This window comes from Nonomuraea recticatena (genome assembly GCF_039533245.1).
In the GTDB taxonomy this organism is placed as follows: Bacteria; Actinomycetota; Actinomycetes; order Streptosporangiales; family Streptosporangiaceae; genus Nonomuraea; species Nonomuraea roseola.
Window position 1 is genome coordinate 113182 of the sequence record NZ_BAAATE010000003.1, and the last position, 222315, is coordinate 335496.

The window sequence follows — 222315 nt, forward strand, 5'->3', positions numbered from 1 at the left end:
TCGCCGGCTACACCAACGCGGGCAAGTCCTCGCTGCTCAACCGCATCACCGGTGCGGGCGTGCTGGTCGAGGACGCGCTGTTCGCCACCCTCGACCCGACTGTGCGCAAGGCGCGCACGCCCGAGGGCAGGCTCTTCACGATCGCCGACACCGTCGGCTTCGTCAGGCACCTGCCGACCCAGCTGGTCGAGGCGTTCCGCTCCACGCTGGAGGAGGTGGCCGACGCCGACCTGATCCTGCACGTGGTCGACGGCTCTCACCCCGACCCCGAGGGCCAGCTCGCGGCGGTCCGCGAGGTGTTCGCCGACATCGAGGGCGCGCTCGACGTGCCCGAGATCGTGGTGATCAACAAGGCCGACGCGGCCGAGCAGGAGGTCCTCGACAGGATCGCCAGGCGAGAGCGCAACAGCATCGTCGTCTCCGCCCGTACGGGCGCGGGCATCGACGAGCTGCTCGAGCTCGTCGAGCGGGAACTGCCCAGGCTCGACCACGAGGTGCTCATGCTGGTGCCGTACGACAGGGGTGACCTGATCTCCCGCGCCCACAAGGAGGGCGAGGTGATCTCGGTCGAGCACGGCGGCGACGGCACCGTGCTGCACGCCCGCGTGCTTCCCAGCCTCTTCCACGAGCTGGAGCGGGTGGGCAAGCCGGTCGAGCGGGTCGGCTGACGACACTGGTGGACGTACGGCTCGCGCCCATGGCGCGGGCCGTACTTCGCGTTAGGGGATAAACGCGACAGTGGTCGATCTCCGCTGGGATTGCTACGATAAGCCAAGCCTTACGACACTAATGGCGCGGGTATCGAGATGGCTGCTGCGAGTGATGTCGCATGCGGGGGCCAGAGCGGAAATGCGAGGCCGACCTGCCTCAAGGGGCGCATGAGTCGTTCTGATGCGAGGGCTTTCTTCCGAATAACCCTGTACAGCGAGCCGACCTGTGAAATAACGTAACTGAACTGAAATCGCCGGATCATGAGCCCGGCGATCGGTCACCGCAGGATCGTTGCGGATGAGAGCAGGAGACCCCCGATGTCGGCCGGACCCGGAGCGGACTCAGTGGGCGCGGTAACCCCCGCCCGCTTGCCGCTGCCTGCGTGCGGGGTGGTGCGATGACTGTTCGGCTGCTCACCAACATCGGCCGCATGTGGACCGGAAACGACGTCATCAGCAACGCGGCCCTTCTCGTGCACAACGACCGCATCGCCTGGGTGGGCCGCGCGGCCGACCTCCCGCAGAGCGTCCCCGGCGTCGTCGACGACATCGTCGACGTCGACCAGGTCGAGAACCTCAGCGGCGCGCTCGTCACCCCCGGCCTGATCGACGCGCACACCCATCCCGTCTACGCGGGCAACCGCTACGCCGAGATGGCCATGCGCTCCAGCGGCTCCTCCTCCTCGGCGATCAACGCGGCGGGCGGCGGCATCGGCTCCACCGTCACCGTGACCCGCGGCACCGACCCGTGGACTCTCTGCAACGGCGTGCGCGAGCGGCTGCGCTCCTGGCTGCTCAGCGGTACCACCACGGTCGAGGCCAAGACCGGCTACCACCTCACCCGCGACGGCGAGCTGGCCGACGTGCGGCTGCTGCGCGAGCTGGAGAAGGAGCCGATGATGCCGCGCGTGCACGTCACGTTCCTCGCGGCTCACGTCGTGCCTCCCGAGTACTTCGGCCGTCAGCGCGACTACGTCGAGGCCGTGGGCGCCTGGTGCGCCGACGCGGCCGCCGCGGGGGCCGACAGCGTCGACGTCTACTGCGACGAGGGCCACTTCACCACCGAGGAGTCCCGCTGGGTGCTGGCCTCGGGGCGCAACGTCGGCCTGCTGCCGCGCGTCCACGCGGGCGCCTTCAGTCGCCGCGGCGCCGTCCAGCTGGCGGCCGAGCTCGGTTGCGCCTCCGCCGACCTGCTCCACCACACCTCCGACGAGGACATCGCGGTCCTCTCCCGCTACGGCGTGCCCGCCGTGCTCTGCCCCGCCACCGCGATGCAGCGCGGCAGCCTTCCTCCCGTCCGTCGCATGATCTCCCAGGGCGTCACCATCGCCCTCGGCAGCGACCACAACCCCGGCCACTGCGGCATCACCTCCATGTCGCTGGTCATCAGCCTGGCGGTGGCGGCGTTCGGGATGAGCGTGGGCGACGCCCTGAGGGCCGCCACGCTCGGCGGCGCGACCGTGCTGGGCGCGCCCGACCGCGGCGTCCTCGCTCCGGGACGGCTGGCCGACATCGTCCAGTGGGACGCCGACCACGAGGGCGCCTTCGCCTGGTCCTTCGGGCTGAAGCCGCGCAGGGTCTGGCGAGGCGGCATCCCCGTTCAGTAGCTACTCTCGGGGTCATGTCACCTCCGGTCGCGATCGTCACCGATTCCACCGCTTACCTGCCTTCCGTCCCTTCCGGGGTGACCGTGGTGCCTTTGCAGGTGATCGTGGGTGGCCGGCCGTACGACGAGGGTGTTTCCCCGGCGGTCGGAGAATGGACGCCGGTAACGACGTCCCGTCCCTCTCCCGCCCGCTTTTCTGACGTTTATGATTCCTTGTCTGGTATTTCAGGAATTGTCGCTATTCATCTCTCGGGTGATTTGTCGGGCACGGCGGAGGCGGCCCGCCTCGCGGCCGAGACGGCCTCCGTCCCCGTCGAGGTGGTCGACAGCAGGTCGATCGCCATGGGCCTCGGCTTCCCCGTCCTGGCGGCGGCACGGGCCGCCGCCTCGGGGTCATCGATGCACGAGGTGGCCTCGATCGCCAGGGCCGTCGCCGCTCGCACGCAGACCTACTTCTACGTCGACACCCTGGAGTACCTGCGCAAGGGCGGGCGCATCGGAGCCGCGGCGTCGCTGGTCGGCTCCGCGCTGCTGATCAAGCCGCTGCTCCACCTCGAGGGCGGGCGCATCGTGCCGCTGGAGAAGGTGCGGACGGCCACGCGCGCCCTGTCGCGCCTGGAGGACCTCGCGGTGGCGGCGGCGGGCACGACACCGGTGGAGGTGGCGGTCCAGCACCTGTCGGCGCAGAGCAGGGCGGAGGCGCTGGCCGAACGTCTCACCCGCAGACTGCCCGAGTTAGTACGGCTGAGCGTGGTCGAGGTGGGGGCGGTGATCGGCGTGCACGTGGGGCCTGGGGCGCTCGGCATCACGGTGTCGCCGACCGGCTGACACCGGTTGTCCCCAGGGCGTTTCCGCCTGTCCACAGAACCCGATTCGGCGGCTGCGCCCCTTGAGGGGACGGCCTACGGTCTCGGGCTGTGCGGAACGCTGAGGAGAACGTGGAGCGCGCGGTGGCGGAGAGACGGCTGTGGCGCGCTGTGAGCTCCCCTCTCCGGCGTCCATGCCCACCGGGGTCCCCTGGGGAGCCATCCGGGGTGGAAGCGGACCCAGGCTCGCCTGGGGGCTCCGCACCGTCCAACACGTCCTCTCTCCGCCTTTCTTCGGACGGCTCCGCTTCGGGCCGGTCGTCGTCGTCGGGTCGACCTGACTTCCATGCGGGGGCGGCTTCGGATGGCTCGCTGTCATCGAGTCGACATGACATTCGCGCGGAAACCGTTTCGGGGCGCTTGGCGTCTTCGGACCGGGTGGTCTTCGACCCAAAGACGTCTTCGGATCGGGTCGCCTTCGACCCAGCGACGGCTTCGGATTACCTGCCGTCGTCGGGCCGTCCTGCGGTTGTCGCGGAGAACGTCTCGGGCTATTCCAGGTTCGACTCGGAGGCGATCTCTCTTCCGCACGGGGTCAGGTCGGCGTACGGCTCGCCGTGGTCGGGGGACGCCTCAGAATCGGCGCTGAGGCGGCCTCCTGTGGACGTCTCCTCAGGCCACCCGTCGGCGCGCTCGGGGCTCGGCGCGATGGCGATCTCCCGGGCAGCAGCCGGTTCCGCCTCGGACGGCTTCCCCGGCCGCGCTGACTTCGGCGCTGAGCCGTCGCCCCGCCGATCGCCTACCGAGGACGTGCCGCACGACGGACCCTCCGGCCTTTCCCCGCCCATCCCCACCTCCTTCGCCGCCTTTCGCGCCGCCGTCTCCGCCCAAGCGCCCAACCTGGACCCAGGGCGCCCTGGCCTGCGCGTCCTGCTGGTGCTGGGTGTGGTGGCGGCCCTCGTCGGCGGCGTCTACGTCTGGCGCTCCAGCCCCACCCCGGAGCCTCTGGCCGCGCCCCGCCCGATCAGCGGCTCGGCGGCGCCGCCGACCGTCACGTCCGTCTCCACCCCCACCTCACCCGAGGTGATGGTGCACGTGGCGGGCAAGGTGCGCAGGCCGGGCGTCTACACCCTTCCCGGGGGCTCCAGGGTCACCGACGCGGTGAAGGCCGCGGGCGGGGTCCGATCGGGCGCTCCCATGGGCTCCGTCAACCTCGCCAGACGCCTGGTCGACGGCGAACAGATCGTCGTCGGCACACCCACCGCCCCCGGTGCCGCAGGCGGCGTCGAGGGTGGCGGGGTCGCCGCCGCTCCGGCCGTCCTCGACCTCAACACCGCCACGCCTGAGCAGCTGGAGGAATTACCAGGGGTCGGCGAGGTGCTGGCGGCCCGCATCGCCGAGTTCCGCACCACGCACGGCGGCTTCCGAAGCGTCGAGCAACTGCGAGAGGTCTCGGGGATCGGTGATCGCAAGTACGCCGAGCTGAAGGACAAGGTCCGAGTCTGACCGGCTTGCTTGGGAGCGAAGTGCTTGCCTGGGAGCGAAGTGCCACCCCGTCCCCCCACCCGACATCCCAGCCCCTCTCCGAAGTCCGGCCGGGTGCGTCCCCCAGACCGCTGGGACGCTCGCATCCGCGAACCGCCCCCAACGGGATACCTCCGTCCGTCGTCCTGGTCCGAGCGGGTGTGATGGCCGGCCCGCCAGGAGGCCCGTTGTCCTGCACAGCCCGCGGCCAGGCCGTCTCGTTTGTGGGCCTGGTTCGAGTGGGCGTGGCGGAGGACCCGGATGGAGGTCTGGGTCGATTGGGCGCACCGGAGGGGCCGGGTGGAGGTCTGTTGTCGCGCAGCTTCACTGGCCGGGTCCTTTCGTCTTCTGCCGGGGGTCGGTGGGGTGGGTTCGCCGGGTCTACGGGTGGCTTGTGGTCGCAAGACGTTACCGGCGGATCGCGTTGACCAAGGCGCATAGAGAGGAGGCGGGCCGAGGCCCGGGCGCGCCCGCATCGCCGGGTGATGCCGAGGACCGGTGGTCGGCGTACACGCTGGTCCTGGTGCTGCCGGCCCTCGCGTCATGGGCCACAGCGCTCATCCTTCTCGGCTGCCCTGCCCCGATCAGCGCTGCGTGCGCGGCGGTGTCGGCACTGGGCGCGGCCGGGGTTCCTTTCGCGGCGCGTCATCGGCGTGCCGGTCGGTTCGGACGGACATGGGTGCCGATGGCAGCGAAGCTCGCCCTCTTCGTCTTCCGCAGGCAGACACCAGGCCCGTCGCGCGAGGCGATCCGGCGCCTGACACCGTCCCGCGAGGCGTTCGGTTGTGCGGCATCGTCTGGTGGGGCGTTGGGGTGTGCTGCACCGTCCGGCGAGGCGTTCGGGTGTGCGGCGTCGTCTGGCGAGACGTTGGGGTGTGCGGCGTCGTCTGGTGGGGTGATCGCTCGCGCGGCGCTGGTCGGTGGGGTGATCGGGCGTGGGGCGCTGGCCGGTGGGGTGATCGGGCGTGGGGGGCTGGCCGGCGGGGCGATCCGGCGTGGGGCAGCGTCCGGTGAGGTGGACGGGCCGGCTGGCTCGCGCTCGTCCGCCCGGAGAACCGGTGTGTGGGTGAATGTCGCCGTCGCGGTGCTCGGGTGCATGGCGGCCACCTCGGCCGGTGTCGCCTTCCGCGTGCACGCCGTCACCACGGGCCCCGTCGCCGAGCTGGCCGCCAGAGGGGCGGTCGTGCACGCGGAGATCGTCCTCACGGGCGATCCCAAGGTACGGCAGGCCCAGGCGGCCTTCAGGGGCGAGAGCGTGGTCGTCGAGGCCACGTTGGAGTCGCTGGACACCCCCACGGGACGGCTCGCCGTACACACCCCTGTCCTCGTCTTCGGATCGGGCAGCAGGTGGCGTCCGCTCCTGCCCAGCCAGCGCCTCCGAGTGGCGGGGAGGCTGGGCGGCGCGGAGCCCGGCGAGCTGGTCGGCGCGGTGCTGCTCGTGCGCGGCCCGCCGACGGTGCTGTCGGAGCCGTCAGGGCTGCAGAGCGTGGCGGGCCTGCTGCGGGCCGGACTGCGCGCGGCGACGGACGGGTTGCCTCCCGACCAGCGTGGGCTGCTGCCGGGGCTCGTGGTGGGCGACGTGTCCCGCATGGATCCCGAGGTCAGCGCCGACTTCAAGGAGGCGGGACTCAGCCACCTGACGGCCGTCAGCGGGGCCAACCTCGCGATCGTGGCCGGAGCGGTGGTGGCGCTGTCGCGGTTGGCCGGGCTGCCGCTTGCCGTACGGGCCGGGCTGGCGGCGCTCGCCATGCTGGCCTTCGCGGTGGTGGCGCGGCCGTCGCCGAGTGTGCTGCGGGCCCTTCTCATGGGGCTGGTCGGGGCGATCGCGTTGGGCACGGGGCGTCCGAGGGACGGGGTCGCGGCGCTGTCGGCGACGGTGCTGCTGCTCATGCTGTTCGACCCCGGACTGGCCCGCGAGTACGGCTTCGCGCTGTCGGTCTGCGCCACCGGCGGCATCCTGCTGCTGGCGCCTGGCTGGCGCGACAGGATGGCGGTCAGGATGCCGCGATGGGCCGCGGAGGCGATAGCCGTACCGGCTGCCGCGCAGGCGGCGGTGACGCCTGTGCTCGTGCTCATGGCGGGACAACTGCAACTGGTCGCGGTGCCCGCGAACCTGCTGGCAGGGCCCGCCGTCGCTCCGGCCACGGTGCTCGGGTTCGCGGCAGCGCTGGTGGCGCCGTTGTCCATGGAGGTGGCCAGGCTCCTCGTGCTGCCCGCGGGCTACGCGGTCGGCTGGATCATCATCGTGGCCGAGCACGCCGCCCGCGTGCCGCTGGCAGGGCTCCCCTGGCCCGGAGGGCTCACCGGGCTGCTCCTGCTCGCGGCGGCCGTCGCGGTGGCGGTGCCGCTGCTGCGCCGCGCGGGCGCCCGCGTGATCGTTCTGACCATGGGTACGGCAGGCCTCGCGGCCGTCCTGGTCGCAGGGCCCGTGATCGCCCCCTGGCCTCCCGCGCGCTGGCTCCTCGTCGCATGCGATGTGGGGCAGGGCGACGCCCTCGCGATCGCGGCGGGCCCTGGGCGGGCGGTCGTCGTGGACACCGGGCCTGATCCCACGCTGGCCGACCGTTGCCTGCGTGACCTCGGCGTCCACGAGGTCCCGCTCGTCATCCTCACCCACCCGCACCGCGATCACGTGGGCGGGCTGGACGGGATCTTCCGATCAGGGCGCCGCGTCGGCGCGGTGATCGTCAGCCCTGGGAGGGCTCCGGCGCACGAGTCCGCCCGCATCTCGGCCGCGCTGGGCCGGAAGGGGATCGCCGAGTGGGTGGCGTCCCCTGGCGCGCGCTGGCGCTTCGGCCCGTCGGAATTGATCGTGGTGGGGCCCGCGGCCGGTGCCGTGCCGGGCGGGACAGGGGAGGGAAGCGTGATCAACAACGAGAGCGTGGTCATGCTGGTGCGCTGGGCGGCGGGCTCGATCCTGCTCAGCGGCGATGTCGAGACGGAGGCGCAGGCCGAGCTCCTCCGCATGGGGCTGCCGCCCGCCGATCTGCTGAAGGTTCCCCATCACGGCTCGGCTCGGCAGGACGCGCGCTTCCTGGCGGCGACGGGAGCGAGGGCGGCGTTGATCAGCGTGGGGGCGGACAACGGGTACGGGCATCCCGCGCCGCCGACGCTGGGGATGCTGCACCGGCTGGGGATGCGCGTCTACCGTACGGACCAGTCGGGCGCGGTGGCGGTGATCGACCAGTCGGGACGGCTGGCGGTGGTCTCGAGGGGGCGGTCCGACGAGTGAGTTCGCTCCTTGCCTGGTTCGGACGTTCGGACACCAGGTCGGCCGGACGGTGGGGCGTCGAAGACCAGCCTGCGCAGGGGCGGAGGGGGATGCGGAGGGCTGGCAGAGCGAGTGTGCGACGGGTGAGGACCGCTTGAGACGCGGGCAGTCGCGCGCTGGGCTGCGGCTGCCTTCGTGCAGGAGCCGGCTCTGGCTCACGCGGGTGGCTGCTCCGATGAAACCCTGGTCCAGGTTTCGTGGAGGTGGGTCCAGCGCAGGCCGTGGGGGGCGGTGGTGTCCCTGACGAGGACCACTGTGGCGCGCCGGACGCTGGGGTCCTGGCCTCCGTGGTGCTCCTCGTAGGTGGCGACCACGAACGACTCCGCCGAGACGACGACCTTCACGTCGCGGATGGAGATCGAGAGGGTGGGGGCGGCGCCGTACGCGGACTCGATCATGGCCAGCGCGCGCGGCAACGGCAGCGCTTCGCCGTCCGGGGCGATGAGGGTGAAGGCGGGCGTGTGCGCGTCGGCGAAGGTGGGGAGGTCGGCGCGGGCGCCGCGTCCGGTGAGCCAGTCTTCGATGACCCGGTGGTGCCGGACGATCTCCGCCCGGCAGGCGTCCGCGTCATCGTCGGCGAGCGTGAGGTCGGGTGGGGAGTCCTGCGGCGTGGACACCGGGGTGGGGCTGGACAAGGGGGCGGAGGTCGGCGCGGTGTGAGGTGCGGGGGCGGAGGTCGGCGCGGGGTTCGGTGTGGAAGCGGGTGTCGGTGTGGAGGCGGGGGCGGAATTGGGTGTGGGCCCGGGCGTGTGGTCGGGCGTGGTGGCGGAGGTCGGCGGAGACATGGGCGCGGGGTTCGGGGTGGGAGCGGGTGTCGGTGTGGAGGCGGGGGTGGGGCTGGGCGTGGATCGGGGTGTGGGGTCGGGCGTGGTGGCGGAGGTCGGCGGGGAGGCTGGCGCAGGGTTGGGTGTGGGGGTGGGAGCGGGCGTGGGGGTGGTCATCGGGCGAGCTCCGTCCAGGGCTGGGCGGCGATCCACGCGCTGAGGGGGGTCAGGCTGATCGCGAGGGTCTTCTCGAGGGCTGCCGGGTCGAGGCCGTACAGGTCGTGGCCGTGCTCGGCGATCCAGCGGTACGTCGAGACGACCTCCCCGGCGGTGGTGGCGCCGAGGGCGTGGGTCAGGCCTGCCTCGAACTCGTCGAGGTCCTGGGCGAGGTACCGGATCGGGCGGCCGAGGGCGACGGAGAAGGCGGCGGCGAGCTCGGAGCCCGTCACCACCTCGGCCCCGCCCAGATCGAGCGCGAGTCCTTCAGGCGTGAGCGCGCCGACGAGGCCGTCCGGCGCGGCCGGCGAGAACGGCGCCGCGACGGCGGCCGTGGTGGGAGGGGCCACGGCGAGGTCGGCGGTGGACCTGGTGAGGGCGGCGAGGGTGGCTGTGGCGAGGTCGGCGTGGCTGAGCCAGGACACCGGCAGCTCGGCAGGCAGCGGATACCGCAGCACCCCCTCATGCACCAGCGGCCCCGCCACCCAGGGCGCGCACAGGTTGTCGAGGTAGACGGGCGGCCTGACCACCACGGTCTCCACCCCGCTCTCCACCAGAACCGACGTCGCGAAGCGGCGCGTCTCGAAGGCGGCCACCGAGGTCGGGACCGACGGCATGCGGTTGGCGGTGTTGTAGACCAGGCGCCGCACCCCCGCCGCGACCGCCGCCTCGGCGATGTTGCGGATGTAGGTCTCGACGAGGGAGGGCTCGAAGACCATGGGCAGCACGACGCTCGCGTGCGTCACCCCGTCGAAGGCGGCCCGCACCGCGGAGGCGTCGGCCAGGTCCCCGGTGACCAGGGTGACGCCGGGCGGAAGTCCCGCGCCCGAGCGGGTGAGGCCGCGCACCGTGTGTCCCGAGTCGACCAGGCGCCTGGCCACGGCGCCGCCCTGTGCGCCGGTGGCGCCGATGACGAGGATGTTCATGGCAATCGAGCCTGCCCCACCCACCGGCTACGATCCATAAAGCCGAGTCTTCTGAAGTTTAAGGATCGTCCGTGGAAGATCTGCTGAGCGAGCTGCTCGCCCCGCTGCGCCTGCAGGGTGTCTTTCACAGCCGATGGTCGGCGCGGGCGCCGTGGGGGGTGGCGGGGGAGCGGGAGCACTGCGCGCTGATCCACTACGTGCAGGAGGGCGCGTGCACGGTCGAGCTGCCCGAACTGCCCGAGCCCGTACGGCTGGACGCGGGCGACCTGGTCGTCTTCCCGCACGGCACCGCGCACCGCCTGGCCGACAGCCCGGGCAGGCCCACCGTGCCGCTGGCCTCGCTGCTGCCGGACCGGTCGCCGGGGGCGGTGCGCACGGTCGAGATCGACGGCCCCGGCCCCGCCACGACGATGCTCTGCGGAGGGCTGCACTACGACGACTCGGCCGCGGCCCCGCTCTACAGGGCGCTGCCGCCGGTGCTGGTGTTCGACAGAGAGATGCTGGAGCGCCAGCCGTTGCTGTCGGGCACGCTCGACAGGCTGGCGGGGGAGTGGGCGGGTGGTGAGCCCGGCGCGGTGCTGGTGGCGTTGCGGGCTTTCGAGCTGGTCTTCGTGCTGGCCTTGCGGGTGGCGCTGGCCGATCTCGACACCCCTGTGCTGCAGGCTCTGCGCCATCCCGGCATCAGCAGGGCGCTGCTGGCCGTCCACACGAGGTTCGGTGAGCAGTGGACGCTGGAGTCGCTGGCGGAGGAGGCGGGGCTGTCGCGGTCGGCCTTCGCGGCCAGCTTCAGGGAGCTGGTCGGGGAGGCGCCGATGCGGCACCTGACCGCGCGCAGGATGCAGGAGGCGGCGCGGCTGCTGAAGGAGTCGACGCTGGCGCACGGGCGCATCGCCGAGCGCGTCGGCTACCGCTCCGGCGTGGGATTCCACCTGGCCTTCCGTCAGTGGTGCGGGATGACGCCCGGGGAGTACAGGCGGCTGGGTCCGCGGCGGGGCGGACCCGGAGTAGCGTGATGCGGCGGCGGTACGAGAGAGCCAGGAGAATGTGAAGCATGGTGACGTTGGTCGTCGGGGACGAAGAGCTGCTCGCCGAGCGCGCGGTCGGCGCGGTGGTGGCCGCCGCGAAGGCGCGCGACGCGGGCGCGGAGGTGCACGACCTGGTCGGTTCCAAGGTCGAGACCGGCGAGCTGACCAGGCTGACCTCGCCTTCGCTGTTCGGCGACACGTCCGTGGTGGTGATTCGGTCCGCGCAGGACCTGTCGAAGGACGTCATCGCCGAGGTCGTCGGCTACGCGAAGGACCCCGCTGACGACACCGTGCTCGTGCTGGTACATCCGGGCGGCGTCAAGGGCAAGGCGCTGGTCGACGGCATCAAGAAGGCCAGGGCCGACGTGGTCACCGTCACCAAGCTCACCAAGCCCGCCGAGCGCCTCGAGTTCATCAGGGGCGAGATCAGGCGGGCGGGCCGCACCATCACGGGCGACGCGGCGCAGGCGCTTCTCGACGCCGTGGGCAACGACCTGCGCGAGCTGGCGGCGGCCTGCGGGCAGCTGGCCTTCGACACCGAGGGCAAGAGCATCGACCTCGACGCCGTCTCCCGCTATCACAAGGGCAGGGCCGAGGTCAGCGGGTTCACGGTGGCCGACGCCGCGGTCGAGGGGCGTCTGGCCGACGCGCTGGAGCAGCTGCGCTGGGCGCTGAGCACGGGGGTGGCCTCGGTGCTGCTGGTCAGCGCGCTGGCCCGTTCGCTGCGGTCGCTGGCCAAGGTCGGCGGCGCGGGGCGCAACGTCCAGCCCGCACAGCTCGGCATGGCGCCCTGGCAGATCAACAACGCCAAGCGGCAGCTCCGAGGGTGGGGGCCTGAGGGCCTGTCCGCGGCCCTGCGCGCGGTCGCGATCGCCGACGAGCAGGTCAAGGGGGGCGGCGCCGACCCCGCCTACGCCCTCGAGCATGCCGTCCAGACGATCGTCGCCAGCAGGAACGGCAGGTAGGGTGTCAGGCTCTGGACTCGACGCTGACCAGCATGCGCTTGAGCAGCTCGTCGAGCGTCTCCCGCTCCTCAGGGGCCAGGGCCCTCAGCATCTCCGCCTCCGCGGTGGCCCTGACGGCCATCGCCGCCGCCCACAGCTCGTGGCCCTTGTCCGTGAGCTCCACGTCGACCCTGCGCCTGTCCTCCTCGCTGCGGACGCGGCGCACCAGCCCTGCCTTCTCCAGGGTGTCGATGCGGCCCGTCATCCCCGCGGGCGAGATCATCAGCTCGCTCGCCAGCTCCGAGGGAGTGGCCTGGCGCGAGGACCGCGAGACGAGCCTGTGCAGGGTCTCGAACTCGAAGTCCTGGATCCCGACCTCGGTGAGGGCCGCCTCCTTGGCCTGACGGACATGCTTCACCAGCAGCTGCATGCGCGTGATGATCGCCTCCACCCGCTCGTCGTAGGGCGCCTTGCCGCGCCAGCGCGCCAGGTGCGTGTCGACGGAATCGTACGTTGACGAAACATTAGCTGGCGAATTATTGTCCGGAGCCATGTTGACCAGACTAGTGATCGGCCGCGCTCTGTCGGCGCTGGCGACGGCCCTCATCCCCACCACGCTGACGCTCGTCGTGCTCATGGGCAGCGGCGACGCCGCCGACCTCGGCATCGTGCTGGCCTGCGAGCTGGTGCCGATGCTGGTGCTGCTGCCGTTCGGCGGGGTGGTGGCCGACCGCTTCCCTCCCGAACGCGTGGTGCTGTTCGCCGACCTGACCAGGTGCGCGGCACAGGCGGCGATCGGCGTGGAGCTGCTGCTCGGGGTGGAGCGGATCGCCGACCTGGCCGTGCTGGCGGCGGTCACGGGCGCGGCGGCCGCGTTCGGGACGCCTGCCGTACCGAGGCTGGTGGCCGCCACGGTCGAGGGAGCGGCCAGGCTGCGCGCCAACGCGCGGATCGGCCTGGCCACCAGTCTGTCCGCGGTGGGCGCGCCCGCCATCGCGGGCGCGCTGGTCCTCGGGGTCGGGCCGGGCTGGGCGTCGCTGTTCACCGCGGTCCTCTTCGCGGCCTCCGCGTTCACTCTCGGCGGTGTTCGTACGGCGAGAGCGGCCGCCCCCACGGGCGCGCACTCGCTGCTCAGCGGCTGGCGGGAGATCAGGCAGCGCCCCTGGTTCCTGGTCAGCGTCATGGGTCACGGCGTCTGGCACTTCTGCGCCGGGCTGTTCCTCACACTCGGCCCGCTGCTCACCGTCAGGAGCGGGGAGGCGATGTGGGTGATCATCGTGCAGTGCGGCACGGTCGGCATGCTCGCCGGCGTCTTCGCCGCCCCTCGCCTGCCCATCCGCCGCCCTTTGGCCGGGTGCGCGGTGGGCGCCTCGCTCTACGCCGCGCCGCTGGCGGCACTGGCCGTACCGCTGAACGGGTGGGCGGTGGCCGCGGCGTACGCCGTGGCGATGTTCGGTCTCGGCCTGCTCGTCCCGCTGTGGGAGACCGTCGTCGCCGACCGGATCCCGGTGGAGGCGCTGGGCAGGGTGCGCTCGTTCGACTCGCTGATCTCCTTCGCCACCAGGCCGCTCGGCCTGGCCGTCGCCGCCCCGCTGGCCGGGTGGGCGGGTACGGCGCCGCCGCTGTGGATCGCCGCGGTCGCGGTGGCCGCGGCGAGTCTCAGCGTGCTGGGCGTGCGGGAGGTCAGGACTCCTGCAGCGCCGCCTCTCGCAGCACCCCGTCGCTGATCTCCAGGACCCTGTCGGCCAGCGAGATCAGGCTCTGGTCGTGGGTGGCCACCAGCGCGGTGACGCCCTCGCTGCGCACCAGCGCCCTGATCAGCTGCATGATCTGGCGGCCGGTCTGCGAGTCGAGCTGGCCCGTCGGCTCGTCGGCGACCAGCAGGCGCGGCCTGTTGGCCAGCGACCTGGCGATCGCCACGCGCTGGCGCTGACCGCCGGACAGCTCGTAGGGGCGCTGGTTGAGGTGCTGCTCCAGGCCGACCAGCGACAACAGCATGCGCACCCGCTTCTCCCGCTCCTCCACGGGCGTGCGGGCCAGGCGCATCGGCACGCCGACGTTCTCGGCCGCCGACAGGACGGGGATCAGGCCGAAGGACTGGAAGACGAAGCCCACCACGTCGCGGCGCAGCGCCAGCAGCGCCTCCTCCGGCAGCGAGGTGACCTCCTGGCCCGCCACCACCACCCGGCCGGCGTCCGGCCTGTCCAGCCCGCCGATCTGGTTGAGCAGCGTGGTCTTGCCCGACCCCGAGCGGCCGCGGATCGCGACCAGCTCGCCCGGGTAGGCCTCGAAGGAGACCTCGCGCAGCGCGACGACCTCCTTGGGCCCGCTCCTGTAGACCTTGCGCAGGCCCTCCACGACGACCAGGGGCTCACTGCTCATCAGGGGACTCCTCACGGGACGGCCACACGCCGATGTGGTCGGACTCGAGCTCGAGGCGCACCCTGCGCTCCATGTCGAGGGCGTTCATGAAGTCGCGCGGCAGCTGCAGGCGGCCGACGCGGTCGAGCACGGCGTACTCCTCGGCGATGATCTCGCCCTCGGCGCCCTCCCTGCGCAGCGTCTCGCTGCTGGTGCGGCCGTCACGGATGCCGACGGTACGGTCGACCTGCTCGGAGACCAGCGCGTCGTGCGTCACGATGACCACGGTGACGCCCAGCTCGCGGTTGGCCCTGCGCAGCGCCTCGAAAACCTCCTCGGAGGTGTCGCTGTCGAGCTCACCCGTCGGCTCGTCGGCCAGGATGAGCTGCGGGGAGTTGGCCAGCGCCACGGCGATCGCCACACGCTGCTGCTCACCGCCCGACATCTCCGACGGCTTCCTGTCCGCGCAGTAGTCGACGCCGAGCAGCGTCAGCAGCTCCATCGCGCGGTTCCTGCGGTTCCTGCCCGCCAGCCTCATCGGCAGCTCGACGTTCTCCCTGGCGGTCAGGTAGGAGAGCAGGTTGCGCGCGGTCTGCTGCCAGATGAAGCCGACCACCTCGCGGCGGTAGCGCAGCCGGTCCTTGGCCGTCATCGACAGCAGGTCCATGCCCGCCACCCTGGCCAGGCCCGCGGTCGGGACGTCGAGGCCGGACAGCACGTTGAGGAGAGTGGACTTGCCCGAGCCTGAGGCGCCGACGATGGCGATCAGCTCGCCCTTCTGGATGAGCAGGTCGAGTCCCTGGAGCGCGACGACCTCGACCCCCTCGGTCTTGTAGATACGGACGAGGTTGTCGCAGACGATGTGCGCGTCACCGCCGAAGGCGGCCCGTTCGCGCGTGGCCTGCGCCTCCAGGTCGGACATGGTGGGGGTGTTCGTCACTGGTCACCTACTCGAAGGACGGAGCCGAGGCTGCGCCGACGGCCGATGGCGGTGTGCGCGTAGGCGCCGAGCAGGGAAACCGCCGTACGGCCCGGCGTAGGCAGGAACGCCAGGGCGCCCGTCCGCCCCAACACGGTGATCGTCAGCGGCGCGCTCGGCGGCCGGGTGCTCGATGACCGGCGGAACGCGCCCCGCATATCGCCCCCGCTCCTTCCGCGCTCCCCGTTGAAGTGAACCTTTGGGGATGAAGCGGGCGCCGGGCAAGCCGATCTTCTCAAGAGTGACACAGCCGATACGCTGGAGTGATGTCGAAACTGTGACAGTTTCGCGATGCGATCCGGATATCTGACTGAGCGCACACGAAAACGCCGCACTCCGTTATGGAGTGCGGCGCTTCTTGCGTACTACTTGGCTACCTGCAGCGCGGCGGCGCGCGCGGCGATCGCCGACTTGCGGTTGGCGGCCTGGTTCTTGTGGATGACGCCCTTGCTCGCGGCCTTGTCGAGCTGGCGGGCGGCGACACGCTGCAGCGCCACGGCCTCGTCGACATTGCCCTGGTCGGCGGCCTCGCGGAACTTGCGGATCGCCGTCTTCAGGGAAGACTTGACAGCCTTGTTGCGCAGACGAGCCTTCTCGTTCTGCTTGTTGCGCTTGATCTGGGACTTGATGTTCGCCACGAAGAAGCCTCGGTGAAGGTCAGAAATCGGATGGGGCGCGCGGGCTCGATGAGAGGGCGCGCCACACGCAGTTGAACAGGTTACCAATAATCGAGGTCACCTCTCAAATCGGCGACCTCGCTGCACCAGCATACGGGGTGTCGCGCCGGATCGGACCGTGTCGCCGCGTTCAGTTCGCCATCCAGTGATCGGTGTACTCCTTCCAGTCCTCCTCCGTCGCGGCGAAGTCGACGTAGAGCGCCAGGCCGAAGCGGTCGCGCGCGCCGTGCGAGGACAGGCCGAGCCTGGCCCCCTCCGCGGCCTTGGCGACGCTCTCGGAGTCGTCGAGGAAGGGCACGGCGTGGTCGTGGTATGCGGGAGCGCCCATGAAGATCGTCGTCTTGGCGGGCGCGAGGTCGAGGGCGAGGCTCGCCTGCCGCGCGACATGGCCGCCGTAGAGCGACTCCATCAGCAGGAAGGAGTCGTAGGTCATGACCGCCACCTGGTCGGTACGCTGCGCGACCTGCCGGAAGAAGCCGTGCGACCAGTACTTGTCGTGGCCGAGCGTGGCGCGGGCGGCCAGGCGCATGAGCGGGTAGGGCTCGATCTGCGGGGTAGACACCGACAGCAGCCTGGTCAGCGGGCGGGTGCGGTCGAGCAGTTCGAGGAAGTCGGCGTCGCCGTCGCCGATGGGCTCGGAGTTGTAGTGGATGCCGTCGAAACCGAGAGCCATGATGTGCTTCGCGCCCGCGAGCACCCGGTCGCGGGCGGCGGGATCGTCGAGGTCGAGACCGTTCTTGACAGCCTGCCCGAGCCAGGCGGAGACGCGGACCCCTGGAAGGTGCTCCCTCCACCATTTCAGGAAGTTTCCGGCGTTGGGGTGCTTCGCGGGATCGAGAGCGCCGTCCCATTCGAAGGGGCCCGCGTGGACGAAGACGTCCTTGACACCGGTGGCGCGCAGCCGTACGGCCATCTTCTCGACGTCCTGCTCGGTACGGCGGCCGTCGACCCACGCGTGGCCCAGCCACAGGGCGTCGTTACCCGTGCTCTTCGCCCAAGCCTCCGGCGCCCCGGTAAACTGGATACGGAACGCGACTGCCACCACGACGGCGAGCGCGACCAGGACGGCTAAAGCCAGCGCGAGAACGCGCAGGCAGCGGCGGATGACGGTTCGGGCAATCACCCGGGCATGTCACCATGAAAGACGCTTGACCTCAACCCTGTCGAAACGGACTTCGGTGCGCACTCAGCCTGGCCAGACCGACCCCGCGTTGATCCGCAACTTCTGCATCATCGCGCACATCGACCACGGCAAGTCCACGCTTGCCGACCGGATGCTGCAGATCACCGGCGTGGTCGACGATCGCTCCATGCGTGCGCAGTACCTCGACAGGATGGACATCGAGCGCGAACGCGGCATCACCATCAAGTCGCAGGCCGTACGCCTGCCGTGGGACGGTCATGTCCTCAACATGATCGACACGCCGGGGCACGTCGACTTCACCTACGAGGTCTCGCGCTCCCTCCAGGCGTGTGAGGGCGCGATCCTGCTGGTCGACGCCGCCCAGGGCATCGAGGCGCAGACGCTGGCCAACCTCTATCTGGCCATGAACAACGACCTGCACATCATCCCGGTGCTCAACAAGATCGACCTGCCCGCCGCCCAGCCGGAGAAGTTCGCCGAGGAGCTCGCGGGGCTCATCGGCTGCGACCCCTCCGACGTGCTTCGCGTCTCGGGCAAGACGGGCGTCGGGGTGAAGGAGCTGCTCGACCACGTCGTGCAGACCGTGCCCGCCCCCGTGGGCGACGCCGACGCGGCGGCCCGCGCGCTGATCTTCGACTCGGTCTACGACACCTACAGGGGCGTCGTCACCTACGTCAGGGTCGTCGACGGCCACCTCGGCAAGCGTGAGCGCATCACCATGATGTCCACCCAGGCCACCCACGAGACGCTCGAGATCGGCGTGATCTCGCCCGAGCCGAAGGTCGCCGACAAGGGCCTGGGCGTCGGCGAGGTCGGCTATCTCATCACCGGCGTGAAGGACGTGCGCCAGTCGCGCGTCGGCGACACCGTCACCTCGGCCGCGCACGGCGCCACCGAGATGCTGGCCGGCTACGACCATCCCAGGCCGATGGTGTTCTCCGGGCTCTACCCGATCGACGGCGACGAGTATCCCGAGCTGCGCGAGGCGCTCGACAAGCTGCAGCTCAACGACGCCTCCCTGGTCTACGAGCCCGAGACCTCCGCCGCGCTCGGCTTCGGCTTCCGCGTGGGCTTCCTCGGCCTGCTGCACATGGAGATCATCCGCGAGCGGCTGGAGCGCGAGTTCGGCCTGTCGCTGATCTCCACAGCGCCGAACGTGGTCTACCGGGTCGTCATGGAGGACGGCAAGGAGCTGACCGTCACCAACCCGTCGGAGTTCCCGACCGGCGGCAAGATCGCGCAGGTCTTCGAGCCCGTCACCAAGTCCACGATCCTGGCGCCCTCCGAGTTCATCGGCGCGATCATGGAGATCTGCCAGGGCAGGCGGGGCCAGCTCCAGGGCATGGACTACCTGTCGGAGGACCGCGTCGAGATCCGCTACACGCTGCCGCTCGGCGAGATCATCTTCGACTTCTTCGACCAGCTGAAGTCGCGCACGCGCGGCTACGCCTCCCTCGACTACGAGCCCGCGGGTGAGCTGGAGTCCGAGCTGGTCAAGGTCGACATCCTGCTGCAGGGCGAGCCCGTCGACGCCTTCAGCGCGATCGTGCACAAGGACAAGGCCTACGGCTACGGCGTCGAGATGGCCAAGAAGCTGCGCGAGCTGATCCCGAGGCAGCAGTTCGAGGTGCCGATCCAGGCGGCGATCGGCGCGCGGGTGATCGCCCGCGAGAACATCAGGGCCATCCGCAAGGACGTGCTCGCCAAGTGCTACGGCGGTGACATCTCCCGTAAGCGCAAGCTGCTGGAGAAGCAGAAGGAAGGCAAGAAGCGGATGAAGATGGTCGGGCGCGTGGAGGTGCCGCAGGAGGCCTTCGTCGCCGCGCTGTCGACCGAGTCCGGCACCGACAAGCCGAAGAAGTAACACCGGCCGCCCCAAGGTCCGGCGCTCGGGTCGAGCGCCGGACCTCCGTGTCAGGAGCAGGTGACCTCGGGCAGCTTGCCGAGCTTCATCTCGGGCGTCGAAGGCGGCTCGGGCGGCGTCGGACGGGTGGGAGCGCGGTCCCCTTCGGCAGCGCGGTCCCCTTCGGCAGGAGGTGCTCGCAGGACTTCACCGCCGTCCTGAGCCTGTCCGAGAACGGGTCGACGCCTCCGCCGAGCTGGAGCGTCCCGCCGCTGATCGTGACGTCGGGGAAGTCCTGGACCCCGTTCGCGCGCACGCAGGCGCTGAAGTCCTTCGCCGGATCGGCGTAGGCGTGGGCGGCGGTGTGGCCGGTCGCCATCGGGAACCGCTGGACCTGGCGTCGATCACTGCCGGAATCCTGAACGCCGCCGAGTGGGCCGCACAGGACACCTCCGCCGAAGGATTCCTCCTGGAGGGACACGGGGGCGGGCAGCCGGGCTCGGCCTCTCCTCGTCTCCTGGGCTGGGCCTGTCCATCGTCGCCGCCATCGCCACCGCCCACGACGCGGACCTCCACGCCACCGCCCTTCCCCTCGGCGGTCTGGACGTCCGGGTGGCCTTCTGGGCGGTCCCCGATTTTGTCGGTGCCGTGCCGTAGCTTCTCGGATCGAACAGGTGTCCGATTGTGGAGGTGGCATGGACGGCGACAGCGCCGAATCCGAGCGGTTCGTCAAGGCCGCCCTGCTGGGAGTGGCGGTGGCGGAGGAGACCCGTCGGCTGCTGCGGCTGCACTTCTCCCCGGCCGAGGTGGGGGCCGACGGCAGGGTGCACGTCGAGGTGCCGTATCCGGACTCAGCGGTGGTGGAGACGGTGCTGGAGGTGGCGGCCGAATGCTTCGGACAGACCCACCAGGACGCGCTCGACAGCTTGTTACAACTGGCGGGTTTCGACGACGACTCCCTCCTGAACCGCCCAGCCTGCTGAGAGCCGCTCGGTCTGCTGAGAACGCCCGGCCTGCTGAGCAGCTTCACCGGTCGTCCCGGTCTCGGTCTCGGTCTCGGGGAGGGGTCGAGGGGAAGGTGGTTGCGGGTCGTAGGGGAGACGGAAGCTGGGGTGTTCCAGGGAGGCCGAGTCGCGAGGTCCCGGAGGGGGCTCTCCGAAGGAGCTCGGGCGGCTCGGCCTTCCGGGTCAGCGGAGGATGCGGTACAGGGCGGAGGTGAGGGAGGCCTTGGCGTCGTCCTGGTCGATGGACCACATCATGGAGCCGCCCAGCCCCTTGAGCCTGATGTAGGCCGCCTTCTGCGCCATCACCGCCGGATCGTCGTAGGACCAGAAATCGTTGCCGTCATACAGCCACATCGTCCCGGTCCGCAGGTCGCGATGGCGCTTGCCCGGCTTGTTCACCAGGTCCTTGTAGTCCTCCGAGCCCGCCGCCCACCTGCCCGGCGCCGGTCCCGTGGCCGGTTGGTAGAGACCGTCGCCGCCCGCCGTCACGCCGGTCCAGCCCTGGCCGTACGCGGGAACGCCGACCACGATCTTGCGGGCGGGGGCGCCGCGGGTCAGGTAGTCGCGCACGGTCTGGTCGACGCTGTAGCGCACCGGGTTGGGGTCGCGCCTGTCGGTGAGCAGGTTGCCGTTGTGCCCGGTCCGCAGCTCCCACGAGCCGTGCAGGTCGTAGCCCTGGATGGTGGCGAAGTCGAGCTGCCTGAAGACCTGTCGTACGTCGAAGCCCGCGTCGATCTTCGCGGCGGCGGCGGGGAGGAAGGCGGTCAGCTCGGCCGTACGGGAGTGGGCCCTCATCCGGGAGCGCAGCTCCGACAGGAAAAGGGTGAAGTTCTGCCTGTCCTCGGGTCTGATGACGTTACCGGGGGCGCCCTCGGAGCCCGGCCACTCCCAGTCGAGGTCGAGGCCGTCGAAGACGCCCTCGCCTGCGCCTGCCTCCAGTCCCGGCAGGTTGCCCTTCAGCCACATGTCGACGCACGAGGTGGCCAGCTTGGCGCGCGCCTCGGGGGTGAGCACGGCGTCGGAGAAGTGGCGGGAGCCCGTCCAGCCGCCGAGCGAGAGGAGCACGCGCAGTCCGGGGTGCTTCTCCTTGAGCTTGCGGAGCTGGTTGAGGTTGCCGTTGAGCGCCTGGCCCGGCGCGTCGGCGACGCCGTCCACGCTCTGCTCGGCAGGGACGGGACGCTGCCAGTCGGCCCACGGGTCGGCCGAGACGCAGGTGCCGTCGGCGCCGACGAATCCGAAGGCGTAGTTGATGTGGGTCAGCTTGGCGGCGGCGCCGCTGGTGTCCATGTCCTTGACGTGGAAGTTCCTGCCGTAGATCCCCCACTGGATGAAGTAGGCGACCCGCTTGAAACCGCCGCCGGCCTCGGCGGGCAGGGCGGTGGCGGTGAGTGTCAGGACCAGGACCGAGAGGGCGATGAGGGCTTTCTTCACGGGCGTCTCCCGAGGCGCACTTATAGGAAACTTTCCTGTAAGTTCACCGGATCGTAGGCCCGGTCGATCGGCGCGTCAATGGTGGTCCGTGGCACAGGGCAGACTGGAAGCGTGCCATCCACCCTTCCCGACGGCGATCCCGCGCCCGCCTCAGGTGAGCTGCCCGCGAGCGCGCTGAGCGGCCTGGGCGAGCGGCCCTTCGGCTTCTACGTCCACGTCCCGTTCTGCGTGACCCGCTGCGGCTACTGCGACTTCAACACCTACACCGCCGCCGAGCTGGGCCCAGGGGCGTCGCATCGCGACTACGCCGACACCGCCATCGACGAGGTACGGCTGGCCCGCCGCGTGCTGGGCGAGGCCGAGCTCCCCGTCGAGACGGTGTTCTTCGGTGGAGGCACCCCCACGCTGCTGCCCGCCGACGACCTGGCCAGGATCCTGCGCGCGATCGACGAGGAGTTCGGCCTCGCGAGAGGCGCCGAGGTCACCACCGAGGCCAACCCCGAGTCGGTCGACCCCGCCTACCTGGAGAGGCTGCGCGAAGGCGGGTTCAACCGGGTCAGCTTCGGCATGCAGAGCGCGCGCGAGCACGTCCTGAAGGTGCTCGACAGGCAGCACACCCCCGGCCGGGCGGGGCAGGCCGTACAGGAGGCCAGGAAGGCCGGGTTCGACCACGTCAACCTCGACCTGATCTACAGCACCCCCGGAGAGAGCGACGACGACTGGCGGGCGTCGCTGGGGAAGGCCATCGAGGCCGGGCCCGACCACGTCTCGGCCTACTCCCTGATCGTCGAGGACGGCACCAGGCTGGCCGCCAGGATCAGGCGCGGGGAGCTGCCGATGCCCGACGACGACGTGGCCGCCGACCGCTACCTGATCGCCGACGAGATGCTCTCGGGGGCCGGGTTCGAGTGGTACGAGGTGTCGAACTGGGCCACCTCCGAGGCCGGGCGCTGCCGTCACAACCTGCTCTACTGGACCGGCGGCGACTGGTGGGCCGTCGGCCCCGGCGCGCACAGCCACGTGGGCGGCACCCGCTGGTGGAACGTCAAGCACCCGGCCGCCTACGCCCAGCGCCTGGCGGCGGGCACCTCGCCCGCCCACGCGCGCGAGGTGCTCACCGACGACGACCGCGAGGTGGAGCGGCTCATGCTGGAGCTCCGGCTGGTCTCCGGCTATCCGGTGGCCGAGGTGAAGGGCGAGGCCCGCACCGCGGTCGCCAGGGCGCTGGGCGACGGTCTGCTGCAGACCGAGCCGTTCAAGGCCGGACGCATGGTCCTCACCCAGCGCGGACGGCTGCTAGCCGATGCCCTCATCCGCGACCTGACCGTGTAGCGCGGCCGCCCGGCGGGCGTCGAGTTCGCGCTGCACGCGCTCCACGTCAGAGGCGTAGGTGCGGTACAGCAGGCTCAGGACGGCGCCGTTGACCAGCATGAGCACCACGAGCACCCACAGGAACACCGTCTTGAGCCCGAGCTGGTCGCCGAGGAAGCCCGCGCCCAGGCTGAACATCGCCCAGCCGACCGCCTCGAAGATGGAGATGTAGATGGCGAACGCGGCGCCGCGCAGCTCGGGCGGGGTGATCGCCATGACGATCGGCCGGTTGATGCCGGGGTTGACCCCCTGCGCGGCGCCCATCAGGGCGAAGAACAGGCCGAAGAGCGCGATGTCGCCGTAGTCGAACTGGGTGCCGAGGAAGGCCACGATCGCGAAGGCGAACTGCGCGCCCTGCAGCACCGCGACCAGCCCGTGGCGCGGGCTACGCCGTTCGGCCGCGTCGCCGAGGAAGCCGCCCAGCAGGTTGCCGAGGAAGTAGCCGACCCCGAACGGCAGCAGCACGATGGAGGCGACTGCGGTGCTGAAGCCGTACACGTCGACCAGGAAGACCACGCCGAACGTGCCCACCAGCAGGTGGCCGGAGAGCAGCCTGGAGACCAGCAGGATCGCGAAGCTCGGGATCCGCACCAGCGAGAGCGCCTTGGCCCAGGTGAGCTTGCCGTGCGCCTCACGGGTGGCCGCGTCGAGGTCGGCCAGCTGTCGTTCGGCCGCTCCCGTGCCGGGGTCGCGGAACCACACCCAGATGGCCAGCCCGAGCAGCATGTTGAACGCGCCGATGCCCCACAGGCCCCATCGCCAGCCGTCCTCGACGTTGGACAGCTGGCCCTTGACCGGCCCGAGCACCGAGCCGACCAGTGCGATCGTGCCGTACAGCAGCCCGACGGCCTTGCCTCTGGCCGAGGAGTCGAACAGGTCGCCGATGATCTCGGTGATGACCGGATGGGCGGCGGCGTAGCCCGCGGCCAGGATCGTGTAGAAGATCAGCAGCTGGCCGAAGTTCTGGGAGAAGCCCGCGGCGATGCCCCAGACGCCCCAGAGGCCGGTCGCGAGCACCAGCACGCCCTTGCGGGACCAGCGGCGGGCGGCCCACACCCAGAAGGGCCCGGTGAACACTCCGACGATCTTGCTCGCCGCGGTGAGGACCCCGAGGGCGCCCAGGGACATGCCGAGGGACTGTCTGATCACCGGGAAGAGGCTGCTGACCAGGCTCGCCTCGGTGTTGTCGATGAGCATGGCGCCGCCCAGCAGCGACAGCTGCGGCCAGCGGCCTTTGACTTTGGCAGGAGGTGCGATAGTTGTCACGCGCCACCTCTTTCTTGACCGGAGGGGGAAGGTGCGCCGGTGACGGGGATGCAGCCCCGTCACCGGCTCCGGTGACGCGTCAGAGCGTGGCGAGCTCCTCGGCGATCAGGCGGAGTCTGGGGGGTGGGAGCAGGCCGCCCGCCATGGCGGCCAGCCCGATCAGCGGGGTCGCGCCGACCATCTGGAGCAGCTCCGAGTCGGCCACGCCCGGTACGTGCCTGCGCAGCACCTCGAGGGCGACGGGGTCGGCCAGCAGCGCCGCGACGGGGCTGCGCAACGAGAACCGTCCCGAGGGATAGTCGTCGGGGTCGGGCAGTGGCTCGGCGGCCTGTTCGGCCTGCTCCCGCTGGGCGGCGACGAGCAGGTGCGCCTCGGTGACCTCTCCCTCGTACGGCAGGCCGAGCCGCTCGTACTGGCTCGGCGGCGCCTCGTTGGCCCGCATCAGCTCGACCAGCAGCCCGGCCATGCGCAGCTCGGCCACGTCGTCGACGATCGGCGTGCGCTGCTCGGGATCGGTGGACAGGTCGAACAGCAGCGTGCCGTGCCGGTGCGGGTTGAAGAGGGTACGGCCGGGCATCCGCAGCGTCCGCACGCCCTTGGTGAAGCCGAACGGCTCGGCCAGCTCCAGGTCGGCCAGCTCGGCGGGGGAGAAGCGCCCTCTCATGTGCGTGGGCATGAGCGTGTGCTCCAGCAGCGGCGCGTTGTCGGCCGAGACGGGGGCGCGCATGTAGACGTGGCGTCCGTCGGTGACGTTGACGTGCCCGCCGTGCATGCCGAACAGGCCCGCCTCGCGGACCGGCTCGTCGGTCCCGACGGGAAGCGGCGCGCCCTGCATGTCGCCGGGCGGCTGCACGCCGAAGAAGTCGAGCAGCGTAGGCGCCAGGTCGATGGTCTGCACCAGCGACTCGCGCCGCTCGCCCGCGATCCCCGCGCGGGGGTCCCACGCGAACAGCGGCAGGTGCACCAGCTCGTTGTACCAGGGCTGGACGCTCTTGCCCCACCAGCCCTTCTCGCCGAGCAGCAGGCCGTGGTCGGTGCAGACGATGAGCATGGTGTCGTCCCACAGGCCCAGCTCGTCCATCGTGTCGAGCACCCTGCCCAGCGAGTGGTCGCACATCGACAGCAGCGCCGCGTACTCCATGCGGGCGTGCCCGACCTGCTCGGGCGTCTCCACCACCCGCTTGTAGTCGGGCCAGTCGAAGTGCGGGCCCTCGTAGTCGTGCGGGTAGAGATCCTTGAAGCGCTGGTGGGAGAAGAACGGCTCGTGCGGGTCGAAGGTCTCGATCTGCACGAACCAGCGGTCCTCGCCGTGGTTGAGCCTGACGAACTCCAGCCCCGCGTCGAAGGTGAGCGTCTGGGGATGACGGTCCTCGGTGGCCATGTGCTGCCTGTTGACCCAGTCCTGGCGGTAGACGGGAAAGCGCATCTGCTTGAGGTCGTCGGGCATCGGAGGGTCGGCCACCTGGCCCTTCCACGGGTCGCCCTCCTGGCCGCGGAAGAACTCCCAGGTGTTGTAGCGGCCGTGGTAGGTGGCGCCGCCGTCCTCCCAGTAGTGCGGGTGGTCGCTGACCAGGTGGGTGTAGACGCCGCTGTGCTTGAGCAGTTCGGGCATCGAGTCGTCGAACGGCTCCAGCGGCCCCCAACTGCGGTGCAGGAAGTTGTATCGCCCCGTGTGGATCTCCCTGCGCGCCGGCATGCACGGCATCGAGCCCGCGTAGCAGTTGTCGAAGCTCACCGCCCGCTCGGCCAGCCTCGCGAAGTTCGGCGCGTGGGTCCAGTCGCCTCCGTACGGCGGCAGCAGGTGCCTGTTGAGGCTGTCGAACATCACCATGATCGCTTTCATTCGGCCTCCAGCCACCGCATCGTGTCCTCCAACCAGGTGATCCACAGGTCCACGGAGCGCGCGCCCTGCTCGTGCATGCGCTCGAAGGCGGCTCGCGCCATGTCCGGGTCGACCTCGGGGACCGGGTTCTCGAAGCGCAGCGTCCTCGGCCTGCCCCTGAACCTGGCCACCTGCGCCCGCCGGTACTCGAGCTCCGTGCCGACCAGCACCTTCGCCGCCTGCCTGTCCAGAGCCACGGTGAAGCCGAAGCGCGACATGAAGTCGACGTCCTGGAACCTGCTGGGCGGCTCGTAGGGGGAGCGCACCCACTCCAGCAGCACCCTGCGGCCCTCGGCGGTCAGCCGGTAGAGCTTCGCGTCGGGCCGCCCCTCGCGCGGATCCACCTCGAACTCGACCCAGCCGTCGGTCACCATGCGGCCCAGCAGCCGGTAGATCTGGCTGTGGTGGGCGCGCGACCTGAGGAACTGCCCCTCGACCTCCAGCCACTTACGCAGGTCGTAGCCGCTGTAGGGGCGGAACGACAGCAACGCGAGCAGGACGTACTCGAACTTCACCAGCAATCCTTATGTGCGTGAACACCTATGTGCATCGATACATAGGGAGTCTTATACTCCGGGGATGGCGACGTCAATGGGTTGCTGTTCACCGGAGGGCGGATCCTCACCCGGCCCCGGCGTGCCGGTGCGCAGGTCGGCGGCGCCTCCCGCGCACGACGAGGTGGCGCTGCCCGGCGGGGAGTTCCAGATGGGCGACGCGTACGGCGAGGGCTACCCCGCCGACGGCGAGAGCCCTGTGCACGCCGTACGGCTGGAGCCGTTCCTGGTCGACGTGACGGCGGTGACAGTGGCGATGTTCGCCGCCTTCGCCGAGGAGAGCGGGTACGTCACGGGCGCCGAGCGCGACGGGGCCTCGGCGGTGTTCGGCCTCGCCGTCGCGGCGAGAAGGGCCGACCTGGTGGGCGTCGACCCGGCCGCGCCCTGGTGGACGGTGGTGCGCGGGGCCGACTGGCGCCACCCCTTCGGGCCGCTGTCGGAGGCCGAGCCCGACCACCCCGTGGTGCACGTCTCGTGGCACGACGCCATGGCCTACTGCGCCTGGTCGGGCCGCAGGCTGCCGACGGAGGCCGAATGGGAGTACGCCGCCAGGGGCGGGCTCGAGGGCCGCCGCTTCGCGTGGGGCGACGAGCTGACCCCCGAGGGACGGTGGCCGTGCAACATCTGGCAGGGCGACTTCCCCCGTCGCAACACCGGCGAGGACGGCTGGCTCGCGACGGCGCCGGTGCGCTCGTACCCGCCCAACGGGTACGGCCTGCACGAGGTCTCGGGCAACGTGTGGGAGTGGTGCGCGGACTGGTTCGCCGCCGACGCCTACGCCGCCTCGGCCCGCCTGGACCCGCGCGGCCCCGGGACGGGCCTGCGCAGGGTGATCAGGGGCGGCTCCTACCTGTGCCACGACTCCTACTGCCACCGCTACCGCGTGGCGGCCCGCTCGGCGAACACACCGGACTCGGCCAGCGGTAACTGCGGCTTCAGGACGGTCAGCTCACGAACGTGATGTTGATCGGATAGCGATGGTTCTCGCCCCTGTTGGCGGCCATCGCGGCGATGATCTCGAAGATCAGCGCCGCGATCCACAGCACGGGGATCAGCAGGAAGCCGATCAGCACGAAGGCCAGCACGGTGCAGATCATGTAGCCGATGAAGACCGTGATCTGGAAGTTGAGCGCCTGCGCCGCCTGGTCGCGGACGTAGGGAGACTCGTCCTTCTTGACCAAGTAGAGGATGAGCGGGCCGACGAAGCCGGTGAGGATGCCGAGCAGGTGGGCGAGCATCGCGAGGTTGGTGTCGTCGCTGCCGGGCCTGGGGCCGTACTGGCCGGGCACGTGCGGTGGACGCTGGTAGCCGGGCGGCCCGTAGCCGGGCTGCGCGCCGTATCCGGGCGGTGGCCCGTAACCGGGCTGGGAGCCGTAACCGGGCTCACTGCCGTAACCCGGCTGGGACCCGTAACCCGGCTGGGAGCCATATCCCGGCTGGGAGCCGTAGCCGGGCTGGGAACCGTACCCCGGCTGGGAGCCGTAGCCGGGGCCCGAAGGAGGCGCCTGGCCGTAGCCGGGGCCCGAAAGGGGCGCCTGGCCGTAGCCCGGGTTCGAGGGAGGCGCCTGGCCGTAGCCGGGGCCCGACGGAGGCGTCTGGCCATAGCCGGGCGGCGGGGGAGTTCCCTCGGGGGGTTGGTTCGTCATCCGTCCTCCTCAGGACTGGTCACGAAGTCGATCAGCTCCTCGACCCTGCCGAGCAGCGAGGGTTCGAGGTCGGAATAGGTGGACACCGCGCCGAGGATCCTGCGCCACGCCTCGGCCGGTTCGAGCCGCCACCCCAGCGCCGCGATCACCCCCTCCTTCCACGGCACCCCGCGAGGCACGTCGGGCCAGGCGGGGATGCGAAGGACGGAAGGCTTGACCGCCTGCCAGATGTCGATGAAGGGGTGCCCGACCACCAGCACGTGCGGCGAGGTCACCCTGGCGGCGATGCGGCTCTCCTTGGAGCCCTCCACGAGGTGGTCGACCAGCACACCGAGCCTGCGGCCAGGGGCGGGCCCGAACTCCTCGACGATCGCGGGCAGGTCGTCGACGCCCTCCAGGTACTCCACGACGACGCCTTCCACGCGAAGGTCGTGGCCCCAGATCTTCTCCACCAGGGCGGCGTCGTGCACGCCTTCGACGTAGATGCGGCTCTCCCTGGCGACGCGGGCGCGCAGTCCCTCGACCGCGACCGAACCGGAGGCGCTGCGGCGGGGAGCCCTCGCCGTGGCGGGGGCCGGCCGTACCAGCGTCACGGGCTTGCCCTCCAGCAGGAAGGCGGCGGGGGCCAGGGGGAACAGCCTGCGCCTGCCGAAGCGGTCCTCCAAGGTGACCGCCTCCTTGTCACAGGCCACCACCGCGCCGCAGAAGCCGCTGTCGGCGTCCTCCACGACCAGATCGCGCTCGGCGGGCACGGAAGGGATCGTCCCCTTGCCCGGGCGCCGCCAGTTCCCCGCAAGCACGTCACGCTCGTACATGGGGGGACCGTAGCAAATCACTCCTCGCTCGCGGGTGCCGCGCGCACGGGAGGGATCGTCGGTCATGGGCAGTATTGTCGGCGTGCGGCTTGCAACCGGCTTGATTCCGCGCGTTATCGCACCCTGTGGGCGAGGGCCGTACACTTGGCACTCGGGAACACAGAGTGCTAGACCTGTCGTTTCCTCAAGAGGCAGGGAGGTGAGCACATGCTCGATGATCGGAAGCTGGCGGTGCTCCGCGCCATTGTCGAGGACTACGTCTCCACCAACGAACCGGTGGGCTCCAAGGCGCTGGCCGATCGCCACAACCTCAACGTCTCCCCGGCCACGGTCAGGAACGACATGGCCGCGCTGGAGGAACAGGGCTACATCACCCAGCCTCACACGAGTGCGGGCAGGGTGCCGACCGACAAGGGCTACCGGCTCTTCGTCGACAAGCTCTCACAGATCAAGCCCCTGTCAGGAGCCGAGCGCAGGGCCATCGAGACCTTCCTCGCAGGCGCGGTCGACCTCGACGACGTGGTCACCCGCACGGTCAGGCTGCTCGCCCAGCTGACCAGGCAGGTAGCGGTGGTGCAGTACCCGGCGCTGTCGCAGTCGACCGTGCGCCATCTCGAGCTCGTGCCGCTGACCGACAGGCGGGTGATGTTCGTGCTGATCACGAACACCGGCCGGGTCGAGCAGCGCGTCATCGAGCTGCCCGAGCGCATCGAGGAGTCGAGGATCGCGCATCTGCGCGCGATGCTCAACGCCTGCCTCGACGGCTGCGGGCTCAGCCAGGTCCCCGATCAGGTCTCCGACCTGCCCCAACGGTTGCCCGTCGAAGACCGGCCCGCCGCGGCGACGATTCTGTCGGTGCTGCTGGAGACCCTCGTCGAGCGCCATGATGAGAAGATCGTCTTCGCGGGGGCCGCCAACCTGGCGGGCGCCGATTTCACCACGGGCCTGCGAGACGTTCTCGAGGCGCTCGAAGAACAGGTGGTGTTGATGCGCCTGCTCGGCGAGACCTCCGACATGCCGACCACCCTCACCGTCAGGATCGGCTCGGAAAACCCCTACACAGGACTGCGGGGCACGTCCCTCGTCGCGACCGGTTACGGTTCGGGAGCCCGCCTCGGCGTGCTCGGCCCCACCCGGATGGACTACCCCGTGACGATGGGCGCTGTGCGCGCCGTGGCACGCTACGTCAGCCAGATCCTGGCTGCTTCATAAGAGGTCGATAAGTGGCAAACGACTACTACGGCACCCTCGGGGTGCGCCGTGACGCCAGTCAGGACGAGATCAAGAAGGCCTATCGTCGGCTGGCCCGCGAGCTGCACCCCGACGTGAATCCCGATCCTGAGACCCAGGAGCGCTTCAAGGAGATCACGCAGGCCTACGAGGTCCTGTCCGATCCCAACAAGCGCCAGATGTACGACCTCGGAGCCGACCCCTTCGCCGGCGCCGGTGCGGGAGCGGGTGCTGGCGGCTTCGGCGCGGGCTTCCCCTTCAGCGACATCATGGACGCCTTCTTCGGCTCGGCGGGCGGCGCCCGCGGGCCGCGCAGCAGGGCCAGGCGGGGCCGCAACGCCACGATCAGGGTCGAGCTCGACCTGCGCGAGTCGGCGTTCGGCACCACGCGCGAGCTGAACGTCGACACCGCGGTGCTGTGCGAGGTCTGCGCGGGCTCGGGCGCGGCGCCGGGCACCCACCCCGACACCTGCGACATGTGTCAGGGCCGCGGTGAGATCTCCCAGGTCACCAGGTCCTTCCTGGGTCAGGTCATGACCTCGAGGCCGTGCCCCCAGTGTGGCGGGTTCGGCTCGATCATCAGGCACCCCTGCCAGGAGTGCTCGGGCGACGGCAGGGTCCGCACCCGCCGTACGATCAAGGTCCGCATCCCCGCGGGCGTCGAGGACGGCACCCACATCCAGCTGGCCGGCGAGGGCGAGGTCGGCCCTGGCGGCGGCCCGCCCGGAGACCTGTTCCTCGAGATCGTCGAGAAGCCGCACGACATATTCGAACGGCGAGGAGACGACCTGCACTGCACGGTGCAGATCCCGATGACGGCGGCCGCGCTCGGCACGTCGCTGACCGTCGAGACCCTCGACGGGGCCGAGGAGATCGACGTGCGGCCCGGCACCCAGTCGGGGCAGGTCATCACGATGTACGGCCGCGGCGTGCAGCGGCTCAACGAGACCGGCAGGGGCGACCTGCTGATCCACGTCAACGTCGAGACCCCGATGCGCCTCGACCAGGCGCAGGAGGACCTGCTCAGGGAGCTGTCCAAGCTTCGCGGGGAAGAGCGTCCCCCTGGCAAGTTCGCCCCCGGACAACAGGGTTTTTTCTCTCGGCTCCGTGATGCTTTCAACGGCCGATAACCGATAGTCGTTTTCTGTACGGCCAGCCGGTCTGGCGCCAGTGCGGTCACGGGGCTGGCGTCCTTCCATCACGCTTCTCCAGCGCGAGCCGGCTGGCCGCCGTTACATCGCCCGTGCAGGGGGAGATGCGTGTGACTGTTCCCGTGTTCCTCGCGGACGCCGCCGACCTCGGCCTCGGGCAGTTCGTGCTCGGCGGCCCCGAAGGACGGCACGCGGCGGCGGTGCGTCGCCTGCGTGAGGGGGAGCGGCTCGACCTGACCGACGGGGCCGGGCTGGTCGCCGAGTGCGTGGCCCGCGAGGTGTTCAAGGACTCCTTGCGCGTGGAGGTCCTGCGCCGCTACGAGGTGCCCGCGCCCGCGCCCAGGCTGGTCGTCGTGCAGGGGCTGCCCAAGGGTGACAGGGGCGAGCTGGCCGTGGAGATGATGACCGAGGCGGGTGTCGACGTCATCGTCCCGTGGTCGGCTTCGCGGAGCATCACCCAGTGGAAGGGCGACAAGGTCGCCAAGGCGCTGGGCCGGTGGCGCTCCACCGCGCGTGAGGCGGGCAAGCAGGCCCGCAGGTTCCACGCGGCCGAGGTGGCGGAGCTCCACTCCACCGCGCAGGTCGCCGAGCTGCTGTCGGGCGCGGCGCTCGCGCTGGTGCTGCACGAGGAGGCCGAGGCGAGCCTCGCGTCGGTCGAGCTGCCGGTGAGCGGCGACATCGTGCTGGTCGTGGGGCCTGAGGGCGGCATCGCGGCGGACGAGCTCGACAGGTTCACCGCGGCGAAGGCGGTGCCCGCGCTGCTCGGCCCTACCGTGCTGCGGACCTCCACGGCGGGGGTGGCGGCGGCCGCCGTCGTACAGGCGCGCACCGGACGCTGGTGACCGCGCGTCAGGGGCTCGACAGCGGGCTGGCGACGTCGGTGGGTGAGGGCGCGGGGTCCTCCGGCGGGCACTGATCGGGGACGCAGTCGGGGTTGCCTGGACTGTCGGCGCTCTCCGAGGGTGTGGCCGAGGGCGTGGGGGTCGGGGTCGCGGTGCCGTCGGCGCACTCCTCCGGAGGCTGCGTGCTCTCCGACGCGCACGGCGTCGGAGAGGGCGTCGGCGTCGCCTTCCTGCTCGGCGCGTGCGTCTGTGAGGTCTGCTTGCTCGGGGAGATGTTCGGGATCGGCGGCGGGACGGCGGGCCTGGACCGCTCGGCGGGCGGCGGGGACGTGGGAGGCCTGGAGGTGGCGGACTTGTCGGGCGGCAGCTTGGTGGTGTGTTCCACGGGGTCGATGAACTGGACGTCCATCACCCTCTGGCGAAGTTCAGGGACGACCATCACGATCGTCCCCGCTACGAGGATGGCGCCGCCCGCGGCCGCGCCCGCGCGCAGCCAGAAGAGTCCTCGTAGCCCACGCCTTTCGATGCGGGCGCGGATGATCTCCAAACCCTCGGGAGACGGCACGACGGCGTCGGCCTCCGCGCGCAGCACTCGGCGCAGGATGTCGCCGTGCTCGTCCGGGGGCAGGGTCATGACATCTTCTCCAGAACGGAACGCAGGGCGGCCATGCCACGTGCCGTGTGGCTCTTGACGGCGCCCTTGCTGATGCCCATGGCATGGGCGATCTCGGCCTCGGACAGGTCCCCGTAGTAGCGAAGAACCAACGCCTCTCTCTGCCTGGCTGGCAGGGCCCGCAACGCCTCGATGACGGCGGAGCGCTCGAGCTCCCCGATGGCGCCGTTCTCGGCGCTCGGAGCGTCGGGCAGACCCTTGGGGGCGTACTTCTCGACGACCGCGCGGTGACGCAGCACGGAACGGGACCGGTTGACGACAGACTGACGCAGGTAGGCGAGTGCTTTGTCGGGGTCGCGAAGTCTGCGCCATGCGCCATGGATGGCGACGAACGCATCCTGCACGACTTCCTCCGCTGTTGCTATGTCGCGCACAAGCAACACAGCGAGACGCACTAATGACCGAAAGTGCGCGCTGTAGAGCGCAGTCACGGCCATGTCGGCATCCCACCCGACCGGCACCGCCCCCAACGACCTGTCGGCCAGAAGGGTTTCGGTGGTCACATCAGTGGGACGCTCAGCCTTCCCGGAGGGTTTACGCTCTTGCGGTTCCTTAGGGGGCATGACCCAGTCGTGTCCTCGCCAGGTGGCCTCGCCCGACCCTGAATCGTCTTAGTTTCCGGTGGATTGTCGCACACACACCCTAACCGCGCGGATCTTTGCGCGCACGGTATGAGGGATTACCGATTGGCAACGGACCGCCGGCACGTTTCTCACCAGTCACTCGTTCTGCTGGTGAGAGCCGAGCGCGGTTCATAGAATGCGCGGACTACTCTGACGGGCGATCTGCGGGCGAGGTCATGGCAGAGGAGAACCCACGAGCACCTTCTGGCACCAGTAGTGGTCAGGCGAACAAGCCGTATGGCCGCATTCCGGAAATAACCGCCCTTATAACCGCACTAGTGGCATTGGCCACCTTTGTCGCCGACCGGCCTCTCTGGGGTGCCGCACTCCTTGCGTGCGCTCTCTTGACGGCTTTATGGATGGTCAGGAAAAAGGCGATGCGGGCGCTCAAAAAGCCCCGTGAGGCCGCGCGGGAGCTTCTCGCGTGGGTGGGCGGTGTGGCCGTCAGCGGCGCCGCGTGCCTTGCGGGCCTCCTGGCCAGTGTGCTGGCGCTGTCGGCTGCCTCCGTGCCGCTGGTCGCCGACGGCTCCCTGCGGGGAACGGGCCGCATCTGCCCGCCCGTGCTGCAGATCAGGGTCGTCACCGCGCCCGAGGGCGTCGAGCTGTTCGACAGGGCGGGCAGGGAGTTCGCCCGCGACGTCGCCGACGAGTCGGGCTGCTCGCCCATCAGGATCAGCACCGACGCGATGCCGCCGCTGAAGGACTTCTACGCCGGGTTCGCCAGGGAGTGGGCCGTGCCCCACGCCCCCGGCTACCTGGAGCTGATGGGGCCGCGACCCGACGCCTGGATCGCCGCCACCTCCGCCTCGGTGCGGCTGGCCGAGGAGCGGGTGGCGAACGTCGCCTCGAAGGTGGTGCTCGACGACCTCGGGGCCTTCGCCACCTCAGGGCTGGTGATCGCCGTCCCGCCGCAGGCGATGACCGCCTTCCCCGACGGGGAGACGCGCGTCTCGGCGGAGGTCGCCAAGGCCGCGCAGCTGCTGCGTCCGAGGGCCGACCTGTCGGAGAGCGCTCTTGCCGGGAGCCTCGCCCTCTACCAGGAGGACGCCACGGCCGCGGACGTGGCCACCGAGCGGCGGCTCACGCTGCCCGAGCCCGCGGGGCGCGACGCGGCCTCGCTGCTGTGCAGGCTCGGCGCGCGGCTCGAGATCGAGACGCGTCCCGTGCTGGTCCCCGAGTACCTCTTCGCCGCCTTCAGCAGGGGCGAGCGTTTCGGCGGCTGCGCCGGCCAGCAGGGCGGGCAGGCGGCCGTGCCGTACGGGCTGGAAGGGGCCCCGCGCCTGGAGTACAGCGTGATCTCGGTCAAGTGGCCCGACCACAGCGCCGATCGGAGCGCCTGGGTGGCCAGGTACAAGGACTGGCTGGAGCAGGAGTGGGCGCCCGGCAACGGGTTCAGGGACACCGAAGGGAAGGGCGCATTCCCCGGGCTGTCGCTGGCCGACACCAACGCCGACGTGGCGCCCGCGGGGCGAGCCACGTACGCCGCCATGCTCGACAGGCTGCTCATGGCCCACCCGCAGACGGGCGCGGTCGTGGCCGTCGACACCTCGCTGACCATGGACAACGCCCTGCTGGACGGCGTCAGCCCACTACGCAGGGCCCAGCAGTTCGGCACGGCGCTGCTCGGCCGCCTGCACGGCGACACCGACGCGGTCCGGCTCAGGCTCTTCTCGCAGGGGGCTGTGCGGGCGCCCCCGACGCCGCAGACGGCCGACACCCCCGAGGCGGCGGCGCTGTCGCTGCGGAACCTGCCGCTGTCGCGCGGCGACGTGCCGCTCGATCGCGTGGCGCGCGAGGCGGCCGGGGCGGCGGGCACCTGGCGCAACAAGGTCGTGGTGATCCTCACCGACGGAACCAGACTGCCCGCGGGGAAGATCGACCTGCCGGACCTGCGGGTCGAGATCGTCCTGGTCGGGGCGGACGACTGCGCGCTGCCCGCCCTCGCGCCGCTGCTCGAGGGCGGGCGGACCGGCTGCGTCTGGGTGAACGAGGACCCGGTCATGGCCGCGGACAGGTTCCTCGACGAACTCTGGAGGGCGTGACATGGCGAGCGTGGCGGGGCGGCTGGGCGGCGTGCTGCGGCGGCACAGGACGGCGCTTTGCGTGGGGGCGATCCTCGGTCTCGCCGCGCCTCTGGCGACGCTGCCGCAGCAGGGCAAGGCCCCGCCCGAGTGCAGGCGAAGGGACAGGATCCAGGTCGCCACCGGCAGCGACGTCTCCGTCAACGGCTACCGCCGCAGGCTGTTCACCAGCTGGAACAGCACCAACGCGCCCACCGACAAGGACGTCGACGTCGTCGAGCTGTCCCCCGTCGCCGACGTCAAGCGCAACGAGATGCTCGCCGCGCTCCAGGGCGACGGCTGCCCTCGTTACGACGTGGTGATCCTCGACTCCGCCTGGACCGCCGAGTTCGCCGCCGCGGGGCTGCTGGAACCCGTCGAGGACGTGCCGAGCGACCGGTTCGTCCCCGCGGCACTGGCGACGGGGCAGTGGAGGGGCAGGCAGTACGCGCTGCCGTTCGCCACCGACGTCGGCCTGCTCTTCAGGCGCGAGGGCGCGCCCGCGCCCCTCACCTGGCGCGACCTGTACGACAGCGCGGGCCTGCAGGGCTTCGTCACCCAGAACGACGACTACGAGGGCGGCACGGTGAGCCTGCTGGAGGTGACGGGCGGAATGATGGAGGGCGAGCGCGTGGTCATGGGCGCTCGGGCCAAGGAGGGGCTGGCGGCGTGGTGGCACGCCCGCGAGACCCAGAAGATCGCTGAGGGCCCGTTCAGGGAGCGCGAGAGCCTGACCGAGTTCGTCACGGGACGGGCCCGCTACCTGCGCCACTGGCCCTACGCCTACCTGCGCCTCGTCGAGGCGGGGGTGAAGGCCGAGGTGTCACCGCTGCCCGGCGGGGGCGTGCTCGGCGGCTCCAACCTGGCGATCGCCTCCAGGTCGGGGCTTGCCACCGAGTCGAGGGCGTTCGTCGACTACCTCACGCGCGCCGACAACCAGCGGCAGCTGTTCTCCTGCGGCGGCTACGCCCCTGTGGTCGAGGCCGCCTACGAGCGCGTCGACCCGTGCCAGATGCAGCGCGAGGACGGCCCCGCGCCCCCGTCGGCGACGCGGACGCAGCTCGCGCGCCTGCTCGGCGCCGTCCACCTTGCGCTCGGCTCGGCGAAGCGGCCCTCGCTGGTCCACTACGCGCAGTTCAGCGAGACGTTGAGGGAGTGCGTGCGGGCCGTCATGGACGACGACCACACCAGCGGGGCCGACTTCGCGGACGCGGTCGAGAGAGCGCTGGCCGGCGCGCTGCCCGACGCGGTCGGCGGCAGACCTGGCGCGGAGGACGGGTGCCGGTAGGGTGCTCACGTGACCGACTGTCTCTTCTGCAAGATCGTCGCCAAGGAGATCCCCGCCGAGGTCGTCTACGAGACCGGCAGGGTGCTGGCCTTCCGCGACATCGACCCGCAGGCTCCCACGCACGTGCTGGTGATCCCGAAGGAGCACCACGCCGACGCGGCCGCGCTCGCCGAGGCCGACGACGGCCTCGCCGACGACGTGCTCAAGGCCGCCCACGCGGTGGCCCTGCAGGAGGGCGTGACCGACTCCGGCTACCGCGTGGTCTTCAACACGGGGCCCGGCGCGGGACAGACCGTCTTCCATGTTCACGCGCATGTTCTCGGTGGGCGCAACCTCACCTGGCCGCCCGGCTGATATTGACGCGAGTCAGGCGGGTGTGCCCGGCTACCATGAAGTGAGAACACCCGACCGAGACCGGGAGGCATCAGGCCGTCAGGCCTGCCCATGTCCGAGCTAAACGAATCCCGCAGAACGGCACCGCCCACGCGCACTCAGGCGAAGGTGCTGATTCCGGACGAATACCCGATGGTCAGCCTCCTGGGCTCTCGCGACGAGCTTCTGCGCGTCATCGAGGGTGCCTTCCGTGCCGACATCCACGTCCGTGGCAACGAGATCACCGTCACCGGCAGCCCAGACGAGAGCAGCGCCGTCGTGCGCCTGTTCGAGGAGCTGGTGGAGGTGTTGCGCAACGGCGGCGAGCTGACCGCCGACGCCGTCGAGCGCAGCATCGCCATGCTGAAGATGACCTCCGAGCGCCCCGCAGAGGTGTTGTCCCTCGACATCCTCTCCTCGCGCGGGCGCACCATCCGGCCCAAGACCGTCAACCAGAAGCGCTACGTCGACGCGATCGACAAGCACACGATCGTGTTCGGCATCGGCCCCGCCGGCACCGGCAAGACCTATCTCGCGATGGCCAAGGCCGTGCGGGCGCTTCAGGAGAAGAAGGTCAACCGGATCATCCTGACCAGGCCCGCCGTCGAGGCGGGAGAGCGGCTCGGCTTCCTGCCCGGCACGCTCTACGAGAAGATCGACCCCTACCTGCGCCCGCTCTACGACGCGCTGCACGACATGATCGACCCCGAGTCCATCCCCAAGCTGATGGCCGCGGGCACGATCGAGGTCGCGCCGCTGGCGTACATGCGCGGACGCACGCTCAACGACGCGTTCATCATCCTCGACGAGGCGCAGAACTCCTCAGCCGAGCAGATGAAGATGTTCCTCACGCGCCTGGGCTTCAACTCCAAGATCGTCGTGACCGGCGACGTCACGCAGGTCGACCTGCCCAGCGGCACGGTCAGCGGCCTGCGGGTGGTGCAGGAGATCCTCGAAGGCATCTCCGACATCCACTTCGCGCGTCTCAGCAGCGCCGACGTGGTGCGACACAAGCTGGTCAGCGACATCGTCGACGCCTACGGGCGCTACGACGCCCTCCAGGAGCCGAAGCAGATCCACCAGCAGCGACGAGGGAAGCGGCCATGAGCGGGCAACCCAGCCGTCCGATGCTCGTGCGGCCGGCGAAGGAGGTCGCATGAGCATCGAGGTGAACAACGAGTCAGGGGTGGAGGTCGACGAGCGGTCGTTCGCCGGCCTCGCGGGCCACGTCCTCGGCGAGATGGGCATCAACCCGCTCGCCGAGCTGTCGATCCTCGTGGTCGACGAGACGGTCATGGCCGACCTCCACGAGAAGTGGATGGGCGAGCCAGGACCGACCGACGTGCTGTCCTTCCCCATGGACGAGCTGCGTCCAGGCGGCGGCGCACGGGGCGACGGCGACGGCGCCACCGACCCCGCGCTCCTCGGCGACGTGGTGCTGTGCCCGCAGGTGGCGGCCAAGCAGGCCGAGACCGCGGGTCACAGCACCGAGGACGAGCTCGACCTGCTTCTCACCCACGGCATACTCCACCTGCTCGGCTACGACCACGCCGAGCCGGAGGAGCACAAGGAGATGTTCGGCCTGCAGGCCAAGCTCCTGGAGTCGTGGCAGGAGGTGCGCACCCAGCGGTGAACGCGTGGCTGCCTTCGGCCGTCGTGCTCGTGGTGATCGGTGGAGTGGTCGCCAGTGCGGAGACGGCCCTGTCCCGCATATCCCGGGTGCGCGCCGAGGAATTCGTCCGTGAGGGGCGCAGGGGAGCCGAGCGACTCCAGGCCATCGTGGCCGACCCGCCCCGCTACCTCAATCTGCTGTTGCTGCTCAGGCTGAGCTGCGAGCTGGTCGCCACGGTGATCGCCACGCTGCTCTTCATCGACCTGCTCGGCGACCAGGGCTGGGCCTACGCCGCGGCGGCGGCCGTCATGATCGTGGTCAGCTACGTGATCGTCGGCGTCTCTCCACGCACCCTCGGCCGCCAGCACGCCGAGCCCATCGCGCTGGCCAGCGCCCCCATCGTCTACGGCCTGACCAGGATCTTCGGCCCGCTCCCCAAGCTGCTCATCCTGCTCGGCAACGCGCTGACGCCCGGCAAGGGCTTCCGCGACGGCCCCTTCACCTCCGAGGCCGAGCTGCGTGACCTGGTCGACCTGGCCGAGGAGCGCAGGGTGATCGAGCCTGACGAGCGCGAGATGATCCACTCGGTCTTCGAGCTGGGCGACACGCTGGTGCGCGAGGTCATGGTCCCCCGTACGGACATGGTCTTCATCGAGCGCGGCAAGACGCTCAACCAGGCGATGTCCCTGGCGCTGCGCAGCGGTTTCTCCCGGGTGCCCGTGGTCGGCGAGAACGAGGACGACGTCATCGGCATCGCCTATCTCAAGGACATCGCGCGCAGGGTGCAGGAGTCGTCCGACGACGCGGAGGCGAAGATCGAGTCGATCATGCGCCCGGCCACCTACGTGCCGGAGAGCAAGCCGATCGACCAGCTGCTTCGCGAGATGCAGGCGCGCCAGATCCACCTGGCGATAGTGATCGACGAGTACGGCGGCACGGCGGGCCTGGTCACCATCGAGGACATCCTCGAGGAGATCGTCGGCGAGATCACCGACGAGTACGACCAGGAGGCTCCCAGGGTCGAGGCCCAGCCCGACGGGGCGATGCGGGTGACGGCCAGGATGCCGGTGGACGAGCTGGCCGAGCTGTTCGACGCCGAGATCGAGGTCGACGACGTCGAGACGGTGGGCGGCCTGCTGGCCCACGCGCTGGGCAGGGTGCCGATAGCGGGGTCGCAGGCGGTGGTCGCGGGGCTGCGGCTGACGGCCGAGAGCCTGGCCGGCCGGCGCAACCGCATCAGCACGGTGGTGGTGCGCAGGGTGGCTCCCCCCGAGGAGGAGAGCGTCTCCGCGGCGGCGGAGCAGGAATGACCCGCTCGCGGCAAAACTTCCCATGTCATCCTAGGTGCCGACAGTCTCCGCGAAAGGCGCAAGCGTTCTACAAGTGACTTGCAAGGCCGCCGATCCACCATGTTTCTCGACACCCTGTGCGGTGGGTGTCGGAGGGAGCGACCGTAGCGCCGGAAGGGGTTCGCGGCGTGAGGGAGCTCCGGGGGGAACGCGACGCCCGGCCTGCTAGCCGCGGCCAGGCGTTGCATTTCGTGAAGGGTGCTCTCGCCCGGTTCGACCGGGTGAGAGCACCCTTAACTGATGAATGGGGCATTAAGCCCCTTGGGCCGCCTGATGAGCACCTTTTTGGTGACTCCGGTGGATTGCCGTTTTCGTGGACGGGGCAGGAATGCCGTCGGCGTGAGCGATCATCGGGGGAGATCATGGCGCTGACCGGTAGAGCGGGGATCGTCGGCATGGCCGTGGCCTGCGGGCTGCTCGCGGCGGGGCTGACGGGATGCGGTGGCCAGGGGGCGGTCTCCGACGCGGAGGCGCGCCGGCAGAGCCTCGAGCTGAAGGCGCTCCTGAGCCAGGAGCGCCTCCTGCCCGACGGCTTCTCAGGGCCCGCCCGCGAGGCGTGGCAGTCGCCGCTGGCGAAGGCGAGCAGTGACTGTAGGGCGGTGCTCGACGCCGCCATGGGCCATCCGCCTCCGCGGGCGCTGGAGGGCAACGCGGCGGTGAGCTTCCAGGGCGACGTGCTCGGCGAGCTTGCCGCGGTGGGCATGGCCGTCTACGCAGGAGGCGAGGCGGAGGAGCACCTCGAGGACATGGGCAGGGCCATGGACGGCTGCCCCGTGCTGCGCGGGGCCGACCCCACGGGGGGAACGCGGCTCAGGCTCTCCGAGCTCACGCTGCCCGCGCTGGGGGACGAGGCGGTGAGCAGGCAGCTGCGCGGACGGCTGAACGGCTATCCCTACGCGCTCGACCTCGTGCTGGTCCGCCAGGGCGACAGGCTGCTCTCGCTGGTGCACACGGGTCTCGGCACGGTCGACGTCAGGCGCACGGTGGAGCTCGCCAGGGCCTTCGCCGGCATGGCTCGCTAACCTTGGTTCGTGACTCTCGATCCCGAAGACTCCAAGATCATTACGCTGGCACGCGCGGCCAGGGCCCGTAACGGCGCGCGGGAGGGCGCGGCGGTGCGCGACGAGACGGGCCGCACCTACTCCGCGACCAGCGTCGAGCTCTCCTCCCTGAGCCTGTCGGCCGTGCAGGTGGCGGTGGCCATGGCGGTCTCCAGCGGCGCGCAGTCGCTCGAGGCGGCGGCGCTGGTCACCGAGGGCGAGCGTGCGGACGAGGCCGACGAGGCGGTGGTGCGCGAACTGGGCGCCAAGGCGCTGTTCGTGGCGGGTCCTGACGGCACCCTCAGGGGCTGACATGCCCATGTCGCCGTTCCTGGCCGACCTGCGCAGCCGGGTCGGCAACGCGCTGCTGATGCTCCCGGCGGCCACCGGCTGCGTCTTCGACGACGAGGGCAGGCTGCTGGTGGCCCGCCACGCGGGGGAGAAGGGGCTGTGGGCGCCGCCAGGCGGCGGCATCGACCCCGACGAGCGTCCCGAGCACACGGTGGTGCGTGAGCTGCACGAGGAGCTCGGCGTCGACATCGAGGTACGCGGCCTGATCGGGGTCTTCGGCGGCCCGAAGTTCCGCACCACCTACCCCAACGGCCACCAGGTCGCCTACGTCAACGCCGTCTACGGCTGCGCGCTGGCCGGCGGGGTGCTCACCCCCGACGGCGAGGAGATCACCGACGCCCGTTTCGCCACCGAGGAGGAGCTGGCCGGCCTGCCGATGCCCGCCTGGAGCCCCCGCGTTCTGCCACAGGCGTTCGCCTGGTGGCGAGAGCGCTGGTCGGCATAGGCGAGAATTCTAAGGTGACCAGTAACCATCGCGCCGGATTCGCCTGCTTCGTCGGCCGCCCCAACGTCGGCAAGTCCACGCTGATGAACGCCCTGGTCGGCACCAAAGTGGCGATCACCTCCTCCAAGCCGCAGACCACCAGGCGCGCCATCAGGGGCATCGTGCACCGCCCCGACGCGCAGCTGATCATCGTCGACACCCCCGGCCTGCACAGGCCCCGCACGCTGCTGGGCGAGCGGCTCGACAGCCTGGTGCTGTCCACGCTGACCGAGGTCGACGTCATCGGGTTCTGCGTCCCCGCCAACGAGAAGATCGGCAAGGGTGACCGCTTCATCGCCGACAAGCTCGGCGCGGTGAAGAAGACGCCCGTCGTGGCGGTGGTCACCAAGTGCGACCTGGCCTCCAAGGAGCAGATCGCCGAGCAGTTGCTCGCGCTGTCGCAGCTGGCGGAGTTCGCCCACATCGTGCCCGTCTCCTCCGAGTCGGGCGACAACCTCGGCCCGCTGGCCGACGTGCTGATCTCGGAGCTGCCCGAGTCGCCGCCGCTCTACGAGGGCGGTCAGCTGACCGACGAGCCCGAGCAGGTGCTGGTGGGCGAGCTGATCAGGGAGGCGGCGCTCGAAGGGGTGCGCGACGAGCTGCCCCACTCGATCGCGGTGGTGGTCGACGAGATGCTGCCCCGCGAGGGGCGCGACGACCTGCTCGACATCTACGCGCACATGTTCGTCGAGCGTCCCTCGCAGAAGGCGATCGTCATCGGGCACAAGGGCGAACGGCTGCGCGACGTGGGCACCAGGGCCCGCAAGCAGATCGAGGCGCTGCTCGGCACCCGCGTCTACCTCGACCTGCGCATCAGCGTGGCCAAGGACTGGCAGCGCGACCCGAAGCAGCTGCGCAGGCTGGGCTTCTACGACTGAGTTCCCTCTCCTGCCCGTACGGCAGGCGCGGCCGGCACCTCCGCCCGGCGCGGCGTGCCGTCCGTCGCGGGCGCCCGCCCCAGCAGGACTCCGGTGGCCCGTCGCCACGGCGCGTGGTCGGCCGCCTGGGTGGCGAACCCCCGCCGGAGGGCGCTGCGGTGTCCGCCTGATCCACGTGTCACGCGCCGCATCCTGGCGGCGGGTCCTCGTGGCAGGCGGCCGGCTCCCTGTCCGTGACGTAGTGATGCAGGCTGGAGGCCCCCTCCAGCATGGCCGTCGAGCGCCGGGTCAGCTCCGCCTGCCGCCGCGCGATGGCGGCGCGAAGCGCCTCGCTGCTGCCCGTCCTGCGCAGGCCGTCGAGGATGGGCCGGATCTGGCTCATGGGATAGCGGCCCTGCCGCAGCATGTTGATCATTCGTGCGTCGCGGACGTCGGCCGAGCTGAAGGTGCGATATCCGGTGCCGGGCGCGCGCCGAGGCGTCAGCAGCCCCGCTGACTCCCACACCCTCAGCGCCGAGGTGCGCACCCCGAGGTGGGCGGCCACCTCCCCGATGCGCATGCCTGACGACCGCGCCACGGAGCCGTCGACATCCTGCTGCGCCACCGCTTCGAGCGCTTCGCCGGCCGCGCGCAGGGAGCGCCGTTCGTCATGGAGCGCGGCATGAGCGGCATCCACCAGGCTGAGCGCGAGGCCCACGTCCCCCGCGTGGACGGCCTGCATGACGGAGCGCGCGGCCTCCCACCCGTATCCCCTCGAGAGGACGCGGTAGGTGAAAAGCGCGCGGCGGTGCGCGCCGTCGAACCTGCGATAGCCGGCAGGTGTGCGCGGCGCGGGAGGCAGGATGCCGCAGTCGGCGTAGTTGCGGATCTGCTGGGTGGAGACGCCCGCCATACGGGCCAGGTCGACGGGGCGAAGCGCGCGGTCCACGCATGTGCTCCCTTCTCCGGCGGGTTCATGGCCTGGTTGAAGGTTAGCGCTCTCCTCCGCAGGAGACTTCCCTCGTCCTTGGCGCAAAGTCTCAACAGGACGGTTCAATGAGAAAATTGAAGGTGTGGATGACGGCAACAGACCTGGCGCATCCGTGCGCCAGATGTCACGAGGAGAAGAGAGTCATCGGGCGGTAGAACCTGTCACCGCCCAACACACTCAGGGAAAGGGATCCGTGGTCTCCATCGACCAGACCAGCGAAGTCCTGCATCGCGCCGCCGACGGCCACGACGTGATCGAGGTGCGAGGCGCGAGGGAGAACAATCTGACAGGGGTCTCCCTCGACATCCCCAAGCGGCGGCTCACCGTCTTCACGGGGGTGTCGGGTTCGGGCAAGTCCTCACTCGTCTTCGACACGATCGCCGCCGAGTCACGGCGGCTGATCAACGAGACCTACACGGCGTTCATCCAGGGCTTCATGCCGAGCCTCAGCCGTCCCGACGTCGACGCGCTGCGCAACCTGAGCGCGGCGATCATCGTCGACCAGGAGCGGATGGGCGTCAACGCGCGCTCCACCGTGGGCACCGCCACCGACGCGCACACCATGTTGCGGATCATGTTCAGCCGGATCGGCAGCCCCTACGTCGGCCCGCCCTTCGCCTTCAGCTTCAACAGGGCGGAGGGCATGTGCCCCGAGTGCGAGGGGCTCGGCAAGGTCTCCGACATCGACGTCGACCAGCTGGTCGACAGGGAGCTCTCGCTGAACGACGGGGCGATCAAGGTGCCGGGGTTCGCGGTCGACACCTGGTACTGGCAGCTGATGGCGCACTCGGGCCTGTTCGACCCCGCCGTGAAGCTGAAGGACTACACCGCCGAGCAGTGGGAGGACTTCCTCCACAAGCCCGCCACCAAGATCAAGGTCGGCTCGAACAACCTCACCTACGAGGGGCTCGTCACCAAGGTCAGGCGGCTCTACCTCGCCAAGGACCGCGAGTCGATGCAGGCGCAGGCCCGGGCGTTCGCCGACCGGGCGGTCATGCTCACCGGCTGCCCCTCCTGCGGCGGCTCCAGGCTCAACGAGGCCGCCAGATCCTGCCTGATCGACGGCCTCAGCATCACGCAGTGCTCCGCCATGCAGATCAACGATCTGGCCGCGTTCGTCAAGGGCATCGACAACCCGTCCGTCGGGCCGATGCTGGAGACGTTGGGCGACACCCTCGACTCCCTTGTCGAGATCGGACTCGGCTACCTGAGCCTGGACAGGGAGTCCTCCACGCTTTCGGGCGGCGAGGCTCAGCGGGTGAGGATGGTCAGGCACCTCGGCTCCAGCCTGACCGACGTCACCTACGTCTTCGACGAGCCCACCGCGGGGCTGCACCCGCATGACATCCAGCGGATGAACGACCTGCTGCTGCGCCTGCGCGACAAGGGCAACACCGTGCTCGTCGTCGAGCACAAGCCGGAGACGATCTCGATCGCCGACCATGTGGTCGACCTCGGCCCGGGAGCCGGTACGGCAGGCGGCAGCATCTGCTACAGCGGCGACCTGGACGGCCTGCGCGCCTCGGACACGCTGACGGGCCGCTACCTCGACCACCGCGTGACGCTGCGCGACAAGGTGCGCAAGCCCAGCGGGTACCTGCCGATCACCGGCGCCACCCTGCACAACCTGCGGAACGTGAGCGTCGACATCCCCCTCGGCGTGCTCACCGTCGTCACGGGTGTGGCGGGTTCGGGAAAGAGCTCCCTGATCCACGGCTACGTCGCGGGCAGGGAAGGCGTGGTCGTCGCCGACCAGTCGGCGATCCGCGGCTCCCGCCGGAGCAACCCCGCCACCTACACCGGCGTGCTCGACCCGATCCGCGCGGCGTTCGCCAAGGCCAACGGCGTGAAGCCGGGCCTGTTCAGCGCCAACTCCGAGGGCGCGTGCCCGACCTGCAAGGGCATCGGCCTCATCTACACCGACCTCGCCATGATGGCCGAGGTGGCGTCGGTGTGCGAGAAGTGCGAGGGCAAGCGGTTCACGCCCGAGGTGCTGACGTACCTGCTGCGCGGGAAGAACATCAGCGAGGTGCTCGGCATGCCGGTGGCCGAGGCGCGCGAGTTCTTCCCGAGCGGCCAGGCCAGGACGATCCTCGACAGGCTCGCGGCGGTCGGGCTCGGCTACCTGTCCCTCGGCCAGCCGCTCACCACGCTCTCGGGCGGCGAGCGGCAACGGCTCAAGCTCGCCATCCACATGGCGAGGAACGGCACGACCTACGTCCTGGACGAGCCGACCACCGGGCTGCACCTGGCCGACGTCGACCAGCTACTGGCCCTGCTCGACCGCCTGGTCGACGACGGCAACACGGTCATCGTCATCGAGCACCACCAGGCCGTGATGGCCCACGCCGACTGGATCATCGACCTCGGGCCGGGAGCGGGACACGACGGTGGCCAGGTGGTCTTCTCGGGCTCGCCCGAGGAACTCGTCGAGAGCGGCGACTCCCTGACCGCCAGGCATCTGCGCGCCTACGTCGGAAGGGCGTAGGGCTCCGGCCGTCTCCTTCCCCCGCTGACGGCGCGCGTCACGGCGGCGCGCCGGAGTCGTGCTGGAGCGGCGTGATGGACGGGCGGTCGGCGGTGACCGCGGTGGCCTCTCGCCGGCTTGCCGTACGGGATCTCAGGATTCGGGCGAGCCGGCGCGAGGAGGGCGGGGGAGGCACAGGAGGGCGAGCACGGTCACCGCGAGCGCGGCGGCGAGGGCGGCGAACCAGCCGGCGCGCAGGCCAGGCTCGATCGACAGCATGCCGAGATCGACCGACACCCTGTCGGCGATGCCGCGAGGGTCCGCGACGTAGACCACCAGCAGCACGCACGCCGCCGCGCCCGGCAGGGCGGCGAGTGCGGTCAGCAGGAGGCCGCGCAGCGCTCCTGCCGCGCCGAGCACGGCGGCGGCCAGCCCCGCGACGAGCGTGTAGACGCCGAACGGGTCGTCGACGCCGCGGACGTCCTGGCTGAGGCCCGCGCCCAGCAGGTCGAGCCTGGCGTCGACGCCGGCCCACGGCAGCAGCGCGGTGAAGGACAGGAGCAGTCCGGTGAGGACGACGGCGACGGCGAGGCCCCTCCGGCTGGGGCGAGGATGGGTGTCGGCCACGCCCTCACGATACGCCCGCCTCTCGCGAGATCCCGATCACCATCTCGCGGCGGCGGTCTCCGCACAGCAGACCTCCCGCTCGCGGTGATCGGTCAGTGCGAGCGGGAGGTTGTGGAGAGTGGTCAGACGGCTTCGGCCGGGACGGTGGCCGGTGCGCTGACGGGGCGGTGCGCCTGCCTGCGCTCCAGCAGGCCAGAGATCACGGCCAGCACGAACGCGGAGCCCGCCAGCAGCGCGCCCACCCAGTTCGGGGCGGTGATGCCGAGTCCGGCCGAGATGACGACCCCGCCGAGCCACGCGGCCAGCGCGTTGCCGAGGTTGAAGGCGCCCACGTTGACGGCCGAGGCGAGCGTCGGCGCGCCCGAGGCCAGGTCGAGCACCCTCTTCTGCAGCGGCGGGACGGTCGCGAAGCCGAGGGTGCCGATCAGCAGGACGGCCACGGCCGAGGCGAGCTGCGAGTAGGCGGCGAAGGTGAACAGGCCGAGCACCACGGCCAGCGCCGCCAGCGAGACGTACAGCAGGGGCATCAGCGCGCGGTCCGCGAGCCGTCCGCCGACCAGATTGCCGATCACCATGCCGACGCCGAGCAGGACGAGCATCCAGGTGAGGCCGGACTCCCCGAACCCCGCGGCCTCGGTCATCATCGGCGCGATGTAGGTGATGGCGGCGAAGACGCCGCCGAAGCCGAGCACGGTCATGGCCATGGCGAGCAGGACCTGGACGTTGCCGAGGGCGGCCACCTCGCGGCGGACGAGTCCTGCCCTCGCCGCGTTCAGGTCGCGGGAGCCCTGGTCGGCGGGGACGAGCAGCGCGACGCCGATCACCGCGACCACGCCGAGCGCGGCGACGACGGCGAAGGTGAGGCGCCATCCGGCCTGCTGGCCGAGCGCGGTGCCGAGCGGCACGCCGACGACGTTGGCCACGGTGAGCCCGGTGAACATCAGCGCGATCGCGCTGGCCCGCTTGTGCGGTGCGACCAGGTTGGCCGCCACGACCGAGCCGATGCCGAAGAAGGCGCCGTGGGCCAGTGAGGCCACGACGCGGCCGCCGAGCATGACCCCGAAGGAGGGGGCGACGGCCGAGAGCAGGTTGCCCACGACGAAGATGCCCATCAGCGCCATCAGCATGTGCTTGCGGGAGACGCGGGTGCCGAGGATGGTCATGAAGGGAGCGCCGACGAGGACGCCCACGGCGTATCCGGTGACCAGGTAACCGGCCGTCGGGATGGAGACGCCGAACTCCGCGGCGACCTGGGGCAGCAGCCCCATGATGACGAATTCGGTCGTCCCGATCCCGAAAGCGCCGATGGCCAGGGCCAGAAGTGCGATGGGCATGTCAGATCCCCCGAGTAGAAGAGTGGAACGCGCTCACAATAATTGCAGGCGCGGGCTAAATGCAAACGCATGATTTTGCGCGATGGGGGTATCCTGGAGGCATGTCGAACCTTCTCGCCCAGAGCTGGTGCACGCTGTCGGCGCTCCACAACCGGATCGACGGCCACGTCGAGCGCGCGCTGCAAGCGGCCCACGAGCTCAGCGTCCGCGAGTTCTCGGCGATGCTGCTGCTCAGCGGGCAGCACTCGGGCGAGGGCGGGCACCTGAGGATGAACCAGCTCGCCGACGCGCTGGGGCTCAGCCAGAGCGCGACGACCAGGCTGGTGACGCGGCTGGAGGACAGAGGACTGCTGTCGAGGTACCTGTGCGCCACCGACCGGCGGGGCATCTACACCGAGGTCACGGCCGCAGGGCGGGAACTGCTCGACCAGGCGCGCCCGACCAACGACGCGGCCCTGAAGGAGGCGCTGGACGAGGCGGAGCAGCACCCCGAGCTGGTCCCGCTGGTGGCGGCGGTCCGCGCCCTCGACTCCACCTGGCCCCAGGTCCCCACTCCGGCGTAGGACGACACCGCCTCCGCGAACACCCGTCGAGCCCTGGCCTGGCGCGTTCGGGCCGATCGGGCCCTCCGCGGCCGAAGCGCCGACCTGCCCGGCGGTGAGCCCAGGGGAACCGCTCTTCGGGGTGGCCGCGTGCGAGCCAAGAGCGTGGTGCCGACGCAGCGGCCGGGCGTCTCGCCGTACCGGCCGAAGATGACCTCCTCTTACCTGGGCGTTGCGCGGCCGTGTCGGAGAGGTTTCGGGCTCAGCGGCCGCTCAGCGGCCGCTCACTGGGAGAGGGTGAACACCGTCAGCACCGCCGCGTGGTCGGAGGTCCAGGCGTTGTCCTTGTGGTTCGGGATCGGGGTCGGCGCGCCCTCGACCACCGCCGCCGAGCTCGCCACCCCGAGCGCGCCCTTGTAGTGGATGAAGTCGATGCGGTCCTGCGGCTCGGGCTCGCCCTTGTGGGAGTCGTGCCCGTAGCCCCCCGTGAAGGTGGGGTAGACCGGCGACCAGGTGACGCCCGGCTCGGCGACGGGGTCGGGGTGGGCGACGCGGAAGGAGTCGCGCAGCCCCGCCTGCTCGGGGACGACGGAGGTCGGCCAGGCGACCGAGTCGTAGCCGCACGTCCTGGTGGCGGGGGTCCAGTCGAGGTGGGAGGGGGCGTTGAAGTCGCCCATGAGGAGCACGGGGGTGCGGTCGGCTGACTCCAGGTCGCCGGCCATCGCCCTGACGACGTCCTGGATCTGCGGGGTGCGGCCGACTGGGCCTCCCTGGCCATCAGCCTGTCGACGGAGTACCTGCCGAAGCAGGCGTCGTAGGGGCCGTACGGCGTGTAGCCCAGGTGGACGTTCCACAGCGCCACCTCGCTGCCGCGCCGGTCGTCGATCCTGATCCGCACGTTCGAGGCGGGCAGTCCCGACTCCGAGGGCAGCGGGCCGCGCGAGGTGATCGGGTAGCGGCTGATGACGCCGAGGTCGGCTCCTGCCTGGTAGTAGTCCCAGCCGAGCGCCTCGCCCAGCTCCTTGGCGGAGGTGCCGCTGCTCTCCTGCAGGCCGACGACGTCGATGTCACGCTCGAGCAGGAACTTCAGCTGCTTCTCCCTGCCGCCGCGCACCTGGCTGCCGCCGTGCCAGAGGTTCCAGCTCAGCGTCTTCAGCTCGGGCACCAGCGGCGCTCCCGGAGGCCTGACCTCGACGCTGACCCGCGCGGTTGCGCTCTCGCCCGCGGCGCCCCTGGCCTCGACCGTGGCGGTGGCCGTCTTGGACGAGGCCGAGGCGGGCGGCGTGCCGGTGATCGTGCCGTCCTGGCCGACGGTCAGCCAGCCTGGGCCGCTGACCTTGCGGAAGCCGGAGGCCTCGCCCCTGACCAGGCCCCGGACTGTGGCGGCGTAGGGGCTCCCTGCGCGGGCGTTGCGCAGCGGGATGGACGAGGTCACGAAGCGGAGGGGCTCGCTGCTCACGATCCTCAGCTTGGCGGGCTGGGCGAGCCAGGCGTAGCCGTCCTCGGCCAGGGCGTAGGCGACGTAGTCACCGGGCTCGAGGCCGTCCGTGTCGAGCCGGGCCGTGCCGCTGCCGCTCGGGATGTAGGCCCACTTCAGCGAGGGGCCGACGTACTTCTGGTCGACGGGGCCGTTGCCGGGGTCGGTGTAGAGGCCGATCCAGTTCTTCGGGTGGGGCGTGGGGGTGGAGTAGGTGAACGTGATCGCGTCGCCTGCCTTCACGGAGGCGGAGGCGGGTGTCAGCGTGCCGTCGGGGGCGGCCCACGCCGCTGCGGGCGTCGCGGTGAGGGCCAGGGCCGCGAGGACGGCGATGGCGAGGCGCATGGAGGCTCCTTGTCCGTGGATGGGCGGGAGAAGCGTCTCGCGGGCAAGTAAAGACCAGATGTACACAGTCTGGCTAGCCCATTGCGATCTCCAACTGGACAAGCGTGCGCAGCTTGTCTGGACAAGTGTGCGCAGGGCTGTGGTGACCAGGCTCCGTCCCGGGAGCGGATACCTTGGAGGGCATGCCCACCACCCGCCGCGCCTTCCTCGCCATGGCCGCGGGCGTGGTCGCGGGGTGCGCCGGCTGTTCGGCGGGAGAGGTGGAGCCCGCCGCGCTGCGCTTCGCGACCGGCCCGACCGGAGGTCCCTACGAGGTGCTCGGCGACAGGCTCGCCACCGAGCTGAGGCGGCGCGGGCTCACCGTGCGCGTGGTCAAGACGGCCGCGAGCATCGAGAACCTCGCCATGCTCGCCGACGGCAGGGCCGACCTCGGCCTGTCGCTGGCCGACAGCGCCGACGAGGCGGTGCGGGTGCGCCGCGCCCCCGTCTCGGCGCTGGCTAGGATGTACATGAACTACGTCCACCTCGTCGTGCGCAAGGACTCCGGCATCCTGCGGATCGAGGACCTCGCCGGCCGCGCGGTCTCCATCGGCGCGCAGGGCTCGGGCACCGCCTTCACCGCCGAACGGGTGCTGGCCAAGGCGCCGATCAAGGAGCCCGCCCGCACCTTCCGCCTCGGCCTCGACGAGTCGCTCGGCACGCTGGCGGCAGGCGGCGTCGACGCCTTCTTCTGGTCGGGCGGCGTGCCCACGCCCGCGCTGGCGCGGGCCAGGCGCTCCATCAGGCTGCTCCCGCTCGACACGCTGGTCCCCGAGCTGCGCAGGGTGTACGGCCCGCTGTACGAGAGCGCCATCGTGCCCGCCGAGGAGTACGAGCTGCCGGGCCCCTTGCCCACCATCGGCACGCCCAGCTACCTCGTGTGCGCGACGAGCATGCCCGGCGAGGTCGCCTTCTCCGTCACCGAGACCATGTTCGCCAGCCGCGACAGGCTGGAGGCCCCCGACGCGCCGGGCGGCAGGCTCGACAGGCGCTACGCGATCGGCACGGGAGCCGTCCCGCTGCACGAGGGCGCCGCCCGCTACTACCGCTCGGTGTACGGCTGAGCCGGCACCACCACCCCGTGTACGGCTGAGCCGGCACCACCACCGGTGTCCGGCTGCGCCGGCACCACCACCGGTGTCCGGCTGCGCCGGCACCACCACCGGTGTACGGCTGAGCCGGCGCTACCACCCCGTGTCCGGCTGCGCCGGCCTCAGCTCCACCACCAGCCCGTGCGGCTCGTTCCGCCCGAGCGCGAGCGTCGCCCCGCACGCCTTGGCCAGCTCGGCGGCGATCGCCAGGCCGAGCCCGCTGCCAGGCACGTTCGCGTGCGCGCCCGCCCGCCAGAACCTGCCGATCGCCTGGGAGCGCTCCTCCTCGGGCAGCCCGGGGCCGTCGTCGGCGATGCGCAGCACGCCCTCGCGCAGGGTCACGGTGACCGTGCCGCCGGGAGGGACGAACTTCTGGGCGTTGTCGAGCGCGATGTCGGCGATCCTGGCCACCGCCTCGGGCGCGACCAGCGACACGGGCAGCTCCAGCGTGAGCTGCTTGGCCGCGTAGACCTCCCGCCACCCGGCAAGACGCGGCGCCAGCTCGGCCACCCTGTCGAGCTCGCCCGTGACCGCGCCCGCCTCGACCCTGGCCAGCGCGAGCAGGTCCTCCACGAGCCCCGCCAGACGGTCGACCTCGGCCAGCGCCTCCTCGAACTCGGCCGTGCCCTCGCTGCGCAGGTGCGGCTCCAGGTTCTCCAGCCGCAGCGACAGCACGGTCAGCGGGGTGCGCAGCTCGTGCGAGGCGTCGGCCACGAAGGCCCGCTGCCTGTCGAGCGTGGAGGAGACCGCGTCGGCCATCGCGTTGAAGCGCTCCTCGAGCCGCCGCAGCTCCGAAGGGCCGACGCCGTGGTGGGCGCGAGCGTCGAGGTGACCTTCGGCGATGGCCTGCGTGGTGCGGTCGAGCTCGGTGACCGGACGCAGGATCCACCTGGCCAGACCCCTGGCCGCCAGCACCGAGTAGCCGAGCGCCACCAGCGCCCCGAGCGCCAGGCCCGCCCAGACCAGGGACACGTCCGCGCGGGCCTGGGTGGTGGGGGCCAGCAGCAGCACCACGCCGGACAGCTGCGCGTCGCGGCCGGCCGGCTCGGCGACGAGCACGTGGGAAGGGCCGAACGGGCTGATCGTCGGCAGGTCCTCGGTGGTCTGACCCCCCAGCGCCAGGCGGACGGCGGCCGAGGTGTCCACGCTCATGTCGCCGGCGTCGACGAGGTTCTCGCCCTCGCGGTTCTTGACCACGACGGCCGCGCCGTACAGGTCGCTGTAGCGGGTGACCTCCGCCGTGAGCGCCGTACGGTCGCCCTCGCGGGCGGCCTGGTCGGCCAGCTCGGCGAAGCGGGTGGCGTCGGCGCGCCGGTCGAGCAGGAGCCTGTTGGTGCGGTGCGAGGCGTAGGCCAGCCCGAGCGGGACGGCCAGCGCCGCGATCATCAACACGATCAGCGTGGTGAAGGTGACGACGAGCCTGGCGTTCACTGCCCGCCCAGCCGGTAGCCCGTGCCGCGCAGCGTCTCGACCAGACCGGGGCGGCCCGTCTTGGCGCGCAGCCCCGCCACGTGCACGTCGAGCGAGCGGGAGGCCGACAGCAGCGGGTCGCCCCACACCTCGTCGAGGATCTCCTCGCGGCTGCGGACCACGCCGGGCTGCCTGGCCAGCAGCGCGAGCACGTCGAACTCTCGCCTGGTCAGCGTCACGGCCTCGCCGTCGACGCTGACCTGCCGCGTCTCGAGGTCGATGCGGACGTCGCCGACGGTCACCACGTGGTCGCGGGCCGGCATGGGGCGGGTGCCCCTGCGCACGACCGCCTCCATGCGGGCCATCAGCTCCGCCGTACGGAACGGCTTGACGAGGTAGTCGTCGGCGCCCGAGCGCAGCCCCCGCAGGACCTCGCGCTCCTCGGTGCGCGCGGTCACCACGATGATCGGCACCGCGGAGACCCGCCGGACGCGGCGCAGCGCCTCGAGCCCGTCCATGTCGGGCAGACCGAGGTCGAGCAGGACGAAGTCGACGCCCCCCGCCAGGCGGAGGGCGTCGACGGCCAGCCCCGCGCGCACGATCTGGTGACCGTGCCGCGACAGGGCTGTTGTCAGGGCGGCCGCGAGCCGGTCGTCATCCTCGACCAGGAGCACTCGCATGTCGTTCAGGGTATTAGGCGCGAACGAGCTCCGGTCCCGTCTGCTCGCTGGACGACAGCGCGGCGTCGCGGGTCTCGCGCATCGTGAAGTACACGACCAGGGAGACGGCCGCGCAGCCCGCGACGTACCAGTAGAAGCCGGACTCGATGCCCGCGTCCTTGAACCACAGCGCCACGTAGGGGGCCGTGCCGCCGAACAGCGCGTTGGCGATCGCGTACGGCAGCGCCACACCCAGTGCCCGCACGTTCGTCGGGAACAGCTCGGCCTTCACCACCGCGTTGATCGAGGTGTAGCCGGTGATGATGAGCAACCCGACCAGGGACAGCACCAGCGCGCCCCCGAAGCCGCTGACGCCGGACAGCGCGTACATGAGCGGCACCGTGCCGAGCATGGAGCCGAAGCCGAAGGTGATCAGCAGTGGACGGCGGCCGATCCTGTCGGACAGCGCTCCGGCCAGCGGCTGGATGCACATGAAGATGAACAGCGCGCAGAAGCTGACCAGCGTCGCCGTGGACTTCGGCAGGCCCGCGGTGTTCGACAGGTAGGTCGTGAGGTAGGTCGTGTAGGTGTAGTACGCGACCGTGCCGCCCATGGTGAGGGCGATGACCAGGAAGAACTCACGCTTGTGCGTGAACAGCTGACGCAGGGTGCCGCGCTCGGGCTGCGCGCCCTTGTTGTCCTCGTCGAAGACCTCGGTCTCCATGAGGCTGCGGCGCAGGTAGAACACCACGGCCGCGGCGAGGGCGCCGATGATGAACGGGATGCGCCAGCCCCATGAGGTCAGCGCCTCCTCCGACATCGTGTTCTGCAGGATGATCTGCAGGCCGAGGCCGACCAGCTGACCAGCGGTCATGGAGACGTACTGGAAGCTGGAGGCGAAGCCGCGCTTGCCCGCAGGAGTGGCCTCGGTGAGGTAGGTGGCGCTGGCGGCGTACTCACCGCCGACCGAGACGCCCTGCAGGAGGCGGGCCACCAGCAGGACCACGGCGCCGAAGTAGCCGACCGACTCGTACGTCGGGGCGATGGCGATCAGGAGCGCGCTGGCCGACATCAGCGTCACGGTCATCGTGAGCGCCGCCTTGCGGCCCTTCCTGTCGGCGTAGCGGCCGAGCAGCCAGCCGCCCACCGGTCGCATGAGGAAGCCGACCGCGAAGATGCCGAGGGTGTTGAGGAGCTGGGCAGTGGTGTTGCCCTTGGGGAAGAACGCGCTCGCGAAGTAGACGGCGAAGCTGCTGTAGACGAACCAGTCGTACCACTCGACCAGGTTGCCGATCGAACCGCCGAGCACCGCCTTCCAGGGCGTGCGCGCGGCTGCGTGAGTCGTCAAGGGGGACCTCCAGCGAGAGTCGTTGCAGGTCGTAGGCTCTCCGCGGAAGGTTGTTCCGTCCAGGGGGATGGCTGGTTATCTAACGTCCGCTTAACACAGGGGAAACTTCACCCGGAGAAGATCGTCTCTTTCGGGCGTCAGACGTCCAGGTGCCACGCGTTCCATTCGTCGATCAGCTCGAATCCCATCGCCTCGTTGATCGCCAGCATGTGCGCGTTGGAGGTGGCGTTCCAGGTGATGATGCGCTCCACGTCCGGCTCCATCTCCCTGAACCACAGCAGGTTCGACACCTTCAGCACCATCCCGAGCCTGTGTCCCCTGTGCTCGCGCAGGACGACGGTGTCGGCCTGGCGCCCCCAGCCGTCGGGCTGGGCGAGGTCGACGTAGACGCGCGTGTAGCCGGCGGGCGCTCCGTCGGAGTCGCGTCTGGCGAGCATGCTGTAGGTGAGCTGCGCGAACTCGGAGTCGAGCGCCTCCGAGGCGGCGATGCGCGAGGTGTCCCACTTCATGTCGTCCACGTCGTCGCTCTGGGGCGCGTCGTTCATGCCCTCCATCATCAGCACCAGGTCGTCGTGGAGCTCAGGAGGCGCGGCGCCGATCCAGCGTTCGAGCCGGTAGCCGCCGGCCCGCGCCTCCGCCTCCCCGAGCATGCGCTCGAGCCGGTGCCAGTCGGCCGTGCGAAGGTCGAGCATCCTGCGCGCCTCGCCGAGCGAGGCGGTGAAGCCTCTCGCGCGGGCGAAACCGGCGGCGGGGTCCTTCGTCTCGCCTTCGGCGACCAGCAGGCGGCGGCCGGCCGAACGGAGCCTGTCGGCGGCGTGGGCGAGCAGCGCGGTGCCGAGGCCCCTGCGGCGGCGCTCGGGCCTGACCACCAGCGGGCGCAGCTCCCCCAGGTGGGTGTTGTCGGACATCGGCAGCTCAAGGCCGTACCCGGCCACCACCACGCCGTCCTCGACGACCGCCCACGCCTCCAGGAGATCGCCGGGCAGGCCTCGCGAGACCATCCTGGTGAAGTCGGGCAGCGACATCCGGGGGCCCTGGAGATGGGCGAAGGCCTCCAGGTGCGCGTCGTGCAGCCCTGCCAGCAGGTCACCGGGGCGGTCGAGGTCGATGCGCTGGATGTCCATCTGCCCAGGCAACCCCACGCCGCCCGCTCCCGCCACTGGTTTACCCGCGGTCGGCCGCGGGGTCCTACTGCTGGTAGTTCTCGACCTCACCGGCCGGGCGGGGGGCGGCGTTGTCGGGGTCCTCGCCGACGCCGCGGCGGGCTCTGCGCTGGCGGAGCAGGTCCCAGCACTGGTCCAGGGCCACCTCCAGCTCCTTGACCCTCGCGTTCTCCTCGTCGGTCGTGACCTCGCCCGCGGCCAGCCTGCCGCGCAGCTCGTGCTCCTCGCTGACGAGGGCGTTGATCCTGCTGAGAATCTCGTTGTCCCGCATGGATCAGACTCTAGCCACCACGTGGTAGAAAGCCTCCTATGTCTGGTATTGCGCTGGTCAGAAGGCCAGGACCCCGGGTGGCGGAGGGAATCGTCACCAACATCGAGCGGGAACCCGTGGACGCCGAGCTGGCCGCTCGCCAGCACGGCGCCTACGTGCGCGCGCTGGAGGAGAACGGCTGGCGCGCCGAGCACGTCGAGCGCGCCGACGAGCTGCCCGACGGGCCCTTCGTCGAGGACACGGTCGTGGTGTGCGCGGGCAGGGCCGTGCTCACCAGGCCGGGAGCGCCCGAGCGGCGGCCCGAGGTGGAGAGCGTGGCGGCGGCCGTGAGGAAGCTGGATCTGGAGATCAGGCGCATCGAGGGGGAGGGCACTCTCGACGGAGGCGACGTGCTCCAGGTCGGCTCGCGCGTCTACGTCGGCAGGTCGGCCAGGACCAACGACGAGGGCATCGCGCAGCTGGCCGCGCACCTGCCCGAGCGGGAGATCGTCCCCGTGGAGCTGCGCGGCGTGCTGCACCTGAAGTCGGCGGTGACCGCGCTGCCCGACGGCACGCTCATCGGCGACCCGGCCTGCGTGGACCTGCAGGACCTGCTCGTGCCCGAGGAGGAGTCCGGCTCCCACGTGGTGCTGCTCGGCGGCGAGCGCGTGCTGATGGCCGCCTCGGCGCCGGCGACCGCGGCCACGCTGGAGAGGCGGGGCCTGGAGGTGGTCAGGGTGGACATCTCGGAGTTCGAGAAGCTCGAAGGATGCGTGACGTGCCTGTCCGTGCTCGTCCGATCTCGCGATGTGAGATCTTGACGCTCGCATTCCGCACGGTCTGGTAGCGTGCTTGACATGCTGCATGGACTGCTTCTTAGCTGCCGCGGCGGGGGCCTCTAAAGGCCGGCTCCCTCGTCGCGGAGCGAGTCATGCGCGTCGGCCGCTTCGATCCGACCGACGAGGGATATCCGAGATGACCGCTCAGCAGCCCAGTTCCATGCCCGTCCAGCGCTACCAGCCGTTCGCGCCCATCAGGCTGACCGATCGCACCTGGCCCGACCAGGTCATCACCAAGGCCCCGCGCTGGTGCGCGGTCGACCTGCGTGACGGCAACCAGGCGCTGATCGACCCGATGGACTCCCACCGCAAGCTCAAGATGTTCGAGCTGCTGGTCTCCATGGGCTACAAGGAGATCGAGGTAGGCTTCCCCGCCGCCTCGCAGACCGACTTCGACTTCGTCAGGCAGATCATCGACGAGGGCCGCATCCCCGACGACGTCGTCATCCAGGTGCTGACCCAGGCCAGGCCCGAGCTGATCGAGCGGACCTTCGAGTCCATCCAGGGCGCCAAGCAGGCCATCGTGCACCTGTACAACTCCACCTCCACGCTGCAGCGGCGCGTGGTGTTCGGCCAGGACCGCGACGGCATCACCGCGATCGCCGTCGAGGGCGCCAAGCTGGTGCGCAAGCTGGCCGAGGCCAGTGACGTGGACGTCCACTACCAGTACTCACCCGAGTCGTTCACCGGCACCGAGCTCGAGTACGCGGTCGAGGTGTGCAACGCGGTCAACGACGTCTGGCAGCCCACCCCCGACCGCAAGGTCATCGTCAACCTGCCCGCGACCGTCGAGATGGCCACGCCCAACGTCTACGCCGACCAGATCGAGTGGATGCACAGGAACCTGGCCTACCGCGACTCCGTCATCCTGTCGCTGCACCCGCACAACGACCGCGGCAGCGCCGTGGCCGCCGCCGAGCTGGGCTACATGGCGGGCGCCGACCGCATCGAGGGCTGCCTGTTCGGCAACGGCGAGCGCACGGGCAACGTCTGCCTGGTGACCCTGGGCATGAACCTGTTCTCGCAGGGCGTCGACCCCGAGATCGACTTCAGTGACATCGACGAGATCCGCCGCGTCACCGAGTACTGCAACCAGCTGCCCGTGCACCCGCGCCACCCGTGGGGCGGCGAGCTGGTCTACACCGCCTTCTCCGGCTCCCACCAGGACGCCATCAAGAAGGGCTTCGAGCACATGGAGGCCGACGCGGCCGCCGCGGGCGTGCCCGTCGACTCCTTCACCTGGGCCGTGCCGTACCTGCCGATCGACCCCAAGGACATCGGCCGCACCTACGAGGCGGTCATCAGGGTCAACAGCCAGTCGGGCAAGGGCGGGGTCGCCTACATCATGAAGGCAGACCACCAGCTCGACCTGCCGCGCAGGCTGCAGATCGAGTTCTCCAAGGTCGTGCAGGCGCGCACCGACGCCGAGGGCGGGGAGATCTCTCCTTCGGCGATGTACGACATCTTCACCGACGAGTACCTGCCGAACCCGGCCAACAGGTGGGGCCGGCTCGGCCTCATGGCACACCGGCACGAGTCCACGGTCGACGACAAGGACCGCATCAGCGCCGACGTGCGCATCGACGGGGAGATCCGCGAGGTCGCGGGCACGGGCAACGGCCCCATCTCGGCCTTCATCGACGCGATCTCGTCGATCGGCTTCCAGGTGCGCGTCCTCGACTACGTGGAGCACGCGATGAGCGCCGGCAGCGACGCCAAGGCGGCCTCCTACCTGGAGTGCGACGTCAACGGCGAGGTGCTGTGGGGCGTCGGCGTCGACGGCAACACCACGACGGCCTCGCTCAAGGCGATCATCTCGGCGGTCAACCGCGCCTCCCGCTGACCGCGGTTCTTCCGAGGGCGCGCGTCCCGCGCGCCCTCGCCCCTGCGCCGCCCTCGCCCCTGCGCCGCCCTCGCCGAGCGAGGGCGGCGTTTCGGTCAGGTGAGGCCGATGTAGTGGGCCAGAGAGAGGGCGCCGTGCTCGAACGTGGCCGCCCTCTCGCTGATCACGTTGTTGTACATCCCGAACAGCTCGAAGCTGACCGCCCCGTACATCCAGGTCCAGGCGTGCAGCCCGCGCAGGATGACCTCGTCGGGCACCCCCACGAAGATCGCCTCGCGCAGGGCCTCTGCGTCGTCGTGGAAGCCCACCGGCGCCCGCGTGTCCTGCGGCAGCGTGATCGCGCCAGCCGCGTGAGCGTCCGCGATCAACCGGCCGAACATCACCCCGTCGCGTGACGCCGGGTCGACGGTGTCGGCCGGCGCCTGGTAGCCGGGAACAGGGGTGCCGTGGATCAGCGCGTACTCGTGCGGGTGGGCCAGCGCCCACTCCCGGATCGACCTGGCCATCGCCAGCCAGCGCCCGGTGAAGTCGTCCCTGGCGCAGCCCGCGTCCGCCTGCTCGACCGCGTCGCCGATCGCGTTGTAGGCGTCGATGATCAACGCCGTCAGCAGGTCGTCCTTGGTCGGGAAATAGCGGTAGATGGCGGACGAGACCATGCCCATCTCCCGCGCCACGGCTCGCAGCGACAGGCCCGCGGCGCCCTCGGTCGACAGGTGCCGCCTGGCGATGTCGGTGATCTCTTTGATCAACTCCGCGCGGACACGTTCTCTGGCTGTACGGCTAGCGGTGGTCATGCGTTCACGCTACCAGAGCGCTGCCAATAAACGAGAGCACTGCTCTTGACGACAAGTGCTCTCATGAGAGAGCATTGCTCTCGCAAGGGAACGGCAATCACAAAGGGGTGCGCATGCTCGCCATGGCCAAGGGCGCCAACATGCTCCTGATGTTCCTGCTGGAGATCGGTGTGCTGATCTCCGTTGGATACTGGGGGTTCACGCTCAGCCCCGGCTGGGCGGTGAGGCTGCTGGCGGGGATCGGCGCCCCTGTGCTGTTCGCGGTGCTGTGGGGACTGTTCGCCGCCGGTGGCGGAACCAACGCCACCTACCCGCTGACCGGGATCGCGAGAGGACTGTTCGAGATCGCCTGGTTCGGCGGTGGAGCGCTGGCCCTCCACCTGGCCGGCGCCGCGGCCCCCGCCGCGGTCCTGGCCGTCGCCTTCGTCGTCAACGCGGTCCTCCGGCTGGTCTGGCAGCAGTCCTGAGCCTGTCCGTTCGAGCGGTTTTCGTCAGCTGAAGTTCTTCGGAAAGAGAGTTGATCATGGGTAAGCACATCGTCGTCGGAGCAGGGCAGGTCGGACCGCACGTGGCGCGCAGGCTGATCGCGCAGGGTCACGAGGTCGTCGTCGTCACCCGTTCGGGCAGTGGTCCGGAGGAGGCCACGAGAATCGCGGCGGACGTCACCGACCACGCCAGGATGATCGAGGTCTCCAAGGGTGCCGACGCGATCTACAACTGCGTCAACCCGCAGTACCACCGCTGGCTCACCGACTGGCCGCCGATGGCCGCCTCCTTCATGGCCGCGGCAGAGGCGAGCGGGGCGGTGCTGGTGGCGCTGGGCAACCTCTACCCCTACGGTCCTGTGCGCGGTCCGATGACCGAGGACCTGCCGCTGGCGTCCACCAACCCGAAGGCTCAGGTCAGAGCCAAGATGTGGAACGACATGCGGGCCGCGCACGACGCCGGCAGGATCAGGGCGGTCGAGATCAGGGGATCGGACTACTTCGGCCCCGGCACCACCGACCAGTCCTACCTGGGCGACAGGTTCATCGTGCCGCTCAAGGCCGGCAAGACCGTGCCGCTCATCTGGCCCGCCGACATCCCGCACAGCTGGACCTACCTGCCCGACGTGGCCGAGGCGCTGGTCGTCGCGGCGGGCGACGAGCGGGCCTGGGGCAGGCCGTGGCACGTGCCGACCACCGAGCCGCAGACGTTCAGGCAGCTGGGCGAGCGGATGGCGGCCATCCTCGGCAGGCCCGCGCCGAAGCTGATGCAGCTGCCGTGGCCGCTGATGCGCGCGATCGGCCTGTTCAACCCGATGATCGGCGAGCTGCGGCACACCCGCTACCAGTTCGTCGCGCCTTACGAGCTCGACTCCTCGGCCTTCACCGCCACATTCGGCGTCAAGCCCACGCCTCTCGACCAGGCGCTCCGCACTACGCTCGGGGCATGAAGATTGCCATGATCGGGCTCGGCGACATCGCGGAGAAGGCCTACCTCCCCGTGCTGTCCGCCCAGCCCGACCTCGACCTGCACCTGTGCACGCGAAACGAGCGGACGCTGCGCCGCCTCGGCGACGCCCACCGCGTCGCCGAGCGGTCCACGTCGGTCGAGGAGGTGATCAAGGCGGGCGTCGACGCTGCCTTCGTCCACGCGGCCACCGAGGCCCACAGCGAGATCGTGGAGGCGCTGATCATGGCGGGGGTGCAGGTCTACGTGGACAAGCCCATCGCCTACACCCTGGAGGAGACCCGCCACCTCGTACGGCTGGCCGCCGACGAGGGCGTCTCGCTCATGGTCGGCTTCAACAGGCGTCACGCGCCCGGCTACACCGCCCTGATGGAGCTCTCCCGGCACCTGGTGCTCATGCAGAAGAACCGTCCCTCCCTGCCCGACACGCCCAGGCGAGCCGTCTTCGACGACTTCATCCACGTGGTCGACACGCTCCGCTTCCTCGCACCCGGCCCTGTCACGGAGCGGCGGATCAGGACCAGGACGCGCGAGGGGCTGGTGGAGCACCTCGTGCTGGAGCTGTCGGGCGAGGGGTTCACCGCCCACGGCGTCATGAACAGGATCGGCGCCGCCTCGGAGGAGAGCGTCGAGGTGCTGGGCGACGGGGTGAAGCGGCGGGTGGTCAACCTCGGTGACGTGGTCGACTACGCCCCCGAGGGGGAGCGGCTCGTACGGCGGCCCGACTGGGTGCCCGTCTCGCGCCAACGGGGGATCGAGCAGGTGTGCCTGGCGTTCCTGTCGGCGGTGCGCGAGGGAGAGGTCATCAGCGCGGAGGACGCGCTGGTCACCCACGAGATCTGCGAGGACATCGTCGCCGCCTGCAACCCCTGAGAGCCGCCCGCGCTCCGGGAGCGCAGGCGGCGAAATCGCCCGTGTTCCCGCAGGCGGCGAAAGACGCCTGCGCCCCGAGGCGGCGAAAGCCGCCTGAGGGCGCCGAGCGCGAAGGGCGCGTCCTCAGTGGCGCATCACGTGGTCGGCTCGCGCGAGAAGGCGGCCGAAGGGCCTGGGCGTCAGCCGCGTCAACACGGTGAAACCCGCGGGCTCGCGCAGCGGGCTGGAGGAGGAGACCACCCCCGCCACCACGCCCGCGCGCACCGCGGGCCCGCCGCTGGTCCCGTTGGCCGCCTGGCAGTTGTGGGTGACCAGCACGCCGGGCCCCGCCGCGCCGCCGTCGACCGCGTCGCCCAGGCACCGGTACATGTCGGTGCCAGGGTAGGAGCGCCCGACCGGGTAACCGAGCAGCTCGAGTCCTTTCACCGCGCTCCTCCTGGGGGTCAGGAGCGGCCGCAGCCCTGGGCCCGTGACCTCCTCAAGGAGCTTGTCGCCTCTCATCACCCCTGCCACGCCGAAGTCGTAGGGCAGCTGCTCGGGCGAGTAGGGCCGTTCCCTCCAGCGCCTCGGCACCCAGACGCGCACCGCGGGCCAGACTCCTCGCGAGGACCTGCCGGCGTCCAGGGAGTTGTAGGCGGGCAGGAAGGCCACGTGGGAAAGGGGGCGGCCACCGGCGTACAGGCAGTGGGCGGCCGTCAGCACCAGGCTGCGGCTGCGCGACCTGATGACCGCCGCCCCGCAGGCGATGTCCGTGCCGGCCACGGGATCGTGGCTCAGCAGGATCCCCGCCAGCCGGTGCGCCCCCGTGTAGGGCCTGTCCACGAGGGAGTAGCCCAGACGGTCGCCGCCCGGCGTGAGCACCTTCCTGCCCGGCACGGTACGGCGCGCCCCGTAACCGAGCGGCACCTCCGGAGGCGCGGAATCCGGAGGTGCCACGTCGAGGCGGGGGAAGGGGAGCAGATCGGCGGGCCTGGCGTTGACGATCCGTTCGCGGCTCCAGTAGCCGACGGTGTCCCGCGAGTCCCGTGTGGGAGCGGGGCCGCCGTGCAGGAGCAGACACACCGCGAGAACCAGCCTGAGCACCCATCCCCCTTGAGTTGATCATTCAACACTAGAGGATCACGCGCTCCTTGCCGTGTAACGTTCGGCCAGGTCACGCAGCATGGCGTGGGCAGAGCCCCACACTCGGGATGCTTGAGCACCGCCTTGGGCAGCTTCGCCACCATCGTGTGGGTGATGTCGCGGACGTGGCCTACGGGCGCTTCGCCCGCCTGGCTGCCTGACCCATTGCCAGGACGGCTGGTCGGTGGTGCGCTGGAGTCATGGCTGTCGACCTGAACCACACCATCGTGCCGAGCAGGAACAAGCGGATCTCGGCGGAGTTCCTCGCCGAGATCCTGGGTCTGAAGGCGGGGCCGCAGTGGGGGCCGTTCGTCCCCGTCGAGACCGCCAACGGCGTCACGCTCGACTACATGGACGCGGAGGAGTTCCGCGCCCTGCACTTCTGCTTCATCGTCAGCGAGCCCGAGTTCGACGAGATCTTCGGGCGCATCAGGGAGCGGGGCCTGGCGTACTACGCCGATCCCGGACATCGCGAGGCGGGTGAGATCAACCACCTCTACGGCGGGCGCGGCGTCTACTTCGACGACCCCGACGGCCACAACATGGAGGTCATCACCGCGCCCTACGCGTAGAGGGTCAGAGCCAGTAGTTGTCGTGGCGCAGGTAGAACTCCGCCTTCTCCTCGTCGCTCATGCCGGCGATGTCGAGCAGGCCCTCGAAGTAGCCCTCGCGCGGCGCGCCGGGTGAGAAGTGCAGCAGCATGGAGGCGGGCTCGCCCGACTCGTTGCGGAAGCCGTGCGTGCCGCCCGCGGGCACGTGCACCCAGTCGCCGGGCTTGGTGTCGATCCAGCGGTCGCCGTTGTAGATCTTGACGGTGCCCTCGAGGATGAAGAACGACTCGGTGATCGTCTTGTGGAAGTGCGGGCCTGGCCCGGTGGGCGTCGGGCCCATGTTCCAGCGGTAGAGGCCGAACAGTCCGCCGGTGGAGGCACCGGTGGCCAGGTAGTCCACGGTGTTGCCGGTGGGGTAGACGAGGTTGGGCTCGGAGCCCGCCGGCCGGTAGACGGCGCTGGACTCGCCCTTGTCGTCGAAGTAGATCGGATCGGGATATGTCATGAGCTGATCCTAGGGAGAGCCGCGCAGGCGCGGCCCCTCGCCCGCGTACGTGACGAGAGGGCCGCGCCTGCCGGGCGAGAGATCAGGGGTAGAGACCGCGCATCTGGTGGGCCTCGGCGACGCGGCCGACGCCGATGACGTGGGCGGCCTGGCGCAGGGTCAGCCCGCGCGCCGCGGCGACCGACTTCACCTCCGAGAAGGCGCCCTCCATCAGGTCGCGCAGCCTGACCTCGACCTCGCTGGCGCTCCAGGAGTAGGCCTGCATGTTCTGCACCCACTCCAGGTACGACACGATCACCCCGCCCGCGTTGGCCAGGATGTCGGGGACGATCGTGGTGCCCTGCGCCGCGAGGATCTCGTCGGCCTCGGGCGTGGTCGGCCCGTTGGCGCCCTCGACGATGAGCCTGGCCCTGACGCGAGGCGCGTTCGAGGCGGTGATGGCTCCTTCGAGCGCGGCGGGGACCAGCACGTCGACGTCCAGCTCCAGCAGCTCGTCGTGGGCGAGCGCGTCCGCGTGGCGGTAGCTGGCGACGCTGCCGGTCTCCGTCACCCAGGCGCGCAGGTCGGCCACGTCGAGGCCCGAGGAGTTGTGGACGGCGCCGCTGACGTCCGACACCGCCACGACCCGGGCGCCCGCGTCGGCGAGGTACTGCGCGGCCAGCGCGCCGACCTTGCCGAAGCCCTGGACGGCGACGGTGACGCCCTCGGGGGAGCGGCCGAGCGCGGTCAGCGTCGCGATCTGCACGCCGCGCGAGGTCGCCCCCGTGCGGCCCAGCGACCCGCCCAGCGTCATCGGCTTGCCGGTGACGACGCCGGGCACCGAGTACCCGGCGTTGACGCTGTAGGTGTCCATGATCCACGCCATGGTCTGCTCGTCGGTGCCGACGTCGGGCGCGGGGATGTCCTTCTCGGGGCCGATGAGCGGCAGGATCTCGTTGACGTAGCGGCGGGTCAGCCGCTCGAGCTCGCGCGTGCTGAGCACGGTGGGGTCGACGGAGACGCCGCCCTTGGCGCCGCCGTACGGGATGCCCACCAGCGCGCACTTCCACGTCATCCACATGGCCAGCGCGGTGACCTCGTGGATGTCGGTGGAGGGGTGGAAGCGGATGCCGCCCTTGGCGGGTCCGCGCGAGACGTTGTGCTGGACCCGGAAGCCCTGCACCACGTCGAGGCTGCCGTCCTCGCGGCGGACGGGAACCGAGACGGTCAGCGAGCGGCGCGGCGTGGCGAGCATCGTGCGCAGCCCGTCGTCGAGACCGAGCTCCTCGGCGGCCTGGCCGAGCTGGTGGAGAGCGGAGTCGAGGGCCTGTTGTCCAGGGGTGATCAGGGCCGGCGTCCTTGACGGCACCATGACGCTCATGGAAGGAGTTCCTCCTGTTATGTACGCCCAAAAGAGGGAAAAGCGCCATTGCTTAACCCGTGGGCGGTTCTGTAGGCGATCAGCCTAGCCAGAATCCAAGCCGGACATGAGCACTATGGGAACGTGCCACTCTGGCAGTCTTGAGAGTGAAACCGCGCCGAATTGTCACAACGAAGGACTCGGATGTCATCTTTGGTCGTCGGTCCGATGCTGCGTTACGTCGACTCCACCCGCGCCTCCATCTGGGTGGAGACGTCCGAGCCCTGCGTGGTCACGGTGTGCGGGGGGTGGGGGACCCCGACGTTCGCCGTGCACGGACACCACTACGCGATCGTCGATCTGGAGGGGTTCGAGGGGGAGTACACCGTCGAGCTGAACGGTGAGCAGGTGTGGCCCGAGAGCGACAGGCCCAGCCGCATCAGGCTGCTGCCGCCCGAGGGGCCGGAGAGGGTGATGTTCGGCTCGTGCCGTACCAGCGTGCCCCATGACGCGGCGCACACCGCCACGCACGGGGTGGACGTGCTGCGCGCCTACGCCCGCAGCGGGGAGCCGCTGCCCGACCTGCTGCTGATGCTCGGCGACCAGGTCTACGCCGACAAACCCTCGCCCAGGATGCTGGAGTTCATCGCGGGGCGCAGGAAGCCGGGCGAGGAGCCGGCCAAGGAGATCGCCGACTTCGAGGAGTACGCCGAGCTCTACAGGACCGCCTGGAGCGACCCCGACATCAGGTGGCTGCTGTCGACCGTGCCGACGGCGATGATCTTCGACGACCACGACCTGCGCGACGACTGGAACACCTCCAAGGACTGGCGCATCAAGATGGCCAGGACGAGCTGGTGGCGCAGGCGGGTCGTGGCGGGGCTCGGGGCGTACTGGGTCTACCAGCACCTGGGCAACCTCTCACCGGAGGAGCGCGCCGACGACCCGCTGCTGGCGGCGCTGCGCGCGGGCGAGGGCGCCACGGCACTGGACGAGTTCGCCTACCAGGCCGACGCCGAGCCGACCAGCAACAGGTGGAGCTACGCCCGCGACCTCGGGCACTCCAGGCTCATCATCATCGACACCCGGTGCGCCAGGCAGCTGACCCCCCGCGACCGCAGGATGCTCGACGCGGGGGAGTGGGCCTGGCTGGAGGAGCAGATCGAGGGGGCGAGCGGGCGGTTGATCATCGGCTCGTCGATCCCGTTCCTGCTGCCCGAGGGCGTCCACTTCGTGCAGAACTGGAACGAGGCGCTGTGCGACGGGAAGTGGGGCAGGCTGGTCGCGCGGGCGTCCGAGATCTTCAGGCAGTCCTTCGACCTGGAGCACTGGGGCGCCTTCCGTCGTTCCTTCGACGACCTGTCCAGGCTCCTGATCAAGATCGACAAGCCGGTCTTCATCCTCTCGGGCGATGTGCACTACTCCTACCTGGCGCAGGCTCCGGGGCGGATCTACCAGGTCGTGTGCTCCCCGATCCGCAACCCGCTGAGCATGGCGCTGCGCCTGGCCAACATCTTCACCCAGTTCGGCGTCGCCACGCTCATCGGCGGCACGCTCGCCAGGCTCGCCCGCATCCCCCGCCCGCCGTTCCGGTGGAAGGTGACCAAGGGGCCGATGTTCCAGAACGCGCTCGCGTCGCTGGACTTCTCCGACAAGGTCACCGTTACGTGGTACGGCGAGACGTTGGATCCGCTAGAAACTGTGCATGACCTCTGACCAATATGCCGTGGCTGTCCCTTTCTATGACTTGTGGCACGAGGACGGGCACGTGCCCGAGATCCGGGAGAAGCTGCCTGCGCTGGTGAAGGGCTCGGTGCTGGAGATCGGCGCGGGCACCGGCCTCATCACCGAGGTCATCGCCGACGCGACCGACGGCGAGATCTTCGCCCTCGAGCCCTCGCTCGGCATGCGCTCGGTGCTGCTGTCCAGGCTCGCGGGCCGGCGCGAGCTGCTGGAGCGGGTGACCGTCCTGCCGTACGGCGCGCTCGACGTCGAGCTCGACGAGCCGGTTGACATGATCGTGATGATCGCTGTCCTCTACTCGATCGAGGACCGCGCGAGCCTCTGGGCGACCCTCGCCAGGCAGCTCGTCCCCGGAGGGCGGCTGGTGTTCAACTTCAGGGAGCGAGAGGCCCCGACGCCTGGCGACGATGCGGAGATGGCCTCCTACCGGGTCGGCAGGCACACCTACGAGCTGTGGGGCAGGACGCTCGAGGTCGAGGGCGAGCGCATCTCGGCCCGCTTCCGCTACGTGATCAGGCACGGCGGCGAGGTCATCAGCGAGGACGTCGTCGACAGCGTCACCCACAGGCCCTCGCTCGCCACCCTGGTCGCCGAGCTGACCGAGGCGGGCTTCACGCGGGAGGACGCGCCCGAGGGGCTGCTCGTGTGGGGGCTCGCAAAGTAGGTGGAACCGGACTCCGGCCTGCGGCCAAGTACTGATTGACCGCAGAAAGGACTCCCTCCCGTGGTGATGGCGCAGGCGTTGGACGACGCGACGCTGGTCGGACAGTCGATGAGCGAACCCGAGCTGTTCGCGACGCTGTTCGACCGGCACGCCGATGAGATCTTCAGGTACGCCGCACGGCGGCTCGGCCCCGAACTGGCCGAGGACGCCGTGGGCGAGGTGTTCCTCGCCGCCTTCCGCGGCAGGGCGCGCTACGACCGCACGCGACCGGACGCCAGGCCATGGCTGTACGGCATCGCGACCAACGTCGTGGCGCAGCACCGCAGGGCAGAGCGCCGCCGTACCCGGGCCATGGCACGGCTGGCGCCCGACAGGCCCGGATCCTTCGACGAGCGAAGCGCCGACCGTGTCACCGCCGAGCAGCTTCAGCCCAGGCTCGCCAAGGCGCTCACGCGGCTCTCGGCGGCCGAACGGGATCTGTTGCTGCTGGTGGCGTGGGCGGACCTGACCTACGAGGATGTGGCGCTCGCGCTGGACATCCCCGTCGGCACGGTCCGCTCCCGGCTGCACCGGCTCAGGACCAAGGTGCGCAGGGCCCTCGGCGGCATCGACCCTTTCCGAGAGGAGCCCGAGCATGGATGACGAGATCAGGATCTTCGCCGAGGGACGCCCGGACGTCCCGCCGTACCCGCGGGAGGCGCGCGAGGCCGCGCGCAGGCGGCTGCTGGAGGAGACCAGGGCCAGGCGCGGATTCAGACTTCCGCGCCTGGGCTGGCAGGCCGCGGGGGCCTTCGGGCTGACCGTGGCGCTGGTCGGGGGCGTGGCGTTCACGCTGTCGTCCACCCAGCGGGACGGCACGGCGGCCCGTCCCGCGGGGGCGGTCACGGTGGCACCTCCCACGGAAGCGGTCACGGTGGAGGCGGGCGGCGAGCTCGACCCGAAGCCGGGGCAGTTCGTCCTGGTGGAGTCGGAGACGATGTACCCCTCCTACTCCTTCGGTGAGCAGGAGTCGCGCCACCTCTACAGGACCAAGCGGCAGCTGTGGCGCTCGGTGGACGCCAGCGCCGACGGGCTGATGTCGATCGAGGGCATGGAGCCCAGGCAGTTCCCCGGCTGGCCGCTGCCGGAGCATGCCCGGAAGTGGCAGGGAACCGACTGGCACCGCCTGGCCTCGTGCCCCGACACTCTGGGCGCCTTCCGCAACGACTACGCCTTCCTGTCCACGCTGCCGGACGATCCCGAGCGCATGAAGGACTTCCTCGCTCAGCGGGCCAAGAACACCAACGACGACGCCTTCCGCGCCGCGGCGGACCTGATCAGGGAGACCTACGTGCCGAAGGCGCAGCGCGCCGCGCTGTTCGCCGCGATGAAGGAGCTGCCGGGGGTGGAGGTCGCCGAAGGCGTGGAGGACGGGGCGGGTCGCAAGGGGACCGCTCTCGGCAGGGCGGCGCCCGAGCAGGGAACGGTGGAGCAGCTCATCTTCGACCCTGAGACGTTCGCGTTCATGGGCGAGCGGGGCACGGTCGTCGACGAGAAGGCCGCGAAGGCTCCGGTGGGCACGCTGCTGTCTCTCACGGCCCAGACGGCGGTCTCGGTCGTGGACACCCTGCCCGACGCTCCGACGGCGGGGCACGACAGCGCGTGCGACCCGCAGCCGACGCCCTCGCAGGAGCCGGTGAAGCCGACCCCGACAGGGACGGCGCCCGACGTCGAGCCCACGCCCATCCCCTCGCCTCCGGCGAAGCCGAGGCGCTCGGCCGACCCCTCGGCGCCGGAGTCGATCGAGCCCACGCCTGTTCCGACCGAGACGCCGAGCGATCCCGCGACGGCCACTGTCGTGCCCACCAGGACGGGCTGACCCCAGAAGGTACGGCTCCCGCCCTCGCGGCGCGAGCCGTACCTCCTTGGGCGCTACCTGAACGAGGCGATCGCGTCGGCCAGTTGGTCCACGGCCCACAGGAGATCCTCCTGCGAGATCACGATCGGCGGAGCGAGCCTGATCGTGGAGCCGTGGGTGTCCTTGGCCAGCACGCCGCGCGCCATGAGCGCCTTGGACACCTCACGCCCCGTGGCCAGCGAGGGGTCGATGTCGACGCCGGCCCACAGTCCCCGCCCGCGTACGGTGACCACGCCGTGGCCGATCATCTCGCGCAGCCTGGCGTGCAGCACCTCGCCGAGCTGGGCGGCGCGCTCCTGGAACTCGCCGGTGTTGAGGATCTCGATCACGGCGTTGCCCACCGCGCACGCCAGCGGGTTGCCGCCGAAGGTGGAGCCGTGCTGGCCAGGCTTGATCACGCCGAGCACGTCCTCATCGGCCGCGATGGCGCTGACCGGCACCACCCCACCGCCCAGCGCCTTGCCCAGGATGTACATGTCGGGCACGACGCCCTCGTGGTCGCAGGCGAAGGTCTTGCCGGTGCGGCCGAGCCCGGACTGGATCTCATCGGCGATCATCAGGATGCCCTGCGAGGTGCACAGCTCACGCACCTGGCGCAGGTAGCCGTCCGGCGGCACCAGCACGCCCGCCTCGCCCTGGATCGGCTCCAGCAGCACCGCCACCGTGTTGGCGTCGATCGCGTCGCGGATCGCCTCGACCGAGCCGTACTTCACGACTGTGAACCCGGGCGTGTAGGGCCCGAAGTCGTCGTGCGCGTCGGGATCGGTGGAGAAGCTGATGATCGTGGTGGTGCGGCCGTGGAAGTTGTCCTCCATCACGATGATGTTGGCCTGCTCGGGGGCGACGCCCTTGACCTGGTAGCCCCACTTACGGGCGACCTTGATCGCGGTCTCGACGGCCTCGGCGCCGGTGTTCATCGGCAGGATCATGTCCTTGCCGGTCAGGTCGCCCAGCCCGGCGCAGAAGGCGGCGAACTGGTCGTGGTAGAACGCTCTGCTGGTCAGGGTGAGGTTGTCGAGCTGCTCGTGCGCCGCCTGGAGGATCTTCGGGTTGCCGTGGCCGAAGTTGAGGCTGGAATAGCCGGACAGGAAGTCCAGGTAACGCTTGCCCTCCACGTCGGTCACCCAGGCGCCGTGCGCCTCGTGGATGACGATGGGCAGCGGGTGATAGTTGTGGGCGCTGCGGCGCTCGCTCACGTCGATGTGTTCTGCGCTCGTGGTCATGTCAGTTTTCCCCCCTGATTTCCAGTGTGCAGCACTTGGGACCCCCGCCTGCCTTGCGCAACTCGGAGAGCTCGACGGGGATCACCTCGTATCCGCGCCGCTTGAGGTCCAGCTGGAGGTCGTGGGCCTCCGAGTTGATCACGATGTGCTCGCCGTCGCTGACCGCGTTGAGGCCGAGCACCTCGGCGTCGTCGGCGCCCGCGATCACGGCGTCGGGGAACATCCTGCGCAGGACGCGGAGGCTCCCCTCGGAGAACGCTCCAGGGTAGTAGGCGATATTCCGCCCGTGCAGGGGGAACAGCGCGGTGTCGAGGTGGTAGAAGCGCGGGTCCACCAGCGTCAGCGAGACGACGGGGCGGCCGAGGAACTCCTGCGCCTCGCCGTGCGCCTCCCGCGAGGTGCGGAAGCCGGTGCCCGCCAGGATCACCTCGTCCATCGCGAGGAAGTCGCCCTCGCCCTCGTTCACGTGGACCGCCTCGTGCGTCGGGAAGCCGCGCTCGGCGAACCAGTTCAGGTAGGCAGGGCCCTCGGCGGCCCGCTCGGGGAAGGCGAAGCGCGCGCCGTAGACCCTGCCGCCCGCCACGAGCGCGCCGTTGGCCGCGAACACCATGTCGGGCAGGCCCTCGATCGGGTCGATCAGGCTGACCGTGTGACCGAGAGCCTCGTAGGCGGCTTTCAGCCCCTCCCACTGCCTGACGGCCACGTCGCGGTCGGCGCCCGCCTCCGGGTCCATCCACGGATTGATCGCGTACTCCACCGTGAAGAAGTCAGGGCGGCACATCAGGTAGTGCTTGGGCATGCTGCGGCTCCAACGTCGAAGGGGACGCCGCAAGCCTAGGAACAGCGTTTACGCAGGCCAAGCTGCTGGTATTGCGTGTTCGCGCGGGTCCGTTGCGTCTTGCCGCCGCGCCGCGCCGATTCGTTGCGCGTCGTCCACCAGGCGGGAGAGCACGATCGAGCTCTTGGTCCTGACGACGAACGGCTCGGCCGCGATCCGCTCGATGACCCGCTCGACATGGCGCACGTCGGTGGCCCTGATGTGCAGCAGCGCGTCGGCCTCGCCGGTGATCGTGCACGCCGAGACGACCTCGGGATGCTGGGCGACGGCGATGCCGATCGCCGAGGGGGAGGTCTTGCCCTGGCAGAACAGCTCGACGTACGCCTCGGTGGTCCAGCCCAGCGCCTGGGGCGAGATGCGGGCGCTGAAGCCGGTGATCGCGCCTGTCTCCCTCAGCCGGTCCACCCTGCGCTTCACCGCCGACGCCGACAGCCCGATCCTGTGCCCGATTTCCGCATATGTCGCCCGGGCATCCTCGACGAGGGCCCCGATAATGTCCCGATCCAACCGATCCAGTTCCACGTCCCCCTGTATACAGGCTTGCCCGTACGGCAGGCCGCGCCGGTCGCCTCCAACCCTCATCGAGTCGGCGGAGGGGGCCCTCGACGGGGCCGGGAGAGGTTCCCCGATACCCGACACCGACAAATCCGTCACGGCTCCGAAGTCAGCGTTTAGCATCAAATTACGCGGACGCGTTGGAGGCCTGATGCGCTTCAAGGACCACCCTGCCGAGCAAGGAGAGGTCACGCGCATCGCGCCCGCCGTGGCCTATGACGGCGACCTCTACCACCTGCCCGACTGGGTCACGCGCCGCGGTGAGGAGCGGGAGCTGGGCCGCGCCCACGCCGAGGGCGGCCACCTCGACACCCTCACGCTGGAGACCGGCAGCGTCCCCCGCTTCCACGAGCTGGAGGACGAGCGGCTGGCCGAGCTGAGCAGGATCGAGGACGCCACCGAGCGCGAGATCCAGCAGGACCGCGCCGCGTTCGAGTCCCAGAAGATCAAGCTGGCCGAGTCGCAGCGCCACTTCGCCGAGGCCCGCCGTACCCTCGACGAGACCCAGCGCCGCGTCACCGAGCTGGAGCAGCCGAGCAGGCGGCCTGGCGACGGCAGGCCGAGCTCCATCGCGCTGTCGGGCAGCCGCTGGCCGGCGGTCAGACGCTGGCTGCCCGCCGCGCTGCTGCTCCTGCTGCTGGTGATCGTCGAGGTGCCGATCCTCTACCAGGTCATCCTGTCCTGGGGCGACAGCGTGGAGATGACCGCGCTGATCGCCACGGGCGCCGCCCTCATCATGCTCGTCGCCCCCCACATGTACGGCAGGGCCTACCGCACGTGGCAGGAGAACGGCAGCCCCGCCAGGGGCCGATGGCTGCTGATCGCGGTCGCGCTCGTCTGGGTGGGCCTGATCGTCGCCGTGGCGGTGCTGCGCAGGGACGCCCTGGTCAAGCCGCTGGTCGTGGACGGACAGAACATCGGGCCCACCGCCGAGGGCGTCAGCCAGCTGCCCACCATGATCCTGCTGCTCGCCCTGCTCGTGGCCACCGCGCTGATCGCCGCCGACCTGGGCCGCAGGATGCACAACCCCAACGACAGGCGGCTGCGCGAGCTGCGCGCCAAGCGCGACCAGGAGCGGCGCGCCTTCGTCGAGGCCCAGAGCGAGTACCAGCGCGACGCCGGATTCGCCGAGAGCATCGGCCAGCACCTCCAGGCCGCCGACCGCCGAAGGGCCAGCAGGGTGCGCCAGGTGGACAACGGCTTCGAGAGCCTGGCCACGGCCTACCTCGGTGGCGTGGTCGAGGGCCTGGGCGACCCGGAGGCGGCCAGCTGGGCCGAGCGCATTCTGGTGCGGCGCAGGGCGGCTAGGTCGCGAACGTCAACCAGTTGACGTTGACGAAGTCGGCGGGCTGACCGCTGGTGAAGGTCAGGTAGACCGTGTGGGTACCGCTCGTCGGCGCGATGGTGCCGGGCACGGTCCTCCAGCTCTGCCAGCCCCCGGTGTTGGCGATCGCGAAGTCGCCGATCGGCGGCGCGGTCGGGCTGCCGAGCCGTACCTGGACCAGGCCGCTCACGCCGCCCGCCGCGCCCGAGGCGACCCTCGCGCTGAACTGCCGCGCGGCCGTGGCGCCGAAGTTGACGCCGTCGAAGCGGAGCCAGTCGCCGTTGGCGATCGCGCCGACGTTCTGACCGCCGCCGGTGTCGGTCGTGGTCTCGACCATGGTGCCGGACTGACCCTGGTAGCGCTCGGCCTGGATCGTGGAGCGGGCGTCCACGCCGCCTGGCGGGTTCGTGGGCGGGTCGGTGGGCTGGGTGCCGCCGCCGCTCTGCCAGACCGCCACGTAGTCGACCACCATGGGCCTGCCCGACACGGTCGCCGCGGTCGGTGTCGGACCGGCGAGCGCGTTGGGGAAGGCGCCGCCCATCGCCACGTTGAGCAGGAGGAAGTAGCCCGCGTGGCCGGTCATGTTGGCCCAGGTGCCCGCGTCGAACTGGGACTGGCTGACGCTGTGGAACTGCTGGCCGTCGACGTACCAGCGCAGCTGGTTGGGCGAGAGGCTGCGGTCCCACTCGAAGCGGTAGGTGTGGAAGGCCGACTGACACGTCGAGCCGGGACACGCCCTGCTGGCGCCCAGCCCAGAGGTCTCGTTGCACGGTCCGCCGGGGTTCACGCCGCAGTGCAGGACGGCCCAGACGGCGTTGACGCCGTTGACGTTCTCCATGATGTCGAACTCGCCGATGCCGGGCCAGTTCCAGTAGTTGCCCCTGTACGGCGAGCCCAGCGCCCAGAACGCGGGCCAGTAGCCGAGCGCCGCGTCGCCTGTGACGTTCGGCATCTGGATCCTGCCCTCGATGCGCAGGACGCGCCCATCGGCGGGCTTGAAGTCGGCGCGGCGGGTCTCGATACGGGCCGAGGTCCAGTTCTGCCCGCTGCCCCGAGGCGTGATGCGCAGGTTGCCCGAGCCGTCGAGGCTCAGGTTGGCGGGGTCGGCGGTGTAGTTCTGGATCTCTCCGGTGCCCCAGTTGCTGGGGCCGCCCGGATAACCGTGGCCGGTGTCGACGATCCAGTTGGCGGAGGACGGCAGCGAGCCCGAGGGGCCGTTGAAGTCGTCGGACCAGACGAGGCTCCATCCGGTCGGCGTGGGCGGCACGGCGGCGACGAGGGCTCCGACGGCTAACAGCGCGACCGCCGTCGCGGCCAGACGCCTGAAGTACTTCGAGGGCATGACGGTTCTCCCTTGAGCCTGGGGGAATGGGAGAGCGCTCTCTGCGATTGATGTGACCACGGCAATCCGGCGCTGTCAATGCCGCATTGACAGCGCCGTCCTGGTGAGTCAGCGTAGCGAGAGAGCGCTCTCAGCTCGCCTGGGGTGCGGGTCGCGTGGGGTGTGAGGAGGGGCCGGTGGGCTCAGAGCAGGTCCACCGAGGTGGCGCCCGCCGTTTCGAGCGCCTCGGTCCAGAAGCTCTCCAGCAGCGGGAAGCGGTCGGGGTTGGAGCCCTTCTTGCGCAGGAAGCCGTGGACCACCACGTCGTAGCCGGTCAGGTCGGGCAGCAGCCGCGACTGCCTGAGCTCCTTGGCCTTCGCCTGCCTGGCCGCCTCCGACAGGTCCAGCTTGTTGACGTTCAGGTCGCCCCTGTTGTTGATCAGGTCGCTGAACACGATCACCCGGTGGGCCAGGTCCGGCCGGCGCTGAGCGTTCATCTGCTTCACCAGATAGCGGAGCGCTCCGAGCACGTCCGACCCCTCGCCCTCACTGGGGCAGTCGAACAGCTTGCTCGCGCGGGGGAGCACCTGCGTGAGGCGGTGCTTGCGGATGCGCTCCTCCACGACGGGGTTGTCGTTGGGATTCTCCCTCTCGGTCGCGGCCACCGCGACGGGGTCCTCGCGGCACGTGCTGCTCTCCGACGCCCCTGTGACGGCCGCGAAGCCCACCCAGTCACAGCCGTCGACGAAGCCCGGCAGCTTGGAGGTCAGGTCGGTGCGAGAGGCGGCGGGGTCGGCGTAGCTGGTGGAGTCGACGATGACGCCGCACACCGCTCTCGACTCCGTCCCGCACGCGGCGACACCCGTGCTCAGCAGACCCACCGCCGTGATCGCCGCCGTCCATCGCCCCGGCCTCATCGCTCTCCCGCCGTCTCGCCCGCTCCCGGCTGTCTCCCGCTCGTGTCGGCGTTCGACGGTTCTCCCGGCTGTCTCCCGTCCGTGTCGGCCCTCGACGGATCGGCCGTCCGGCCCGCTTCGGGGAAGATCCCCGCCTCTCGAGGGCCTCCGTCCTGCGCCGTCCCGGGGAGGCCGGCGTCCTCGTCCGCGTACGCCGGGTTCCGGCCGGCGTCCGCTCCTGGGGAGCCGCTGCCCTCGCCCGTCTCGTGCGCTCCCGCCTCCCGCCACGTGGCCGTCAGGCCCGGCGCGCTCTCGGGAGCGTTCCGCCGATCACCCTCAGAGACCCCCGGCAGGAGCTCCTGCCTGGACCGTCCCCTGGAGAGTTCCAGGACCTCCCGCACCTGGCTGTGCCAGATCTCGATCCTGTGCTCGACCTCCTCCAGCAGCCCCCCGATCTCCTCCCTGGACGAGAGCGAGGTGACCCCTTCGGCCGAGGAGTCCATCGCCACCACCTCGCCCTTCCACAGCGAGGGGATCTCCTCCCTGCGGGGATGCGCCCCCATCACCCCGCGCCGGTAGGCCGCGATCACCTGTTGCGCCCACGCGTGGACGGTCTCCACCTCGTGATTGCGCTCCACCAGCACGCCGTCCCACTCGCGCGCCAGCTGCTCGATGCGTGAGCGCGCCCGATGGATCCGGTCCGACGCCTCCCTGAGCGCCGACTCCCTCGCCCGCTCCGCCCGACGCCACCTGGCCTCCGCGATGGAGATGAACGGATCCTCCTCCGCGCCCGCCCTACCCGCAGGGGCGGGGGAGGCGCCCTCTTCCGTCGCAGGGGCCGCGGAGGCCGCCCTGCCGTTCGGCGACGTTCCGGGGGAGCCCCGCACCTCCCGCGCGTCAGGCCGCGCCTCCGGGTACAGGTCCGCTCGGCCCGTCTCTCTGAACACCGTCTCCCGCGCCTCGCCGACCTGGCGTAACAGGTCCGTACGGCGGGCGGCGAGCCCCTGGTCGACCCGGGCGATCCGCTCCCGCGCCCTGGCCCTGACCTCGGAGAGGAAGGCGGGCTCGCAGTCGGGATCGGTGAAGTGCGGCAGAGGGAGCTCGCGGGCGTCCTTCAGGCCCTGCCGGTGAGCGTCGTCCCGCTCGCGATCACGCTCGGCGAGAGGGTCGCCCGACCCCCGTTTGAACAGGCGTGACAAGAACGCCATTCATGTCTCCCGGCTCCGCCGGAACGATCTCCGGCCCGAGTGTCCCTAGATCCCCACACTAATCGGTCATCCGCCGCTCATAGCGCGAAAAATCAGGCCATAGCAAACGGGTGCGGCGATCAGGGAGCGCCGGGGCAGCCGGCACGCCTCTCCGACGGGCCGGCCCGGAGCGAGTGCCGACCACAGCGCGCCCCGACCACAGCGCGTGCCGAGCGGAGCGCGTGCCGAGCGGAGCGCGTGCCGAGCGGAGCGCTCCTCAGGCGGAGCGCGCCCCGAGCACGGTGCGTGCCGAGCGGGGCGCGCCCCGGGCGGAAGCGCCTGTTGTGGGGCTCAGGCCTTCTCGGCCTCGCCCGTCGCCTGCTCCAGCGCATCCTCGGGAGAGGCCTCGAGGTCCTGCTCGGCGTCGGCGCTGGCCTGGGCCGAGGCCTTGTCCAGCCGTACCCAGCTGGTCACGCTCTCGACCGCGAACAGCACCAGCAGGTACGCGGTCAGGGCGTACAGCACGGGGGTCAGGACGCCGAGCGCCGCGCCCGCGGCGATGATCAGCAGGCGCACCTCCCAGCCGAGACCCGCCATGAACACCCAGGTGGGCGGCCAGATGCTCTGGCGCGTGCGGTAGACGGTGTCGTAGGTGTGGTAGCCGACCACGTACAGCAGCACGAACAGCAGCCACTTGGGCGCGTCGTGGCTCAGGCCGATGAGGATGACGGCGAGGAACTCGGTGCCGCGCAGGATCGGCGGCACCAGCCAGTCGAGGCGTCCGAGGTGGTCGCTGGCCGCGGTGGGCAGGACCAGCACGACCATGATGGCCACCGAGATGAGCGGGGACAGCCCCGCGAGCGCCACCGCGATGGTGGCGAGCAGCGTGACCAGGAGGGTGGCGACGGGCGGCAGGCCCTTGCCGAGCCGGGGGGCCACGGCGTGGACCAGGGGGCCGTCGTCGCGGTAGGCGAGCAGCCTCGCGGTCTGGATTCTGCGGCGCTCCTCGTCGGGGTCGGGAGCGGCGGCGGCGCTGGCCTGCGGCTGAGTGATCATGCGAGCGACCTCATGACGCGTCCGGTGGCGGTGTAGACGGCGGCGACGCTGCCCCAGATCAGCAGGGTGATGAAGGTGACCCGGGCGTCGAAGAGGGCGGCGGTGATCGCGATGGCCGCGAACCGCTCGCCGATGGGGAAGACGACCATCTTGCGCGCCCAGTAGACGGCGCGGAACTTGCCCGCCTTGCTCCACATCTTCAGCACGCCGCGGATGCCGCTGCTGCGCTCGACCTTGCGCCGTTCGAGCGCCTTGCGCAGGTCGCGGTCGTCGGGCGCGGTGAGCGGGGTGGTGGGCAGCGGGGAGGGCGGCTTGCGCCGGTTGGCGGCGCCGAAGGAGAAGTCGAGCAGGTGCTTGACCGACTGCAGGGCCAGCGCGGCCAGCGCCAGGATCCAGATGTCGTCGCTGTGCCCCGCCACGACGTAGCCGACGGCGAGACCGGCGAAGACGACGTACTCCTTGAACCGGTCGAAGGTCGCGTCGAGCCACGCGCCGAGCACGCCGAACTTGCGGGCGTAGCGGGCGACCTGGCCGTCGACGCAGTCGAAGACGAAGGCGAAGTAGATCAGCACGCCGCCGGCTACCATGCCGAGCCGCTCGCCCGTGGCGAAGCAGGCGGCCGCCGCCACGCCGAGCGCGATGGAGATCAGCGTGACCTGGTTGGGCGTCAGGCCGCGCCTGGCCGCCCAGCGGGCGATGAAACGGGAGTAGGTGCTGACGAAGTAGGTGGTGAAGAAGCCGTCGGCGCCCTTGACCGCGTTGTTGAGCCTGGCGCGGTCCTCGTCCATGCCGGACATCTCGGTCGCGGCCTCGGTGGCCTCCGCCTGCGTGGTGATCCTGCGGTAGAACAGGTCGCGGCGGCCGCGGATGCCGACCGAGACGCCCTTGCGGACCAGCGCGAAGACGATCAGCTGGACCAGGTCGTCCTCGGGGCCGAACAGGTGGGCGAGGTCGGCCAGCTCGCGGCAGGCCTCGGCGAGCACGGGTGCGTTGCGGGCGCTCAGGTGCAGCGGGCCGAGCAGGATGGCGTTGGGCCGGGTGACGGCGTGGTGCGCGGTGCCGACCGAGATGATCCTCGACTTGCCCACGCGCGCGCGGACCATGAGCCCCTCGAGGCTGTTGGCGCCGATCTCCGGCTCCGCCTCGTCGATCGGGACGTCGGGGACGATCTTGTCGCCGTTCTCGTCCTCCGGTCGCGGCTCCTTGGCCACGAGCGCGATGGCGCCGCGCTTGGCCTTGGTGATCTGGTAGATCAGCTCGTCGTGGATGACCGAGTTGACCGGCAGGAGCAGCATGCTCTCCTGGGCCGCGTCGGCGACCTCGGCGAGGGCGCGCAGGGCGGTGGCGAGATCGGTGCGCTCGATCGTGGCGGCCTGGGGGTCGAGCGAGAGGGCCTGGGTGCGCAGGCGCTCGCCCACGGTGGGCGCGCCGGGCAGCGCGGCCAGCCGGAGGCCGGTCGGAGCGGTGTCGGGGCCGGGCGAAGAGCCCAGCAGGACCACGCGGGTCATGTCACCCTTTCGAGGCGGTTGCGGGGGGCGGAACAACTGGTAAACCAGGGGCAGTCGTCAAAGTCTAGTGAGAGTTCGGCAAAGCCGGGCCACCCGGCGCTCACCCTAGACTGGACGGGTGAGTCTCTACCGTGACGAGGGCGTCGTCCTGCGCACGCAGAAGCTGGGCGAGGCCGACAGGATCGTCACGCTCCTCACCAAGCGCACGGGCAAAGTGCGAGGGGTGGCCAAGGGCGTGCGCCGCACCACCTCGAGATTCGGCGCGAGGCTCGAGCCCTTTACCCATGTTGACCTGCAGTTGCACGTGGGCCGCACGCTCGACGTGGTCACGCAGGCAGAGACCATCCACCCGTACGGCGAGGCGCTGGCCCACGACTACCCCCGCTACACGGCCGGCAGCGCGATGCTCGAGACGGCCGACCGCCTCATCCAGGGCGAGAAGGAGCCTGCGCTCAAGCAGTTCCTGCTGCTGGTGGGCGGGTTGCGCACGCTGGGCGACGGCAGCCACGAGGCCCGCCTGGTGCTCGACGCCTACTTCCTGCGCTCGCTCGCCGTGGCCGGATACGCCCCCGCCCTGCAGGAGTGCGCCAGGTGCAGGGCCGACACGGTGAGGGCGTTCGCGATCGTCGCGGGCGGGGCGGTGTGCGGGGCATGCCGTCCCGCGGGCGCCGCCGTACCCGCGGGGGAGACCCTGGCGTTGATGACGGCGCTGCTGCGCGGAGACTGGACCGCCGCCGACGCCTCCCAGGCCCGCCACCGCAACGAGTGCAGCGGTCTGGTCGCCGCCTACCTGCAGTGGCACCTGGAGCACGGCATTCGTTCTCTCCGCCATGTTGAAAGGGAGCCAGCACGTTGAACGTCCGTCCCCCCGCGCCGCACCCGTCCGGCGCGGTCCCTCCCGCCATCCCGCGTGACCTGGTCCCCAGGCACGTCGCGATCGTCATGGACGGCAACGGCCGCTGGGCCAAGCAGCGCGGCCTGCCGAGGACCGAGGGGCACAAGGCAGGCGAGGCGTCGCTCTTCGACGTCATCGAGGGCGCGATCGAGCTGGGCGTCCCCTATCTGAGCGCCTACGCCTTCTCCACCGAGAACTGGAAGCGCTCGCCCGACGAGGTGCGCTTCCTCATGGGCTTCAACCGCGACGTGATCCGCCGCCGCCGCGACGAGCTGCACGCGATGGGCGTGCGGGTGCGATGGGCGGGCAGGCCGGGCCGCCTGTGGAAGAGCGTCATCTCCGAGCTGCAGGACGCCGAGGAGATGACCAGGAACAACCGCACGCTCACCCTGCAGTTCTGCGTCAACTACGGAGGGCAGGCCGAGATCGTCGACGCCGCGGTCAGGCTCGCGCAGGACATCGCGGCGGGCAGGGTCAAGCCCGGCAAGGTCAACGAGAAGGTCTTCGCCCGCTACCTCGACGAGCCCGACATCCCCGAGGTCGACCTGTTCGTCCGCTCGTCGGGCGAGCAGCGCTTCTCCAACTTCCTGCTGTGGCAGTCGGCCTACGCCGAGATGGTCTTCCTCAACAGGCTCTGGCCCGACTTCGACCGCAGGGACCTGTGGGAGGCCTGCGAGATCTTCGCCAAGCGCGACAGGCGCTACGGCGGGGCGGTGCCCAACCAGGTATGAGGCTCCAGCTGCTCGGCGAGGTCCGCGCGGGGGACACCGACCTCGGCGGGGCCAGGCAACGCCTGCTGCTGGCGGCCCTCGCGCTGGCCGGCGGCAGGGCGCTGAGCAGGGACACGCTCCTCGACGCGCTGTGGGAGCACGACCCGCCCCGCACCGCGCTCAACGTGCTGCGCACCTACGCCTCCAGGCTGAGGGCCGTGCTCCCGCCTGGAGCGATCACCCTGGTCGGTGACGGATACGCGCTGAGCGGGGTCACCACCGACGCGGAGGAGTTCGAGGCGCTGGCGGCGGGCAGGCCGCGCGAGGCGCTGGCGCTGTGGCGCGGCGAGGCGCTGGCGGGGCTCGAGGGCGGCTACGCCGCCGCGCAGCGCGCCAGGCTGGAGGAGCGCCGCCTGACGGTGCTGGAACGCGCCATCGAGGCCGACCTCGAGGCGGGCCTGCACGCCGAGGCGGTGGCCGAGCTGCGCGCGCTGGTGGCGGCCCACCCGCTGCGCGAACGGCTGAGCGCCCTGCTTATGCTCGCCCTGCACAGGTCGGGACGGCAGGCCGAGGCGCTGGCCGTCTACTCCGACCTGCGCGGGCTCCTGCGCGACGAGCTGGGCATCGCCCCCTCGCCAGAGCTGTCGGAGCTGCACCTGCGCGTCCTGGGGGGCGAGCTTCCCCCTCCGAGGACGGCCGTGCGGCCCGCCCAGCTGCCCGCCGATCTCGCCGACTTCACCGGCAGGGCCGAACTGGTCGAGGCGCTGGCCGCCGAGCTGGCCCCCGGCGCCGCCCTGCCCGTCCACGTCATCGCGGGCATCGGCGGCGTCGGCAAGACCGCGCTCGCCGTACGGGTGGCCCACCGGGTCAGGGACCGCTTCCCCGACGGCCAGCTGGCCATCGACCTGCGCGGAGGCAGCGACCCGATGGATCCGGCCGACGCGCTGGAAAGGCTCCTCGGCGCGCTCGGCGTCGGCGGCCCGCCCGCCGGCCTCGCCGACAGGGCCGCCCTCTACCGCTCGCTGCTCGACGGCCGCAGGATGCTGGTCCTGCTCGACAACGCGGCGTCGGAGGCGCAGGTCAGGCCGCTGCTGCCGGGCACTTCGCAGTGCGCGGTGATCGTCACGGGGCGCTCCAGGCTGGCCGCCCTCGCCGGAGCCCGCACGCACGACCTCGACGTGCTGACCAGGCCCGAGGCGCTCAGCCTGCTGGGCGCCGTCGCGGGCAGGGCCAGGATCGCCGCCGAGCCCGAGGCCGCCGTCGCGGTGGCCGAGGCGTGCGCGTTCCTGCCGCTGGCCGTACGGATCGCCGCCGCCCGCCTGGCGGCCAGGCCCGGCTGGAACGTGGCGGTCCTTCGCGACAAGGTCGCGGGCGAGCGGAGGCTGGCCGAGCTGGCGATCGGCGACCTGGCGGTGGAGCGCACCTTCGACCTCGGATACGACCAGCTCGCCGCCGAGCAGGCGCGGGCCTTCAGGCTGCTGGCCGTCGCCGACGCGCCCGATCTCACCCTGCGCGTCGCCGCCGTCGTCCTCGGCGTGGACGACGCCGAGCCGCTGTGCGAGTCGCTGGTCGACCTCAACCTGCTCGAATCGCCCGCGCCCGGCCGCTACCTCTACCACGACCTGCTGAGGGTCTTCGCGCGCGGCAAGGTGGCCGACGAGGAGCGCGACGAGGCGCTGGCAAGGCTGACGGGCGACTGGCTCCGGCAGGTGCGCGCCGCTGCCGCCGCCAGCAGGGACGGCTCCCCTCAGGCCGGCGCGTGGCTGGCGGAGGAGGCCGCCTGCCTGGTGGGCACGCTGCGCAGGCACGAGGGCGAGCCCCTGCCGCGCCGCAGGCAGGGCAGCACGCTCGCCGTCGCCCGCGCGCTGCGCGAGGTGGGCGGCGGCGACTCCCAGGAGGCGCTGGTCCGCGGGCTGATCGCACTCGGCGAGGGCGACCCCGCGACAGAGGAGGCCATGGCGGCGCTGCGTATATGAGCGCTCATGCCGGATTCAATCGCGCCCGTGCAGCATCGACGGCATGCAGATCTCCGGATTCGACTACTCCCGTGTCGCCGTGGACGGCGACATCGCGCTCAACGTCGCCATGGCGGGCTCAGGGCCGCCCATCGTGCTCCTGCACGGCTTCCCCCAGACCCACCTGATCTGGCGGCACGTCGCCGCGGACCTGGCCGCCGACCACACCGTGCTCGTGCCCGACCTGCGAGGGTACGGCGACAGCGACAAGCCCGCCGACCAGGACGGCGAGACCTACTCCAAGCGCAGGATGGGCGACGACATCGTCGCCATGGCGGCGGCGCTCGGCCACGACAGCTTCGCGCTGGCCGGTCACGACAGGGGCGCGCTGGTCGCCTTCAGAGCGGCCATGGACCATCCCGCGACGATCACCCACCTGGCCGCCCTCGACGTGCTGCCCACCCTCGACATGTGGGAGGTCATGCGCGGCACCCTGGGCGCGATCGGCTTCCACCTGTACCTGATGGCCCAGCCGCCTGGGCTGCCCGAGCAGCTGATCGCCGCGGCCCCCGACCTGTTCTTCGGCCACTTCCTCGACCTGTGGACCAGGGACCCCGACGCGATCCCCCCGGACGTACGGGCCGCCTACCTCAAGGCGTCGAGGGAGGCGATCCCCTCGATCGTCGCCGACTACCGCGCCAGCGCCACCGTCGACAAGGCGCACGACGAGGCGGACAGGGCGGCGGGCAACCGCCTCGGCATGCCGGTCACCGTGCTGCAGCAGGACTGGGGCGACGTCCTGCCGTACGACGCGGTGGGGTTGTGGCGGGCGTGGGCCGCCGACCTGGAGCACCGGACGATCACGACAGGGCACTTCGTCGCGGAGGAGAGCCCCGGGACGGTCACGACCGCCCTGCGGGCGCTGCTCGCCCGCTGAGCCGGCTAACCCTTGCGGGCGGCCCTGGCGCGGCGCTTGCCCTCGTGCATGGCGGCCACCCTGGCGATGGGGATGGTGTGACCCTCGGCCACGAGGTCGTCGGGCAGCGCCTGCGCGGCGGGCATCAGCTCGGCCCACGGATCGCCGTCGCCGAGCAGGCCCACGGCGGTGCGCACGGTGAAGTCGCCGGGTGTCACGCGGTCGAGGTCGTCCCACGCCACGGGGAACGACACGGGGAGGCCCGGTCTGACGCGCGGGCTGTAGGCCGCCACGACCGTCGCCCCACCCGCTCGGGTGGAGTCGAGGAAGACCTTGCCCTCGCGGTCCTCCCTGATGAAGGCGGTGGTCGCGAGGGCGGGGTCGAGCCGCTCGGCCCTGGCGGCCAGGGCGCGGGTGGCGGCCGCCACGTCGGGCGTCGCCAGACCGTCGATCAGCGGGACGAAGACGTGCAGGCCCTTGGCGCCGCTGGTCTTGACCGCGCCGGCGAGACCGGAGTCGGCCAGCGCCTGGCGGACCAGGTGGGCGGCGCCCACCACGGAGGGGAAGGCGTCACCGGCCGGCGGGTCGAGGTCGAGCACCAGGTGCGTGGGGTGCTCCCTGTTGTCCGCGCGCATCAGCGTGGGGTGGTACTCCACCGCCCGCTGGTTGGCGAACCACAGCAGGGTTTTGCGGTCGTCGCACAGGGCGTAGGAGACCTCCCGCCGCGAGGTCTCGGCCCAGAGCGTGACCGTGGCGATCCACGAGGGGGCGTAGGCCGGGACGTTCTTCTGCATGAAGGGCGCCTGGCCCTGCCGGACCCTGACCACCGACAGCGGACGGCCGCGCAGCGCGGGGATCATGCGGTCGCGCACGGCGTCGAGGTAGTCGACCAGGTCGCGCTTGGTCGCGCCCGCGTCGTCGAAGAGCGGCTGGTCGAGATTGGTCAGGGCGACGTCGTCCCTGACCTCGTCGGTGCTCACCGGATCATCATGCCCTGCGCCTGGCCCGGTATGCGGCGACATGCATGCGATTGCCGCAGGTGCGGCTGTCGCAGTAGACCCTGGACCTGTTGCGCGACTCGTCGACGAAGACCCTGGCGCAGTCGGGCGCCGAACAGGTGCGCAGCCGCTCCCACTCGCCCTCGACCAGCAGGTGGGCCAGCGCGATCCCGCAGTCGGCCGCCAGGTGCTCGGCCAGCGAGGCGTCGGGGGCGAAGTAGTGCATGTGGACCGGATGACCGTCGTGCTCGGTCAGGCTGGGCGTGATCCTGGTGTCGGCGAGCAGCGTGTTGAGCAGCCGCACGGCGTTCGCCTGGTCGGTGGCGGTGAAGACGCGGTGGAAGTCCTCCCGCAGCATGCGCACCTGCCCGAGGTCGCGCGGGGTGAGGGCCTCGATGCCGCTGACCTGGCGGGCCCTGACGAACTCGGCGAGATCGTCGAGGTCGGCCAGGCCCTCGTCTCCGCCGGTCGAGGGAGAGGTGTTCACCAGATCGACGACCGTGGCCAGCGAATACACCATGTCATGGCCAAACGGCATGTTGGCTCCTGTCTTGGCCTACTGCAGCGTGGGGCCACAGCGTATCTCCCGGACGGAGTCCGGGGGGCCTTACGAAGGCGCACATCGCCGTACGAGCGCGTGATCCGGCGCGCTAGGAGGCGCGCACCGCCGCCGAGCAGGAGGCGCAGGTGCCGAAGACCTCCACGGTGTGGGTGACGTCGGTGAAGCCGTGCTCGGCGCCGACGGCCTCGGCCCAGCGCTCGACGTCGGGCCCGGCCACCTCCACCGTACGGCCGCAGCGGCGGCAGACGAGGTGGTGGTGATGGTCGCCGCTGGCGCAGGCGCGGTAGACCGACTCGCCGTCGTCGGTGCGCAGCACGTCGACCTTGCCTCCGTCGGCCAGCGCCTGGAGCGCCCTGTAGACCGTGGTGAGGCCGATCTTGGCGCCGTCGGAACGCATTTCCGCGTAGACGTCCTGCGCGCTGCGGAAACCTTCGCTTCTGCGAAGGGTGTCGTGGACAGCGTCGCGTCGATTGGTCATGAGTGGCTCTCCCGGGTTCGGCCTCGGCCTCGCCGTACGAATCTACCGACCACGAGGGCCAGCACGAAGCCGGCGAGAGCGAGAAGGACGATGGCTGCGCCAGGGGGCACCTTAACGGAGAATGTCGAGCTCAGCAGCCCTCCCACGGCGGCGATGACGCCGAAGACCATCGACAGCAGCATCGTGGCGCGAAATCCCCTGGTGAACTGCTGGCTCGTGGCCACCGGAATCACCATGAGCGCGCTCACCAGCAGCAGCCCCACCACGCGCATGGCGATCACGACCGTGAGCGCCGCCGTCACCGCGATGAGCAGGCTGAGGAAGCGCACCGGCAGGCCGCTGGCCTTGGCCACCTCCTCGTCCTGGCAGAGCACGAACAGCTCCCTGCCGAAGACCACCACCATCGCGATCACGGCGACGGCCAGCGCACCGATGACCCACAGGTCCTCGGCCGTGACGCTGGCGATGGCGCCGAACAGGTAGGAGGTCAGCTTGGCGTTGCTGCCGCCAGGAGCGATGGAGATCAGCATCACGCCGCCCGCGATGCCGCCGTAGAACAGCAGCGCGAGCGCCACGTCCCCGCTCGTACGGCCGCGCGCCCGCACCAGCTCGATGGCGACGGCGCCGATGACCGAGACCAGGACGGCGGTCAGCACGGGGGCGGTGCCCGTCAGGAAGCCGAGCGCGACGCCGGTGAGCGCCACGTGCCCGATGCCGTCACCGAGCAGGGCGAGGCGGCGCTGGACGATGAAGGTGCCGACGAGCGGCGCGCAGAGCCCGACCAGCAGCGCCGCGATCATCGCGCGCTGCATGAAGGGCAGCTGGAGGATCTCGATCACGCCTCGGCCCTCCATCCCGCCAGCGGGCCCGTGACGGGCTCCTCGGCGTGCGGGTGGACGTGCTCGTGACCGGGTTTGGCGCACTCGCCCTCCGGCCTGGGAGGCACGCCGTCGTGGGCGATCACCCCGTCGCGGATCAGGATGCCGCGGGTGATGATCGGCTCCAGGGGGCCGAGCTCATGGGCGACCAGCACGATCGTCCTGCCGTCGCGCACCAGGGCGGAGAGGGTGTCGGCGAGCAGGTGCTGGCTGTCGGCGTCGACGCCGGCGGTGGGCTCGTCCATCACGTAGGTGTCGGGCTCACCGGCGAGCGCGCGGGCGATGAGCACCCGCTGCTGCTGGCCGCCCGAGAGGTTCTGCACCGAGTCGCCCGCCCTGTCGGCCAGCGACACCGCCTCCAGCGCGCGCTCCACGGCCTGCCTGTCGGCCTCGGTGGTCGGGCGCAGGCGGCGCTGGCGGGCGATCCGGCCCGAGGCCACGACCTCGCGCACGGTGGCGGGCACGCCGCCGCCGATCTGCAGGCGCTGGGGCACGTAGCCGACGCGCCACCACTCGCGGAACTTCGCGGGCGGCCTGCCGTACAGGAGGGTCTGCCCGCCGGACAGCGGGGTGAGGCCGAGAAGGGCCCTGATCAGGGTGGACTTGCCCGAGCCGTTGGCTCCGAGCACGGCCACGACCTCGCCCGCGCAGATGGTCAGATCGACCCCGCGAAGCACAGACCGGCGGTCCAGGCTCACCTGGCCGCCGGTCATGTCGAAGACTGCTGTCACGCTGTGCATCCCAGTGCGGTTCGCAGGGTGGTGAGGTTGCCACGCATCGCCGACAGGTAGTCACCGCCGGACGGCTGGCTCTCCATGGGGTCGAGCACCGCGGTCTTCGCCCCCACCTCCGTGGCGAGGACCTCGGCGACCTTGGTGCTGACGAGGGCCTCAGTGAAGATGGTAGTGACCTTCTCGGCCTTGGCGACCTTGGCCACCTCCGCCACGCGGGCGGGGGAGGGCTCGGCCTCGGGGTCGATCGAGATGCCGACCTGCTTGAGCTTGTAGCGGTTGGCCAGGTAGCCGAACGCCTCGTGCGCGGTCACGATCGACCTGGTGGAGCAGGTGGCGAGCCCCTTGGTGAACTCCTGGTCGAGTGCGCCGAGCGCGGCGACGGTCTTGGCGGCGCGCTCCTTGTAGGCCTGCGCGTGCGCGGGGTCGGCCTCGGCCAGCCGCTCGCCCAGCTTGGTGGCCACGCCGGCGAAGCGGCTCGGGTCCAACCACAGGTGCGGGTCGTAGGAGACCTCATGCTCGTGCTCGTGGGCCGCCTCGCCGCCCTCCGGCTCCTCCTCCGCGTGCGCGGGCAGGGTCTGTACGACGGCGGCCGCGTCGAACCCCTTGTCGGCGCCGTTCTGCTCGACCGCCTCGTCCACGGCGGGCTGCAGGCCCTTGATGTAGACGGTCATCGTGGCCCCGCCGACGCCGGCGACCTGCTGCGGGGTGAGCTCGAGGTCGTGCGGCTCCACGCCTGGCGCGGTCAGCGTCTGGACCGTGACATCCTGGCCGGCGATCTGCTCGGTGAGCCACTGCAGCGGGTAGAAGGCGGCCACGACGGTGGGCTTGTCGCCGGCGGCCCCGCCGGGCGCGGCGGCGGTCTGCGCGGCGCCTGACCCGCACGCGGCGGTGGTGGCCAGCAGCACGCCGCCGGCCAGGAGCGAGAGGAATCGGGCTTTATAGGGCATCACGCCCACAAGTATGACCCAGAATGAAAATGGTTGTCAAAATCCCTCGGGATGCCGGCGGCGACAGGGGGCTCGCGCGCCGACCGGCATCCCTGTCACCCTGACGTCGCGGCCCTGGCCGAGCCGTGGCCCGAGCCCGTCAGGGTGAGCCGGTGCTCGCCGGAGTAGACGTTCATCGAGTCGCCTCTCAGGAAACCGATGAGCGTCAGCCCCTCTTCCGCCGCCAGCTCCACCGCCAGGGAGGAGGGCGCGGACACCGCGGCGAGGACGGGGATCCCGGCCATGACCGCCTTCTGCACCAGTTCGAAGGAGGCCCGCCCCGAGACCATCAGCACGGTCCCCGACAGCGGCAGGCGATCTTCGCGCAGCGCCCAGCCGACCAGCTTGTCGACGGCGTTGTGCCTGCCGACGTCCTCGCGGACGCACAACGCCTCGCCCTCGAGGCTGAACAGGCCCGCCGCGTGCAGCCCGCCCGTCCTGTCGAAGACCCGCTGGGCGGCCCTCAACCGGTCGGGCAGCTCTCTCAGCACGTGGCTGCCGATCCGCGCGGGGTCGTCGCGGGCGCTCCACCTGGCCACCGTGCGGACGGCCTCGAGCGAGGCCTTGCCGCAGACGCCGCAGGAGGAGGTGGTGGAGAAGTTGCGCGCCTCGGGGGCCTCGACGCCCGGCGCGAGCCGTACGTCGAGGACGTTGTAGGTCGCGAGGTCCGCGCAGTGGCGCATGGTCGAGATGTCCTGTGACGAGGCGAGCGTGCCCTCGCTCACCAGGAACCCCGCGGCGAGGTCGAAGTCGTCGCCCGGCGTGCGCATGGTGACGGTGAGCGCCTGGCCGCCGACCCTGATCTCCAGGGGCTCCTCGGCGGCCAGCGAGTCGCGCCTCCGGGTCGAGACGTGCGCCTTGACATGCAGTATCTGGCGTTTCTTTGTCCTAGACATAGCCGTAGCCGAAGCGTCCCTTGATGCAGAGGTTTCCGTGGGTGACCGGGTTGTCGTGCGGCGACGTGACCTTGACGATCTTGTTGTCCTGTACGTGCAGCGTGAGGTTGCAGCCCACGCCGCAGTAGCTGCAGATCGTCGTCGTGGTGGTCTGCTCCGACTCGTCCCAGGTGCCCTCGGCCCGCATGTCGAACTCGGTCTTGAACGACAGCGCCCCCGTGGGGCACACCTCGACGCAGTTGCCGCAGTAGACGCAGGCCGAGTCGGTGAGCGCCACGTCGAACTCCGTGGAGATCGTCGCGTCGAAGCCCCTGCCCGCGACGCTGATCGCGAAGCTGTTCTGCCACTGCTCGCCGCAGGCGTCCACGCACTTGTAGCAGAGGATGCACTTGCCGTAGTCGCGGACATAGAGGTCGTTGTCCACCTTGGGCGGCTGGGCGACGGTCGCGGCCTCCTCGCCGAAACGCGCCGGATCGGCGCCGTAGTCGGCCATCCACTCCTTGGCCATCGGCGTCGTCGACAGGTCTGTGGAGGAGGCCAGCAGCTCCAGCACCACCTTGCGGCTGTGCCTGGCCCTGTCGGTGTCGGTGCCGACGACCATCCCCGCCTCCGCCTTCCTGGAGCAGGCGGGCGCGAGGGTCCTCGACCCCTCGACCTCGACGACGCAGACCCTGCAGGCGTTCTTCGGGGTGAGCGTGTCGCCGTAGCAGAGGGTGGGGATGTCCTTGCCGGCCGTACGGCACGCGTCGAGGACGGTCGAACCCTCGGGCACGCGGACGGCCTCGCCGTCGACCTCCACGTCGATCAGGCGTCGGGGTGGCTGCAGAGGGATCACTTGAACGCTCCCAGGCGGTCGATGGCCGATTCGACGGCGTTCCACGCGGTCTGCCCCAGACCGCAGATCGAGGCGTCGCGCATGGTCTGGCCGACCTCGCGCAGCAGCACCAGGTCCTCGTCGCTGCGCCTCCTGCCCAGCCTGTGCAGGGCCTCCTCCTGGCGTACGGTGCCCACCCTGCAGGGCACGCACTGCCCGCACGACTCGTCGCGGAAGAACGCGGCGATCCTGACGAGGAAGGCGGGCAGGTCCACCTCCTCGTCCAGGACCATGACCACGCCCGAGCCGAGCGTCGCGCCTGCCGCCCTGGTGCCCTCGAAGCTGAGCGGGACGTCCAGGTCGGTGACGAACGAGCCGGCCGCGCCGCCGAGCAGCACCGCCTTCAGCCTGCCCGCCGGCCGCGCGAGGTCGAGCAGCTCGCGCAGCGGCGTGCCGAGCGGCAGCTCGTAGACGCCCGGCCTGCCGACGCTGCCGGAGACGCAGAACAGCTTGGTGTCCGAGCCGCCGGTCAGCAGGATCGGCAGGACGTTGACCAGGGTCTCGACGTTGTTGACGACGGTGGGCTTGCCGAACAGGCCCTTCTCCACGGGGAAGGGCGGCTTGGTGCGCGGCTCGCCCCTGTATCCCTCGATCGAGTTGAAGATCGCGGTCTCCTCGCCGCAGATGTAGGCGCCCGCGCCCTTCCTCAGCTCGATGTCGAACGCGAAGCCGTGGCCGAGGATGTCGGCGCCGAGCATGCCGCGCGCCCTGGCCGTCCTGATCGCCGTCTCGAGCGCCGCCGTGGCCCTCGGGTACTCGCCCCTGATGTAGAGGTAGCCCTTGCGGCAGCCCGTGGCGTAGGCGGCGATCGTCATGGCCTCGACCAGCGCGTACGGATCCCCCTCCATGATCACGCGGTCCTTGAAGGTGCCGGGCTCGCTCTCGTCGGCGTTGCACACCAGGTAGTGCGGCTGGTCGGGCTGGCGGGCCGTCGCGTCCCACTTGCGGCCCGTCGGGAAGGCCGCGCCGCCCCTGCCGACCAGGCCGGCCTCGGTGACCTCGCGGATCACCCCTGCGGGGCCCAGCTCGAAGGCGCGGCGCAAGGCCTGGTAGCCGCCGTCGGCCCGGTAGTCGTCGAGGCTGGCGGGGTCGACGACGCCGACCCGCCTGAGCAGGACCAGGCCCTGACCGCCTGCCTGTGGGACCGCGTCGGCGACCGGCGGCTCGGGACGCTCGACGGTGTAGGGGATGGCGTCGGCGGCCGGGCTGCCGCCGTACACCGTGGCCTTGGGCGGCAGGCCCGCTTCCAACGCGAGCGCGGCGGGGGCGCGCTCGCACAGCCCCAGACACGGGCTCGCCACGCCTTCCCCCGCGTCGCGCACGCCCTTGGCCAGGCAGGCCAGGTCGGTGCAGACGTGCAGCACCCTGGCGGGCCTCGGCTCCATGGAGAACAGCGAGTAGAAGCTCGCCACGCCGTACGCCTCGGCGGGAGGGATCGTCAGCCGCCTGCAGATGTAGGCCAGCGCGCCCTCGCTGATCCACCCGACTCTGTCGTTGACCGCGTGCAGCGCGGGCAGCAACTGGTCGCGGGCCTGCTCGGCCCGCGCTGCCGAGCGCAGGTCGGCCTCGGTGCGGTCGCCGCCCTCCCACGCGGTCACGGGCGGGCCGAGCAGCGCGTCGACCGCCGCCCTCTCCTCCGCCGTCGGCTCGGCGTCGCCGAAGTGCAGGTCCACTAGCTCACCTTCTCGATGCGTACGGCTGCCGCCTTGAACTCGGCCGTTCCCGCGATCGGGCAGGTGGCCTCGATGGTCAGGGCGTTGGTGTCGACCTCGTCGGGGAAGTGCATGGTCATGAACACCAGGCCCGGCCGCAGCGCGGGGTCGATGTGGACGGGCGCGACCACCGTGCCGCGCCTGGAGCTGATCCTGACCTCCTCGCCCCTGGCCAGGCCCAGCTGGGCCGCGTCCTCGGGGCACAGCTCGATCGTCTCGCCCCTGCGCAGCGGCGAGGCGAAGCCGGAGGACTGCACGCCGGTGTTGTAGGAGTCGAGGCGGCGGCCCGTGGTGAGCCTGAACGGGTACTCCTCGTCGAGCAGGTCCACCGGCGGCGAGTGCTCCAGCACCGCGAAGGGAGCTCGCGGCCCTGGGTCCTCCTTCCAGAGGCGGCCGTGCAGGTACGGCGGTTCGATCGCGTCCTCGGAAGGGCACGGCCACTGGATGCCCTGATGCTCCTCCAGCCGCCGGTAGGTCATGCCGGTGTGGGCGGGGGAGAGCCTCCTGAGCTCGTCCCACACCTCCTGCGCGCCGTCGTAGTGCCAGTCGTGCCCCATCCTGCGGGCGATCTCGCACATGATCCAGATGTCGTCGCGGGCCTCGCCCGGCGGGTCGAGCGCCTTGCGGACCCGCTGGACCCTGCGCTCGCTGTTGGTGAAGGTGCCCTCGCTCTCGCACCACGCGGCGCTCGCGGGCAGCACGACGTCGGCCATCTGGGCGGTCTTGGTGAGGAAGATGTCCTGGACGACCAGGTGGTCGAGCATGCTCAGGCGCTTGACGCAGGCCAGCGAGTCGGCCTCGGACTGCACCGGGTTCTCGCCGATGAGGTAGCAGGTGGTGAGCTCGCCCTCGGCCATGGCCTCGAGCATCTGGGTGAGGTTGAGTCCGTAGCGGGGCTGGATCGGCACCTGCCAGGCGTTCTCGAAGCGCTGCCTGATCTCGGGGTCGAGGATGTCCTGGAAGCCGGGGAGCCGGTTGGGGATGGCGCCCATGTCGCCGCCGCCCTGCACGTTGTTCTGGCCTCTGAGCGGGGAGAGGCCCGAGCCGTATCTGCCGACGTGGCCGGTCAGCAGCGCCAGGTTGATGAGGGCGCGCACGTTGTCGGTGGCGTTGTGGTGCTCGGTGATGCCCAGTGTCCAGCACAGCTGGGCCCTGTCGGCGCGGGCGTAGGCGTGCGCCAGCTCGCGGATGGCCTCCTTCGGCACGCCCGTCACCTGCTCGGCCACGCTGAGGGTCCAGGGCTCGACCTGCTCGGCGAACTCCTCGAACCCGGTGGTGGCCCGCCTGATGAACGTCTCGTTGTGCAGCCCCTCGTGGATGATCTCCCGAGCGATGGCGTGGGCGAGCGGGATGTCGGTGCCGACGTTCAGGCCGAGCCAGCGGTCGGCCCACTGCGCCGTGCCCGTGCGCCTGGGGTCGACCGCGAACATCCGCGCGCCCTTGTGGATGGCCTTCAGCACGTGATGGAAGAAGATGGGGTGGGCGTTGCGGGCGGCCGAACCCCACATGACGATCACATCGGTGTCCTCGACCTCCTGGTAGGAGGAGGTGCCGCCACCGCTGCCGAAGACCGCGGAAAGGCCCGCCACGCTCGGCGCGTGGCAGGTGCGGTTGCAGGAGTCCACGTTGTTCGTGCCGACGACGACGCGGGTGAACTTCTGGCCCACGTAGTTCATCTCGTTGGTCGAGCGGGCGCACGACAGCATCGCGAAGCTGTCGGGGCCGTGCCTGGCGATGTTGCGCAGGAAGCCCTGCGCCGCGGCGTCGAGGGCCTCGTCCCAGCTCGCCCTGCGCAGCACGCCGTCCTCACGAACCAGTGGATGGGTCAGGCGGTCATAGCTCATGATCCCTCCATTCTGTATACAGCCTACGGTATGTCTTTTAGCGTCAGCTCGCGAGGCTCTCGCTGAGCAGATCGCTGACGGCGTGGATGGCGCGCAGCGTCGGCACCTCGGCGCCGGTCAGGTCGGCCAGCTCGACGACGGCGGCCAGCAGCACGTCGAGCTCCAGCGGCTTGCCCTTCTCCAGGTCCTGCAGCGTGGAGGTCTTGTGCTCGCCCGCCTTCTCCGCTCCCCGCAGCCTGCGCTCGACGGACACGCCGGGATCGCAGCCGACCCTCCCGGCCACCTCGACCGTCTCGCGCATCATCGCCACCACGAGCTCCCTCGCCCCGTCGTGGCGGCAGATCCCCGCCATGGTGGCCCTGGCCAGCGCGCTGATCGGGTTGAAGGCGATGTTGCCCATCAGCTTGATCCAGACGTCCTTGCGCAGGTCCTGCTCCACGGGGCACTTCAGGCCGCCCCTGGTCATCGCCTCGCTGAAGTCGACGCAACGGGCGGTCAGCTCGCCCGAGGGCTCGCCGATGGAGAAACGGGTGCCTTCGAGGTGGCGGACGAGGCCGGGCTCCTCGATCTCGGTCGCGGCGTAGACGACGCAGCCGACGGCGCGTTCCAGCGGGAGCGCGGCGGTGACGCTCCCGCCCGGATCGACGCTCTCGATGCGATAACCCTGGTAGGGGCCCTTGAGCCCGTGGAAGTACCACCACGGGATGCCGTTCTGCGCGGCGATGAGCGTGGTGGACTCGTGCAGCAGCGGCCTGACGAGCGCCCCGGCCGCGGCGTAGGAGTTGGCCTTCAGTCCGAGGAACACGTGGTCCACCGTGCCGACCTCGCGGGGGTCGTCGGTGGCGTGGGGGTGGGCGGTGAAGTCACCCCTCGGGCTCAGCACCCGCACACCGGCCTCGCGTATCGCCCGCAGGTGCTCGCCTCTGGCGATGAGATGCACCTCGGCGCCGCCCCTGTGGAGGGCGGCGCCCACGTACGCGCCGATGGCGCCGGCGCCGAGAACAGCGACCTTCATACCGAGCTCCGTTCTCGCGTCGACAGTGCATTCAGTATACAGTATGGAAAAATTCGGGTCAATAGAGGACAGGATGACCTGCGCGGGGACCCGCATGGGAAGGTTCAGGAACCCGGGCCGAGCACCGATCCGGACACCGGGTGCCGGGCGTGCGGTCAGGGCCGATCGCGGGTAGCGGGAAGGTCCGTGGGAGAGGGCCGGTCTGGATGGCAGGCTTCCTGGAGTGAGGTTCGCCTTCCTCAGGTGAGGTTCGGCCTTCCTGAGGTGACGTGGGACGCAGGTCGCCGGGGTCCATGGATGGTGCTGGGCTCCGGCGTGGGTGGCAGGGTTCGTCGGGTGGAGTCGCGTGTGGAGACGGATGGCGGGGTTCGCAGGGTGGACAGGGCGTCGGGTGGAGACGTGACGTGGGCGGAGGCGCGCGCCATCGCGCTGCGCGCGTCGCCGTCCGCGCCGGTGGAGGAGGTGCCGCTGTCGACGGCGCGCGGCTGTCGGCTGGCCAGGCCGCTGACGGCGCTCGTCCCTGTGCCGGGAACGGACGTGTCCGCCATGGACGGCTACGCGGTCGCGGGGGAGGGGCCGTGGCGGGTGCTCGGACGGGTGCTCGCCGGCGGGCGGGCGCACGGAGAGGTGCTGAAGCCGGGGTGCGCGGTGGAGATCGCCACGGGCGCGCCGGTGCCCGAGGGGACGACGTCGGTCCTGCCGTACGAGGCCGCCCACCCCCTGGCCCCCACCCCACCCACCCACGACTCCCCGACCCTTTCGGGTGAGCGGGAGGGGGTCTGGGTCGCAGGGGTCGTGCAGGAGGGACGGCATGTGCGGCGGCGCGGTGAGGACGTCGGGCTGGGCGAGGTGGTGCTCGGCGCGGGAACGCGGGTGACCCCCGCGGTGCTGGGGCTGGCCGCGGCGCTGGGGCACGACGTGCTGGCCGTCCATAGGCGTCTTGAGGTGGCGGTGCTGGTGACGGGCGACGAGGTGATCGGCGAGGGACTGCCCGAACCCGGCAGGGTGCGCGACGCCATCGGCCCCTTCCTGCCCGGGCTGATCGCATGGGCGGGGGCGCGCGTGGGCCCACGCCTCACGATCCCGGACGGCGCGGCCCCCCTCCGTGCCGCCCTCATGCCCCATCCGCCGGCCGTCCCCGATCGCGCGACGTCCGTTCCGCCAGGTGACGGCGCCCCCGCCTCGCTCGGCGACGGTGCTCCGGGCTCGCCCGCCCAGGGTGCCCGGCGTCCGTCGGCCCAGAAGGCGGACGCCGGCCGCGTCGGGTGGGAGGGGGGCGCTGAGATCGTGGTGGTGTGCGGCGCCTCGTCCAAGGGTCCCGCCGATCACCTGCGGGCCGTTCTCGACGACCTGGGCGCCGAGGTGCTCGTCGACGGCGTCGCCGTACGGCCAGGCCACCCGCAGCTCCTGGCCAGGCTTCCCTGCGGACGCCTGGTGGTGGGCCTGCCGGGCAACCCGTTCGCCGCGCTCGCGGCGGCCCTCACGCTGCTGGTCCCGCTGCTCAAGGGCGAGCGCTACGAGTACGGCGAGCGCATGACGCTGGCCGTGACCCCCGCCCCGGCGTCGCCGACCTCGCCGTCCCATCGGAACCAGCAGCCGGTCCACGCGGCCCACCAGGCACCGCGAGGCCACCGCCACAGCAACACCCGGCTGGTGCCCGTCCGCAGGTCGGGGAAGGGGGCGGTGCCCGTGGGGCACGACAGGCCCGGCTCGCTCTGGGGTGCCGCCATGGCCGATGCGCTGGCCGTGCTGCCGCCCGGATGGGACGGCGAGCCGGTGGAGTTGCTCGAGCTGCCGGATTGAGAAGGGGCTAGACAGGCCCGTGATGGCCGGGTAAGCATGGGGCTCATACGGTATGCAGTATGGAGAAGACAGCATCCTGGAAAGGTGAACGATGTCGGAACTGATCTCGGGTGGGCACCTGGTGGCCAAGGCGCTCAAGGCGGAGGGTGTGGACGTCATCTACACGCTCTGTGGCGGCCACATCATCGACATCTACGACGGTTGCGTGGACGAGGGCATCGAGGTGATCGACGTACGCCACGAGCAGGTCGCGGCGCACGCCGCCGACGGCTACGCCAGGATCACCGGCAAGCCCGGCTGCGCTGTCGTCACGGCGGGCCCCGGCACCACCGACGCGGTGACGGGTGTGGCCAACGCCTTCCGCGCCGAGAGCCCGATGCTGCTCATCGGCGGCCAGGGCGCCCTGAGCCAGCACAAGATGGGCTCGCTGCAGGACCTCCCGCACGTCGACATGATGACCCCGATCACGAAGTTCGCCGCGACGGTGCCGAGCACCGAGCGGGTGGCCGACCTGGTGTCGATGGCCTTCCGCGAGTGCTACCACGGCGCGCCGGGCCCGTCGTTCCTGGAGATCCCGCGCGACGTGCTCGACGCCAAGGTGCCGCTGGACAAGGCGCGGATCCCGGCCAACTACCGGGCCTCGACCAAGCAGGCCGGCGACCCCGAGGCCATCGAGCGCCTCGCCGACCTGCTGGCCCACAGCGAGAAGCCGTGCATCCTGCTCGGCACCCAGGTATGGACCTGCAGGGGGACCGACGCCGCGATCGACTTCGTCCGCGCGCTCAACGTCCCCGCCTACATGAACGGCTCGGGCAGGGGCACGCTCCCGCCGGGCGACCCGCACCACTTCCAGCTCAGCCGCAGGTACGCCTTCACCGAGGCCGACCTGATCATCATCGTCGGCACGCCGTTCGACTTCAGGATGGGGTACGGCAAGCGGCTCTCGCCCACAGCCACCGTCGTCCAGATCGACCTCGACTACCGCACGGTCGGCAAGAACCGCGACATCGACCTGGGCATCGTCGGCGACGCGGGCGCCGTCCTGTCGGCCGTCACGCAGGCCGCCGGCGGACGCATCCAGAACGCCGCCGCCAGGCGCAAGGAGTGGATCGAGGAGCTGCGCACGGTCGAGACGCAGGCCTACGCCAAGCGCCTGCCCAGGCAGCACTCCGACGACCGGCCGATCGACCCCTACCGGCTCGTCCACGAGATCAACGAGTTCCTGACCGAGGACTCCATCTACATCGGCGACGGCGGCGACATCGTCACCTTCTCCGGGCAGGTGGTCCAGCCGAAGTCGCCTGGCCACTGGATGGACCCGGGCCCGCTCGGCACCCTCGGCGTCGGCGTCGCCTTCGCGATGGCCGCCAAGCAGGCCCGTCCCGACAAGGAGGTCGTCGCGCTCTTCGGCGACGGCGCCTTCAGCCTCACCGGCTGGGACTTCGAGACGATGGTCCGCTTCGACCTGCCGTTCATCGGCGTCATCGGCAACAACTCCTCGATGAACCAGATCAGGTATGGCCAGGCCGCCAAGTACGGCGTGGACCGCGGCCGCATCGGCAACACCCTCGGCGACGTCCGCTACGACGAGTTCGCCAAGCTCCTCGGCGGCCACGGCGAGGAGGTCCGCGACCCTGCCGACATCGCCCCCGCGCTCCAGCGGGCCCGCGAGTCGGGCAAGCCGTCCCTGATCAACGTGTGGGTCGATCCGGAGGTCTACGCCCCCGGCACCATGAACCAGACGATGTACAAGTAGGAGCCGTAGATGAAGGCACTGGAAGGCGTCCGAGTCCTCGACATGACCCACGTCCAGTCAGGCCCCTCGGCCACCCAGCTGCTCGGCTGGCTCGGCGCCGACGTGGTCAAGCTGGAGGCCCCGACAGGTGACATCACCAGGCAGCAGCTGCGCGACGTGCCGGACGTCGACAGCCTCTACTTCACGATGCTGAACTGCAACAAGCGCAGCATCACGCTCAACATGAAGAGCGAGCGGGGCAAGGAGCTGTTCACCGAGCTGGTGAAGAGCTCGGACATCCTGGTGGAGAACTTCGGCCCCGGCGCGGTCGACCGCATGGGCTTCACCTGGGAGCGCCTGCAGGAGCTCAACCCGCGCCTCATCTACGCCTCCATCAAGGGCTTCGGCGCGGGCCGCTACGCCAGGTTCAAGGCGTACGAGGTGATCGCCCAGGCCATGGGCGGCTCGATGAGCACCACGGGGTTCGAGGACGGCCCGCCGCTGGCCACCGGCGCCCAGATCGGCGACTCGGGCACCGGCATCCACGCGGTCGCGGGCATCCTGGCCGCCCTCTACCAGCGGGAGAACACCGGCAAGGGGCAGCGCGTCCAGGTCGCGATGCAGCACGCCGTCCTCAACCTGTGCAGGGTGAAGCTGCGCGACCAGCAGCGGCTGGCGCACGGGCCGCTGAAGGAGTACCCGAACAGGACCTTCGGCGTGGAGGTGCCGCGCTCGGGCAACGCCAGCGGCGGCGGCCAGCCCGGCTGGGCGGTGCGGTGCGCGCCGGGCGGTCCGAACGACTACATCTACGTGATCGTGCAGCCGGTCGGCTGGAAGCCGCTGTCGGCGATCATCGGCAGGCCCGAGCTGGCCGACGACCCCGAGTGGGCCACCCCCGAGGCGCGGCTGCCGAAGCTGGACAAGATGTTCCAGCTCATCGAGGAGTGGAGCAGCGCCCACGACAAGTGGACGGTGCTGGACAGGCTCAACGCCGAGAACATCCCCTGCGGTCCGATCCTGTCCACCAAGGAGCTGGTCGAGGACGACAGCCTGCGCGAGGAGGGCATCGTCGTCAGCGTCGACCATCCCGAGCGCGGCGAGTTCGTGACGGTGGGCAGCCCGCTGCAGCTGTCGGACTCGCCTGTCGAGGTGCGCACGCCCCCTCTGCTCGGCGAGCACAACCAGGAGATCTACGAAGCCTTCGGCGTCAGCGCCGACGAACTGGCCGAGCTGAAGACGAACGGAGTCATCTAGTGAGCACCACGAGGGAGATCCTGGACAAGGCGCTGGCGGAGGGCCGCACGGCGCTGACCGCCCCGGAGGGGCGGAGGATCTGCCAGGAGTACGGCATAGCGACCCCGGGCGAGGGCCTGGCCACGAGCGCCGACGAGGCCGTACGGCTGGCGGAGGAGCTGGGCTTCCCCGTCGTCATGAAGATCGTCTCACCTGACATCCTGCACAAGACCGACGCGGGCGGCGTGCTGGTGGGCCTCAAGAACGCGGAGGAGGTCGCGAGCGGCTACGAGCGAATTCTCGCGAACGCCTCTGCATACAATCCACAGGTCACCGTCGACGGAATACAGATTCAGCAGCTTGTCTCGGGCGGGCACGAGGTGATCATCGGCGCGGTCACCGACCCCACCTTCGGCAAGATCGTCGCGTTCGGCCTCGGCGGTGTCCTGGTTGAAGTGCTCAAGGACGTGACCTTCCGACTTGCTCCACTTTCGGGTGATGATGCACTCGGGATGCTGGACGACATCAGAGCGGCGGAGGTGCTGCGAGGTGCTCGCGGTGCGCGACCGGCCAGCAGACAGGCGCTGGCGACGATGATCGAGCGCGTGGGCGCCCTGGTCGGCGACTTCCCCGAGATCACCGAGGTCGACCTCAACCCCGTCTTCGCCGGGCCGGACGGGGCCGTCGCCGCCGACGTCCGCATCCTCATCGGCGAGCTGCCGCAGGAGAAGGCGCGCATCCCGAGGGAGAAGATCCTCGAGCAGATGACGCGGATCTTCAAGCCGCGCTCCGTCGCGGTGATCGGCGCCTCGGCCGAGCAGGGCAAGATCGGCAACTCGGTCATGCGCAACCTCATCAACGGCGGCTACCGGGGCCAGATCTTCCCGATCAACCCCAAGGCCACCGACATCATGGGGCTGCCGGCCTACAAGAGCGTGGCCGACGTGCCGTTCGACGTGGACGTGGCGGTGTTCGCGATCCCGGCGGCCTTCGTCCCTCCCGCGCTGGAGCAGGCGGGGGAGAAGGGCGTGGCGGGGGCCATCATGATCCCCTCCGGATTCGCGGAGACGGGCAACGTCGAGGGCCAGGCGGAGATCGTGGAGATCGCCGCCAGGCACGGGGTGCGCATGCTCGGCCCCAACATCTACGGCTACTACTACACGCCTGAGAACCTCTGCGCGACGTTCTGCACGCCGTACGACGTGAAGGGCAGCGTGGCGCTGACCTCGCAGAGCGGCGGCATCGGGATGGCCATCCTGGGCTTCAGCCGTACGACCAAGATGGGGGTCTCGGCGATCGTCGGCGTCGGCAACAAGGCCGACGTGGACGAGGACGACCTGCTGACCTTCTTCGAGCAGGACGACAACACCCGCGCCGTGGCCATGCACCTGGAGGACCTCAAGGACGGGCGCGGGTTCGTCGAGGCGGCCCGCAGGGTGGTCAGGCACAAGCCGGTCATCGTGCTCAAGGCAGGCCGTACCGCGATGGGCGCCAGGGCCGCGGGCTCGCACACCGGCGCGCTGGCCGGCGACGACAAGGTCTACGACGACATCCTGCGCCAGGCGGGCGTCGTGCGCGCGCCGGGACTGAACGACATGCTGGAGTACGCGCGCTCGCTGCCGCTGATGCCCACGCCCCAGGGCGAGAACGTCGTGATCATCACCGGCGCCGGCGGGTCCGGCGTGCTCCTCTCGGACGCCTGCGTCGACGCGGGGCTGACCCTCATGGACATCCCCGACGACCTCGACCAGGCCTTCCGCGCCTACATCCCGCCGTTCGGCGCGGCGGGCAACCCGATCGACATCACCGGAGGCGAACCGCCCTCGACCTACGAGAACACCGTCCGCCTCGGCCTGACCGACCCGCGCATCCACGCGCTGGTCCTCGGCTACTGGCACACGATCGTCACCCCGCCCATGGTCTTCGCCGAACTGATCGCCAAAGTCGTCCAGGAGGAGCGCGACAAGGGCAACGTCAAGCCTGTCGTCGCCTCGCTCGCCGGTGACACCGAGGTCGAGGAGGCCTGCGACTACCTGTTCGACCACGGTGTGGTCGCCTACCCGTACACGACGGAGAAGCCGGTCGCGGTCCTCGGTGCGAAGTACCGCTGGGCGCGCGCCGCAGGACTGCTGTAAGACGGCGGCTGGAGCCGAGCCGCTGAAGGGGGCCCATCGCACCTGCACACCCCACCCCCCAGGAGGTCCGTCAGTTGGACACGTCCGAGACACCGGTGACCACCACGCCGGTAGAAGACAAGCGAGTATGGAAAGCGGGCCGGCTCGAGCCGATGCCCATCCGCAAGCTGCCCGACGCCCCGCCCTCGGTGCACATCCTCGGTCCCACGGTGTTCCTCGTGGCGCTCGGCGTGGGCATGGGCGAGTCGTACATGTGGCCACGCCTGGTGCTGCTGTTCGGGCCCGAGATCCGCTGGCTCTTCCTGATCGGCGTCACCCTCCAGGCCGTCGTCATGCTGGAGATGGCGCGCTACGCGATGGCCACGGGGGAGAGCATCTTCTCCGGCGCCGCCCGCGTCTTCAAGCCGCTCATGTGGTTCTTCTTCACCGTCGCGATCCTCGTCTACATCTGGCCGGGACACCTCTCGGCGGGAGCGGCGGCCTTCGAGGAGATCACCGGCATACCGTGGACCGTGACCGCGGTCACGGGACTGATCCTGGTCGGGGTGGTCTTCAGCCTGGCCAAGGTCATCTACAACGTGCTGGAGAACCTGCTGTCGGTGCTCATCGGCGCGCTGGTCATCGGCACCGCGGTGATCGCGGCCATGGTCGGCTCATGGTCCGACGTCGTCAGCACGATCACCGGGATGTTCTCCATCGGCTACCTGCCTCCCGAGGCGCTGTCGGCCGCCTGGTTCCCGGTGATCGTCGGCGCCTGCGCCTTCGCGGGGCCGTCCGGGATGCAGCAGATGTGGTACACCCTGCACCTGCGCGACTCGGGGGCGGGCATGGGCGCCCACATCCCGCGCATCCGCGGCCTGCGGCACGCCGGTGAAGAGGAGGCCATGCCCTCGCGCGGCTTCATGTTCGACACCGAGGACCCCGCCGAGATGGCCAAGTGGAGGGGATGGCGGCGCTGGGTCACCTTCGACGCGCTGCTGCTGTTCTGGGGCATCACGATGCTCGTGACGATCTCGTTCACGGTCATCGCGCAGGCCGCGGCCAGGCAGAACCCCGGCGTGCGCACCGCCATCCAGGGCGACGACAGGGAGGTCGCGCTCAGCGCCATGGCCGACGCCGTCTCCTCGGCGGGCAGCTCGGTGCTCGGCGTGGTCTTCCTCGGCTTCATCGCGCTGATCGGACTCAACGCGACGCTCGGCCTGTTCGACTCCTTCTCGCGCGGCCAGGCGGACATGACCTACAACTTCGTGCCGGGCGCGAAGAAGCTGCGCATGTCACACCTGTACGCGGGCTTCCTCTGGGGAGTGATCATGTTCGGCATCCTGATCCTGCTCTTCGGACCCGCAGAAGGGCCCAGCGGGATCCTGGACACGCTGGCGTTCCTGTCGACGTTCGCGATGGGCGCGTACTGCGTGACGCTGCTGCTGGTCAACAACAGGATGCTGCCCAAGCCCATCAGGCCGAGATGGTGGTCGAACGTGATCATCGGCTTCGGCGCCTTCTTCTACCTCGGGATGCTGTTCTACAGCCTCGTCGCCTTCGGCGTGGTCGTGGGCTGATGGTCTCCCGTCACAGCCTCGAACTGGCCGTCCCAGGGCTCGCCGTCGGCGCGCTGGCCGGCGTCATGGCAGGAGGGCTGACCCTGTTCGCGGGTCAGCCCGGCGGGGCGACCTTCCTCGCGCTGCCGCTGGCTCTCTTCGGCGGCCTGTACGGCATGCTGCTCGGCCACGGACCCTTCAGGCCCGGCACCTTCGCACCCGCCGGCCTGTTATGGCTGCCGGCCTTCCCGCTGTCCAGGCTGGCCCAGGAGGGCGTCGCGGCCACCGGAGCGCTGGCGGACGGCGTGCTGCCCTTCCTGGCCTACCAGGCGATGGTGAGCCTCGGATTCGCCATCGGCTTCCTCTGGCTGCACGAGCGGCTCATGCCGTACTGGCTGCTGCGGGTGCGCGCGCGGGGACACAACCCGCGCGCTGACCGACTGCTCGCCCACTACGTGAGGAGTGCCTCGGCGTGAACCTGCCTCCCTGGATCTGGCTGGCCACGATCACGGGGTTCATGCTCGTGCTGGCCGTCGACTTCTACCTGGTCGCCCGCAACCCGCGCGAGCCCTCGTTCAAGGAGTGCGTCGGCTGGGTGACGTTCTACGTGGCCCTCGCGGGGGTCTTCGGCGCCGGGCTGCTGCTGGTGTCGGGGCCCGCGCACGGCGGGGAGTTCTTCGCCGGCTGGATCACCGAGTACTCCCTCAGCGTCGACAACCTCTTCGTCTTCCTGCTGATCATGAGCCGGTTCCGCGTGCCGATGCGCTACCGCCAGAAGGTCCTGCTGGTCGGCATCGTGCTGGCGCTGCTCATGCGCGGCGTCTTCATCGCCCTGGGCGCGGAGGCGGTGGCCCGCTTCGACTGGCTCTTCTACGTCTTCGGCGCGTTCCTCGTCTACACCGCGTGGAAACTCATCTCCTCCTCCTCCGAGGAGTCGGACGAGTTCTCCGAGAACGCGGTGATCAGGGCGACGCGGCGGCTGCTGCCGACGACCTCCGCCTATCACGGGGCGTCCCTGACCGTACGGGTGGACGGCCGGCGCATGGTGACCCCGATGCTGATCGTCATGGTCGCCATCGGGACCACGGACCTGCTGTTCGCCCTCGACTCCATCCCCGCGATCTTCGGACTGACGAAGGAGCCCTACCTGGTCTTCACCGCCAACGCGTTCGCGCTGATGGGCCTCAGGCAGCTGTTCTTCCTGATCGGAGGGTTGCTGGACCGGCTGGTCTACCTCAGCAAGGGACTGTCGGTCGTGCTGGCCTTCATCGGGGTCAAGCTGGTGCTCGAGGCCATGCACCACGACGGGGTGTCGTGGGCGCCCGAGATCCCGATCGTGGTGTCGCTGGGGGTCATCGTCTCGACGCTGGCGGTGACGACGGTGGCGAGCCTCGTGAAGTCGTCCAGGTCAGCGAGGTCGCCCTCGTCGAGCTCTTCGGCGGGGTCGTCCTCGGTCGGGTCGTCTTCGGCCGCGTCGCCTTCCGCGGAGTCGGCTACCGCCGGCTCGTCCGAGGGTTCGCGCGGTTCTGCATCGTCCGCCTCGTCGGAGGGCGAGCGGCGCTGACCTTCGTGCCCGCGGGTGGGGCTTTCAGGCCCCGCCCGCGGCCTTGTCGTGCGCCGTCCTGCCGCTCTGGGCGTCGGAGGCCCATTCGCGCAGGTACCGGTCGGCCTCGTCGGCCGAGTAGTGCTGCCTGGTCGCCAGGCCCACGGCAAGGCCGAGCATGCGCCCGTCGCCGGAGTGGCCGATGGGATCGCCAAGGAGAAAGCGGGCAATCGCCTTCATCTGTCATCACCTCTCTTCCAGGATCTACCCCTGGTGTTTCCGGAAAACGGCGCCGGGTGAACTCCACGTCAACGCCGCAGCTGAGCTCGCGTCTCTCGCGCGGACGCCGTGCTCATGCCGCCCCCGGAGCCGCTGTCGCAGTCCCCGATGCGTCCGCTGGTGGTGCCTGCGGGTCACACGTCCGGACGGCATGGCCGCCGCCATCCCCGTATATCGGGGGAAGCGGGTCACCCCGGCGCCGTCCGTCCATCCCGAGTTGTCAGCAGGTCCTGAGATCACGCCGTGCTGGGTCCACATGCCCCCCGAGATATGCGGTAGCACATGAGTTCACCGTCCAAAGGCGCACCGAATGAGGGTCTCGGCCGCGGCACGAGCGTGCGCCGCTGTGTCCGGGTCTCGCGTGATGGCGGCCGTGGTCTGGGCGCCCTCGGCGAGGAGGACGAGTTGTGGGGCGAGAAAGGCTGGGCCGCCCGCCTCTACGACCAGTTCGGCGACGCGGCGCTGGAAGGACGTCTTCTGCTCGCGGACGGCCTCGGCGACCCTGGTGCTACCGCCTCCCAGCTCGCCGAAGAAGTTGATGAAGGCGCAGCCGCGGAAGTCGTCCTCGCGGAACCACTCCGCCAGAAAGTCGAAAACGGCCAGCAGCTTGTCGCGCGGCGTTCCGGCGGTGGCGATGGCGCCGTCGACGCCGGTGTTCCACTGCTTCGTCCGATGCTGGAGCACGGCCAGGATCAGGTCGTCCTTGGAGGGGAACAACGTGTAGATGCGCTTCAGTGAGACGCCGGACTCGGTGCGGACGGTGTCCATACCGACGGCCTGGACCCCATGGGCGTAAAACAGCCGATCCGCCGTCGATACGACCTGTGCCTCACCGGTCATGAGCCCTCCCGTTTGCATAGAGAACCAGCGTTCTCTACTGTAGGGCACATGAGCAGAGAACGACCGTTCTCTGCCGTACGAGGGAGATTGTCATGGGCCACATCACGGTCGGGACGGAAAACAGCACCGACATCGAGCTGTACTACGAGGACCAGGGCGCCGGTCAGCCGGTCGTCCTCATCCACGGCTACCCCCTGAACGGGCACAGCTGGGAACGCCAGACCCGCGAACTGCTCGCCGCGGGCCACAGGGTCATCACCTACGACCGCCGGGGCTTCGGCCAGTCCAGCAAGGTCGGCAGCGGCTACGACTACGACACCTTCGCCGCCGATCTGCACACGCTGCTGGAGACGCTGGACCTGCGGGACGTCATCCTCGTCGGGTTCTCGATGGGCACCGGCGAGCTGGCCCGCTATGTCAAGAACCATGGCCACGAGCGCGTCGCCAAGCTGGCATTCCTCGCCTCGCTTGAGCCGTTCCTGGTGGCGGCGGACGACAACCCCACCGGGGTGCCGCAGTCGGTGTTCGACGGCATCGCCGCCACCGCGCAGGCCGACCGCTATGCCTGGTTCACCCAGTTCTACAAGGACTTCTACAACCTGGACGAGAACCTCGGCACCAGGATCAGCCAGGAGGTCGTCACCGCCAACTGGAACACCGCCACCACCTCCGCCCCGGTGGCCGCCTACGCGGTCGTGTCGGCCTGGATCGAGGACTTCCGCGAGGACGTCGCAGCCGTGCGCGCGGCCGGCAAGCCGTCGCTGATCCTGCACGGGACCAAGGACAACATCCTGCCGATCGACTCCACGGGACGTCCGTTCCACAAGGCATTCCCTGAGGCGGACTACGTCGAGGTCGAGGGCGCGCCGCACGGCCTGCTGTGGACGCACGCCGCCGAGGTCAACCAGGCGCTGCTGGCCTTCGTCGGCAAGTGACCGAACGGGCCGGCGCCCTCGTCGAGCAGAGGCCGTCGGCCCCTCGCCACGGGACGGCATTCAGGACAGGCCGGAAGCCGCGTCTGATCGTCCTCCCTCAGAGCTGCGTACCCCCGAGATGTCGGTAGACCCTCAGACGTCCGCATGCCCCGCGATGTCGACCGCCTCGTGGGCGGATGCCCTCAACGTGGGGTTCAGCTCCCCGGCGCCGTCCGCATGCGGCGTCGCCGTACCGGCTGGGGCGCCGGCTCCTCCGGCTGGCTCTTCCGCTGCTCCAGGTACGACAACCTCGTGTGCTCGGTGTGTTCGCGCATGATCTGCGCCGCCATCTCCTCGTTGCCGTCGGCGATGGCGTCGATCAGATCCTCGTGCTCCTGCCACGACGTGAGACCCCGCTGCCTGGCCACCGGCGTGTGATACCACCGCACCCTGCGCGCCACCTGGGCCGCCAGCTCCGCCAGCACCTTGTTGCCCGACAGCGCCGTGATCAACGCGTGCAGCTCGGAGTTGGCCGTGACCGCGGTGTCCGTGTCCTCCGAGTGCGCTGCCGAGGCCCCGCGCGCGCACAGCCTCCGCAGCGCCGCCACCCCGTCCTCGTCCGCGTGCCGCGCGGCCAGCCGCGCGGACTCCGTCTCCAGCAGCGCCCGTACGGCAAGCAGCTGGTCGGCCTCCTCGACACTGGGCGAATGCACGAAAGCGCCCTGCCCGGGATGCAGGTCCACCCATCCCTCGCCGCTGAGCAGCTGCAACGCCTCACGCACGGGCTGCCGTGACACTCCGAGCAACTCGGCCAGCTCGTTCTCCACCAGGTGCTGGCCAGGCCGAAGCTGCCCGGACACGATGAGCTCAAGCAGAGCCTCGAACACACTCTCCCTGAGCGGAACCGGACGCGGAATCTTGGCCGCCGCCCCCGAATCAGACTGCAACATATCCGCACCTCAAACTGTTCGTGGTCGACTGCCTACAGCATACAGTTCCAATGATCCCACCGCCGGGTGACCCCTATCACAGCCCGGCTCAAAGCTCAGATCCTCCGCTCCGCGTCACCCGGCAGCGTCTGTTTGCCTCTCGTGGCAGGTCACACGGGTCGGGAAGGTTCGCCCAGGCCTGCGACCTTGGTCAAACGGCTCGTGGAGGGGCTGCCCGGACCCGCGACTCCGTCACACGGGGATCGTGGAGGGCCTGCCCGGTACCCGCAACCCCAGGCTCGCCGCAGCCGCAGCGAACGCCGCGCATCCCGCCACCAGGCCGATCCCACCCAGCCCTGCCCCGCCCGGCAGTCCGACGTCACCCAGCAGGTGAATCCCAGCCGAGGAATCAGCGGCCACTCCAACCCCGCTTGGTGGCTGACCTTCGGTGACCGCCCGATCCCGGCTCGGCGGCTGACTCTCGGCGGCCACCCCGGCTTCGCTGGGCGGTTGACCTTCGGCGACCGCCCGATCCTGGCTCTGCGGTCGGCCTTCAGTGACCGTCCGAGCCTCGCTCGGCGGCTGACCTTCAGCGGCCACCTCAGCCCCACTCGTGGGACCGCTTTCATCCACCACTCTTGCTCCGCTCCGCGAGTCACCACCACCGAGCCCCCCGGCCAGCACGGCGGATCCCGCCAGCAGTACGCCCGCCAAGCCGACCCCCACGATGCCCGCCACCGCCTTGGCGCTGTAGACCACGCCATGGATCTCGGTCACTCGCTCCTCCCCGAAGTACTCCCGCACAAGGGCGGCCACCAGCGGATAGAACCCGCCACCACCCAACCCCGCCACCATCGCGCCCACCGTGACCGCACCGCTCGCCAGCACCACCTGGCCGACTCCGAGCACCGCGAGCACCAGCGCGAGAGTCCGCCGTCGCCCCAGCAGCTCGGAGACCCTCATCGCCCCCGCCCGCCCCGCTCCGTTCAGCGCGATCAGCAGGGCGAGCGCCACCCACGACCCCATCGCCGCCACCACCACGACGTTGAAGATCGAGATCGCCCCCGCGCAGAGGAGGATCCCCGCCAGGACGGCGAGCGCGGGAGTCCGCAGCGCCTGTCCTGGCGTGAACTCGCGCACCGCTGGAGGCGTCCTCCGCAGGTGCCTGGCGTCCAGGGCGAAGTGCCGGGGGTCGATCGTGTCGGGCCACCACCGAGGCGGCGCCAGCCGTACGAACCTGGCCGCCAGCCCGATCGCCACCACGGCCACCACCGCACACACCGCGAACGCGACCGCCAGAGCACCCGCGCCCCCATCTCCGATGCCAGCCGTCAGCGCACCCAGGCTTCCATCGCCGGCTCCAGGCGTCAGCGCCCCCGCGCCTCCATCGCCGGCTCCATCCGGCTCATTCGAGCGCGCATCGCCGGCTCCGACCGTCATGCCCGCGACTATCGCGACGGGAAGCGCCCCGTATCCGAACGCCCCCGTCACATAGCCCACCCTGGCCGCAGACCTCTCGGGATACCAGCCCGCCACCAGTCGACTGCACACCCCATACACCAGACCGCCGCCCACCCCGCCGAGCAGCGAGAACCCGATCAGCAGCGCCCAGAGCTCCCCGCTGATCGCCACGGTGAGCAACCCGATCCCACTCAGACCAGCTCCCGCCCCCAGCACCCGGCCCACCCGCGGCCCACGATCCGGGCTCGCAGACCCTTCCCGTCCACGATCCCAGTCCCGAGTGTCACGGCTGCGGGTCACGCGACGCCGGTTCCCGCGATCCCGGTCTCCGCGGCGATGAACGTCCTCATGGTCGGGGTTCTCGGTAGCTCGGCCCCCGCCGTTCCGATCGTCTCGACGCGTCCCCGCTGCCTGGGTGGCGATGCTCGTGGGGTCGGTCGCCAGGTCATCTCGTGGGGAGGTGCCTGCCGGGAGGGGCGGCGTCACGCCGCCTGAGGGACGGGGGCCGGGCAGGCGGGTGCTCAGGAGGAACGCCGTGACGGCCTGGCAGACGATCCATGCGGCCAGCGGCAGCAGGACGGTGGCCAGGGAGCGGCCCCCGGCGAGGAAGGCCGGTACGGCGGCGGCGTAGCCGTACTGCAGGGGAGCGATGGCGATCATCGAGGCCCAGGCCAGCACGAACATCCTGCGGCGGTCGGACGGCGGCGCGGTGACGAGGTAGGCGCGACCGCGCCAGTCCCTGACCAACGTATTTTCCATACTGTATGGAATATCCGGGAGACAGTGTTCTGTCGAGACCTAGACGCGACATATTCCATACGGTATACCGTCTACAAGAACCGCATAGGGAGTCTCGATGGACCTGTACGAGTACCAGGCAAAGGAGCTCTTCAACCGGCACGGTGTCCCCGTACCGCGTGGCGGGGTGGCGGCCACCCCTGACGAGGCGCGGACGATCGCGGTGGAGCTCGGCACCCCGGTTGTCATCAAGGCCCAGGTCAAGACCGGCGGCAGGGGCAAGGCCGGAGGCGTGAGACCCGCGCCGGGCCCGGCCGCGGCACACGAGGAGGCGGCCCGCATCCTCGGCATGGACATCAGGGGACACATCTCGCACACCCTCCTCGTCGAGGAGGCGACGGTGGCCTTCGAGGAGTACTACGCGGCCTTCCTTGTCGACAGGGCGAACGGCTGTTTCCTCGCCATGGCGTCCACAGAAGGCGGCATGGAGATCGAGGAAGTGGCCGCGACCAGGCCCGAGGCGTTGCTCAAGGTGGCGATCGATCCGCTCGGAGGGGTGGACGGGGCGCAGCTCGCCCGTCGTTCGGGACTGCCCGAGGCGGCGGGGCCGGTGCTGGAGCGGCTGTGGCGGGTGATGGTCGAGGAGGACGCGCTGCTCGTCGAGGTCAACCCGCTCGCCTGCACCACCGACCAGCGCATCGTCGCCCTCGACGGCAAGATCACATTGGACGACAACGCCCTGTTCAGGCACGCGGGCGAGGACGCCTGCCCGGTGACGGAGTGGATCGGCGGAGAGCACGAGGGCGAGGGGCTCGAGGCCAGGGCGCGGCGGCGCGGGCTCAACTACGTCAAGCTCGACGGCCAGGTCGGCATCGTCGGTAACGGCGCAGGACTGGTGATGAGCACGCTGGACGTCGTCGCCCAGGCGGGCGCGGGACCGGCGAACTTCCTCGACATCGGGGGCGGCGCGTCGGCGAAGGTGATGGCCGACGGGCTGGAGATCATCCTGTCCGACCCCGACGTCCGTTCCGTGCTGGTCAACGTCTTCGGCGGGATCACGACCTGCGACGCGGTGGCGACGGGGGTCGTCTCCGCGCTCCAACTGCTCGGTGAGCGGGGGGTGACGCGGCCGATCATCGTCCGGCTGGACGGCAACAACGCCGAGATCGGACGGCGGATCCTCAGCGACGCCCGCCATCCGGCCGTACGCCAGGTCTCCACGATGGACGGCGCCGCTGAACTCGCCGCACGCCTGGCCAAGGCGAGCGCGTGATGACGGCAGGGCGCCCTCGATGGACGGCCTGCCGTGCGGGAGACGGGTCCGCAGGCGGAAGCGGACCTCGGGCAGGGGGAGCGAGTCCGACCCCCAACAGGCAGGCAGGCACCCCCGCTGCGGCGCCGAGTGGTCGGGTGCTGAGAGGGCCGGTCTGGCGTCGGGTGCTGGGGCGAGGGCCGGGCCGGCATGCAGTGCTGCGACGAAGGTGGGGCCGGCATGCAGTGCTGGGGCGGGGGTTGGGGTGGGGGCGTGGGCTGGGACGCGACTCGTCCCTTGGCGACATGGCGTCGGTTCGTGAAAGCGGGTAGATGATGGCGATCTTTCTGACCAAGGACAGCAGAGTCCTCGTGCAGGGCATGACCGGCGCGGAGGGCGCGAGGCACACGGCCAGGATGCTGGCGGCGGGCACTGACGTCGTCGCAGGCGTGACCCCAGGCAAGGGCGGCACGTCGGTGGACTTCGGCGAGCGAAGGGTGCCGGTGTTCGGCACCGTGGCCCAGGCGATGGCCGAGACGGGCGCGGACGTGTCGGTGGTGTTCGTACCGCCACGCTTCGCCGGAAGCGCGGTGGAGGAGGCGGCCGAGGCCGAGATGCCGCTGTGTGTGGTGATCACCGAGGGCGTTCCCGTCCATGACACGCTGCGGTTCCTGGCGAAGGCGCGTCACACCAGGATCATCGGGCCGAACTGTCCTGGGCTGATCAGTCCGGGGCAGGCGTCGGCGGGGATCGTCCCCGCGGACATCACTGGGCACGGGCGCATCGGGCTGGTGTCGAAGTCGGGGACGCTGACCTACCAGCTGATGTACGAGCTGCGAGATCTCGGCTTCTCGACGGCGGTGGGCATCGGCGGCGACCCCGTGATCGGCACCACGCACATCGACTGCCTGCGGGCGTTCGAGGAGGACCCCGCCACCGACGCGATCGTGATGATCGGAGAGATCGGGGGCGATGCGGAGGAGCGAGCGGCGGCGTTCGTCGCGGCCGGCGTGACCAAGCCGGTCGTGGCGTACGTGGCGGGGTTCACCGCTCCTGAGGGCAAGACCATGGGGCACGCGGGGGCGATCGTGTCGGGCTCGTCGGGGACGGCGCAGGCGAAGAAGGAGGCGCTGGAGGCCGCGGGCGTCAGGGTCGGCAGGACCCCGTCGGAGACCGCTCGCCTCATGAGATCGGTCCTCACCCGCCCGACGAGGGAGGCCTCATGACGGCCTCGGGACAGGCAGGGGCAGGACGACGCGTCGCCGTGCCCGGTGGGACGGCCGCCGAGACGGGCCAGGGCGAGAGAGCATCCGGAGGGGTGGGCTCTCGTGGGGCGGTGCCTGGAGGGGCGGGCTCTCGGCGGGCAGCGGGCGGCGCCACGATGGGGCTGCGGTTCGATGTGAATCTGAGCATCCTGTTCACGGATCTGCCGCTCCTCGAAAGGCCCGCCGCCGCCGCCGAAGCCGGCTTCACCGCCGTCGAGATGTGGTGGCCGTTCGACGGACCGACCCCGTCCGACCGCGACCTCCGCGCCCTGCGGTCCGCCATAGAGGACGCCGGTGTCCAGTTGGTGGCGTTGAACTTCGACGCGGGCGACATGGCCAACGGGGACAGGGGCATGCTCACCCAGACCGACAGGTTCCTGGCCAACGTCGACGTGGCCGTGGGACTGGCGGGCAGGCTCGGCTGCCGCATCCTCAACGCCCTGTACGGCAACACCGCCCCCGGCAGCGCCCGGACACGTGACGTCGACGCCGGGCATCGGCGGGTGGCGGTCGCCAATCTCGCCCACGCCGCCAAGAGGGCCGCGGACATCGGCGCGACCGTCGTCGTCGAGGCGCTCAACAGCCACGAGAACCCCCGCTATCCCCTCACCTCCTCCCACCAGGCCCTGGAGGTGATCGACCAGGTCGGCATGGAGAACGTGAAGCTCCTCGCCGACCTCTACCACCTGCACCGCATGGGCGAGGACGTGCTCGGCCTGCTCGACACCCAGGCGCACAGGATCGGCCACGTGCAGGTCGCCGACGACCCCGGACGCGGGTACCCGGGCAGCGGGCGCATGCCGTACACGGAGATCTTCAACAAGCTCGGAACCTATGAGGGCCACGTCGGGCTGGAGTACCGGCACGAGGGGCCGGGGGCGTTCGACTGGAGGAACGGATGAAGATCGGCTTCATCGGGCTCGGCATCATGGGCGCTCCCATGGCCGCCAACCTCGGCAAGGCGGGCTTCGAGGTCCGCGGTCACGACCTCAGGCCCGAAGGCAGGACGGTCGCCAGCGTGGCCGAGGCGGTCACGGGCGCCGACGTGGTCATCACCATGCTGCCCGACTCTCCGCAGGTGGAGGAGGTGCTTCCCGACATCGTCGAGTACGGCGGGGACAACCTTCTCTACATCGACATGAGCACGATAAATCCGGAAACGTCGGTGGGGATCGCGCGGCGCCTTCCCCACGCCCTCGACGCCCCCGTCAGCGGCGGCGAGCGGGGCGCGATCGAAGGCAGCCTCTCGATCATGGTGGGCGGCGAGGAGGAGGACTTCCAGCGGGCACTGCCCGTCCTCCAGGCCGTCGGCAGGACGATCGTCCACGTCGGCCCGTCCGGCGCGGGCCAGACCGTCAAGGCCGCCAACCAGCTGGTCGTCGGCGGCACGTACGGCCTCGTCGCCGAGGCGATCCTGCTCATGGAGGCCTCGGGCGTGGACCCCGCCAAGGGCCTGGACGTGCTGGCGGGCGGCCTTGCGGGCTCCCGCGTCCTCGAGCTCAAGCGCCACTCCATGGTCGCCCGCGACTTCGCCCCCGGCTTCCGCATTGACCTGCACCACAAGGACATGGGCATCGCCACGGCCGCAGCCAGGCAGGCCGGGCTCGCGCTCCCGCTGACGGCCCTCGTCACCCAGCTCATCGCCGCCGCCAGGGCGCAGGGCCACGGCTCGCTCGACCACTCCGCCCTGCTGAAGGTGATCGAAAGGATCAACGCCGCATGAAACGAATCCCCTGCATGGAGGCGGTCGTCGCGGTGCTGGAGTCGGAGGGCGTCGACACCGTCTTCGGCATCCCGGGCGCCGCCATCCTGCCGCTCTACGCGGCGCTGCGGACCAGCTCGATCCGTCACATCACGGTCCGCCACGAGGAGGGCGGCACGCACGCCGCCGACGGCTGGGCCAGGGTGACGGGCAACGTCGGCGTCAGCATCGGCACGAGCGGCCCCGCCGGGACCAACATGATCACCGGGCTCTACACGGCGCTCGCCGACTCCATCCCAATGATCTGCATCACCGGCCAGGCCGCCACGGACAAACTGCACCAGGAGGCCTTCCAGGCGGTCGACATCGTGGAGATCGCCAAGCCGGTCACCAAGTGGGCGGTCCAGCTCAAGGAGCCCGCCCAGGCGCCGTGGGTGTTCCGCGAGGCGTTCAGGATCGCCAGGTCGGGACGGCCTGGTCCGGTCCTCATCGACCTGCCGATCGACGTGCAGCGCGGCACCTGCCTCTACGATCCCGCACTGGACGCGCCGCTGCCCGTGGAGGTCCCGGCGCCGAGGCGGAGCCTGGTGCGGGCCGCCCTCGACCTTCTCCAGCAGGCCAGACGGCCGATCATCCTGGCTGGAGGCGGGGTGGTGATCGGCGAGGCCGCCGAGGAGCTGCGGCAGGTCGCCGAGCGGCTGCGCGTCCCCGTCCAGGTGACGCTGATGGGCAAGGGCGCCTTCCCCGAGGACCACGCGCTGTTCGCCGGCATGGCGGGGGTGCAGACACACACCAGGTGGGGCAACGCGGCCTTCCTCGAGAGCGACCTCGTGCTGGCCGTCGGCGCCAGGTTCGGCGACAGGCACACCGGCGACCTGGAGGTCTACCGCAGGGGCAGGACGTTCATCCATGTCGACATCGAGCCCACCCAGCTCGGCAAGGTCTTCGAGCCAGACCTCGGCATCGTCTCGCACGCCAGGCCGTTCCTGAAGGCCATGGCCGAGGCGGCACAGGAGGAGAGCGCCCCGCCGAGGGCGAGGGAGAAGTGGTCGCGCAGGGTCGCCACGCTCAGGGAGAGCCTGCCGCGCAGGGACGACTTCGACGACGTGCCGATCAAGCCGCCCAGGGTCTTCAGGGAGATCAACGACTTCTTCGGCAGGGACACCACCTTCGTCACCGCCATCGGCCTCTACCAGATCTGGTCGGGCCAGTTCCAGAAGACCTACCTGCCGAGGCGCTACCTGGTCTGCGGTCAGGCGGGGCCGCTGGGCTGGGAGGTTCCCGCCGCGATGGGCGTCAAGGTGGCCCATCCCGAACGCCAGGTCGTCGCGGTCGTCGGCGACTACTCCTTCGAGTTCCTGATGGAGGAGGTCGCGGTCGCCGCGCAGTACAGGATCCCCTTCGTCATCGTGATGATCAACAACGAGTACCTGGGGCTGATCAGGCAGGCGGAGATCCCGTACGGGATGAACTTCGCCGTCGAGCTGGGCGGCGTCGACCACGTGAAGGTCATGGAGGCCTTCGGCTGCCCCGGACGGCGCGTCGAGGCGCCGGGCGACATCCGCGACGCCCTCGCGTGGGCGTCGAAGGAGGCGGAGAAGGAGCGCCTTCCCGTGCTCGTCGAGGTCATGGTCGAGCGGGAGGCCAACGCGGCCATGGGCTCGGCCCTCGACGCGATCAAGGAGTTCGAGCCGCTGCCCGCGCTCGAGCTCGCCGTCGACTGGTCCGACTGAAGGAGCGCTCATGCTGAAGCCGGGGACCGCCTGGTCCGACGCCTACGACAGGTGCCGCGCGGCGGCGCCGGAGGCCTTCCACGACGACAGGGTGCTCAACCACTGGGGCGGGCTCTGGCAGCGCGACGGCCGTCCCACGCCGGTCTTCTCGCCCGTCGACGGCACCGCCATCGCGGGCCCGCCGCGTCTGGACAGGTCGGGCGCCGCGCGCGCCGTCCACGCTGCCGTCGACGAGCACGGGCGGTGGCGCCACCTGCCGCTGTCCGAGCGCAGGGCCAGGGTGGCCGCGGCCGTGGACTCGCTCCAGGCCCACCGCGAGCTGCTCGCGCTGCTGCTGGTCTGGGAGATCGGCAAACCCTGGCGTACGGCCTGCGCCGACGTCGACCGCTGCCTCGACGGCGTGCGCTGGTACCTGGAGGAGATCGAGCCCATGCTCGCCGGCAGGACGCCCCTGCCGGGCCCGGTGAGCAACATCGCCAGCTGGAACTATCCGATGAGCGTGCTCATGCACGCCATGCTGGTGCAGGCGCTGGCGGGCAACGCCGTCATCGCCAAGACGCCCACCGACGGCGGCCTGTCGTGCCTCACCCTCGCCACGGCGCTGGCCGTCAGGGAGGGGCTGCCGCTCACGCTGGTCAGCGGCGGAGGGGCGGAGCTGTCGCCGGTGCTGGTCGGCGCCCGCGAGCTGGGCTGCGTCTCCTTCGTCGGCGGCAGGGACGCCGGCGCCCAGGTCGCCACCTCGCTCGCCGAGCGCACGGGCCTGCAGGACCGCAGGCACGTGCTGGAGCAGGAGGGTCTCAACTGCTGGGGCGTCTGGGAGTACTCAGGGTGGGAGCTGCTCACCACGCAGATCAGGAAGTCCTTCGACTACGGCAAGCAGCGCTGCACCGCCTACCCTCGCTTCGTCGTGCAGCGGGAGCTGTTCCACGACTTCCTCGCCGCCTACCTGGCGGCGGTCAGAGACCTCAGGTACGGTCACCCGCTGCTGGTGGAGGCGCCCGACGACCCGCTGCCCGAGCTGGACTTCGGCCCGCTGATCAACGCCGCGAAGGCCAAGGAGCTGGCCGAGCAGGTGGAGGAGGCGATCGCCAAAGGCGCGGTCCCGCTCTACAGGGGACCCGCGGTGGAGGGCGAGGCCTACTTCGCCCCTGTGGCGCTGCTGGACCCGCCGCGCTCCTCCCCGCTGTTCCACGCCGAGCCGTTCGGCCCCGTGGACACCGTCGTGCTGGTCGACACCGAGGCCGAGCTGCTGGCCGCGATGAACGCGAGCAACGGCGCGCTGGTCGCGACGATCTCCTGCGACGCGCCCGAGACCGCCGAACGGCTGGCCCCCGAGGTGCGGGCGTTCAAGGTGGGGATCAATCAGCCCCGCTCGCGCGGCGACAGGCAGGAGCTGTTCGGCGGGCTCGGCGCCTCGTGGCGCGGGGCGTTCATCGGCGGGGAGCTGCTGGTGCGGGCGGTCACCCAAGGGCCTTCGGGCGAGCGCCTTCCTGGCAACTTCCCCGGTTACACGATGCTTCCCCCGTGAGCGCGATCGAGACGATCCTGTCGAGGGCGGGGTTGCCCGCCCTCAGGTAGTCGTTGTGGCCGCCGGGGCCCCCGTCGAACACCCTGGCGCCGAAGGCGGGGGTCACGGGGTCGGCGCCGTAGCCGATGGGGCCCAGCCGTACGCCCGGTCTGAGGACGTCGTCCTTCGCGCCGAGCGCGGCCCAGACCTGGGCCGGCGTGCGGAGCTCGGCCCTGGTGGCGGCGCCCATGCCGGGGCTGCCCAGCACGACGATGTCGTCGACGGGCAGTCCGGGCGCGGCCTGCCCGCACACGACCGACCCGTAGCTGTGACAGACGAGGCTGACGCGCTCCTTCCCGCGCAGCGCGGTGGCCAGCTTGCGCAGCGCCATGGCGCCCTTGGCCGCGGGCAGTGTCGTGATGACCTGCCAGTCGGTCATCTCCGGCGCGTCGTAGCCGAGCCAGCCGATGACGGCCACCGGCTCGCCGGGACTGAGCGCGGCGGCCCTGGCGTGGATGGCCCTCGCCGCTCCCGCGGGCGAGACGGAGGTGCCGTCGAAGTCGTCGAGGCTGAACCCGGTGCCCGGCACGAAGACGACCACGGTGCGGGCGGCGGCGAGGTCGCCCACGACCTCGATCGCCCTGCCGTCGCCCGCCCTGTCGTAGGCGAGCAGCTGGCGCTCGCCGCCCGAGGCCGCTCTGGTGCCGGCGTAGCGTTCGGCCAGCGCGGACGCGGTCATCGCGGGCAGCTCGAGCGGCACCGAGCCCGGCAGGCATCCTGCGCCCGAGACCGTCAGCAGGAGGGCCGCGCCGAGAAGCGTTCGTGAGGGGAACCGCATGACTCAGGACGTTACGTGGCGCGGGGGACCACCCGCGTCACGCGGAGGTCGGATCTCGCGATGGCCCCTTGGTACTAGAGCGCCCCGAACCTGTCGGCCGCCACGAGGAGGAGGAAGGTCAGCATGGCCACGCGCAGCAGCTTGCCGCCCGCGCCGAGGGAGGGCCACGACAGGTAGGCCAGCCAGCCCACGAAGGCGACCACCGGCAGCACGGCCAGGCCGCCCAGCCAGCTGTCGAGCGCGAACCCCGCCAGCAGCAGGATCACCAGGACGGCGGGCGTGACCCAGCGCGGCACCTGGGTGAACAGGAACGTGATGGGGACGGCGCTGCGTTGCTCGACCGTCTTGCGCAGGCCCGTGGCGCCAGGCGTGAAGAACTGCTCGCCTGACGGAAGAGGCTTTCGAGTGGCCACCTCACGAGCCTAGCGCGGCACGCGCCTGCCTCTCGAGACTCGTCACAGAACCCGCGCCTGGATCACCCCGGCGGGCGGTACCGCTCCCGGCAGTCCCGACGCCACGAACGAGAGCGGGAACGCGGGCACGACCCAGCAGAGGAGGCCGAAGCCGGAGCGGCGGATCCTGAAGAGCACGCATCAGGACAGGCCTCTTGTCTGACATCCTGGACCACGTGCTCGCACTGATTCGCTACACCGTTCCCGAGGCGCGCTCCCAGGAGTTCCTCAAGCAGGGCCAGGAGATCATCGACGTGCTGGCCGCCCAGCCCGGCTACCTGCGCGGCCGCCTGTGCCGTTCGGTCGACGAGCCGAACCTGTGGGCGCTCGTCAGCGAGTGGGAGGGCGCGGGCTTCTACCGCCGCGCGCTGTCCGCCGCGAGAATGGCGATGTACCCCCTCATGATCCTCATGGTGAACGAGCCCAGCGCCTTCGAGGATGTGTACGTTTCCGGGCGAGACGAATAGTCGCGCGCGGCGGTGCCCGGATGTCCCCTAAGCTGGGATCTCATCCTTTCACTCGCCGACCTCCAGCCGGAAAGAGATTCAGCCAATGGCACGCCGGACCGACGTCATGGACACGATCGTCAGCCTCGCCAAGCGACGGGGGCTCGTCTACCCGTCGAGCGAGATCTACGGAGGCCTGCGCGCGTCGTGGGACTACGGTCCGCTGGGCGTGGAGCTGAAGAACAACGTCAAGCGGCAGTGGTGGCTGTCGATGGTCCAGGCCCGCGAAGACGTGGTCGGCCTCGACTCCTGCGTCATCCTGGCTCCCGAGGTGTGGCAGGCCAGCGGCCACGTCGAGACCTTCACCGACCCGCTGACCGAGTGCCAGTCCTGCCACAAGCGCTTCCGCGCCGACCACCTCGTCGAGGCGTACGAGGAGAAGCACGGCAAGGCCCCCGAGCACGGGCTGGCGGACCTGAGCTGCCCCAACTGCGGCAACAAGGGCGCCTTCACCGAGCCGCGCCAGTTCAGCGGCCTGCTGAAGACCTACCTCGGCCCGGTCGAGGACGAGTCGGGCCTGGCCTACCTGCGTCCCGAGACGGCGCAGGGCATCTTCATCAACTACGCCAACGTGCAGCAGTCGGCGCGCAAGAAGGTCCCGTTCGGCATCGGCCAGATCGGCAAGTCCTTCCGCAACGAGATCACGCCGGGCAACTTCATCTTCCGCACCCGCGAGTTCGAGCAGATGGAGATGGAGTTCTTCGTCAAGCCCGGCACCGACGAGGAGTGGCACCAGTACTGGATCGACGAGCGCTTCCGCTGGTACTCCGACCTGGGCATCAACAAGGACAACCTCCGGCTCTACGAGCACCCCAAGGAGAAGCTGTCGCACTACTCCAAGCGCACCGTCGACGTGGAGTACCGCTTCAACTTCACCGGCTCGGAGTGGGGCGAGCTCGAGGGCATCGCCAACCGCACCGACTTCGACCTGACCGCGCACGGCAAGGCGTCGGGCGTTGACCTGTCCTTCTTCGAGCAGGACACGGGCGAGCGCTACGTGCCCTACGTCATCGAGCCGGCCGCCGGTGTCGACCGCGCCACGCTGACCTTCCTGCTCGACGCCTACACCGAGGACGAGGCGCCCAACGCCAAGGGCGTCATGGAGAAGCGCACGGTGCTGCGCCTCGACCACAGGCTCGCCCCCGTCAAGGTCGCGGTGCTGCCGCTGTCGCGCAACGCCGACCTGTCGCCCAAGGCCAAGGACCTCGCCGCCCAGCTGCGCAAGCGCTGGAACGTCGAGTTCGACGACGCGGGGGCCATCGGCCGCCGCTACCGCCGCCAGGACGAGATCGGCACGCCGTTCTGCATCACGGTCGACTTCGACACCCTCGACGACCAGGCCGTGACCATCCGCGAGCGCGACTCGATGGGTCAGGAGCGCATCTCCCTCGACCAGGTCGAGTCCTACCTGCGCCAGCACCTCAACGACTGACGCGAGATCCGGCAGGAAAGGGGGGCGGTCTCACCGCCCCCCTTTCCTCATGTGTCGTAGCAGGCGACCCGCTGGTCGTAGACCCAGTCGGCGTCGCTCGGGTAGCGGGTCCACACGCCCAGAGCAAGGCGGCCGTCGGCGGCGACGACAAACCCCGGCGGACGTCGCCCAGCATCTCGGTGTGGACCCACGCGTGAGCGTGGCTCAGGCCAGGTGGGTGCCGAACCAGTCGAGGACCCGCTGGTAGGCCTGGGCGGCGGCCTGAGCGTTGTAGCGCTGGCCCGTGTCGTTGAAGAAGGCGTGGCCGACGCCGGGGAAGGTGACGATCTCGTGGGTGAGCCCCGCCTTCTCCAGCGCGGCCCGCGCCGCGTCGCGGGTGGCGTTCACCCGGTCGTCCTGCTCGGCGTAGACGCCGAGGACGGCCGCCCTCGTGCCGGCGAAGTCGGCGCCGTCGGGCAGCGGGCCGTAGAAGGGCACGGCGGCGGCCAGGCGCGGCTCGGCGTTCGACAGCAGCAGCCAGGTCATCCCGCCGCCGAAGCAGAACCCCACCATGCCGAGCTTGGTACCGGGCGCCCTGACGGCCAGCTCGTCCAGCGCCGCCTTCATGTCGGCGACGAACCGCTCGGGCGGGATCTCACCGAGCTTGGCCGTGGCCTGGGCGGTGTCGCTGAAGGACTCCGTGCCGCCCTCGCGTGAGAGCAGGTCGAGGGCGAGCGCGGAGTAGCCGCTGGCGGCCAGCCGTCCCGCGACGGAGCGGGTGTGGTCGTTGAGCCCGCGGTTCTCGTGGATGACCAGGACCGCGCCCTTGCCGTTCGGCGCCTGGGCCCAGGCGCCGCGCAGGGTGGCGCCCTCGGGACCCGCGAAGGTGATGGCCTCCGTCGGCAGGGGTGAAGGGCCCGCGGGTGAGGCGGTCGGGCTCGGTGAGGGGCTGGCCGTGGGTGTGCTCGGCACGGCGGCCTGCCCGTCGGCCCCGCAGGCGCTCAGCAGCGCGGTGGCCGCGGGCAGCCCGAGGCCGAGCAGGGCCAGCCTGCGCAGCGCTTCACGCCGAGAGATGAGCCCTTCGACGTGGTCGAGTGCGATCTCCTCGGCGAGGTAGCGCTTGAAGGGTGACATCATGCCCGGATCGTAGGCCGCGCCGACGAAAGACCGGGTAAAGGGCGGCTCCGTGCGACACCGAAAATTCAGATAAAGACGAGCGTTACGCCGGTTTTCGCGTCCTCTTGATGACATTCCTCGTGAACCTACGAAGGGACATGAGGATCCATGGCACGCACATCACGCTGGAAGGTGGGGGCCGTCGTACTGGCCGGTGTCGCGCTCGTCATGACGGGGAGCGCGGCCTCGTTCGCCGAACCCGAGCCGACGGCGCTCGAACTGAGAGTCGTGGTCGACGACTGCCCGCACGAGGTCACGCCATGACCGAGCCCGACCTGCTGGAGCGGACGCTGTTCGAGGTCAAGAGGGTGATCGTCGGGCAGGACCACATGGTCGAACGCCTGATGGTCGCAGTCCTGGCCAAGGGGCACTGCCTGCTCGAAGGGGTGCCGGGCATCGCGAAGACGCTCGCGGCCGAGACGCTCGCCACCGTGGTCGGCGGCTCGTTCGCCCGCATCCAGTTCACGCCCGACCTGGTGCCCTCCGACATCGTCGGCACCAGGATCTACCGCCCGTCCACCGAGAGCTTCGACATCGAGCTCGGGCCCGTCATGGCCAACCTCGTGCTCGCCGACGAGATCAACAGGGCGCCCGCCAAGGTGCAGTCGGCGCTGCTGGAGATCATGGCGGAGCGCCAGGTCAGCATCGGCGGCGTCACGCATCCGATGCCCGCGCCCTTCCTGGTGCTGGCCACGCAGAACCCGATCGAGTCCGAGGGCGTCTACCACCTGCCCGAGGCGCAGCGCGACCGCTTCCTGATGAAGATCGACGTGGGCTATCCCAGCGAGTCGGAGGAGCTGGCGATCGTCTACAGGATGAGCGTGGACCCGCCCGTCCCCCAGCCCGTCCTCGACCCCGCGCGGATCGTCGCCCTCCAGCGGCGGGCGGAGGAGGTGTTCGTCCACCATGCGATCGCGGAGTACGCGGTGCGGCTCGTCCTCACCACCAGGGAGCCCGCGCGGTACGGCCTGCAGGACGTCGAGCGGTCGCTGGCGTTCGGCGCCTCGCCGAGGGCCACGCTCGGACTGCTGGCGGCGGCGCGGGCCCTGGCGCTGCTGAGGGGGCGCGACTACGTGCTGCCCGACGACGTGCGCGACCTGGCGCACGACGTGATGGCGCACAGGCTCGTGCTGTCGTTCGACGCGCTCGCGGAGGGCGTCACGTCGAGGCACATCGTGGACAGGCTGGTCGAGACCGTGCCGCTGCCCGTGGTCGCTCCACAGCAGGAGGCGGCGGCATGAGGCCCTACCTGGCCGCCGAGCCTGCCCTGCGCAGGCTGGAGCTGATCGTCACCCGCCGGCTCGACGGCCTGCTGCAGGGCGAGCACCTGGGCCTGGTGCCGGGGCAGGGCAGTGAGCCCGCGGAGGCCAGGCCGTACCAGGCGGGCGACGACGTGCGGCGCATTGACTGGAACGTCACGGCGCGCACCGCCGCGCCGCACGTCAGGGACCTGGTCGTGGACAGGGAGCTGGAGGTGTGGACGCTGCTCGACGCCACCGCGAGCATGGACTTCGGCACCGCGAAGATGGAGAAGAGGGAGCTGGCCCTGGCCGCGGTGGCGGCGGTCGGGTTCCTGACCCAGCGCACGGGCAACAGGATCGGGGCGCACCTGCTGCACGGCGGCGGGGTGCGCAGGCTGCCCGCGAGGACGGGCAGGCCGCACCTCATGGCGCTGCTGCAGGCGATGTTCGGGCTGCCGCGCACCTCTCCTGGGGTGGCGGAGCCGCCCCTCGCGGCGGCGCTCGAACAGCTCGGCAGGGTGGTACGGCGGCGCGGCCTGGTCGTGGTGGTCTCCGACTTCCTCGACGACCCGCGCTCGTGGGAGGGGCCGTTGCGGCGCCTCGGGGTCAGGCACCAGGTGCTGGCCGTGGAGGTCGTCGACCCTCGCGAGCTGGCCCTGCCCGACGTCGGGGTGCTGACGCTGATCGACCCCGAGAGCGGCAGGCGCAGGGAGGTGTCCACGGGCGACGCCAGGCTGCGCCTGCGGTACGCCGAAGCGGCCGCCGCCCAGCGCGCGGCCATCTCGGCGGCGCTGCGCGGGACGGGCGCCACGCACCTGCGGTTGCGCACGGACGGTGACTGGGTGCGTGACCTCGTCGAGCACGTGCTGCGCCAGCGCAGGCTCGCGCGCCTGGCCCCGGCGCCCCGAGCCACCGCCGTGCGCGGGGGTCCCGACGGGGACACCACCTCGGGCTCCTCGTCCCCAGACGGGAGCGAGGGCCGAGGCCCCAGGGGGAGCGGGGTCGTCCCCGAAGGCCACGCCGCTCCGGGCGGGCCGTGGGGGAGAGGGCCGGGAGGTGAGGCGGCATGAGCCTGCTGGCGCCCATCTGGCTGCTCCTGCTGATCCCCGTGGCGCTCATCGCCGTCACCTACGTCGTGATGTCGAGGCGGCGCAGCGCCTACGCCGTCCGTTTCAGCAACCTCGACCTGCTGGACAAGGTCGCGCCCAAGAGCCCCGGCTGGCGCAGGCACGCCCCCGCCGCGGCGCTGCTGGCGATGCTCGTGCTGCTCGTGGTGGGCTTCGCCAGGCCGACGGCGCAGGTCCAGGTCCCGAGGGAGCGAGCGACGATCATGGTCGCGTTCGACGTCTCCGCCTCGATGGAGGCCACGGACGTCGCGCCCGACCGCTTCACCGCCGCTCGCGAGGCCGCCCGCCAGTTCGTCGAGGGCCTGCCGCCGCGCTTCAACCTGGGCCTGGTCGCCTTCTCCGGTCAGGCGTCGGTGGCCGTTGCGCCGACCACGGACAGGCAGGCGGTGCTGGCCGCGCTCGGCAGGCTCACCACCGCCTCGGGCACGGCGATCGGCGAGGCCGTCCACTCCTCGCTGGAGGCCATCCAGCGGCTCGACACCGAGCAGGAGCCGCCGCCCGCGCACATCGTGCTGCTGTCGGACGGCTCCAACACCACCGGCCGCCCCCTTCCCGAGGCCGCGAGGGCGGCAGCCGAGCGAGGGGTGCCCGTCACGACCATCGCGTACGGCACGCAGACCGGCACCATCGACATCCAGGGCAACCAGATCCCCGTTCCCGTCGACGCCCCCGCGCTCCAGGAGCTGGCCCGTTCGGCGGGCGGCGGCTTCTACGAGGCGGCCAGCGGCGACGAGTTGCAGGCGGTCTACGACGACATCGGCACCTCGGTCGGCTACCGGACGGAGCGGCAGGAGATCTGGCCCTGGTTCGTCGGAGCGGGCCTGCTGCTGGCCGCGCTGGCGGCGATCGGCTCGATGCTGTGGTTCTCGAGGCTGCCATGACCACGACGAGGGATCACGCCATGAACGGTCTGGGCGAGCCGCGAGGCCCCGACTTCCGCTCGGGCACGCTGCCAGGGCACCAGCAGGGGCCGCCGCCACAAACGCCTGTCGCGGACGGCAGGGTGGCGGCCGCCCCCAGAGGCCGCCTCCTGGTGACCGCCGCGCTCGTCGCCGCGCTCACCGGCGGGGCGGCGGGTGTGGCGGGGGCGCGGCTCATCGAAGGGTCCGAGCCCGCCCCCGCGGCCCTGCCCCGCGTCCCCGCCGCCCAGCCCCCAGGCCAGGGACAGGGCCAGGGCAGGACACCGGCACAGGGACTCAGCGCCACCGCCGCCCAGGTGCTGCCCAGCGTGGTCTCCGTCGAGACCAGGAGGGGCAGCGGCTCGGGCTTCGTGATCGACGGCAGCGGCCACGTGCTGACCAACGCCCATGTCGTCGGCCGCGGCAGCACCGCTACCGTGGTGTTGAACGACGGACGCAGGCTGGGCGCCACGGTGGTCGGCGAGGACGAGGACGAGGATCTGGCCGTCCTGAGGGTCGGAGACGCCTCGGGCCTCACCCCCGCCAGGCTCGGCAGGTCGAGCGAGCTGGCCGTCGGCGACCAGGTGCTGGCCATCGGCTCCCCTCTCGGCCTGTCGGGGACGGTGACCGCGGGCATCGTCAGCGCCCTGGACAGGGAGGTGGGGCTGGGCGGCAGCAGCAGGCGCACCGCCGTACAGACCGACGCCTCCATCAACCCGGGCAACTCCGGTGGCCCGCTGGTCAACGCCAGGGGAGAGGTGGTGGGGGTGAACACCGCGATCGCGACGAGCAGGGGTGGAGGCAACATCGGGATCGGCTTCGCGATTCCGATCGACAGAGCCGCTCCGATCGCGGAAAGCATCATCCGAAACTAGGGTGCACAGCATGCGACTACTGGTCGTCGAAGACGAGGAGGACCTGGTCGACGCGCTACGTGTCGGCCTGATCCGGGCCGGCTACGCCGTGGACGTCGCCTACGACGCCCCCTCGGCGGCGGAGAAGCTCCAGGTGAACACCTATGACCTGGTGCTGCTCGACCTGAACCTGCCAGGTGGCGACGGCTTCCAGCTCTGCCGTACGGCCAGGGCCTCGGGAAGCGGGGTGCGGATCATCATGGTGACCGCCCGCGACCGCCTCGACGACAGGGTCAGGGGCCTGGACGAGGGCGCGGACGACTACCTGGTCAAGCCGTTCGCCTTTCCCGAGCTGCTGGCCAGGGTGCGGGCGCTGCTGCGCAGAGAGACCGGCGGGACCTCTGTGCTCGAGGTGGGAGCGCTGCGGATCGACACCGCGCGCATGGAGGTCTCGCTCGGCGGCAGGTCGCTGGCGCTGACCCCCAAGGAGTACGGCGTGCTGCACTACCTCATGACCAAGCCGGGCCATGTGGTCTCCAGCGAGGAGCTGTTGGAGCACGTGTGGGACGAGCACGCCGACCCCTTCACCAACACCGTCCGCGTCACGGTCGGCAACCTGCGCCGCAAGCTGCAGGAGGAGGGGCTGATCGAGACGGTGATCAGCAGGGGGTACCGGCTGAGGGAGGACGCGTGATCCACACCATCAGGTTCAGGATGACCGTGCTCTACTCGGCCCTGCTGTTCACGCTGGCCGCTCTGGTCCTGGGCGGCATCTACTACGTGGTGTCCGCCTCGACCGAGCAGCGCCCCTACACCACCGAGTACGCCAAGACCTACCGCTCCAACGGCGAGTACCTGGGCAAGGCCCCGGTGGTCTTCGTCGAGGAGGTCGAGAACGCCATCAACGTCAAGACGATGACCACGCTGCGCGACTACTCCCTGGCCACGCTCGCCTTCCTCTTCGTGGCCAGCCTCCTCATCGGCTGGATCCTGTCGGGCAGGGTGCTGCGCCCGGTCAGGGCGATCACCCGCACCACCGACGAGATCCAGGCCACCGACCTGTCCAGGAGGATCAGGCTCGAAGGGCCGAAGGACGAGCTGCGCGACCTGGCCGACACCGTGGACACGATGCTCGACAGGCTGGAGGAGGCCTTCAGGGCGCAGCGCCAGCTCATCGACGACGCCTCGCACGAGCTGCGCAGTCCGTTGACGATCATCAGGACCAACGTCGACGCGGTCCTGGCCTCGCCCGAGGCCACCGAGGAGGAGCGGGTCCGCGCGGTCGCCATCGTGGACCGCGCGACCACGCGCATGACCAGGCTGGTGGAGGATCTGCTGGCCAGCGCCAGGCGCCAGGGCACCGCCTTCGCCGACAGCGACCTCGACCTGGCCCAGGTGGCCGACGAGGCCGCCGAGGAGTACACCGCGCTGGCTCAGGCCCGCGGCCTCACGCTGACCAGGTCGCTGACCGGCGAGCTGCCCATGACAGGCGATCACGACGCGCTGCGCAGGGCGGTGGCCAACCTGCTGTCCAACGCCGTACGGCTCTCGCCCCCCGGCGGCACGGTCGAGGTGGCGGCGGGCAGGCAGGGCGGCTGGCTCTGGACGGCCGTCCGCGACGGGGGTCCCGGCCTCTCCGACGAGGACAGGCCGCGCGTCTTCGACAGGTTCTGGCGCGGCGAGGCCAGCCGCAGGGACCGGCACACCGGGCTCGGCCTGGCGATCGTCAGGCAGATCGTGGAGTCGCACGGAGGGCGGGTGGCGGTCTTCTCCCAGCTGGGCGAGGGGAGCACGTTCGTGCTCTGGCTGCCGTCGCGCGAGGGTGCCGAGAGCCCGGTGCCGACGATCAATCCCCTCGCTGGTGTCGTGAACATATAGGTTGGCTCGGAATACGAGGAAATCTGAGTCATTGGCGGGATATATGCCGGAAATGCTGGACGGGCGCTACCAGCTGGACGAGCCGATCGGGCGCGGCGGTATGGGCGAGGTCTGGCGGGGACACGACCCGCGGACCGGCAGGGCGGTGGCCGTCAAGATCCTCGCGCCACAGGTGACACAGCCCGCCGCCCGCGAGCGCTTCGCCCGCGAGGCGAGGGCCGCGGCGCAGATCGTGCACTCCAACGTGGTCACCGTCTTCGACACCGGTGAGCAGGACGGCCGCCCCTACCTGGTGATGGAGCTGCTGACGGGCCGCAGCCTGGCCGACGAGCTGACCGACGGCCACAGGTACGGCATCGCCGAGGTGTGCCGCCTGATGAGCCAGGCCGCCTCCGGCCTCGACGCCGCGCACAAGGCCGGGGTGATCCACCGCGACATCAAGCCCGCCAACCTGCACAGGACGGCCGACGGCACCCTCAAGATCGTCGATTTCGGCATCGCCCAGGTGGCCAGCGAGACCTCCCGCCTCACGACGGTCGGCACGGTCGTCGGCACCGCCGCCTACCTCGCCCCCGAGCAGATCAACGGGGAGGCGGGCACCGCGGCCTCCGACCTCTACGCCCTCGGCTGCGTCGCCTACGAGTTGCTGTGCGGACAGCCGCCCTTCTCCGGCGGGGCCGCCGACCTGATGCGCAAGCACATCTTCGAGCCGCCCGTGCCGCCCGCCCAGATCAGGCCCGACGTGCCCGCGGGGCTGGACAGGCTCATCGTCGCCATGCTCGCCAAGGAGCCCGCAGGCCGTCCCGCCAACGCCGAGCAGGTACGGCAGGCCTTCGCGGCCTTCGCCTTCCCCGCCGCGACGGCCCCGAATCCCACGGCCGTCATGCCGGCGCCCGACGCCGCGGCGACGGCGGACCCGCGCAGGGGCGCCACGATGCCGGTGACGGGCGCGTGGGCCGCCGAGCCTCCCGCCCCCTCCGAGCCGAGCCGGCAGAACAGGCGGCTGATCCTGCAGGCGGTGGCCGGTGTGGCGGTGATCGCGGCGGTGGCTCTGGGCGTGACGCTGCTCAACGGCCGCTCGGGCACGCCGTCCCCGACGCCCACGAGCGTGCCCGTCTCCACACCCGCCACGCAGCCCGCGCCTGAGCCGACCCCCTCACCGACCCCGGTGGAGTCGCTGCGGGAGACGGGCTCGCCCGAGCCTGAGGACGACCAAGGCGGCGACGACGGCGAGACCAAGGCCTACACGCCCTCCGGTGGCTGGCGGAAGTGGCTGGGTGAGTTCGACAGGGCCGTCCTGCTGCAGGAGGCCGAGGGCGGCATCGACCCGAAGACCGCCGCCAAGGCGCACGAGCAGATCCGTGAGGCGGCCAGGGCGGCGGGGGCGGGTGACGAGAGAGCGGCTCAGGACAAGGTCCTGGGCCTGACCCGTGACCTGTTCAAGGATCTGCGCAAGGGCAAGCTCGAGAACGGTCCGCTGACGGACTTCCTCAAGGGCGCGGGCCTGCGCTAGCGGCCCTCACACCGCCGGCGTGACGGCGTAGGCGAGGGGCGGAAGCACGAGGACGGCGACGCGCAGGCCGTACAGGACGACGGGGTGGGCGGTCCACGTGGCCGCCCAGACCACGGTGAACAACGTGCCGTGCCTGTCGTCGCGCGCGCGGAGCCCGGCAGGAGCCTTTCGCGCCGGGTGGGGGTGGCCATGGCGCGATTGTGCGCCGCATATGGCGAGGGTTCAAGAAATTGGTTTACACCAATTGGTATAAACCACTTGAATTTCAGTGGATTAGACCGGTGAATACCGCTTGACCTGGTGAAACGTGGACTTAACCAAGGGGTGCAGTTTCAAGTCGGTCTTTATCGGTAGAGTCCGGGACGGAGGCGTTCACAAAGGAGTTGTGGTGGCCAAGTACGTTTACGACTTCACCGAGGGCAACAAGGATCTCAAGGATCTTCTCGGGGGTAAGGGCGCCAATCTGGCCGAGATGACCAATCTCGGACTGCCCGTCCCCCCTGGATTCACGATCACCTCTCAGGCGTGCCGCCACTACCTGGCGGAGGGCGCGGTGCCTGACGGGCTCGAGGCGGAGGTCGCCGAGCACCTGGCGGCGCTGGAGTCCGCGATGGGCAAGAAGCTCGGTCAGGCCGACGACCCGCTGCTGGTCAGCGTTCGCTCAGGCGCCAAGTTCTCGATGCCGGGCATGATGGAGACGGTGCTGAACATCGGGCTCAACGACGAGTCCGTGCACGGCCTGGCCAAGCAGGCAGGCGGCAACGAGCGCTTCGCCTGGGACTCCTACCGCAGGCTCATCCAGATGTTCGGCAAGACCGTCCTCGGCATCGACGGCGACCTGTTCGAGCACGCCCTCGAGTCGCTCAAGGGCTCCCGCCAGGACACCGACCTGTCGGCGGAGGAGCTGCAGGCGCTGGTCGAGACCTTCAAGGGCATCGTCCGCTCGGAGACGGGCAAGGACTTCCCCTCCGACCCGCGCGACCAGATGCGCCTGGCCGTCATGGCCGTCTTCGACTCGTGGAACGCTCCCCGCGCCATCCTCTACCGCCGCCAGGAGCGCATCCCCGCCGACCTGGGCACCGCGGTGAACATCGTGGCCATGGTCTTCGGCAACCTCGGCGAGGACTCGGGCACGGGCGTGGCCTTCACCCGTGACCCCGGCTCGGGCCGTCAGGGCCTCTACGGCGACTACCTGCAGAACGCCCAGGGCGAGGACGTCGTCGCCGGCATCCGCAACACCATCCCGCTGCAGGAGCTCGAGCGCATCGACAAGCGCTCCTACGACGAGCTGCTGCAGATCATGGAGAAGCTCGAGAACCACTACCGCGACCTGTGCGACATCGAGTTCACCATCGAGCGCGGCAAGCTCTGGATGCTGCAGACCAGGGTCGGCAAGCGCACCGCCGCCGCCGCGTTCTGCATCGCCACCCAGCTCGTCGACCAGGGCCTCATCAGCATCGACGAGGCGGTCACCAGGATCACGGGCGACCAGCTCGCCCAGCTGATGTTCCCCCGCTTCTCCTCGGAGGGCGAGCGCAGGCTTCTCACCAAGGGCATGAACGCCTCACCCGGCGCCGCGGTGGGCAAGGTCGTCTTCACCTCCGAGCGCGCCGTCGAGCTGGCGGGGCAGGGCGAGGACGTCATCCTGGTCAGGCGTGAGACCAACCCCGACGACCTGTCCGGCATGATCGCCGCCAGGGGCGTGCTGACCTCGCGCGGCGGCAAGACCTCGCACGCGGCCGTGGTCGCGCGCGGCATGGGCAAGACGTGCGTCTGCGGGGCCGAGGAGCTGGAGGTCTCCACCTCCTCGCGCAGCTTCACCGCGCCGGGCGGGGTCACCGTCAACGAGGGCGACGTCATCTCCATCGACGGCTCCACGGGCGAGGTCTTCCTCGGCGAGGTGCCGGTCATGGACTCGGCGGTGGTCGAGTACTTCGAGGGCGCCGCCCCGCAGGACGACCTCGTCCGCGCGGTGGACCGGATCATGAAGCACGCCGACGAGGTGCGCACGCTCGGTGTGCGGGCCAACGCCGACAACGCCGAGGACTCCGCGCGCGCCAGGCGCTTCGGGGCGGCGGGCATCGGGCTGTGCCGTACCGAGCACATGTTCCTCGGCGATCGCCGCCAGCTGGTCGAGGATCTGGTGCTCGCCTCCTCCGAGGAGGAGCGGCAGTCCGCCCTCGACGCGCTCGAACCCCTCCAGAAGAGCGACTTCATCGAGATCTTCCAGGCCATGGACGGCCTGCCGGTGACGATCAGGCTCATCGACCCGCCGCTGCACGAGTTCCTTCCCGACCTGGTGGAGCTGTCGGTGAAGGTGGCCAAGGGCGACGCCTCGGACAAGGAGCGCGCCCTGCTGGTCGCCGTCAAGCGGCTGCACGAGCAGAACCCGATGCTCGGCCTCAGGGGAGTAAGGCTCGGCCTGGTCATCCCCGGCCTGTTCGCCATGCAGGTCAGGGCCATCGCCGAGGCCGCCCGCGAGGTTCGGGGCGCCAGGCCCGAGATCATGATCCCGCTGGTCGCCGCCGTACAGGAGCTGGAGGCGGTACGCGAGGAGGCGGCCGGCATCCTGGCCGAGGTCGGTGTCGACGCGCTCGTCGGGACCATGATCGAGACACCCAGGGCCGCGCTCACGGCGGGACAGATCGCCGAGGCCGCGCAGTTCTTCTCCTTCGGCACCAACGACCTGACGCAGATGGCGTGGGGCTTCTCCCGCGACGACGTCGAGGCCGCCTTCTTCTCCCGCTACCTGGAGCTGGGCATCTTCGGCGTCTCCCCGTTCGAGACCCTCGACAGGGACGGCGTCGGCCGCCTGGTCAGGATCGCGGCGGAGGAGGGCAGGAAGGCCAGGCCCGACCTCAAGCTCGGCATCTGCGGCGAGCACGGCGGCGATCCCGACTCGGTCCACTTCTGCCACGAGGCCGGGCTCGACTACGTGTCGTGCTCGCCGTTCAGGGTTCCCGTCGCCCGCCTGGAGGCGGCCCGCGCCGCCCTACAGGAGAGCGCCTCCGACACCCGCTGACCGTCGCGCCCGGACCCCCGGCCCGCTCGGGGGTCCGGCGCTTGTCAGGCCGGCACGAAGTCGGGCTTCACGCCCAGGCCCGCCAGCCACGAGCGCATGCCCTGCACCCCCGACGGATCGGCGACGACCTGGGCGGCGTAGTCGGCCACCAAGACCTCCTCGCCGTCCTCGAACAGCAGCCTGGCGGGCCCCGACCACGACAGCGCCCAGCGGGCCTGGTCGTGCTGGATGAGCGTCGCCTCCAGCGCCTTGCCCAGCACCGACGCGAGCAGCTTCTCCGAGGGCTCCCAGCCGAGGCCGCGCAGCTCGCCCTCCAGCGCGGCCCGCTGACCGCGCGCCAGCGCCTCGAAGGCGGCGTCGAGGTAGGGCCGTGCGGCCCCCATCACCCGCTGCCCCGCCACGGCCAGGTCGCGCAGCGCCTCCTCGTTCACCGCCGTGTACATCCCGCGCGCCACCAGGTCCTCCCAGGACACCGGCCGCATGGCCAGCGCCTCCTGGGTCCAGAAGGACTGCTCGAGGGCGTGTGCGGCCACCGAGGCGTCGCGCAGCAGCACGGTGGCGGGGCGAGGGTCGGGGACGTGCGGAGGCTCGGGCAGCAGCGCGATCGCGGCCAGGCGCTCGCCCAGGCTCGGGTGCGAGTCGTACGGCGAGCTCTCCTCAGGCTGCTCGGCGAGCCTGGCCAGCTCGGCCTGTCGCACGGGGTCGCCGACCAGGGCGCGGAACCCGCCGAAGACCGAGGCGGGCCTGTTGCCGGCGATGCCGGTCATGGACAGGTAGTCCTCGGTGAACAGCTGCCAGGCCCGCGCCGTGTCGCGGACCTTGGTGAGCGCGTTCGACATCGCCGCCCGCCCGGCGATCGCGACGGCGAAGGAGTCGGCCTCCAGCTCCTGCCGTCGCGACACCGCCTGGGAGACGCGCAGGTAGAGCTTGGTGTAGGCGAGGAAAAGCCGCCGGATGAAGGGGTGGTTGCCGAGCCCCTGCACGGTCGCGATCAGCGCGACCCTGCCCCGGTAGACCGGCGCGCCGAGGCGGGTGTGCGCGCCGGAGTAGTGGCCGAGCTCGTGCCCGAGCACCGCCCGCGCCTCGTCCAGCGTGAGCGTCTGGAGCAGCGGCAGCCCGATGTACATGCGCCGCTTCGACGACGACAGGCCGAGGAAGCGGGTGTCCTCAGCGACGGCGGCGTTGACCTCCGCGACCAGCCTGATCTCGTCGGGCGGAGCGGTCTTGACCCGCTGCGCCAGCTCCTCGACCGTCCGCCACAGCTCGGGCTCCTGCTCCCTGCCGACCGCCAGCCCGGGCTCCTCGCCCTGGCTCCTGCGGCTGACCATCCACAGCGCCCGCACCAGCGCGCCCGCCGCGAGCGTGAGCACGATCGCGACCTGGACGCCCCTGGCGTGGAAGTCGACAAACAGCAGGACGTCGAAGAAGATGGCGGCGGCCAGGATCAGGCCGACGAGCACGTAGAAGCCGGCAAGGAGGGTGAAGGCCAGCACGGCACGGAACGCGGTGGTCACGCCGATGACCTTATAGGGCGAGATGCCGCCTTCTGACCGGAAGGTTGACCGCGGCCCACACCACCAGGGCGACCACGAGCACGCTCGCGGGCACCAGCCACAGCGGGCCCGCCGGCCACGGCCTGCCGAGGAATCCGACGCTCAGCATGACCAGCGGCACGCCCGCGAGCACCAGCCCCGCGGCGCACGCGGCGAGCGCGATGACCAGCGACTCCCAGCGCAGCATCCGCCTGACCTGACCGGGCGTCGCGCCCAGCCGCCGCAGCGCCAGCAGTTCCTCGACCCTGCCCGTGGTCGTGGCCACCAGCCGGTTGGCGACCGACACCAGCACATAGCCGATCAGCACGGCGAGCACCGCGATGTTCACCAGTCCCTGCGTGGCGTCCGCGTCCGCGATCGAGGCGGCCGCCCGCTGCGACACCTCCGCTCCAGGCCAGGTCTTGGCCAGGGAGGAGAGGTCGGCCGTGGCGGGCCGTACCAGGATCTCCGCGTCGAGGCCCGTGGTCGTGTGTCCAGCGGCCAGGTCGCGCGAGAGCACCAGCGCGCCGAAGCCGAGCGCCCGCGAGTACGTCGCGACCACGCGCGCCCGCACCGGCGTGCCGTCTCCCATGAGGAGGTCGAGCCGCTCGCCGACCTCGCCCAGGCCGGCGTCGAGCGCGACGGTGTCGCCCTTGAGCTCGCCCATGCTGCCCTCGACCACGCCGAGGTCGACGACGCCCCCGGCCTCGGGCCCCAGGACCATGGCGGTCCTGGCGTGCAGGCCGCGCTCGTCGCCCACGGCCAGCGAGCGGGTCAGCACCGTGGTCGTCGAGGCGGGGGCGGCGGCCACGACGCCGGGGAGGGCGCGCACGTCGTCGAGCAGGCCGTGCGGGACGCCGCCCAGCCCCGGCGCGGAGACCGAGGCGACGTCGGCCAGACCCGCGTTCACCTCGTCCGCCTTGGCCTGGCTGATCGTGGTCTGGGTCAGCACGACGCTGAGCCCGAGCGTGACCATCATGCCGAGAGCGGCGACGGCGCCCGCCGTCCTGAGCGCGTAGCCGTGGGTGTTGGTGACCGCCAGCCACAGGGGCGCCGACAGCCCGGACGGCAGCCGCCGCGCCAGCGCCCCCATGGCCGCCTGCACCAGCATGGGCCCCGCCAGGGCGAGCCCGACGATCGCGAGCAGGGCGGCGGTGGCGGGGCCGAGCCCGGCGATCTCGCCGCGGACCAGCAGCGGCGTGGCCGACAGCCCCAGCGCGACCAGCATGAGCAGCAGGCCGCCCCCTGTCCGCACCTTGGACGGCACGCGGGGCTCGGCCTTGGACTCGGCGACGGCCGAGACGGGCGGCATCCGCGACGCCTTCAGGGAGGCGGTCCACGCCGCGAGCCTGACCACGCCGAACAGCAGGACGGCGGCGGCCACGGCGGGCAGCGGGCCGTATGTCAGGGGCAGGTCGGGCGGCAGCGCCCCCGTGCCCTCCAGCAGCTCGCCGAGGCGGGCGGCCAGGTAGTAGCCGAGCGCGGCGCCGGGCGGCAGCGCGGCCAGCGCCGCGACGCAGCCCTGGACCGCGACCAGCCGCCTGACCTGGCGGGGCGTGGCGCCCGCCGCGCGCAGCAGCGCGAGGTCGCGGCGCTGCCTGTTGACCGAGAGCGACAGTCCTCCGCCGATCACGAACCCGACCGTGATCAGGCTGATGCCGCCGATCGAGGCGGGCAGCGCGATGAGCATGCCGCGCGCGGCGGCGCTGCCTGGCCGTTCGGCGTCGCCCCTCGCGCCACCGGTGGAGATCACGTAGCGGTCGCCGAGCAGCCGCTCCGCCTCGGCCGCCACGGCCTGCGCGGTGACGCCCCGCCCGGCGCGGAGCGCCACGAGATCGACCCTGCCGCTCCTTCCCGACAGCTTGGCGGCGGTGGAGTCGGCGAAGTACAGGCCGGGCGCGTCGATCACGGCCGTCACCCGGTAGCGGCCAGGACGGCCGCCCGCGACCACCCGTACCTCCTGCCCGACGCGCGCGCCCGCCATGGCCAGCTCGCCGTCCCGCCTCGGCGGGGCGCCCTCGACCGCCCCGCCGCCCGAAAGCGCCAGCGACGACCACCCGTGTCCCGCCGCCGCCGGATCGGCGGGGCCGGTACTCCCGCTCGTGCCGGGGACGACAGCACCGGACGTGCCCGGCTGCCCTGGGACGACGGCGGCGGGGAAGCTCAGGTCGCCCACGGCGGACTCGACGCCGGGCAGCCGCGACAGCCTGTCCACGACCGACGAGGGGAGCGTGGCGCGTTCGGGGAGCGCCACCGGCAGGTCCTCCTTCCTCGGGACCAGCTGGCGGGCGGAGACCACCACGTCGGCCCCGGTGAGCCGCGTCGAGCTCACCTGCGACCGCAGGCCCGACTCGACGATCACGCCGGTCCCCGTCACCAGCGCCATCCCGCCGAAGACCGCGAAGAAGGCCACGACGAGGCCGCCGAGGCCCGACATGGCCAGCGCCGTCCTGATCACGTCAGCGCTCCGTTCAGGCGCGTCAGCCGTACCGCCAGCTCCTCGGGGGCGGGCGCGGACAGCAGATCCACCACCCTGCCGTCGGCCATCACCAGCGTCTCGTGGGCCCGCGCCGCGGCGGCGGGATCGTGGGTCACCATGATCACCGTCTGGCCCAGCTCGTCGACCAGTTCGCGCAGCAGCCCCAGCACCTCCGCCGCGCTGCGCAGGTCGAGCGCCCCCGTGGGCTCGTCGGCGAAGACGACGTCGGGCCTGGCTGCCAGCGCGCGGACGAGCGCGGCGCGCTGCTGCTGCCCGCCGGACAGCTCGGCGGGCCTGTGGCGCAGCCGCCCTCCGAGCCCCACCCTCTCGACCAGCTCCGACAGCCACGCCCTGTCGGGGCGCACGCCCGCCAGCCGCAGCGGCAGGGTGAGGTTCTCCTCGACGGTGATGGAGGGCAGCAGGTTGTAGGACTGGAAGACGAAGCCGACATGCTTCCTGCGCACCTCCGTGCGCCTGGTCTCGTTCAGCCCGCTGACGGTCACGCCGCCGATCCTGACCGTGCCGGACGTCGGGGTGTCCAGCGCGGCGGCGCACTGCAGCAGCGTGCTCTTGCCCGAGCCCGAAGGGCCCATCACGGCCACGAACCTGCCACGGGGAAAGCCGAGCGAGACGTCGTCGAGCGCGGTGACGCTCCCGTACGACCTGGTGACCCGCTCAAGGGTGACGACGTCGCTCACGAGTGCCGCCTCTTCATCCGAGATCTCATGACCATGACGCTAGAAAAAGGATCAGGAAAGCAGAATCCGGCCACCTGCCGAGACGGTGCTACAGCCAGCTGCAGTGAGCCTTCGGTGCGGATGGGTACACTCACAGCACTTATGGGCCAATACAGCGACCATGACCAGGAACGATGGGTTCCCGAGCCGCTCGGCAACCCCGACAGGGGCGCGTTCGAGCGCGACAGGGCCAGGGTGCTCCACAGCTCCGCCCTGCGCAGGCTGGCGGCCAAGACCCAGGTGGTGGGGCCCGCGGAGACCCTCGGGGTCGGCCAGCACATCCCGCGCACCAGGCTCACCCACTCCCTGGAGTGCGCCCAGGTCGGCAGGGAGATGGGCGCCACGCTAGGCGTCGACCCCGACCTGGTCGAGACCGCCTGCCTGGCCCACGACCTCGGCCACCCGCCCTTCGGCCACAACGGCGAGAGCGCGCTCGACGAGCTGGCCGCCTCGTGCGGCGGCTTCGAGGGCAACGCGCAGAGCCTGCGGCTGCTGACCAGACTCGAGGCCAAGGTGCTGACGGATGAGGGCGGCAGCGCGGGTCTCAACCTCACCAGGGCCTCGCTCGACGCCTCGGTGAAGTATCCGTGGCCGCGCGCGGGAGCGGGCAAGTTCGGCGTCTACGACGACGACCTGCCCGTCTTCGAGTGGATCAGGGACGGCGCGCCCAGCAAGCGGGTGAGCTTCGAGGCGCAGATCATGGACTGGGCCGACGACGTCGCCTACTCCGTCCACGACCTGGAGGACGCGCTCCACTCGGGCCACGTCACCCCTGACGCGCTGCACTCGCCGACCGAGCGCGAGGCCGTCTGCGAGCTGACCCGCACCTGGTACGTTCCCGACGCCACCTGCGCCGAGCTCGAGCAGGCCTTCGACCGGCTGCTGGACTTCCCGCTCTGGCCCCGCCGCTTCGAGGCCACGCTCGCCGACCTGGCCGGGCTCAAGGCCCTGACCAGCGGCCTCATCGGCCGCTTCTGCCGGTCGGCCGAGGCCGCGACCAAGGAGGCCTTCGGCTACCGCCATCACGCCGACCTCGTCGTGCCACGGGCGACGCGGCTGGAGTGCGCGCTGCTCAAGGGCGTCACCGCGCACTACGTCATGACCACCGACGACCACCACGCCAACCAGGCCAGGCAGCGCGAGCTGATCTCGGAGCTGGCCTCGCTCATCACGCTCGGCGCGCCCCACACGCTCGAACCCGCCTTCAGGCCAGCCTTCACCGGCGCGGAGAACGATGCCGCCAGGGTGCGCGTGGTGATAGACCAGATCGCCTCGCTCACCGACACCTCGGCCGTCGCCTGGCACCGCCGCCTGTCCCGCTGACCTTCCGGGTCCTTGACGGGTGGTTCCGAGAGTCGGCCCGCCTCCGCGACCGCGAGGGACGATACTCCGAACATGGCAACCTTTGTGATCGTCGGCGCGGGGCTCGCAGGAGCCAAGGCCGCGCAGACGCTGCGGGAAGAGGGCTTCGACGGCGAGGTCGTGCTCATCGGCGCCGAGGAGGAGCGGCCCTACGAGCGGCCCCCGCTCTCCAAGGGCTACCTGCAGGGCAGGAGCGAGCGGGAGAAGATCTTCGTCCATCCGCCCTACTGGTACGCCGACCAGGAGATCGACCTGCGGCTCGGGGTCACCGTCACCGGCATCGCGCTGGACGCGCACGAGGTGGCGCTCGACGACGGCTCACGCATGTCGTACGACAAGCTCCTCATCACCACCGGCGCCAGCCCCCGCACCCTGCCGGGTCAGGCGTACACGCTGCGGACCGTGGCCGACAGCGAGGCGCTCAAGGCGGGTTTCGCCGCGGGCGGCAGAGTGGTGATCATCGGGGCGGGCTGGATCGGGCTGGAGAGCGCCGCGGCGGCGCGGGAGGCGGGCTGCGAGGTCACCGTCGTCGAGCCCGCGCCCACCCCGCTGCACAGGGTGCTCGGCCCCGAGCTCGGCGAGGTCTTCGCGAACGTCCACCGCCGCCACGGCGTGGACCTGCGGCTCGGTGTCTCCGCCGCGGAGGTAGAAGCGGACGGCGTACGGCTCGGCACGGGCGAGCGGCTGCCCGCCGACCTGGTCGTCGCCGGCGTCGGCGCCGCCCCCAACGTGAACCTGGCCCGAGAGGCGGGGCTCGAGGTGGGCGACGGCATCCTCACCGACGCCGCGCTGCGCACCTCCCACCCCGACGTCTACGCCGCGGGAGACGTAGCGGAGTCCTACCACCCCCTCTACGGCAGGCGGCTGCGCGTCGAGCACTGGGCCAACGCGCTCAACGGCGGCCCCGCGGCGGCCAGGTCGATGCTCGGGCAGGAGGTGGTCTACGACCGCGTGCCGTACTTCTACACCGACCAGTTCGACCTCGGCATGGAGTTCAGCGGCGACACCAGGGGTTACGACCAGGTCGTCACCAGGGGCGAGGAGCTGGAGTTCATCGCCTACTGGCTGCGCGAGGGCAGGGTGATCGCCGGGATGAACGTCAACGTCTGGGACGTCGTCGACGACATCCAGCGGCTCATCCGCTCAGGCGGGCCGCTGCCCCCGCAGGACTGAGCGCCCTCCTACAGCGTGCCCGTGTCGTTGAGCGGCGGCGGGGTCGGCGTCTGCGTGGGAGTGCTCGGCTTCTTCTTGCGCTCCTTCTCCTTGTCCTCCTCCTGAGGAGGAGAGGAGGCGGACCTGGAGGAGCACAGCGTGGTGCAGGCGGGCGTCTCGCCGAGCTTGCGGCGCAGCTTGAACGTCTCCTCCTTGGGGGAGAGCGTGGGGTTGCCCTTCAGCCACGCGTCGAGGTAGTCCCACGGCTCGACCATGCCGCGCCGTACCCACCAGTAGGCGGGGCCGGTCTTCCACGAGATCGCGAAGTAGAGGTTCGGGGCGGTGTCACGGGCGTTGCCCGTGTTGCCCACCTTGCCGAGCTCCTGCCCCGCCTTCACCTTCGCGCCCGGTGTGAGGCCCTCGGTGACCGAGTCGAGGTGGCCGCCGAGGTAGCGGACGCCGTCCTCGCCGATGATCGAGACGAACCGGCCCTCGCGGTCGGAGCCCACGTCGGTGGAGGGCTTCCAGCGGTTGTTGATGTTCACCTCGTCGATCACCCCGTCGACGGGGGCGACGAACGAGCAGCCCCTGGCGGCCCAGATGGTCGTCTTCGGGATGATGAGCAGCTTGCGCTGGTAGTTCGTCTTGCAGCCCTTCACGGGGAAGGCGTAGTCGTACTTGGACACCTTCGGCGGCGGCACCTTGACGGGATCGGCGGCGGCCGGCCGCTGGACGCCCGACTGGTGCTCGGTGCCCGGCGTGCTCGCGGTGCCCGCCGGGGTGCCGCTCGGAGCGGCGCTGGGGTCGCCGGTGGGGCCGGCGCTGGGGTCGGCCGCCATGGCGGGGGCCCTCATGCTGACGCCCGCCACACCGGTGGCCTGCCCGCATCCTCCGGCCAACAGGACGGCGCCCACCACGACTGCACTAAGACGCCCCGATCGCATGATCTCCACCTGTGTCAGCGTATCCAACGACAACCTTTACCTTTGTAACCGACCGGGACGGTGGTCACGACCGCTTTGCCGTTATCCGTCGGTGCTTCTCCTCGCCACGGGCGCCGTCGCCGCGCCCGCCGCGCGCGCACGGGGAGCGTCCCCTGGACGGGCGGGCCCGCGTGCCGGGCGGAGGCGCGTGGCAGGGCCTGCCGTACGGGAGGGAGGGGACGGCCTCCCGCGGCAGGCGGCGGGCGGAAACTGTCGGGGCGCGCCGTTAGACTCGCGGCGTGGCAGGCAGGATCCGTGACGTCGACATCGCTCTCGTGCGTGAGCGCTCCCCGATCGCCGATGTCATCGGCGAGCACATCCAGCTGCGCAACGCCGGCGGCGGCAACCTCAAGGGCCTGTGCCCCTTCCACGACGAGAAGAGCCCGTCGTTCAACGTCACGCCCGAGCGCGGGATGTACTTCTGCTTCGGCTGCGGCGAGGGCGGCGACGTCATCACCTTCGTCGAGAAGATCGAGCACCTGTCCTTCCACGAGTCCGTCGAGCGGCTGGCCCAGCGGGCCGGCATCCAGCTGCAGTACGAGCAGGGCGGCTACGTCCCCAAGCGCGACCAGGGCGAGCGGGCCAGGCTGCTCGAGGCGCACAGGGTGGCGGCCGAGTTCTACGTCGAGCGGCTGTTCGCCCCCGAGGCGGCCCCCGGCCGCAGGTTCCTGTCCGAGCGCGGCTTCGAGCGGGCCGACGCCGAGCTGTTCGGCGTGGGCTACGCGCCCAACGAGTGGGAGGCGCTGACCCGCCACCTGCTCGGCAAGGGCTTCACCGCGCAGGAGATCGTCAAGGGCGGCCTGGCCAAGGAGGGCAGGCGCGGCCCCATGGACCGCTTCCGCGGGCGGCTGATGTGGCCGATCCGCGACGCGACGGGCGATGTCATCGGGTTCGGCGCGCGCAAGCTTCTCGACACCGACGAGGGCCCGAAATACCTCAACACCCCCGAATCTCCGCTCTACAAGAAGTCGCAGGTCCTCTACGGCATCGACCTGGCCAAGCGCGAGATCTCCAAGCGCTCCCAGGCCGTGATCGTCGAGGGCTACACCGACGTCATGGCCTGCCACCTGGCGGGCGTGCCGACGGCGGTGGCGACCTGCGGCACCTCCTTCGGCGAGGAGCACATCAAGATGCTCCGCCGCTTCCTGCTCGACCAGTCCTCGACGACCGGCGAGGTGATCTTCACCTTCGACGGCGACGCGGCGGGCCAGAAGGCGGCGCTGCGGGCCTTCGCCGACGAGCAGAAGTTCGTCACGCAGACCTACGTCGCCGTCCAGGCCGACGGGCTCGACCCGTGCGACCTGCGCGTCAAGCAGGGTGACGCGGCGGTGCGCGACCTGGTGGCCAGCCGCGAGCCGCTGTTCCAGTTCGCCATCCGCAGCACGATCTCCCGTTACGACCTGCGCACCAACGAGGGCAAGATCGCCGCGCTCGACGCGGCGGCGCCGATCGTGGCCGGCATCAAGGACTCAGGCCTGCGCAAGCGCTACGCGATCGACCTCGACCGCTGGCTCGGCTTCATGGACGAGCGGTTCGTCATCCAGCGCATCGCCGAGGTGGGGGGCGCACAGGCGGGCCGTCCTCGGCGCGCGCCCAAGGCGGCGCCGATCGACCCCCACGTCAGGGTGGAGGGCGAGCTGCTCAAGCTGGCCGTGCAGCGTCCCACCCTGCTGGGCCCCCGCTTCGACGCGCTGGAGAGCAGGGCCTTCACCACCCCCGACCACGTCACCGTCCACACCGTCATCGCGGCGGCGGGCGGCACCTCCGCCGGTGGCCACGGCGGCAGGCAGTGGGTCGACAGGCTCATCGAGCACGCCCCCGACGAGGTGGCGCGCGGGCTGATCACCAGGTTCGCCGTGGAGCCGATCCAGGCCGACGCCGAGATCGAGCAGCGCTATGGCGCCGCCATGCTGGCCGCCATCGAGGCGGTCTCGGTCGACAGGGCGATCAGTCAGGTCAAGACGCGCATGCAGCGGCTCAACCCGGTGGAGGAGCAGGCCGAGTACAACAAGCTCTTCGGTGAGCTGGTGGCGCTCGAGCAGCAGCGCAGGGTCCTGCGCGACCGCGCGGCGGGAAGTTAGGCGCACCCGAGCAGCCCAGGGTCCTGCGCGAGCGCGGCCGGAAGTCAGGGGCACCCGAGCAGCAGCGCAGGGTCCTGCGCGAGCGCGCGACGGGAAGTCAGGCGCAGCGAAAAGGCGCGTTCGGCGTCGTCGCTGACAAACTCGATCGCGTAATTGACTTTTCTTTCCTGATCAAACTCCGGCCAAACACATAAAAGATCTCGGTTTGGTAATGATGCAGGTCTTACCTCAAGTGACAAAAATGGGTCTGCCATTTTATGGAAGCAATACTGCAGACTGTGTCCCGTGGGTGCATCGGTGCTGCCAAGTGGCCCGCCATCCGTTGACCAGGTGGCGGACCTCGTCGCGAAAGGAAGAGAGCGCGGAAGCGTAACCGTCGATGACGTAGCCGCCGCGCTTGACCGCTCCGAGCTGCCGTCCGACGCGCTGGAGCGCGTTGTGCGGATGCTCGCCGAGAACGGGGTGGAGGTTCTCGAGCCGCAGGGCGACGAGGAGCCCGCCCGCCCCGATGAGGAGGACGTAGGCAAACGTGCGCCGACCAGCGATCTGGTCCGCATCTATCTACGCGAGATCGGCCGGGTACCGCTGCTCACGGCAGAGGAGGAGGTCGAACTCGCCAAGTCCATCGAGGCAGGGCTGTTCGCCGAGGACAAGCTGGCCGCAGGGGTGTCCAGGCTCGCCTTCCCCGAGTTCAGGGAGCTGGTCTGGCAGGGCACCAGGGCCAAGCAGCGCCTGATCGAGGCCAACCTCCGGCTGGTGGTCTCGATAGCGAAACGGTATGTCGGGCGCGGCATGCTGTTCCTCGACCTGATCCAGGAGGGCAATCTCGGTCTCATCCGCGCGGTTGAGAAATTCGACTACACCAAGGGTTACAAGTTCTCCACCTATGCCACGTGGTGGATTCGCCAGGCGATCACTCGTGCCATTGCCGACCAGGCGCGCACGATTCGCATTCCCGTGCACATGGTCGAAACGATCAACAAACTGGTCCGGGTGCAGCGCCAGCTCCACCAGGACCTGGGCCGTGAGCCCGCGCCCGAGGAGATCGCGCTCGAGATGGACCTCCCGGTCGACCGCGTGGTGGAGATCCAGCGGATCGCCCAGGAGCCGGTGTCCCTGCAGTCGCCCATCGGCGAGGAGGACTCCGACCTCGGTGACTTCATCGAGGACGCGGACGCGGTGGTGCCCATGGAGGCGGCCGCGTTCATCATGCTGCAGGACCAGCTCGACGACATCCTCGCCACGCTGTCGGAACGGGAGCAGCGCATCATCCAGCTGCGCTTCGGCCTGGCCGACGGGCACCCGCGCACGCTGGAGGAGGTCGGCAGGGAGTTCGGGGTGACGAGGGAGCGGATCAGGCAGATCGAGTCGAAGACGCTCGCCAAGCTGCGTCACCCGACCCGCGCGCAGATGCTGCGCGACTACCTGGACTGACCGGGGACAGGCCCCCTGATGTCGTCAGGGGGCCTGTCCCCCCCGCCCTCTCAGCGCCGCCGCGGATCCTCGAGACCGGCGGGCCCGTACGGCCCGGAGGCGCTCCCCCGGACGGGAGTCCGTGGATCAGAGGCAGACGATCGTCGGCACTACGATGTCGAAAATGACCCCCGCGCTCTTGCCCTCCCCCGAACCCGGCAGCGCTCTCGACGTCGTCCGTGTGTGGGACGCGCGTGCCGATCGCTACCTGGAGCTCTTCCGCCACGAGTTGGACGGCAAGCCGTTCGACCAGGAGGTCCTCGCCGAGTTCGCCGGGCGGGTCGGCGACGGGGGCAGAGTCTGCGACGCCGGCTGCGGACCCTGCGGTCACGTGACGGCGATGCTCGCGGAGCGCGGTCTCGACGTCCTGGGGATCGACCTGTCTCCTCGCTGTGTCGAGCTGGCCGGACGTGAGCAGCCCGGGTGCCGGTTCGAGGTGATGGACCAGCGGGACATCAGGCCGCGCACGCCTGGCGACCTGCTCGACGGGCTGGTCTCGTACTACTCGCTCCACGACCAGCCGAAGAGGGGACTGGCCGGCACCCTCGCCTCGTGGGCAGCGGTGATCCGTCCGGGAGGTCAGCTCCTGGTCGTGGCGAAGGAGGGCACCGGCGACGGGGTCATCGACGATCCCCTGGGCAGCGACCTCCGGGTCTACTGGGCGGAATTCACCGAACACGACCTTCGCCAGGCCGCCGAGGCGGCCGGGTTCCAAGTCGACGACCTCACCACCCGTGGCGCCTACGACGACGAGATCCCCACGCGGCGGATCTACCTCTCGGCCACGCGCCGCTAGGAGCAGCCCTCGAAGCCAGGAGCGGCACTCGAAGCCAGGAGCGGCCCTCGAAGTCAGGAGCAGCCCTCGAAGGAGCGGCACTCGAAGGAGCGGCACTCGAAGCTAGGAGCAGCCCTCGAACTGGGGCACCGTGACCTTGCCGAGCGTCAGGCCCGACCTGCCGAACCACTTGGCGAGCAGTCTGGCCGCCGTGCCGTCCTGGTACATGTCGGTGATCGCTCTGTTGACCCGCTCGCACCCCTCCACGTCGCCGCGCCGCATGCCCACCCCCGTGCGCTGCTCGTTGAACTGGGTGTTCACCAGGCGCACGCCGCCACGCTCACGCGCGGCCAACCCGGCGAGGATCACGTCGTTGGTGGTGATCGCGTCGATCCGGCCCGACTTCAGCATCGACATGCACTCGTCGTAGGTCGCCACCGGCACCACCGACGCGTCGATCCGCCGCTCGTCGACCACGCGCTGGGCGGCGTTCGACCCCTGCACCTCGCAGATGCGCCGCCCCTTGAGATCGCGCACGTTCGCGATGCCCGAGGTGCCCTCCCGCACCAGGATGTCCTGGTACGACAGGTGGTAGGGGCCCGCGAAGGCCACTCTGGTCTTGCGCTCCTGGGTGATGGAGAAGGTGGCGAGCACGAGGTCGGCCTGCCCCGACAGCAGCAGCTTCTCCCTGTCGGCCGCCAGCGCGGGGACGAACCTGGCCGTGGCGCCGAGCTTGCCCGCCACGTAGGTGGCCACGTCCACGTCGAAGCCCTCGAACCTGCCGTCCCCCGTGCGAAGACCGAGGGCGGGCAGGTCCGGCCTGACGCCGATGACCAGCGTCTCCTTTCCGACGATCGAGGAAGCCGCGCCCGCGCCGCACCCGCCTGTCGCCAGGAGAGCGATCAGGCAGGCCACCAGCCCCATCACGAACGGCGCGGCGAACCGGTCGCTCCGCATGCCTGTCACGGGCACTCCTTCCTGGTCGAGCGAGCCCGTCGCCTTGCGACGTCGCGAGAACGCCGGACCGTCTCCTGGAGGTCCTGGCGAGGCGCCTTCGGCGAGGAGGCCGGACCTCTCCCGGAGACTCTGGCGACCCGCCTGTTCGTGAGAGCGTGCCCCGTCATCGGTACTCCTTCAGCCTGGGCCACACACCGGCCAGCACACCGCCCGTGATGACGACGAGCCCCGCGGGGATCAGCGTCCACAGGCCGCTCAGCCCGCCCTCGCCGGCCGCGATCGCCCTCGCGAACGCGGCCTGGTGCTGCTCGGCCAGCCTCACGAGGGTCGCGTCGTAGGCGTCGAAGGCCGAACGCACGGGACCGGTCAGAGCGGACGTCGCCGACGCGCCGGACGTGGCGCGCAGCGAACGGTCGGCCTCCTGGAAGCGCCGCCAGGCGGCCGCGACGTCCCTTCCCTCCAGCATGCCGAGGAAGCGGTCGTTCTTGAGAGAGGCGACGGCGCGCTGGTAGTCGGACAGGTTCTTGGCGGGCAGATAGACCAGTGACTGCGACTTGTCGAAGAAGGTGTGCTGGTAGGTGTCGGCGCGCACGGGGTCGAGCAGGTAGCGGCTCTGGTCGGCGTGCAGGCTGTTGCTGATCGCCCGCGCCCTGGCCAGGGTGAGCACCGAGTCGAAGCCGTCGCGCTTGGCGGTGGCGAGGGACGCCGCCTCGCGTTCCATGATGACCGCTCCCGCGATGCCGCACGCCGCGGTGGCGACGCTCGCGCCCAGGAGCGCCAGACCGAAGACCCTGCGGAAGCTGCGGGCCAGGTAGATCTGCAACCAGATCAGGCAGCCGAGCGCCAGCGCGCCGCAGAGCAGGGCGACCAGCCGTACGGCGACGACCGTGGAGTGGCCCTCCTCGTAGGCGTGCCTGACGATGGTCCCGCTCTCCAGCGTGAGGTTGTAGGCCTGGGGGAGCAGTTCGCGGGTCATGAGATCCGTCGCCTGGCGATAGGACGCCAGCGCCCTGTCGTCCGGCGCGATCGTCATCGGCGTGGTGGATGCCGGGACCACCCCACCTGAAGGGGAGGCGGGGCCAGGGGAGCCGGCGGTGGGCAGGGCGCTGAGCAGCAGGGCTTCGGAGGCCAGGCGTTCGTAGCGGCCGAGCCCTTCCAGCACGGAGGAGATCGTGCGGCGCTCGGCGGCGTCGGAGCCCGCCAGGGTGTGGGCTTGCAGGAGCGCGCTCCCCACCTCGGCGCGTCGCTTCTCGTAGCGGGCCAGCGCGTCCTGCCGCCGGTCGCCGAGCAGCAGGGCGGTGGCGACCTGGGCGTCCATGTCGCTCAGGCCGAGATACAGCCCCGCCGTCGCCACCACCTGGGGTCCCGCGTCGTGTCCGATCACCCGCAGGCCCTCGCGGGCGGCTGCGGTGCCGTACGCGAGGGTGGCGAAGAGCAGGCCGAGGGCGGCGACGGTGACCGAGGAGATCACCTTGATCCGTCCCGGCACCGTACGGCGGGCGAGGAACATCATGGCGCGCTCTCGCGCAGCGTGATGACCGTCCACGCGCCGAGGTGGATGCGGTCGCCGCCACGGACCTGCACGGGGACGTTCACCTGGAGGGGCTTGCCGTTGAGCATGGTCCCGTTGGCCGAGCCCGGGTCGACGAGCGACCACGTGCCGTCCCGCTGCGCCATGAGGACGGCGTGCAGGTGCGAGATCCCCGGGTCGGCGGGCGGTCCGCCCAGGTCGATCTCGGCGTAGGAGTTGCGGGACCTGCTGCTCCTGCCGATGCGCACCTGCCGTCCGACCAGCGGGAAGGAGCGCTCGGGGCAGTAGGGAGGGAAGACCACGGCGCCGGCGTCCGGCCCGTCCTGGGCGATGACCTCGTCGTAGTAGGCGCGATCGGCCTCGACCACGGCTTCCCACAGGGCCGGGGCGACGGGGTCGAGCGGAGGGGCCTCGAAGTCGTGCCCGTCGACCTCGCAGAACCGTCCGGATCGGGGGGTCTGGCAGATCGGGCAGACGTCGTCGGCGGCGTCGGGGTCCGCGGAGGAGCCGGAGGAACCCGCCCCGCCCGAGCCCGACGTTCCGGAGGAGCCGGCCGCGCCGGAGGGGGCGGGCATCCCCGAGGAGCCCGGGGAGCTCTGGGAGCCCGGGGAGTCGGTCGATCCTTCGGGCCCGGGGGAGGGGCCGGAGGTGGCGAGGGGCTGGGGCATGGGGGTGCCGCAGACGTCGCAGTACTCGTCGTCGCCAGAGGAGTGCCCCTGAGGGCAGGTCAGCGTCATCTCAGCCCTCCTGCCGCAGCTGGCTCGTCCGGGTCGACCCGGTGTCCAGCTCGATCTCGTCGGCCCTCTCCACGTTCCTGCGCAGCCGCGCCGTGCCCGTGCCCGGGTCGACCTCCACCACCTTCTCCAGCAGCCTGGCGGTGTCCTCGCGCCCCGAGGAGTCCGCCAGCTGCTTGGCCTTGGCCAGGCGGGCGGTCGCCGTCGCCGTGTCTCCCGCCGCCCTCGCGCTCAGCCCCTCCTGGATCAGCTCGTGCAGCTCGGCCTGGCCGGTGTAGTGCGCGACCTTCCTGTTGATGCGCGTCGAGAGGGCGAGGTCCTCGGTCCAGTGCGCCAGGACGTTGCCGCTGGCGTGGACGTCGCCGGTGTCCGGCCGTACGAGCTTGACCCACGCCGCTCTGATCTCCTGACCCGGCGCGGCGGTGGGCACCTCGACGCACAGGTGGTACTCCCGCTCCTCCGCGCCCCACGACCCTGTCGGGTAGTCGCCCGTCAGCGGATTGAACGGGGTGCGCTTGCCGCTCAGGTCGAGCAGCGTGGGGGAGACCTGCCGGATGTACTTCAGCGTGGCGTCCTTCGGGATCCAGACCCGCAGCGCCAGCTCGGCGACGGTCTTACCCATCGACGCCTCGGTGATCTTGGTGAAGAACTCCGCCAGGTCCTTCTGGTCACGCACGAAGTCGAAGGCGCCGAGCAGCGCGTTGGAGACCTTGCGCAGTTCGTCGGGCACCCAGTCGTCGCCGACGCCGAGGCTGTCACAGACGAACCTGCCCTCGCACTTCTTCAGCGCCCTGGCGAACGCCTCCTCGCCCTCGTTGTTCTGGCCGTCGGTCATGAGCAGCGCGTGCCTGATCGCGCCCGGCCTGCTCTCCAGCAGGTCGCAGGCCAGCAGCAGCCACTGTCCTATCGAGGTGCCGCCGTTGGCGTCGAGGGAGTCGATGGCCTTGTTGGCGTTGTCCCTGGTGCTCTGGCCGGCTTTGGCCAGCTTCCGTCCCCTCGGGTAGACCATGTGCGCCGAGGTGTCGCCCGCGATCACCGCGAACTCCACGCCGTCGCGCAGGGCGTCCACGGCGGCCTTCGCCGCCTGCCTGGCCTCCCTGATCTTGCCTCCGGTCATCGACCCCGAGGTGTCAATGATGATCACTTCGGCGGCCTCCGTGGGCGGCGCCTGCGCCACCGTGCCCGTGACCGTCAGGATGGCGTGCACCTCCCTGCCCCCGAGTGGCAGGTACTTGTGCTGGTCCACCTGCAGGGTGAAATCACTCATCACGCTCTCCTGACCGGTATCAGTACGACAGTGACGTTGTCGCGCCCGCCCGAGGCGAGCGCGTGGTCGACCAGCGCCCGCGTCCCCTCCAGAGGGACGGCGGCGCGGAAGGTGACGGGTTCGTCGAGGTAGCCCCAGAGCCCGTCGGTGCACACCATGAGCAGCCCGGGGGAGTCGGGCACGAAGCCCAGCGCCCTGCAGCCGGTGTCTCTGGCGTCGGCGCCCAGCCAGGCGGTCAGCACGCCGGCCGAGGCGACGTCGTCGTCGGTCAGCAGGACGGCCGGCCCGTCGTCGGGCAGCCAGTAGGCGCGGCTGTCGCCGACCCAGCCGACGGTGACCAGGTCGGGCCCCGCGACCGCCGACACGTAGGTGCAGGCGGGGGCGTCGTCGAGGGAGGTGGCGAGGGAGGCGACGGCCAGGGCGGCGCGCGCGCAGGCGGCCCTGGTGGCGCTCTCCTGGGTGGAGCCCGCCTTGAGCTCCTCGGCCAGGATCGTCACGCCGGTCTGCGCGGCCAGCGTCGAGGCGGACTCGGGGCGAGGCGACTGCGTCACGCCGTCGCAGACCACCGCCAGCTGGAGCCCTTCGGCCTCGCCCAGCGCCATCGCGTCCTGGTTGTGGCTGTGTCGCAGGCCCCTGTCGCTGGCCCCCGCCATGCCCGAGTCGAGCACCAGCTCCACGTGGTCGGAGGCGGCGGGCGCGCGACGGCCGCACTGGGCGCAGTAGCCCTCCTCGAAGTCGCCGCCGCAGGCCGTGCAGGCGGGTAAGGCCTCCTCGAGGCGGATGCCGCACTGCTCGCAGAAGGCGTGGCCCTGCAGGGCCGAGGCCCCGCACGCCGGGCACTTCACAGCCACGTCCTCGGCCGGACCGCGTTGGCGCGATCGACGAGCGCGTGCCGTTCCGCTCGGGTGGGCGCGGCTCTGGCCAACTCCCTGTAGACCGACTCCAGCCTGGTCCGCACGCCGTGGCCGGTGAGCGGCGCGCCGAGCAGGACCGTGGAGGGGGAGGGCGGTGAAGGCGGCGCGGCGATCCAGGCCAGCGCGGCCTCCAGCAGCTCGGCGGCCAGCTCGCCGCGGCGCCTGCCGTCCAGCTGCTTGAGCCGGTCGAGGCGCTCGCCGGCGGCCACCAGCTCCGCCTGCCCGACCTGGGCGGCGGGACGTCTGGCGGTCACCGCGACCAGCGCCGCCTGCGCGGCCACGTACTGGCTCGCGGAGGCGGGCACCTGGCCGAGCGCGGCCGCGGCCCCCTGGTGGTCGCCCGCGCTCAGCCGGGCCCTTGCCAGCCCGAACGCGGCGCTGACGTAGCTGTGGTCGGTCCGCCACACCGTCTCGTACCAGCGGGCGGCGCCCGCGTGGTCGCCCGCGGCCTCGTGCGCGAACCCCAGTGCCAGCTTCACCGCGGGCTCGCCTGGCAGCAGGCCGAAGCACTGGTCGAACAGGGCGGGGTCGGGCTTGCCCGAGGCCAGCGCGCGCACCGCCCGGTACCAGGTCACCCGCCACTCGCCGGGCAGACGGCGCTCGGCCTCTTTGAGCGCGCTCTCGCCCACGTCGTGCTCGGCCGCCACTCTCGCCCTGGTCAGCAGCGTCTCGGTGGTGACGGGCAGCGCCGCGAGGCCGGCAAGCAGGTCGTGCGGATCGAGGGCGACCAGCCCTGACAACGCACCCGCCGCGGGGTCGGCGGGGTCCATGAGAGGGACGGGCAGCGCCGCCACCGCGGCCGAGGGCTCCAGCGGCTCGAAAACCTCCGTGACGCCCTCGCCCACCCGCTCGGGCCCGAAGACGCCCGACTGCCCGGGGTAGGGCACGCCGTCCTCGGCCGCGCGCACCTCTCTCAGCACGCCGGTGAGCTGCTCGGCCATCTCGTCCGCGTCGGCGAAGCGCGAGCCGGGTTCGGGGTGGGTGGCGCGCAGCAGGAAGCGGTAAAAGGACTCGTTGCCCCACGCCTCGAGGCCGGGCAGCGGTGTCTCCACGCCGCCGCGCGCGGGGCTGAAGGGGTGGCTCAGCACGGCCAGCGTCCGCGCCACCGTGTAGAGGTCGGAGGCGATCGAGGGCGGGCCGGAGACGACCTCAGGGGCGTGGTAGCCGGGCGTCACGTAGGAGCTGTCAAGCCCCGCCCCGATGCGCTGGACCGCACCCAGGTCGATGAGCTTCAGCTGCTGCCCGGCCTGGATGACGTTGGCGGGCTTGAGGTCGCAGTAGACCAGGTTGTTCTTGTGCAGGTAGGCGAAGGCCTTGAGGATCTCCAGCGCGTAGGCGATCGTCTGGCGCAGCGGCAGCGCGTGACCGTCGCGCAGCCGCTGCTTGAGCAGCTCCTCCAGAGAGGGCCCGCCGACGTACTCCATGACGATGTAGCCGGCGCCCTCGTGCCGCTGGAAGTTGAAGATCTTGACGATGTTGGGGTGGTCGACGGTGGTGAGGAATTTGCGCTCGGCCTCCGCCACGGCAAGCGCCTCGGCGTCGGCGGCGTTCAGCAGGCCCTTCAGCACCACCCACCGGCCGTCGAGGTTCTCGTCGGAGGCCAGGTAGACCCAGCCGAGGCCGCCGTGCGCCAGGCAGCCGAGCACCTTGTACTGCCCCGCCACCATCGCGCCGGGCGCGAGCTTGGGCGTGAAGCTGTACGGCGTGCCGTCGTGCGGGCAGAACCCCTCGGTACGGCCCTGCACCCCCTCGCGGCTGCGTCCCACGGGCTTGCCGCAGGAGGAGCAGAACCGCCGGTCCTCGGGGACCTCCGGGTTGTCCATGATCGCGTCGGCGGGGTCGCGGTACGGCGTCGGCGGCACGTCCACCAGGCCGTGGCCGAGCACGCCCCTGGACCGCCTGCCCGACGACGGCCTGGAACCGCTCGGAGCGGTCATCGCGGCGCTCGGCCCGCCCGTCGGCAGGCCCGAGGAGCCGGCGCCCACCGAAGCCGCGACCGGCGGGCTCTCCGGGTGGCCGCACAGGTCGCAGTAGCCGTCCTCGATCGTTCCCGCGCAGCCCTGCTGCGTGCACGTCGTCATCGGGGCCCTCCGTGGATCGCGTCCTGGTAGTGCTCCACCGCTTCCGCCGCCTGGTTGAGGTCGCAGGGGGCGGTCCACAGCAGCTGTCTGGCCCGCGTGAAGCGGCCGGCGGCGTCAGGGTCCTCCGCCAGTCCGACGCGGATCGCCTTGGACTGCGTGGCCATCAGCCTGCCGCGCAGTTCGTCCCTTCGGGCCATCAGGCCGAGCAGGGCCGAGGTCGTGGCGCGCGCCTTTCGCAGCGCGTCATCGGCGGCCCGCTCCACCGTGGCGAGGCGTCTTGCCCGCTCCACCCAGCCGGCCCCTGGCGCCGCGCCCGGCGGGTCGAGGGCGGCGCTGTCACCGGCGAGGCGGTCGGCGGTGGCGCGCGGCGCGGTGGAGGGAGGTAAGAGGATCTTGGCGGCGACCACCGTGTGGGTCCTTCGCGCCTCTGCCTCGGCGTCGCGGACGCTGCCGACCAGCTCGAGGAGGGCGGCGTGGCGCGGGCCGTACGAGCGTCTGAGGGTGTCGGCGCGGGCCAGATCGGCCAGCAGCGAGTCGAGCGTGGCGCAGAGCCTGTCGAGGGCGGACGCCGCCGAAGCGGAGTCGAGGGGGTCGGACGTGACGGCCGAGCGGAGGCGGTCGAGCTCGGCCTGGTGCCGCGTCCCCGAGGGGTTCTCCCCGAGGTCGGCGCTGAGTCGTGCGATCTCCCGCTGGGAGGCGGCCGCCGACTCCAGCCGGGGAAGCAGCGCGGTCCAGGCGGTGTCGATCTCCGTCAGCGTGCGGCCGACGGCGCCGAAGGCCTGGTCCATCCTGGCGACGGTCTCGTCCAGGCTGAGCGCCTCGTCCCGCTCGGGGCGTAACGAACGCTGCTCCACCGGCTTGGCCTCGGCCGCCAGCCGTACGGAGGGGCCCGCGAGCAGGAAGGTCAGCTCCTCGAGCTCGGCCTGGCCCGGACGGGGTCTTCGGGCCCTGACCTTCTCGGCCTGGCGCAGCACGGCCCTGTAGGCGTCGTAGAGCGACCACATCAGCGCCATGGCCTGCTGGGCCGAACTCCACGCGGCGAGGGTCCTCCCACGTAACGCGGCCCCCTTGAGCAGCTGGTAGGAGGTGTGCGACTCGAGGTCGAGCAGGTCGCCGGAGATCCGGTCCCGCTCCTCGACACGCGTGCGCAGCGCGTGGTCGGCGCCTTCACGACTCATCGGCGGTCCGGCTGGTTGCGTCAACATCTCCCCCGTCGAATGGAAACCCCCGAACCCTCATTTACCGGGTCAACGTCGCACATGTCCAGGGAGGTTCCTGACCCTGAGAGGGTCTCCCTGACTTCTCCCTGATCCGGGGCCGCGGCCATGTCGCGCGGCGCCCCGCGACCCTAGCGTGGGGGACATGGCACGCATCCTCTTCATCGCCGCTCTGGTCGTCGTCGGTCTCATGCTCCTCGGCCCGCTCCTGGGCTTCGCATTCCAGCTCCTGAAGTGGGCGCTCATCATCGGTGGCGTCGCTCTCGCGGTGACGTTCGTCGCCAAGTGGGTCAAGTCCGAGGAGCGCAGGGGTTCATAGTCTGGTCAGATAGGACAGCCCGGCGCATAGTGGGCAGATGGAAGCGCGGCCCGCGGTCGATGACGCCGCGCTCGGGCGCGAGGCCCTGCACGTGCTCGAGGCGAACTGGATGGGGTCGGCCACCGTGCCCGCGCCAGGTCTCTACCCGCACCAGTGGAGCTGGGACTCCGCCTTCGTCGCCATCGGCCTGGCCAGGCATTTGCCGGGCAGGGGGATGGCCGAGCTGGACGGCCTGTTCCGGGGCCAGTGGGCGACGGGGATGATCCCGCACATCGTCTTCCACACCTCCGAGGCGTACTTCCCCGGCCCCTCGGTCTGGCGCTCCTCGGAGCACGCCGACGCCCCTCCTGCCATCCTCACCTCGGGACTGACCACGCCGCCGCTGCACGCCCTGGCCGTGTGGCGGCTGTGGCGTCACACGGCCGACGTGGGGTACGTCCGGCGGGTCTTCCCCGCGCTCGCCGCCCAGCACGCCTACCTCGCCACCGCCCGCGACCTGGGCGGCGGCGGGCTGGCCGCGATCGTCCACCCGTGGGAGTCGGGCATGGACGACAGCCCGGCGTGGGACGAGCCGCTGGCCGCCCTCCCCGAGATCAGGTACGGCTACCGCACCCCCGGCCTCGACGAGCGCCACCCCGCCAGCGACCACGACCGCTACGTCTGGCTCGCCCTGCGCTACCGCGACGCCGGCTACCGCCCGGAGTACCTGCGCGACGAGCACCCCTTCGCCGTCGAGGACCCCCTGTTCAACGGCGTGTGGCTGGCCTCGTGCCAGGCGCTGGCGGCCCTGGCCCCCGTGGCAGGCTTCGACCCCGCGCCGCACGCCGAGCAGGCCGCCGTGATCAGGGCCGCGCTGATGGAACGGCTGTGGGACGGCTGCTTCCACGCCCGCGACCTGCGCACCGACCGGCTCATCCCGGTCACGACCGTCGCCGCCTTCGGCCCGCTGCTCGACCCCGAGCTGCCCCGCCACGCCGTCACCGCCCTGGTGGAGATCCTGGAGTCGGCCCGCTTCATGGGCGCCACCGGCTACCCCGTGCCCAGCTGCGAGATCAGGGCGCCGCAGTTCGACCGCACCCGCTACTGGCGCGGCCCCTCGTGGGTCAACACCAACTGGCTGCTGCGCCGCGCCGCCGCCGTCCACGACCTGCCCCACCTGGTGCAGCTGCTCACCTCGAGCACCCTGAGGCTGGTACGGCAGGCAGGCTTCCGCGAGTGCTTCGACCCCTTCGACGGCAGCGGCAGAGGGTGCAGGGACTTCTCCTGGAGTGCGGCGCTCACCCTGGATCTGCTCGCCGATACCTTGGCTGCATGAGCATCTTCCGCCGCCTGCCCTCCGACGTCCGCAAGGGTCTCGCCACCTCGAGGGGGGAGCGGGTGCTGACCTTCGCCGAGGCCGCCGACGGCTACGTGGTCGCCACCGACCAGGCGCTCTTCCTCCCGGACGGCACGCGCGTGCCGTGGGAGCAGGTGGAGCAGGCCGGATGGGACGACGAGGGGCTCAGACTCACCACCTCGGAGGGGCGGCGCCTGTCGGCCAGGGTCGCCTCGCCCCACCGCCTGCCAGAGGCGGTACGCGAGCGCGTCAACTCCACGATCGTGGTCAACAAGTACGTCGAGCTGCCGGGCAGGGGAGGCGTGCGCCTCGTGGCCCGCAGGGCGCCCGGCGCCGACACCTTCACCTGGAGCTTCCACTTCGACGAGGGCCTCGACCCCGAGGACCCGGGCCTGCGCGCCCAGGCCGAGCAGGCGCTCGAGGGCCTGCGAAGGAGCATGGGCGTGTGAAAGGAGGCCCGGACTCCTCCGGACCTCCTTTCACACACGATCCCGCCTAGTACGGCACGCCGGTGTCGTCGACCCTGGTGGTGTCCTTGTCCTTCTTGGACTCGGGCCAGCCCGTCCCTGTGTCGAGGTGGTCCTCGACACGCCCGTTCTTGCCGAGGAACGGGATTTTGTCGACGAGCGTGTCGCCGACCTTCAGCCTCGCGACCCCGGCCACCTTCGACATCTGCGCCCCCACCAGCCCCGCGGCCTCCTGGACCCTTGGGCTGTCGGCGACCCGGTGCGCCGTGCGCTTGATCTGTTCGTAGCGTTCGCGGCCCGCCCTGCTGCCCAGCACGTAGCCGACAGCCACACCGACAGCGAACATCACCCGATATCGCATATTCCACCTCCGCTGTCTCCGGGCCTACCCCGATGACGATGCGACACGCACTCCAGATGTGCGCTAATCTATTCCTGCGCCGAACGGAAGGGGCCAACAGCCCGGCCCGGAGGTGCGGAAGTCCGATCCCGTGTAGCTCAATCGGCAGAGCAGCCGGCTGTTAACCGGCAGGTTATAGGTTCGAGTCCTATCGCGGGAGCCACACTGACGAGCCCGAGCCATACGGCCCGGGCTCGTGGCTTTTCCGGCCGTGACGTGGCCGCGCTCAGGCGTCCATCGGGCGCCTGTCACTGCCGAGGTAGCCGTAGACGGCCCACAGCGCCCCGACGACGATGCCGCCGACAGCCGCGAAGACGCCGATGCCGTCGAGGCCGAGGATCGCCATGATGGCGATGGCGATGCCGTAGAGGAAGCTGATCCCGAGCAACCCGTTCCGCAGAAGGCTCTTGTTCATGAGCAACACGGTCACCGATGATCGAGGCCGGTGGTATCCCCCGATCGGTGGACAGACATGCCTTCCGACAACCTCGCCGCGGCCCGGGCCGAGAACGCGTGGCTGCGTTCGTACCCCTTATGGGACGCCTACTTCACCGTCGTCCTGATCGCCACGGTCATCGTCGTCGCGCTCGACACCGGCACCGCGGCCGCCGGTGCGACCGCGATCGGGCTGTTGCTGCTGCTGGCCCTCGCCTACGCGCTCGTGGGTAGAGCCGCCGTCCGCTCGGAGGAGGTGCCCACCAGACAGGCGTGGCAGTACGCGGCGGTCGCGGTCGTGCTGTTCACCGCCGCCGACCTGGTCGCGCCCGCCTCGGCCTTCGCGCTGTCGGCGGTCGTCGCGCAGCTGTTCATGTCCTTCAGGACCCACCAGGCCATCGCGCTGCTCGCGGTGCTGTTCGCGATCCCCGCTGTCAACCTGTTCCAGATCGCGGGCATGGAGCCGCTGGTGGCCGCCGTCGTCGCGGTGGTCGCGCTGTCGAGCAGCGCGCTGCTCGGAACCTTCATCCACCGCCTGGCCATGCAGAACATCGACCGCGCCCGCCTGATCGCCGAGCTCGATCGCACCAGGGCCGACCTCGCCGAGATCAGCAGGCAGGCGGGCGTGCTGGCGGAGAGGGAGCGCCTGGCCGGCGACATCCACGACACGCTCGCGCAGGGCTTCACCGGCATCATCACCCTGCTGAGGGCCGCCGAGGCGGAGAGCGGCGGCGGCAGGCACCTGGAGCTGGCCGTGAGAACGGCGCAGGAGAACCTGGCCGAGACCAGGGCGCTCATCGCGGCGCTGGCCCCGCCCGCGCTCGACGGCCGCTCGCTCGACCGGGCGCTGCGCCGCCTGGCTCACGGCTTCGAGCTGCCCGTGGAGGTCGTCGTGCGCGGCCTGCCGTCCCCGCTGCCCCCCGCGCTGGAGGTGGCGCTGCTGCGGGCCGCCCAGGAGGGCCTGGCCAACGTTCGCAAGCACGCCGCCGCCCGCTCGGTCCGGCTGGAGCTGACCTACGACACCGGCGCGGTACGGCTGGCGGTCGCCGACGACGGCGCCGGCCCGACGGGCGACGCCGAAGGCTACGGCCTCGCACTCATGAGAAGGCGGGTCGAGCCGCTGGGCGGCACGGTCCGCGTCGAGGGCTCTCGCGGTGAGGGCGCCACGCTCACCGTGGAGGTGCCGTGGTCGGAGTGATGATCGTCGACGACCACCCGATCGTGCGGGAGGGCCTGCGCGGGATGCTCGCCGCCGAGCGGGACATCACGGTGGTCGGCGAGGCCGGCTCGGGCGACGAGGCGGTGGCGGTGGCGGCGCGGATCGCGCCCGACGTCATCCTCATGGACCTGCGGATGCCCGGGGGCGACGGGCTGAGCGCCATCCTGCGGCTCGGCGGGTCCTACAGGGTGATCGTGCTGACCACGTACGAGAACGACGCGGACCTGCGCAGAGCCGTGGCGGCGGGCGCCGTCGGCTGCCTGCTGAAGGACGTGTCGCGCAGGGATCTGGCCGACGCCGTGCGCGCCGTCGCCGAGGGCCGCGGGATCCTCTCTCCTCCCGCGCTCCGCATCGGCGCCGCCCCGACCGACGGGGAAGGAGGCGTCAGGTTGTCGGCGCGGGAGCGGGAGGTGCTGTCACTGGTGGCCGCGGGGCTGACGAACGCCGAGATCGGGCGGCGGCTGTTCATCGGCGAGGCGACGGTGAAGACCCATCTGCTGAGGGTGTTCGCCAAGCTGGGGGTGTCGGACCGGACGTCGGCGGTGTTGCTCGCCATGGAGCTGGGGCTGGTCGGCCGCGCGACGACCTGACGGGCCGGCGGGGGACGCCGTCCCGCCGGGGCCCGTGCACGCGGCCGTGGAGAGCCCGAGGAGAGCCCACGAAGAGGCCGTGGGGAGCGTCAGGTATGGGGCGGGGAGTAGGTGGGGGTGAGCCGGCGGTTGTCGTAGTAGCGGTGGAAGACGGGGGTGGCCGCGCCGGACAGCGGTGGCACGATCCACGACCAGTCGGCGGGGCAGACCCGCCCCGCGCGCTCCTCCCGCTCCAGGTGGGTCAGGAACCGCCGCGCCTCGGTGTGGTGGTCGGTCATCGTCACCCCGGCCGCCTCGAAGGAGTGCAGCACGGCCACGTTCAGCTCCACCAGCGCGTGGTCGCGCCAGAGGGTGCGCTCGCTGGAGGTGTCGAGCCCGAGCCGCCTGGCGACCTCGGGAAGCTGGTCGTAGCGGTCGTGGTCGGCCAGGTTGCGCGCGCCGATCTCGGTGCCCATGTACCAGCCGTTGAACGGCGCGCACGGATAGCAGACGCCGCCGATCTCCAGGCACATGTTGGAGATCGCGGGTACGGCGTGCCAGCGCAGCCCCAGCTCCTCGAACCACCGGTAGGCCGGATGGACGATCGGCACCTCCATGATCGCGTCACCGGGCACGTTGCACAGCAGGGGGTGGCCCTTGGCAGGCTGGATGACCAGCGGCAGCACGTCGAACCTGGTGCCCGCGCCGCCTCTCCACCCCATGCGCAGCACCTGCTCGGTGAAGGCGGCGTAGCGCCGGTCCCCGACGACAGTGCCGTCCGCCCGCCGGTACCCGGCGTAGCGGATGAGCTGCTCGTTCAGGATCCTCGGCCCGGGGCAGGCGGGGTGGTCGGGCGCGAACACCGTGATCGTCGGCCTGATCCGGCCGTGGCCCGTCGCCTCGCGCAGGTGCTCCACGCACTCGAGGGCGACGCCCTCGGCGCTGGAGACGTCCCTTCTGTCCCTGATCCTCAGCGAGCGCCAGTACAGGCGGCCGATGCAGCGGTTGCTGTTACGCCAGGCCACCCTGGCGCCGAACTCCAGCTCCTGTGCGGTGTGGGTGTAGGTGCCGAACCTCGCGGCGTCCCTGGCCACCTCCCGCAGTCGCGCCTGCACGTCCCCGGCGCCGGGGTTCTCCGCGTGGAAGAGGCGGATGAACCTCTCCGCCTCGCGGAAGTCGACGGTCTTGTCCATGACGGTGTGCACATCGAACGGACGCAAAGATCTCATCCACGTAAGCACGCAGCAACCAGCGCATTCCGGTTCACGGATCGCGCGACCGATTCCGGGTCGGTGACGCGGTCCTTCGGCGGCGTCCTCACCACGCCGCCCTTGTCGAGTCCGCAGCAGATCACATCTTTACCTCCGGCAACCCGCTTTGTCCCCCAAACCAGGAAAATCCGTGATCGGAGCACTCCGGAGCGTGACGCCTCCCGCGTGTGGCCAACGGCGAGGCCGTGGTGTAGAACGTTATTCTGTAACGGGTCTCACCGGGAGGGCGCGATGTCGGAGCTGGTGCTGTCGTCGGTCGACGAAGGCGTGCTGACGCTGACGTTCAACCGTCCCGATCGGCTGAACGCGTGGACGGACGCGATGGGACGCCGCTACTTCGACCTGCTCGAACAGGCGGAGAAGGATCCCTCGGTGCGGGCGATCGTGGTGACGGGCGCGGGCAGGGGCTTCTGCTCGGGCGCCGACTTCCAGACGCTGTCGGCGATCCAGACCGGCAGCTACTCCGAGAAGCCCGATCCCAGGCCCAACACCTTCCCCACCACGATCCGCAAGCCGATCATCGCGGCGGTCAACGGGGCGTGCGCGGGCCTCGGCATGGTCCACGCGCTGGTGTGCGACCTGGTGTTCACCGCCGAGGAGGCCAAGTGGACGACCGCCTTCCCCCGCAGGGGCCTGATCGCCGAGTACGGCCTGTCCTGGGTGCTTCCCCGCCTCATGGGCCAGCAGCGCGCCATGGACGTCCTGCTGTCGGGGCGGGTGTTCACCGGGCGTGAGGCGTTCGAGATGGGCCTGGTGAACAGGGCCGTCGCGGCGCATTCGCTGCTCCAGGAGGCGCAGGACTACGCCCGCGAGCTGGCCCGCTACAGCTCGCCCGCCTCCATGGACGTCATCAAGCGCCAGGTGTGGGGTGACTGGGACCACACGCTGGAGGAGTCGGCCGCCAACGCCGTACGCGAGATGATGGCCTCGTTCGGGCGCGCCGACTTCGCGGAGGGCGTGGCGAGCTTCCTCGAGCGCCGCGCCCCCGACTTCCCTGCCCTCTGAGGCTAGATCTTGTGGGCTCCCGCCGCCGGGGTGGCGGGAAGGAAGCGCGGCTCCTTCCAGCCGCGCTCCTCGTACGCCGCGAGCACGGCCTCCTGGACGGCGGGCACCCGCTCCTCGGCCACCAGCGCGATCGCCGAGCCGCCGAACCCGCCGCCGGTCATGCGGGCGCCCCGCGCGCCGCCGCGCAGCGCCGCCTCCACCGCGACGTCCAGCTCGGGTGAGGACACCTCGTACTGGTCGCGCAGCGACAGGTGCGAGGCGTTCAGCAGCGCGCCGATCTCCGCGATCGCGCCCGCGCGCAGCAGGCCGATGACCGCCTCGACGCGGTGGTTCTCGGTCACCACGTGCTGGACGCGCTTGCGCTCGTCGCCCTGGAGCACCGAGAGCGCGCCCGCCAGGTCGGTGACGTCGCGCAGGGCGTCGACGCCGAGCCTGCGTGCCGCCGACTCGCAGTCGGCGCGCCGCTTGGCGTACTGGCCGTCGGCGAGCTCGTGGTGGACGCCCGTGTCGATGATGAGGATGCGCAGCCCGTGCGAGGCGAGGTCGAGCGGGATGTTCCTCGAGCCGAGCGAGCGGCAGTCGAGGAAGAGCGCCCTGCCCTCCTCGCACAGCGCCGAGGCGGCCTGGTCCATGATGCCGCAGGGCATGCCGACGAAGTCGTTCTCCGCCTTCTGGCCGAGGAGGGCGATCTCCATGGGGGTCATGCCCAGGCCGTACACCTCGTTGAGCGCCGAGCCGACGACGACCTCGAGCGCCGCGCTCGAGCTCAGGCCCGCGCCGGCGGGCAGGTCGCCGTCGATGGCGATGTCGGCGCCCTGGACGCGCTCGCCGAGCATGGCGGGGACACCGACGACGTAGCGGGTCCAGCCCTGGGCGGCGTCCCAGTCGGAGATGACCACGGGCTCGCCGGAGGACTGGAGCGAGAGCAGGCGGATCGTGCGGTCCTGCCGCGGGCTGAGCGCGGCGGTGATGCCCCACGGCACCGCGAACGGCAGGACGAAGCCGTCGTTGTAGTCGGTGTGCTCGCCGATGAGGTTGACGCGGCCCGGCGCGCGCCACACGGTCGTCGGCTCGGCGGAGTAGGCCTGACGGAAAGCTTCAACAACGCTCATAATCGAACACTCCTCAACAACGGTTCGTCCGTAGACTAGCGCCATGGAGGAGATGTCGGATCCCCGTCTCGGCACGGTGAGGCTCTTCCTCAAGCATGACGACAACAAGGCCCGCAAGCTCAAGTACAACCTCGGCCCGGCCCGCGTGCTGAGCTTCGGGGGCGCCTACTCCGGCCACCTGCGCGCGCTGGCCAGGGCGGGCATGGAGCGGGGCTTCGAGACGATCGGCGTGGTGCGCGGTGAGGAGCACCTGCCGCTCAACCCCTCGCTGGCCTACGCCAGGGCGTGCGGGATGCGCCTGGTCTACCTCGATCGGGCCGCCTACCGCCTCAAGCACACCCCTGAGGTGCTGGAGCGGCTGCGCGCCAGGTTCGGCGACGTGACGATCCTGCCCGAGGGCGGCAGCAACGCGGCAGCCGTGCGCGGGTGCGCGGAGCTGCCGGGAGAGATCGGCCTCGACTACGACGTGATCTGCTGTCCCGTGGGCACCGGCGGCACGCTCGCGGGGATCTCAGCGGGGCTGGCCCCCGGCAGGCGGGCGCTGGGCTTCGCCGTGCTCAAGGGCGCGGGCTTCCTGCGTGAGGAGGTGGCGCGGCTGCAGCGGGAGGCCTACGGCCGCGTCATGACCAACTGGGAGCTCAACCTCGACTACCACTTCGGCGGCTACGCCAAGCCCTCTCCCGCGCTCGACCAGGCCTACGAGCAGGTCTACGTGGCCAAGATGATCTACGGGATCCTCGACCTGGCCGGGCGCGGCGCCTTCGCGCCCGGCTCCCGCGTCGTCGCCGTGGTGACGGGTCAGCCCTCGACACCCGTCGCGTCGTGGGGCGAGCCGACCGGCTTCGACTCGGCCGAGCCCCGCTGACGCAGGTAGATCGACAGCGCCACCATCGAGGCCACCGCCAGGAACTCCGACTGCCAGTTCTGCAGCGTCCTGCTCCAGAACTCGGGTCCTGTCACGTAGCCGCCCCAGCTCTCGGGGTCGCGCAGCTCGGCGAGCCGCTCGGCGTTGCCCGCCGCCAGGCCCGCCACCGACTGCGCCAGCCACGACAGCGCGAACACCAGGCCCATGACCCAGCCCAGCGAGTTGCTGAGCAGCGCCTTGCGCAGCCCGCCCGCGGTGGCCCACGCGGGCGAGTCGCGGCGGGCGTGCTCACCGACGAGCTGGTCCTCGTCGGACTCGCCGCCCTCCTTGCCGAGCTCTTTGGACTCGGGGGAGCCCCGCTGCACCAGCCAGACCGTCGCGAGGATGAACAGCAGGAACTGCAGGTACTCCGACTGCCAGTTCTCCGCCACGTCCACCGCGAAGTCGGAGGTGGCGACGTACTCCACCAGCGAGATGGGCTGACCGCCGTCCACGAGCTGCTGGTCGTTGAACTTGGCCTGCCCGGCGAGCGCCTGCCCCACCAGCGCGAGCGCGAAGATCAGCAGAAAGAACAGGGAGAGGGAGTTCTCTTTGAGGAATCTCTTCATCGGTGCATCAGCCCCATGGCGAAGAACCAGCTCAGACCTACGACGATGACGACCAAGGTGGTGACGAAGACGGTGCGCATCAGTCGTCCACCTCGCAGTCGTAGGGGAGGTTCTCACCCTTGGGCGTGCATCCCGCGGCCCTGACCCGCCATCCGCCGTCGTAGCGGTGCAGGAAGAGCGTGTCGCCGTTGAGCCTGACCTGCGCCTCGTCACCCCACAGTGACACCGACAGCACAGGGCCGCCCGTCAGTCTCAGCTCGTTCAGCGCCTGCCCGCAGGTCTGTCCCCTGCCGGGCAGCCGCGCCGCCGTCCTGGCGGCCAGCAGCGCACAGGCCGCGTCACCCTGTCCCGCGGTCACCGCTGTGGCGAACCGCTCGGCCGTACGGGCCGGGGGTCCCGTGTCGACCGCACATCCTGCGACGAACGTCAGCGCGAAGAGAAGGAGGACTGCTCTCATAGCCGGGAGCTACCCAAAATGACAGGTGGGAAGCTATGGGAATGAAGAGAACAGATGTTCCCCCCACCTGGGACGAGCGGGCCACCATGCACACGTTCCTCGCCTACGCCAGGGCGACGGCGGCGGCCAAGTGCGAGGGCATGAGCGACGAGGCGGCGCGCAGGGCGCCGCTGCCGGACTCTCCGCTGATGTCCGTCGCGGGGCTGATCGGTCACCTGCGATGGGTGGAGCACTGGTGGTTCGAGGTCGTCTTCCTCGGGGAGGCGGAGCGGGCGCCGTGGACGGAGGAGAGCCCCGACAAGGACTTCGAGCCCGACCCCTCCTTGAGCCTCGCCGAGGTGGTCGCCGACTACACGCGCGCCTGCGCCGAGATCGACGAGAAGATCGCCGGCCACGACCTCGACGCGCTGTCGGCAGGCAAGGGCCGCCACGGGGACCACTTCACGCTGCGCTGGGTGATCGGCCACCTCATCGAGGAGACCTCCAGGCACAACGGCCACCTGGACATCGTGAGGGAGCTGGTCGACGGGGTGAAGGGCGGCTAGAAGCGGTCGAGAACGGGCGCGAGCAGCGCGTTGAGCTCCTTGACGAGCACCGCGAGCGCCCGGTGCGCCGCCTCCTCCACCCCGTCGTGCGGACCCTGAGGGGCAGGCGGGAGCTCCTCCAGCGGGATGGGCGCCTGCACCAGGAGGGAGGCGCGCATGAACGGGCCGCGGGTGAGGTCCTCCTGGGTGGGGTCGACGTACTGGCCGAAGATCTCCTGCCAGCCGCGCCAGCCCCTGTCCCTCCACCACTCGCGCGAACTGGTCAGCTGCTCGGGCAGAGGGGAGACCATGCGCACCTCCGCGGTGAGCGTGCCGTCCCAGGTGTTGCGCACGCAGCTCGCCTCAAGGACGCGCCGGTCCCATCGGACGTGACCCGGCGAGATCGACGGCGGCACCGCCATCCGCCAGGCGATGCAGGCGAACGTCACGGGGGCGATGTCGCCGAAGGAGTCGGCGAACTCCTCGACGTGCTTGCGGACGTGGGCGCCGTAACGGCCGTCCCTGTCCCTGTCGAGTTCCTGGTCGATCCAGAACGCCTTTGCCACCCGTCCAAGGTACGCCGCCCCACCGCGAGGCAGTAGCAGTTGAATGACCAGACAGGTACATTCCTCGACGCCGCCGAGGAGGGTCGCGCAGGCCGAACTGCGCGCCTCGCTCGGCTCCAAGGAGTATCCGACGTGAGGGTTCTTCCACTCGACGACACCGCGGCCGCACTGGAGACCGTGGGCGGCAAGGGCGCGTCCCTCGCCCGCCTGGCCAGGGCGGGGCTGCCGGTGCCCGACGGCTTCCACATCACCACCGACGCCTACCGAGAGTTCGTCGCCCCCTTCCGCGACCGGACGGCGACCGCGTCAGGGTCGACGGCGAGCGAGGAACGGTCGAGGTTGTGCCAAGTCGGGGATGACGGCCACGCTCCTCGGTCAGGATGCCGGGCATGACAGAGGAGGAGCGGGAGCTCGAAGCCAGATGTGAGGCCTACAGGAGAGCTCGGGAGGATCTCGCGAAGGAGACCCCCTTCGAGGTGTGGACGAAATCCCGGCGCTTCCTGGATCCCGTGCGGTGGCAGTCGATGACCTGGAACGCCAGCGACACGGGCTGACCGCCGACGAGAAGACGCCCGCCCGATCAGCAGATCGGACGGGCGTCTTCCACGTGTGCGAACCGGTGTGCGTGTCGCCTCTCGGCGAAGGGCACAACACGGCTCCAGCCGAACGGTATTCCGTGAAGGCAATAGGTGAGGCCCGGGGACACTGGGCACACCGGCCACGAAGGATGTAACCACCTTCGGGCGGCATCCATTCCCGCTCATCTCCACCGGAACCTCGCCTCGGCGCGGCCGGGAAGAGCATGACCAGCGCCTCACGAGAGCGTGTACTCCCACCCGGGTTGCCAGGCGAAGGGCGCGTCCACCAGCTCCTCCAGCGGCGCGCCCTCCAGCAGATGCTGCAACGCCCACCGGTTGGCCGAGTGTGAGACGACCAGGACGGTCCGCCCCTCCCACTCCGCCCGCAACTCGCCCAGGAACTCCTCCGTCGCCGCCACGACCTGCTCGTAGCTCTGCCCCTCGGGCCACGGCTCGCGGATGTGCGCCCTCCTCAGCGGCGCCAGCTCCGCGACGGGCCTGCCGTTGCCGAGCCCGTAGTCGCACTCCCGCAGCCGCGCGTCCAACCTGATCTCACGGTCGGGGAAGGCGATCCGCGCGGTCTGCACAGCCCTGCGCAGATCGGAGCTGTAGACCACGTCGAAGCCCGAACGCCTGCGCTCGCCCAGCCTGGCCGCCTCCACCCTGCCGGCCTCGGACAGCTCGCCAGGCAGCCAGCCGGTCGCGATGCCGGCCTCGTTGTCGACGGTGATCGAGTGGGTCTCGTAGATCAGCTTGATCGCCACTTGAACGACCTTAGAGTGGTTCCTGGGTGACGGGAACGGGCCGCGGTCGGCGTTTCGCGGTGAGTGAAGGCGGTTGGGGACGAGGGCGATCTATGCTGGCAAGCGCGCGAATTTATGGGAGACTGCACTCTCGCAGGGGGCGGTAGCTCAGCCGGTCAGAGCATCGGACTCATAATCCGTGGGTCGTGGGTTCAAGTCCCACCCGCCCTACTCAGATTGACCAGGAATCCCGCACTGAGCTGGGGTTTCTGCCTCATCCAGTGCGCGCCACCCATGCGGCGGCAGCCGTATGCCAGTGGTCGCGGAATATACGCGGAATGAATCTTGGCGCGTTTCCGCAGGTCGGCATCGGCATTCTCGCTACATGACGAAGGACCTCGGGGGAGTTCCCGAGGTCCTTCGGGCTGGACTGTCATGTGGCGAGCAGCCTTTCAGAAAGGGAGGTCTCGTTGAGCGGTATACCCGATCTTGGTCCACTGCCCCGGCGCATCACCGTCAACGCGGAGCAGGTCCATCGGCTCATCGACGAGCAGTTTCCTCAGTGGGCGGACCTTCCTGTCGAGCCCGTGGCTGACGGTGGCTGGGACAACTGGACCTTTCACCTCGGCGACGGAATGCTGGTGCGTTTGCCCAGCGCATCCGAGTACGCCTTGGCGGTGGAAAAGGAACACCGGTGGCTCCCGCCGCTCGCCTCCCGGCTTCCGCTGCCCATTCCCGCCCCGCTGGCGAAGGGCGAGCCAGGTGCGGGCTACCCCTTCTCGTGGTCGATCTACCAGTGGCTTGACGGCGAGCCCGCGAGCGCCGGCCGAATCGCTGATCCGGTCCGATTCGCGGTCGACTTGGCCGGCTTCGTCGCGGCCCTGCAGAGCATCGACACCGCCGACGGCCCCCGGCCGGGAAAGCACAACTGGTTCCGGGGCGCCACACTGCGCACCTATGAGGGGCAACTCGAGAGCGCGCTGGAGAAACTGGACGGCCACGTCGACGTCAGCCTGGCGCGCGAGATCTGGAAGACCGCACTGGACGCTCCCTGGGACGGTGTGGACAGGTGGTTCCACGGTGACCTCGCCCAGGGGAATCTCCTGCTCAAAGACGGACAACTGGCAGCTGTCGTCGACTTCGGCACGTGTGGCGTCGGCGACCCTGCCTGCGACCTGGCGATCGCGTGGACGTTGCTGACCGCTCACAGCCGCCAGGCCTTCCGCGAGCGACTGTCCGTTGACGATGCACACTGGGCGCGCGGGCGTGGCTGGGCTCTCTGGAAGACGATGGCCACCTGCTCTTACACCCTGGGCGATGCCGACGAGTCGGCGCTGAACGCACGGCGCGTCCTCACCGAGATCTTCGCTGAGTACTCAACAGGGTGCCCTTCCACCGCTCAGCGCACGATCTCGTAGAGGTGTTCCTCAACCCTCCTGCTCCGCCCCGGCCGTCTCAGTGTTCTTGGCAACGTAGGCGGCGAGGGCGCCGAGGGTCAGGCAAAGCGGGGAGTACAGGGCCAGGTCCCAGCGGGTGAAGGTGGTGGACTTGCCGGCGAACCCGGAGATGACCAAGCCCGCGCCACCGCGGAGCAGGAGCACGCCTGCGACGGTTGCCGTGCCCAGGCGTGTGAGCGGACCGGTTAGCAGGCGCGGGGCCAGGTCCGCTTGGGCGGCGACGAGATAGGTCGCCGCCCCGAGGGCCACGGCCACGGAGCCGGTGGCCGCGGCGCTGGGGGCCTCGGCTTCGGACACGCCGGCGATCGTGCGGGTGAAGTCCTCGAGGTCGTCGAACGGCCATGGGGAGAAGATCCAGACGACGTGCATGGCCGCGGCGGCGCCTAGGCCGAGCATGGCCGCGCCCCCGGCGAGCTTTGTCAGGGGCGTGATCGTTCCACTTCCGCCGCGACCAGCGATCGGAGGTCGCGGCGGTCCGGCAACGCGACGACGACCGGCGATCCAGTCGGCGGCTTTGCCGCGAACGCTCTTCCTGTCAGCAGTGTTTCTCTTCACGGCGAGCAGCCTACGTACATACACGTATGTAGGTCAAAGGGTGGGCCGGAGGAGAGTTCCAGGGCGCGTGGTTGCTCGCGTGGATGCGGCACGGGCCGACACCGCGCCCTCGCATCCAGGCGTGACAGCGGGGATGTGGCGGGTGGAGCGGCCTGTTGAGGCAGTGAGCGGCCCGAGTCGCCGATCCTTGGCAGCTAGCGGGAGCGGGGAGAGGAAGGGTTGAGGCGGTCGTGCACCAGGCGCTGTCGTTCCGCCGAAAGACCGCGAGCGGCCATGGCTCTGTCCAGAAGATCGGCATCGAACCCCTGCGCCGCCATGTGGTCGAGGAGAGGTTCGTAGCGATCGGGCCGATCACGCAGGAGCTCTGTGGCCAACCGTAGTTCCAGGCGAACCACAGGAACGCGATACGGGCCACACGTGATCAGGACGTAGTGCTGCCACGGGCCACGGCCCACGCACTCCATCCCGTCGGAGTCGGCCTCCTGCTCGACCGTGCTGATCTCTACAACCACCCCGTTCACCTCGTACCTGGCGAAATACTGCGAAGTCTCGGGGAGCCACGATGCCGCATACAGGCAGGGAAAGGACGAGAGAGCGGCGGCGACGGTGTCCACGTCCTCCCGTCGAGCTGCCAGGAGGTCGACGTCTCCGGCGGGAAGGCGAACACCTTGGAGCAGGGCGGCACTGGTGCCACCCACGCGGTACGGCAGGTCGGCCCCCACGGCCCTCAGGGCGGTGAGAGTCGTCTCCAGCGCCGACGTGACGTCTTCGAGCCGCAGAGATGCCTCACCGTCTCCCATGACGAGCAGCGTACCGATCACGAAGCTCCAACGTCATGGCTCTGGCTGCCCGGGAGGTGACGGCGGGGACGCAGGCCGCAGGGCCGGGTAGGACCGTCCGCCTCGCAGCCTTCCCGGACGGAGGCCGATCCGGATCGGTCGTGCTGCGAGGCAGCGGTCTCGGCAGGCCGCGGCCGATGACGACAGGTGCCGCTCGTAGAGAGCGCGGCCGCAGGCTGCCCACTATCCAGCTAAGCAGCCGGAGCGCGTCGCCACCAGCCCTGACGGGTGCTTCTCGCGTGGCTTGACTCACACAATGATAGAGCCTATATCTAGAGTCGTACTTTAGAGACTGACTCTAGTGAACTGAGGTCGAGCTATGAAGAGCATCGCCAACCACCAGCAGGCAGAGGCGTGGAACGACTGGGAGGGCATCCACTGGGCCGAACATCCCGAGCGCTACAACGCCATGCTCGAAGCGTTCAACGCGCCCCTGTTCGCCGCCGCGGGCATCACGGCCCACGACCGGGTTCTCGACGTCGGCTGCGGCACCGGCCAGACGACCCGTCTCGCCGCACAGCAGGCCCGCGACGGAAGCGCCGTCGGAATCGACCTGTCGGCCCCCATGTTGGAGCGCGCCCGTCGGGACGCCGCCGCGGAAGGCCTTCGCAACGTCACCTTCGAACAGGGCGACGCCCAGGTGCATCCCTTCCCCGACCGGGGGTTCGACGTCGTCCTCAGCCGTGGCGGTGTCATGTTCTTCGCCGACCACATCGCGGCTTTCGCCCACCTCAGGGAGGCGCTCGCGCCGACCGGACGGCTCGCGTTCCTCGGCCCGCAACCGGGAGGTCCCGACCGGCCCTACACCCGTGCGACCGCCGCGCTCTCGCCGTTCCTGCGCGAGACATCCCCCACCGCCAGGGGTATGGGGTCGCTCCTCGACCCCGCGCGCATCCGCCAGGTGCTCGCCGCCGCAGGGTTCGTCGACATCGACGTGGCCCCCGTCGAGGCTCCCATGACCTTCGGCGCCGACGCGGACGACGCCGTCGACTTCCTCTTCGCCATGGGCCCGACGCGCTACAACCTGCGCGATGTCGATCCGGCGACCGTCGCTCGCCTCCGTGCCGACGTGCACGACGCGCTCACGGAGTTCGAGACCGCCGACGGCGTCCGCATTCCGGGTTCCGTCTGGATCGTCACCGCGTCGCCCGGACATGCCTAGGAAGGCCGGCCGGCGATGAGCTGCCCCAGTGTGGAAGGGCCCGTGTCAGGGCCGACAAGCAGCTCCTAACCGGATCCGCCTCCTGGGTCCCTGTCCTGGCCTCCGCCGATGACGCGCGTCCACACCTCGGCGGGGTCCGCCGCCACGTCGCCGCGCCAGGCGACATGCTGGTCGGGACGGACCAGGACGAGATCGGCCTCGCAGACCGCGCGCAGGCGGGGAAGACGGCCGAGGTCCACGACGTGCAAGGGGATACCTGCGGCCGTGGCGGCGGTCACGAATGGCGTCGGGTCGGCCCGAGACGACAGCCGGAGCAGGGTGAACCAGTCGCAGAGGAGGTCGTACAACGAGCTGCCGTCGGGCAGCCAGACGTGTGGCAGCCGCGCCCCTGGATGAGCCGACGGCCGGTAGCGGGTCAGTTCGGGCTCTGGACGGCCGCGACCGTCGGGAACGACGACGGGGGAGTCCGCGTAGTCGTAGCCGAGTACCAGCCCGAGGCTGTGGAACTCAGGATCCTTGCCCCGCAGGGCATCGGCGAGCTGGGCCCGCAGCACCTGGCCGGCCGTCCCGTCGTCGTCGAGGTCGGCTGCCGCGAAGGACGGGGCGAGGAAGGCCTCCTGGCCGCCGGCGGCGGCGATGGTTCGCACGGCGACCGGCCGCCGCTCGAGCTCGTAGCTGTCCAGCGACGACGGGGGCGCCCAGCCCTGCAGCACCGCCGCGAGCTTGTAGCCGATGTTCACCGCGTCGCCGACGCAGGTGTTGAACCCGTGCCCGCCCCATGGCGGGTTGAGGTGCGCGGCGTCGCCGACGAGGAACACCCGCTCGCCGCGGTAGCGGTCGGCCAGCAGCATGCGCGCCGACCACGGGTCCGTGGCGAGCACCTCGACATCGATCTCGGCGCCGGCCAGCGTGCGCACGAGCGCGACGGGATCGGCCTCCTCGGCCTGTACGTCGATGCCCTGCACGATCGCCCACCAGGTGCCGTCGAGGTCCAGCCGTCCCATGAGCCCGCCACGCTCGGCGCCGATGACCCAGTAGTGCACGCCGAGCGCGCACAGCGGCCGTTCGTCGAGTTCCCTGGAGCGGAAGGTGATGCTCAGGTTGGGCAGCGCGCCTGATGAACCCGCATAGTGGCTGCCGATCGCCGACCGGCTGACGCCGGCGATGCCGTCGCAGCCGAGCAGATACTCCGCATGGACCTCGCGACGTCGTCCGTCGGGCCCGGCCAGTTCGGCCTTTACGCCGTCCTGGCCGTCGATGACGGCGTCGACCCGCCAGCCGACCAGCAGGGTCACGGACGGCAGCGCCGCCGCCGCCTCACGCAGGAGCTCTTCGACGATCGGCTGCGCCACCTGCTGCCCTGCTTCCGCGGCGATCTCGCGCGGCTCCGTCCACAGGCCGAAGGCCTCGGGGAAACGAGTGATCTCGTGTCCGAACAGGCCGGTGCAGAAGACGACGTCCTGCGCGTGCGCCACCGGCAGCGCCGCACGGGACCGCAGCCGGTCGGCCAGTCCCCAGCGGCGCAGATGCTCCATCGTCCGCACGCTGGTGGTCTTCGCGCGAGGGCGCAGCGGGTCGAGCGTCGTCCGCGGCTCGACCACGCATACCTCGACGCCGCGCCGGCCCAGCTCGATCGCGGCGGCCAGGCCGCTCGGCCCGCCACCGGCGATGAGGACGGGCACCTGGGAAGGGACGATCGTCACGGCCGCGCCTCCGAGGAGACGATCGGGGTGCGCAGCACGCCGAGCCTGTCGATCTCCACCTCGACCACGTCCCCTGGCCGCAGCAGCCACGGCGGCGTCCGGACGTATCCCACGCCCTCCGGCGTCCCTGTGGCGATGACGTCGCCGGGGTTCAGGGTGAAGGTGCGGCTGATCCTGGACAGCAGCTCCCCGATGCCGAAGATCATGTCTCGCGTGTTGCCGTCCTGGACGGTCTGCCCGTTGACGCGGGTTCGCACCCGCAGACCGTCGGCGAGGTCGCCGACCTCGTCGGCCGTGACCAGCGGGCCCATCGGGCCACTGCGGTCCCCGTTCTTCCCGAGCGTCCACTGAGTGGTGAGCTTCTGCGCCGTGCGGGCGGTGAGATCGTTGAACGCCGCGTAGCCGAGGACCGCACCGGCCGCCGTCTCCGCGTCGACGTCGGTGAGCCTTCGCCCGACGACGGCGGCGACCTCCCCCTCCCAGTCCAGGCCAGGCTCGTTGGCGGGCACCGGCGCCGCCGTCTCACCCGCGGTGAGAGAGGCGACCCAGCGGCCGAAGACGGTCGGATGCTCAGGCGGGACGAAACCACCCTCGGCGGCGTGCGCCCGGTAGTTCAGGCCGATGCAGATGACCCGGGCCGAGGCAGGCACCGGCGGGGCCAGCTCCACCTCGCCGACCGGAACCTCTCCCGCGGTCGCCTGGCGCGCGACTGCGAGCCATCGCTCCAGGTCGGTGTAGAAATGGCCGACCTCGGCGATCACGGTCACGGCGTTCCCGGTCTGGACGGCGACGTCCACCCGCCGCCCGGTGCGGATGCCGACGAGCTTCACGCGATCACCTCGCCGAGCGGCAGCAGCCGGACGTCGAAGACGAAGGCGGCGAACGGGACATCGACGCCGAAGGCCACGGCGCGCTCAGGATCGGTCTCCCTGACGGGGGCGACGACGAGCTCGTCCTTGACCGCGAAGGCCGCGTCGGCGTCGAGGTACTCGTCACCGGCCACGAAGACGTGCGTGGTCACCGGCCGATGCCCGAAAGCCTCCACGCGGTAGTGGACATGGGCCGGGCGCATCGGGTGGCGGCCGAGCGCGGTCAGCAGTTCTCCACCCGGTCCGTCGGTGGGCACCGGATAGCTGGACGGGATGATGCTGCGGAACCAGTAGACCCCGTCGGCGTCGGTGGTGAACAGGCCGCGCAGGTTTCCAGGCTCCTGCGCAGGGTCCTGGGTGTCGTAGCGCCCGGCGTCGTCGGCCTGCCAGATGTCGACGGTGGCCCGCTCGATCGGCTTGCCGCTGGTGTCGGTCACCCTGCCGCGCACGACCATGACCTCGCCGCGCTGCCGTTCGGGGCCGGTGGAGATCCATGCCCCGTTCTCCCGCGCGGGCGCGGGGGAGTGGAAAGGACCCTCGACCGAGGACGGCGTGGCGCCGGCAGGGCCGGCGTGGTTGACGTCGTCCACCGCGGTGGTCAGCTCGAGCGTGTCGGCCAGCAGGATGAACTCGTTGCGGTGCTCGGTGCAGGTCTGGCCGGTGCGGACGAGGAAGTCGATCCCGGTCAGCCACTCCGATTCGGTCGGGCGCGTCTCACGAACGAAGGCGTGCAGATGGCGGACCAGCGACTCCATCACGTCGTTGAGCCGCGGGTCTGTGCTGTTCAGCTGATCGATGACGGCGGTCAGCAGAGCGTCGAGCCGCTCCTCCCGCACGTCGCCGGGTGAGGTCACGTGATCCTCCTGGAGGTAGGCCGCCCGAGCCCGCGCGCGAGGTCCAGGCGGATGGACGGCGCGCCACCCGGCGTCGTACCGGGGAGACGCGCGCCACCAGCATCCACTGCGGCCTTCACCCGCCCCATACCGTTGCCATTCAGCGGCAAGCATCGTCTGCGACCACCCCGCGGGCTTCGTCACCGAGGAGATCGCCCCCGGCGTCAGTGCCGTGGCCGGTGGCGCCTGGCCACGCGTGTCGCGGAGGTCGGCCTTGACGGACGAGCAGCCGGTGGGCGCGCGGCCAGCCGTACGGGCCTTTCGTCGTACGGCTGCGCGGGCCGGTACACCTCTCGCCCCGTCGACGGGAGGAGTCAGCGGCCGGCCGAAGCGTCCCCGACCTGGCCGATGGAGCGCCGGGCGCCGAGCCCTCGTGAGATGGCGCGGGCGATCGTGCGGACGGCCGGTCCGAGCATCCGAGGGTCGGCGTCTTCCGGTGGGACGAGGACCGACAGCGCCGCGGCGATCCTGTCGTCGGCTCCGAAGACCGGCGCAGCCACCGACACGATCGCGCGAGGGGCGTGCGGCCGGTGCAGGTGCGCCAACCCCTCCAGCCGGACCCTGGCGAGGATGCGTCGCAGGTCGACGGGGGAGACGATCTCCTTCTCTGGTTCGCGCACCATCGGACGGGAGAGCACTTCCTCCTGTACCTGGGGCTCGGCGAAGGCGAGCAGGACCAGGCCCACCCCGGTCGAGTGCAGGGGCAGCCGGCCGCCGACGCGGTACAGCACCGGCATCGCCTGATGTGACGACAGCCGTTCGATCAGCAGGGCCTCGTAACCGTCCCGTACAGCGAGCAGCACGTGCTGCCGGGTGACCTGGGCCAGGTCACCCATGAACGGCATGGCCACCTGACGCAGCCCTTGCCCGCGAGGGGCGAGAGAGGCCACCTCCCAGAGCCGGAGGCCGATCGTGAACCGGCCGTCCTCACCGCGCTCGAGGGCGCCCCATGCCACCATCCGCTTGGCGAGCCGCAACGCCGAACTGGCGGGGATGCCGCTGCGCCGGCTCAACTCGCCCAGGCTCAGCGACCCGTGGTCGGCGTCGAAGGCGCTCAGGAGCGAGAGAGCCCGGTCGACGACCGGGTCGCCCTGGGGCGGACGGCGGCCGCGGATGCGCGGTGGGGGAGCGGACGCGCTGGTCACAGAGGGGGGCTCCTGTCAGTCCTTCACCGATGAGGCGCGCCTCTGGTTGCGCTGGTTGGCATGGTGCCGTGCCTCGCGACGGTCCCCGCGCCTGATGATCGCCCATCACGAGGGCGCGATCGAGATGGCGAAGACCGGGCAGGAGCAGGGCGCCAACGACGAGGCCAGGAAGCTCGCCGAGACCATTGTGCCTGGTGCCCCGGCGGGAGGGATCGCGCGATGTGTCAGTGACGTTGGAATGTCAGCAGGCTCTCGTCGTCCGCGACCGTGAGGCCGGCGTGGCCGCCGATCGGGACGGTGGCCAAGGGATAGGTGTGGCCGACGTCGATATTGGCCAGGATCGGGATGCCGGTCAGCGCCGGTTGCGAACCGATGATCTGCTCCAGGAGCGCGCGGGTCATGTTGCTGGCGTTCTGGAACCGTCCGATGGCCAGTCCCCGGATTCCCGCGGCGTCAGGAAGTTGAAGCAGTGATGTCAGGTCCCTGGCGAAGGTGGCAGGGTGTGATTCGAAGTCGTCCTCGACGATCAGTATCGCGCCGTCGAGAGACGGCATGTAGGGCGTGCCCTGCAGCAGGTTGAGAGTGCACAGATTGCCGCCCACGATCCTTCCCTCGGCGGTGCCCGGCTGGATAGGCCACCACCCCTCGTTGGGGATCAGATCGCGCCTGTCCTGGTCGAGGAACCAGAGATCGTCGCTCCAGCGGGCCGCCGGGGTCAGGCTGATCGGGGCGGTGCCGAACATGACCTCGGTGAACCACTCCAGGGTCTGCTCGAAGTGATCGCGCATGCCGAACGTCGACCAGTGCGGCCCCGAGTAGGTGACCAGCCCTGTTCGGGCCAGGACGGCGTTCTGCAGTGCGGTGATGTCCGAGTATCCGCACAGGATCTTCGGATTGGCCCGGATCAGCTCCCAGTCCAGGAACGGCAGCAGCTCGTTGCAGTTGTAGCCGCCGATGACCGTCAGGATCGCCGCCACCGAGGGGTCGGCGAAGGCTTCGTGCAGATCGGCGATCCTGGAGGCGACGCTGGAGGAGTCGAGAGCGTCCCGTTCATCGACATGGCGGCCATACGACAGCGTCAGGCCCAGTTCGGCGAAGCGAGCCCCGATGATGTCGGTGTGGTCGTGTTCCATCACCATCGCACGGGATCTGGCCGGCGCCACCACCCGTATGACGTCGCCCTGGTTCAGCTTGCGAGGGAAGATCAGCTCCATCGCCGGAGCCTAACGAACGCGGCCGGGATTCTTCGACGCGGGGCTGGTCAACCCGCTGGTGCGCGCCGTGGACGCGCACCAGGGGATGTGCCGGTGCTGTTGCTCAGGAGAACCTCTCCTCACTGACGATCCGCCCGTCGCGCACCGTGTAGACACCGATCGTGGAATCGGCGGTGAACCGTACGGCGAAGCGGTCGCCGCCCGCCCGCAGGTACGGCCCCTCGACAGGCCCGCTCACCTGCCCGGCGGCCAGCAGGTGCCGGGTGATCGCGTCGGTCTCGCCCTTGTTGGCCAGACTGGCGAAGGCCAGTCCCACCCCTTCGGCCGTCGGCTCCACGAACGCGGGCAGATGGTCGAGTATCCACTCCCGATAGGACGTGGCCGGACGCCCGAGGATCTCCCGGATCGCCGGGACCACCGGCTCGGGCCGTGCGGCGATCTCCTTCATGGTCTCCAGGACGGCGTCCACGTCCTGCGGCGGCACCCACTGCAGGAACCACTCCCTGGCCTGCTCCGGCGGGACCTCCTCCACCTTCGTCACCGGCCTGCCGACCAGCTCGCCCACGATCCTGATCCGTTCGGCCCCTGTCATGAGTTCCTCGCCGGTCAGCATGGGCGTGGCCGTGTTCAGCAGGTCGTCGGTGAGCAGCGCGTGCACTCCCACCGCCGCCAGATCCTTGGGGTGGATCTGCGATCGCGCCCAGCTCAGGAACGGCCCGCGGACCACGCCGTCCGCGGGCACCGGAGTCGCCAGGTCGTTGCTCATGTGCCCGCCGGACCGCAGGAACGTCCACTCCTTGGCGTGTTCCCTGATCAGCCGCTCGATCCGGTTGTGGGAGGCGTTGTCGGGATCGTCGTGGGTCTCCGCACCCGCCGCCGACAGATAGACGATTCTGCGCGCCTGTGCCGCCAGCTTGGGGATCACCGCGTTCCGCGAGTGCTCGGTGAACATCGTCGGCCACACGAGGAAGATCTTGTCGACTCCCTCCAGCGCCTCGTCGAGGGAGCCGGGATCGCTCAGGTCGCCCTTGACCGCCCGCACCCCTTCGGGGAACGTCACCCGGCCCGGATCCCTGCTCAGCGCCTTGACCGTCACCCCGCCGCGCTCGTGCAGCTGCCGTACCACCTGGCCACCGGTGTGACCGGTGGCCCCGGTCACCAGAATCGTCTCGTTCATGACGCCGACGCTACGGTCGCGCCCTTGACGCCAGCATCAGTCGATCGACTGGTGCGCGGCGGCCGCGGACGACCAGTCGATCGACTGATGCTGGGGGTCGGGGCCGCTCCTACCGTCGAGGGCATGACTTCACGGATTGAGATGACTCTGGACATCGCGTGCGGCGCCTCCTACCTCGGATGGGATCGGTTGCGCAGGGCGCTGGCCCGGTCGCGCGCCGAGGGCGGCGAGGCGGAGGTGGTCTTCCATCCCTTCCAGATCGCTCCCGACGCGCCCAGCGAGCCGGCGCGGGTCGAGCCCCTCGAAGAGGTGCACAAGCGGTTCTTCGGTCCGTCGGTGGGGGAGTCGACCGCCCGCATGACCGCGCTGGGCGCACGCGAGGGGATGGTCTACGACTACGGCAGGGCGTTGTTCGCCAACACGTTCGAGGCTCACCGGCTGATCAGGGTCGCCGCCGCGCAGGGGCGGGCCGAGGAGATGGCGGACCGGCTGTTCCGCGCCTACTTCGCCGATGGCCTCAACCTCGCCGACGGCGACACGTTGCGGAAGCTGGCCACCGAGGCCGGGGTGGCGTGGACCGACGACGGCGCGGAGGAGACCAGGGCGGAGCTGGAGCAGGTGCGCAGGTCCGGGGTCAGAGGCGTGCCGATGTTCGAGATCAACGGGCGCGCGCTGTCCGGCGCGCAGTCCGAAGAGACGTTCTACGGGGAGATCTCATGATTCTGGTGACAGGGGCGACCGGCCGGGTCGGTGGTCAGGTCGTCAGGCAACTGGTGGAAGCAGGGGTCACCGAGGTGCGAGCGCTGGCCCGCGACGCGAGCCGGGCGCGGCTGCCGGTCGAGGCCGTCGAGGGCGATCTGGCCGTGCCGGGCTCGCTGGACGCGGCGCTGGAGGGCGTGGACAAGGTCTTCCTCGTCTGGCCGACGCTCCAGGCCGACCACGCCGCACCCGAGACGGTGAAGAGGCTGGCGGGCAGACATGTCGTGTACTTCTCCGCCGCGACGGCGGGGGCGGCCGATCCGATCAACGCCTCCCACGGGGAGATCGAGCGGCTGGTCAGCGAGTCGGGCGCCGACTGGACCTTCCTGCGGATCACCGGGCTGGCGGCCAACGACCTCAAGTGGGCGGAAGGCATCGAACGCGACGGCGTGGTGCGCGAGCCGTTCGCCGGGTGGGCCCGGTCCCACATCCACGAGGCCGACGTGGCGGCGGCGGGCGTGCGCGTGCTGACCGGTGAAGGGCACGAAGGGGCGACCTACGTGCTGACCGGGCCGCAGGCGCTGACCGCGCCGGAGCGGGTGGCCGCCGTCTCCGAGGTGATCGGGCGCGAGGTGCGCTTCCAGGAGGCGTCCCTGGAGGAGGTCAGGCTGCAGTACGAGGCCGTCTTCGGGCCCGAGCTGGCCGCGGGTCTGCTCGGCAGGATGGCGGGCGGGGTCCCTGAGCCCGAGCCGGTCACCGGCACTGTCGAGGAACTCACCGGACGCCCGGCCAGGACCTACAGGCAATGGGCGGCCGATCACTGGCGGTAGCCTTTGGGACATGCTGCGGGGGCGGACGAAGGAGACGGGGACGATCGACGCCCTGCTCGCCGCCGCTCGTCGCGGCAGGAGCGGGGCGCTGGTGATCCGTGGCGAGGCGGGTATCGGCAAGACCGCGCTGCTCGACCACACCGCGAGCCGGGCGGACGGCATGCGCGTGCTGCGCACGACCGGTGTCGAGGCGGAGAGCGAGCTGCCCTACGCAGGGCTCAGCATGCTCGTCGGCGGGCTCCTCGACCGCCTCGACGATCTCCCGGTACGGCAGGCCGACGCGCTCAGAGGCGCGCTGGGGCTGGGTGAGGCCGACGGCGACACCTTCCTGATCGGCTTGGCGGTGCTCGGCCTGCTGGCCGAGGAGGCCCCGCTGCTGTGCCTGGTCGACGACGCCCAGTGGCTGGACGCCGCCACGGCCGACGCCCTGCTGTTCGCCGCGCGGCGGCTGCGGGCCGAGGGCGTGGTGATGATGTTCGCGGTCCGCGCGCCGTACGCGCCGGACTTCCCCTCGACGGGCCTGCCCGAGCTGCGCCTGGGCGGCCTGGCCGACGAGGCGGCTGCCGCGCTGGTCGGCGATCTGGCGCCGCACGTGCGCGAGGAGGTGCTGGTCGAGGCGCGCGGCAACCCGCTGGCGTTGCGGGTGCTGGCCGAAGCGCGCCGTGAGCAGGGCACCGGCATGCTCTCGATGGGGCTCCTGCCGGTGCAGAACCGGATCCTGCAGACCTTCGACGACAGGATCCGCGCATTGCCGGCCGCGACCCGCACCGTGCTGCTGGTCGCGGCGGCCGACGACACCGGTGACCTGAGCACCGTCCTGCGGGCCGCCGAGCGGTTGGGCGCGGGGCTGCAGGACCTGGACCCGGCGGAGGCCGCCGGGTTGCTGCGGGTCGAAGGCGACCGCCTGGTCTTCGGCCATCCGCTGATGAGGAGCGCCGCCTACCAGGGGGCCACGGTGAACCCCAGGATCGAGGCGCACCGCGCGCTCGCGGAGATCCTGGACGGCGACCGGCGTGCCTGGCACCTGGCGGCAGCGGCGACGGGCCCGGACGAGCAGGTCGCGGCAGCTCTGGAACGTACGGCACAGCGGGCCAGAGACCGTGGCGGCTACACGGCCGTGGCCGCCGCCTACGAACGTGCCGCCGCCCTCACCCCCGACCCTGGCGAGCGCGAGCGCCGCAGGCCCGCCGCGGCGCGCGCGGCCGCCGACGCGGGCCAGTTCGAGCGGGCAGACCACCTGGTCAGGCACGCGGGGAGCTCGGCCGAGGCGGCCGCGCTCAGGGCCGTCATCGCCGACGGGCTCGGGCGGACGGAGGAAGCGCACGTGCTGCTGTTCGAGTCGGCCGCGAGCGTCACGCCGGCGGAGCTGCCGCCTCTGCTGCGCAGCGCCGCGCGGGCGGCCTGGCGTGCCAACGACTTCAAGGCGCTCGACCGGATCGCCGCCTGCGTGACCGAGGGGTCGGACGTGCACAGGCTGGCCACGGCGGCGCTCGCCACCAACAGGCTGGACGACGGCGGCATCGAGACGCTGAAGGAGCTGCTGGCCCTGCCGCCGCAGTCAGATGTGCAGGATCGCCTGCTGTTCGCCCGGTTGCACCTGATCATCGGCGACATCGAGGGCGCGATGCGCCTGGCCGGCAGCCTGGAGCGGGAGTGCAGGTCGCGGGGCGCGCTCGGCGTGCTGCCTGCCGTACAGACGATCCTGGGCAGGACCCTGCTCTTCACCGGTCGTCACACCGACGCGCGCGCCACCCTGGCCGACGGGCTGCAGATCGCCGACGACACCTGCCAGCGCATGCCGCGCGTCGAGCTGTCGGCGACCCTGGCCGAACTGGCCGCCATCGAAGGCGACGAGGAGCGCTGCCGCGCGTTGACGGCCGAGGCGATCGAGACAGACCTGGCCCCGAGCGCGGTGCACGCGGCCGTCGCGCTGAGCCTGCTCGACCTGGGCCTGGGACGGCACGAGGCGGCCCTGGACCGGATGGAGGCGGTGGTGTCAGGATCGCGCCCGATGGGCGTCATGGGCCATCTGCCGATCCTGATCGAGGCCGCGGTGCGCCTGGGGCAGCCGCGCCGCGCCGCTTCCGCGGTGCGGCTGTTCACGGCCTGGGCCGATCGGGTCGGCCAGCCGTGGGCCGCGGCCGTCGCGCTGCGCTGCCGGGCGCTGCTCGCCGACGACGTCGACACGTTCGCGCAGGCCGTCCAGATCAGGACGTACCCCTTCGAGCAGGCGCGGACGGAGCTGCTGTACGGCGAGCGCCTGCGGAGGGACCGGCGGACCAGCGAGGCGCGCGGGCATCTGCGCGGCGCCGCTGAGACGTTCGAGCGGCTCGGCGCGCGTCCCTGGGCCGAGCGCGCCCGCGGCGAACTGCGCGCCACGGGGGAGACCCGCCTGGTGCGCGGCCACGCGACCGACCTCGCCGACCGGCTCACACCGCAGGAACTGCAGAGCGTACGGCTGGCGGCCACCGGGCTGAGCAACAGGGAGATCGCCGAGCGGCTGTTCGTGAGCCCGCGCACCGTCGGCTACCACCTGTACAAGGCCTATCCCAAGCTGGGTGTCACGACCAGGGCGGAGCTCGCCTCGCTCGGGCTGTGACGCCGAGCGCTAGGTGCAGTCCAGCTTGGGTTCGGGGGCGTAGACGGTGTGGAACTTCTGCTTCTTGATCGTCTCGCCGTCCTTCTTGAAGATCCGCCACACGTCGATGGTGAACCCTTCGACGCCGCTCATGGGGATGCACTCAGGCCCTGACTCCTCCAGGGAGGGGAATCCGCGCACGTTGTAGCGTTGCGAGCTCTTCGACTCGATCTCGAAGCGTTTGGTGCTCCAGAACTGGACGGTGATGGACGTGCCGGTGTGAGAGGTGTTGATCAGCACGCCGTACGGCGAGTCGTTGCGCCAGCGGAAGTCCGGTTGCGGATAGGAGACGGTGGACTCGCGTCCGGCGGGGTAGCGGGAGATGTAGTACTGGTGCGGGACGTGCTGCACGTCCTCGAAGCCGCCGAAGAAGACCGCGTTGAACATCGTCGTGGCGAACTGCGACACCCCGCCGCCCACGTCGTCGACGAACCGGTTGTTCAAGATCATGGGCGCTTCCACGAACCCGCGTGCCCTGTCGCGCCTGCCGACGACCTCGTTGAGGGAGAACGTCTCGCCGGGCATCACCACGTGCCCGTCGACGATGTCGGCGATCCTGTGGATGTTGGTCACGCGCGGCGCGCAGCAGGGGTGGCGGGTGGTGAAGGAGCTCACCTTCTCCTTGACGCCCAGGCGTGCCGCCTTCTCCGTGGTGAGCCGCGGTTCGGTCCTGCGCAGGGGCGCCTCGACGGTGCGGCCGCCGCTCGCCAGGGCGGACGAGATCGCCTCACCCAGAGCGGCCGCGTCCACGCCCGTGCCCGCCCGGGAGGGCACCACCTTGGGGACCCCTGCGGTGATCCTGAACGTGGCGTTCCTCGGTCGCCGGTCCTCGCTCACGAGCTTGGCGTCGAGATCGGCGGCGAGGCCGGACGCGTCGAACCGGGGACGCAGCCCGCCCCTGTTGTCGGGAACGTAGCGCAGGCGCGCGGCGATCTGCTCGGGTGACAGCTCGGCCTTCCCCGTTCCGCTGGTGAGCGTGAGCGGCGCGGCCACAGCCCGGCGCGCACTCGTGGACACCGCCTGCCGTACCTTGTCCGCGCTCACCCGAGGGGCGACCTCGCGCACCGGCACGGTGACCGCCCCGCTCGCGGCCGGATAGGCCCGCCGTACGGCACGCGCGGCGCCTTCCTGGTCCAGCCGTCGCCCGGCCTTCGGGAGCACCGGCTCGGGCACCAGTCCGCGATAGGAGACGCCGCCTTCCCTGGGTTCTCTGTCGACCTTCTCGGCGACACCTGCCATGGCCGTCGCAAGACGCCGCTCGTCGACCGTGGTCACCGGGGCGATGTCCCGATGACCGAACAGCGAGCGAGCGACCCCGGCCGGAGTCAGGGAGCCGTCCTGCGCGGCCGCGACGGTGCCCTCCGCGTCGAAGGTCAAGCCGAGCTTGTCCGGCTCGACGCGTACCTCGTCGTCTCCGACGTCGAGCGTGACGGGGACCGTCGCTCTGCCGGAAAGCTCCCGGACCAGCTTCGCCTCGGCGTCCTCCGGCGGCAGGCCGCCGATGTCGACGCCCGCCACCTCCGTGCCGGGTGGCACCTCACCCGCCAGGGTGGCCGCGGCGCCGGCGTAGGCGAGAACGGGGACGAGGAGCAGCGCGAGCACGACCGTGATCAGGCGCCGCCTCCCGTGGGGCATCCGGCGCAGAAGGGGCGACCGCATGGGGATCAGCTCGTCGAGACGCGGGGGATGGGGGCGGTGAAGAACACGGCGCGGACGGCGCGAAGGCGATGCCTCCTACCCCTCATCGTCAGCCTCCTGGTCGAACAGCTGCCCACCCGCTCCCTGACGACTACCCGCCAAACGGGTCGGCATGTCCGCGACCCGCCGGCGAAGCGAGGAGGTGACAGGGGACTGTCCGGCGCGGCCCATGGTGCGTCCGCGCCGGATCAGGCGGCCGGTCCGCGCCGGTCGTCGCTACCATGGGATATGACCAGCGAATCCCCTGCGGTGACGCGGCGCCGTGAGCAGCTCCGCGACTTCCTGCGCACGCGCCGGGCGCGGCTCACGCCCGGCGACGTCGGCATCGTGGCGGTGGGCAGGCGGCGGACACCGGGGCTGCGGCGCGAGGAGGTCGCCGCGCTGGCCGGAGTCGGCGTGTCCTGGTACACCTGGCTCGAACAGGGTCGTGACATCAACGTCTCGGTCGAGGTGCTCGACGCGATCAGCGGGGCGCTGCGCCTGACCGAGCCCGAGCGTACGCACCTGTATGTGCTTGCCGGTCTCAACCCGCCAAGGGCCGGCGGGGCGCGCGGCGCCGAGGTCAGCCCTGAGCTGCGGCACCTGCTCGAGGCATGGACGCCGCGGCCCGCGGTGCTGCGGGACCGGTACTGGAATCTGCTCGCGATCAACGACGCGGCGCGGGCGGTGTTCGGGTTCGGCGACACCGACCACAACTGTCTGATCTCGTTCTTCACCAATGCCCGATACCGGGACATGCACGTTCATTGGGCGTCGGCCGCGCCGGTCGTCGTCGCCGCCTTCCGCGCCGCCGCGGCCCACGCTCCCGACGACCCGGAGTTCGGCCGGGTGGTGGACGATCTGAGCGCTGCGAGTCCCGAGTTCGCGCGGTTGTGGGCGCGCCACGACGTGGGTGTCCCTGTTCAGACGGTGAAGGCGGTGCACCACCCCGAGGCCGGTGACCTGTTCTTCGACATGGTGACCCTGGCCGTGGTCGACCGCCCGGAGTGGTATCTGGAGCTGTACAACCCGCGGCCCGGCTCCGAGACGGAGGATCGGCTCGAACGGCTGGGTGTCCGGCTCGCCGCCCCGGCCTGAGCACCCGCCCAGGGTGGTGGTGCGGCTCCCAGGTTGACTGCGCACTGTTTGTGCCGCGCGCCACCCGGCACGCTGAGTGTCATGACGCACAGCATTTCCCGATTCGACGACAAGATCGCACTCATCACCGGCGGGACGAGCGGCATGGGCCTGGCCACTGCGCGAAGGTTGCTCGCCGAGGGCGCGCAGGTGGTCATCACCGGGCGCGACGAGGCCAGGCTGGAGGCCGCGGTCAAGGATCTGGACAGGGGGGACCGCGTCCTGGCGGTGCGCGGCGACGTGGCGAGCCTCCCCGATCTGGACGCGCTGATGGCAGGGATCCGGGACCGGTACGGGCGGCTCGATGTGGTCTTCGCCAACGCTGGCGTCGCCTCGTTCCAGCCGAGCGGTGAGATCACCGAGGCCGAGTTCGACCACGTCGTGGGCATCAACTTCAAGGGGGTGTTCTTCACCCTCCAGAAGAGCCTCCCGCTGCTGTCCGACCGGGCGGCGATCGTGATCAACGCGTCGTGGACGCTGTACCGCGGCCTGCCCGGCGCCTCCCTGTACGCGGCGACCAAGGCGGCAGTGCACAACCTGGCGCACACCCTCGCGGCCGAGCTGCGGGGCAGGGGGGTTCGGGTCAACTCCGTGAGTCCCGGCTACATCGAGACCGCGATGTTCCACGCCAACATCTCCGCCGAGGCGCAGGCCGCTGTCGTCGCCGAGGTGGCCGCCGGTCGGATCGGCACCCCCGAGGACGTCGCCGACGCGGTCGCCTTCCTCGCTTCCGACGAAGCGTCCTACGTCAACGGACAGGACCTGATCATCGACGGCGGCCTGGTCGCCGCCGCCTGACGACCTGCGCACCTGGTTCGGGAGGCCCTCGGGGGGCGACCGGTCGATCGGCCACCACCTGGGGCCTCCCGAACTCAGCCCTCCGGATGCAGCACGCGCTTGAGGAAGGAGCGGGTGCGCTCGTGCTGGGGGTCGCCGATCACCTGGGCGGGCGGGCCGTCCTCGACGATGACGCCGCCGTCCATGAACACCACCCGGTCGGCCACCTCGCGGGCGAAGCCCATCTCGTGCGTGACCACGAGCATGGTCATGCCCTCCTCCGCCAGCTTGCGCATGACGGCGAGCACGTCGCCGACCAGCTCGGGGTCGAGCGCAGAGGTGGGCTCGTCGAACAGCATCAGGTCGGGGTCCATGGCCAGGGCCCTGGCGATGGCCACCCGCTGCTGCTGTCCACCGGACAGCTGGGAGGGGTAGGCGTCGCACTTGTCTGAGACGCCGACCTTGTTCAGGTTGTCCCTGGCGACGATCTCGGCCTCTTTGCTGCTCCGCTTCAGCACCCGGCGCTGCGAGATCATGACGTTCTGCAGCGCGGTCATGTGGGGGAACAGGTTGAACTGCTGGAACACCATCCCGATGCGGCGCCTGACCGAGTCGATGTCCGCGTCGGGGTCGGTGATCTCGATCCCCTCGACGTGCACGGTGCCCTGGGTCGGCTCCTCCAGCAGGTTCACGCAGCGCAGCAACGTGGACTTGCCCGAGCCCGAGGGGCCGACGACGCAGACGACCTGGCCCGCTTCGACCGTGATGTCGATGCCCTTGAGCACCTCGTTCGCGCCGAAGTACTTGTGCAGCCCCTTGATCTCGATGGCGGGCGTCATCGGCCACTCCCCTTACGCTTCTCCAGCCTGGTCGCGAGATAGCCGAGCGGGACGGTGACGATCAGATACGTCAGCCCCGCGACCATGATGGGCGTGGCGTTGGCGTACTGGGAAGCCAGGTCGTTGCCGAACTTGGCCAACTCGACGTACTGCCCGGAGACTCCGAGGAAGAGCACCAGTGAGGAGTCCTTGAGCAGGCTGACGAACTGGTTCGTGGTGGGTGGGATCACGATCCTGATCGCCTGGGGGATCACCACGGTGAACTGCGCCCTGGCCGCCGACATGCCCAGCGACCTGGCCGCCTCGGTCTGTCCCTTCGGTACGGCCTGCAGCCCGGCACGGAAGACCTCGGCCTGGTAGGCCGCGCCGACGAGGCCGAGCCCCAGGATGCCCTGGCCGTAGGTGCCGCCGGGCACCTCGAAGCCGGGCAGCGCCAGGGGCAGGAAGGTGATCAACAGGAAGATCAGGAGGGCCGGCAGGCCACGGAAGATCTCGATGTAGATCGTCGCGATCCACCGGTAGGGACGCACCGGTGAGATGCGCATGAGGGCGAAGATCAGTCCGAGCACGAAGGCGAGGACGAAGCCGCCGATCGTGTAGATGAGCGTGTTCCGCAGCGCGATCGTGAACAGCTCGGGCAGCGCCTTCTCGGCCACGTCGCCCTTGGCGAAGTTCTGGGCGAGGCTGGCCCAGTCCACGTACAGGAGCAGTGCGCCAAGGACGACACCCAGGACGACGTACTGGGTGCCACGAGTGATCTTCTGTTTCTTACGAGGGCTGAGCCGGGCACGGCCCGGCGCAGCCGCCACAGGCTGATCCGACATGGACTAGCCCAGCTCGCCGGGCTTCTTGCCGAACCACTTCATGAAGATCTGGTCGTAGGTGCCGTCGGCCTTGGCCTGGGTGATCGCGTCGTTGATCGTCTTGAGCAGGACAGGGTCGGCGTTCTTCTTGAGGCCGATGCCGTACTGCTCGCCGGTGTCGAGGCTGGTCAGCAGCTCGAACTTGGCGGCGATCTCCGGCTTCTTCAGCCAGGTGAGGACCACGGGCAGGTCCTGGACGATCACGTCGGCCTGCCCCGACTGCAGAGCCAGCAGCTCCTTGGGCGAGTCGGCGTACTCGGTCGGGTCGAACCCCTTCTTCTTGACGTAGTCGAGGCCGGTGGTGCTGGCCTGTGCGCCCAGCTTGAGACCCTTGGCCTTGACGTCCTCGAGGGATTTGGCACCGGTGCCCTTCTTGGCCAGCAGCGCCTGCGTGGCGTCGAAGTACGGCACGGAGAAGTCGATGTTCTGCTTGCGCTCGTCGGTGATCGTCATACCGGCGGCGGCCAGGTCGCACTTCTTCGCGGCCATGGCGGCGCCGCTCTTGATCACCGCGAAGTCGATGTCGACGATGTCCTGCGTCACCCCGAGCTTCTTGGCCGCCAGGTCGACGATGTCGACATCGAAGCCGACGACCTTGCCGCTCGCGTCCTTGAACTGGAACGGCTCGTAAGGGATGTTCGTGCAGGTGGTGAGCTTGCCAGGGTTGACAAGCTGCGCGCCGGCCGCGCCCGTGCCGCCAGGGCTGGCGGTCGTGGTGGTGCCGCTGTCTCCTGAGCCGCCGCAGGCGGACAGCCCCAGGATGGCGGTCAGAGCGAGCACGCTGATGGTGTTCCTGCGGCGGCTCTTGGACCAGAGGGCCATGTCAGGCCTCCTCAAAGAGGTATGTCATGAATGTTGCATTTGGTGAAGCCTAATTCGCCCCGTGCGATGACCCGACAACAGAACCGTGTGCCGATCATGCGGTGGCCGCGTTGCACAGAGTAGAACACCTCGATGCCGGCCGTCTGCGGGCGGGGACACCGTAATGACCACACCCGGCGAGGCGGGGGCGCACGCCTGCTCGCCCCCGTGAAGTGATGACCACGCGAAGCCGTCAGGCTTCAGTAGGACCGCCCGAAGATGACGCGCTTGCCGTAGGCGGAAGGCGCGCCGCAGTGCACGCATGATCCGCTCTCCCGCGCGGCGTCGAGAGGAACGCAACGCGGGGTGGCGGCGCTCTTGGCCTTGATGTCGTTCTCACACGCGGGCTCGCCGCAGTGCAGGGCCGAAGCCCAGCCCGAGGTCACGGCTTCGGTGAAGGAGTCCCACGTGTCGACCGTCGCTGTGTGAGCGTGGCGGAAGTCGGTGGCCCGCTTGAGGAGGAAGGCCTGGAAGGCTTCCAGGACAGCCGGCATGTCCTCCGCGGCGGAGGCCAGCGAGATCGTCTGCTTGCCCTCATCGCCGAGTCGTCTGACCATGACCACGCTGCCCGATTCAAGATCGCGCGGCCCGAGTTCGAGGCGAACGGGTACGCCGCGCAGCTCCCAGTCATTGAACCGGAAACCGGGCGACAGCTGTGGACGGTCGTCGACGTGCGCGCGCACGCCGACGGCCTTGAGCCGCACCGCGAGGTCACGAGCGGCGGCCAGGGTCTGCTCACCCTGCTCCCCGCGTCCGATCGGAACGATCACGACCTGGTACGGCGCGAGCCTGGGCGGCAGTACCAGGCCCTTGTCATCGCCGTGGGTCATGATGACCCCGCCGATCATCCGGGTGGACATCCCCCAGGAGGTGGTGTGACACAGTTCGAGGCGGCCTGCCTCGGAGGTGTACTGGATCTCGAAGGCCTTGGCGAAGTTCGTGCCCATGTAGTGAGAGGTGCCGGCTTGCAGCGCCTTGCCGTCCCGCATCATGCCCTCGATGGTGAAGGTGCGCACCGCCCCGGCGAAACGCTCCCCGGCCGTCTTCTCCCCAGGCACGACCGGAAGCGCCGCGATGTCGCGGGCCACCTCGGTGTAGAGGTCGAGGGCGAGCATCGTCTCCCGCATCGCGTCAGCCTCGTCGGCGTGCGCGGTATGGCCCTCCTGCCAGAGGAACTCCGTCGTGCGCAGGAACATCCGGGGCCGCAGCTCCCAGCGCACCACGTTCGCCCACTGGTTCAGCAGGAGCGGCAGGTCGCGGTGGGAGGAGACCCACTTGGCCATCATCTCCCCGATGATCGTCTCTGAGGTGGGCCGGACGATCAGCGGCTCCTCGAGCTCCTTGCCGCCCGCATGGGTGACGACAGCGAGTTCGGGGGAGAAGCCCTCGACGTGCTCCGCTTCGCGACGCAGGTAGCTTTCCGGGATCAGCAGCGGGAAGTAGGCGTTCTCGTGGCCGGTGTCCTTGATCCGCCGGTCGAGCTCTCCCTGGAGGAGTTCCCACAAGCGGTAGCCGTATGGTCGGATGACCATGGTGCCCTTCGCCGGCCCCCTGTCCACGAGCTGAGCCTTGGCGACCAGCTCGTTGTACCAGGCAGAGAAGTCCTCCCCTTGAGGGGTCACACCGCGTTCATCACGTCCCATGAAGGGAGAATAGCGTCGGCCACGGAGCCTGGTGTCGCCATGGCTTCGCGAGGGATATCGGCGGAACTGGCATGGCGGCGGCGACGCGGTCGCGGCACATGGGCTGATTCAGAGGTGGAGGGCGAACTCCACCTGTGCCAGCGGCCGGCCGTCGCCGAAGTCGTGGTCGCGCAGCGCGCCCGTTTCGGTGAAGCCGCACTTGGTGTAGAAGCGCCGGGACTGCGGAGTGTCGTGCAGCGTCCACAGGTGGACGTGGTCGAAGCCGTCCTCCTTCAGCTGGGCCAGGGTGGCGGTCATGAGGACTCTGGCGGCCCCGGTGCCCCAGCCGCCGGGGTGGGCGTAGAAGCTGTAGATCTCCGCCATCCCGGTCTTGGACGGGGAGGCGCCGAAAGCGGACATGGCCAGCGGACGCTCGTCGCCCCTCGCCAGCATGATCGTGTCCTTGCCCTGAGCCAGGCGCTCGTGCCACTGGGTACGGCGGCGCCGTACCCCCTGCTCGGCGAAGTCCGTCGCGAAGAAGGGGGCGTAGGCGACCTTCCATGCCTCTGCGTGGATCTCGCCCAGCGCGTCCCCGTCGTCGGCTGTGGCCCGAGCAATGGTGAAGAGCATCAGGCCACCCTAGCCAAGGCGCGCGCCTCTGATCATCGGTCTGGGGACGGGCGGGTGAGGGACTCGCCGTGGCCGTCGTGATCTGGGCGGGCGCTCGCGCCGGTTCAGTCTTTCGGGCGGGCGAACAGTTCGAGGTGCGAGCACTCGGCACAGCGGAAGGCGTCGACGATCCAGCGCGTCTTCCCCATCCGCCTGGCGCCGCCGAACAGCCCGCGCTCCAGGGGGCCCTTGATCCAGCGGGCGTACCCTTGAGAATGCTCGCCGGAGTCCTCGATGAAGCCGGGCTCGAGGTCCGCGCTGTCACATTGGGTGCATCGCATGCCCGTATTGTGCCAGTGCGGCGATCAGGAAAGACCCGGCGATCACCGTGGTTCCGAGGCCGGTCACCGTTCCGGGCGTGGTCTGGGGCGACTGTCCGTACCTTCTGTACGGACAGTCGGCATGTCGCCCGTCAGCGGGCCCGCGAGCTGTACGGGAGCAGGGCCATCTCGCGCGCGTTCTTGACGGCGCGGGCGACCTGGCGCTGCTGCTGGACGGTGACCCCTGTGACGCGGCGGCTACGAATCTTGCCCCGGTCGGAGATGAACCTGCGCAGCAGGTCGGTGTCCTTGTAGTCGATGGAGTCGACGCCCAGCAGTGGATTCGCCTTCTTGCGCGGTGGGCGGCCGGTTCTCATGCGGTGCTCTCCTTGAGGTCGAGTACGAAGGCGAACGGGTCGGCGTAGTTCGCCCAGACGTCCGATCCGGCCAGCGACTCCTGCTCGGTGAGCAGGCAGGAGTCCAGCAGCGAGAGGATGCGGTCCTGGTCGAGATCGGGGCCGGTGAAGACGAGATGCTGGACGCGGTCACCGAGGATGTCGTTCCAGTCCAGGGTGGCGGCCATCCTCCGGGCGGGGGAGACCAGCTCCCAGGCGGCCTCGGGCAGGGCCACCAGCCATGGGCCTGCGTCCTCGATCGAGACGACGCCTGCCACGGCGTCCCAGGCGAGCAGCCGGTCGTGCCTGTTGGCCAGCCAGAACCGGCCGCGGCTGCGGACGGTCTGGGTGACCAGCTCGTCCACGGCGTCGAACAGGCGCTGGGGGTGCAGCGGGCGCAGCCGATGCCAGACCACGGTCGAGATCTCCCCTGTCCGCGCCTGGCAGGGCAGCTGGGCGGTGGCGGGGTCGACGCGGGCGGCGAGCATCTCCACGTCGACTCGCCGGCCGGTGACCTCCGGCAACGCGAGGACGTCTGCCGGAGTGGTGGGAACGAGGTGGCCGAGCACCGTCAGGGCGAGCTCGATGTCCTCCTGGTCCGCGCCGGACACGACGATGCCGGTGGCGTACTCGATCTGCCTGGTCAGGACCTCGGCCAGGTAGCGCTCGTCGTCGGCGGCCGCGCGCTTGCCACGCGTGGCGAGCCGCTCGTCGCAGCACAGGTCCTCGGTGAGCCCTTCGGCGTCCACCGCGGTCAGCACGCCCGTCACGCGCAGGGCGTGCGCCGCGTCCTCATGCCAGGCGAGCGCCTCGGCGACGGCTCTGGGCTCGACGGAGTCCCACAGCTCCGCGATGAGCAGGGGAGCGCTCCCCGCCGCCCTGGCCAGCAGCTCGGGGATCAGGTCTTCGCGTACGGTGCAGGTGACGCAGCCGTGCGCGAGCCGTACGTGGTGTCTGTCGAGGACGCCGGAGGCGTCCCTGACGATGCGCTCCACCCGGCCGGCGCCCACCTCACCCAGATCGTGGTGGACCGCCACCGACCCGGGATGCTCGGCGAGCAGACGATCGACGAGCGTCGAACGCGCTTCGGCGTGCAGTCCTGAGACCAGGACGACGGGGACGGACATGTCAGCTCCTCTCAGGGGGTGATGAGGCCGCGCTGGTAGGCGCGGACCAGACGGCGCGGCACCAGCAGCCGGTTGCCGCCGATGACCAGCGGGACCAGGTCGGGGGTGGACGCCTTCCACTGGGAGCGACGATGACGGGTGTTGGCGCGGGAGGTCCTGCGCTTGGGGACGGCCATGGCTACCAGCTCGCCTTCGTGATGCCGGGCAGCTCGCCCCGATGCGCCATCTCTCGGAACCGGATCCGGGAGAGCCCGAACCTGGTCAGGTGGCCGCGGGGGCGGCCGTCGACCGTGTCGCGGTTGCGCAGGCGGGTGGCGCTGGCGTCGCGCGGCTGCCTGCCCAGCTCCCGTACGGCCGCCGCCCTCTCCGCGGGGGTGCCGGTGCGGATGGCCTCCTTCAGCTCCGCCCTCCTGGATGCGTGGCGGGCGACGACGACTTCGCGCCGCCGGTTGGCTGCGATCTTGCTCTTCTTGGCCATCAGACCCTCTCTCCGCGAGCGCGGATCCGTGCCACCGCGGCTTCGACGCCGATCTTGTCGACGGTCCTGATCGCTCGGGCGCTCAGCGTCAGCCGGACATGTCGGCCCTCGCTCGGCAGCCAGTAGCGCCGGTGCTGGATGTTGGGGTTCCACCGGCGGCGGGTGCGCCGGTGGGAGTGGGAGACGTTGTTGCCGAACACCGGCTTGGCGCCGGTGAGCTGGCAATGGGCCGACATCAGTTCCTCCGGTGACGCTGGTCGAAGCGCTCGACCCGGCCGGCGGCGTCGAGTGCGCGGTAGCAGGGGCAGGCGGGGCCCGAGGCCGGATCGCGGAAGGCGACCGGGTGGCAGCCGAGGTGGATGCCCCTGCTCATCGGTCCTCCCGGAACAGCACGTGCCGCCGGATGATCGGGTCGTACTTGCTGAGGGTGAGGCGGTCGGGATCGTTGCGGCGGTTCTTGCGGGTCACGTAGGTGTAGCCGGTGCCCGCCGTCGAACGCAGCTTGATCACCGGTCTTACGTCGTTTCTGGCCAATGCCACAGCTCCTCTGTCTGGCCGGGTCCTGGCATGATAACGAAAACGGTTTTCATTTGCGAATGAGCGGAGCCGGCCGGCGAGGAAGTGCCGCAACCACGGTGCGGGAGATCTGGAAGAGCGTCGTCGCCTGGACGAGCGCATGCCACAGGGACTCCGGTGCCCACAGGGCCGCCGCAGCCGAACCGGGCCGACCCGGTCAAAGACGCATGGGACCCGCTAACGCCACTGGCTGAGGACGTGGTCGATCAGAGCGTGGAGGCGGTCATCGGTGTGCGGACCCAGGTGCAGGAGGCGGCGGTAGTAGATCGGGCCGTACAGCAGCTCGACGATCAGCTCCAGGTCCGCCTCGGCGGACAGCTGCCCCTGCCGCTGGGCGGCGCGGAGCCGGTCCATCGCGACCGCGACACGTGGCTTGATCAGTTGCTCGACGAGGTCGCGGGCCAGGGCCTCGTCGTGCTGGGTCTCCGCGATGAGCCCGAGGTAGGCCGATCCGGTGCGCGGGCTGGCCAGGAAGTCCAGCACGGCCGCCGTCTGCGTGCGCAGGTCGGCGACGAGGTCGCCGGTGTCGGGAAAGACGGTGGCGGTCTGCGCCAGCTCGCCCAGCGCCTCGAGGATCACGGCGCCCTTGGTGGGCCACCAGCGGTAGATCGTCTTCTTGCTCACCCCGGCTCGGGCGGCGATGGCCTCCACGGTCACGTTGCCGTAGCCGCGCTCCGCGCTGAGATCCATGGCCGCGGCCAGGATCGCCTGGTGGCTCTTCTCGCTGCGTCGTTGCGCGTTGGGTGCCATCATCACGCCGCCCAGCTTACCGGAACGACACGTGTCGTGTTGACAGGGGCCGAGCGCGGCCACACAATCTCCACACGACACGACACGTGTCGTATAACGAAGGGGATCCATGAACTCGCGCTGGTCGGCGCTCACCGTGCTGGGCGCCATGCAGTTGATGACGGTCCTGGATGGAACGATCGTCACCGTCGCCCTGCCCACCATCCAGAACGACCTCGGCTTCTCCCAGGCGGGCCTGTCCTGGGTGGTCAACTCCTACCTGATCGCCTTCGCCGGTCTGCTGCTGCTGCTGGCCGGACGCCTCGGCGACCTGGCCGGGAGCAAGAAGGTGTTCCTGTCCGGGCTCGCCGTCTTCACCCTCGCCTCGCTGCTGTGCGGCGTGGCGACCAGCCAGGAGATGCTCATCGCCGGACGGTTCCTGCAAGGCGTCGGGGCCGCGCTTGCCTCCGCCGTCGTGCTCGGCATGATCGTGGGGCTCTTCCCCGAACCCGGCGAGCAGGCCAGAGCCATGGGCGTCTACGGCTTCGTCTCCGCCGGCGGCGCCTCGGCAGGACTGATCGCCGGCGGGGTCATCACCGAGGCCCTCGGCTGGCACTGGCTCTTCCTGGTCAACCTCCCGATCGGCGCAGTCGCGCTGCTGGCCGGCGGGCGGATGCTCAGACGGGATGACGGGCTCGGACTGCGCGCAGGCGCCGACGTCCTCGGGGCGGTCCTGGTCACCACGGGCCTGTCCCTAGGGGTGTTCACCATCGCCCAGATCTCCGAATCCGGTCTGAACCCCTGGTACGGCGGGGCCGCCATCGCCCTGCTCGCGGCGTTCGTCGTACGTCAGGCCAAGGCCTCCAGGCCGCTGCTGGCGCTGCGCATCTTCCACAGCAAGGAGATCATCGGCGCCAACCTCGTGGTGGTGCTCGTCTTCGCCGCCGGCTTCGGCTTCCAGTTCCTCAACGCCCTGTACCTGCAGCGCGTGCTCGGCTTCGACTCGATGCAGACAGGACTGGCCTTCCTGCCGGCGCCTCTGGTCATCGGCGCCCTGTCGCTGTTCTTCTCGGCCAGGCTCACCGCGCGCTACGGCACCCGCCGCGTCCTGCTGGTCGGACTGCTGGCCCTCGGTGCGGGCCTGGTCCTGCTCAGCCGGGCGCCGGTCGGCGGCGACTACTGGACCGACGTCGGCCCCTCGCTGCTCATCCAGGGCTTCGGCATGGGCCTGACGATCCCCGCGGTGATCATGCGGGCCATGTCGGGCGCCGAGCCGACCGACGCCGGGCTCGCCTCCGGGCTGAACAACACCGCACAGCAGGCCGGCGCCGCAGTCGGCCTGGCGGTGCTGGCGACGGTCGCCACCACGCGGAGCGGCTCACTCGTCGCTCAGGGCGAAGAGGCCCTCACCGCGCTGCGTGACGGCTACAGCCTGGCCTTCCAGGCCGCCGCCGGGTTCGTGTTCGCGGCTCTGATCATCACCTACGTCGTCCTCAGGGACGCCCCCGCCAAGCAAAGGATCTCGGTATGAGAGTCGGAGTCATCGGCGCGCACGCTTCCCGCGGCTGGGCGCGCGCGGTCCACCTGCCCGCCCTGCTGTCCCTTCCCGACTACGAGATCACCGCGGTCGCCGGCACCAGCCGGGAGTCCGCTCACCAGGCGGCCGACGTGTGGGGCGCCAAGCACGCCTTCGCCGACCCTCAGGAGCTGATCTCCCATCCCGACGTCGACCTCGTCACGATCTCCGTGCAGCTGCCCCGCAGGGACGGGCTCGTCGAGGCGGCGATCAGCGCGGGCAAGCACGTCTACAGCGAGTGGCCGCTGGCCCGCTCCGCCGAGGCCGCCGAGCGCCTGCACGCCCTCGCCGAGCGGGCAGGGGTACGGCATGCCGTCGGGCTGCAGAGCAGGCACCACCCGGCGATCGGCTACCTGCGCGACCTGGTGGCCGGCGGCAAGGTCGGCGAGGTGATGTCAGCCTCGCTGACCTACTCCCTGGCCTCGCCCGAGGTCTGGTCCGTGCGGTACGCGGACCTGTTCGACCACACGAAGGGGGTCAACCACCTCGCCGTGGTGGGCGGGCACTCGATGGACATGTTCGGCTCGGCCGTCGGGCGCTTCACCGAGATCTCGGCGACGCTGGCGACCCGTATCCCGCGCATCACCCTGCAGGAGACAGGCGAGCAGATCACTGTCACCTCTCCCGACCAGATCGCGGCCGTGGGCCTGCTGGAGTCCGGCGCCGCAGCCTCGGTGCACATCATGACCGGCGGGCCGCGGGGCGAGGGGTTCCTGATCGAGGTCCACGGGCGGGCGGGACGGCTGGTGCTGGATTCGGCCGACGACTCGCTGGTCGGCCCCGAGTTCACGCTGTCGTTCTCCGGCGGCACCGGCGGAACGGTCGTGCTCCCCGTGCCCGATCGGTACGTCCCGATGCCCTCGGACACTCCGCCCGCCGTACGGAATGTTCGTCAGGTCTACAGGAATCTGGCGGCCGGAATTTCGTCCGAGCCGGACTTCCTCACCGCCGCCCGGACGCACCGGCTGATCGACGCCATCAAGCGCTCCGCCACGACCGGCGAGCGGCAACGCCTCGGCTGACATCTCCTGGCCTGATGCTGTGAGAGCCGTCCGCGCCGCCGTCACAGCATCAGGCGAGGCCCGTCACGGATCACCCGGGGTCAGCCGACCTCGTAGACCTGCCCGGTCTGGTGTCCCTCGATCGAGCGCAGGTAGGCGTTGGCGGCCCGCCGTACCGGCACCGGCTCGAACCCGGCGAAGAGCTCGCCGTAGGCGTCCATCGATTCGGTGAAGACGGTCGGGCTCACCGCGTTGACCCGTTGCGGCAGCTCGATGGCCGCGGCGCGGACGAAGGCCTCGATCGCGCCGTTGGCGAGGGACGCCACGGCGCCGGTGCGCAGCGGGTCGCGGGCCAGCACGCCGCTGATCAGCGTGAACGATCCGCGGACGGTGGCGGCGCCCTGGCGCACCAGTTCGACCTGGCTGGTGACCTTGCCCGTGATGCCGTCCAGCACGTCCTGGTGGCCGAGCCTGTCGAGCGGCAGCCATGGCACGCTCCCCGCCGCTGAGGCGACCGCGTCCACCTCGCCCACCTGCTCGTACATCGCGCGGATCGATGCGGGGTCGGTGATGTCGACCGTGACGTCGGAGCCCTTGCGGGACGCCGTCACGAGCTCGTGGCCGCGCTCCCGCAGCACCTCATGGATGCCTCGGCCCAGCGTTCCCGTCGCTCCCACCAGCAGAATTCTCATGAGCTCAGCTTCGCTGGAGCACCATCGTGAAGTCCAGCTACCTGAACTTCAGAACCTTTTAAGATGTGCTTGTGATTGATGTGAAGCGGCTCGTCCTGCTCAGGGACTTCGCCGAGTACGGCACCGTCACGGCCGTCGCCGAGCTCCACGGCGTGACGCCGTCCGCGGTGTCGCAGCAACTGCGGATCCTGGAAACCGAGGCCGGCGCCGCTCTCCTGCGGAGAGAGGGACGGATGGTCCGGCTCACCGCCGCGGGATCCACGCTCGCCGCCGAGTGCGAGCAGGTGCTGGCGGCTCTCGAACGCGCGAAAGGCGCCGTTCGCGCGCTCGACGGCGAGGTGGGCGGCGAGCTGATGATCGGCTGCCTGCCCAGTGGACTGGAAACGCTGGCCGCACCGCTGGCATCGAGCCTGGTGCGCGCGCATCCGGGGCTGCGTGTCCGTATCGTCGAGGCCGAGCCCGAGGAGGCGCTGCCGCTGCTCAGGCAGCGCACTCTCGACGTGGCCCTGACCTACCGCTACTCCCACCTGGGCATGCCCCTGCCGGAGGGGCTGGTCGCGCAGGCGTTGTTCGACGATCCGCTCGTGCTGGCCGTACCGGAGGAGCTGGGGGAGATCGACGGTCTGGCCGCGCTCCGGCACCAGCCGTGGATCACCACACCGGCGCCGAGCGCGTGCCGCGACGTGATGACGCACGCCTGCCAGAGCGCGGGCTTCACCCCGGTCATCGAGCACAGTTACCGCGACCTCCGCGCCGCGCTGGCGCTGGTCGCCGCCGGACTCGGGGTGACGATCCTGCCCATGATGCTGTGCAGGACGCCGCCGCGGGGACTCGCCCTCATCACCCTGCCGGGCAAGGGGCGGACGATCGAGGCCGTGGTCCGCGCAGGGACGGAGTCCCATCCGGCCATCGCCGCCGCCCTCCATCACCTTTCTGTCAGTGAATCAGCGGTCGTTCCGGATCCTGGCTCGGGGACGGGGGCGCTACCAGCCGGCCGAAGGGGAACAGCAGGACCGGTCGGTCCGCCAACCGGCGGGGACGTAGGGTCGGCATCATGACGGACCCGTATCCCCCATCGCGGTGGGAGCGACGCTTCGACCGCCTCGTCGAGGTGGTTCCCTTCATCTGCCTGGGCGCCGCGGCGGTCATCAGTCTCTCGGCGCCTGACCAGCCCTGGGAGAAGCGGCTGGTGACGCTGGGGCTGGCGGCAGTGGCACTGGCCTGGATCCTCTGCGCCCACGTGCTGCTGCCCGCCCGATGGCGGCAGCGAACGGGTGTCACCGTCGTCCACTTCGTCGGCGTGCTCGTCACGGCGGCGATCCTGACGCTCCACGATCCGATCTTCGCCATCCATACGATCTCCGGATTCTTCCTGGCCGCCCAGTTCGCCCCGTCGAGGTGGACGTTCGCCGCGGTCGCCGCCACCTCCATCGTCCTGTACGGCACCGTCCTGGACTGGTCGCAGGCGAACGTGCAGTTAGTCCTCTTCCACGCCGCGATCGTGGCCGTGCAGACGCTCTCCATCGGCGGCGGCCTCATCATGAGCATCAAGATCGAGGAGCGGCAGCTGAAATACCGCAAGGCCCTCGCCGACCTGGAGGCCATGATGGAGGAGAACGCCGGGCTGCAGGTCCAGCTGATGACGCAGGCCCGTGAGGCGGGCGTGCTCGACGAGCGGCAGCGGATGGCCAGGGAGATCCACGACACCCTCGCCCAGGGCCTCACCGGGATCATCACGCAGCTCAGGGCGGCCAAGAGGGTCGAGGACATGCGCCCGCACGTCGACCTCGCGCTCACCCTCGCCCAGGAGAACCTGGCCGAGGCCCGGCGGTCCGTCCAGGCGCTGAGCCCGCTCGAGCTGGAAGAGGCCCACCTGCCGGAGGCCCTGTCGGCCATGGCGCGGAACTGGGCCGGCGGCTCGGGAATCGACCTGCACGTCGAGGTCACCGGAGAGAGCCGGCCGCTCAGCCCGGCCATCGAGGTCACCCTGTTCCGCGTCGCCCAGGAGGCCCTGACCAATGTCGCCAAGCACGCCGGCGCCTCACGGGTCGGCCTGACGCTCTCGTACGCCGGCGACGTCGTCCTGCTCGACATCCGCGACGATGGGGCAGGCATCGGCGCCGAGAGCGGGAGGGGATTCGGGTTGAGCAGCATGAGGCAGCGCGTCCGCGGGGTCGGCGGCACCCTGGAGATCGAGAGCACCCCCGGCGAGGGGACCGCCGTCAGCGTCGGTGTCCCGGCCCTGCAGGTGGCCACGGCATGATCAGGCTGCTGATCGTCGACGACCACCCGATCGTGCGTGGCGGCCTGCGCGCCGCCTTCGAGGCCGAGCCCGGTATCGAGGTGGCAGGCGAGGCGGCCAACGGCCGCGAGGGCGTCGAGCGAGCCGGAGCCCTCGCCGTCGACGTCGTCCTGATGGATCTGCGGATGCCGGAGATGGACGGCGTCACCGCCATCGCCGCCATGCGCGAGGCCCACCCTGAGATCAAGGTGCTCGTGCTGACGACCTTCGACAGCGACGCGGACGTGCTGCCCGCGATCGAGGCGGGGGCCACCGGTTACATGCTCAAGGACGCCCCGACCGAGGAGCTCCTGCGGGCCGTGCACGCCGCCGCGGCAGGCGAGCCCGTGCTGTCGCCGTCGGTCGCCGGACGGCTGATGGGCCAGATCCGCAAGCCCACGAAGACCGTCCTCACCGACCGGGAGCTGCAGGTGCTCCAGCTCGTCGCCGACGGCGCGTCCAACCGTCAGGCCGCCGCCAAACTGTTCATCAGCGAGGCGAGCATCAAGACGCACCTGCTGCACATCTACGGCAAACTCGGCGTGCGCGACCGGGCCGCCGCCGTGGGCGAGGCCTACCGTCGCGGCCTGCTCGCCTGAGCACCGGCGGGGGTCGCCGGCCTGAAGCCGAGCCTCGCCCCCTCCGGGTGGAGGGGGCGAGGGAGGACGTCACGGCTTGTCGGGCCGCTCCGAGATGCGGACGAAGCTGACGATCGGCGCGCCCTTACGCGCCGCGAAGCGCACGTTGAGCTGCCCGTCGGTCACCTTCACCGTGTGCTGCCTGGTCACCGCGGTGTAGGTGCCCGCCTCGAGCGCCAGGTCGAGCGCCGGGATCGCCAGCTGGCCCTCGACGATCACGTCGAACACGCGCCTGCCCATCCCCGTCGACCTGGTCTCCGCGAAGCCCAGCTCGACGGTGTACGTGCCGGAGGGGACGTTGTCGAAGCGGTACTCCAGCATGTTCTCCCTGACCCGCCTGAACAGCTCCTGCTCGGTCGTGCCCTTGATGGTCCTCGTCGTGGTGTGCGTCGAGGTGGAGGTCGCCACGTAGCCGTGTGCGCCCTGGGCGTACTTCCTGTCTGCGGTCCAGGTGTCGCCCTCGCCGTCCGTCAGGGTCCTGGCGCCGCCCGCGTCGACGGCCACCTGGAGCTCCGGCACCGCGACCGTCACCCTGATCTCGATGACAGGCTGGCGACCGCTGGCCGAGCGGACGGTCAGCGTGCCCGCCCGTACGCCGCCCGGCTGGAGGCCGGCGCTGGAGACGGAGATCTTCAGCGCCGCCGACTGGCCTTTGGCCAGCTCACCCGCGGCCGGGGCCACGGTGAGCCATGCCGCGTCGGCCGTCGCGGTGTAGGCGGTGGGCGAACCGAGGTTGGTGAGCTCCACCGTGCGGGCTCTGCTCGCCTCCGCGGGCATCACCACGGTCACCTCGGCCACCGAGGCGCTCACCCTGCCGGTGACCAGCGCGGTGTCGATCCTGGTGAGCGTGCCGGGCGCGATCGTCACCTGCTGGGAGAAGGTGCCGTAGTGCTCCCTCGAGACCTCCACCGTGTAGTCGCCCGACGGCACCTGCCCGTAGAAGGCGCCGTCCGCGCCGGTGGTGAACGTCGCCACGTCGCCGATCTTCACCTGGGCCCCGGCGAGCGGGTCGCCGTCGTTGGCGTCGGTGACGGTGCCGATCGCCAGGCCGTGCCTGCTCGCCGTCACCGCCAGGCTCTGCCCGTCGGTCAGCGCCGCGGTGTTGTAGGAGTACAGCAGGCCGTCGGTGCCGCCCGCGTTCTCGATGCCGACGGTGGCGCTGGAGCCGCGTTCCCGCTCGCTGTCCACGTCCTTGTAGCGGTAGCCGATCGAGCCGTCCTCGCCGAGCAGGACGGAGAACGACATCCGCTGCGTGGTGTCGGAGTAGAAGGTGACGTTCCGCCACTCGATCACGAAGGTCCTGCGTGGCGCGGTGCCGCTCGTCGCGGTGTAGACGCCCGCCTGGGCGTCCACCGACAGGTCGTCCCAGAACGGGTAGACCGCCAGGTTGGGGGCGCCGGTCGAGGGGAGGGTGGCGTTGCTGCCCGTGGTCGCCCTGTCGGCCGCGAAGGTGGCGAAGCCGTTGGTGGTCACCCAGGCGCGTGACTGTCCCGTGCCGTAGTAGGGGACGGTGAACGGCAGCGTCACCTGCGTCGCCTCGTCGTCGCCCGTGAGCGCGAGCCTGTCGGTGCCCGCCACGTAGGCGTCGGAGCCGCTCCTGCAGGTGTAGCCGAAGTTGTCGCCGCGCAGCGGCAGCTCGATGTCCTTGGTCACGTCGCCCGCGACGGTGACCTCGGCGGTGGCGCTGCTGGAGCAGCGGGAGGCGGGCGTGACGGTGAGCTCGTAGGCGCCGTGCGGCAGCGTGAGCCGGTACCTGCCCGAGGCGTCGGTGACCGCGCTGACCGGCGTGCCCCTGGCGGCCACCGTGGCGCCGGCCTCAGGCGCGCCGGCGGTGGTGACCGTGCCTGACACCACCGCGGAGGCGGCCGGGGTCAGCGTCACGTCCGTCGTCGTGCTCTGCTCGGCGACGACCGCGACGGTCGCGGTGGCCTGGCCGTAGCCGAACTTGGTCACCGTGATCCGGTAGTCGCCCGGCACCAGGCGCGGCAGGCTGTAGGCGCCGTCCTGCGCCGTGGTCACGGTACGGCTCAGCGGGCCCGTCACGGAGACCGTGGCGCCCGCGAGCGGCGCCCCCTCCGCGCTGACCGTGCCCTTCAGCTCGCCGAGCCCCTCGCGTGGCGCGGCGTTGACGGCGGCGAAGGCGTCGAGGCGGCCCTCGCCCCACACGTTGTTGTCGGCCGCGGTGCCGCCGCAGGTGGTGTCGCTGACGTCGATCGCGGTGCTGTCGAGCAGCGGCCGCGTCGCCGCGATGTCCCCCTGCAGGCGCGGCGAGGCCGACCAGATCAGCGCCACCGTGGCCGCGACGTGCGGCGAGGCCATCGAGGTGCCGGTGAAGCTGCTGTATCCGCCGCCCGGCACCGACGAGCGGACGTTCACGGCGGGAGCGGAGATGTTGGGCTTGATCTCGCCGTTCTCGCCCTCACCCTTGCTGGACCGGTTGTAGACGACGTTGTTCACGTCGAACCCGCCGGTGCTGTAGCTGGCCACGTACTGCCCTGGCGAGCCGCTGGTACGGCAGGCGGGCCCCTCGTTGCCGTTGGCGAACATGGGGAAGATCCCTGCCGCGATCCACGCGTCGACCGTCGCCTTGTACCAGGGGTCGAAGCCCGCCCCGCCCCAGGAGTTGTTGACGATGTCGGGAGCCAGGTCGGGGCGCGGGTTGGCGCCGGTCAGGTCCGTCGGCGCCAGCACCCACTGACCGGCCGCGAGCAGCGAGGCGTCCGTGCAGGTCTGGCCCTCGCAGCCCTTGGCCGCGATCCACGTGGCGCCGGGCGCGACGCCGATGCCGGAAGCGCCCACCATGGTGCCCATGACGTGGGTGCCGTGGCCGTTGTTGTCACACGGGGCCGGGCTGGGGCAGATCCCCGCCGGGTCGAACCAGTTGTAGTTGTGGTCGTGGCCGCCTGCCGAGATCCTGCCCCGGTACTGCGCGGCGATCTCCGGGTGGTCGAACTGCGCGCCGGTGTCGATGTGCGCGACGACGATCCCCTCGCCCCTGGCGCCCAGCTCGTTCCAGACGCGGGGCGCGTTGATCCGGTCCACGTTCCACTCGACCGCGTTGACCTTCGCCTCCGCCGTACCGGGGACGGGCTTGGGCAGGGAGAGCGTCCTGACCGGCTCGATGGCCGTCACCTCGGGCAACTCGGCGATCTCGGCGGCGAGCTTGGCGTCGGCTGTGACGGTGACCGCGTTGACGATCCAGAACGGCGTGAACTCCGCGTCGCGCGCGTCGAGCAGCTTGCGGAGGTTCGCCTGGGAGGACCTGGCGTGCTGGGACTTGGCCGTGTAGACCTGCTTGGCCTTGTCGTCCTTGGTGGTGGCCCGGTGCGCGGCGGTGAGGCTGGCCTCGCCCTTCAACCGCACCCAGAATGTCGCCTTGTCATCCTTGGCCAGGTCGGCGCGGACGGCTTCACTGATCTTCTGCGGTTCCGGTGCTGCGTGGGCCAGGCCGTGGGGGAGGAGAAGGGAGAGCACGGCGAGGATCCCTAACAGGACCGCTCGACGGCGCCGGGGGGTGTGGGTCACAGACGCTCCTAGACGATCTTTACCTCCATGTGGACGAAGCGTGACTCCCGTCAGTTACCTTTTCAAGGGGCAACTGCGGCATATGTGGGAATTGTGACCTGTCGGATCTCGGGGCGTCGTGTGCCGCGGACGGAGGGTTACGGGGGACCGCCGCGGCGTTGCGCCGCGGGCACCGGGGAGAGCGGTGTCAACCGCCGCTGGAGGCCGACCGTCTGGTGTTCAGCTGGTCGAACCCGACCGCGACAAGGATGAGCACGCCGATGGCGATCTGCAGGTAGAAGGCGTTGATCGCCAGGAGGTTGCCGCCGTTGTTGAGGACCCCCATGATCAGGGCTCCGGTGGCGGCGCCGATCGCGCTTCCCTTCGCGCCGAACAGGCTCGCGCCGCCGATGACACAGGCGGCGATCGCGCTGAGCTCGAAGCCCGTGCCGGCGGTGGGGATGCCCGCTCCCAGCCGGGAGGCCAGCAGCACCCCGCCGAGACCGGCGAGCAGGCCAGAGATCATGTAGACCGAGATCGTCACCATCCGCACGGGCACACCCGCGAGGCGGGCCGACTCGGGATTGGAGCCGACGGCGTAGATGTAGCGGCCGAAGACCGTCCGCGTGAGCACGAACCACATCACGGCGGTGACCGCGGCGGCGACGAGGAGCAGGTTGGGAATGCCGAGGATCGTGCCGTTGGCGATGACCTGGAACGCCTCGGGCACGCCCTGGATGGTCTGGGCGTCGGTGCTGACCAGGACTATCCCGCGGGCGATGCCGAGCATGCCAAGGGTCGCGATGAACGGCGGCAGCAGGGCCCTGGTCACCAGCAGGCCGTTGACGACCCCGAGCGCGGTGCCGATCCCCACGCCGAGCAGGATCGCCGGCACGATCGGCATGCCTGCGACCAGGAACTGCGCGGTGGAGGCGCCTGACAGGCCGAGGATCGACCCGACCGACAGATCGATCCCGGCGGTCAGGATGACCAGGAGCTGGCCGACCGCGATGATCCCGAAGATCGCGACCTGCCGGGCGAGGTTGGACAGGTTGTTGCCGGTGAGGAACTCGTCGCTGGCAAGGGTGAGGGCGCCGATCGCGACGAGCAGGACGACGAGGCCGCCGCTCTCTCGTCCCGCGATGTCCCCCAGCGTGATGACTCGCCGCCTGGGCTCGGCCTGCTGCTCGGGCGACAGCCTGGCCCTCGGCACCGTCTCCAGCCCCGGCCCCTCACCGCCCGGCGGCTTGTTGGTGATCGTCGTGGTCTCGATCGGCTCACGCCAGATCAGCTTAGGCATCTCGGCTTCCCCCTCCTGGGTCGTCCGGCGTCGGTGGAGTCGTGCGCCCAGGCGCTCGGACCTCACCCGAGAGCGATGCGGTTCCGTCCGAGGCCGCGGGCTTCGCGGTCGCGTCCTCGGCGGCCGGGACCTCGGCGCCTCCGCTGCCGCTGGCCAGGCGGAGCACGTCCTCCTCGGTGGCCGATCCCGGAAGCTCGCCCGCCACCGCCCCGTCGCGCAGCACCAGGATGCGATCGGCGAGACCCAGCAGCTCAGGGAGGTACGACGACACCACGATGATCCCCAGCCCCTTCGCGGCCAGGTCTCCGATGACGGTGTACAGCTCTCCCTTGGCCCCGACATCGATGCCCTTCGTGGGCTCGTCGAACATCAGTACCTTCGGCTTGGTGAGCAGCCATCGGGCGAGCAGGACCTTCTGCTGGTTGCCGCCCGACAGCGTCGACACCGGCTGGTCGTAGGAACCGGCCCGCAGCCGCAGGCTGTCGAGCAGCCGGTCCGCCTCCTCGACCTGCTCGCGGCCGGGCAGCAGCCCGCGGCGGGAGCCGCTGCGCAGGCTGGCGATGGTGACGTTCTCCCGGATCGAGAGCTCCGGCAGCAGTCCCAGCACCTTCCGGTCCTCGGTGAGCAGTCCCACCCCGGCGTTCATCATCGCGCGTGGACCGGACGGTTTCACGGGCTTGCCGTCGACCTCCAGCTCACCGGCCACGACAGGAGCGGCCCCGAAGACGGACAGCAGCAGACCGCTCCGCCCCGAGCCGAGCAACCCGCCGATGCCGAGGATCTCCCCTGCTCCGACGTGGAGGTCGATGCTCGGCGAGCTCTCGAACCTGCGCAGTCCCGTGACCCGCAGCGCGGGCGTTCCCGCGTGCCGGTGGGTCTCCGGATAGAGGGAGCTGATCTCCCTGCCGACCATCGCGGTGATCAGCCGGTCCTCGTCGTAGTTGCTGATCGGCCCCGTCTCGGACAGGCTCCCGTCCCGCAGCACGGTCACCCAGTCGCCGATCTCGAACATCTCCTCGAGGCGGTGGGTCACGTAGAGCATCGCTATGCCGCGCTCACGCAGCCTCAGGATGTGCTCGAGGAGCCGCGCCGACTCCGCCTCGGTGAGCGCCGTGGTCGGCTCGTCGAACACGATCACCTTGACGGAGTCCGCGGTCAGCACCTTGGCGATCTCCACGAGCTGGCGCGTGGCCGCGGGGAGCCGCTCCACGATCGCGTCCGGGCTGAGGTCCGTCAGCCCTACCTCGTCGAGGGCCTGCCTGGCCCGGGTGCGCAGCCGGTTCCTTGCGATGATCCCGGTACGCGAGGGGAGGCGGCCCATGAACAGGTTCTCCGCGACCGACAGGTGGGGGAGCAGGCTGAGCTCCTGGTAGACGGCCTGCACGCCGGCCGCGCGCACCGACGCGGGGGTCGGCGCGGTGACGGGGTGCCCCTCGATCTCGTAGCTGCCGCTGTCCCTGCGCAGCGCGCCCGTCAGCACCCGGATCAGGGTCGACTTGCCCGCGCCGTTCTCCCCCGCCAGGCAGTTCACCTGACCGGGGACCAGGCTGAGCGAGACGTCGCTCAGCGCCTGGACAGGGCCGAAGGCCTTGGAGACGCCCTGCAGTTCCACCACGGCCTGGACCATCACTCCGCCTTCATCGTCGGCGGGTTGAGCAGCTGCTTCACGTCGGGCTCGCTCATGTTCTTCTTGTCCGCCACGACCGCCCCAGGGTCGATGTCACGCGGCGGGATGCGGTTGACCGTGGCCATCCCCGCGGCCAGGACCCCCTGGTAGCCGAAGAAGTACGGGTTCTGCACCACCAGCGCGTCGATGGTGCCCGCGGCGAGCGCGGCGTTCTCCTGCGGGTCGGAGTCGAACGCCACGACGGGGACGGTCTCGCTGGCGTTGTTGTCCTGGATCGCCCTGGCCGCGCCGACCCCTGAGGTGTTGTTGTCCGCGAACACCCCCGCCAGGTCGGGGTTGGCGGTCAGCGCGTCGTTGACCTGCGACGCCGCGGTGTTGATGTCGTTGTTGTTGAAGCGCTGCAGCGTCACCTTGACCTGCGGGCAGTTCAGCGCGAGGCCCTGCTTGAAGCCGGCGTCCCTGTCGACCAGTGACTGGATGCCGGCGACGGAAGACTCGATCATGACGCTCCCGCTCGTCTTGTTCTGCGCCTTGAGCAGCTCGCACATCCGCTTGCCTGCCTGCATCCCGGCCTTGAGGTTGTCGGTGCCGATGAACCCCTCAGAGGCGGTGGTCACGCGGCTGTCCACGGTGATGACCTTGAGACCCGCCTTGCGCGCCCTGTCGATCGCCGAGTTCAGGGCGCTGGAGGAGTTGGGCGCGATGACCAGCCCGTCGACGCCCCTGGAGATGGAGTTCTCCACCAGTTGGACCTGCTGGTCGATGTTGGTCTCGGACGTGGGGCCGAAGGTGCTCACCTTGATGCCGAAGTCGCCGCCTGCCTGCTTCGCTCCGGCGATCATGGTCTGCCAGAACGAGGAGTCACTCGCCTTGATGACCACGTCGATCTTCTTGCCGCTCGCCGCCCCGCCCGAGCCTCCGCCGGTCGCCTGGCTGGCCGAACTCGTCGCCCGGCCTCCCACCACCCCGAGCACCAGCGCCACCAGCGCGATGGCCAGGACGAGTGAGAGCGAGAAGACGATACGTGAGCGAGCCATGACGGCCTCCTGAACTGCCCTCCCTATGGGCGCCTCAAAGGGCTTTCACGCTCGGTCGCGAACCTTGACGACGAGCGCGGACAGCGGTCGGGGGCGCACCCATGGAGAACTCTTCATTCAACAAAAACTCACAACCATCGGTCGCTTCCAGCAAAGCCCTGGAAGTGTCCCGGTGGAAACATGTGAAAGGAAAAGAACTCATTACTCGCGGCGACCCTGTCATCGCCGGCTCCATGACCGACGAGCCCGTAGCGACGACTCGCTCCCTCGCGGATCGCCCCTCGGGCCGCAGCGGGCCCCGACCTCGGGCGAGAAACGCCACCTCCTTCGCGATCGTCCAGGCCGGCGTTCTGGAGATCCGGTGTTCCGATCTCCCCAACGGGCCCGGCTCCCTGCAGGCGATCGTGCAGCCGGTCTCATGGTGATCGCGCTGCGGACGACCGGAGCCGCTCTGAGCTGCGGCTGGTCGCTCTCGATGGCCGCGAGTCGGCCTGACGCGATCTCGCGGGGGGAGGGCTGGCGAGGGCAAAAACCAGGTGTGCTCGATGGCTGTTCAAACCAGCGCAAGGTAAATCTTTTGACCGGAATGGTGCGGTTTGTTCAAGTAATCGCTACCTTCTTGCCACATCGCAACGTCTGATCGGCGACTTGCCTTCACCCCCGAGGGCGGCCGGTCGGCCGCCGAATCCCATCGGTGACGGGCACGTCCCGTCATGGGAACCGGGGACCCACTTGGTGTGGAGCGATCCACGCCCGGGGTGAATCCACCATGCGTGGTGGTAGGGCGACTCCTGGCCCGAACCCGTCAGCTAACCCGGTAGGCGGTCAAGGAGAAAGGTCATTCCCCCAACCTCATGCCATCCATCGTGGACGGGCTGCTCGACGCTGCCCAAAGGGATCTCGGCTACCGGGAACAGAGCAACGGCTACACCAAGTTCGGCGAGTGGTACTACGCCAACGTGGACAAGAGCGACTCCTACTTCAAGACCGCGCCCTGGTGCGACATGTTCGTCACCTGGGCGGCCCACCAGGCCGGTGTCGAGGAGTACGTCGGAGAGTTCGCCTACACCGTCGACCACGCGAAATGGTTCAGACAGCAGGACGCGTGGAGCGAGGAGCCCGAACCGGGCGCCATCGTCTTCTTCGACTGGTCCGGCGGGGACAGCGTCGAAGGCATCGACCATGTCGGAATCGTCGAGAAGGTGGACGGAGCCAAGGTCTTCACGATCGAGGGCAACGCCGACCGTGTCTGGCTCAAGCGCAAGGAGCGCGACCCGAGCAAGATCGTCGGCTACGGCCTCCCCAGGAAGGTGCAGGAGAACCTCGGCACGCGTGTGGAGAGCGCCTCCGAGCAGGTGGAGAGCGCGGCCGTCGGCGGCGCTTCCGAGCCCCCGATGAAGGCCTCGGCGGTGCAGCACGTCTCCGTATCCGCCCGGCAGCCGTTCGCCGGTGTGACCTCCGAGCTGCCCCAGGTTCAGGACGCGACCGCTTCGGCCGCCGTGCTTGTCGCGCTGCTGTGCACCGCTCTGGCGGTCAAGCGCGTCAGGGACAGGCGACCGGCCCACGCGGTGGGCGGCGGTGGCCGAAGCCACCGGGCATCCGGGTGGAGCAGGGACCTGTTCGCGTAGAGGAGGCTCTCCGGCCGAGCCGTGCGGCTCGGCCGGAGAGAGCTCCCGGCCTGGCGGACGGGCGGGGGTGTCTCAGTTCGACAGCAGGGCATCAGTCGCCCTTCCGCTCGTTCGGGCAGCAGCCGTCGGCGCACCCGGCCGAATCCGGGGCCGAGAGGTCGGTGGCGAGCGGCTGCGGGGCGCAGCAGGCCTCCCCGCGCCAGGCTTCACGACCCTCCTTGACCGCCACGGCGGCGATCAGGAGGGCGGCGACGGGGTCGGCCCATGACCAGCCGAACAGGCTGTTGAGCGCAAGCCCGACCAGGAGCACCGCCGACAGGTAGGTGCACAGCAGCGTCTGCTTGGAGTCGGCCACGGCCGAGGCGGAGCCGAGCTCGCGACCGGCGCGCCGCTGGGCGGCCGACAGGAAGGGCATGACGACCAGGCTGAGCCCGGCCAGAATCAGGCCGGGCGTGGAGTGGTCGGCCTCGCCGGTGCCGAGCAGGGCGCGTACGGCGTCGAAGGTGACGTAGGCGGCCAGGGCGAAGAACGACAGCGCGATGACGCGCAGGGCCGTCCTCTCACGCTTTTCGTGGTCGGCGCCGGAGAACTGCCATGCCACCGCGGCGGCCGAGGCGACCTCCACGATCGAGTCGAGGCCGAAGCCGACCAGCGCGGCGGAGGAGGCGACGGTGCCCGCGGTGATGGCCACCGCGGCCTCGATCACGTTGTAGGTGATCGTTGCGGCGACCAGCAGGCGGATGCGGCGCCGTAGCGCCTCGCGCCGGTCGGCGGACGGCCCGAGGCCCGGCGTGTTCAGCGCGGTCACGACGGCCTCGGCTGCGCCGCCAGGCCGGGCATCGGGCACAGGGCGACCGCGTGGCCGGTGGCGGACAGGAGCTGCTCGGCCGAGGCGAGCAGGTCCATCAGCTCTGGCCGGGTCAGCGAGTAGAACGACTGCCGTCCTTCGGCGCGGAAGTCGACGAGGCCGCAGTCGCGAAGACAGGCCAGGTGTTTGGAGACGGTGGACTGCGCCAGCCCGAGCTCGCCGGTCAGATCCACCACCCGCGCCTCGCCCCGGGCCAGTCTGGCCACGATGCGCAGTCGGGTCTCATCGGCCAGGGAGTGGAACAGCGCCGCTGCGGGCGGCAGTCCTGCCGCGATGTCGGCGCTCACACACCGGCCGGCTTCATTGATCGCCATAGAGCGATGATAGCTCTTACGGACGATGACTTGGCAAGGGTGAGGCGGTCGCGACCGGCGATCGCACCGTCCGGCGACGCCTGGGCCGCGGGTCCATCACATGATCGCCAGCTGGCCGCCGTCGATGACCAGCTCGGTGCCGTGGACGAACGCCGCGTCGTCGGAGGCCAGGAAGGCGTACCCCGCCGCGACCTCCTCCGCGAACCCGGCGCGCCCGAGCGGGATGTGGTCACGCTCGTACGACGAGACGAAGTCGCCGTCGAGCCCGGCCGAGATCGCCGAGTTGAGCGGCGTCCTGATGTAGCCGGGGCACAGCGCGTTCACCCTGATGCCGTGCTTGCCCAGCTCGACGGCCATGGTCCTGGTGAGAAGCAGGACGCCGCCCTTGGAGGCGTTGTAGTGGGCGTAGTCCGCCTCGCCGCCGAGGCCGTTGGTCGAGGACATGTTGAGGATGACGCCGCCCTCGCCGCGCTCCACCAGGTGGCGCGCCACGGCCTGGGCGACGAGGAACATGCCGCGCAGGTTCACCGCGATGATCGTGTCCCAGTGGTCGGGGGTGATCTCGAGGAACGGCTCGCGCCATGCCGTACCGGCGTTGTTGATCAGGACGTCGACCCCGCCCATCGCCGCGATCGCGCCCTCCACCAGCCTGGCGACGTCGGCCTCCGCGCGGACGTCGCCCGCCACGCCGCTCACCTCGCCCAGCGGGGACAGCTCGGCCACGGTCGCGGCGACCTCGGCCTGCTCGAGCCCGCCGAGCACGACCCTGGAGCCCTCCTCGAGAAACCTGCGGGCCGTGGCGGCGCCGATGCCGCTGCTGCCGCCGCTGATCAGCACTCGCTTGCCGGCCAGTCCTCGCATGACGTCCCCGCTTTCAACGCACCGCGCCGCGGGCAGCGACGCGTAGCTCGGTGATGACCTGTCCATCTTCGACGCCGTGGGCCAGGTCGAAGAGGTTGACGACGGAGCAGGCGTGGCTCGGGATGAGCGCCGCCCGCGTCCCCACGGGCAGCTCGCCGTGGTGACCAGGCTCCAGATGCGCGACGGCGTGCTCCTCGTTCAGGAACTCCATGTGCGCGTACGGCACGCCCGCGACCCTGATCCAGTCGGGTGAGCCGCTGCCGTCGGAGGTGAGGCACTTGGTCCCGGCGTCGAAGACCACGCGCTCGGGCGTGGGCCTGGCGATGACGGTGGACAGCACGCGGGCGGCCGTGGTCGCCTCGCTCGCCACGCCGAGGCGCATCATCGAGGCGTCGTTGAAGATGTAGGTCCCCGGCCTGATCTCGGTCACGCCCGCCACCCCCGCGACGTACCTGGCGGTGGGCGTGGAGCCGACGCTGATCTCGCGCAGCTCGATGCCGTCGCGGGCGCACAGCTCGGCCGTGGCCACCAGGTCGGTGCCCTCGCGGCGGGAGGTCTCGGCCAGCTCCTCGGGAGTGCGGGAGTGGTAGGCGTGGCCTGCGAGCGTGAGCAGCCCGACGACCTCGACGCCGGGGATCGCGGCGATCTCGGCCACCAGGTCGGCGGTGGGCCGGCCGGGAGGACGGCCCAGGCGGTGCTGGCCGGTGTCGACCTCCACCAGGACCTCGACCGGCGGCCCGCCCAGGCGGCCGAGCCCCGCGGCGACCTCGGGGGAGTCGAGGCTGACCCGCACCCTGGCCCGCTCCCGCAGCGCGGCCAGGCGGCGGAGCTTCGGCTCGCCCCAGATCGGAAAGGCCAGCAGGATGTCGTCGATTCCCGCGTCGGCCATGATCTCGGCCTCGCCCAGCTTGGCGCAGGTGATGCCGGTCGCACCCGCCTCGAGCTGCATCCTGGCCAGTTCGGGCATCTTGTGCGTCTTGACGTGCGGCCGCAGCCTGACGCCGTTGCGCGCGGCCACCTTGGCCATCTCCGTCACGTTGGCTTTGACCGCGGCGAGGTCGATGACGAGCGCGGGAGTGTCGATATCGGCGTACATGTCCCGAAACTAACATTCATTCCGTCTAGTGCACCAGCGTTCCGTTATATGGAACGGCGCGATGGCTGGCGAAGACCCTTGACAGCCGCATCGCATGCTGGTGTTCTTGCGCTGATTCGGAATGTCGTTCTGCGATACGGAATGAGGAGGACCGCGATGAGGGCGTTGGTGTTCACCGGCCCTGGTGTCGTCGAGATCCGCGAGGTGGCCGAGCCGGAGGTCGGTGACGGCGAGGTCCTGGTCCACGTGGTCACCTCCGGCATCTGCGGGAGCGAGCTGCACGGCGTCAGGACGCCGGGGTTCAGGGTGCCGCCGCTGGTGATGGGGCACGAGTTCGCCGGCCGTACGGACGACGGGACCCAGGTGATCGTCAACCCGATCCTGTCGTGCGGCGCCTGCGACGTGTGCGGGATGGGTCTGCGGAACGTGTGCAGGAAGCGGCAGATCGTCGGCGTGCACCGGCCGGGCGGCTTCGCCGAGCGCGTGGCCGTACCCCGCAGGGCGATCACCGCGCCGCCCGTCGAGCTGGACTGGACGGCGGCGGGCATCGTGGAGCCCGCGGCGAACGCGGTGCACGCGTGGTCGTTGGCCGGGGCTCCCGCCGGTGCGCGCGTGGGCGTCATCGGCGCGGGCGCGATCGGCCTCGCCTGCCTGCAGGTCGCCCTCTCGGGCGGGGCCGCGGGCATCGAGGTGGCCGACCACGCGGAGAGCCGGCGCGCGATCGCGCGCGGCCTCGGCGCGGACGCGGCCGTGACCGAGCTGACCGGCGAGTACGACGTGATCTTCGACGCGGTGGGCGCCGCCGTCACCCGCGAACGGTCGCTCGCGCTGCTACGGCCCGGCGGGGTCGCGGTGTGGCTGGGCCTGGCCGAGGCCGTCGCGGGCTTCGACGCCGCCGGGCTCGTGCGCGGCGAGAAGCGGGTGCTCGGCTCGTTCGCCTACACCGACGCCGACTTCGCCACGGCCGCCGGGCTGGTCGGCGGATGGGACCTCAGCTGGGTCGGCACCTTCCCGCTGCTCGAGGGGGCGGCGGTCTTCACCACGCTGATGAACGGCCACAGCGTTCCCGTCAAGGCCCTGCTCACCCCCTGAACCGAGGCAGCCGTGGACATCCCCCTCTCCCAGTACCGCCCGATCTCCCAGCTCACCGTGCCGGTCAGCTTCGGCGAGCGGCTGGCCGCGCAGCTGCGCGCCTGTGTCGCCGCCGAGGGGCTCAAGGTGTGGAAGGACGTCGGCCTGCGCCGCCGCGACCATCGCGGTGAGCTGGTCATGCTCGACGACGAGCGGCTCGCGCCGCTGTGGGCGGCGGCGGGGGAGCTGGGCGTCCCGATCGCCCTGCACACCGCCGACCCTGTCGCGTTCTTCCGCGGCATGCTCGACCGCTATCCCAACTTCCACATCGACGTCGCCACCCGCATCGCGGAGCTGGGACGCGGGTGGCCCCGCCCCCGGCGGGGCCACCGCGCGCGCTCACTTACACGGCTTGTACGGCTTGTCGTACAGCGAGTAGTCGCTCGCCTTCTTGATGGAGTTGAACTTCAGCTGGTTGGCCTTGGCGCAGAAGCTCCCCGGCGAGGTCTTGTACTCCACCTGGAAGACCGGCTTGCCCGCCCTGACGAAGGCCGACAGGTCGGCGCACTCCTTGTACTGGAAGCACTCCTCGTTGACCGCGTAGTCGAAGACCGACACCAGGTCCTCGATCTGGCTGAGGTCGTTCTTCAGCGCGACGGACAGGCCCTTCCTGTGGGCAAGGTCGGCCAGCGCCCTGTTGTAGATCAGCTGGGTCTCCGGGCTGATGTCCCAGCCGGTGACCTCCTTGCCCTCCTCGTGGGCGTGCACGACGTCGAACTCGACCCCGTCGAACCCCGCCTGCACGCACTTGTCGACGCGGGGCTCCATCATCTTCAGGAGGAAGTCACGCTGGCCCTTGTCGTTGTTGATGTTCGCCCAGCGCTCGTTCGGGAACTCCTCGCTGAACGGTTTGCCCAGCAGGGAGTTGCCGTGGCTCTCGTGCCAGTCGACGAACTGCTGGTAGTCGGGCCTGAACTCCTCGATCGACCCCGCGTCGATGTAGCAGACGGCCTTGGCGCCCTTGGCGTGGATGGCCTTGACACCCGCGGTGTTGAGCGTGGAGTTGTTGCCCGCGATCTCGGCGTCGACGTACAGGTCGATGTCGAAGACGGTCGGGCGCACGCACGCCCCGCCGGTCTGCGGCACCTCGCAGATGTTGACGTTGATGCCGCCGGTCGAGGCGTAGGCCTTGTTGCCCTGGAGCTGGTACTGCCAGCGACTCTGCACCGGAGGGCGCCAGATCGCCGCGCTCGCCGCCGCCTCCGTGCCCTTGGCGACGCCAGGGGCGGCTGTCGCGGCGGCCTCGGCGGACGCCGTGAGGCCGAGCGCGGCGACCGGCAGTAAGGCCGCGACCGCGGTCAAGCGGGTGGAGATGGATCGGAAACTGACCAACGCACTCTCCTTTTATTCCATATAGCGGAATGATATTCCGCCACTAAGGAAATCGGGCATGATCGGAGGTTGTCAACCTTCTTCTTGACGTCGAGACTTCCGCAAAACAGATGAAAAGCGCCAATCCTCCGCCTCAACAAGATCTTTCCGTATAGCGGAACTCTAGTCTGTATCGCGGATGGATGGCTATACTCGCCGCACGCAGTGGGCCGTCACGCTCACCGTGTGCTCTGTGGAGGGAACCCCATGGCACGCATAGTCTTCGTCGGCGCCGGCAGCGTCGAGTTCACCAAGAACGTCCTCTCCGACATCCTGACATTTCCGGAGCTCGGAGAGTCCAGCCTGGTCCTGCACGACATCGACCCCGAGCGGCTGGCCACGGCCGAGGCCATGGCCAACTGGATGGTCACGGAGCTCGGGCTCGGCGCCAAGGTGGAGGCGCACCTCGACCGCCGAGCCGCCGTGGACGGCGCCGACTACGTGATCAACGAGATCGCCGTAGGCGGGCACGCCGCCACCCGTGTCGACTTCGAGATCCCCCGTCGCTACGGCCTGCGCCAGACGATAGCCGACACCCTCGGCATCGGTGGGATCTTCCGGGCGCTCCGTACGATTCCGGTGATGGTTGGCCTGGGCCACGACCTGGCCGAGCTGGCGCCGCAGGCGCTGCTCCTCAACTACACCAACCCGATGGCGATGATCCCCCGCGCCGTCTACCAGGGAACGCCCTTCAAGAACGTCGTCGGCCTCTGCCACTCCGTCCGCGACACCCAGGCCAGGCTGGCCTCGCTGGTGGGCATGCCGGAGGAGGAGGTCTCCTTCGTCACGGCGGGCGCCAACCACCAGGCGTTCGTGCTGAAGTTCGAGCACAAGGGCCAGAACCTCTACCCGGCGCTGGACGAGGTCATCGCCCGCGACCCCGAGCTGCGCAGGACCGTCAGAGTGGAGATGTACCGCCGCTTCGGCCACTTCCCGACCGAGTCGAGCGAGCACGGCTCGGAGTACCTGCCCTGGTTCCTGCACCACGACGACCAGGTCGAGCACTTCCGCATCCCCGTCGAGATCTACCTGCGCTGGTCGGAGGAGAACCTCGACACCTACGAGGAGACCAGGCGCAGGCTCGCCGCGGGAGAGGGCGTCGAGATCGAGCCGGCCATGGAGCTGGCCTCGGAGGTCATCCACTCCATCGAGACCGGCACGTCGAGGGTCGTCCACGGCAACGTGCGCAACGACGGCCTGATCGCCAACCTGCCCGGCGACGCCTGCGTCGAGGTGCCGTGCCTGGTCGACAGGTCGGGGATGCACCCGACCAGGATCGGCGAGCTGCCGCCCCAGCTGGCCGCGCTGAACAGGACGTTCCTGAACGTGGGCGAACTGACCGTGAGAGCGGCCCTCGAAGGCCGCCGCGACCACGTCTACCACGCCGCCATGCTCGATCCCAACGCCTCGGCCACGCTCACGCTCCAGCAGATCCACGACCTCGTCGACGAGATGATCGAGGCCCACGGCGAGCTGCTTCCCGAGGGTGTCCGATGAGGCGGGCGCTGGCCGCCGCGGCGGTCCTCACCCTCGTCGCGACCGGCTGCGGCGGCGGCACACAGGACAAGCAGGCGGCGAGCGGTCCTGTCGAGATCACCATCTGGCACGGCCAGGAGGACGCCTCCGCGAAGTCGATCGAGAAGCTGGTCGACCGGTTCAACCAGAGCCACCCGGACATCAAGGTCAACACCGAGTCGGGTGGAGCCACGGCGGACGGCATGCTGCCCAAGATCACCGCGGCGCTCACCTCCGACTCCTACCCTGACATCGCCTACCTCTACGGCTCATGGGCGCCCAACATCGCCAGGAACCCCAAGACGGCCGACCTCACGGCTTTCGTCAAGGACCCAGCCGTCCAGTGGAAGGACTTCTGGGCCAGCGAGCGCGAGGCCGTCACCGTCGAGGGCAAGGTCATCGGCTTCCCCGCAGTGGTCGACAACATGGTCGTCCTCTACAACAAGAAGGTGCTGGCCAAGGCGGGCCTCCAGCCGCCCAAGGCGGGCTGGACCTGGGACGACTTCAGGGCGATGGCCAAGCAGGCCACCGACGCCCAGGACGGCGTCTTCGGCACCACCTGGCCGATCAGCGGCGGCGAGGAGGCGGTCTGGGGCCTGTGGCCGATGATCTGGCAGGCCGGCGGCGACATCCTCACGCCCGACCACAAGAAGGCGGTCTTCAACTCCGCGGCGGGCCAGCAGGCGCTCGGCAGGCTGCGCGCCATGGCGGTCGACGACAAGTCCGTCTACCTCGACTCCAGCCCCGCGGAGAAGGGGCAGAAGCTGTTCGAGTCCGGCAGGCTCGGCCTGTTCCTGTCGGGGCCGTGGGTCCTGCCCGACCTGCAGGCGGCGAAGGTCGACTACGGCGTCTCGCCGCTGCCCGGCACCAACGGCAACCACGAGACCATCTCGGGGCCCGACAACTGGGTGGTCTTCGACCACGACGAGCGCAGGGTCAAGGCCTCGGCCACGTTCCTGGCCTGGCTGACGGCCGCCGAGCAGCAGCTGGTGTGGATGGGTGACACGGGTTCGCTGCCGATCAGGGAGTCGATCACCAAGCTGCCCGGCTACCAGGACTACCTCGGCAAGTACCGGGGCATCGACGTGATCTCGGCCAACCTGGCCAACGCCAGGCGGGTCAGGCCGGCGACCACCAGGTACCCGAGGGTGTCCGCCTTCGTGGCCGAGGCCGTCGCGCAGACCCTGCTCGGCAGGAGCGATGTGAAGACGGCGCTCGACGAGGCGGTCGCCAAGTCGGACGCGGCTCTGGCCGTACCTGGATCATGAGCAGCACCGCGCTCAGCGCCTCCACCGCCGCGCACAGGCGCTCGAAGGACCGCAGGAGGCTCGGCGACAACATCGCCGGCTGGTCCTTCGCGGGGCCGGCGACGCTGGTCATCCTGGGGTTCTCGCTGGTGCCCATGGCGTGGGCGCTGGCGCTGTCGTTCACCGACTCCGACCTGATGACGCCGGGGCGCAACGTCGGGCTCGACAACTACCGGGCGCTGCTCGAGGACCCGGTGTTCTTCCAGGCGCTGCGGAACACCGGGCTGCTGCTGGTGCTCTACATCCCCGCGTCGCTCGTCGCGGGCCTGCTGGTCGCGGTGCTGCTGAACAGGAAGGTGCGCGGGATCGGGTTCTACCGGACCTGTTTCCTCGTGCCCTACATCGTCTCGGCCACCGCGACGGGCCTGCTCATGGGGTTCATCTTCGACCGCGACTTCGGCCTGGCCAACGGGCTGCTCGCCAAGCTGGGCCTGCCGATCCAGGGGCTGCTCAGTAGTCCCTCGCAGGCGATGTTCGTCCTCACCCTGATCTTCTTCTGGACGCGCTTCGGGTTCTCCGTGGTGATCTACCTGGCCGCGATCCAGGAGATCAGCAGGGAGGTGATGGAGGCCGCCTCGATCGACGGCGCGGGACGGTGGACCACCTTCAGGCACATCATCGTGCCGTCGGTGCGCCCGATGACGATCTTCCTGGCGGTCTGGGGCGTGATCGACGCCCTACAGTTCTTCGACCTGGTCATGACCACGACGAAGGGCGGCCCAGCCAACGCGACGGTGACCATCGTCTACTACGTCTGGCAGCTCGCCTTCACCTACTCCACCGCGGGCTACGGCGCCGCCGTGGCGTACGTGCTGTTCGCAGGGACCCTGCTGTTGATCGTCGTGGGCCTGCTGGTGGCGCGGCGGAGGGGGGTCACGACATGAGACGCCTCCGCCTGCCCAGCAAGTGGCACCTGGTGCTGGCGCCGATGTCGGCGGTGGTCCTGCTGCCGTTCGTCTGGCTGGTGCTCAGCTCCGTGATGACCCAGGCCGAGCTCAACAGGTTCCCTCCGGCGATCTGGCCGGAGGGCGTCGACCTGGGCGGCTACCGCACGGTCGTCGAGCGCTCGAACTTCCTGCGCTGGTTCCTCAACAGCGTCATCGTGTCGGGAGCCATCGTGCTGGCCCAGGTCGTGCTGTGCAGCATGGCGGGCTACGCCTTCGCCAGGATCAGGTTCGTCGGCTCCAAGCTGGTCCTGGTGCTGGTCATCGCCACGGCCTTGATCCCGTTCCAGCTCACGGTGATCCCGACCTTCCTGATGTTCAACCGGATGGGGCTCACCGACACGCTCGGCGCGCTGATCGTGCCGCAGCTCAGCTCGGCGGTGGGCATCTACCTGATGACCTCCTTCTTCCAGTCCTTCCCCAAGGAGCTGGAGGAGGCGGCGCGCATCGACGGCTGCTCGCGCGTCGCGGTGTTCTACCGGGTGGTCCTGCCGGTGGCCAGGCCCGCACTGGCGGCGCTGGCCGTCATCACGTTCATCACGGCGTGGAACGACCTGTTCTGGCCGCTGGTGGCGATCAACTCGGAGGACAACTACACGGTCCAGGTGGGTCTGACGACCTTCCAGGGGCAGCACCGCGCCGACTGGCCGGCGATCATGGCGGGCACGGTGATGACGACGCTGCCGGTGCTGGCGGTCTTCCTGTTCGGCCAGCGCCGCTTCGTCCAGGCGCTGACCGGCGCGGTCAAGGGCTGACGGCTCAGGCGGGGAGCGGCGCGCACTCCGCCCGAGCGTCAGATCTTCTCGGCCACCGCCCGCTTCAGGACGTTGCCCACCTCTTCCATTCGGGCGGGGGACATGCGGTCCTTGATCGCGGTCACGCTCACCGCGGCGACGGGCGCGGTCCTGCCCATGAAGACGGGGGCGGCCACGCACCGCACGCCGTACTCGTTCTCCTCCAGATCGAGCGCGTAGCCGCGCTGCCGTACCTGGTCGAGGTGGGTGGCGAGCTTGCCCGGATGGGTGATCGTGTTACGGGTCCTGGTCGACAGCGGGCCGTACCTCTCGGCCCACGCCCTGATCGCCTCGTCGGTCGGATACGTCCAGGCCAGCAGCGCCTTGCCGACGCCCGTGCAGTGGGCCGCGTTGCGGCCGCCCACCACCGAGGTCATCGTGATCGAGCGGACCGCCTCGACCTTGTCGAGATAGACGACCTCGCTGCCGTCGAGCATCGCCATGTGCACGGTCTCGGTGAACTCCTCGCTCAGCCGCAGCAGCAGCGGCCGTACGAGCGTGCGCAGGTCCATCGTCTCGTAGAACCTGAAGGCCGTGGCCAGCATCTCGGTGCCGAGGAAGTAGGGGCCGCTGGGCTCGGGCTGGGCGGCGAAGCCGCGGTGCTTGAGCGCGCCGAGCAGCCGGTGGAGCGAGCTCTTGGGGAGGCCGAGCCGGGTGGCGAGCTCGTCGAGCGTAACGCCCCTGCTGTGTTTTCCGATCTCCTGCAGGATGAGCAGGGCGCGATCGACGCTGCCGACGGGGGACTGGGCCTCAGCCACTGCATTCTCCTCATGTTCCGCTTTGTGGAATGCTAGCGCGTTATGCGGAACTGGGCGCGTTCCGAGCGGCCTTCTCGTTTCCACCGCCGCGGGAATGGGATAGAAACTCCGAGTGATCCCGATCAACGGCGACGACCCTCGGCAGATCGGCCCGTACCACATCGTGGGCCGGCTGGGAGCGGGCGGAATGGGCGTCGTGTACGCCGGGCTCGGCCCGGACGGAGTGCGGATCGCGGTCAAGCTCATCCACGCCTCCTTCGCGGCGGACCCCGAGTTCCGGGCGAGGTTCGCGCGCGAGATCTCCGTTCTGGGGCGCGTGCGAGGCGTGTGCACCGCGCGGATCCTCGCATCCGACGCGAACGCGGCCCGCCCATGGCTGGCCGCCGAGTACGTGCCGGGGCCGACGCTGGAGGAGTACGTCCAGGCGAACGGCCCGCTCCAGGGCGACCGGTGGTTCGGCCTCGTGGCCGGGCTGGCGGAGGCGCTGGCCGCCGTTCACGCCGTGGGCGTCGTCCACCGCGACATCAAGCCCTCCAACGTGATCCTCTCGCCGAGCGGCCCCAGACTCGTGGACTTCGGCATCGCGCGAGCCCTCGACGGGACGTCGGTGACCCGGTCGGGGACCCTGATCGGGTCCCCTGGATGGGTGAGCCCTGAGGAGTACCGCAGCACGCCGGCCGCGACGGCCGCCGACGTCTACGGCTGGGGGATGCTCGCCGTGTACGCGGCGACGGGCAGGCCGCCGTACGGCACGGGCCGGCCCGAGGTCCTCGCGATGAGGGTTCTCAACGACCCGGTGGACACCTCGGCGGTCCCCGCGTCCCTGCGCGAGCTGGTCGACAGGTCGCTGGCCAAGGAGCCGTTATCCCGGCCCTCCACGCAGGAGGTCCTGGAAGCCGTGTCGGGGGCGTGGCGGATCGGCGGGGCCGACGAGCTGACGGCGCGGCTGGACCGCACGTGGGTGCTTCCCGTCGAGGACGTCCCATGGCCCGGCCCCAGGGGCGGCGGTCGCCGGACCGCGATGGCGTACGTGGCGGCCGTGCTCGTCCTGGGCGTGGGGGCGGCCGCCGCCCTCCGGCTCCTGCCGGAGGCCGAGCCGTCGGCGCGCGCCACCCCCACCGCCACCGCGATGGCCTCCAGGCCGCCGACGTCCGCGAGCGACTCCACACCCCCGTCGCCCGACACCTCCTCGTCGGAGCCCACCCCGTCCTCGGAGCCCACCTCGGCGTCACCTTCCACTCCGGCGCAGTCAGAGCCGCCGCGGACGCCCACCGAGCTGGCCGCCGTCCTCGACCTGGCGCTGGAGGCCACCCCCGCGGCGAGCTTCTCCTTCGAGGGAGGCTTCACCCAGAGCAGCGCCTCCGCGACGGCGACCGGCCGTACGGTGACCACCGAACACGGAGGGAGCGACCTCGACATGCTGGTCGAGGCGGGCGACGACAGGCCGAGGGCCCGCTACGTCGTCCTCGACGGCGGCACCCTCCACCCCGGCGCCGAGCGGGTGTCGGTCCTGCGGCCCGAGAGCCCCGAATGGGTCACCCTGATGATCGCGGGCACCGCCGGACCGTCGATCATCCGCGAGGTGGTGGCCAACTCCACGCGGATGAGGAGGAAGGGACACACCTACACGGGAACCATGGCCATCGACCAGACGAGCGGGCTCCTCCGCGATCTCCTCAACTCCTGGGCGGGCGGGGACGTCGAGCGGACGAGCCCTCGTTCGTACCTCACCTACAGCCTCTCCACCGATCCGGACGGCAGGCCGCGGCGCTTCAGGCTCACCTGGTGCGTCCCCACCGGCGACAGCGGCATCTACAGGTCCGACTTCATCACCACCTACCGCGACTGGCGGGCCGACGGCCGCATCGACAAGCCGTGAGGGGCGGGCACGGCGCTCTTCGCCTGCCGATCCCTCGTGATGACGGCCACACGCCCCGCGGTCGCGCGAGCGGAGAGGTCGGCTTCGTGTAACTCCCCGGTCATCCGCTTATGTCATGATCCACAGGATCTTGTGGGCATTGTTGACTGGAGAAGAATGATCGCATTAGCACGTCGCACGCTGCGCGCCGTACTCGCGGGCGGTCTGACCGCCGCCGTGGTGATCGGCCCGGCGGGCGCGCCGGCGGAGGCGGCCGTGGCCGCCGCCGTCCTGGTGGACTTCACCAAGCCGATCCGGGCCATCTCG

General features: G+C 70.6%; 214 protein-coding genes, 2 tRNA genes, 2 pseudogenes and 1 riboswitch (2 of these 219 cut by a window edge). Of the genes and pseudogenes, 107 read left to right on the forward strand and 111 right to left on the reverse strand.

Annotated elements, in window-relative coordinates:
* From hflX to ABFX50_RS06850, 5 genes are all read left to right on the forward strand, one after another.
* A protein-coding gene (gene hflX, locus ABFX50_RS06830) for a GTPase HflX (RefSeq protein WP_183657666.1) crosses the window boundary here: on the forward strand, positions 1-668 show its 3' portion. 739 nt of this gene lie to the left of the window's left edge; the window shows 668 of its 1407 coding nt (coding positions 740-1407); its start codon lies off the left edge, out of view; it ends in the stop codon at positions 666-668.
* A 440-nt stretch (positions 669-1108) separates the two neighbouring features.
* The gene (hutI, locus tag ABFX50_RS06835; protein ID WP_183657668.1) at positions 1109-2317 is read left to right on the forward strand and encodes an imidazolonepropionase; all 1209 of its coding nucleotides are present in this window, start codon (positions 1109-1111) and stop codon (positions 2315-2317) included.
* Positions 2318-2331: 14 nt separating this feature from the next.
* Positions 2332-3144: a DegV family protein gene (locus tag ABFX50_RS06840; protein ID WP_346144251.1), complete on the forward strand. Its 813-nt coding sequence runs from the start codon at positions 2332-2334 to the stop codon at positions 3142-3144.
* A gap of 638 nt (positions 3145-3782) precedes the next feature.
* The gene (locus ABFX50_RS06845; RefSeq protein WP_346144253.1) at positions 3783-4628 is read left to right on the forward strand and encodes a ComEA family DNA-binding protein; all 846 of its coding nucleotides are present in this window, start codon (positions 3783-3785) and stop codon (positions 4626-4628) included.
* Positions 4629-5712: 1084 nt separating this feature from the next.
* The gene (locus ABFX50_RS06850; RefSeq protein ID WP_346144255.1) at positions 5713-7878 is read left to right on the forward strand and encodes a ComEC/Rec2 family competence protein; all 2166 of its coding nucleotides are present in this window, start codon (positions 5713-5715) and stop codon (positions 7876-7878) included.
* Between the two features lie 194 nt (positions 7879-8072).
* On the opposite strand, the gene ABFX50_RS06855 is transcribed toward ABFX50_RS06850, so the two are convergent.
* Positions 8073-8858 (reverse strand): hypothetical protein, encoded by a 786-nt coding sequence (locus tag ABFX50_RS06855; RefSeq protein ID WP_346144257.1) that lies wholly within the window; start codon positions 8856-8858, stop codon positions 8073-8075.
* A complete protein-coding gene (locus tag ABFX50_RS06860) occupies positions 8855-9823 on the reverse strand; it encodes an SDR family oxidoreductase (RefSeq protein ID WP_346144259.1) in 969 nt (322 codons plus the stop codon). The genes ABFX50_RS06855 and ABFX50_RS06860 overlap by 4 nt, the downstream gene beginning before the upstream one ends.
* A gap of 71 nt (positions 9824-9894) precedes the next feature.
* On the opposite strand from ABFX50_RS06860, the gene ABFX50_RS06865 reads away from it, so the two are divergent.
* Positions 9895-10836 (forward strand): AraC family transcriptional regulator, encoded by a 942-nt coding sequence (locus tag ABFX50_RS06865; protein ID WP_346144261.1) that lies wholly within the window; start codon positions 9895-9897, stop codon positions 10834-10836.
* 38 nt (positions 10837-10874) lie between these two features.
* Complete coding sequence (gene holA, locus ABFX50_RS06870) at positions 10875-11813, forward strand: DNA polymerase III subunit delta (protein ID WP_346144263.1); 939 nt, start codon at positions 10875-10877, stop codon at positions 11811-11813.
* Positions 11814-11817: 4 nt separating this feature from the next.
* On the opposite strand, the gene ABFX50_RS06875 is transcribed toward holA, so the two are convergent.
* Entirely contained in the window at positions 11818-12345 is a 528-nt protein-coding gene (locus tag ABFX50_RS06875) for a MarR family winged helix-turn-helix transcriptional regulator (protein ID WP_346144265.1), read from the reverse strand.
* Between ABFX50_RS06875 and ABFX50_RS06880 the strand changes: the two genes are divergently transcribed.
* On the forward strand, positions 12344-13519 hold the full coding sequence (locus ABFX50_RS06880; RefSeq protein ID WP_346144267.1) for an MFS transporter: 1176 nt from the start codon (positions 12344-12346) through the stop codon (positions 13517-13519). The genes ABFX50_RS06875 and ABFX50_RS06880 overlap by 2 nt on opposite strands.
* On the opposite strand, the gene ABFX50_RS06885 is transcribed toward ABFX50_RS06880, so the two are convergent.
* From ABFX50_RS06885 to ABFX50_RS06905, 5 genes are all read right to left on the reverse strand, one after another.
* On the reverse strand, positions 13476-14174 hold the full coding sequence (locus ABFX50_RS06885) for an ABC transporter ATP-binding protein (RefSeq protein ID WP_183657688.1): 699 nt from the start codon (positions 14172-14174) through the stop codon (positions 13476-13478). The genes ABFX50_RS06880 and ABFX50_RS06885 overlap by 44 nt on opposite strands.
* Positions 14164-15093 carry an ABC transporter ATP-binding protein gene (locus tag ABFX50_RS06890; RefSeq protein ID WP_346144270.1) on the reverse strand — a complete coding sequence of 310 codons (930 nt, stop codon included), beginning with the start codon at positions 15091-15093 and terminating at the stop codon, positions 14164-14166. Before ABFX50_RS06890 ends, ABFX50_RS06885 begins: the two co-directional genes overlap by 11 nt.
* A complete protein-coding gene (locus ABFX50_RS06895) occupies positions 15090-15290 on the reverse strand; it encodes a hypothetical protein (protein ID WP_346144272.1) in 201 nt (66 codons plus the stop codon). Before ABFX50_RS06895 ends, ABFX50_RS06890 begins: the two co-directional genes overlap by 4 nt.
* A 207-nt stretch (positions 15291-15497) precedes the next feature.
* Positions 15498-15770, reverse strand: coding sequence for a 30S ribosomal protein S20 (gene rpsT / locus ABFX50_RS06900; protein ID WP_183657694.1), 273 nt, complete (start codon positions 15768-15770; stop codon positions 15498-15500).
* Between the two features lie 169 nt (positions 15771-15939).
* Positions 15940-16932, reverse strand: a complete 993-nt coding sequence (locus ABFX50_RS06905) for a glycoside hydrolase family 18 protein (RefSeq protein ID WP_346144274.1) — start codon at positions 16930-16932, stop codon at positions 15940-15942.
* A 55-nt stretch (positions 16933-16987) separates the two neighbouring features.
* Here ABFX50_RS06905 and lepA point away from each other — a divergent pair, with 55 nt between their 5' ends.
* Positions 16988-18817, forward strand: a complete 1830-nt coding sequence (lepA, locus tag ABFX50_RS06910) for a translation elongation factor 4 (protein WP_346130500.1) — start codon at positions 16988-16990, stop codon at positions 18815-18817.
* An 85-nt stretch (positions 18818-18902) separates the two neighbouring features.
* On the opposite strand, the gene ABFX50_RS06915 is transcribed toward lepA, so the two are convergent.
* A complete protein-coding gene (locus ABFX50_RS06915) occupies positions 18903-19175 on the reverse strand; it encodes a hypothetical protein (RefSeq protein ID WP_346144277.1) in 273 nt (90 codons plus the stop codon).
* 316 nt (positions 19176-19491) lie between these two features.
* Here ABFX50_RS06915 and ABFX50_RS06920 point away from each other — a divergent pair, with 316 nt between their 5' ends.
* A complete protein-coding gene (locus ABFX50_RS06920) occupies positions 19492-19779 on the forward strand; it encodes a hypothetical protein (protein ID WP_183657709.1) in 288 nt (95 codons plus the stop codon).
* A gap of 204 nt (positions 19780-19983) precedes the next feature.
* On the opposite strand, the gene ABFX50_RS06925 is transcribed toward ABFX50_RS06920, so the two are convergent.
* Positions 19984-21231: a glycoside hydrolase family 18 protein gene (locus ABFX50_RS06925; protein ID WP_346144279.1), complete on the reverse strand. Its 1248-nt coding sequence runs from the start codon at positions 21229-21231 to the stop codon at positions 19984-19986.
* 111 nt (positions 21232-21342) lie between these two features.
* On the opposite strand from ABFX50_RS06925, the gene hemW reads away from it, so the two are divergent.
* On the forward strand, positions 21343-22563 hold the full coding sequence (gene hemW, locus ABFX50_RS06930; RefSeq protein ID WP_346144281.1) for a radical SAM family heme chaperone HemW: 1221 nt from the start codon (positions 21343-21345) through the stop codon (positions 22561-22563).
* Here hemW and ABFX50_RS06935 read toward each other — a convergent pair.
* From ABFX50_RS06935 to ABFX50_RS06945, 3 genes are all read right to left on the reverse strand, one after another.
* Positions 22528-23868: an MFS transporter gene (locus ABFX50_RS06935; protein WP_346144283.1), complete on the reverse strand. Its 1341-nt coding sequence runs from the start codon at positions 23866-23868 to the stop codon at positions 22528-22530. The two genes, hemW and ABFX50_RS06935, sit on opposite strands and share 36 nt — an antisense overlap.
* Positions 23869-23947: 79 nt before the next feature.
* Entirely contained in the window at positions 23948-25711 is a 1764-nt protein-coding gene (locus ABFX50_RS06940) for a sulfatase-like hydrolase/transferase (RefSeq protein WP_346144285.1), read from the reverse strand.
* Entirely contained in the window at positions 25708-26265 is a 558-nt protein-coding gene (locus ABFX50_RS06945; protein ID WP_346144287.1) for a PadR family transcriptional regulator, read from the reverse strand. Before ABFX50_RS06945 ends, ABFX50_RS06940 begins: the two co-directional genes overlap by 4 nt.
* A gap of 64 nt (positions 26266-26329) precedes the next feature.
* On the opposite strand from ABFX50_RS06945, the gene ABFX50_RS06950 reads away from it, so the two are divergent.
* Entirely contained in the window at positions 26330-27265 is a 936-nt protein-coding gene (locus tag ABFX50_RS06950) for a formylglycine-generating enzyme family protein (protein ID WP_346144289.1), read from the forward strand.
* On the opposite strand, the gene ABFX50_RS06955 is transcribed toward ABFX50_RS06950, so the two are convergent.
* Positions 27249-27950, reverse strand: coding sequence for a DUF4870 domain-containing protein (locus ABFX50_RS06955; protein ID WP_346144291.1), 702 nt, complete (start codon positions 27948-27950; stop codon positions 27249-27251). The two genes, ABFX50_RS06950 and ABFX50_RS06955, sit on opposite strands and share 17 nt — an antisense overlap.
* The gene (locus ABFX50_RS06960; RefSeq protein WP_183657725.1) at positions 27947-28765 is read right to left on the reverse strand and encodes a DUF3097 domain-containing protein; all 819 of its coding nucleotides are present in this window, start codon (positions 28763-28765) and stop codon (positions 27947-27949) included. Before ABFX50_RS06960 ends, ABFX50_RS06955 begins: the two co-directional genes overlap by 4 nt.
* A 207-nt stretch (positions 28766-28972) precedes the next feature.
* Here ABFX50_RS06960 and hrcA point away from each other — a divergent pair, with 207 nt between their 5' ends.
* The 3 genes from hrcA (at position 28973) to ABFX50_RS06975 (ending at position 31988) form a co-directional block, all read left to right on the forward strand.
* Positions 28973-29977 (forward strand): heat-inducible transcriptional repressor HrcA, encoded by a 1005-nt coding sequence (hrcA, locus tag ABFX50_RS06965; protein WP_183657729.1) that lies wholly within the window; start codon positions 28973-28975, stop codon positions 29975-29977.
* Between the two features lie 11 nt (positions 29978-29988).
* Positions 29989-31125, forward strand: coding sequence for a molecular chaperone DnaJ (dnaJ, locus tag ABFX50_RS06970; RefSeq protein ID WP_183657731.1), 1137 nt, complete (start codon positions 29989-29991; stop codon positions 31123-31125).
* Positions 31126-31256: 131 nt separating this feature from the next.
* Positions 31257-31988, forward strand: a complete 732-nt coding sequence (locus tag ABFX50_RS06975) for a 16S rRNA (uracil(1498)-N(3))-methyltransferase (RefSeq protein WP_346144293.1) — start codon at positions 31257-31259, stop codon at positions 31986-31988.
* 7 nt (positions 31989-31995) lie between these two features.
* Here the strand turns inward: ABFX50_RS06975 and ABFX50_RS06980 are convergent, their stop codons facing one another.
* A complete protein-coding gene (locus ABFX50_RS06980; protein WP_346130521.1) occupies positions 31996-32622 on the reverse strand; it encodes a hypothetical protein in 627 nt (208 codons plus the stop codon).
* Positions 32619-33098, reverse strand: coding sequence for a SigE family RNA polymerase sigma factor (locus ABFX50_RS06985; RefSeq protein ID WP_183660508.1), 480 nt, complete (start codon positions 33096-33098; stop codon positions 32619-32621). Before ABFX50_RS06985 ends, ABFX50_RS06980 begins: the two co-directional genes overlap by 4 nt.
* A 563-nt stretch (positions 33099-33661) precedes the next feature.
* Between ABFX50_RS06985 and ABFX50_RS06990 the strand changes: the two genes are divergently transcribed.
* The 10 genes from ABFX50_RS06990 to era all read left to right on the forward strand — a co-directional run bounded on the left by ABFX50_RS06990 (position 33662) and on the right by era (position 42718).
* The gene (locus tag ABFX50_RS06990; protein ID WP_346144295.1) at positions 33662-35326 is read left to right on the forward strand and encodes a vWA domain-containing protein; all 1665 of its coding nucleotides are present in this window, start codon (positions 33662-33664) and stop codon (positions 35324-35326) included.
* Position 35327: 1 nt separating this feature from the next.
* Positions 35328-36632 carry an extracellular solute-binding protein gene (locus ABFX50_RS06995; protein ID WP_346144297.1) on the forward strand — a complete coding sequence of 435 codons (1305 nt, stop codon included), beginning with the start codon at positions 35328-35330 and terminating at the stop codon, positions 36630-36632.
* Between the two features lie 9 nt (positions 36633-36641).
* Positions 36642-36986: a histidine triad nucleotide-binding protein gene (locus tag ABFX50_RS07000; protein ID WP_183657746.1), complete on the forward strand. Its 345-nt coding sequence runs from the start codon at positions 36642-36644 to the stop codon at positions 36984-36986.
* A gap of 90 nt (positions 36987-37076) precedes the next feature.
* A complete protein-coding gene (locus ABFX50_RS07005; RefSeq protein ID WP_183657748.1) occupies positions 37077-38111 on the forward strand; it encodes a PhoH family protein in 1035 nt (344 codons plus the stop codon).
* Between the two features lie 49 nt (positions 38112-38160).
* Positions 38161-38637, forward strand: coding sequence for an rRNA maturation RNase YbeY (ybeY, locus tag ABFX50_RS07010; protein WP_183657751.1), 477 nt, complete (start codon positions 38161-38163; stop codon positions 38635-38637).
* Complete coding sequence (locus tag ABFX50_RS07015; protein WP_346144300.1) at positions 38634-39926, forward strand: hemolysin family protein; 1293 nt, start codon at positions 38634-38636, stop codon at positions 39924-39926. Before ybeY ends, ABFX50_RS07015 begins: the two co-directional genes overlap by 4 nt.
* 401 nt (positions 39927-40327) lie before the next feature.
* A complete protein-coding gene (locus ABFX50_RS07020; RefSeq protein WP_346144301.1) occupies positions 40328-40987 on the forward strand; it encodes a hypothetical protein in 660 nt (219 codons plus the stop codon).
* Positions 40988-40996: 9 nt separating this feature from the next.
* Entirely contained in the window at positions 40997-41317 is a 321-nt protein-coding gene (locus ABFX50_RS07025) for a cytidine deaminase (RefSeq protein WP_346144303.1), read from the forward strand.
* Between the two features lies 1 nt (position 41318).
* Complete coding sequence (locus ABFX50_RS07030) at positions 41319-41801, forward strand: NUDIX domain-containing protein (protein ID WP_346144305.1); 483 nt, start codon at positions 41319-41321, stop codon at positions 41799-41801.
* A gap of 14 nt (positions 41802-41815) precedes the next feature.
* Positions 41816-42718, forward strand: coding sequence for a GTPase Era (gene era, locus ABFX50_RS07035; RefSeq protein ID WP_346130536.1), 903 nt, complete (start codon positions 41816-41818; stop codon positions 42716-42718).
* Here era and ABFX50_RS07040 read toward each other — a convergent pair.
* A complete protein-coding gene (locus tag ABFX50_RS07040) occupies positions 42709-42900 on the reverse strand; it encodes a hypothetical protein (RefSeq protein WP_346144308.1) in 192 nt (63 codons plus the stop codon). The two genes, era and ABFX50_RS07040, sit on opposite strands and share 10 nt — an antisense overlap.
* Positions 42897-43646: a MerR family transcriptional regulator gene (locus ABFX50_RS07045; protein ID WP_346144310.1), complete on the reverse strand. Its 750-nt coding sequence runs from the start codon at positions 43644-43646 to the stop codon at positions 42897-42899. The genes ABFX50_RS07040 and ABFX50_RS07045 overlap by 4 nt, the downstream gene beginning before the upstream one ends.
* Before the next feature lie 163 nt (positions 43647-43809).
* Here ABFX50_RS07045 and ABFX50_RS07050 point away from each other — a divergent pair, with 163 nt between their 5' ends.
* A complete protein-coding gene (locus ABFX50_RS07050; RefSeq protein ID WP_379505591.1) occupies positions 43810-46176 on the forward strand; it encodes an ATP-binding cassette domain-containing protein in 2367 nt (788 codons plus the stop codon).
* A gap of 132 nt (positions 46177-46308) precedes the next feature.
* Here ABFX50_RS07050 and ABFX50_RS07055 read toward each other — a convergent pair whose 3' ends face one another.
* Both ABFX50_RS07055 and ABFX50_RS07060 read right to left on the reverse strand, forming a co-directional pair.
* Positions 46309-46782 carry a hypothetical protein gene (locus tag ABFX50_RS07055; protein ID WP_346144314.1) on the reverse strand — a complete coding sequence of 158 codons (474 nt, stop codon included), beginning with the start codon at positions 46780-46782 and terminating at the stop codon, positions 46309-46311.
* 122 nt (positions 46783-46904) lie between these two features.
* A complete protein-coding gene (locus ABFX50_RS07060) occupies positions 46905-48116 on the reverse strand; it encodes an MFS transporter (RefSeq protein WP_346144316.1) in 1212 nt (403 codons plus the stop codon).
* A 101-nt stretch (positions 48117-48217) separates the two neighbouring features.
* Between ABFX50_RS07060 and ABFX50_RS07065 the strand changes: the two genes are divergently transcribed.
* Entirely contained in the window at positions 48218-48679 is a 462-nt protein-coding gene (locus ABFX50_RS07065; protein ID WP_183657774.1) for a MarR family winged helix-turn-helix transcriptional regulator, read from the forward strand.
* Between the two features lie 263 nt (positions 48680-48942).
* Here the strand turns inward: ABFX50_RS07065 and ABFX50_RS07070 are convergent, their stop codons facing one another.
* A complete protein-coding gene (locus ABFX50_RS07070; protein ID WP_346144319.1) occupies positions 48943-49380 on the reverse strand; it encodes an endonuclease/exonuclease/phosphatase family protein in 438 nt (145 codons plus the stop codon).
* A gap of 122 nt (positions 49381-49502) precedes the next feature.
* A pseudogene (locus tag ABFX50_RS51280) lies at positions 49503-50480 on the reverse strand (putative Ig domain-containing protein); the annotation flags it as partial.
* Between the two features lie 182 nt (positions 50481-50662).
* Here ABFX50_RS51280 and ABFX50_RS07080 point away from each other — a divergent pair.
* Complete coding sequence (locus tag ABFX50_RS07080) at positions 50663-51583, forward strand: TAXI family TRAP transporter solute-binding subunit (protein WP_346144323.1); 921 nt, start codon at positions 50663-50665, stop codon at positions 51581-51583.
* Positions 51584-51703: 120 nt separating this feature from the next.
* Here ABFX50_RS07080 and ABFX50_RS07085 read toward each other — a convergent pair whose 3' ends face one another.
* From ABFX50_RS07085 to ABFX50_RS07105, 5 genes are all read right to left on the reverse strand, one after another.
* A complete protein-coding gene (locus tag ABFX50_RS07085) occupies positions 51704-53041 on the reverse strand; it encodes a sensor histidine kinase (protein WP_346144325.1) in 1338 nt (445 codons plus the stop codon).
* Entirely contained in the window at positions 53038-53700 is a 663-nt protein-coding gene (locus ABFX50_RS07090) for a response regulator transcription factor (protein ID WP_183657794.1), read from the reverse strand. The genes ABFX50_RS07085 and ABFX50_RS07090 overlap by 4 nt, the downstream gene beginning before the upstream one ends.
* A 13-nt stretch (positions 53701-53713) precedes the next feature.
* Positions 53714-55027: an MFS transporter gene (locus tag ABFX50_RS07095; protein WP_346144327.1), complete on the reverse strand. Its 1314-nt coding sequence runs from the start codon at positions 55025-55027 to the stop codon at positions 53714-53716.
* Between the two features lie 137 nt (positions 55028-55164).
* Entirely contained in the window at positions 55165-56151 is a 987-nt protein-coding gene (locus ABFX50_RS07100; RefSeq protein WP_346144328.1) for a GNAT family N-acetyltransferase, read from the reverse strand.
* 64 nt (positions 56152-56215) lie between these two features.
* Positions 56216-56461: a DUF2630 family protein gene (locus ABFX50_RS07105; RefSeq protein ID WP_346130570.1), complete on the reverse strand. Its 246-nt coding sequence runs from the start codon at positions 56459-56461 to the stop codon at positions 56216-56218.
* 38 nt (positions 56462-56499) lie between these two features.
* Between ABFX50_RS07105 and ddaH (ABFX50_RS07110) the strand changes: the two genes are divergently transcribed.
* A complete protein-coding gene (gene ddaH / locus ABFX50_RS07110; RefSeq protein WP_346144330.1) occupies positions 56500-57261 on the forward strand; it encodes a dimethylargininase in 762 nt (253 codons plus the stop codon).
* Positions 57262-57415: 154 nt separating this feature from the next.
* Positions 57416-59122: a 2-isopropylmalate synthase gene (gene leuA / locus ABFX50_RS07115; protein ID WP_346144332.1), complete on the forward strand. Its 1707-nt coding sequence runs from the start codon at positions 57416-57418 to the stop codon at positions 59120-59122.
* A gap of 95 nt (positions 59123-59217) precedes the next feature.
* On the opposite strand, the gene ABFX50_RS07120 is transcribed toward leuA, so the two are convergent.
* The gene (locus ABFX50_RS07120; RefSeq protein WP_346144333.1) at positions 59218-59916 is read right to left on the reverse strand and encodes a TetR/AcrR family transcriptional regulator; all 699 of its coding nucleotides are present in this window, start codon (positions 59914-59916) and stop codon (positions 59218-59220) included.
* Between the two features lie 113 nt (positions 59917-60029).
* Here ABFX50_RS07120 and ABFX50_RS07125 point away from each other — a divergent pair, with 113 nt between their 5' ends.
* Genes ABFX50_RS07125 through ABFX50_RS07135 form a run of 3 tightly spaced genes read left to right on the forward strand, consistent with a single transcriptional unit; the run spans position 60030 to position 62241 of the window.
* Positions 60030-60383, forward strand: a complete 354-nt coding sequence (locus ABFX50_RS07125; RefSeq protein ID WP_346144335.1) for a YrdB family protein — start codon at positions 60030-60032, stop codon at positions 60381-60383.
* A 56-nt stretch (positions 60384-60439) separates the two neighbouring features.
* Entirely contained in the window at positions 60440-61351 is a 912-nt protein-coding gene (locus ABFX50_RS07130) for an NAD-dependent epimerase/dehydratase family protein (RefSeq protein ID WP_346144337.1), read from the forward strand.
* Positions 61348-62241 (forward strand): Gfo/Idh/MocA family protein, encoded by an 894-nt coding sequence (locus ABFX50_RS07135; RefSeq protein ID WP_346144338.1) that lies wholly within the window; start codon positions 61348-61350, stop codon positions 62239-62241. Before ABFX50_RS07130 ends, ABFX50_RS07135 begins: the two co-directional genes overlap by 4 nt.
* Before the next feature lie 123 nt (positions 62242-62364).
* Here the strand turns inward: ABFX50_RS07135 and ABFX50_RS07140 are convergent, their stop codons facing one another.
* Positions 62365-63324: a trypsin-like serine peptidase gene (locus tag ABFX50_RS07140; RefSeq protein ID WP_346144340.1), complete on the reverse strand. Its 960-nt coding sequence runs from the start codon at positions 63322-63324 to the stop codon at positions 62365-62367.
* Positions 63325-63563: 239 nt separating this feature from the next.
* Here ABFX50_RS07140 and ABFX50_RS07145 point away from each other — a divergent pair, with 239 nt between their 5' ends.
* Entirely contained in the window at positions 63564-63935 is a 372-nt protein-coding gene (locus tag ABFX50_RS07145; RefSeq protein WP_346144342.1) for a VOC family protein, read from the forward strand.
* A 4-nt stretch (positions 63936-63939) separates the two neighbouring features.
* On the opposite strand, the gene ABFX50_RS07150 is transcribed toward ABFX50_RS07145, so the two are convergent.
* Both ABFX50_RS07150 and ABFX50_RS07155 read right to left on the reverse strand, forming a co-directional pair.
* A complete protein-coding gene (locus tag ABFX50_RS07150) occupies positions 63940-64419 on the reverse strand; it encodes a cupin domain-containing protein (protein WP_346144344.1) in 480 nt (159 codons plus the stop codon).
* Positions 64420-64501: 82 nt separating this feature from the next.
* Positions 64502-65779: a Glu/Leu/Phe/Val family dehydrogenase gene (locus tag ABFX50_RS07155; RefSeq protein WP_346144345.1), complete on the reverse strand. Its 1278-nt coding sequence runs from the start codon at positions 65777-65779 to the stop codon at positions 64502-64504.
* A gap of 183 nt (positions 65780-65962) precedes the next feature.
* Between ABFX50_RS07155 and ABFX50_RS07160 the strand changes: the two genes are divergently transcribed.
* The 4 genes from ABFX50_RS07160 (at position 65963) to ABFX50_RS07175 (ending at position 70023) form a co-directional block, all read left to right on the forward strand.
* The gene (locus tag ABFX50_RS07160) at positions 65963-67474 is read left to right on the forward strand and encodes an alkaline phosphatase D family protein (protein ID WP_346144347.1); all 1512 of its coding nucleotides are present in this window, start codon (positions 65963-65965) and stop codon (positions 67472-67474) included.
* Between the two features lie 52 nt (positions 67475-67526).
* On the forward strand, positions 67527-68165 hold the full coding sequence (locus ABFX50_RS07165; RefSeq protein ID WP_346130594.1) for a class I SAM-dependent methyltransferase: 639 nt from the start codon (positions 67527-67529) through the stop codon (positions 68163-68165).
* A 66-nt stretch (positions 68166-68231) separates the two neighbouring features.
* Complete coding sequence (locus tag ABFX50_RS07170) at positions 68232-68807, forward strand: RNA polymerase sigma factor (RefSeq protein ID WP_346144350.1); 576 nt, start codon at positions 68232-68234, stop codon at positions 68805-68807.
* Entirely contained in the window at positions 68800-70023 is a 1224-nt protein-coding gene (locus ABFX50_RS07175; protein WP_346144352.1) for a CU044_5270 family protein, read from the forward strand. Before ABFX50_RS07170 ends, ABFX50_RS07175 begins: the two co-directional genes overlap by 8 nt.
* A 53-nt stretch (positions 70024-70076) precedes the next feature.
* Here the strand turns inward: ABFX50_RS07175 and rocD are convergent, their stop codons facing one another.
* The 3 genes from rocD to ABFX50_RS07190 are packed head-to-tail and all read right to left on the reverse strand — an operon-like array spanning position 70077 to position 72645.
* A complete protein-coding gene (gene rocD, locus ABFX50_RS07180) occupies positions 70077-71285 on the reverse strand; it encodes an ornithine--oxo-acid transaminase (protein WP_346130598.1) in 1209 nt (402 codons plus the stop codon).
* A gap of 1 nt (position 71286) precedes the next feature.
* Positions 71287-72084, reverse strand: a complete 798-nt coding sequence (ddaH, locus tag ABFX50_RS07185; protein WP_183657842.1) for a dimethylargininase — start codon at positions 72082-72084, stop codon at positions 71287-71289.
* A 48-nt stretch (positions 72085-72132) separates the two neighbouring features.
* Positions 72133-72645: an Lrp/AsnC family transcriptional regulator gene (locus tag ABFX50_RS07190; RefSeq protein ID WP_346144354.1), complete on the reverse strand. Its 513-nt coding sequence runs from the start codon at positions 72643-72645 to the stop codon at positions 72133-72135.
* 184 nt (positions 72646-72829) lie between these two features.
* On the opposite strand from ABFX50_RS07190, the gene ABFX50_RS07195 reads away from it, so the two are divergent.
* Complete coding sequence (locus tag ABFX50_RS07195; protein ID WP_346144356.1) at positions 72830-74008, forward strand: hypothetical protein; 1179 nt, start codon at positions 72830-72832, stop codon at positions 74006-74008.
* Here ABFX50_RS07195 and ABFX50_RS07200 read toward each other — a convergent pair.
* From ABFX50_RS07200 to ABFX50_RS07220, 5 genes are all read right to left on the reverse strand, one after another.
* On the reverse strand, positions 73983-75344 hold the full coding sequence (locus tag ABFX50_RS07200) for a glycoside hydrolase family 16 protein (protein ID WP_346144358.1): 1362 nt from the start codon (positions 75342-75344) through the stop codon (positions 73983-73985). The two genes, ABFX50_RS07195 and ABFX50_RS07200, sit on opposite strands and share 26 nt — an antisense overlap.
* A gap of 182 nt (positions 75345-75526) precedes the next feature.
* Entirely contained in the window at positions 75527-76240 is a 714-nt protein-coding gene (locus ABFX50_RS07205; protein WP_346144360.1) for a hypothetical protein, read from the reverse strand.
* Positions 76237-77427 carry a hypothetical protein gene (locus ABFX50_RS07210; RefSeq protein WP_346144362.1) on the reverse strand — a complete coding sequence of 397 codons (1191 nt, stop codon included), beginning with the start codon at positions 77425-77427 and terminating at the stop codon, positions 76237-76239. Before ABFX50_RS07210 ends, ABFX50_RS07205 begins: the two co-directional genes overlap by 4 nt.
* 330 nt (positions 77428-77757) lie before the next feature.
* Positions 77758-78462, reverse strand: a complete 705-nt coding sequence (locus ABFX50_RS07215; protein ID WP_183657859.1) for a DUF5941 domain-containing protein — start codon at positions 78460-78462, stop codon at positions 77758-77760.
* Entirely contained in the window at positions 78459-79970 is a 1512-nt protein-coding gene (locus tag ABFX50_RS07220) for a CDP-alcohol phosphatidyltransferase family protein (RefSeq protein ID WP_346144364.1), read from the reverse strand. The genes ABFX50_RS07215 and ABFX50_RS07220 overlap by 4 nt, the downstream gene beginning before the upstream one ends.
* 118 nt (positions 79971-80088) lie before the next feature.
* On the opposite strand from ABFX50_RS07220, the gene recO reads away from it, so the two are divergent.
* The 4 genes from recO to ABFX50_RS07240 are packed head-to-tail and all read left to right on the forward strand — an operon-like array spanning position 80089 to position 84467.
* A complete protein-coding gene (gene recO, locus ABFX50_RS07225; RefSeq protein WP_183657864.1) occupies positions 80089-80826 on the forward strand; it encodes a DNA repair protein RecO in 738 nt (245 codons plus the stop codon).
* Positions 80823-81596, forward strand: coding sequence for an isoprenyl transferase (locus tag ABFX50_RS07230; protein WP_183657866.1), 774 nt, complete (start codon positions 80823-80825; stop codon positions 81594-81596). The genes recO and ABFX50_RS07230 overlap by 4 nt, the downstream gene beginning before the upstream one ends.
* Complete coding sequence (locus ABFX50_RS07235) at positions 81593-83551, forward strand: AfsR/SARP family transcriptional regulator (RefSeq protein ID WP_346144366.1); 1959 nt, start codon at positions 81593-81595, stop codon at positions 83549-83551. Before ABFX50_RS07230 ends, ABFX50_RS07235 begins: the two co-directional genes overlap by 4 nt.
* Before the next feature lie 43 nt (positions 83552-83594).
* Complete coding sequence (locus ABFX50_RS07240; protein ID WP_346144368.1) at positions 83595-84467, forward strand: alpha/beta fold hydrolase; 873 nt, start codon at positions 83595-83597, stop codon at positions 84465-84467.
* Between the two features lie 5 nt (positions 84468-84472).
* Here the strand turns inward: ABFX50_RS07240 and ligD are convergent, their stop codons facing one another.
* From ligD to ABFX50_RS07295, 11 genes are all read right to left on the reverse strand, one after another.
* On the reverse strand, positions 84473-85426 hold the full coding sequence (ligD, locus tag ABFX50_RS07245) for a non-homologous end-joining DNA ligase (RefSeq protein WP_346144370.1): 954 nt from the start codon (positions 85424-85426) through the stop codon (positions 84473-84475).
* 7 nt (positions 85427-85433) lie between these two features.
* A complete protein-coding gene (locus ABFX50_RS07250) occupies positions 85434-85982 on the reverse strand; it encodes a CGNR zinc finger domain-containing protein (protein ID WP_346130622.1) in 549 nt (182 codons plus the stop codon).
* A gap of 112 nt (positions 85983-86094) precedes the next feature.
* Positions 86095-86484, reverse strand: coding sequence for a Fur family transcriptional regulator (locus tag ABFX50_RS07255; protein WP_183657875.1), 390 nt, complete (start codon positions 86482-86484; stop codon positions 86095-86097).
* Positions 86481-87323 carry a metal ABC transporter permease gene (locus ABFX50_RS07260; RefSeq protein WP_346144373.1) on the reverse strand — a complete coding sequence of 281 codons (843 nt, stop codon included), beginning with the start codon at positions 87321-87323 and terminating at the stop codon, positions 86481-86483. The genes ABFX50_RS07255 and ABFX50_RS07260 overlap by 4 nt, the downstream gene beginning before the upstream one ends.
* A complete protein-coding gene (locus ABFX50_RS07265) occupies positions 87320-88102 on the reverse strand; it encodes a metal ABC transporter ATP-binding protein (RefSeq protein ID WP_346144375.1) in 783 nt (260 codons plus the stop codon). Before ABFX50_RS07265 ends, ABFX50_RS07260 begins: the two co-directional genes overlap by 4 nt.
* Entirely contained in the window at positions 88090-89043 is a 954-nt protein-coding gene (locus tag ABFX50_RS07270) for a metal ABC transporter substrate-binding protein (protein WP_346144901.1), read from the reverse strand. The genes ABFX50_RS07265 and ABFX50_RS07270 overlap by 13 nt, the downstream gene beginning before the upstream one ends.
* Before the next feature lie 95 nt (positions 89044-89138).
* Positions 89139-89978: a formate dehydrogenase accessory sulfurtransferase FdhD gene (gene fdhD / locus ABFX50_RS07275; RefSeq protein ID WP_346144377.1), complete on the reverse strand. Its 840-nt coding sequence runs from the start codon at positions 89976-89978 to the stop codon at positions 89139-89141.
* Positions 89971-90804, reverse strand: a complete 834-nt coding sequence (locus tag ABFX50_RS07280) for a 2Fe-2S iron-sulfur cluster-binding protein (protein WP_379506697.1) — start codon at positions 90802-90804, stop codon at positions 89971-89973. The genes fdhD and ABFX50_RS07280 overlap by 8 nt, the downstream gene beginning before the upstream one ends.
* A gap of 5 nt (positions 90805-90809) precedes the next feature.
* The gene (locus tag ABFX50_RS07285) at positions 90810-92525 is read right to left on the reverse strand and encodes an NADH-ubiquinone oxidoreductase-F iron-sulfur binding region domain-containing protein (RefSeq protein WP_346144378.1); all 1716 of its coding nucleotides are present in this window, start codon (positions 92523-92525) and stop codon (positions 90810-90812) included.
* A complete protein-coding gene (locus ABFX50_RS07290) occupies positions 92525-94426 on the reverse strand; it encodes a molybdopterin oxidoreductase family protein (protein WP_346144905.1) in 1902 nt (633 codons plus the stop codon). Before ABFX50_RS07290 ends, ABFX50_RS07285 begins: the two co-directional genes overlap by 1 nt.
* 25 nt (positions 94427-94451) lie before the next feature.
* The gene (locus ABFX50_RS07295; RefSeq protein ID WP_346144380.1) at positions 94452-95423 is read right to left on the reverse strand and encodes a 2-dehydropantoate 2-reductase; all 972 of its coding nucleotides are present in this window, start codon (positions 95421-95423) and stop codon (positions 94452-94454) included.
* Positions 95424-95771: 348 nt separating this feature from the next.
* Here ABFX50_RS07295 and ABFX50_RS07300 point away from each other — a divergent pair, with 348 nt between their 5' ends.
* The 7 genes from ABFX50_RS07300 (at position 95772) to ABFX50_RS07330 (ending at position 105431) form a co-directional block, all read left to right on the forward strand.
* The gene (locus ABFX50_RS07300; protein ID WP_346144381.1) at positions 95772-97226 is read left to right on the forward strand and encodes a molybdopterin molybdotransferase MoeA; all 1455 of its coding nucleotides are present in this window, start codon (positions 95772-95774) and stop codon (positions 97224-97226) included.
* Between the two features lie 91 nt (positions 97227-97317).
* Positions 97318-98982, forward strand: coding sequence for a thiamine pyrophosphate-binding protein (locus tag ABFX50_RS07305; protein WP_183657897.1), 1665 nt, complete (start codon positions 97318-97320; stop codon positions 98980-98982).
* A gap of 9 nt (positions 98983-98991) precedes the next feature.
* Positions 98992-100215 (forward strand): formyl-CoA transferase, encoded by a 1224-nt coding sequence (gene frc / locus ABFX50_RS07310; protein ID WP_346144383.1) that lies wholly within the window; start codon positions 98992-98994, stop codon positions 100213-100215.
* Positions 100215-102329 (forward strand): acetate--CoA ligase family protein, encoded by a 2115-nt coding sequence (locus ABFX50_RS07315; protein WP_346144385.1) that lies wholly within the window; start codon positions 100215-100217, stop codon positions 102327-102329. Before frc ends, ABFX50_RS07315 begins: the two co-directional genes overlap by 1 nt.
* Positions 102330-102481: 152 nt before the next feature.
* The gene (locus tag ABFX50_RS07320; RefSeq protein WP_346144387.1) at positions 102482-103888 is read left to right on the forward strand and encodes an Nramp family divalent metal transporter; all 1407 of its coding nucleotides are present in this window, start codon (positions 102482-102484) and stop codon (positions 103886-103888) included.
* Positions 103888-104343: a hypothetical protein gene (locus tag ABFX50_RS07325; protein ID WP_346144389.1), complete on the forward strand. Its 456-nt coding sequence runs from the start codon at positions 103888-103890 to the stop codon at positions 104341-104343. The genes ABFX50_RS07320 and ABFX50_RS07325 overlap by 1 nt, the downstream gene beginning before the upstream one ends.
* Entirely contained in the window at positions 104340-105431 is a 1092-nt protein-coding gene (locus tag ABFX50_RS07330; protein ID WP_346144391.1) for a TerC family protein, read from the forward strand. The genes ABFX50_RS07325 and ABFX50_RS07330 overlap by 4 nt, the downstream gene beginning before the upstream one ends.
* A 24-nt stretch (positions 105432-105455) precedes the next feature.
* Here ABFX50_RS07330 and ABFX50_RS07335 read toward each other — a convergent pair whose 3' ends face one another.
* Entirely contained in the window at positions 105456-105650 is a 195-nt protein-coding gene (locus ABFX50_RS07335; RefSeq protein ID WP_346144393.1) for a hypothetical protein, read from the reverse strand.
* Positions 105651-105977: 327 nt separating this feature from the next.
* Entirely contained in the window at positions 105978-106547 is a 570-nt protein-coding gene (locus tag ABFX50_RS07340; RefSeq protein ID WP_346144395.1) for a TetR/AcrR family transcriptional regulator, read from the reverse strand.
* 74 nt (positions 106548-106621) lie between these two features.
* On the opposite strand from ABFX50_RS07340, the gene ABFX50_RS07345 reads away from it, so the two are divergent.
* Positions 106622-107464, forward strand: a complete 843-nt coding sequence (locus tag ABFX50_RS07345) for an alpha/beta fold hydrolase (RefSeq protein WP_346144396.1) — start codon at positions 106622-106624, stop codon at positions 107462-107464.
* Positions 107465-107658: 194 nt separating this feature from the next.
* Here the strand turns inward: ABFX50_RS07345 and ABFX50_RS07350 are convergent, their stop codons facing one another.
* Both ABFX50_RS07350 and ABFX50_RS07355 read right to left on the reverse strand, forming a co-directional pair.
* A complete protein-coding gene (locus ABFX50_RS07350) occupies positions 107659-108393 on the reverse strand; it encodes a GntR family transcriptional regulator (protein WP_346144398.1) in 735 nt (244 codons plus the stop codon).
* A gap of 231 nt (positions 108394-108624) precedes the next feature.
* On the reverse strand, positions 108625-110592 hold the full coding sequence (locus ABFX50_RS07355; RefSeq protein WP_346144400.1) for an MFS transporter: 1968 nt from the start codon (positions 110590-110592) through the stop codon (positions 108625-108627).
* 97 nt (positions 110593-110689) lie between these two features.
* Between ABFX50_RS07355 and sucC the strand changes: the two genes are divergently transcribed.
* From sucC to ABFX50_RS07385, 6 genes are all read left to right on the forward strand, one after another.
* The gene (sucC, locus tag ABFX50_RS07360) at positions 110690-111844 is read left to right on the forward strand and encodes an ADP-forming succinate--CoA ligase subunit beta (protein ID WP_346144402.1); all 1155 of its coding nucleotides are present in this window, start codon (positions 110690-110692) and stop codon (positions 111842-111844) included.
* Positions 111845-112158: 314 nt separating this feature from the next.
* Positions 112159-113049 (forward strand): succinate--CoA ligase subunit alpha, encoded by an 891-nt coding sequence (gene sucD / locus ABFX50_RS07365; RefSeq protein WP_183660515.1) that lies wholly within the window; start codon positions 112159-112161, stop codon positions 113047-113049.
* Positions 113046-113990, forward strand: a complete 945-nt coding sequence (locus ABFX50_RS07370) for a hydroxypyruvate isomerase family protein (protein ID WP_346144403.1) — start codon at positions 113046-113048, stop codon at positions 113988-113990. The genes sucD and ABFX50_RS07370 overlap by 4 nt, the downstream gene beginning before the upstream one ends.
* The gene (locus ABFX50_RS07375) at positions 113987-114811 is read left to right on the forward strand and encodes an NAD(P)-dependent oxidoreductase (RefSeq protein ID WP_346144404.1); all 825 of its coding nucleotides are present in this window, start codon (positions 113987-113989) and stop codon (positions 114809-114811) included. Before ABFX50_RS07370 ends, ABFX50_RS07375 begins: the two co-directional genes overlap by 4 nt.
* The gene (gene gcl / locus ABFX50_RS07380) at positions 114808-116523 is read left to right on the forward strand and encodes a glyoxylate carboligase (protein WP_346144406.1); all 1716 of its coding nucleotides are present in this window, start codon (positions 114808-114810) and stop codon (positions 116521-116523) included. Before ABFX50_RS07375 ends, gcl begins: the two co-directional genes overlap by 4 nt.
* A 10-nt stretch (positions 116524-116533) precedes the next feature.
* The gene (locus ABFX50_RS07385) at positions 116534-118051 is read left to right on the forward strand and encodes an aldehyde dehydrogenase family protein (protein ID WP_346144408.1); all 1518 of its coding nucleotides are present in this window, start codon (positions 116534-116536) and stop codon (positions 118049-118051) included.
* On the opposite strand, the gene ABFX50_RS07390 is transcribed toward ABFX50_RS07385, so the two are convergent.
* Together ABFX50_RS07390 and ABFX50_RS07395 are read right to left on the reverse strand one after the other, a co-directional pair.
* Positions 117984-118868 carry an alpha/beta hydrolase gene (locus tag ABFX50_RS07390; protein WP_346144409.1) on the reverse strand — a complete coding sequence of 295 codons (885 nt, stop codon included), beginning with the start codon at positions 118866-118868 and terminating at the stop codon, positions 117984-117986. The two genes, ABFX50_RS07385 and ABFX50_RS07390, sit on opposite strands and share 68 nt — an antisense overlap.
* A gap of 74 nt (positions 118869-118942) precedes the next feature.
* On the reverse strand, positions 118943-119281 hold the full coding sequence (locus ABFX50_RS07395) for a DUF6703 family protein (protein ID WP_183657936.1): 339 nt from the start codon (positions 119279-119281) through the stop codon (positions 118943-118945).
* A gap of 215 nt (positions 119282-119496) precedes the next feature.
* On the opposite strand from ABFX50_RS07395, the gene ABFX50_RS07400 reads away from it, so the two are divergent.
* Together ABFX50_RS07400 and ABFX50_RS07405 are read left to right on the forward strand one after the other, a co-directional pair.
* Positions 119497-119787: an antibiotic biosynthesis monooxygenase gene (locus ABFX50_RS07400; RefSeq protein ID WP_183657939.1), complete on the forward strand. Its 291-nt coding sequence runs from the start codon at positions 119497-119499 to the stop codon at positions 119785-119787.
* 85 nt (positions 119788-119872) lie between these two features.
* On the forward strand, positions 119873-121258 hold the full coding sequence (locus ABFX50_RS07405; RefSeq protein ID WP_183657942.1) for a glycine--tRNA ligase: 1386 nt from the start codon (positions 119873-119875) through the stop codon (positions 121256-121258).
* A 204-nt stretch (positions 121259-121462) separates the two neighbouring features.
* On the opposite strand, the gene ABFX50_RS07410 is transcribed toward ABFX50_RS07405, so the two are convergent.
* Positions 121463-122374 (reverse strand): dienelactone hydrolase family protein, encoded by a 912-nt coding sequence (locus ABFX50_RS07410; RefSeq protein ID WP_346144412.1) that lies wholly within the window; start codon positions 122372-122374, stop codon positions 121463-121465.
* Positions 122375-122521: 147 nt separating this feature from the next.
* On the opposite strand from ABFX50_RS07410, the gene ABFX50_RS07415 reads away from it, so the two are divergent.
* The 9 genes from ABFX50_RS07415 (at position 122522) to ppdK (ending at position 132947) form a co-directional block, all read left to right on the forward strand.
* A complete protein-coding gene (locus ABFX50_RS07415; RefSeq protein WP_183657948.1) occupies positions 122522-122677 on the forward strand; it encodes a hypothetical protein in 156 nt (51 codons plus the stop codon).
* Positions 122674-123654 carry an AAA family ATPase gene (locus ABFX50_RS07420; protein ID WP_346144414.1) on the forward strand — a complete coding sequence of 327 codons (981 nt, stop codon included), beginning with the start codon at positions 122674-122676 and terminating at the stop codon, positions 123652-123654. The genes ABFX50_RS07415 and ABFX50_RS07420 overlap by 4 nt, the downstream gene beginning before the upstream one ends.
* The gene (locus ABFX50_RS07425; RefSeq protein ID WP_346144415.1) at positions 123651-124724 is read left to right on the forward strand and encodes a DUF58 domain-containing protein; all 1074 of its coding nucleotides are present in this window, start codon (positions 123651-123653) and stop codon (positions 124722-124724) included. The genes ABFX50_RS07420 and ABFX50_RS07425 overlap by 4 nt, the downstream gene beginning before the upstream one ends.
* Entirely contained in the window at positions 124721-125662 is a 942-nt protein-coding gene (locus tag ABFX50_RS07430) for a VWA domain-containing protein (RefSeq protein ID WP_346144416.1), read from the forward strand. The genes ABFX50_RS07425 and ABFX50_RS07430 overlap by 4 nt, the downstream gene beginning before the upstream one ends.
* Before the next feature lie 20 nt (positions 125663-125682).
* Positions 125683-126555, forward strand: a complete 873-nt coding sequence (locus ABFX50_RS07435; RefSeq protein ID WP_346144418.1) for a S1C family serine protease — start codon at positions 125683-125685, stop codon at positions 126553-126555.
* A gap of 10 nt (positions 126556-126565) precedes the next feature.
* Complete coding sequence (locus tag ABFX50_RS07440) at positions 126566-127228, forward strand: response regulator transcription factor (RefSeq protein ID WP_183657960.1); 663 nt, start codon at positions 126566-126568, stop codon at positions 127226-127228.
* Complete coding sequence (locus ABFX50_RS07445) at positions 127225-128412, forward strand: sensor histidine kinase (RefSeq protein ID WP_346144420.1); 1188 nt, start codon at positions 127225-127227, stop codon at positions 128410-128412. The genes ABFX50_RS07440 and ABFX50_RS07445 overlap by 4 nt, the downstream gene beginning before the upstream one ends.
* A 43-nt stretch (positions 128413-128455) precedes the next feature.
* A complete protein-coding gene (locus ABFX50_RS07450; RefSeq protein WP_346144422.1) occupies positions 128456-129925 on the forward strand; it encodes a serine/threonine-protein kinase in 1470 nt (489 codons plus the stop codon).
* 388 nt (positions 129926-130313) lie between these two features.
* Positions 130314-132947: a pyruvate, phosphate dikinase gene (ppdK, locus tag ABFX50_RS07455; protein ID WP_346144424.1), complete on the forward strand. Its 2634-nt coding sequence runs from the start codon at positions 130314-130316 to the stop codon at positions 132945-132947.
* Positions 132948-132991: 44 nt separating this feature from the next.
* Here the strand turns inward: ppdK and ABFX50_RS07460 are convergent, their stop codons facing one another.
* Genes ABFX50_RS07460 through ABFX50_RS07470 form a run of 3 tightly spaced genes read right to left on the reverse strand, consistent with a single transcriptional unit; the run spans position 132992 to position 137656 of the window.
* Positions 132992-134461, reverse strand: coding sequence for a M48 family metallopeptidase (locus ABFX50_RS07460; RefSeq protein WP_346144426.1), 1470 nt, complete (start codon positions 134459-134461; stop codon positions 132992-132994).
* Between the two features lie 10 nt (positions 134462-134471).
* A complete protein-coding gene (locus ABFX50_RS07465) occupies positions 134472-136937 on the reverse strand; it encodes an ABC transporter permease (protein ID WP_346144428.1) in 2466 nt (821 codons plus the stop codon).
* A complete protein-coding gene (locus ABFX50_RS07470; protein WP_346144430.1) occupies positions 136934-137656 on the reverse strand; it encodes an ABC transporter ATP-binding protein in 723 nt (240 codons plus the stop codon). The genes ABFX50_RS07465 and ABFX50_RS07470 overlap by 4 nt, the downstream gene beginning before the upstream one ends.
* A gap of 141 nt (positions 137657-137797) precedes the next feature.
* Between ABFX50_RS07470 and ABFX50_RS07475 the strand changes: the two genes are divergently transcribed.
* Together ABFX50_RS07475 and ABFX50_RS07480 are read left to right on the forward strand one after the other, a co-directional pair.
* Complete coding sequence (locus ABFX50_RS07475; protein ID WP_346144432.1) at positions 137798-139018, forward strand: deoxyguanosinetriphosphate triphosphohydrolase; 1221 nt, start codon at positions 137798-137800, stop codon at positions 139016-139018.
* Between the two features lie 72 nt (positions 139019-139090).
* Positions 139091-140230, forward strand: coding sequence for an NAD(P)/FAD-dependent oxidoreductase (locus ABFX50_RS07480; RefSeq protein WP_346144434.1), 1140 nt, complete (start codon positions 139091-139093; stop codon positions 140228-140230).
* 8 nt (positions 140231-140238) lie between these two features.
* Here ABFX50_RS07480 and ABFX50_RS07485 read toward each other — a convergent pair whose 3' ends face one another.
* A complete protein-coding gene (locus ABFX50_RS07485) occupies positions 140239-141153 on the reverse strand; it encodes a M23 family metallopeptidase (RefSeq protein WP_346144907.1) in 915 nt (304 codons plus the stop codon).
* Positions 141154-141431: 278 nt separating this feature from the next.
* On the opposite strand from ABFX50_RS07485, the gene dnaG reads away from it, so the two are divergent.
* The 3 genes from dnaG to ABFX50_RS07500 all read left to right on the forward strand — a co-directional run bounded on the left by dnaG (position 141432) and on the right by ABFX50_RS07500 (position 145542).
* Positions 141432-143273, forward strand: coding sequence for a DNA primase (dnaG, locus tag ABFX50_RS07490; RefSeq protein ID WP_346144436.1), 1842 nt, complete (start codon positions 141432-141434; stop codon positions 143271-143273).
* A gap of 330 nt (positions 143274-143603) precedes the next feature.
* On the forward strand, positions 143604-144707 hold the full coding sequence (rpoD, locus tag ABFX50_RS07495) for an RNA polymerase sigma factor RpoD (protein ID WP_376773264.1): 1104 nt from the start codon (positions 143604-143606) through the stop codon (positions 144705-144707).
* A 163-nt stretch (positions 144708-144870) separates the two neighbouring features.
* Positions 144871-145542, forward strand: coding sequence for a class I SAM-dependent methyltransferase (locus tag ABFX50_RS07500; RefSeq protein WP_346144438.1), 672 nt, complete (start codon positions 144871-144873; stop codon positions 145540-145542).
* Between the two features lie 102 nt (positions 145543-145644).
* Here ABFX50_RS07500 and ABFX50_RS07505 read toward each other — a convergent pair whose 3' ends face one another.
* From ABFX50_RS07505 to ABFX50_RS07535, 7 genes are all read right to left on the reverse strand, one after another.
* Positions 145645-146478, reverse strand: coding sequence for a transporter substrate-binding domain-containing protein (locus ABFX50_RS07505; protein ID WP_346144909.1), 834 nt, complete (start codon positions 146476-146478; stop codon positions 145645-145647).
* A 163-nt stretch (positions 146479-146641) separates the two neighbouring features.
* Positions 146642-147991 carry a hypothetical protein gene (locus ABFX50_RS07510; RefSeq protein ID WP_346144439.1) on the reverse strand — a complete coding sequence of 450 codons (1350 nt, stop codon included), beginning with the start codon at positions 147989-147991 and terminating at the stop codon, positions 146642-146644.
* Positions 147988-148746 carry an FHA domain-containing protein gene (locus tag ABFX50_RS07515; RefSeq protein WP_346144441.1) on the reverse strand — a complete coding sequence of 253 codons (759 nt, stop codon included), beginning with the start codon at positions 148744-148746 and terminating at the stop codon, positions 147988-147990. The genes ABFX50_RS07510 and ABFX50_RS07515 overlap by 4 nt, the downstream gene beginning before the upstream one ends.
* Position 148747: 1 nt before the next feature.
* The gene (locus ABFX50_RS07520) at positions 148748-150010 is read right to left on the reverse strand and encodes a vWA domain-containing protein (RefSeq protein WP_346144443.1); all 1263 of its coding nucleotides are present in this window, start codon (positions 150008-150010) and stop codon (positions 148748-148750) included.
* A complete protein-coding gene (locus ABFX50_RS07525) occupies positions 150010-150855 on the reverse strand; it encodes a protein phosphatase 2C domain-containing protein (RefSeq protein WP_183657995.1) in 846 nt (281 codons plus the stop codon). Before ABFX50_RS07525 ends, ABFX50_RS07520 begins: the two co-directional genes overlap by 1 nt.
* Entirely contained in the window at positions 150852-153005 is a 2154-nt protein-coding gene (locus ABFX50_RS07530) for a tetratricopeptide repeat protein (RefSeq protein WP_346144445.1), read from the reverse strand. Before ABFX50_RS07530 ends, ABFX50_RS07525 begins: the two co-directional genes overlap by 4 nt.
* Entirely contained in the window at positions 153002-154183 is a 1182-nt protein-coding gene (locus ABFX50_RS07535; protein WP_346144447.1) for a serine/threonine-protein kinase, read from the reverse strand. Before ABFX50_RS07535 ends, ABFX50_RS07530 begins: the two co-directional genes overlap by 4 nt.
* Positions 154184-154367: 184 nt before the next feature.
* Between ABFX50_RS07535 and ABFX50_RS07540 the strand changes: the two genes are divergently transcribed.
* The 3 genes from ABFX50_RS07540 to ABFX50_RS07550 are packed head-to-tail and all read left to right on the forward strand — an operon-like array spanning position 154368 to position 156326.
* On the forward strand, positions 154368-154541 hold the full coding sequence (locus ABFX50_RS07540; protein ID WP_183658001.1) for a hypothetical protein: 174 nt from the start codon (positions 154368-154370) through the stop codon (positions 154539-154541).
* 37 nt (positions 154542-154578) lie between these two features.
* Complete coding sequence (locus ABFX50_RS07545; protein WP_346144449.1) at positions 154579-155856, forward strand: amylo-alpha-1,6-glucosidase; 1278 nt, start codon at positions 154579-154581, stop codon at positions 155854-155856.
* Complete coding sequence (locus ABFX50_RS07550; protein WP_183658005.1) at positions 155853-156326, forward strand: hypothetical protein; 474 nt, start codon at positions 155853-155855, stop codon at positions 156324-156326. Before ABFX50_RS07545 ends, ABFX50_RS07550 begins: the two co-directional genes overlap by 4 nt.
* 46 nt (positions 156327-156372) lie before the next feature.
* Here ABFX50_RS07550 and ABFX50_RS07555 read toward each other — a convergent pair whose 3' ends face one another.
* On the reverse strand, positions 156373-156690 hold the full coding sequence (locus ABFX50_RS07555; RefSeq protein ID WP_379506701.1) for a YtxH domain-containing protein: 318 nt from the start codon (positions 156688-156690) through the stop codon (positions 156373-156375).
* A gap of 141 nt (positions 156691-156831) precedes the next feature.
* Between ABFX50_RS07555 and ABFX50_RS07560 the strand changes: the two genes are divergently transcribed.
* A tRNA-Asn gene (locus tag ABFX50_RS07560) sits at positions 156832-156907 on the forward strand.
* Between the two features lie 63 nt (positions 156908-156970).
* On the opposite strand, the gene ABFX50_RS07565 is transcribed toward ABFX50_RS07560, so the two are convergent.
* The gene (locus tag ABFX50_RS07565) at positions 156971-157159 is read right to left on the reverse strand and encodes a hypothetical protein (RefSeq protein WP_346144453.1); all 189 of its coding nucleotides are present in this window, start codon (positions 157157-157159) and stop codon (positions 156971-156973) included.
* A 57-nt stretch (positions 157160-157216) separates the two neighbouring features.
* Between ABFX50_RS07565 and ABFX50_RS07570 the strand changes: the two genes are divergently transcribed.
* Both ABFX50_RS07570 and ABFX50_RS07575 read left to right on the forward strand, forming a co-directional pair.
* Complete coding sequence (locus ABFX50_RS07570) at positions 157217-158377, forward strand: sensor histidine kinase (protein WP_346144455.1); 1161 nt, start codon at positions 157217-157219, stop codon at positions 158375-158377.
* Positions 158365-158988, forward strand: a complete 624-nt coding sequence (locus ABFX50_RS07575) for a response regulator (RefSeq protein ID WP_346144457.1) — start codon at positions 158365-158367, stop codon at positions 158986-158988. Before ABFX50_RS07570 ends, ABFX50_RS07575 begins: the two co-directional genes overlap by 13 nt.
* An 89-nt stretch (positions 158989-159077) precedes the next feature.
* Here ABFX50_RS07575 and ABFX50_RS07580 read toward each other — a convergent pair whose 3' ends face one another.
* Positions 159078-160196: a nitric oxide synthase oxygenase gene (locus ABFX50_RS07580; RefSeq protein WP_246452299.1), complete on the reverse strand. Its 1119-nt coding sequence runs from the start codon at positions 160194-160196 to the stop codon at positions 159078-159080.
* A gap of 273 nt (positions 160197-160469) precedes the next feature.
* On the opposite strand from ABFX50_RS07580, the gene ABFX50_RS07585 reads away from it, so the two are divergent.
* Positions 160470-161243 carry an enoyl-CoA hydratase-related protein gene (locus tag ABFX50_RS07585; protein ID WP_346144459.1) on the forward strand — a complete coding sequence of 258 codons (774 nt, stop codon included), beginning with the start codon at positions 160470-160472 and terminating at the stop codon, positions 161241-161243.
* Between the two features lie 2 nt (positions 161244-161245).
* Here ABFX50_RS07585 and galK read toward each other — a convergent pair whose 3' ends face one another.
* Positions 161246-162355 carry a galactokinase gene (galK, locus tag ABFX50_RS07590; RefSeq protein ID WP_183658016.1) on the reverse strand — a complete coding sequence of 370 codons (1110 nt, stop codon included), beginning with the start codon at positions 162353-162355 and terminating at the stop codon, positions 161246-161248.
* Between the two features lie 43 nt (positions 162356-162398).
* Between galK and ABFX50_RS07595 the strand changes: the two genes are divergently transcribed.
* Entirely contained in the window at positions 162399-163220 is an 822-nt protein-coding gene (locus tag ABFX50_RS07595) for a 1-aminocyclopropane-1-carboxylate deaminase/D-cysteine desulfhydrase (protein WP_346144461.1), read from the forward strand.
* Here the strand turns inward: ABFX50_RS07595 and ABFX50_RS07600 are convergent.
* Positions 163154-163828, reverse strand: a complete 675-nt coding sequence (locus ABFX50_RS07600) for a DUF6766 family protein (protein WP_346144463.1) — start codon at positions 163826-163828, stop codon at positions 163154-163156. The two genes, ABFX50_RS07595 and ABFX50_RS07600, sit on opposite strands and share 67 nt — an antisense overlap.
* 79 nt (positions 163829-163907) lie before the next feature.
* Complete coding sequence (locus ABFX50_RS07605; protein WP_346144465.1) at positions 163908-164285, reverse strand: hypothetical protein; 378 nt, start codon at positions 164283-164285, stop codon at positions 163908-163910.
* Between the two features lie 41 nt (positions 164286-164326).
* Between ABFX50_RS07605 and ABFX50_RS07610 the strand changes: the two genes are divergently transcribed.
* A complete protein-coding gene (locus ABFX50_RS07610; protein WP_346144467.1) occupies positions 164327-164830 on the forward strand; it encodes a DinB family protein in 504 nt (167 codons plus the stop codon).
* Here the strand turns inward: ABFX50_RS07610 and ABFX50_RS07615 are convergent.
* Entirely contained in the window at positions 164827-165375 is a 549-nt protein-coding gene (locus tag ABFX50_RS07615; protein WP_346144469.1) for a hypothetical protein, read from the reverse strand. The two genes, ABFX50_RS07610 and ABFX50_RS07615, sit on opposite strands and share 4 nt — an antisense overlap.
* A gap of 132 nt (positions 165376-165507) precedes the next feature.
* Here ABFX50_RS07615 and ABFX50_RS07620 point away from each other — a divergent pair, with 132 nt between their 5' ends.
* The gene (locus tag ABFX50_RS07620) at positions 165508-165768 is read left to right on the forward strand and encodes a PEP/pyruvate-binding domain-containing protein (RefSeq protein ID WP_346144471.1); all 261 of its coding nucleotides are present in this window, start codon (positions 165508-165510) and stop codon (positions 165766-165768) included.
* Positions 165765-165929: a hypothetical protein gene (locus ABFX50_RS07625; RefSeq protein ID WP_183658038.1), complete on the forward strand. Its 165-nt coding sequence runs from the start codon at positions 165765-165767 to the stop codon at positions 165927-165929. Before ABFX50_RS07620 ends, ABFX50_RS07625 begins: the two co-directional genes overlap by 4 nt.
* A 260-nt stretch (positions 165930-166189) precedes the next feature.
* On the opposite strand, the gene ABFX50_RS07630 is transcribed toward ABFX50_RS07625, so the two are convergent.
* Positions 166190-166717, reverse strand: coding sequence for a histidine phosphatase family protein (locus ABFX50_RS07630; protein WP_346144473.1), 528 nt, complete (start codon positions 166715-166717; stop codon positions 166190-166192).
* A 136-nt stretch (positions 166718-166853) separates the two neighbouring features.
* Here ABFX50_RS07630 and ABFX50_RS07635 point away from each other — a divergent pair.
* Together ABFX50_RS07635 and ABFX50_RS07640 are read left to right on the forward strand one after the other, a co-directional pair.
* A tRNA-Ile gene (locus ABFX50_RS07635) sits at positions 166854-166927 on the forward strand.
* 239 nt (positions 166928-167166) lie between these two features.
* Positions 167167-168114, forward strand: a complete 948-nt coding sequence (locus ABFX50_RS07640) for an aminoglycoside phosphotransferase family protein (protein WP_346144475.1) — start codon at positions 167167-167169, stop codon at positions 168112-168114.
* 9 nt (positions 168115-168123) lie between these two features.
* Here ABFX50_RS07640 and ABFX50_RS07645 read toward each other — a convergent pair whose 3' ends face one another.
* On the reverse strand, positions 168124-168549 hold the full coding sequence (locus ABFX50_RS07645; RefSeq protein WP_346144477.1) for a DUF3995 domain-containing protein: 426 nt from the start codon (positions 168547-168549) through the stop codon (positions 168124-168126).
* Positions 168550-168902: 353 nt separating this feature from the next.
* Positions 168903-169508 (reverse strand): hypothetical protein, encoded by a 606-nt coding sequence (locus ABFX50_RS07650; protein ID WP_346144479.1) that lies wholly within the window; start codon positions 169506-169508, stop codon positions 168903-168905.
* A gap of 358 nt (positions 169509-169866) precedes the next feature.
* On the opposite strand from ABFX50_RS07650, the gene ABFX50_RS07655 reads away from it, so the two are divergent.
* Positions 169867-170709 (forward strand): class I SAM-dependent methyltransferase, encoded by an 843-nt coding sequence (locus ABFX50_RS07655; RefSeq protein ID WP_346144481.1) that lies wholly within the window; start codon positions 169867-169869, stop codon positions 170707-170709.
* A 65-nt stretch (positions 170710-170774) separates the two neighbouring features.
* On the opposite strand, the gene ABFX50_RS07660 is transcribed toward ABFX50_RS07655, so the two are convergent.
* From ABFX50_RS07660 to ABFX50_RS07675, 4 genes are all read right to left on the reverse strand, one after another.
* Positions 170775-172412, reverse strand: a complete 1638-nt coding sequence (locus tag ABFX50_RS07660; RefSeq protein ID WP_346144483.1) for an FAD-dependent monooxygenase — start codon at positions 172410-172412, stop codon at positions 170775-170777.
* Positions 172409-173242 (reverse strand): fumarylacetoacetate hydrolase family protein, encoded by an 834-nt coding sequence (locus tag ABFX50_RS07665; protein WP_346144485.1) that lies wholly within the window; start codon positions 173240-173242, stop codon positions 172409-172411. The genes ABFX50_RS07660 and ABFX50_RS07665 overlap by 4 nt, the downstream gene beginning before the upstream one ends.
* Positions 173239-174135 (reverse strand): dioxygenase family protein, encoded by an 897-nt coding sequence (locus tag ABFX50_RS07670; RefSeq protein WP_346144487.1) that lies wholly within the window; start codon positions 174133-174135, stop codon positions 173239-173241. The genes ABFX50_RS07665 and ABFX50_RS07670 overlap by 4 nt, the downstream gene beginning before the upstream one ends.
* A 353-nt stretch (positions 174136-174488) precedes the next feature.
* Complete coding sequence (locus ABFX50_RS07675; RefSeq protein WP_346144489.1) at positions 174489-175319, reverse strand: IclR family transcriptional regulator; 831 nt, start codon at positions 175317-175319, stop codon at positions 174489-174491.
* Positions 175320-175413: 94 nt separating this feature from the next.
* Between ABFX50_RS07675 and ABFX50_RS07680 the strand changes: the two genes are divergently transcribed.
* Positions 175414-175590 (forward strand): DUF305 domain-containing protein, encoded by a 177-nt coding sequence (locus ABFX50_RS07680; protein ID WP_346144491.1) that lies wholly within the window; start codon positions 175414-175416, stop codon positions 175588-175590.
* Here ABFX50_RS07680 and ABFX50_RS07685 read toward each other — a convergent pair.
* Both ABFX50_RS07685 and ABFX50_RS07690 read right to left on the reverse strand, forming a co-directional pair.
* A complete protein-coding gene (locus ABFX50_RS07685; RefSeq protein WP_346144493.1) occupies positions 175544-176533 on the reverse strand; it encodes a S66 family peptidase in 990 nt (329 codons plus the stop codon). The two genes, ABFX50_RS07680 and ABFX50_RS07685, sit on opposite strands and share 47 nt — an antisense overlap.
* A 103-nt stretch (positions 176534-176636) precedes the next feature.
* Complete coding sequence (locus tag ABFX50_RS07690; RefSeq protein WP_346144495.1) at positions 176637-177710, reverse strand: NAD(P)H-binding protein; 1074 nt, start codon at positions 177708-177710, stop codon at positions 176637-176639.
* Between the two features lie 123 nt (positions 177711-177833).
* Here ABFX50_RS07690 and ABFX50_RS07695 point away from each other — a divergent pair, with 123 nt between their 5' ends.
* Genes ABFX50_RS07695 through ABFX50_RS07705 form a run of 3 tightly spaced genes read left to right on the forward strand, consistent with a single transcriptional unit; the run spans position 177834 to position 181838 of the window.
* Positions 177834-178430, forward strand: coding sequence for a DsbA family oxidoreductase (locus ABFX50_RS07695; protein WP_346144496.1), 597 nt, complete (start codon positions 177834-177836; stop codon positions 178428-178430).
* The gene (locus tag ABFX50_RS07700; protein WP_346144498.1) at positions 178427-179239 is read left to right on the forward strand and encodes an NAD(P)H-binding protein; all 813 of its coding nucleotides are present in this window, start codon (positions 178427-178429) and stop codon (positions 179237-179239) included. The genes ABFX50_RS07695 and ABFX50_RS07700 overlap by 4 nt, the downstream gene beginning before the upstream one ends.
* Positions 179240-179249: 10 nt before the next feature.
* Positions 179250-181838: a helix-turn-helix transcriptional regulator gene (locus ABFX50_RS07705; protein ID WP_346144499.1), complete on the forward strand. Its 2589-nt coding sequence runs from the start codon at positions 179250-179252 to the stop codon at positions 181836-181838.
* A gap of 9 nt (positions 181839-181847) precedes the next feature.
* On the opposite strand, the gene ABFX50_RS07710 is transcribed toward ABFX50_RS07705, so the two are convergent.
* Complete coding sequence (locus ABFX50_RS07710; protein WP_346144501.1) at positions 181848-183536, reverse strand: VanW family protein; 1689 nt, start codon at positions 183534-183536, stop codon at positions 181848-181850.
* A gap of 267 nt (positions 183537-183803) precedes the next feature.
* On the opposite strand from ABFX50_RS07710, the gene ABFX50_RS07715 reads away from it, so the two are divergent.
* Both ABFX50_RS07715 and ABFX50_RS07720 read left to right on the forward strand, forming a co-directional pair.
* Positions 183804-184652, forward strand: coding sequence for a helix-turn-helix transcriptional regulator (locus ABFX50_RS07715; RefSeq protein WP_346144502.1), 849 nt, complete (start codon positions 183804-183806; stop codon positions 184650-184652).
* Positions 184653-184733: 81 nt separating this feature from the next.
* A complete protein-coding gene (locus tag ABFX50_RS07720) occupies positions 184734-185489 on the forward strand; it encodes a glucose 1-dehydrogenase (protein ID WP_346144504.1) in 756 nt (251 codons plus the stop codon).
* A 74-nt stretch (positions 185490-185563) separates the two neighbouring features.
* Here ABFX50_RS07720 and ABFX50_RS07725 read toward each other — a convergent pair whose 3' ends face one another.
* The 14 genes from ABFX50_RS07725 to ABFX50_RS07790 all read right to left on the reverse strand — a co-directional run bounded on the left by ABFX50_RS07725 (position 185564) and on the right by ABFX50_RS07790 (position 193911).
* The gene (locus tag ABFX50_RS07725) at positions 185564-186307 is read right to left on the reverse strand and encodes an amino acid ABC transporter ATP-binding protein (protein ID WP_346144506.1); all 744 of its coding nucleotides are present in this window, start codon (positions 186305-186307) and stop codon (positions 185564-185566) included.
* A complete protein-coding gene (locus ABFX50_RS07730) occupies positions 186304-187131 on the reverse strand; it encodes an amino acid ABC transporter permease (protein WP_346144508.1) in 828 nt (275 codons plus the stop codon). Before ABFX50_RS07730 ends, ABFX50_RS07725 begins: the two co-directional genes overlap by 4 nt.
* 3 nt (positions 187132-187134) lie before the next feature.
* Positions 187135-187992: an ABC transporter substrate-binding protein gene (locus tag ABFX50_RS07735; protein ID WP_183658096.1), complete on the reverse strand. Its 858-nt coding sequence runs from the start codon at positions 187990-187992 to the stop codon at positions 187135-187137.
* 239 nt (positions 187993-188231) lie between these two features.
* Positions 188232-189674, reverse strand: coding sequence for a proline--tRNA ligase (proS, locus tag ABFX50_RS07740; protein WP_346144510.1), 1443 nt, complete (start codon positions 189672-189674; stop codon positions 188232-188234).
* 108 nt (positions 189675-189782) lie between these two features.
* Positions 189783-190283, reverse strand: coding sequence for a GNAT family N-acetyltransferase (locus ABFX50_RS07745; protein ID WP_346144512.1), 501 nt, complete (start codon positions 190281-190283; stop codon positions 189783-189785).
* A 104-nt stretch (positions 190284-190387) separates the two neighbouring features.
* Positions 190388-190603 carry a hypothetical protein gene (locus ABFX50_RS07750; RefSeq protein ID WP_183658103.1) on the reverse strand — a complete coding sequence of 72 codons (216 nt, stop codon included), beginning with the start codon at positions 190601-190603 and terminating at the stop codon, positions 190388-190390.
* Positions 190604-190734: 131 nt separating this feature from the next.
* Positions 190735-190959 carry a 30S ribosomal protein S18 gene (gene rpsR, locus ABFX50_RS07755; protein WP_346144514.1) on the reverse strand — a complete coding sequence of 75 codons (225 nt, stop codon included), beginning with the start codon at positions 190957-190959 and terminating at the stop codon, positions 190735-190737.
* On the reverse strand, positions 190956-192104 hold the full coding sequence (locus ABFX50_RS07760; RefSeq protein WP_346144516.1) for a CobW family GTP-binding protein: 1149 nt from the start codon (positions 192102-192104) through the stop codon (positions 190956-190958). The genes rpsR and ABFX50_RS07760 overlap by 4 nt, the downstream gene beginning before the upstream one ends.
* A gap of 11 nt (positions 192105-192115) precedes the next feature.
* Positions 192116-192280 (reverse strand): 50S ribosomal protein L32, encoded by a 165-nt coding sequence (gene rpmF / locus ABFX50_RS07765; RefSeq protein WP_183658112.1) that lies wholly within the window; start codon positions 192278-192280, stop codon positions 192116-192118.
* Between the two features lie 2 nt (positions 192281-192282).
* A complete protein-coding gene (rpsN, locus tag ABFX50_RS07770; protein ID WP_183658115.1) occupies positions 192283-192582 on the reverse strand; it encodes a 30S ribosomal protein S14 in 300 nt (99 codons plus the stop codon).
* Positions 192582-192818, reverse strand: a complete 237-nt coding sequence (rpmB, locus tag ABFX50_RS07775; RefSeq protein WP_183658117.1) for a 50S ribosomal protein L28 — start codon at positions 192816-192818, stop codon at positions 192582-192584. Before rpmB ends, rpsN begins: the two co-directional genes overlap by 1 nt.
* Positions 192818-192955, reverse strand: coding sequence for a hypothetical protein (locus ABFX50_RS07780; protein WP_346144519.1), 138 nt, complete (start codon positions 192953-192955; stop codon positions 192818-192820). Before ABFX50_RS07780 ends, rpmB begins: the two co-directional genes overlap by 1 nt.
* On the reverse strand, positions 192952-193116 hold the full coding sequence (rpmG, locus tag ABFX50_RS07785; RefSeq protein ID WP_346130804.1) for a 50S ribosomal protein L33: 165 nt from the start codon (positions 193114-193116) through the stop codon (positions 192952-192954). Before rpmG ends, ABFX50_RS07780 begins: the two co-directional genes overlap by 4 nt.
* A gap of 219 nt (positions 193117-193335) precedes the next feature.
* A complete protein-coding gene (locus ABFX50_RS07790; protein WP_346144911.1) occupies positions 193336-193911 on the reverse strand; it encodes a TetR/AcrR family transcriptional regulator in 576 nt (191 codons plus the stop codon).
* A gap of 106 nt (positions 193912-194017) precedes the next feature.
* Between ABFX50_RS07790 and ABFX50_RS07795 the strand changes: the two genes are divergently transcribed.
* Both ABFX50_RS07795 and ABFX50_RS07800 read left to right on the forward strand, forming a co-directional pair.
* Complete coding sequence (locus ABFX50_RS07795) at positions 194018-195418, forward strand: MFS transporter (protein WP_346144522.1); 1401 nt, start codon at positions 194018-194020, stop codon at positions 195416-195418.
* The gene (locus ABFX50_RS07800) at positions 195415-196485 is read left to right on the forward strand and encodes a Gfo/Idh/MocA family protein (protein ID WP_346144523.1); all 1071 of its coding nucleotides are present in this window, start codon (positions 195415-195417) and stop codon (positions 196483-196485) included. The genes ABFX50_RS07795 and ABFX50_RS07800 overlap by 4 nt, the downstream gene beginning before the upstream one ends.
* Positions 196486-196565: 80 nt before the next feature.
* Here the strand turns inward: ABFX50_RS07800 and ABFX50_RS07805 are convergent, their stop codons facing one another.
* Positions 196566-197156, reverse strand: coding sequence for a short chain dehydrogenase (locus ABFX50_RS07805; RefSeq protein WP_346144525.1), 591 nt, complete (start codon positions 197154-197156; stop codon positions 196566-196568).
* 71 nt (positions 197157-197227) lie between these two features.
* Here ABFX50_RS07805 and ABFX50_RS07810 point away from each other — a divergent pair, with 71 nt between their 5' ends.
* Genes ABFX50_RS07810 through ABFX50_RS07820 form a run of 3 tightly spaced genes read left to right on the forward strand, consistent with a single transcriptional unit; the run spans position 197228 to position 200036 of the window.
* Positions 197228-198214, forward strand: coding sequence for a LysR family transcriptional regulator (locus tag ABFX50_RS07810; protein ID WP_346144527.1), 987 nt, complete (start codon positions 197228-197230; stop codon positions 198212-198214).
* Positions 198211-199419 (forward strand): sensor histidine kinase, encoded by a 1209-nt coding sequence (locus tag ABFX50_RS07815; RefSeq protein ID WP_346144529.1) that lies wholly within the window; start codon positions 198211-198213, stop codon positions 199417-199419. The genes ABFX50_RS07810 and ABFX50_RS07815 overlap by 4 nt, the downstream gene beginning before the upstream one ends.
* On the forward strand, positions 199416-200036 hold the full coding sequence (locus ABFX50_RS07820; protein ID WP_346144531.1) for a response regulator: 621 nt from the start codon (positions 199416-199418) through the stop codon (positions 200034-200036). Before ABFX50_RS07815 ends, ABFX50_RS07820 begins: the two co-directional genes overlap by 4 nt.
* Positions 200037-200105: 69 nt before the next feature.
* Here the strand turns inward: ABFX50_RS07820 and ABFX50_RS07825 are convergent, their stop codons facing one another.
* The 4 genes from ABFX50_RS07825 to ABFX50_RS07840 all read right to left on the reverse strand — a co-directional run bounded on the left by ABFX50_RS07825 (position 200106) and on the right by ABFX50_RS07840 (position 207543).
* Positions 200106-203549 (reverse strand): S8 family serine peptidase, encoded by a 3444-nt coding sequence (locus tag ABFX50_RS07825; RefSeq protein WP_346144533.1) that lies wholly within the window; start codon positions 203547-203549, stop codon positions 200106-200108.
* 238 nt (positions 203550-203787) lie between these two features.
* The gene (locus ABFX50_RS07830) at positions 203788-204879 is read right to left on the reverse strand and encodes an ABC transporter permease (RefSeq protein ID WP_346144535.1); all 1092 of its coding nucleotides are present in this window, start codon (positions 204877-204879) and stop codon (positions 203788-203790) included.
* A complete protein-coding gene (locus tag ABFX50_RS07835) occupies positions 204872-206506 on the reverse strand; it encodes a sugar ABC transporter ATP-binding protein (RefSeq protein WP_346144537.1) in 1635 nt (544 codons plus the stop codon). Before ABFX50_RS07835 ends, ABFX50_RS07830 begins: the two co-directional genes overlap by 8 nt.
* Positions 206506-207543: an ABC transporter substrate-binding protein gene (locus ABFX50_RS07840; RefSeq protein ID WP_183658150.1), complete on the reverse strand. Its 1038-nt coding sequence runs from the start codon at positions 207541-207543 to the stop codon at positions 206506-206508. The genes ABFX50_RS07835 and ABFX50_RS07840 overlap by 1 nt, the downstream gene beginning before the upstream one ends.
* A gap of 669 nt (positions 207544-208212) precedes the next feature.
* Positions 208213-208382: riboswitch (cyclic di-AMP (ydaO/yuaA leader) on the forward strand.
* Positions 208383-208397: 15 nt separating this feature from the next.
* Here ABFX50_RS07840 and ABFX50_RS07845 point away from each other — a divergent pair.
* Positions 208398-209171, forward strand: a complete 774-nt coding sequence (locus tag ABFX50_RS07845) for a CHAP domain-containing protein (protein ID WP_346144540.1) — start codon at positions 208398-208400, stop codon at positions 209169-209171.
* A 91-nt stretch (positions 209172-209262) separates the two neighbouring features.
* On the opposite strand, the gene ABFX50_RS07850 is transcribed toward ABFX50_RS07845, so the two are convergent.
* From ABFX50_RS07850 to ABFX50_RS07865, 4 genes are all read right to left on the reverse strand, one after another.
* A complete protein-coding gene (locus tag ABFX50_RS07850) occupies positions 209263-209979 on the reverse strand; it encodes a cation efflux transmembrane domain-containing protein (protein ID WP_346144542.1) in 717 nt (238 codons plus the stop codon).
* Positions 209976-210353, reverse strand: a complete 378-nt coding sequence (locus ABFX50_RS07855) for an ArsR/SmtB family transcription factor (RefSeq protein ID WP_346144544.1) — start codon at positions 210351-210353, stop codon at positions 209976-209978. The genes ABFX50_RS07850 and ABFX50_RS07855 overlap by 4 nt, the downstream gene beginning before the upstream one ends.
* 96 nt (positions 210354-210449) lie before the next feature.
* A complete protein-coding gene (locus ABFX50_RS07860; protein WP_346144546.1) occupies positions 210450-211214 on the reverse strand; it encodes an SDR family NAD(P)-dependent oxidoreductase in 765 nt (254 codons plus the stop codon).
* A 13-nt stretch (positions 211215-211227) separates the two neighbouring features.
* Positions 211228-212310, reverse strand: coding sequence for an alanine racemase (locus tag ABFX50_RS07865; protein ID WP_346144548.1), 1083 nt, complete (start codon positions 212308-212310; stop codon positions 211228-211230).
* Between the two features lie 156 nt (positions 212311-212466).
* On the opposite strand from ABFX50_RS07865, the gene ABFX50_RS07870 reads away from it, so the two are divergent.
* Together ABFX50_RS07870 and ABFX50_RS51285 are read left to right on the forward strand one after the other, a co-directional pair.
* Positions 212467-213402 (forward strand): zinc-binding dehydrogenase, encoded by a 936-nt coding sequence (locus ABFX50_RS07870; protein ID WP_346144549.1) that lies wholly within the window; start codon positions 212467-212469, stop codon positions 213400-213402.
* A gap of 12 nt (positions 213403-213414) precedes the next feature.
* Positions 213415-213744 (forward strand): annotated as a pseudogene (locus ABFX50_RS51285) (amidohydrolase family protein); the annotation flags it as partial.
* A 36-nt stretch (positions 213745-213780) separates the two neighbouring features.
* Here the strand turns inward: ABFX50_RS51285 and ABFX50_RS07875 are convergent.
* Positions 213781-214773, reverse strand: coding sequence for an endo alpha-1,4 polygalactosaminidase (locus tag ABFX50_RS07875; protein ID WP_346144551.1), 993 nt, complete (start codon positions 214771-214773; stop codon positions 213781-213783).
* Between the two features lie 246 nt (positions 214774-215019).
* Between ABFX50_RS07875 and melA the strand changes: the two genes are divergently transcribed.
* From melA to ABFX50_RS07895, 4 genes are read left to right on the forward strand one after another with little or no spacing between them, the layout of a single operon-like run.
* Positions 215020-216309 (forward strand): alpha-glucosidase/alpha-galactosidase, encoded by a 1290-nt coding sequence (melA, locus tag ABFX50_RS07880; protein ID WP_346144553.1) that lies wholly within the window; start codon positions 215020-215022, stop codon positions 216307-216309.
* Positions 216306-217595: an ABC transporter substrate-binding protein gene (locus ABFX50_RS07885; RefSeq protein ID WP_346144555.1), complete on the forward strand. Its 1290-nt coding sequence runs from the start codon at positions 216306-216308 to the stop codon at positions 217593-217595. The genes melA and ABFX50_RS07885 overlap by 4 nt, the downstream gene beginning before the upstream one ends.
* Complete coding sequence (locus tag ABFX50_RS07890) at positions 217592-218518, forward strand: carbohydrate ABC transporter permease (RefSeq protein ID WP_346144557.1); 927 nt, start codon at positions 217592-217594, stop codon at positions 218516-218518. The genes ABFX50_RS07885 and ABFX50_RS07890 overlap by 4 nt, the downstream gene beginning before the upstream one ends.
* A complete protein-coding gene (locus ABFX50_RS07895; RefSeq protein WP_221241407.1) occupies positions 218515-219333 on the forward strand; it encodes a carbohydrate ABC transporter permease in 819 nt (272 codons plus the stop codon). The genes ABFX50_RS07890 and ABFX50_RS07895 overlap by 4 nt, the downstream gene beginning before the upstream one ends.
* Positions 219334-219371: 38 nt before the next feature.
* Here ABFX50_RS07895 and ABFX50_RS07900 read toward each other — a convergent pair whose 3' ends face one another.
* Positions 219372-220130, reverse strand: coding sequence for an IclR family transcriptional regulator (locus ABFX50_RS07900; RefSeq protein ID WP_183658184.1), 759 nt, complete (start codon positions 220128-220130; stop codon positions 219372-219374).
* A gap of 112 nt (positions 220131-220242) precedes the next feature.
* On the opposite strand from ABFX50_RS07900, the gene ABFX50_RS07905 reads away from it, so the two are divergent.
* Entirely contained in the window at positions 220243-222009 is a 1767-nt protein-coding gene (locus tag ABFX50_RS07905; RefSeq protein WP_346144559.1) for a serine/threonine protein kinase, read from the forward strand.
* Between the two features lie 156 nt (positions 222010-222165).
* Positions 222166-222315, forward strand: the 5' end (the start) of a protein-coding gene (locus ABFX50_RS07910; protein WP_346144561.1) for a PA14 domain-containing protein. 1629 nt of this gene lie beyond the right edge of the window; only the first 150 of its 1779 coding nucleotides appear in the window; it begins with the start codon at positions 222166-222168; the stop codon falls past the right edge of the window.

Excerpts from the sequence above, each read along its gene's own strand:
- ABFX50_RS07690 (WP_346144495.1), bottom strand. The coding sequence starts at position 177,710 with ATGAACGAGACGATTCTGGTGACCGGGGCCACCGGTCACACCGGTGGC.
- ABFX50_RS07065 (WP_183657774.1), top strand. The coding sequence starts at position 48,218 with ATGTCGAACCTTCTCGCCCAGAGCTGGTGCACGCTGTCGGCGCTCCAC.
- ABFX50_RS07200 (WP_346144358.1), bottom strand. The coding sequence starts at position 75,344 with ATGCCCTCGAAGTACTTCAGGCGTCTGGCCGCGACGGCGGTCGCGCTG.
- ABFX50_RS07415 (WP_183657948.1), top strand. The coding sequence starts at position 122,522 with ATGGCACGCACATCACGCTGGAAGGTGGGGGCCGTCGTACTGGCCGGT.
- ABFX50_RS07535 (WP_346144447.1), bottom strand. The coding sequence starts at position 154,183 with ATGAGTCGTGAAGGCGCCGACCACGCGCTGCGCACGCGTGTCGAGGAG.
- ybeY (WP_183657751.1), top strand. The coding sequence starts at position 38,161 with ATGAGCATCGAGGTGAACAACGAGTCAGGGGTGGAGGTCGACGAGCGG.
- ABFX50_RS07105 (WP_346130570.1), bottom strand. The coding sequence starts at position 56,461 with ATGCGGGACAACGAGATTCTCAGCAGGATCAACGCCCTCGTCAGCGAG.
- ABFX50_RS07485 (WP_346144907.1), bottom strand. The coding sequence starts at position 141,153 with ATGCGATCGGGGCGTCTTAGTGCAGTCGTGGTGGGCGCCGTCCTGTTG.
- ABFX50_RS07350 (WP_346144398.1), bottom strand. The coding sequence starts at position 108,393 with ATGTTGCAGTCTGATTCGGGGGCGGCGGCCAAGATTCCGCGTCCGGTT.
- ABFX50_RS07375 (WP_346144404.1), top strand. The coding sequence starts at position 113,987 with ATGAAGATCGGCTTCATCGGGCTCGGCATCATGGGCGCTCCCATGGCC.
- ABFX50_RS06960 (WP_183657725.1), bottom strand. The coding sequence starts at position 28,765 with ATGTACGAGCGTGACGTGCTTGCGGGGAACTGGCGGCGCCCGGGCAAG.
- ABFX50_RS07215 (WP_183657859.1), bottom strand. The coding sequence starts at position 78,462 with ATGATCACTCAGCCGCAGGCCAGCGCCGCCGCCGCTCCCGACCCCGAC.
- ABFX50_RS07545 (WP_346144449.1), top strand. The coding sequence starts at position 154,579 with ATGGAAGCGCGGCCCGCGGTCGATGACGCCGCGCTCGGGCGCGAGGCC.
- ABFX50_RS07845 (WP_346144540.1), top strand. The coding sequence starts at position 208,398 with ATGCCATCCATCGTGGACGGGCTGCTCGACGCTGCCCAAAGGGATCTC.
- ABFX50_RS07250 (WP_346130622.1), bottom strand. The coding sequence starts at position 85,982 with ATGCCGTTTGGCCATGACATGGTGTATTCGCTGGCCACGGTCGTCGAT.
- ABFX50_RS07135 (WP_346144338.1), top strand. The coding sequence starts at position 61,348 with ATGAAGATTGCCATGATCGGGCTCGGCGACATCGCGGAGAAGGCCTAC.
- galK (WP_183658016.1), bottom strand. The coding sequence starts at position 162,355 with ATGAGCGTTGTTGAAGCTTTCCGTCAGGCCTACTCCGCCGAGCCGACG.
- ABFX50_RS07320 (WP_346144387.1), top strand. The coding sequence starts at position 102,482 with ATGCCCATCCGCAAGCTGCCCGACGCCCCGCCCTCGGTGCACATCCTC.
- ABFX50_RS07750 (WP_183658103.1), bottom strand. The coding sequence starts at position 190,603 with ATGCGATGCACCCAATGTGACAGCGCGGACCTCGAGCCCGGCTTCATC.
- ABFX50_RS07705 (WP_346144499.1), top strand. The coding sequence starts at position 179,250 with ATGCTGCGGGGGCGGACGAAGGAGACGGGGACGATCGACGCCCTGCTC.
- ABFX50_RS07595 (WP_346144461.1), top strand. The coding sequence starts at position 162,399 with ATGGAGGAGATGTCGGATCCCCGTCTCGGCACGGTGAGGCTCTTCCTC.
- ABFX50_RS07830 (WP_346144535.1), bottom strand. The coding sequence starts at position 204,879 with ATGCCTAAGCTGATCTGGCGTGAGCCGATCGAGACCACGACGATCACC.
- ABFX50_RS07355 (WP_346144400.1), bottom strand. The coding sequence starts at position 110,592 with ATGGAAAATACGTTGGTCAGGGACTGGCGCGGTCGCGCCTACCTCGTC.
- ABFX50_RS07555 (WP_379506701.1), bottom strand. The coding sequence starts at position 156,690 with ATGTTCGCTGTCGGTGTGGCTGTCGGCTACGTGCTGGGCAGCAGGGCG.
- ABFX50_RS07565 (WP_346144453.1), bottom strand. The coding sequence starts at position 157,159 with ATGAACAAGAGCCTTCTGCGGAACGGGTTGCTCGGGATCAGCTTCCTC.
- ABFX50_RS06980 (WP_346130521.1), bottom strand. The coding sequence starts at position 32,622 with ATGACCCTGCCCCCGGACGAGCACGGCGACATCCTGCGCCGAGTGCTG.
- ABFX50_RS07895 (WP_221241407.1), top strand. The coding sequence starts at position 218,515 with ATGAGACGCCTCCGCCTGCCCAGCAAGTGGCACCTGGTGCTGGCGCCG.
- hrcA (WP_183657729.1), top strand. The coding sequence starts at position 28,973 with ATGCTCGATGATCGGAAGCTGGCGGTGCTCCGCGCCATTGTCGAGGAC.
- melA (WP_346144553.1), top strand. The coding sequence starts at position 215,020 with ATGGCACGCATAGTCTTCGTCGGCGCCGGCAGCGTCGAGTTCACCAAG.
- ABFX50_RS07255 (WP_183657875.1), bottom strand. The coding sequence starts at position 86,484 with ATGACCAATCGACGCGACGCTGTCCACGACACCCTTCGCAGAAGCGAA.
- ABFX50_RS07890 (WP_346144557.1), top strand. The coding sequence starts at position 217,592 with ATGAGCAGCACCGCGCTCAGCGCCTCCACCGCCGCGCACAGGCGCTCG.
- ABFX50_RS07150 (WP_346144344.1), bottom strand. The coding sequence starts at position 64,419 with ATGACATATCCCGATCCGATCTACTTCGACGACAAGGGCGAGTCCAGC.
- ABFX50_RS07695 (WP_346144496.1), top strand. The coding sequence starts at position 177,834 with ATGACTTCACGGATTGAGATGACTCTGGACATCGCGTGCGGCGCCTCC.
- ABFX50_RS07540 (WP_183658001.1), top strand. The coding sequence starts at position 154,368 with ATGGCACGCATCCTCTTCATCGCCGCTCTGGTCGTCGTCGGTCTCATG.
- ABFX50_RS07155 (WP_346144345.1), bottom strand. The coding sequence starts at position 65,779 with ATGAGCGTCATGGTGCCGTCAAGGACGCCGGCCCTGATCACCCCTGGA.
- ABFX50_RS07305 (WP_183657897.1), top strand. The coding sequence starts at position 97,318 with ATGTCGGAACTGATCTCGGGTGGGCACCTGGTGGCCAAGGCGCTCAAG.
- ABFX50_RS07860 (WP_346144546.1), bottom strand. The coding sequence starts at position 211,214 with ATGCGAGGACTGGCCGGCAAGCGAGTGCTGATCAGCGGCGGCAGCAGC.
- ABFX50_RS07175 (WP_346144352.1), top strand. The coding sequence starts at position 68,800 with ATGGATGACGAGATCAGGATCTTCGCCGAGGGACGCCCGGACGTCCCG.
- ABFX50_RS07020 (WP_346144301.1), top strand. The coding sequence starts at position 40,328 with ATGGCGCTGACCGGTAGAGCGGGGATCGTCGGCATGGCCGTGGCCTGC.
- leuA (WP_346144332.1), top strand. The coding sequence starts at position 57,416 with ATGACCGCTCAGCAGCCCAGTTCCATGCCCGTCCAGCGCTACCAGCCG.
- ABFX50_RS07795 (WP_346144522.1), top strand. The coding sequence starts at position 194,018 with ATGAACTCGCGCTGGTCGGCGCTCACCGTGCTGGGCGCCATGCAGTTG.
- ABFX50_RS07430 (WP_346144416.1), top strand. The coding sequence starts at position 124,721 with ATGAGCCTGCTGGCGCCCATCTGGCTGCTCCTGCTGATCCCCGTGGCG.
- ddaH (WP_346144330.1), top strand. The coding sequence starts at position 56,500 with ATGTCTGGTATTGCGCTGGTCAGAAGGCCAGGACCCCGGGTGGCGGAG.
- ABFX50_RS07805 (WP_346144525.1), bottom strand. The coding sequence starts at position 197,156 with ATGAGAATTCTGCTGGTGGGAGCGACGGGAACGCTGGGCCGAGGCATC.
- rpsR (WP_346144514.1), bottom strand. The coding sequence starts at position 190,959 with ATGAGAACCGGCCGCCCACCGCGCAAGAAGGCGAATCCACTGCTGGGC.
- sucD (WP_183660515.1), top strand. The coding sequence starts at position 112,159 with ATGGCGATCTTTCTGACCAAGGACAGCAGAGTCCTCGTGCAGGGCATG.
- ABFX50_RS07070 (WP_346144319.1), bottom strand. The coding sequence starts at position 49,380 with ATGGCCGGCGACCTGGAGTCAGCCGACCGCACCCCCGTGCTCCTCATG.
- ABFX50_RS07585 (WP_346144459.1), top strand. The coding sequence starts at position 160,470 with ATGTCGGAGCTGGTGCTGTCGTCGGTCGACGAAGGCGTGCTGACGCTG.
- ABFX50_RS06950 (WP_346144289.1), top strand. The coding sequence starts at position 26,330 with ATGGCGACGTCAATGGGTTGCTGTTCACCGGAGGGCGGATCCTCACCC.
- ABFX50_RS07390 (WP_346144409.1), bottom strand. The coding sequence starts at position 118,868 with ATGCGGTTCCCCTCACGAACGCTTCTCGGCGCGGCCCTCCTGCTGACG.
- ABFX50_RS07510 (WP_346144439.1), bottom strand. The coding sequence starts at position 147,991 with ATGATGTTCCTCGCCCGCCGTACGGTGCCGGGACGGATCAAGGTGATC.
- ABFX50_RS06920 (WP_183657709.1), top strand. The coding sequence starts at position 19,492 with ATGGACGGCGACAGCGCCGAATCCGAGCGGTTCGTCAAGGCCGCCCTG.
- ABFX50_RS07005 (WP_183657748.1), top strand. The coding sequence starts at position 37,077 with ATGTCCGAGCTAAACGAATCCCGCAGAACGGCACCGCCCACGCGCACT.
- ABFX50_RS07440 (WP_183657960.1), top strand. The coding sequence starts at position 126,566 with ATGCGACTACTGGTCGTCGAAGACGAGGAGGACCTGGTCGACGCGCTA.
- ABFX50_RS06840 (WP_346144251.1), top strand. The coding sequence starts at position 2,332 with ATGTCACCTCCGGTCGCGATCGTCACCGATTCCACCGCTTACCTGCCT.
- ABFX50_RS07840 (WP_183658150.1), bottom strand. The coding sequence starts at position 207,543 with ATGGCTCGCTCACGTATCGTCTTCTCGCTCTCACTCGTCCTGGCCATC.
- sucC (WP_346144402.1), top strand. The coding sequence starts at position 110,690 with ATGGACCTGTACGAGTACCAGGCAAAGGAGCTCTTCAACCGGCACGGT.
- ABFX50_RS07125 (WP_346144335.1), top strand. The coding sequence starts at position 60,030 with ATGCTCGCCATGGCCAAGGGCGCCAACATGCTCCTGATGTTCCTGCTG.
- ABFX50_RS07790 (WP_346144911.1), bottom strand. The coding sequence starts at position 193,911 with ATGATGGCACCCAACGCGCAACGACGCAGCGAGAAGAGCCACCAGGCG.
- ABFX50_RS07570 (WP_346144455.1), top strand. The coding sequence starts at position 157,217 with ATGCCTTCCGACAACCTCGCCGCGGCCCGGGCCGAGAACGCGTGGCTG.
- ABFX50_RS07160 (WP_346144347.1), top strand. The coding sequence starts at position 65,963 with ATGTCATCTTTGGTCGTCGGTCCGATGCTGCGTTACGTCGACTCCACC.
- ABFX50_RS07580 (WP_246452299.1), bottom strand. The coding sequence starts at position 160,196 with ATGAGATCTTTGCGTCCGTTCGATGTGCACACCGTCATGGACAAGACC.
- ABFX50_RS07515 (WP_346144441.1), bottom strand. The coding sequence starts at position 148,746 with ATGACGCTGACCTGCCCTCAGGGGCACTCCTCTGGCGACGACGAGTAC.
- ABFX50_RS07090 (WP_183657794.1), bottom strand. The coding sequence starts at position 53,700 with ATGCGAGTGCTCCTGGTCGAGGATGACGACCGGCTCGCGGCCGCCCTG.
- ABFX50_RS07865 (WP_346144548.1), bottom strand. The coding sequence starts at position 212,310 with ATGTACGCCGATATCGACACTCCCGCGCTCGTCATCGACCTCGCCGCG.
- ABFX50_RS07820 (WP_346144531.1), top strand. The coding sequence starts at position 199,416 with ATGATCAGGCTGCTGATCGTCGACGACCACCCGATCGTGCGTGGCGGC.
- ABFX50_RS07780 (WP_346144519.1), bottom strand. The coding sequence starts at position 192,955 with ATGAGCAGGGGCATCCACCTCGGCTGCCACCCGGTCGCCTTCCGCGAT.
- ABFX50_RS07855 (WP_346144544.1), bottom strand. The coding sequence starts at position 210,353 with ATGGCGATCAATGAAGCCGGCCGGTGTGTGAGCGCCGACATCGCGGCA.
- rpmF (WP_183658112.1), bottom strand. The coding sequence starts at position 192,280 with ATGGCCGTCCCCAAGCGCAGGACCTCCCGCGCCAACACCCGTCATCGT.
- ABFX50_RS07520 (WP_346144443.1), bottom strand. The coding sequence starts at position 150,010 with ATGAGTGATTTCACCCTGCAGGTGGACCAGCACAAGTACCTGCCACTC.
- ABFX50_RS07240 (WP_346144368.1), top strand. The coding sequence starts at position 83,595 with ATGCAGATCTCCGGATTCGACTACTCCCGTGTCGCCGTGGACGGCGAC.
- ABFX50_RS07340 (WP_346144395.1), bottom strand. The coding sequence starts at position 106,547 with ATGCAAACGGGAGGGCTCATGACCGGTGAGGCACAGGTCGTATCGACG.
- ABFX50_RS07050 (WP_379505591.1), top strand. The coding sequence starts at position 43,810 with ATGTCACGAGGAGAAGAGAGTCATCGGGCGGTAGAACCTGTCACCGCC.
- ABFX50_RS07410 (WP_346144412.1), bottom strand. The coding sequence starts at position 122,374 with ATGATGTCACCCTTCAAGCGCTACCTCGCCGAGGAGATCGCACTCGAC.
- ABFX50_RS07625 (WP_183658038.1), top strand. The coding sequence starts at position 165,765 with ATGACAGAGGAGGAGCGGGAGCTCGAAGCCAGATGTGAGGCCTACAGG.
- fdhD (WP_346144377.1), bottom strand. The coding sequence starts at position 89,978 with ATGTCTAGGACAAAGAAACGCCAGATACTGCATGTCAAGGCGCACGTC.
- ABFX50_RS07505 (WP_346144909.1), bottom strand. The coding sequence starts at position 146,478 with ATGCGGAGCGACCGGTTCGCCGCGCCGTTCGTGATGGGGCTGGTGGCC.
- ABFX50_RS07060 (WP_346144316.1), bottom strand. The coding sequence starts at position 48,116 with ATGCCCATCGCACTTCTGGCCCTGGCCATCGGCGCTTTCGGGATCGGG.
- ABFX50_RS07885 (WP_346144555.1), top strand. The coding sequence starts at position 216,306 with ATGAGGCGGGCGCTGGCCGCCGCGGCGGTCCTCACCCTCGTCGCGACC.
- hutI (WP_183657668.1), top strand. The coding sequence starts at position 1,109 with ATGACTGTTCGGCTGCTCACCAACATCGGCCGCATGTGGACCGGAAAC.
- ABFX50_RS07420 (WP_346144414.1), top strand. The coding sequence starts at position 122,674 with ATGACCGAGCCCGACCTGCTGGAGCGGACGCTGTTCGAGGTCAAGAGG.
- ABFX50_RS07710 (WP_346144501.1), bottom strand. The coding sequence starts at position 183,536 with ATGCGGTCGCCCCTTCTGCGCCGGATGCCCCACGGGAGGCGGCGCCTG.
- ABFX50_RS07120 (WP_346144333.1), bottom strand. The coding sequence starts at position 59,916 with ATGACCACCGCTAGCCGTACAGCCAGAGAACGTGTCCGCGCGGAGTTG.
- ABFX50_RS07500 (WP_346144438.1), top strand. The coding sequence starts at position 144,871 with ATGACCCCCGCGCTCTTGCCCTCCCCCGAACCCGGCAGCGCTCTCGAC.
- ABFX50_RS07130 (WP_346144337.1), top strand. The coding sequence starts at position 60,440 with ATGGGTAAGCACATCGTCGTCGGAGCAGGGCAGGTCGGACCGCACGTG.
- ABFX50_RS07080 (WP_346144323.1), top strand. The coding sequence starts at position 50,663 with ATGCCCACCACCCGCCGCGCCTTCCTCGCCATGGCCGCGGGCGTGGTC.
- ABFX50_RS07345 (WP_346144396.1), top strand. The coding sequence starts at position 106,622 with ATGGGCCACATCACGGTCGGGACGGAAAACAGCACCGACATCGAGCTG.
- ABFX50_RS07725 (WP_346144506.1), bottom strand. The coding sequence starts at position 186,307 with ATGACGCCCGCCATCGAGATCAAGGGGCTGCACAAGTACTTCGGCGCG.
- ABFX50_RS07800 (WP_346144523.1), top strand. The coding sequence starts at position 195,415 with ATGAGAGTCGGAGTCATCGGCGCGCACGCTTCCCGCGGCTGGGCGCGC.
- ABFX50_RS07370 (WP_346144403.1), top strand. The coding sequence starts at position 113,046 with ATGACGGCCTCGGGACAGGCAGGGGCAGGACGACGCGTCGCCGTGCCC.
- ABFX50_RS07325 (WP_346144389.1), top strand. The coding sequence starts at position 103,888 with ATGGTCTCCCGTCACAGCCTCGAACTGGCCGTCCCAGGGCTCGCCGTC.
- ABFX50_RS07745 (WP_346144512.1), bottom strand. The coding sequence starts at position 190,283 with ATGCTCTTCACCATTGCTCGGGCCACAGCCGACGACGGGGACGCGCTG.
- ABFX50_RS06955 (WP_346144291.1), bottom strand. The coding sequence starts at position 27,950 with ATGACGAACCAACCCCCCGAGGGAACTCCCCCGCCGCCCGGCTATGGC.
- ABFX50_RS07030 (WP_346144305.1), top strand. The coding sequence starts at position 41,319 with ATGCCCATGTCGCCGTTCCTGGCCGACCTGCGCAGCCGGGTCGGCAAC.
- ABFX50_RS07235 (WP_346144366.1), top strand. The coding sequence starts at position 81,593 with ATGAGGCTCCAGCTGCTCGGCGAGGTCCGCGCGGGGGACACCGACCTC.
- ABFX50_RS07530 (WP_346144445.1), bottom strand. The coding sequence starts at position 153,005 with ATGACGACGTGCACGCAGCAGGGCTGCGCGGGAACGATCGAGGACGGC.
- ABFX50_RS07265 (WP_346144375.1), bottom strand. The coding sequence starts at position 88,102 with ATGCACAGCGTGACAGCAGTCTTCGACATGACCGGCGGCCAGGTGAGC.
- ABFX50_RS07170 (WP_346144350.1), top strand. The coding sequence starts at position 68,232 with ATGGCGCAGGCGTTGGACGACGCGACGCTGGTCGGACAGTCGATGAGC.
- ABFX50_RS07475 (WP_346144432.1), top strand. The coding sequence starts at position 137,798 with ATGGGCCAATACAGCGACCATGACCAGGAACGATGGGTTCCCGAGCCG.
- ABFX50_RS07610 (WP_346144467.1), top strand. The coding sequence starts at position 164,327 with ATGAAGAGAACAGATGTTCCCCCCACCTGGGACGAGCGGGCCACCATG.
- frc (WP_346144383.1), top strand. The coding sequence starts at position 98,992 with ATGAAGGCACTGGAAGGCGTCCGAGTCCTCGACATGACCCACGTCCAG.
- ddaH (WP_183657842.1), bottom strand. The coding sequence starts at position 72,084 with ATGCCCAAGCACTACCTGATGTGCCGCCCTGACTTCTTCACGGTGGAG.
- gcl (WP_346144406.1), top strand. The coding sequence starts at position 114,808 with ATGAAACGAATCCCCTGCATGGAGGCGGTCGTCGCGGTGCTGGAGTCG.
- ABFX50_RS06880 (WP_346144267.1), top strand. The coding sequence starts at position 12,344 with ATGTTGACCAGACTAGTGATCGGCCGCGCTCTGTCGGCGCTGGCGACG.
- ABFX50_RS06915 (WP_346144277.1), bottom strand. The coding sequence starts at position 19,175 with ATGGCGACCGGCCACACCGCCGCCCACGCCTACGCCGATCCGGCGAAG.
- rpmB (WP_183658117.1), bottom strand. The coding sequence starts at position 192,818 with ATGTCGGCCCATTGCCAGCTCACCGGCGCCAAGCCGGTGTTCGGCAAC.
- holA (WP_346144263.1), top strand. The coding sequence starts at position 10,875 with ATGGTGACGTTGGTCGTCGGGGACGAAGAGCTGCTCGCCGAGCGCGCG.
- ABFX50_RS07195 (WP_346144356.1), top strand. The coding sequence starts at position 72,830 with ATGCGCTTCAAGGACCACCCTGCCGAGCAAGGAGAGGTCACGCGCATC.
- ABFX50_RS07480 (WP_346144434.1), top strand. The coding sequence starts at position 139,091 with ATGGCAACCTTTGTGATCGTCGGCGCGGGGCTCGCAGGAGCCAAGGCC.
- ABFX50_RS06940 (WP_346144285.1), bottom strand. The coding sequence starts at position 25,711 with ATGAAAGCGATCATGGTGATGTTCGACAGCCTCAACAGGCACCTGCTG.
- ABFX50_RS06995 (WP_346144297.1), top strand. The coding sequence starts at position 35,328 with ATGGCGAGCGTGGCGGGGCGGCTGGGCGGCGTGCTGCGGCGGCACAGG.
- ABFX50_RS07210 (WP_346144362.1), bottom strand. The coding sequence starts at position 77,427 with ATGGCGTTCTTGTCACGCCTGTTCAAACGGGGGTCGGGCGACCCTCTC.
- rocD (WP_346130598.1), bottom strand. The coding sequence starts at position 71,285 with ATGACCACGAGCGCAGAACACATCGACGTGAGCGAGCGCCGCAGCGCC.
- ABFX50_RS07870 (WP_346144549.1), top strand. The coding sequence starts at position 212,467 with ATGAGGGCGTTGGTGTTCACCGGCCCTGGTGTCGTCGAGATCCGCGAG.
- proS (WP_346144510.1), bottom strand. The coding sequence starts at position 189,674 with ATGGGACGTGATGAACGCGGTGTGACCCCTCAAGGGGAGGACTTCTCT.
- ABFX50_RS07655 (WP_346144481.1), top strand. The coding sequence starts at position 169,867 with ATGAAGAGCATCGCCAACCACCAGCAGGCAGAGGCGTGGAACGACTGG.
- ABFX50_RS07815 (WP_346144529.1), top strand. The coding sequence starts at position 198,211 with ATGACGGACCCGTATCCCCCATCGCGGTGGGAGCGACGCTTCGACCGC.
- rpsN (WP_183658115.1), bottom strand. The coding sequence starts at position 192,582 with ATGGCCAAGAAGAGCAAGATCGCAGCCAACCGGCGGCGCGAAGTCGTC.
- ABFX50_RS07145 (WP_346144342.1), top strand. The coding sequence starts at position 63,564 with ATGGCTGTCGACCTGAACCACACCATCGTGCCGAGCAGGAACAAGCGG.
- ABFX50_RS07435 (WP_346144418.1), top strand. The coding sequence starts at position 125,683 with ATGAACGGTCTGGGCGAGCCGCGAGGCCCCGACTTCCGCTCGGGCACG.
- ABFX50_RS07335 (WP_346144393.1), bottom strand. The coding sequence starts at position 105,650 with ATGAAGGCGATTGCCCGCTTTCTCCTTGGCGATCCCATCGGCCACTCC.
- ABFX50_RS06855 (WP_346144257.1), bottom strand. The coding sequence starts at position 8,858 with ATGACCACCCCCACGCCCGCTCCCACCCCCACACCCAACCCTGCGCCA.
- ABFX50_RS07700 (WP_346144498.1), top strand. The coding sequence starts at position 178,427 with ATGATTCTGGTGACAGGGGCGACCGGCCGGGTCGGTGGTCAGGTCGTC.
- ABFX50_RS07600 (WP_346144463.1), bottom strand. The coding sequence starts at position 163,828 with ATGAAGAGATTCCTCAAAGAGAACTCCCTCTCCCTGTTCTTTCTGCTG.
- ABFX50_RS06990 (WP_346144295.1), top strand. The coding sequence starts at position 33,662 with ATGCGGGCGCTCAAAAAGCCCCGTGAGGCCGCGCGGGAGCTTCTCGCG.
- ABFX50_RS06875 (WP_346144265.1), bottom strand. The coding sequence starts at position 12,345 with ATGGCTCCGGACAATAATTCGCCAGCTAATGTTTCGTCAACGTACGAT.
- ABFX50_RS07425 (WP_346144415.1), top strand. The coding sequence starts at position 123,651 with ATGAGGCCCTACCTGGCCGCCGAGCCTGCCCTGCGCAGGCTGGAGCTG.
- ABFX50_RS07205 (WP_346144360.1), bottom strand. The coding sequence starts at position 76,240 with ATGAGGCCGGGGCGATGGACGGCGGCGATCACGGCGGTGGGTCTGCTG.
- ABFX50_RS07735 (WP_183658096.1), bottom strand. The coding sequence starts at position 187,992 with ATGGCCCTCTGGTCCAAGAGCCGCCGCAGGAACACCATCAGCGTGCTC.
- ABFX50_RS07605 (WP_346144465.1), bottom strand. The coding sequence starts at position 164,285 with ATGAGAGCAGTCCTCCTTCTCTTCGCGCTGACGTTCGTCGCAGGATGT.
- ABFX50_RS07720 (WP_346144504.1), top strand. The coding sequence starts at position 184,734 with ATGACGCACAGCATTTCCCGATTCGACGACAAGATCGCACTCATCACC.
- ABFX50_RS07100 (WP_346144328.1), bottom strand. The coding sequence starts at position 56,151 with ATGGACATCCAGCGCATCGACCTCGACCGCCCCGGTGACCTGCTGGCA.
- ABFX50_RS07295 (WP_346144380.1), bottom strand. The coding sequence starts at position 95,423 with ATGAAGGTCGCTGTTCTCGGCGCCGGCGCCATCGGCGCGTACGTGGGC.
- ABFX50_RS07405 (WP_183657942.1), top strand. The coding sequence starts at position 119,873 with ATGGCACGCCGGACCGACGTCATGGACACGATCGTCAGCCTCGCCAAG.
- ABFX50_RS07220 (WP_346144364.1), bottom strand. The coding sequence starts at position 79,970 with ATGACCCGCGTGGTCCTGCTGGGCTCTTCGCCCGGCCCCGACACCGCT.
- ABFX50_RS07450 (WP_346144422.1), top strand. The coding sequence starts at position 128,456 with ATGCCGGAAATGCTGGACGGGCGCTACCAGCTGGACGAGCCGATCGGG.
- ABFX50_RS06895 (WP_346144272.1), bottom strand. The coding sequence starts at position 15,290 with ATGCGGGGCGCGTTCCGCCGGTCATCGAGCACCCGGCCGCCGAGCGCG.
- ABFX50_RS07835 (WP_346144537.1), bottom strand. The coding sequence starts at position 206,506 with ATGGTCCAGGCCGTGGTGGAACTGCAGGGCGTCTCCAAGGCCTTCGGC.
- ABFX50_RS06885 (WP_183657688.1), bottom strand. The coding sequence starts at position 14,174 with ATGAGCAGTGAGCCCCTGGTCGTCGTGGAGGGCCTGCGCAAGGTCTAC.
- ABFX50_RS07715 (WP_346144502.1), top strand. The coding sequence starts at position 183,804 with ATGACCAGCGAATCCCCTGCGGTGACGCGGCGCCGTGAGCAGCTCCGC.
- ABFX50_RS06860 (WP_346144259.1), bottom strand. The coding sequence starts at position 9,823 with ATGAACATCCTCGTCATCGGCGCCACCGGCGCACAGGGCGGCGCCGTG.
- ABFX50_RS07685 (WP_346144493.1), bottom strand. The coding sequence starts at position 176,533 with ATGGAGCTGATCTTCCCTCGCAAGCTGAACCAGGGCGACGTCATACGG.
- ABFX50_RS07730 (WP_346144508.1), bottom strand. The coding sequence starts at position 187,131 with ATGTCGGATCAGCCTGTGGCGGCTGCGCCGGGCCGTGCCCGGCTCAGC.
- ABFX50_RS07645 (WP_346144477.1), bottom strand. The coding sequence starts at position 168,549 with ATGCTCGGCCTAGGCGCCGCCGCGGCCATGCACGTCGTCTGGATCTTC.
- ABFX50_RS07385 (WP_346144408.1), top strand. The coding sequence starts at position 116,534 with ATGCTGAAGCCGGGGACCGCCTGGTCCGACGCCTACGACAGGTGCCGC.
- ABFX50_RS07760 (WP_346144516.1), bottom strand. The coding sequence starts at position 192,104 with ATGTCCGTCCCCGTCGTCCTGGTCTCAGGACTGCACGCCGAAGCGCGT.
- ABFX50_RS07550 (WP_183658005.1), top strand. The coding sequence starts at position 155,853 with ATGAGCATCTTCCGCCGCCTGCCCTCCGACGTCCGCAAGGGTCTCGCC.
- ABFX50_RS07680 (WP_346144491.1), top strand. The coding sequence starts at position 175,414 with ATGATCGCCCATCACGAGGGCGCGATCGAGATGGCGAAGACCGGGCAG.
- ABFX50_RS07270 (WP_346144901.1), bottom strand. The coding sequence starts at position 89,043 with ATGCCCTATAAAGCCCGATTCCTCTCGCTCCTGGCCGGCGGCGTGCTG.
- ABFX50_RS07650 (WP_346144479.1), bottom strand. The coding sequence starts at position 169,508 with ATGGGAGACGGTGAGGCATCTCTGCGGCTCGAAGACGTCACGTCGGCG.
- ABFX50_RS06985 (WP_183660508.1), bottom strand. The coding sequence starts at position 33,098 with ATGGCCGTGACTGCGCTCTACAGCGCGCACTTTCGGTCATTAGTGCGT.